We start from the raw sequence: 218,781 nt of genomic DNA, 5'->3' as shown, positions 1-218,781 counted from the left end.
GGAACGCATGCGCGAAACCGTCTCGCGCTCGGCGCGTTTGGAGCGCAGCGGCGGCAGGTCGCGGTCGATCAGGTCCATGTCCTCCAGCACCATATCGCCCATGCGCTTGAAGGCGATGTCGAGCGCGCCGGCGCGGTGAGCCGAGCGCAGGAAGCCGGGCAGGGCGCGCACCGGATGGTCCCGCGCCAGCGGTTCTTCGGGGAAAACGTCGCTGGCGGCGACGATGTGGCCGCTCTTCACCGCCGCCATCAGCGCCGGGAAGTCCACCACGCCGGCGCGGCTGAGCAGGATGAAGGCAGCGCCCTTGCGCATGCCGGCAAAGGCGTCGGCACCGAGAAAACCCTGGTTCTCGCTGGTCACCGAGGCAACGACGAAGATGAAGTCGCTGGTCGACAGCACCTCGTCGAGGGAGGCCGGCTCGACGCCATTGTCGATGAGGATCGATGGCGGCAGCCACGGATCGAAGACTTTGGTGCGGGTGCGGAAACCCGACAGCAGCCGGTTGAGCGCCCGGCCGAGATCGCCGAAACCGATGATGCCGACATCGGCGCCAGACAAGAGCCGCGCCGTCTGGTTGCCGTCGCCGCCCCACAGTTCCTGTCCCTGGCGGAAGGCGAGGTCGGCATCGACGATGCCGCGGGCGAGATTGAGTGCCATCGCAAGGCCAAGCTCCGCGACCGGCTCGGCGAACACCAGGCCGGTGGTGACGACATGGATGCCGCGCGCGAACAACGTCTCGTAGGGCATGTTGTTGATGAGGTTGGTCTCGACATTGAAGACGCAGCGCAGCGCCTTCATCCGGTCGAGCGTTTCGGGCGATATGGGCGGCTGGCCGATGATATAGCGCACCTCGGCCAGCACGTCGGCCGGCAGTTTCGCGACGCCGTCAGCGGTCGTCTCGACGATGCGATAGTGCGCCTTGAGCCGCGCCAGCTGCCGGGCTGTGAAGATCAGGTCGAGCGTGCGTGGTTCAGGCGCACTGATGACCAGCGGCAAGGCGCTGTTGGACATGACTATTCCCTCTGTTCCCCAATGGCCAAAATACCTTGGATGAAACGATTTACAACATCGCGCGGCCGAGGAGCGCGCGATTGGCGCTGGGATGAGGTGCCCTGTCGGAGCCGATATGTGCCGGCAATGCAACAGTGAAGAATCGTTTGACCGCGATGGCGTGGATACGACGTAAGAACCAGTAATGGCACAATTGACACGGGGCTGGGAATTGGTTCTGCTGGCGCCGTATCAATTCGGAGGGCACTTTACAGTGAAGAAATACGAGAAACCAACCTTGCAGAAGCGCGACAGGCTTTCGGGTGTCACGGCCCAGACTGCCCCATCGACACCTCCGCCGGCCGTCAGTGATTGATTGGCGCCTGACGCATTCGCCTGACAAGGGCAATCAATAGCGGCAATCGATAGGGCGCGACTGGTCGCGCCCTATCGCATGTTGGCCATGGGCGCCTGCTTCTGTCCCAGATGCCGGACCTTACGGCCGATGATCATCAGCTGGCGCGCGGTGTTGTTGCGCAGGCGCCGCACGCGCCATTCCAGCCCGGTGTCGGCGGTAATCGACTTGGCATAGTAACTGACCCGCATGCCATCCTCATCGGCAGCCACCTTGACCGGGTCGTCATAGAAGGCGTTGATCTTGTCAGCCGCCATGCCTGGAGTTTCGAGCCAGCGTGGAATGTGAACCGAATGGAGCTGATCGACATCGGTCATCACGCGGCCGATGCCGACGCCCGGCGTCGGACACGTGGTACAGAAAGCATCGCCGATGAAGATGACCCCGTCGCGGCGATGGCCTTGCGTCGTGCTCAGACTGATCTGCCTGACCTCGACAGGACTCGCGACTTCGAAGTTGCCGCATCGCACGGCTATTTCGGGCATCAATTCGCAGAGCATCTTTTGCGGCTCCTGGCGGAACGCCCGCGTCCACGGCTCGGCCACATTGCGATAGAGGAACATGTTCGCCCGCATCTTGTCGCCGAGGGGAAAGATGCTGATGTAGGCGATACGGTCGGCGGCCCGCCTGCTGTAGCAGGTGACGGACTGATGACCGAAATCGCTGGGCGAGATGGCGAGGTCGAATCCCATCGACAGTGAATGCGCCTTCGATTGCTCGATACGCTCGACGCCGACGGCGCGCCGCACCGCCTCGCCGTGACCGGTTGCCACCACCAGCAGGCGGGCATCGATGACGGTGCCGTCGGCCAGCACAAGCCGCTGCCGGTCCGGTCCAGTCGAGACTTCGGTTACCTTGCCGACCGTCAGCGGCACTTGCGCAGGCAAGGTGTCGCGCAGGCCATTGATCAGCGCGCCATAGGAGAATGTGAATTCAGCCTTCTTCTCATGCGCGAAGAACTGGCCGAGGCGAAACACATGCGTGTCGGTCGTGGAGGTGACGAGACGCTTGAGTGTCGCATCGAGGCCGAGCTTTTCGAACAGCAGCATCTGGTCCATGCCGATCTTCTCGGCCCGGAATTCCTCGTGGTGGACGCGGTGCGGATCGATCAGCGCCACCTTGCGGCCGGCTCGTCCCAACAGAATTGCCAAGGTCGTGCCGGCCATTCCGGCACCGACGATCGCCACATCGACTTGGGCCGGGCCAGCCTCTGACATACTCATTTTGCTGCTCTTTCTGATGGCAACGGCGCGTTTCACAATCTCCGGTAGAAAATATCTTCCGGACCTAAATCAACCGCAAGCAACCGGCGCGCGTGCTTGGTAGTAACCAATGTTTAGGTTAATCGCGGGCCCGCTGCTTCCAGCGCGGTGCGATCGCCGAGCCATCGATGAACTCAAAGCCGCCAGCCTCGTTGAGCGTGTGAAGTTTACGCCCACTCCATAGCGCACCTGGATTTAAGATGGTTTCAACGACCTGCTCCATGCCGATCAAATCAAGGTGAGAAATGCGTGCGATGCCAAGCGCCGCGCCATAGCTCCTGCGGCAGTCCTGGACCGGGCGCAGCAGGTCATTGCCGCGCCTGACCATGCGGCCGGCCGGCCGCGCCGAGGCGATATCGATCAGCACGGGATTTTTGGGGTGCGGCGTCCAGGGGCCGCGAAAATCCGGCGCCGACCACAGATGCAGCGCGTCGGAGAAGGCGCCGCCGCCGTCGCGGACGGTGGCGAACAGCCACCAGGCGCCGCCATGCTCGACAAGCGTGGCGTCGCTGGCGACGACACCGGACAGAAGCGTCGCCTCCTTGACCCATCCGCCGGGAAAAGCTGTGGCCCGGTAGAGATCGACCGTGCCGTTGGCGCAGCTTTCCGGCACCATCCAGACCTCGCCGTCGCGCTCGAAGACGAAGGGGTAGGAGAGATGGTAGGGCAGCTCCAACACCGGTTCAGGCCTTCCGAGCGGGCCTGCCGGGCCGAAGGGAACGGCGGAGATGATGGCTTTGCCGAGCCGATGGATATAGTCCTCGACGAAGAGGGTCAGCTGGCCTTGGTAGAGGATGGGGAACGGATCGGCGTAGAAGCGGCTGCCGTCGTCCGGCAACTCTTGCCAACCCGACGCCGGATGCTCGCGCAGCTCGAACAGATCGCGGCTCCCGGTTTGCCGCCAGCCGACCTTCCAGTGCGGCGCGTTGTAGCAAAGGTGATAGATCTTCTGGATGATCCGCCGCGCCAGCGCCTTGCCGGCCCTGACCCCAAGCTTGCCCGCCGAGGGCATTGGCGGCGGGCCACCCACCTGCGCCGGTTCGGGCAGATCAGGCACGGACTTTGCCGCGCCTGACATGGCAGCTATGATCAGGCTTGCTGTGCGCGCCAGCATATCCTGGAAGGACGCCAGCGCGATGCCGCCATATTCGGTGCCCAGACGCCCGGCGGCGATCGCAACGCCGTTCTCCTCGATGCGGGCAAGCGGCGTGCGACCTGCGAGGATCAGGGCCAGCAAGGCCGCTTCGCCGCTGGCGCCGTCATAGGTGACGCGCCAGATCCGTGTGTTTTCCAGCCTGACATCGCCGCAGAGGTCGATGACCAGGTCAGGCGAAGCGGGGGACTGCCGGTAGGGCGCGAGCGCCGAAAGCGGCACACGCTTGGCCAGTCCATCGTGGGACAGTCCGTGGATCGCCGTTTCGAGTTGAAACAGGGCCGCGGCGCTGCGCGGAATGCCGCCGCCCGCCGGCCTGACATCGACGGACAGTTCGACGTCTTCGAGCGCGGCGAGGCGCTCCAGCAGCGTGACGTGAAAGGCGCGGACGCAGTCGCCGTCCAGGCGGAGGCTTATCTGCATGTTGGAGGTCCGAAAAGGCGGTGCCCGGCCTTGCCGGCCAGGCCGGTCCGGTCAAATTGTAACCCCATCTGCATTCGTCTCCGCTCGCTGCGTAGCCAACACCTCGATATGTATATTTTTAAGCAAACCGCGTGCCAAAATTCACGTCACCTCTCAACATAATTAACAATGTTTTAACAGTTGGAGGAATAGCTAGGTTAGCGCCGCAAACTGATCTTGCCGGCATATGGAGTATTGTCGGAGGCAGCCATGCAATCATCCCTGCCCATGGTTCCTCAGCAACACTCCCCGGATCCGGCACGCGCGGGATCATATGCAGCCTCCACTGTCGAACTGGGCGATCTGAAGCGCATCCTGGTGCGCCGCCGGTTCTGGATCTTCGGCACCGTCGCACTGCTGACGCTGGTCGCCCTGCTCTACGGCCTTTTCACACCGGCGCTCTACAGCTCGGCGGCGGAAATCCTGATCGATCCGCAGGACCTGCAGGTGGTCACCAACGACGTCAATCCCAGCCGTATCTCACCCGATGGCGGCATCACGCAGGTCGAGAGCCAGGTCAGCGTGGTCCAGTCGACAGGCGTGCTGATGCGGGCGATCGCGGCGACAAACCTGACGCAGGATCCGGAATTCAATGGGCAGGGCTTGCTGTCGCGCCTGCTCGGTTCGGCATCAGCCGAAGGCGACAGGTCGGTGCAGACACTCGACGCGCTGCGCCGGCGCCTGGCGGTGAAGCGGGCCGACAAGGTCCTGGTCCTCGACGTCATCGTCACCGCCAAGAGCGCCGACAAAGCCGCCCTCCTGGCCAACGCCATCGCGCAGGCCTACCTGGTCGACCAGGCGAGCGCGCGCGCGAAAATGGCCAAGGACGCTTCCGAGTCGATCACCGCGCGGCTGGACGAGCAGCGCAAGCGCGTCCAGCAAGCCGAAAACGCCGTCGAAGCCTACAAGTCCGCCAACAACATGGTGATGGCGGCAGGCAATCTGGTCAGCGACCAGGAACTGACCGAGATCAACACGCAGCTTGCGACGGCGCAGAGCCGCACCGCGGCGCTGAAGGCGCAGGTCGACCAGATGCGCCGGCAGAGCGGCACGCCGGACGCAACTTCGGAAGCAATGCGCTCGGCGGTGATCTCGAGCCTGCGGGCGCAAGAGGCGACGTTGGTCGACCAGGTCTCGCAGCTCGGCACGGAGTTGGGGCCGCGTCATCCCTCGCTGATCGCAGCCCAGCAGCAACTGCGCGACACGCGCCAGCTGATCGCGCGCGAACTTGGCCGCATCGCCACCGCCACCGAGACCGACTACGAACGGGCGCTGGCCAACCAGCAGGCGCTGGAAGCCAAGGTCGCCGGCATGAAGAGCAAGTCGCTCGACACCGATCAGGCCTCGGTGCGGCTGCGCGAATTGCAGCGCGACCTCGAGGCGCTGCGTTCCGTCTACTCGAACTATCTCCAGCGCGCCCAGGAGACGCGCGAGCAGATCAATGTCGACAGCACCAATGCGCGCATCATCTCCAACGCCATGCCCGCCTTGAAGAAGAGCTGGCCGCCTCTGCCGCTGCTGTTGCTGGGCGCGATATTCGGCGGCCTTGGGCTCGGCACCGGTCTGGCGCTGATCGCCGAATATTCCTCGCCGACGGTGCTTTCCAGCGCCCAGATGCAGTCGGCCATCGACGCGCCGGTGCTGGGCGTGGTGCCGGCAAAGTCAGACACAGGCCGGCGCTGGTGGCCTTTCGGCGGGGCGCGCGCCGCCGCCTCCAGCCAGAAGACCGATGCCGTCGTCGGCCTTGCGCTGAGGCGCATGTTCAGTTCGGGCCAGCGTCCGGCGGACTGGCCGCTGGTGCCTTCCATCTTGGTGACATCGTCGCCGGGCGAGGGCGCGCAGCGTAGCCGGGTGGCGCGGCTGCTGGCCAATGCCGCGGCATCCAGGGGCAGCCGTGTGCTGTTCATCGATGCCAATGCTGGCGGCGGCGGCCAGAAGGATCCGCAGCCGGGGATCCTCGATGTTCTGCGCGGCGAGTACGCGTTCGAGGCCGTTAGCCATTACGCCGCCGGCAGCAACGTTGCCGTGCTGGGCAGGGGCCGCTCAAAGGCGGTCTTCCAGGAAGCGCATGGCATCTATTTTGCGCAGCAGATGCTGGCGCGGGCCAGCCGGAGCTTCGAGCTCGTCGTCATCGACGGTGGCGCGCTGGCCGACAATCTCAATGCCTCGCCGCTGGTCGCCATGGCCGACGAGATCGTGCTCGTCGCCACGCTGAACGCCACCCCGATGCGCGACGTCACGACGACTTCGCAGGCGGTCTCCGTGATGGGGCGCCTGCCGACAGCCGCCTTGCTGGTCGACGAGGCCGCCTGATATGGCGGCCAGTTGGAGCGCAAGCGCTTCGAACCATGGTGCTGCCGCACCCCGCGCAGGCACGCCCATCTCCGGCACCTCGGTCGATGCGCTGACGCGCTTCGGATTGATCGCGGCGGTAGCGGTGCTGTTCAGCATCTCGGGGGGCATGCTGTGGCTGGTCGGCTACAATTATGATGGCCTGTTCGGCAACCCGGCGACCAAGATCCACCCGTCCACCTATCTCATCGTCCTGCTGCTTGCCTGGCGCTCCTGTGCATCAGGCAATCCGGTCGGCCATATCGTCCATCTCGCCGACAGGCGACCGGCCAGCGCGCTGATGGCCGCCATATCGATCGTGCTTCTGGTCGTCGTCATCGCCAGGCAGCGGCCCGGTATGGCCGGCATGATCGATACGTTCGTGGCTGCGGCACTTCTCGTGCTGATGCTCAGCGAGGACGACGAACGGACCTTCGCCGGGCTGCAGACCGTCGTCCACGTGGTCATGACAGCGAATGCCTTGCTTGCCCTTTTCGAGTTCGCCACCAAGACGCTTCTCTTCCCCTATCGCCTCGACGGCGTGGCGTTTACCACCGATCTGCGCTCGAGCGCGCTGCAGGGGCATCCGCTTGCCAATGCCATGGTGACGTCGATCTATGTGCTTGCGCTGCTCTCCGGTGCCAGATCCCTGTCGATGCCTGTGCGGATAGGGTTGATCGGCTTGCAATGCGCGGCACTCGTCGCCTTCGGCGGCCGCACGGCGATGGTGACGACGGTGGTGCTCGGCGGCTGCTACCTGCTTTTTCAGGGCATCACCAAATTGCGCCAGGGCCGCGTCAATCTCCTGGGTGCGGCACTCGGCTTCATGCTCGCCGCCCTGCTGCCGGTCGTCATCATCGTGGCGGCATATCTGGGCTTTTTCGACGCGCTGCTGGAGCGCTTCGTGTCGGACAGCGGCAGCGCCAATGCCCGCGTCGAGATGTTCGAGCTCTTCAAGCACCTGGAATTGCGCGATCTGATCGTGGGGCCGGATGTCGACCTGATCGACAGCCTGCGCCGCATCAACGGTCTCGAACAGGGCATCGAGAACCCGATCATCCGCACGGTCCTTTATCAGGGCGCCTTCTTCACGCTTTTGCTGACGTTCGGCTTCGTGCTGTTCCTGTTCGAGGTGGCGCGCCGCTGCCATCCCGGCATCTGGCTGCCGATGCTGGGCTGGGTCATCCTGATCAACACTTCGGAAAGCGTCGCGTCGAAGACGACGCTGCTGACCAAGTTCGTGGTGCTGGCATTGGTGCTCTATCGGCCGGCGCGGGCAGCGTTCAGGCCGGTCAGTCCGCCGGCATGGTCAGGCCAAGCGCCGCGATGATATCGGGGTCCAGCGCCCGGGTGGTGTCGTCCATCATGCCCATGCCATCGAAGAGATCCCAAAGTGCCCAGGCGAAGCCGAGTTCCTCGGCGCTCCGCCTCACATCGGCGATGTAGCGCCCGCGATCCGGATTGGGCGCGGCGACATAGCGGGCGTCGGTGCGCAGCGCGCCGAACTCGCCCATGATGATGCGTTCCGGCGCAAGGCTATGGCCATCGGCCCAATCGCGGACCTGGCGAAGATATTTGTCGACAAACCAGCGGTCGGGCTGGGCGTCGAAATAGACTTTCAGCACACGCTCGGTCTCGGCATAGGCTGCTTGCTTGGCGTCTTCAGGGGTTTCGGTGTCCTGCGCCATGCGCGCCCTGACCGATGCCAGCGTCTGTTGCAGCGAGCCGGCGGATGCCGGCCACGGCACATTGTTGAGCGACCGATAGACCGGCTCGCGCATCCAGGGCGCGCCCTGATGGCTGAACAGATAGGGCTCATAGAAGTGGAAGGTGAACAGGATCGGCTCGAAGGGCGACAGCGGGCCCGGATCGAGCGCGGTCAGTCCGCTCACCATCGAGCCGCAGCCTCCGGTGACGACCAACGGCAGGGTCGCTGCCGATGCCCTTGCCGCGGTCAGAAGCGCGAGCTGGATTTGCAACCAGACGTTCGACGCGCAGGCCTGCGCCGGTTCGTTGACCGGCTCGAGCGCCACCCTGCCGGGCTGGAACCGCGCCAGCCTGCCGGCAAGCTCGCCGACCAGCCCGCGATAGAGATCGAAAGCGGGTGCGGCGGTGCTGGAGACCATGCGGTCGGGGTTCCAGTAATGGGTGGCAGCGTTGGCCTGGATGTTGACGATGATGCCAAGATCGGCGTCGAGGGTGGCGGTGACGGCGGCGTCCAGCATGTCCAGCAACTGACTGCGCGTCTTGGCGTCGGCGGCTAGGAAAGGGCCGGGATCGATGGGCAAGCGGATGAAATCGAGCCCGGTCTCGCGCAACCGACGCAGGTCGTCTGGGGTCGGCACCGGCCGTTGCGACTGGAAGGGCGGCCAGCCGTAATCGGTGCGGGGTGCGGGAAATTCACGCGTCAGCGAGAACCAGGGCCAGGCGTTGACGCCGCGCCGAAACCGCGTCCCGGCGGCGGCGCGAGCGATTGGTGCGACCGGGAGCGAGCCGAGAGCCGCTGCAGTGGACAGCGCGGTCCGCAACACCCGCCGGCGCGACCAGCCTATCATACGGTTCCTGGCGATGCGTGATCCATCGCAGTGGTCTTGGCGGCGGTCATGCCGAGCAGATGATAGGCCTCGTTTTCATAGGCGAGCAGGACATCGTCCCAGCGAAAGGCTTCGCGGGCCCGCGCCCTCGCGGCAACGCCGCAGGCCTTGACCAGGGCATCATCGTCCAGCGCCTGCTGCATCCGCTCGGCGCAACTGTTCTTGTCGGTGAAGTAGATCGCCGCAGCCCCTGCGGTCCACCTGTTGTAGGGATTGTCATGCGCGATCACCATGTTGCCGGCCGCCAGCGCCTCGACCAGCGACGGGTTGGTGCCGCCCACCGTGTGGCCGTGCAGATAGGCGCGGGCGTGGAAGCGCAGGGCCTTCACCGTTGCCTGGTCGTAAATGGCGCCCGGCAGCACCACCGAACCGTTCGCCGCCTTGCGGATGGCGGCATGGTAGGGGATGTCGTCGGACAGCGTTCCCAGCACCACCAGCTTCATGTCGCGCTTGGTGGAGCAAAAGGATTCGACAATTGGCAGGATGTTGTTGTCGGGTTCGATGCGCGCGATCGAGATGAGATAACGCCCGGGCTCGAGGCCGAGCGCCCGGACCGGCGCCTCGGGCGCTGATGCCACCGGATCGGCGCCATAGGCGATGGTGGCGATGGCGCTGCGCGGCCGGCGCGTCGCCAGGTGATCGGCGATGGCGGGATGATCGGCGACCAGCCGATGCGAGGCCCAAGCGCCGATCCATTCGTTGAGCCAGAACCAGGTTCGCGCCGCCATCCCCCATTTGGGGCGACGCCACTCGATGCCGTCCATGTTGGTGAAGATCTTGCGCCGCTTCAGCCTGAGCCAGGTCAGGAAGACCGCGCCATTGTAGCCGAGCACCAGGCAAACGCCCTGTCGCCTGGCAGCATCGCGGGCGCATTGCCAGTCGAATTCCAGGGTCGCGCGCGGTCCCTTGGAGGCGACCTGGATGTGAATGAGCTCGATGCCGCGCCAGGTTTCGCTGCGCACCCGCTGGTCGATCCGCTCGACCTCATCCTGGCAATAGACGCCGACCTTCCAGCCGCGCCCGACAAGAAACAGCGCCAGTTTTTCGGCAAAGGTTTCAAAGCCGCCATGGGCCGCGGGTATGCCGCGGGTCCCCAGGATTAGAATGGCGGGCTTTTCTGGTTTCATGGCCGGCGGCACTTTCACACATCTCATATATTAGATACTGCTTAATTTATAATGAGCAGACCGCAACTTTCGTGCCATCTTCCGATTTCGGTATCCTGGGAGGGGATCATGGCGCGGGGTTGTAAAAAAACGGTGTTGAACCCGGTGGTTGTTTCATTCTCGGTCAACCCTTCTGTGCGTAGCTGTATCGAAACGAAGCAATGCCAGGGGCGTACGGCCGGCAGTCGGACATATCGAACCAGGCATGATTCTTGCGGACGGGGTTCTGCCACAATCGCCCAGCGCGATGGTTGTAGCACCCGGCGGGAAACAAAGATGCGGATTGCCTGCGTTCATCAGGGTTATGAACTCTATGGTTCTGACCGCAGCTTCGCGGAGAGCGTGGCTGCGCTGCGCGCCGCGTTTCCGTCGGCCGACATCGAGGTGGTCTTGCCGCGCAGCGGGCCGATCGTCCAGATCCTGGAAGCGCATGCCAGCCGGATCGTCTTCGAACCGCTCTGGGTGCTGAGGCGTCAGGCCATTGCGCGCCTTGCGACAGTCGAGATGGCGCGATTGCCGGTTGCCGTGTTCAGGGCGTGGCGGCGCCTCAAGGCCTGCGACCTCGTCTATGTCAACACCTCGATCGTTGCCGACTATGCGCTGGCCGCGCGCTTGCTGCCTTACAAGGCCGTCCTGCACATCCACGAAATCCCCGAAGGCGCCATGCGCAGGGTACTTGTCGGCCTGATGCGCTGGAGCCATGCGGATCTGATCTTCAATTCGCGCGCGACACGCGCCGCGTTTGGCGATCCCAAGGCGGCGCGCGCATATGTCGTCTACAACGGCGTTGCCGGGCCGGCGGCGGTCGAACCAATGACGTATGACGGCAAGCGCCCATTGCGGGTGCTGCTGCTCGGCCGCATCAACCGGATCAAGGGGCAGGAGGTCCTGCTGGAGGCGATCGCCTCGATGCCGGCAGAACTCCAGGCGAGGGTCGAGGTCAGGCTGGTCGGCGGCGCCTTCGAGAGCACCGAGCGCGAGCGTGCGCTTGCCGAACTGGTCGAAACCATGGGGCTTGCCGGGCGCGTCGGAGTCCTGCCTTTCATTCCCGATCCCTCGGAGCATTATCGCTGGGCCGACATCGTCACCGTGCCGTCGCGGCGTCCGGAATCGCTGGGCCGCGTCGCCATCGAGGCGATGGCTTATGGCCGGCCGCCGCTTGTGTCGGCGATCGGCGGGCTGGTGGAAGTGGTCAGCGACGGGCAGACCGGCTGGCATGTTCCGCCCGGCGACGCAGTAGCTCTTGGCGCGAAATTGCAGGAGATCATCCTCGCCCCTGAGGCCTGGCGCGGGTTTGTCGCTGCCGGGCGCGCGCGCTATGAGGCGATCTTCAGCGAGCCGGTCGCGGCCGCGGCGATCACCGCGATCGCCGCCGAAAAGCTGAAGACGACCATCGCGCGGCCGGGCAGGGCGCCCGCTGCCCGCGCAGCGGAGACACGGCCGTGAAGTTAGCGTTTCCGAGCCATCTGGTTCGACGCCTCGTGCTGATGATCGGCGGCGAGGCGATGCAGAGCGGCTTTCATTTCGCCCTCAACATCATGCTGTTGCACATGCTGTCGGCGCAGGGCTACGGCCTCTTCGCCATCGGCATGGTGATGGGCGGGGTCGGCCTGTCCTATATCAGGTCGCTCACCGCTGTTCCCGCCAGCATCTGGATGAGCAAGAGCACCAACAGCGCCGGCGTCGATACCTATGACGTGGCGTTCGGAACGGCGGCGCTGATCGTGGCGTTGCTGATGGCCGTCGGCACGGCTGTTCTGATGCATGTCCTTGGAGATCCAAGCGGAATTGCCGCCGGCTGCTTCGTCGGTGCCTGGTCGTTGCGCAGCCATATGCGCACGGCTTTCTTCGCACGGCGCCAGCAGGTTGTCGTCTCCATCAGCGATGGCGCTTTTACAGTCGCCGGCTGTGTCCTGACCGGGCTGTCGATCTGGTTGGTCCAAGACCCGCTGCAGACCGTATTCTATGCACTTGCAGCCGCAAATGTCTTCGGCATTTTCGTTCTGGTCCGCCTGGCTCGGCGCTCGCTTCGCATCAGCTTCCGCATGCCGACGCGCCGACGCTATGTCAGGCTCTGGCCCCAACTGCGCTGGTCGGCATTCAGCGCGACCACCACCAACATCCAGGGTCAATGTCTGGCGCTGCTGGTCGCCGGCATTGCCGGGCCAGCCGCCTACGCACCGCTGGCGGCGGTTCTGGTGCTGTTTGCTCCGCTGCGCATCATCAGCCTTGCGTTCGTCAACATGACGCAGCCGGATCTCGCCAGGCTGATGCGGAACAATGAAACAGGCCGTGTCTGGACGCAGGCCAAGATCTGGGCGCTCGTCATGGGGCTCGGCGGCCTTGCTTATGGATGTGCGATCATGTTCGTCCTGCCGATGATAAAATCCCAGGCTCTCCAGGACGCTTCGACCTGGTTCATCGGGCTTTTCGTGATCGCGAATTTTGTCCCGATCATGCTCTATATCATGCCCCGCATCGTGCTTGAGATACTCGGCGATTTTCGGATCGTCGCGTTCATCACCACGGGCGGCGCGGTCGTCGGGCTGGCGCTGATCGCGGCCCTGCTGGCAATCGCGTCTCCGCCGTGGGCGTTGTTGGGTTCCGCCGTCTCGGAGATGTTCGTACTCGTGGCATCGTGGTATTTCGCGCATCACCGCATGTGGAATATCGAGCATCCCGATGAGGCGCGTGACAGCCGGTTGGGCTTGTGGCGGCGGACCTTGCCGTTCGCTACGGCAAAGCGATAGGAAAAAACATGGCAGTCCAGGCGGTGCAAATTGCTGCGGTGACCGGCTCGCCCGATGGCCAGTCCTCCCATCCGGCCACCGTCGTCGCCATCGATGCCTACACGGCGCGGCTCCACACCAGCTTGCACGCGGTGAGGCCGCTCTGGCTGCGCCTCCAGGCGGACGGTGTGTGCACCGCCCACCAAAATTATGCCTGGGCCGAGGGGATCGTCGCGCGGCTAATGCCGGAAGGTGCGGAACTGCTCATCGTGGAGGTAAACGATGCCGTGACGGGCGCGCCGCGAATGCTGGTGCCGCTGATACGGCGGCCGGCCTTCCGCCATCGGGTGATCGAATGGCTGAGCTGTGGCGTTTGCGACTATTCGGCACCGCTGCTGGCCGATGCCAGCCCGTGGACGATGCAATCGGCGCAGGCCGCGTGGGCTGCGGTGCGTTCCGTGCTGCCGCCGGCGGACCGCATCCAGATCACGGGAATTCCGCAATCGATCAGCGGCGTCGCCAACCCTCTGGCCTTGCTCGCAGCCACGCGCGATTCCCTGCATACCAGCTTCGGCCTCGCCATCGACGGCGACCCGGAAACCGTGCTCAAGCGCCTATGCCGGCCATCCTTCGTCAAGGCCTTCAACAAGGACTGGCGCCGCCTCGAACGGCTTGGCGACGTGGAACTGGTCGAAGCCAACACGCCGGCCCTGGTGGAGGTCATCTTCGGCGGCCTGGTCCGGATGCGGCTCAGCCGCTTTCGCGAACTGGGCCGCTTCGACCTGCTGACGCAGGCGACGGCTGTCGACTTCTATCGAAACGCCGCTCTCGAGGGCCTGTCGGATGGATCGGTGCGGCTCTTCGGGTTGCGTGTTGGTGAAGCTCTGATCGCGGTACAATACCTGCTGATCCATCAAGTCACCGTTCATGCTCTGCTGATCTCAATCGATCAGGGCGCGGTGCCCAATGTCTCGCCGGGACTTCTGATCATGGGCAAGTTGATGAGCTGGGCGCGCGGCCGCGGTTTCGATTATTTCGACCTGTCGGTCGGCAACCAGAGTTATAAGGAACATATGGGTGCCGTGGGTTCGGGCCTGCGCGAGCTTTGCCACGGGATTACGGTGCGAGGCAGCGCCGTGAGCGCAGCCATCGAGGTCCGCAACCGGGCCGAGGTGTTCGTGCGCTCCAAACCTCGGCTGCTGAAGAGGCTCCAGGGACTGATGCGGGACTTGCGGCGCCTGCGTGGGGGCTCGGAATGACGGGAGAAGCATGTGGCAAGCTACGCGGCGCGAACGACTCCGATAAGGGATTTGCCCGGTGGGCGGTTTTCCCCGACTGTCGCCAACGCTGATGCAACCGCGCACTTCACGGCTCGGCTGCACACCAGTTTTGATACCGTAAGGCTGCTATGGCTGCTGCTTGAGGCGCACGGCGTCTGCACTGCCCATCAGCACTATGCCTGGGTCGAAGGAATCGCCGCACGGCTGATGCCCAAGGACGCGGACCTGGTCGTCATCGAGGTGAGTGACGCCGTGACCGGCGCGCCGGCCATGCTGCTGCCGCTGATGCGGCGCCGGGCCCTCGGCCACCACGTCATCGAATGGCTGAGCTGCCGCGTGTGCGACTACTCGGTGCCGCTGCTGGCGGATGGGAGAGCGTGGACCAGGCAGAGTGCCGACGCCATGTGGGCGGCGGTCCGTGCCGTTCTGCCACCGGCGGATCGCATCCATATCGCCGGGATCCCGCAGCAGATCCACGGCCTGGTCAATCCGCTGGCACTGCTTTCGGTGGCGCGCGACTCCATCCAGGTCACCTCCGGCCTCGTCCTGCATGGCGACCCGGAGACGCTCATCAAGCGGATCTGCAAGCCGTCCTTTGCCAAGGCCTTCCGCAAGCATTGCCGCGGCTTCGAACAGCTTGGTGGCCTCGCTCTGGTCGAGGCCGACACGCCGGATCTGACCGAGGAGCTCCTGGATGTGCTGCTGGAACTGCGGCTGAAGCGTTTTCGTGAGCTTGGGCGTTTCGATCTCCTGACGCAGGTCCCGGTCGTCGATTTCTACCGCGCCGCGGCGCTGCAAGGTCTGTCCAATGGATCGGTGCGGCTCTTCGGTCTACGCGTCGGTGAAGCCTGGCTCGCCTCCATCTATGTGCTGGTCAGAAAAGGCACACTTCACGCCCTCCTGCTGGGCATCGACCAGAACGCGGTCGCCAATGTCTCACCCGGCCTGACGACGATGGGCAAGCTGATGATGTGGGGATGCGAGCGGGGCTTCGACTATTTCGACCTGTCGGTCGGCGGCCAGGGCTACAAGCAACATATTGGTGCCTCGAGTTCGGTTTTGGCCGAGATCTGCGAACCGGTGACGGTGCGGGGCAGGGCTGCGAACGCAGCCATTCTGTTGCGCAGCCGGGTCGAAGGCATGACGCGGTCGCGCCCCCGGCTGCTCAAAGCCGTTCAGGGCCTGACGCGCCGCTTGCGGCGACTGAAGGACTGAGGACGAGCGTTTGCCGGTCCTGCCGACGACCGATGCAAAGAGGCACCAAGGCCGGCAAGGTTGTTGACAGGGTTGGTTGGCTCTATATTTGAAAGCGCGCTTGACGTTCAGAAATGAGTGTCGTCGGCAGATTTTCTCAAATTGGCGTTTTCGGCAGATCACCTCGATGAATGCAAGTTTAGGAGATGGGATTCGTTCCATCCTCATTATTCAAACGAAGTACATTGGAGATGTCGTTCTGACATCTGCTTTGGTTCGCAATCTGCGTCTTTCTTATCCACAAGCATCGGTAACCATGCTTTGTGCGCCGGGACTCAAGCAGTTCATCGTCGCGCAAGGGATCGCCGATGTTGCCGTTGGCTTTGAATCCCGCGGCAGAGGAAGGACTCTGCTCAAGCGTTTGAGCGACTATCGTGGCGTCATCTCTGATCTGCGGCGTCGAAAATTCGATCTTAGCATCGACCTTACCGATTCAAAAACCTCGCGGATAATGCATCGTTTGATCGGCGCTCCACTTCGCGTCGGCTTCGATCCTTCCGAGCATCCGATGAAGTTCTGGGAAATCCAGCTTGCAAACGTTCTCGCCGCGACTTTCGGACAGGGCGGCCCCCATTATCTCTACAGGAACCTGTCTCCACTCCACGCGCTTGGGTTGGATTGTCAGGACCCAACGCCTCGGCTGCAGCCGAACGGGACCGCCCAGGAAGAGTGTGCCAGGATTCTTGCGGAAAACGCTTTGGCAAAGAAGTCATATGTGGCCGTGCATGCCGGCGCTAGGTTCGAAGGACGTTGTTGGCCGCCGCAACATTTTGCTGCGGTCATCGACGAGGTATACGCCAAAACCGGGTTGCGATCTCTGCTCGTTGGTGGGCCGGATGAGGGGCTTGCCGCGCAAAGGATCCTTGAAGTGGCAGCGTCGCCGGTCGCCAGTGTCGTCGGAAAGGCCTCGCTTGAAGTCCTGACGGCATTGTTGGCCGAAGCATCAATCTTTCTAGGCAATGAGAGCGGCCCGATGCACATCGCGGCATCTGTCGGAACTCCAGCGGTGGGGTTGTACGGCCTGACGTCGCCCGAGCAATGGGGCCCGTTCGGTGTCCCGAACCGGACGCTCCAGCCGGTCATGCCCTGTCCATGCATCGCTCCAGGTGTTTGTAAAGAAAACAACCCCGGTGGGGTCTATTGTGTGCAGCGGCTTCAGGTTGCCGAGGTCGCGGCAGCGACACTCGATCTCATCGGGGCAGTCCGAAAATCCACTCATTCGGGTATGCCGGCCGCTTCGTAGGCTGGCGGCAATAGGCACGATCACGCGCGGCTTCGTCTTCGCGCGCTTCACATCGTGATTCAGGCCGAGACCCGAGCATCTTCAAAAGACTGCAAAATTTAACCGGACTGCAATCTGCACTGCCACGAAATTGACAGGACACCTCGTCTCCGGCATCCTTGGAGCCAGTCGCAAGGCCGCCGACAGCGGCCGTGTTGCGTGTCAGGGCGACCGAGGGCAGTGTCATGTTCAGTCCCGTCACAGGTCAGAATTCCAAACGCGCCGCGGTGCGCAAAGCGCTCGATCGTCACAAGGTCTACATCACCGAGCAGCGTTTTTCGGAGGGCACCTACCAAGCCCGGGTTCTGGTCGATGGCGAGGCCTATTGGGTCGACGAATTCCGGCTGAGCCAGTTGCAGCAAGGGCTGTCGCCGGCGGAGCTCGAGTTGACGCCGGCCGCTGACGATTGAGAGCGTGACTGGCTTGTTCCTGGCCGCCGTGCTTCGATCTTTGCGATGACAACTCCACCAAAGCTCAAAGCCTATCGCGCCAAACGCGAATTCGCCAAGACGCCGGAACCGGTTGGCGGGCTCGTCAGCAGCGACGGTAACCGCTTCGTCGTGCACAAGCACCACGCCACCGCAGACCATTATGATCTGCGACTGCAGGTCGGCGATGTCTTGAAGAGCTGGGCGGTGCCGCGCGGGCCTTCGCTCAATCCGGCCGACAAAAGGCTGGCGGTCGAGACCGAGGATCATCCGCTCGAATATATCGACTTCGAGGGTGTCATTCCCGAAGGCGAGTATGGCGGCGGGCCGATGATCGTCTGGGACACCGGCAGCTGGGCGCCGATGGACGATGTCGAAAAGAGCTTGCGCACCGGCGCCTTCAAGTTCCGGCTGGCCGGCGACAAGCTCAATGGCGGCTGGATGCTGACACGGCTGAAACCGAAACCCGGCGAGGACGAAAACAAGAAGAACTGGCTGCTGTTCAAGGAGCGCGACCTCGCCGCCGACACCGCGCTTGACATCCTCACGGCCCGGCCGGAGAGCGTCAAATCCGGATTGCGCATCGAGGAGCTGGCGGCGCCGGCAAAGCCCGCCGCCAAACCCGCGCCCAGACAGGGATCGCTGACGCCCGGCACGCTGCCGGGCGCCTTCAAGGCCCCCATGCTTGCCCGTATCGAGCCGCAGCTGGCGACGCAGGTGCCAAAACCGCCCGATGGCGAAGACACCAAACAAGTCTGGCTGCACGAGATCAAATTCGACGGCTACCGCACCATGGCGCATCTCACTGACGGCGTGGTCAAGCTGATCACCCGTGGCGGCATCGACTGGACGAAGCGTTATGGCGACCTGCCGCATGCGTTCGCCAAACTGCCGTGCCGCGACGCCATCATCGATGGCGAGATCGTGGTGCTCGACGCCCGGGGCATCAGCCGTTTCGCGCTGCTGCAGGATGCGCTGGCGGAGGGCGCCGGCAGCAAGCTCCATTTCTACGCCTTCGATCTTCTCCATCTCGACGGCTGGGACCTGACCAAGGCGCCGCTGGTCCGGCGCAAGGCGCTGCTCGCGCAGATGCTGTCGAGCCTCGGCGCCAATTCCGCCATCCAGTTCTCCGACCATGTCGAGGGCTCGGGGCAGGGGCTCTACGGCCAGGCGTCGGAACTGGGGCTGGAGGGTGTCGTCTCCAAGCGCGCCACGGCCATCTATCAGAGCGGCCGAAGCAAAAGCTGGACCAAGACCAAGGCGCTGCAGTCGGGCGACTTCGTCATCGCCGGCTTCACCATCTCCGATGCGGCCGAAGGGCTGGCGGCGCTCGGCATGGCAGAGTTCGAGGATGGTGAATTGCATTATCGCGGCAAGGTCGGCACCGGTTTCGATGCCGCCACCGCCGGTGAGTTGCTCGCCAGGCTGGAGCCGCTGCGGGAAGGCGCCACCGCGCCCGAGGGCGTCCCGCGCGAAATCATGCGCGAGATGAACTGGGTGCGGCCGCTGCTGTCGGCGCGCATCCACTACGCCAACCGCACATCGGACAACGCACTGCGCCACGGCGTCTTCCGCGGTTTGAGGGATGTCGGCCTGTCGACGCCGGTATCCTCGACACGCAAGCGGCTGATCGCCGAGGCTGACCTTGCCACCATCTGGGTGACCAACCCGACGCGCCGGCTGTTCGGCAAGACCGGCCCGACCAAGCTCGACATCGCCGTCTATTATGCGCTGGTCGGCGATTTCATGCTGCCGCACATTCTCGGCCGGCCGGTGTCGCTGGTGCGCTGCCCGACCGGCCTGCCGAAGGATTGCTTCTTCCAGCGCCACGCCTTCACCGGCATGCCGCCCTCGGTGGTGACATTCGAGGCGACAAATTCCGAGGGCGAAACCAAATCCTATCTCTCGGTCGAAGGCGCGAAAGGGTATCTGGCGCTGGCGCAGTTCGGCGTCGTCGAGTTCCACACCTGGGGCACCCACCGCGCCAGCCTCGACAGACCCGACCAGATCGTCCTCGACCTCGATCCGGGCGAGGGGATCACCTGGCGCGAGGTGGTCGAGGCCGCCGTGCACATCAAGGACGAATTGGAGCGCCTGGGGCTGGTGCCGTTCGCCAAGACCTCCGGCGGCAGCGGCATCCACATCACGGTGCCTGTGACAGGCAAGCAGAACTGGAAGAAACTGCACCAGGCAACCAGCGCGATCGCCACGCATCTGGCGACGACGGCGCCTGATACTTTCACCACCACCATGGGCAAGGACAACCGCAAGAAGCGCATCTTCATCGACTACCACCGCAATGCGCGCGGCCACACCTCCGCAGCACCTTACTCCTTGCGCGCCCGCACCAATCTGCCGGCCTCGACGCCGGTCAGCTGGAGCGACCTCGAATCCATCGATGCGCCGCAGGATCTGAATTATTCGTCGCTGCCAGGGCTGTTGGCGACGTCGGGCGATCCGTGGGCGGAGATTGATAAGTTTGCGCGGGATCTGCCGGTGGTCTCGGGGGCGACGAAGTAGTTGCAGAAGACGAAGTAAGTAGTTGCAGAACAAGGACCGCCGCGATCCGTGGCGCCCCCCTCTGTCCTGCCGGACATCTCCCCCTCAAGGGGGGAGATTGGCCACTACCCGGGCTTCCGCTAATCTGCAACGCTGCTGAAGTGGGCGAGACGCCGAAGCTGTTGATCTCCCCCCTTGAGGGGGAGATGTCCGGCAGGACAGAGGGGGGCGCTGTCCCGCCAGCGTTTCAAATTCCAGTCCATCGACGCTTCCAACAATTTGAATTATTCTCTGTCCACGACCTCAAATGCATGGCGGAAGATTTCGTCAGGGATTTGCCGGTATTGTGTGCGGTCGGTGTAGGATTTGCTCAGCCTCAATCGTCCTCGGACGAAAGCGCTGCAGGTCTTTGTCAGTGCATGACCGCGTAGGAGTGTTTCATGGCGCCCAGGGCAAGTTGGAAAGGTTACCTCAAACTCAGCCTCGTGAGCTGTCCGGTGCGGTTGTATCCCGCCACCAGCGCCAGCGAGCGCATCTCGTTCAACCAGTTGCACAAGAAGACCCATAACCGCATCAACATGAAGCCGGTCGACCCCGAACTAGGGCTCGTCGAGCGTGCTGATCTGGTCAAGGGTTACGAATACGAGGACAAGCAGTACATCATCATCGATGATGCAGACCTCGACGCGGTGCGCATCGAATCCAATCACACGATGAACATCGAGGCCTTCGTCGACGAGGACGAGGTCGACGTCATCTACCAGGACGCGCCCTACTACATGGCGCCCGACGGCGCGATGGCGGAGGAAACCTTCGCCGTGCTGCGCGAAGCGATGCGCAAATCCGGCAAGCTCGCCATCGCCCGCCTTGTGCTGTCGAGCCGCGAGCGCGTGGTGACGATCGGCGCGCGCGAGAACGGCATGTTCGTGTGCACCTTGAGGAACCCGAACGAAGTGCGCGGAACGGCTGAATATTTTGGCAATATTCCAGCTGGCAAGCCCGACCCCGAAATGCTGCAGCTCGCCGAAGCGCTGATCAAGCAGAAGGAAACCACCTTCGATCCGAAGAATTATGAGGACCGCTACGAGGCGGCGCTCATGACGATGATCCGCGAGAAGCTGAAAGGCCACAAGCCGATCATTGCGGCGGCACCGGAGCGCGGCAATGTCATCAACCTGATGGATGCGCTGAAGGCGAGCCTGTCGCAATCGAAGCCGCCGGCCAAGTCGAAGAGCAAGGCCGACGAGGTTGCCAAGCCAGCCGCAAAGAAAGCGGCAGCGGGTGGTGCTGCTGAAAATCCGCTGAAGGCCAATCTGCTGAAGGCGGTCGGCAAGAGCAAGAAATGACGGCACCGGCCGGCGCTGTTTTCGGCACCATCGGCGCGCTGGCGGCGTTTCCGCTCAGACTGGCCGCGCGTGAAGTCGAACGCCAGCACGGCCAGCTGCGGCGCGGCGTCACCAGGCGCACCACGCATGTCGTGTGCGGCCGCACGCTGCTCGCTAAAGCCGGGCTTTCCAGGAACGGCGATGCCGAGATCGAGCGCCGTGTCGCCGCCGAGCGCGCGGCCGGGCACAAGCTCCTCAGCGAGAACGGGTTCCTGCGCCTTCTCGGACTGATGAAGACACCGGAAGCGTCTTCGCTGTCGCGGCAATCGCTGATCGATCAGTCGCGGCTATCCGGCGTCGAGCTCGATTTGTTGTCACTGTTCGATGCGTTCGAGCATGACGCAGAACCCTATTCCTTCCGCGACCTGATCCTGGCGCGCAAATATGCCGGGCTCGTCGCCGGCGGCGCGACATGGGGGGCGATCGCGCGCTCCGTCCACCGCTCCGGCCCGGTGGCGTCGCTGACCGCCAAGTCGCTCAATGTCGGCTCGCAGCATGGGCGCGCCGATGCGATCTATCTCGAAGGCGGCCAGAGCGAACTCGACGGACAGCTTCTGTTCGATTTGGGCAGCGCCGGTTCAGCAGGCGACGACACACTGGAAGAGTTGTTTGCCGAGGCCGAAGCGGCGGAGGAGGGTGGCGACCATGATGGGGCAGCCGCACTCTACCAGCGCTGTCTCGCCATCGATCCGAGCGATGCGATTGCCGCCTTCAACCGCGCCAACTGCCTGCGCGCCGGCGGCCACGCGGCGGACGCCGCGCACGATTATATCAATGCGATAAAACTCGATCCGGCCTTCGTCGAGGCCTGGTTCAACCTCGCTGGGCTGATGAGCGAGCAGGGCCGCGAGGCCTCGGCGCGAAGGCACCTGCAGAAAGCGATCGCGCTCGACAAAAACTATGCCGATCCGGTGTTCAACCTCGCCCGGCTCGAATTCGACGCCGGCGATCTGCCGGAGGCGCGGCGGCTGTGGGTGCGCTATCTCGAACTCGATGCGGAGTCCGAGTGGTCGCGGGTGGCGGCCAAGGGCGTGCAGTTCGTGGATCTGCAGTTGGCGCGTACGGCGGGGTGAGGGATGCTGGCGCTTGANCACCCCCCTCTGGCCTGCCGGCCATCTCCCCCGCAAGGGGGGAGATCGGCAGCTTGGGCGTCCCGTTCCTGCTTGCAAAGTGGGAGATTGGCGAAAGCGGTTGAGCGCGCAATCTCCCCGCTTGCGGGGGAGATGTCCGGCAGGACAGAGGGGGGTGTGACGGAACTCGACCTCTCCAGCAAGGCCGCCCCATGACCACATTCCTCTTCGATGGCCACGATGCCGCCCCCGTCACCATCCTGCTCGCTCACGGCGCCGGAGCGTCGATGGATTCCCCCTCGATGACCGCCACCGCCAAGGCGCTGGCCGAAGCCGGCTTCCAGGTCGCGCGCTTCGAGTTCCACTATATGGCTGCCCGCCGCTATGGCCACCGCAAGCCGCCGCCGCGGGCCGAGACGGTCAACCCGGAATATATCAAGGCGATAGCCGACCTCAGGGCGAAGGGCGTGACCGGCCCGCTCGTCATCGGCGGCAAGTCGATGGGCGGGCGCGTCGCCTCGATGGTTGCCGACGAGATGTTTGCCAAGGGCGAGATTTCAGGCCTGCTGTGCCTCGGCTATCCCTTCCATCCGCCGGCCAAGCCCGATCAATTGCGGACCAAACACCTTGCCGATCTAAAGACGCCGACGCTGATCTTCCAGGGCACCCGCGACGAGTTCGGCACCAGGGACGAGGTTGCGACTTACGACCTTTCCGATCGCATCGAGGTGATCTGGCTGGAGGACGGCGACCACGATCTCAAGCCTCGCAAGAGTGTTTCGGGGTTTTCGACCGCCGATCATCTGAAGACGCTGGCCGGGACGGTCAAGGCGTGGTCGGGTCGGATCGCTTCCTGAAGCGATGAAGATCGCCTCCTTCAACATCAACAACATCAACAGCCGGCTTGAAAACCTGCTGACATGGCTGGCTGTGGCAAAGCCCGATGTCGTGTGCCTGCAAGAGTTGAAGGCACGCGACATGCAGTTTCCGCGCTCGGCATTGGCGGCGGCCGGCTATGGCGCGGTGTGGAAGGGCGAGCCGACGTGGAACGGCGTCGCCATCCTGGCGCGGGGCCCCGAACCGGTGCTGACCTGCGATGCCTTGCCCGGCGACGAAGCCGACAGGCAGAGCCGCTACATCGAGGCGGCGGTGAATGGCATTGTCGTCGCTTGCCTCTATGCGCCGAACGGCAATCCCCAGCCCGGCCCGAAATTCGCCTACAAGCTCGCCTGGCACGCGCGGCTGGAGGTGCATGCCGAACAGTTGCTCGACACCGGCCTGCCGGTGGTGCTGGCCGGCGACTACAACATCGTGCCCGAGCCGCGCGATATCTACGCCACCCGCTCCTATGACGACAACGCGCTGGTGCAGCCGGAAAGCCGGGCGTCGTTCCGGCGCCTGCTCGACCAGGGTTGGCTTGATGCCCTGCGCAAGAAGCATCCGAAGGAAACGCTTTACACATTCTGGGATTATCGCCGCAACCGCTGGCGGCGCGATGCAGGCCTCCGGCTCGATCACATCCTGCTGTCGAAGAAACTGGCACGCCGCCTGACCGCCGCCGGCATCGACCGCGACGTGCGCGGCGAGGACGGTGCCAGCGACCATGCGCCGGTGTGGGTGGAATTGAAGTAAGGCGACTGCTTTCATGCGTCGCGCTTGAACGGATCCATGCAACGCGCTTTAAGTCTTTTGTCTTGATGCATGTCGCTGTCCCAAACCCGGGTTCGCTTTTGGCCGACATGCAATAACCTGTCGGCAAAGTATTCCGACGCAGCCGGATCGCCCATGAACGCAATCCTCCACGAGATCTGTGAAACGAGGCTCCATGCCTGACTTGGGCGCTGTCGAGATACTGTTCGCCGCCCTTGTGGTGCTTGCGGCAGCTGTCGTGTCCTGGCGGCTGTGGCGGAAGCGCAGCCGCCGCAAGGGACGGCGGCAGACCAATCCGGCTGCCGACTATGCCGTCCGCACCGACTGGAGCGGCCGCGGAGGCATGCTCAATTACTCGTCCTTCGTCTATTTCGATGTCGATCGCGACGGCAAATACGGCGCCGGAGACCGGCCGATGGCCGGGATCATGGTGCGGCTGTATGACGAAGCCGGCAAGCTCGCCGCGTCCGCGCGCACCAACAATGCCGGCTTTGCCAATTTCCCCATGTCGGTGAAAAGCAGAAAGGCCGTGATCCGCAAGCCGGGCAACTGGCGCTTTGTGGTTTCGGTGCCGCCCGGCTGGCAGGCGAAAAGCGAAAACGACATTCAGTCCCGACACTTCCTGCCGCTGCCGGGTTCGCCGGCCGGGATGGTATCACAGGAGATGCTGCTGCCGGTCGGTCTGGCGCCGCCGCGCCGCGTCAGCGGGCGCGTTGCCGGCGATGGACCCGCGACCCTCTCCGTGTCGGGGGACGGGCACGTCCTGGAGACGCGGACACTGGCGCCGGGTGCCGTCTTCAGCTTCGACCTGGCTGAAGAAGCCGACACGGTCAGCATCAGTGGCGAAGGCTTGGAGCGGCGGCTGACGCTGTCGCCCTACTCGGCGGATCTCGGCCTGCTGTCCGCGCAACGCGCCGGCATTGCCACTGATGCCGCTCTCGAAACGATCGGTTTCGACGATGTGACGTCGCGCACCTTCAGGAAAATTCCGGCCGGTCATGCCGGATTGGCGTGGCGCAACCTGAATGCGATGGCGCGCGACTACACCAAGGACAGCCAGGGCTATGTCAATGGCAACGTCTCCGGTGACCATGTGCTCTACACCAGCAGCGGGCTGCCTGCCGAATTCAGCTGCGAACGGCCGTTCGGCTTTCACTCGGTCATGCTGAGCGCCGCCTGGCTGGCGTCGGAAGGGGAGGTAGCGCTGATCGAAAGCTGGCTTGGCGAGCAGCTGATTGCAAGCGATCAGATCACGCTGTCGGCGCTGACGCCGTTGCACTACGCTCCAATGCTCAAAGCTGTAACGCGTGTTCGCCTGTCGACGAAGCACTATTGGCAAATGGTCGTGGACGATTTGGTCCTGACGCGCTGAGATTTGGGCATGCCAAAGCGGAGCGAATTTCGCCCCGCTTCAATCAGGGTGCGTTTACGGTCAGAGCGGCGCGGCGCCGTTTGAAATAATAATAGAGGCGCCGTTTAACGCTGTGATCGCCGACAGACGGTCCTTTTTCAAGAACGACGGCTTCACATAAATCTTTTTCATATCAGAATCTCCTAAAATTCCAGTCTGATGATGCCATACTGCGGCCATCTGTCAACCATGCGAGCTGAAAGCAACAAACAATAAACCCAACAATGCGCGACAAGGGGCCAGGGTCCCTATTCTTTGTTTCGGGCCATCCCAAAACCAATTGCACCTGGAGTTTGCTCTCCAGCGCCGGCGCGATCCGCCAGAGATGCGCCGGATTAAAGCGTGACGCTGCTCGGGGCGTTTGCCGTGACAGCGGAAAGCTTGCCCTTCTTGACGAAAGTCGGCTTCGCGTAAGTCTTCTTCATCGTGATCTCTCCAGAATCCTCGGCGAGCATGGCAGATGCGCGACATGTGTCAACCAAGCCGGGCGCCGACGGCGGCCCTCCTGGCGCTATCGGCTGGCGGCCAGCGGCTGGCCTCCGGCTCGCTCGACGGCACGGCCCGGCTATGGGGCATGGACACTGGCCACCAGATCGCGCTGTTCGACAGCAAGACCGGTCCCATCTATGCGGGCGTCCGCCGCGGTGCTGACTGGCGGCAATGATCGCACCACCCGCGACTGGCCGCCCAACGGCGGTGACGGCGTCGTGCTGTTTGCCGGCGCGTCGGAATGAGCAAATCTTGATCACCTTGTCCGCCGTGCTATGTAAAGCCCATGCCAGCATCCAGCCTCCCAGACAACGCGCCGCTCATCGTCATCGATCTCCAGACCGGTATGTTCGACGGCGTGCACGAACCGCCGATCTATGATGCGCCAGGCATAGTCGAGCGCACCAAAGCGGTGATCGACTGGGCGCGGCGCAGCGGGCGCAAGGTCGCATTTGTCAGGCATGATGGACCCGAAGGCGATCCGTTGGCACCGGATCAGCCGGGCTGGCCGGTTTGGCCCGCATTTGGCCAAGCTGCGGACGAGCCGACCTTTGCCAAATCCGTGCGCGATGCTTTCAGCAATCCCGCTTTCGGCGACTGGGTTGCCGGGCAGGGTGCGGGTGCTGTCGTGCTCCTGGGCGCGCAGACCGATTTTTGCGTGGCCGCGACGGTCAAGGGCGCGATCGCCAGAGGGCTCGGCGTGACCGTGGTGTCCGATGCGCACAGCACGCTGGACAATGCCAGCGAGAGTGCCGAGCAGGTCATCATCAGGCACAATGGCGAATTCGCCGAGGCCGGCGTCAATCTGGTGACCACAAAGGCGCTTGTCGGCGGCTGAAGCCCGAACGTCGCCGCAGGCCGCATTATCAGGCAGGCCGGCTTGAGGACTTCGCGAGGGAAGACAGCGCCGGGCGCCTGCCGTGGTCGACGCGGACGGGGGGGCGCATTGTTGGGATGGCTCGGGCGCCCGCGTCAACCAGGTCGGCTCGTACCGCCGCATTAGCAACATTGCACATTGCGTGCCGCTCGAAACTTCCGCGAAAGCGGAATAGGCCGGAGCAAAAGGGCGGATTCGGCTGAGACTTTCGGCGCGCTTTCCCGGTCCGGGAGTCAAAAAGTCTGCTGGTTATTGGGAATGTCGTTTAAGGCGTTTGCCGGTGCTGCACCGGATCGGCGAGGAACGACACCGCAATCAGGTCGTCGCCATCGATCCGGCCGTGACGATCTTCCATGATGGCCGCGACCTTTTGAAAGGTTTTCATTTCGGCATCCGTCACCCGCGCATCGCGCATCCGGGCTTGGAGATCGGCCAGGCGAACGCCCAAAGCAGGGGATGTCACAGCTTTGCTTATCATCTTCACTCGTCCTGATTGGAAACTGACATGGGCAACCCGCCGCCATGGCTGGCGGCGGGTTTGGGACAATTCCAAGTTCAGTCGTAGACCTTGACGATCTTGCGGGTGCCCGGATCCACCAGGACGGTGCGGTTGTCGACCACCACGTAGCGGTATTTGACGTCGGGGATCTCATGAAGCTCGACCGTGTCCGGCAACGCGCTACCAACATTCAGTTCCACGCCGGGAATCTTGACCGAAGCGAGGGGCTGCTTCTTCACATACTCGCGGATGACCGTGTCCTGTTCAGGCTGGATGACAACGTCCTGAGCGGCAACGGCGCCCACTCCGGCCAACAGCAACAGCGCCGCTGCGGCGCCCGTTAGGTGCATTTTCATACTGTTTCTCCTTGCGAGTCAGCATGACAAGATCGTCCAACGCTGACGGCAACTGAACTTGAGCCAACTGAAAATGTTCCTCAGATTGGGCTTCGGTCGGATGCTGTCTGCGACTTAAGTCTGGCCCGAGAGCGCATTGGTCTTACCGACGGGAACGGCTCTCTGTTCACGGCTGTTTGTCTCCCGGAATTCGGAGAAACAGATGGACAAAAGTGTTGGCCAAGCGCGCTGGTTGCTCGCACCGATTTTCGCGACAGCCGTTACCTTTCTGGTGATGGGAATAGTCCTTGGCTGACATGTCGTCGAACGGCGCAGCAACGTCCCTTCCTGCGCTGAGAGGGTTCGCAAGCCGCTTCGGCGCCTGGCGAACCCTCTATCTTTACCATACGCCGGCCTGCTCGTCGCTATCGTCCAGCAGTTGCTCGTCCAGTTTGCCGCTCGGTTATCGGGCCGTGTGTATCGATCGAGCCGGCGGCGAAGACAAGACACGTTGATCCGTAGGCTGCTCGCTGAAGTAAAGCGAACTGCCGAGAATGAGGAACACGATGCCCACCGCCGTCAATCCAACCATGAGCACGGCAATCGCCGTTCCTGGGCCATAGCCTGTCTTGATGATGGTGGATCGGTGGACCATCGCGGCGTTCTCCAGACACCCGGCGGTGCCGAGTTCTGCGACAAACGACAAGCGAGGCCCGATGTTCCCTCATTGGAAGCCTCAATCGGTCACTTTGGGCTTTTGCTTTTTCCTGTAGGACCAAGGTCTTATCTGCCGAGCGCAAAGGTCCAAGGGGCCTTGTTCAGTTCCGATAATGTCCCTTGGATGTTCCGTCACTTTAGGTAAACCTGATATATTGCCTGGGCGGAAAACTTAGCTGGCCAAGCAAAATCGCCCGCGAACCGGGCATGGAAAATGTGGCTTTGGCAAGTTCAACAACAGGCAGTCATGTCTCGGGCGACGAATAGCTCACGTCTCGTCGAATCCGTCCTCTCGGGTCTGATCGTGCGTGATTGCGGCTTCTTCCTCATCATCGGGGAGGGCGTCGTCGCTGTCCTGGTACGCGTTATCGTCGTCCTCGTCCGGCAGATCGCCGTCTTTTTCGACGCCATAACGCATGTCGCCGTTTTCCGGCGCGGACTCTGGCAGGATCTCGCCGCCCTTGATTGCATCCCAATCCTGCTGCTCGATGGTCGGCCCATCCGCCCGCGGTGCGTCATCTTCGATGTCGGCGCCTGGTTTGTTGCGAGGTGCCATGCTGGCCTCCAATCGTTGAAGAACTGGAGGCGAAACTCGGCGTGCCGGCGTTTGTTCCGGACCCGAAGTGCAAAGACCGGGCGTGCTCCTGGATTGTCGACGGCTGGCGTGTCAGCCCAGCCCCGCCAGCACCGCGGCCGCGGCCCGCACGGTTGCCAAGTTGCCGCGCAAATGGAGAACGCATTGCGGCGACCCCTTACTTGCGAAGTTGCTAAAATAATGAAATGTTGTCCGCGGGAAATGAAATGAGGCAGGGACTGGTTGGAACCGGCGCGGTTTCGACGGTTTTGGAAACCATGTATTTTGGACAGTTTCTCGTAGGAATGTCAGCCACGGCCGTCATCGTCGCGGTCTGGACCTATATGACCACCGGCTCCTTCTGGGAGGCATTTGCCTGGACGATAGCGACGCTGCTTGTCCTGCAGGTCGGCTACTTCGTGCTCGTCGTGAGGCTGATCTTCAGGCGCGCACATGACATCGTGCCGAGCCAGGATCCGGTAGACGCCTTTCCGCCATTGCATCGCGACGGTGTCCAGCTTTGAGACCGGGTGACCGGGACCGATCAGGAATGGCGTTTCCATACCAGGCCGTCCACTCGAGCGCGTGCGCCCGGGCAAACTCGGGGAACGTCGCCACCAGCGCGATCACGACCGACGGCAAGGTGTTTGGTCGCTGAGACGGCGCCTTCTGAGCATATCCCTGCTGGAGATTTCGGCCCAGCGTTATCATGGGAGGATGCATGCGCGACCGCTCCGCATTGTGCTCAGGCCGACAGGTTGGGAACAAGTGCTGATGCTTCGCGTTCTCTGGCAGTGTCGATGAGGTTGCCGCCTCCATCGGTACTGTTATGGCTCGCTCTGCTCCCGGCGGGGCGAGCCCTTTTCGTGCCGGAGCCTTTCAAATCATCCAGATGAAGAGGCGGATGCGCGGCCGATTTGGCGCACTGGTGCTCAGATTGAATTTTTTCCCTCTAAATATCCGTACATATCTGTGCAAGTTTTCAAACTCTTGAACGCTGTCTGCCGAACGTTTGATCAGCAACCAATCAATATCCAGTCTGCAATCGTAATATCTCCAATTCTGAAGTTACGATGGAACCGCATGGCAGCGGTGGAGTTTTTATGGAGGGCGGAATTCAGTTATCACTAGGAGATGGCCATGAGACTTTATCTTACGAGCGCGGCGACCGCCGTCGTCCTGATGGGCGGGATTGGTGCGGCGCTGGCGGAAAACGTCGTCGTCGTCCAGCCGGAGCAGGAGACAGTCGTTCGCGAATACATCAAGAGAGAACCGCTTGCCTCGGTGAACCTTCTGGGCGTCGAGCTCAAGCTCGGCTCGTCGGTGCCGGATACGGTCGAACTGCGTGAGGTGCCCGACGTCAAATACCGCGTCGCGGTGATCAACGACCAGACGGTCCTCGTCGATCCGGAGACCCGCCAGATTGTTGAAGTGCTGCACTAGGGATCCCGCAGTACTGGACCTTGGGAAAAACCCGCCCCGAACGTCGCGTCGGGGCGGGTTTCCTTTGCCGCGACCCGCGATGGCCTATTCGGCGGCCAGTCTATCCTGCGTCTTGGTCTCGAAATCGCTGGCGTCGTGGCGTTCATGCAGTTGCATGGCAGGCTCACCGAAGGCGCGGTTGACCATGCGGCCGCGCTTGACCGCCGGGCGGGCGTCGATGGCCTTCGCCCAACGCTGCACATGCTTGTACTCGTGCACCGACAGGAACTCGCCGGAATCATTGTACATGCGGCCGAGTGCCAGCCCGCCATACCAGGGCCACACCGCCATGTCGGCGATGGAATAGTCCTTGCCGCCGAGATATTCAGTCTCGGCCAACCGGCGGTCGAGCACGTCCATCTGACGCTTCACCTCCATCGAGAAGCGATCGATGGCATATTCGAACTTTTCCGGCGCATATGCATAAAAGTGGCCGAAGCCGCCGCCCAGATACGGCGCCGAGCCCATCTGCCAGAACAGCCAGGACAGCACCTCGGCGCGGGCCGGCTGTTCGGTCGGAAGGAATTCGCCGAACTTTTCGGCGAGATAGACCAGGATCGAGCCGGATTCGAAGATGCGCACCGGTGTGGTGCCACTGTGGTCCATCAGGGCCGGAATCTTGGAGTTTGGATTGACCTCGACGAAGCCGCTGCCGAACTGGTCGCCATCGTTGATCCGGATCAGCCAGGCATCGTATTCGGCACCCTTGTGGCCGCGCGCCAGAAGCTCTTCCAGCATGACGGTGACCTTGACGCCGTTCGGCGTCGCCAGCGAATAGAGCTGCAACGGATGCTTGCCGACAGGCAGTTCCTTGTCATGCGTCGGCCCGGCGATCGGCCGGTTGATGCTGGCAAAGGCTCCGCCGCTCGGCTTGTTCCAGGTCCATACTTTCGGCGGTGTGTAGTCGGTCATTTCGTGGCCTCGTGTCGGGGAAGGATGGCAGGTCGCCATAAACTAGGGCTGCGGATGTGTAAGTTCAACTTGCGTTGAACTATTATCGATGCCCGCAGTGCCAACATCGGCAATTGGGCTCTTCTCTTACCCTTGCGCCTTCTCCTGCGTGGCATACCTATAGAAGATGTCGCCAAAGCCCACCCAGGACAAAAGCATGACCATCAATCCTAATCCGCGCTCGGTCGTTGCCGTGCGGGCCACTGTTCCCGAAGATGCCTTTACGGCCGGGGCGCTCGGCACGCTCAGGGAAGGCAGCGGCGTCGTCATTCGCAATGACGGGCTGGTGCTGACCATCGGCTATCTCATCACCGAAGCGGAAGAGGTCTGGCTGACCAGCCATGACGGCCGCGTCATCCCCGCGCACGCGCTGGCCTACGACCAGGAATCCGGCTTCGGCCTGGTGCAGGCGCTGGCGCCGCTCGGCCTGCCGGCGGTGGCGCTGGGCGATGCCGGCAAGGCCAGGATCGGCGACGCCGTGGTGCTGGCCGACGGCATCGGCCAGTCGGTGCAGGCCAGGATCGTCACCAAGCAGGAATTCGCCGGCTATTGGGAGTATCTGCTCGACGAGGCGATCTTCATTGCGCCGGCGCACCCGTCCTGGGGCGGTGCCGGGCTGTTCGGCGCCGATGGCTCGCTGCTCGGCATCGGTTCGCTGCGCCTGCAGATGAGCCGCAATGGCGAGGTCGCCGACATCAACATGGTGGTGCCGATCGATCTGTTGCCGCCCATACTCGACGATCTCCTGACGCGCGGCCAGGTGGCCAAGCCGCCGCGGCCATGGCTCGGCGCCCTGTCGGCCGAAAGCGATGGCAGAGTGGTGGTGATGAGCGTGACCGAAGGCGGTCCGGCGGCCAAGGCTGGCCTGCGCCAGGGCGACATCATCTCGGACATCCGCGACGGCGCGGTCGATGGACTCGCCGATTTCTATCGCAAGCTGTGGGAGAGCGGCTCGGCCGGTGCCGAGATTCCGATGCGGGTGCTGCGCGACGGCCGCGAAACCTGGCTGCGCGTCAAGTCCGCCGACCGCGGCAGTTTTCTGAAGAAGCCGCAGCTGCAATAGCGCGTCAGCCACGCGATGCATCCAAGACTGCTCAAAACCTTCCTTGCGGTGGCGCGGAGCCGCAACATCACGCGGGCCGCAGAAGTGGTCCACCTCGCGCAATCGAGCGTCAGCGACCAGATCCTGGCGCTCGAGGCCGAGCTTGGCGCTGCCCTGTTCACGCGCGCGAAGTCCGGTCTCGAGCTGACGCCGGCAGGCCTAGCGCTGAAGCCGATCGCCGAGGATTTGTTGCGGCTCGACGGCGAGGCGCGCGCGGCCGTGCAGCCAGCGGCAGGACAGACAAGCGGGCACCTGACCATCGGCGCGCTGGAGACGATCGCGTCGGCCAGGCTGGCGCCTTGGCTGCCCGGGTTCCAGGCCGGCCATCCCGACATCACCGTGCGGATGAAGGTGGCGGGCAGCGGCGCGCTGCTGCGCCAATTGGAGGATGGCGACATCGATGTCGCGTTCTGCTTCGACCGCCGTGATTTCGCGAAGGGCGCGTCGGATAAACACTTCGCCAGGCGCACGATAGCAGCCGAACCGCTGGTGCTGGTCGCGGCTCCGGGGCAGGGCAGCGTGCCAGGCGACCTTGCCGCGCTTGGCGAACTGCAGTTCGTGGCAACGGAGCCCGGATGTATCTACCGACACATGTTCGACACGGCCTTTGCCGAGGCGGGCGCTGCCGCACCCAGACTTGCCAACGAGGTCGGCAGCATCGGCGCCATTGCGCGGCTGGTGGCGGCCGGCGCGGGGCTCGCCCTCGTTCCACGCCTGGCCGTCACGGATGCGCTGGCACGCGGCGACATTGTCGAAATGCGATGGCCCGGCCAGATGCGGACAGCGCCGCTGGTGATGATCTGGCGCCGCCGGCGCGTCCAGCTGCCGGCGCTTAAGCAATTGCTCACTGCCGCGCGCGACACGCTGGTGCCGGCCCTGCAGCCCGCCAAGGCTGGTTCAGGACTTGAATCGTCGAACCGCTCCAAGGCCTTGTTTGCAAACAACTCCTGACGGAAGCAGCGGCGGTTCAGATCAGGCGGTGGCCGCCCTCGACATGCAGCGTCGTTCCCGTGGTAAAGCCATTGCCGATCAGGAAGGCAATGGCGTCGGCGATATCATCGGGTTGGCCAATCCGCCCGGCCGGCAGCCGCTTGGCCATCGCGGCTAACGTCTCGTCCTTCCTGTCGCCGGCCACTTGCGCCCAGATCGTGGTGTCGACCCAGCCGGGTGACACGGCATTGACGCGGATCGGCGCCAACTCGACCGCCAGCGCCCGCACGAGGCCTTCGAGCGCTGCGTTGACAGCAGCAACGACGGAGCCGCGTGCGGCTGGGCGATAGGCGGCGATACCGGAGACGAAGGTCATGGAGCCGGATGCTGCCAGCCGCGGCGCACCGTGCTTGGCGAGCAGCAGCGGGCCATACAGCTTGCTCTCCGCCACCCTTTGCGCCGCCTTCAGGTCAAGCTCCGGCAGCAGCCGGTAGGCGCCTTCGATGTCGGCTGCGGTGCAGACGATGTGGTCGAGTCCGCCAATCGCTGCGAACAGCGCCGAGACCTGGTCTTCGCGCGCGATGTCGACGACGGCCGTCTCCAGCCCGGCGGGATTGCCGAGCGCCTCGCGCGCCTGCCGCAGCCGGTCTTGGCCGCGCCCGGCGATGACAACCGCCGCACCGGCCTCCACGCAGTGCCGGGCCAGCGCCAGACCCATGCCGGAGCCGCCGCCGACGATCAGGATTTTCTGTTTCGAAATGCTCATTTCGCTCTGCCTTTGCTTGGATGGACAAGGGCAGGAATTGGCAGTTCGGCGCGACAGAAGGAAACGGAAGAAACCGATAGTGCCATCGGAAAGGCCGATGGAGCAGGGCGGACGAGCGCCGTCTCTGGCTCAGCGCACCAGCGGACTTTCCCAGACGACAAACAGCAGAGCTTTCAGCTGGGCAAAGCGCTCCGGCCCAAGTTCGGTGCGCCATTCCTCCTCGATGTCGCGCAGGATATCGACCATTTTCCAGAACGCGGCATGACCGCGTTCCGTGGATCGCACCACGCGCGCACCGCCATCGCCGGGAATGTCGGAGCGGACGAGGTAGCCGTACCCTTCGAGACTGCTGAGCAGCTGGTTGATGGCCTGTTTGCTCATGCCGGCACGCTCGGCGATGGTGCCGGGCCGCGCGCCGTCCGGTCCGGGAAACTGCAACACCGCCATATGCGGCAGGCGCAATTCGTCGAAACCGGCGGCGTTGAGCTCCTTGATCAGCCGCCGCTGGATCGCTTGTGCCGGCACGCGCAGCAGGGCGCCGATCAGCAGGTTCTCGGTCTTGGTCTGTAGAACTTCCGTTGAGGTGGGCATTGACGATCCGGTAAATTGAGTTTACTGATAGCGAGTAAATGTAATTTACCGGAGGGGTTTGCGCAATGTCGGTCATGAATCTTCAGGTCAATCCAGCCAATGAGACCATCGGCGACAAGGGGCTGTCGATTCGCTTCCTGGTGACGGGCGACAGTTCGAACGGCAGCATCGCCGCCTTTGAGTTGAGGGTTGCCAGCGGACTGCGCCTGCTGGCGCCGGCGCACAGCCATGATCACTACGAAGAGACGATCTACGGCATTGAAGGGGTGCTGACCTGGACCGTCGACGGCAAGCCGATCGAGGTCGGACCGGGAGAAGCGCTGTGCATCCCGCGTGGCGCAGTCCATCGCTTCGACAACAATGGCAGCGCGGATGCGAAAGCGCTGTGCGTCGTCACACCAGCGGCGATCGGTCCGGACTATTTCCGCGAGATATTCGCCATGTTCCACGCCGCCGCCGGCGGTCCGCCGGACAAGGCTGGGATGATGGACATCATGCGCCGCCACGGGCTGACGCCGGCAGCGCCGCCGCCAAGCTGAAGTCGGTCGAAGAGGCGTCGATCACGCGCCGCAAGCGCTGAAGGTGGTGCCGGGGTTCCAGTCCTTGAAGGCGATGGTCTGGCCTTCGACCGAGACGTTCCTGTGCTTGGTGCTGCCGTCCGGCTGCTTTTCGCTGCTGGTGCCTTTGCCGGTCAGCACATTGTACGCGCAGGCGCTTTCGGCATTCTCCTTCAAATAGTCATAGTGGTCATAGGCGAAGCCGGCGACGATGAAGGCATCATTGCGCCAGGCGATGGTCAGCGTCATGTCGGTCCGTTCGCTGCCGATCTCCATCGCTGGCAGGTAGAATTTGATCGAGCCGTTGGGCAGCATCGTCAGTTCCGGCTCGGTGTCGGAGTTCTCGTAGCCCGCCCGCTCGTAGCCGTTCCATTCCCCTTGGATCTGCTCGTGCACGATCTCGACGGGTTTGAGGTAATTGTGCTCCTTGTCCCTGAGGAAGAAGTGGACGTCCATCGGATGGCCGGGTTCGGTCTCCACCACCATGGCAAGATCGACGGCGCCGTCGCCATTGAAATCGCCAGTCACAGCCGTGATGATCTTCCGGGTTTCGATCGGCTCGGCGAGGGTGGCCGTGGGGAGAAACAACATAAAGGCGAGCAACAGAGATTTCATGGCGTATTCCCCCGGGAGCGAGACGGCGTGCCCGAGCACGAGCATGGCAGGTATTCCGGGACTTTCTACAGTGGGGCGGGAAGAAAAATGTTCGGGCCGACGGGCGCGAAGGAACGCCGTCCGCGCCTGCCAAGTTTGCTGCCGGAAACTGATGCAATTCATGCCACGATGCTGGCCAATGACGATGGGCATGATGCCGGAGGCAGGACGACAGTGAGAGCGATGACGCGAGCGGCAACAGCATCGAACGGACAGGCCGACTGATGGCGCCGATCAAGGTCGATCCCGCCAAGGTTCATGAATTTGCGGATCCTGCCGGCTTCTACGCCTGGCTGAGCAAGCACCACGCCACGGAAACCGAAGTCTGGATCAAGGTGCACAAGGTGGGGTCGGGATTGAAATCGATCACCCCCAAGCAAGCCATCGACGTGGTGCTGTGCTTCGGCTGGATCGATGCGGTGCGCAAAGGGTTGGACGACAAGAGCTTCCTGCAGCGCTACACGCCGCGCGGCAGGAAGAGCATCTGGAGCCTGATCAACATCGACAATGTGGCGCGGCTGGTCGAGGAGGGCCGCATGACCGAGCATGGGCTCAAACAGGTCGAAGCGGCGAAGGCGGACGGGCGCTGGGCGCGCGCCTATGGCAGCGGCAAGGAGATGAAAATTCCCGATGATTTGCAAGCGGCCATAGACGCCGAACCCGCTGCGAAGGCGATGTTGGCAAAGCTCAGCGCGCAAAACCGCTTCGCGCTCGCCTTCCGCATTCACAACATGAAGACGGAGGCCGGGCGCAAGAGGAAGATCGAAGCGTTTGTGGCAATGCTGAAGCGCGGTGAGACGATCCATCCGCAAGGCAGGAAGTGAGGTTTGGCGCGAGTTCGTCTTCGGCGCCGCAAGCCTGTCCTCAAGGGATCCCTCGTTGCGCGAAGCGCTTCAGGATTTGAATCGCGAAATTGTTCCAACTGCTTGTTTTCGCGCAATTGGGGGTCGGCGTGGCGCGGCCGCTTCAGCAACGACATCGCTGGTGGACGGAGGAGGGCACGGCGGCTACCCTTCGAAAGCCGCGACGATCGAGCGGCGGACCGGTCGCTGGGAGTCGTTGCCGTTGAGAAGAGTTGCTTCGTGGACGATGGCGCTGGGTCTCATTGTCATCGTCGCGTGTGTGGGAGCCGGGGTCACGCTTGCCCAGACTTCGCCCGATCAGACTTCTCCCGACTTGGCTTCCCCCTCGGCCTCGCCGGCAAAAGAGATCTCGGTCGGGATAAAACAGGCGCCGCCTTTTGCGTTCAAGCTGCAGGACGGCAGCTGGTCGGGATTGAGCATCGACCTCTGGCAGAAAATGGCCGGGCGGCTCAACCTGCGCTTCCACTATGTCGAAGTGCCTGCCGTGCAGGACCAGATCGATGGTGTCGTCAGCGGCAGGTTCGATGCGGCGATGGCCGCGATCACGGTCACGGCGGACCGCGAAAAGGCCGTCGACTTCACGCAGCCCTTCTTTACGACCGGGCTCGGCATCGCGACGCCGCTCAACAACCAGCCGTCATGGCGGCCGGTGCTGCATGCCCTGACGTCGTTCGGCTTCCTGCAGGCGGTTCTGGCGCTGGTCATCATATCGGTGGTGGTCGGCGTCCTCATCTGGATGTTCGAACGCCGGCACAATGACGATTTCGGCGGCGGCGTCGCCAAGGGACTGTTTTCCAGCATGTGGTGGTCGACCATCGCCGCGACGCAGGCCAGCACCGGTGATTTCGGCCCGCGAACCGTGCCGGGGCGCGTGCTGGCCGCGCTCTGGATGATGGGATCGATCATCGCGATCGCGGTGTTCACCGCGGGTGTCACATCGGTGCTGACGGTGACGCAGATGGAAGGCATGGTGCAGGGCGAAAGCGATCTCGCCGCGGTCAGGGTCGGCGCGGTGCAGAGCTCGTCGACGGCGTCCTATCTGGATTCGACCCAGATCCGTCATCAGGACTTTGCCTCGATCCAGCAAGGCCTCAACGCGCTTCGCGCCGGCAAGATCGACGCGCTGGTGCACGACAAGCCGCTGCTTGGCTGGCTGGTCGGGCAGAATTACGCGACAAGCCTGCAGGTTCTCGATGCGACGTTCGACCAGCAGCAATATGCCATTGCGCTGCCGCTCGGCAGCCCGTTGCGCAAGTCTCTCGATGTCGCCCTCCTGCAGACCATCGAAAGCGATTGGTGGAAGCAGGCCGTCTTCCAGTATCTGGGCGAGAAGTAGCCGGCAGCAATTTCAGCGGTGCTATGCGCTGGAAGAACCGCCGTCGCTATCCGAGAGTGGCGGCCTGTCTTTCAGGATTGATGGTTGGTGTCACTGGTCCAGGTCGACCGGTGTCACGCCAAGAAGTTTCAGGGCATTGGCATAGGTCCGGATGCCTTGCGCCTGCTTGCGCTCGGCACAGAACCGGTTCGCCTTGTCCTGGAGTGCCGTTGCCTCGGCGATCTGGCTCGCACTGGCACCGGGTTTGGCTTTGGTCTGGATGGCTCCGTCGAGTTGAAGACCGAGCCGGCTGCAATATTCGCTCCGGGTGACCGCCGCATCCGACTGTGCGACCGCAAGCACGGCGAGCGAAATGCCTGTCAGGGCACCCTTCCATCCGGTCGAACGTCGTTGCATGTTTCGGGACCATTTCTTCGCGTTGTGCCGCAGGCCGCGTGACCGCCGCGAGGGTGGTTATGACAGGCGATGTTTTCGCGAGTTTTTCCCGGATGTTGAATCTTGTTTCTGGAGTGTGTCTGGCGGTGAAGCTGCCAATCTCCCCCACGAGGGGGAGATCGGCGGTGTGCGGCGCTTGCGCCTCTTCCTTTGCGGCTATCCTTCGCGTAAGGCGCCGGGCAAATCGTTTCACGCAAGCAAAATTCCCCGGACACCGCATGATCAGACTTGAAAGCATCAGCAAGCAGAACGGCCGTCAGCTTGTCTTCATCGAAGCGTCGGCGTCCCTGCAGAAGGGCGAGAAGGTCGGCCTCGTCGGGCCGAACGGCGCCGGCAAGACGACGCTGTTTCGCATGATCACCGGCCAGGAGCAGCCAGACGAAGGCCAGGTGCAGGTCGATCGCGGCGTCACCATCGGCTATTTCAGCCAGGATGTCGGCGACATGGAAGGCCACAGCGCTGTCGCCGAAGTGATGAACGGCGCCGGGCCGGTCAGCGAAGTCGCGGCCGAGATGGCAGCGCTCGAGGCGGCCATGGCCGATCCCGAGCAGGCCGACCAGATGGACGAGATCATCGAAAAATACGGCGAGGCGCAGCACCGCTTCGAGGAACTCGACGGTTATGCGCTGGATGGCCGCGCCCGCGAAGTGCTGGACGGTCTCGGCTTTTCGCAGGAGATGATGGACGGCGATGTCGGAAAGCTGTCCGGCGGCTGGAAGATGCGCGTGGCGCTGGCCCGCATCCTGTTGATGCGGCCCGACGCCATGCTGCTCGACGAGCCGTCGAACCATCTCGACCTGGAGAGCCTGATCTGGCTGGAATCTTTCCTGAAGAACTATGATGGCGCGCTGTTGATGACCTCGCACGACCGCGAGTTCATGAACCGCATCGTCAACAAGGTGGTCGAGATCGACGCCGGTTCGCTGACCGCCTATTCCGGAAACTACGAATTCTACCAGCAGCAGCGGGCGATCGCCGACAGGCAGCAGCAGGCTCAGTTCGAGCGCCAGCAGGCGATGCTGGCCAAGGAGATCGCCTTCATCGAGCGCTTCAAGGCGCGCGCCTCGCATGCCGCGCAGGTGCAGAGCCGGGTGAAGAAGCTGGACAAGATCGACCGCGTCGAGCCGCCGAAGCGCCGCCAGACCGTGTCCTTCGATTTCCTGCCGGCGCCGCGCTGCGGTGAGGATGTCGTCACGCTGAAGAACGTCCACAAGGGCTATGGCAGCCGCAGCATCTATGAGGGGCTCGATTTCCAGGTCCGCCGCCGCGAGCGCTGGTGCATCATGGGCGTCAACGGCGCCGGCAAATCGACGCTTCTGAAGCTGGTCGCCGGCGCTTCCGAGCCCGATACCGGCACGGTCGCGCGGGGCCCAAGTGTCAAGATGGGCTATTTCGCCCAGCACGCCATGGAGGTGCTGGAAGGCGAGCGCACCGTGTTTCAGACACTGGAGGACGCGTTTCCCCAGGCCGGCCAGGCGCCGCTCAGGGCACTTGCCGGCTGCTTCGGTTTTTCCGGCGACGAGATCGAGAAGAAGTGCCGCGTGCTGTCAGGCGGCGAGAAGGCGCGGCTGGTGATGGCGCTGATGCTGTTCGACCCGCCCAACCTTCTGGTGCTGGACGAGCCGACCAACCATCTCGACATCGCCACCAAGGAGATGCTGATCACGGCACTTTCGCAGTATGAGGGCACCATGCTGTTCGTCTCGCACGACCGGCATTTTCTGGCGGCGCTCTCCAACCGCGTGCTGGAGCTGACGCCCGAAGGCATCCACACCTATGGCGGCGGCTATACGGAATATGTCGAGCGGACGGGGCAGGAAGCGCCGGGCCTGAGGAGCTAGCTCTTACCGCAGCGAGATGCTCATGCCACTGAGGTCGGCGTTGACCTGCAGGCCGACCTGCCTGCCCGTCAATTCGAGCTGGGCGCCCTTGTCATTGGTCATGACGATCACCTGAGCCCCTTTGCCAAGCGCGCCGCCACCGCCCGCCGCACCGTAGACCCCGGTCACATCCCGCGCACGTTTGATGTGGCGCACGGTACCTCGGAAATAGGTCTTGGAGACGCCGAAGGCGAGACCGCCCGAGACGCCGCCGACCGAGATGGGATAGCGGCGGCCATGGAAGGTCAGCGTTCCTTCGCCTCCGGAGCCACCGACGAAGAAGGCCGCCTTGTAGACGGCGAAGCGGATCGTGCCGCTGTCGGCATGCGCGGCGCTGGCAAAGCCGATGCTTGCGGTGGCGATGGCGGCAACCGCGATGGAACGAAATCCGGATGAAATCTTCATGGTGAGAACTCCTCAATGTCGCCGCTTTGCCGGCCGGGATGTCAGCGTGGGATCAAAGCTACAACTGAACAGTCTCGCCCGTGGTTTGGTTCCAGGCCCCGTGATTTGGTTCCAGGCATCGTTCGAATCCGGCTGCGGGAAGGCCGGGGAGAGGGCGGCGGGTTGCGGAGGGTGGGGAGGGCACCTGACCGCAGCTATCGCCTTGTGGGATGAACAGGTCTATGCAGGCCCTTCACAAGGCTTAGGAGAGGCTTCGGATGAGAAACGCAATCTGCCTCGCATTGACTGCGGCAGTGGCTGGGTGCGCGACCTCCCCGGTCGACTATGAGGCGTCGCTTTCGCAGCAGGACCAGAAATGGGCCTCCCCGGCATGCCAGCAGGCCCGCAGGGCGGCTTCGGATTACGAGGCTCGCGAGAAAGAGCATCCGGGATGGGGTTTCGGCGTCCTGCTTGGTCCATACTCGATGGGGCTCGTCGCAGCCATCAAGGAGCATGAGCAGAAGCAACGAAAGCTGTTCGCCCGCGAAGTGCACCTGCAATGCTCAAGCCTGCCGCTGCCGAAGGAACTGCAGGGCGATTTGAACCCTGCCGTACCGCTGACCAAGTATCCATAGCCTGCCGCGCCTTCCGGCAGAAGGCGCCGGGGTGGCCGCCGTCATTGGCGGCACCTCGATCTTCGGCGGCCGCGGTGTCTACACCGGCACCATCCTCGGCGCCCTGATTCTGGCCGTGCTGACGACGCTGCTGACGATCCTGCAGATGCCGGAAGGGGCAAGGCGGATCTTGTCGGGCTGATCGTGCTGTTCGTGACGGCGGTTTATTTGAGGATTGTGGAGGAGAGATAGGGGCGGGTTGAGGTGAATGGCTGCTTTGGGCCGAATTCAGACAGGCAGCTTTTGGCGCAAGGATGCGAACTACTGCCGTTCAACCAATGATAAAGGCTCAGATCGAATTTTGGTGCTTCTTCAAAATTTGCACCTATTGAGGATGCGCCACGGCCAGCCCGCGAGGACCGATCCGCTCTCAAAAAGCGTGTACAGGTTGACAACACCTTGGCCGCTGCAACATCCTGCCGGTTTTTAGACTGGGAGGTAGCATGACTATTTCGATCAACCGCCGCACCTTTTCCATAGGCGCGGGCGCTCTGGCTTTGGCTGCGGCCGGATTTTCGCCGGCACGCGCGCGGCAGGCGTTTTTCCGCATCGGCACGGGCGGAACGTCCGGCACCTACTATCCGGTGGGCGGCCTGATCGCCAACGCCATCTCGGCAACCGGGGCGGCCGGCGTCGAAGGCTTGGTCGCCACCGCCACGTCCTCCAACGGTTCGGTGGCCAACATCAGCGCCATCCAGTCGGGCGCGTCCGAATCGGGCTTCACGCAATCCGACGTCGCCTACTGGGCGCATTCGGGCACCGGCCTCTATGAGGGCAAGCCCAAGGTTGACGACCTGCGCCTCATCGCGACGCTTTATCCCGAGACGATCCATTTGGTCGCGCGTGCCGACGCCGGCATTAAGTCGGTGGCGGATCTCAAGGGCAAACGCGTCTCTCTTGACGAGCCGGGCTCCGGCACCATCGTCGATGCGCGACTTGTGCTTGGCGCTTACGGTCTGGCTGAAAAGGACGTGCAGCCCGAATATCTCAAGCCTGGCCCGGCCGGAGAGCGGCTGCAGGATGGCGCCATGGACGCTTATTTCTTCGTCGGTGGTTATCCGACGGGCGCAATCGTTGAGCTTGCCACCACCAACAACATCACGCTGGTGCCGATCACCGGCCCGGAGGCCGACAAGCTGCTGTCCGAGCAGAAGTTCTTCTCCACCGATACCGTGCCGGAAGGCACCTACAAAAATGTCGGCGAAACCAAGACCATTTCCGTCGCCGCTCAATGGGTGACCAGCGCCAAGCAGACCGACGACCTCGTCTACAAGATCGTCAAGTCGCTTTACAGCGACGAAACCCAAAAGGCCCTGCAGGCAGGCCACGCCAAGGGCAAGCTGATCACGCTCCAGAACGCGGTTACCAGCGCTGGCATTCCGTTTCATCCCGGCGCAGAGAAATTCTACAAGGAAGTCGGCACCCTGAAATAAGAGCCATTTGGACCGGCTGACAACAACGAGGCGGAAGGGATGCTTTCCGCCTCTTTTGTCTGGAAATTCAGGACACGGAACCGGCCATGAGCGATGACGACAAGATCAAGCTTTCCGCAATGGAGTTCGATGAGGAGAACGCTCGCGAACTGGAGGAGAAATTCGACTCCGAAATCCGCTTCCGGCCACTGACCCGTGTCGCGGGCTGGCTGGTCGGCTTCCTCCTGGTGGCGCTGTCACTGTTTCACTACTACACCGCCGGTTTCGGCCTGCTGCAAGAAATGCTGCACCGGGGCATCCACCTGTCGATGGTGCTGGCGCTGATCTTCCTCGTCTTCCCGCTGGTGAAGAAAAGCTACGACCAGCCCGCGCGGTCCAGCCTCCTGCGGCCGCTCGGCATACCCCTTTTCGACTGGCTGCTGGCGATCGCTGCGGTCGTCGTCGTCATGCACGTGCCTATGATCCCGCTCGACGACCTTGCCTTCCGCGTCGGCAATCCCACGGCGCTCGACGTGGTGTTCGGCCTTATCCTCATCCTGCTTCTGCTGGAGGCGACGCGCCGCTCCGTCGGCATCCCGCTGCCCATCATCGCCGTCGTCTTCATGGCCTACGCGCTGTTGGGGCGGTACATGCCGAGCATTCTGGTGCACCCCGGCGCGTCCGTCTCCCAGCTTGTCGATCACCTTTATTTGACGACGCAGGGCATCTACGGCATCGCGCTCGGCGTCGTCGCCACCTACGTCTTCCACTTCGTGCTGTTCGGCGTCTTCGCCACCCGCATTGGCCTCGGCCAGCTCTTCCTCGACTGCGCGGCGTGGGTCGCCGGCCGCTACGCCGGCGGTCCCGCCAAGGTGTCGATCTTCGGCTCGGCGCTGTTCGGCATGATTTCCGGCTCGTCGGTCGCCAACACCGTTACCGTCGGCTCGCTGACCATCCCGGCGATGATCAAGCTCGGCTACAAGAAACATTTCGCCGCAGCGGTGGAAGCGGCGTCCTCGACCGGCGGTCAGGTGACGCCGCCGATCATGGGCGCAGCGGCCTTCCTGATGATCGAATTTCTCGAACTGCCCTACACGACCATCATCCTTGCCGCCATCGTGCCCGCCTTCATGCACTTCTTTGGCGTGTTCATGCAGGTGCATTTCGAGGCCAAGCGAACCGGCCTCAGGGGGCTCAGGCCGGACGAGATGCCCGATGTCGTCGAGGCGCTGAAGCGGGACTGGCCGACGATCATCCCGCTCGTCGTTCTCATCGGCGTTCTGCTCTCGGGCTACACGCCCTACATGGCCGCCTTCTGGGGCATCACCTTGTGTATTCTCGTCGGCTTGCTCAATCCGCGCCGGCGCATGTCGGTCGCCGACATCGTGACGTGCCTGCGCGACGGCGCCAAATATGCGCTCGCAGTCGGAGCCGCTGCCGCAACCGTCGGCATCGTCGTGGGCGTCGTCACCCTGACCGGAGTGGGCTTCAAGCTGTCCTACATCGTCACATCGACGGCCGGACACCTTTCCCTTCTCTTCGGCACCTTCATCCCCGAGGCGATCTTCTCGGCCCAGGGCCTGACCCTATTGTTCACCTTGATCATGACTGGCGTCGTCTGCATCCTGATGGGCTGCGGCATCCCGACGACCGCGAACTACATCATTATGGTGACGATCGCGGCGCCGGCGCTTGTCATGCTCGGCACCGAGCCGATCGTCGCTCACTTCTTCGTGTTCTATTACGGACTGCTGGCGGACATCACGCCACCGGTGGCGCTGGCGGCGTACGCCGCCGCTGGCATGGCGGGGGCGGACCCGTTCAAGACCGGCAACACCGCCTTCCGGCTGGGGATGGGTAAGGCACTGGTTCCTTTCGTGTTCGTCTTCTCACCGTCCCTGCTGCTGGTGACGAAGGATTTCACCTGGCCGAACTTCTTCCTCGCCTTTTTCGGCTGCGTGCTGGGCATCACCTGCCTGGGCGCCGCGCTATCGCGCTATCTTCTGGTGCGCACACGCCCATGGGAAAACGTGCTGCTCGTGTTCGCCGCCCTGCTTCTGGTGGCACCCGAACTCTATTCCTCGCTACTCGGCGTGGCGCTTTTGGTCCCGGTCCTGCTGCGCCAATGGAACGCACGCCACACTGAAGAGGCGCAACCAGTCTGATCAGCGCCGCTCCAACGCAATCCTTCCCGGAGTTTCGACGTCGCGCATATGCGGTGGGCGGACGGAAAGATGAGAGGGCGGACCATCGACATTCCGCTGCGGGTTCTCGGCGCCGAGCGAGCTTCAGCCTAGTCGCGAAGATGTCCGCTCGTGAGAAGAGGCGATGAGCCGTGGCGATGACCGGCATGGGGCGCAAATCAGACCCTCCTCCCGGTCGAATCCAACAGCGGTTTTTGGCCTTCTTAGAATTACGAGAATTACGGGAATTACGGTGACAGTGCACCTTTTACCCTGCCATGTGTCCGCCTATCCCCCCGCCAATCGCGGCAGCAGAAAAATCTCCGCCCCCTCCGGCAGCTTCTTCGACCACGTATCGCGATAGATCGTCCCGTCGATCGCAACGGCGATGCCCTTGTCGATCAAGGGCTCGAGGCCGGGATACTGTTCAGCCAGCTTCCTGAACAGCTCCCTTATGTCCTTGGCCTCGATCTCGACCTTGCTGTTGCCTCCGGCGGTCGCGGCGAGCGAGCCCCAGAGCGTTACTTCGACCATTCCCGTTCCGCCTCGATCGCGGCAAGGATGCGCGGCGGCGACATCGGGATGTGCGTCATGCGCACGCCCGCGGCGTTCGACACCGCATTGGCGATCGCCGCCAGCGGCGGCACGATCGACGTCTCGCCGACGCCGCGCACCCCGTAAGGGTGGTTGGGGTTAGGGATTTCGAGGATCTGGGTGTCGATCATCGGCAGGTCCGAGCAGACCGGGATGCGGTAGTCGAGGAAGCCGGCGTTCTGCAGCCGCCCGTCCTTGCCGTAGATATACTCCTCGTTGAGCGCCCAGCCGATGCCTTGCGCGGCACCGCCCTGGTACTGTCCCTCGACATAGGTCGGGTGCACCGCCTTGCCGGCATCCTGCACGACCGTGTAGCGGACGACCCTGGCGGCGCCGGTATCGGGATCGACCTCGATATCGCAGATATGGGTGGCGAAGGAGACGCCGGCGCCATCGGCGACGAGCTCGCTGTGGCCGGCGATCGGTCCGCCGGTCTTGCCCGACTCGACCGCGATCTCCTTCAGCGACAGCTTGCCGAGATTGCCGTGCTTCTCGCCCTTGGCGATCGCGTGGCCCTTTTCCCAGACCACGTCGTCGACGGCAATGTCCCACATCTGCGCGGCGCGCTCGCGCAGGATCTTGATCGCGTTGCGAGCGGCCGAGATCGTTGCCATGGAAGAGGAGAAGGTGCCGCGGCTGCCGTCCGTCATGTCGTTGTAGCCGAGGCTGGACGTGTCGGCGACGATCGCCTTGACCTGGGAATAGTCGATGCCGAGTTCCTCCGCCGCCACCAGGGACAGCGACGCGCGCGAGCCACCGACGTCCACCGTGCCGACGGCAAGCGAGACCGAGCCGTCCATGCCGATGTTGAGGTCGGTGCAGGTCTGGCCGCCGAAGTTGAACCAGAAGCCGCAAGCCATGCCGCGGCCCTGGTTCTTGCCCAGCGGCGCCTTCATGTGCGGATGGCTCTTCACCGCCTCAAGCGTCGGGCCGATGCCGATCGGTCCGTAGACCGGACCGTAGGAGGACCGTGTGCCTTCCTGCGCGGCGTTTTTGATCCGGAAGTCGACCGGGTCCATGCCGATCTTCTTGGCCAGTTCGTCGACCGCGCTTTCCACCGCGAAGGCTGCCATGGGTGCGGAAGGCGCGCGATAGGCCGCGGTCTTCGGCCGGTTGACCAGCACTTCGTAGCCGACCGTCTTGACGTTATCGAGCTTGTAGCAGGCGAACGCGGTCATGGCGCCGATCTCGGCCCAGGAGCCGGCATACGGGCCGCAGCTGTAGCGCAGCGTCGCTTCGGCGGCGGTGATCGTGCCGTCCTTGCGGGCGCCGATCTTGACGTCGATCGAGGTGGCGCTGGTCGGGCCCGAGGCGCGGAACACCTCGTCGCGGGTCATCACCAGCTTCACCGGCCGTCCTGCCTTGCGCGACAGCGCCAGCGCCACCGGCTCGGCCCAGACATGGGTCTTGCCGCCAAAACCGCCGCCGATCTCCGAGGAGGTGACGCGCAGTTTCGAGGCTTCCATGCCAAGCAACTGGGCGCAGTGCTGGCGGTAGACGAAATGGCCCTGCGTGCACACCCAGAGGTCGGCGGTGCCGTCGGAGCTGAAATTCGCCACGCAGGCATGCGGCTCGATATAGCCCTGGTGCGTCTGCTCGGTCTTGAAGGAGCGCTCGACGATGAAGTCGGCGTGCCCGAAACCCTGATGGACATCGCCATGGCCAAACTGGCTGCGCTTGGTGACGTTGGAGGGTTTTACCGGCTTTTCCTCAAGGCCCTCGGTGAAGATGGCATCATTGATCAAGGGCGCCGTGTGCTTCGCCGCCTCGTCGACATCGGTGACGTGCGGCAAAAGCTCGTACTCGATCTCGATGAGCTTCAGCGCCTGCCTGGCGGTGCGGGCATCGATCGCGGCGACCGCGGCCACTGCGTGGCCGTCATAGAGCGCCTTCGTGCGCGCCATGCAATTGTCGAGGACGTCGTACATGGCGGCATCGCCATCGGTGAGGTCGGGCAGGTCGGCCGCGGTGATCACCGCCTTGACGCCGGCGAGCTTTTCCGCCTTCGAAATGTCGATCTTGACGATCCTGGCGTGGGCGTGCGGGCTTCTCAGAACACGCCCGACCAGCTGGCCGGCCATGTTGAAGTCGGCGCCGTAGCGCGCGCGGCCCGTCACCTTGTCGATGCCGTCGGGACGGATCGGACGCGTGCCGACGGAGGCGAATTTACGTCCGGAAAAACGTGGATCGAAATTCATCTCAGGCTCCCTTCATCACGATGGCCGCATCCTGGACGGCGCGCACGATCTTGTCGTAACCGGTGCAGCGGCAGAGATTCCCGGCAAGGCCGAAGCGGATTTCCTCCTCGGTCGGGTCGGGGTTCTTGGCCAGGAGGTCCTTGGCCGCGATCAGGAAGCCCGGCGTGCAGATGCCGCATTGCAATGCGGCGTGCTCGAGGAATTTCTGCTGCAGCGGGTGCAGCGTATCGCCATGCGCCATGCCCTCGATGGTCTCGACGCGACGGCCTTCAGCCTCGGCGCCGAGCACCAGGCATGAGCACACCAACCGGTCATCGAGGATGATCGAGCAGGCGCCGCAGTCGCCGGTGCCGCAGCCTTCCTTGGCGCCCGTCAGCCCCAGCCGATCGCGCAGGACGTCGAGCAGCGTCTCGTCGGGCTGGCACAGATACTCGACAGCATCGCCGTTGATTGTCGTTGAAACTGCAATTCCAGCCATCATTTGCCTCCTGCACGTGCATAGGCTGATGTGGCGGCCCGCTGGGCCAGCACACCCGCAACTTTTCGTCTGAATTCGATAGTGCCGCGCTTGTCGTCGATGGGACGGCAGGCGCCCGCACAGACCTTGGCGAGCCGCTCCAGCGTCGCCTCGTCCAGCCTGGAGCCGACGAGCACCTCCGCGGCCTCTTCAACCAGAAGCACCGTCGCCGCCACGGCGCCCAGCGCCACGCGGGCCGATTTGACGACACCGTGCTCGTCGAGCGTCAGGTTCACCCCGGCGCTGACCACCGCGATGTCCATCTCGGTGCGTGGAATGAAACGCAGATAGGCATCGCCAGACCGCGGCTCGCGCTTGTCGAGCAGGATCGCCTCGATGATCTCGCCTTTGGCCAGCGACGTCTTGCCCGGCGCGGTCGGCACGCTCTGTACGGGGATCGTGCGCCTGCCCGCCGGCCCGACGACCACTGCCTTGGCGCCGGCGGCAACCAGCGCCGGCACGCTGTCGGCAGCCGGCGAGGCGTTGCAGAGATTGCCCACGATGGTGCAGCGGCCCTGCACCTGCTTGGAGCCGATCAGCTTGGCCGCCTCGACGACACCAGGCCATGCCTTCTTGAGGGCGGTGTTCTCTCCCAGGACGGCGCAAGGGACCGCGGCGCCGATGCTGAAGCCTTCAGCCGTCTCCCGGATCTCGCTCAAGCCATCGATCGCCTTGATGTCGACGATCAACTCTGGTTCGGCAAAGCCGCCCTTCATCCTGACCAGGAGGTCGCTGCCTCCCGCGAGGATGGCGGCCGTACCAGCCGACCCGGCCAACTGGCCAACGGCATCTTCTATTGAAAGCGGACGTATGTAGCGCATCGTCTCCCCTTGGTCATCGCGATTTCAGCGACCGTTATAAACAGTCTCCTCATAATGGCTATCCGGTTCGTCATCTGCGGCGATTAGGCCAGGCGCCGCAATATCCAGTCCAACAGGCCGAAAGTGGCGCACTGAATGGCAGCAACCGGCTTTGGGTCGATTTTCGTGAAACTTCGGTCTGGATCAAGTGCGCTCATTCGCTTTTGTCCGCTTTTGGACCGGAACGGCCCTTAAGCCGGCAGAGCCGCTGCTTGGCCGCCCCGGCTGAAGCTCCCTGTGTTCGGCGGCCGCCCGAAACGCCTGCGGCGGCTGGCCAAGGGTACGCAGGAAGGCGCGCCGCATGCGTCCGGGATCGCCAAAACCGGCGGCTTCGGCGATGCGCTCAAGCGGGAGATGGCTGGTCTCGATCGCCGTGCGGGCCGTCTCGAGGCGCATGCGCTCTACCGCCTTTGCCGGCGTGAAGCCGGTCTCGGACGTGAAGGCGCGGGCGAAGTTGCGGGGACTCATGGCCGCGTGATCGGCCAGGCATTCGACGGTCAGCGGTTCGGCCAGGTTTGCCCGCACCCACTCGATCAGCGCGGCGAAGCGGCCGGTTCGCCCGCCCAGCTCGACGAAGGCCGAGAATTGCGACTGGCCGCCCGGCCGGCGCTGGTGCATGACGATCTGCTGTGCGGTGCGGCGCGCCACTTCAGCGCCAAGGTCATCTTCGACGAGGGCAAGCGCCAGGTCTATTCCGGCCGAGATGCCGGCCGACGTCCAGATGTCGCCATCCCTGATGAAAATACGCTCGGCATCCAGCCTGACCTTCGGGTAGCGGCGGTGGAAGTCGTGACTGCTGGCCCAGTGCGTGGTGGCGCGGCGGCCGTCGAGCAATCCCGCCCGTGCCAGCAGGTACGCGCCGGTGCAGACGCTGGTGGTGCGCCGCGCCGGCACCCGCCTCAACCAGGCGACGATCTCTTCCATCGCCTCGATGGAACGGATGATTTCGCCGCCCGATACGATGACGGTGTCGAAAGGGCCGTCGCGCAGAGGTCTGGTGAGAAGCTTCAGGCCAGAGGAGCTTTCAACGTCGCCGCCGCCGGGCGACAGCAAAACCAACTCATAGCTGTCCGGGCGGCAGCGCTCCGCAATCTCGAAGACGGTTGTCGGCCCGGCCGCATCCAGAAGCTGGAAACCGGGGTGAACGACGACGGCAACGTGCCTGCGCATGGCAGTATTCGCCCGATTTATGTCATTTCGGACGAAACCTAACGCCGGTAGCCTCGTCGTCAAGCCATCTGGAGACCGGCAAAAGTCCTGGACGAAACGCTGCGTGCCATCGCTGCCCGCCATGGTGCCCGCACGGCAGACTTCGTCGCCATGCAACTCGAATATCCCCGGCCACGCGCATCGCCGTGACGTCGCGAAGTCGACGGGCATCTGACCGGCTCGGGGGGACTTTTCACGGCAAGGGAGTGACTGATGAAAGCATTGATCGCCGGGGCCGGTATCGGCGGCCTCACCACTGCTCTGTTCCTGCATGAGACAGGCATCGAGGTCGAACTTTTCGAGCGGGCCGACGACATCCGCGAACTTGGCGTCGGCATCAACATGCTGCCTCACGCTGTCAAGGCGCTGGCCGGGCTTGGGCTGATGCCGGCGCTCGACGCGGAGGGCGTGAGGACACGCGAGCTTGTCTACACCAACCGCTTCGGCCAGATCGTATGGCAGGAATTGCGGGGCATCGATGCCGGCTATGAGGTTCCGCAAATCAGCATTCATCGCGGCAGGCTGCTGGGGCTGATTCACCGGGCCGTGGTGAACAGGCTTGGCGGCGACGTCATCAGCACGGCAAGCCGTGTCGATGCTTTCGAGCAGAACGAGGGCGAGGTCGTGGCGCATTTCCGCCGGCATGACGGCTCGCGTGGCGAGGCCCATGGCGACCTGCTCATAGGCGCCGACGGGATCCATTCCGCCGTCAGGGCCGTGCTCTATCCCGAAGAAGGGCCGCCGATCTGGAACGGCACGATGCTGTGGCGCGGCGCCACGCCGTGGCCGGTCTGGAGCGACGGGCGCACCATGGCGGTTGCCGGCGGCAATTTCGCCAAGTTCGTCTATTATCCGATCGAGCCGGATCGCGAAGAGACCAGGCTGACGAACTGGGCGGTGATGGCCAATACCGGTGATAGCGGCACATCACCGCTGCGTCCCGGCGACTGGAGCCGCCCGGGCGTGATCGACGATGTGCTGCCCTTCGTGCGTGACCGGTTTCAGCTTGATTTTGTCGATCCTGCCTCGATCATCCAGGCAACGGATGGCTTCTACGAATATCCGAACTGCGACCGCGACCCGCTGCCACGATGGTCGTTCGGGCGGGTGACGCTGCTCGGCGATGCGGCGCATCCCATGTACCCGGTGGGGTCGAACGGAGCCAGCCAGGCAATACTCGACGCTGGTTGCCTTGCGATGCATCTGGCCGCAGGACCGACCGTCGAAGCCGCGCTAACACGGTATGACGGGGAGCGGCGGCCGGCCACATCGGCCATCGTGCTCGCCAATCGGCAAGGCGGACCGGAAGCGGTCATAGACATGGTCGAGGCCCGGGCGCCGCATGGGTTTGATGACATCGACGCCGTCGCTTCGCGCGAAGAACGCAAAAGCGTGGTACGCGGCTATGCGTCCCTGGCCGGGTTTGCAAAGCCGAATTGATCGCGAGTGGCGCGTTTTTGCAGGCTACAGGTTTGCCTCGGCGAAGATGCGCGAGGCCCAGTCGAGGAAGACGCGAAGGCGCGGCGAGAGCTGACGGTTCTGCGGGTAGAGCGCCGACAGCGGCGTCGGCGATGGCGGGTAGTCGGCCAGCACCTCGACCAGCGTCCCATCGGCAAGATCCTTCTCGAAGCGATAGCGCGGCGCCTGGATGAGGCCGAGGCCAAGCCGCGCCAGGTCGGCGGCGGTATCGGAATTGTTGGCGGTGACGCGGCCGGGCAGCCGCACCTCACGGATATTGCCGGCGACAGTGAATTCGAACGGAAGGGTCTCTCCGGTGCGCGACGAGACAAAGCCCACCGCCTGGTGACCGTCGAGCGCATCGGGGGAGGCGGGCGTGCCGTGGCGCTCGAGATAGGCGGGGCTGGCGCAGGTGATCTCGCGGATCATCGCGAGCCGCCGCATGATCATGCCGCTGTCGGGCGGCTCGCCGACGCGGATCACGCAGTCCACGCCTTCACGCACGAGATCGACCAGCCGGTCGCTCTGGCCGATCTGCAGGTCGATGCGGGGATAGCGGTCGAGAAACTCCGGCAGGCGCGGCAACAGGAATGTGCGGGTGAGCAGCGTGCTGGCGTCGATGCGCAGCAGGCCGAAAGGCTCGGCGTTGCGGAAGGCGGCCTCGGCATCCTCGATCTCGGCCAGGATCGACAGGCAGCGCCGATAGTAGGCTTCACCATTCTGGGTGGCGTTCACCTGCCGCGTCGTTCGTTCCAGCAGCCGTGCGCCGAGATGCTCCTCCAGCCGCCGGATGGCTTCCGTCGCGGTTGAGCGCGGCAGGCCGAGATCGGCCGCGGCAGCGGTGAAGCTGCGCCGCTCCAGAACGCGAACAAAGAGCCGCATCGTGTCCAGCCGATCCATGCTCTTTGTTCGCAGTTTCCGAATAGTGATGTCAATGGGTGGATGATTATCCGGAATTCGGCTTGGCCTATATCCGTGTCACCAACACGGAGAGACTTCGATGACAAATCAAACCAGAACCGCCATCGTGACCGGCGCCTCCAAAGGCATCGGCGCCGCCATCGCACAGCGGCTCGCCCGTGACGGCGTCGCCGTTGTCGTCAACTACGCACGGGGCCGCGCGGAGGCCGAAGAACTGGTCCGCGCGATCGAGACCGGCGGCGGCAGGGCGATCGCCGTGCAGGCCGATATCGCCAATCCGAACGGCATCGCAGTGCTGTTCGACGCCGGCGAGAAGGCGTTCGGCGGCATCGACATCCTCGTCAACAATGCCGGCATCATGAAGATTTCGCCGATCGCGCAGACCGACGATGCTTCCTTCGACACCCAGATCGCGATCAATCTCGGCGGCGTGTTTCGCGGCATGCGGGAAGGTGCGCGCCGGCTTCGCGACGGCGGCCGCATGGTCAATTTTTCCAGCAGCGTCGTCGGTCTCTACCAGTCGGGCTACGGCGTTTACGCCGCCACAAAGGCGGGTGTCGAGGCGATGACCCACATCCTGGCCAAGGAGCTTGGCGCGCGCCGTGTCACCGTCAACGCGGTGGCGCCCGGACCGATCGAGACCGCGCTGTTCACGGACGGCAAGAGCGAGGCGCAGATCGAGGCCATCGGCAAGATGATCCCGCTCGGCCGGCTCGGCCAGCCCGACGACATTGCCGGGCTGGTCTCGTTCCTGGCCGGTCCGGACAGCTTCTGGGTCAACGGGCAAATCATCCGCGCCAATGGCGGCGTGGTCTAAGGCGGCAACCAGGCCGGCTTGGCTCTCCTGACTGCCTGACTTCCACACTCGAAAAGCTAAGGAAACATCATGCCATTCGCCAACATCAAGCTACCGCAAGCGGCCCTCTCTAAAGCGCAGAAGGAAGACCTCATCCATCGAACGACCGCGATGTTCGTGGACTTTTTCGGTGAGGGCGTGCGCCCCTACACGATGGTGCTGGTCGAGGAGGTCGCCGACGGAGGCTATGGCCGGGCCGACGAAGTGTTCGTCGTGCCGGAAGTTTTTCGCGCGAAGGAGTAGTGCAGGGCTAGACCTCGAAGAGGTGCCTTTCACAAATTGAACCCTTGCCGCATCAGCCATCCTTCGTCGCACCGACCCAGTCGGCGGCCACTTCGGCAAACAGCCAGTCGCGGAACGCCTTGATCTTTTTCTGGCGCAGCGCGCCGTCACGGTAGACGACGTAGTAGCGCGAGGCGGATTTCAGCGCGAGATCGAAGGGACGAACCAGCCGCCCCGCAGCGAGGTCGGCCGAGACCAGCGCGCTTCGGCCGAGCAACACGCCTTCGCCATGCACCGCGGCTTCGACGGCGAAGGTGGCGGAATCGAAGCGCACGCCGCGCTTGGGATCGATGCCGTCCACGCCGGCCTGTTGCAGCCATGTTGCCCAGTCGATGCGAAAGGCGTCGTGGATCAGCTTGTGATGCCGGAGATCCCCGGGCTGGCGCAGCGGATGTTCGCCTTGCAGCAGTTCCGGGCTGCAGACCGGGAAGACCTCTTCATCAGCGAGAAACTCCGCCGTCACCCCGGTATAGCCGCCCTTGCCGTAGCGGATGGCGATGTCGATGCCGTCGCTGACGAAATCGGAAAGCACGCCCGAGGTCGACAGCCGCACGTCGATGTCGGCGTTTGCGCGGTGGAAGCGATGCAGCCTCGGCACCAGCCAGCGGCCGGCAAAACCGTCCGATGTGCTGACATTCAGGATGCCTGCCGTGCGGTCGGGCGTGGCGGCGATGGTGGCGGCGGCGATCTGGTCCAGCGCCGTCCTGACTTCCGATGCGTAGGCCGCGCCGACCGACGTCAGGCGCACGGACCTCGTTCCCCGATCGAAAAGTTGGATGCCCAGTCTGTCCTCGATGTTGCGGATGGCGCGGCTGACCGCGCCATGGGTGACGTTGAGCTCACCCGCCGCCTTGGAAAAACTCAGATGCCTGGCGGCGGCCTCGAAGGCGGGCAAGGCAGTGAGGGGCGGCAGTCTGCGCGGCATGGTCCACCTGTGAGTGTTGCTCACAAATCCTGCACAAAGAGTCGTTTGTCGTCCAGCCCGGAAATGTCCAATCTATAGGGGTAGCAGCGGATATTGATCGGCTTTCCCATCTCGCCGCTGCGCTGAACGACCAGAAACAGTGTGAGCAATCGTCATGCTTGTCCCCTTGCGGACGGCGTCGGCACGCTTGCGCCTACTGAACCACAGGAGACGAACCATGAAACCGATTCTCGAATCCATCAGCGCCGCGACGAGCGGTCTTGCACTCAGAGCCTCTGCAGTCGTCGAGCGCCGCCGCATGCTGCGCCAAGTTTCACGCTTCTCGAACCATCGCTTGCACGACATCGGATTCGAGCGCGACTGGGACGGCTCCATCCTGCGCAATGGGAGGTCGATATGACCAGCACCCTGATCATCGGCGCGACGGGGCTGCTGGGCAGCGAGATGGCGAAGGCCAGCGCCCGCAATGGCGATCGCCTGCACGTTCTGGTTCGTCCGGCAACAGCCGGCGATGAAGAGCGGCTGCATTCGCTGAAGGAGCTCGGCGCCAAAATCCACGTCGGCGATCTCGACGACTATGACAGCCTTGTCCGCGCCGCCAGTGCGGTGGACCGCGTCATCAGCTCGGTGCATGTGCATTCGGCCAGCGAGATGACGCTGGTGCGGGCGCTGAGGGATGCCGGCGTTTCCCGCTATGTGCCTTCCGCCGGCTTCGGCCTCGACTTCGCCGCCGCCGCCCCGGGCTCGATCCCGCCGCTCGATCTCAAGCGAGGCGTGTTCGACGCGATCAGGCAAGCCGATCTGCCCTACACGGTGATCTACACCAACGGCTTCTTTTCGACCTGGGTGGCGACGCTGGGCGATCTGATGCGCTTTGGCTCGTCGCCCTTGCCGCCCGATGAGGTGACACTTTATGGCGACGGCAATGTGCCGGCGACGTTTGTCAGCGAGAAGGACATCGCCGCCGTCACCTTGCGCGCGCTGAACGATCCCAAGGCCAACCGCAGCGAGATCCGCATCGCCCGAAACAAGATCACCCAGAACGAAATGATCGATCTGTGGCGCCGGGTGAGCGGCCGCTCGCCGCGCATCGTGCCTCAGAGTGCGGCGGAGCTTGAGGCGATGATCGCGTCAGCCCCCTGGCTTGGACTGCTGCGGGCATTCTGGATACGCGGCGAGACCGCGCTCGAGACGGCCACGCCGGAAGCCGGGGTGCTGTATCCGGAGCTGGCTTTCGAGACCATCGAGAGCGCCTTTGTTGCGATGGCGGACGCCGCTGGGCGGTAGGAACAGGAGCGCGGCGCTGAAGCTGACGTCGTCGGCGCGGCCGATGAATCCGGCTCGCGGCGTGAGCCGCCCGAGAAGGGCTGGCCTCACCCGTGCGGGCCTGTATCATGGTCATGTGAATTCCTAGGAGGAGGCTTGTGCATGCGGCTGAATCGGAATCTCTGTCAGTGGAGGGTTTGGGTCTTCATCGCCGCAATGGCGCTTTGGCCGCACGCGGCGCCGGCCGATAGCCTCACGCCCGAGCGCATCACTGCTGCCCTGTCGAAGCTCGAAGCGCTTGCCGAAGCCGCCGTCGCGGACGGTGCCGTACCCGGGCTCGCCATCGGCGTCGTGCGCGATGACGAGGTGATCTTCCTCAAGGGTTTTGGGCATCGCGAGGCCGGCAAGCCTGAGACCGTCGACGCCGACACGGTGTTCCAGATCGCCTCCCTTTCCAAGCCGGTTTCCGCCACCGTCGTAGCGGCGTTGGTTAGCGACAGGATCGTGTCCTGGGATTCGAAGATCGCCGATCTCGATCCGGCCTTCAGGTTGGCCGATCCTTATCCGGCAAGCCAGCTCACCGTCCGTGACCTGTTTTCGCATCGCAGCGGGCTTCCAGGCACCGCCGGAGACGACCTCGAGGACATTGGCTACGACCGCGTCGAGATCCTGCATCGCCTGCGGTTCGTGCCGCCATCGTCGAGCTTTCGGGCCGGGTATTCTTACAGCAATTTCGGATTGACAGAGGGTGCCGTGGCAGCCGCGACACCGACGGGAAAGCCCTGGGAGCAGGTCGCCGAGGAGAAGCTCTACCGTCCGCTGGGCATGGCCTCCACGAGTTCCCGCCATTCGGACTTCGTCAAGCGAACCAACCGCGCCGCGCTTCACGTCAAGGTCGATGGCGCCTGGGCAGCGAGGATAGAGCGCGATCCGGATGCGCAGGCGCCCGCCGGCGGCGTCAGCTCTACGGCACGTGATCTCTCGCAATGGGTGCGCCTCATCCTCCACAACGGCGTTTATGCCGGCAAGACACTGATTGCCGCCGATGCGCTAAGCCAGACGCATGTTCCGCTGATAGCGCGCGGCAACAACCCCGTCTCCGGCGGCGCATCGTTCTACGGCCTCGGCTGGAATGTCGAATTCGGCCGACACGGCCTGAGCTGGGGCCACGCCGGCGCTTTCAGCGTCGGCGCGCGTACCCTGGTGACAGTCTTCCCAAAGGAAAAGCTGGGCATAGTCATCGTCGCCAACGCCTTTCCGACTGGCCTGCCGGAGGGATTGTCCGACAGCTTCGCCGATCTCGTCTTCGACGGTAAGGTCGAGAAGGACTGGGTCAAGGCGTGGAATGATATCTATGCGGGCCTGTTCGGTCCGGCGGTCGCGGCTGCCAAGGCCGCCTATGCCGCGCCGCCGTCTCCGTCACGGCGAGCCGGGCCGGGCAGTGTCTATGCTGGCCGGTACGCCAACGACTTCATCGGCGACGCGATTGTGTCGAAAGCGGGAGACGACCTTGTACTCAAGGTAGGCCCGGCCGCCGGCCGGTCCTATTCATTGAGGCATTTCGACGGTGATCTTTTCCTGACCTTCCCCGACGCGGAGACGCCGGACAGCCCCTCGGGTGTAAGTTTCGTGGTCGGCGCTGACGGCAAGGCGTCGGCCATGACTGTAGGTTTTCTCGACGACAATCATCTCGGCACGCTGCAACGTGTGGGGGACTGACTTCCAAATCGACCGGTCCCGCCGGGAGTCAGGATGCCGGGCCGTATCGGAGCAGTTTGAAGCAATCGCCGTTGCCCGATTTCGTCTGTGCCAGCGAGGGCTTCGATCTGTCGATCCATTCCTGATGTGACCTCGCGTCGGCTTCGATCGCCTCGACCGGTGCAAGACTGACAAAGCTGCGTCCGTGGCTGAGAAGCCAGCACGCACGGCCGAGAAATCGCCTGCTGCGCTGGCGCAAGAGGTCGGCATCGTAGAAGATGTCGAGCACCTCGTGCTTGATCTTGCGCTCGGTTTCAGGATTGGCGATCGCAACCTCGATCGGCTCGCCGCCGATCGCATCCTGCAGGTCCTTGTAGTCGAGGGTGAGTTGGGTGATGGCATATTTGATCTCGCTCTCGTCGCGCACGATGTCGAACCATAGCGTCGGATCGAGCTCGTTGACGACGAACGACGACTCGAAATCGCGCGACAGGTTGAGGATGTCGAAGTCCCGGATGTCGACGTCGCGCTCAACCAGCAGGATTTCGCGGATCTGCTTGCCAAGCTCCGCTCCCTGCGCGCCGATGGCGGCGTTGGTTCCACCAAGTTCGGGACTAACGTAGGCCCCGCCGTCATCCAGCAGCGCGTCGAATTCGCCAAGTGACTCGACGAGGGGAGCGCCGCGAGCGATGCGCGCCGCCAGCTTGGCCAGAACCTGCTGGAGATCCGTTTCGCGTCTGCGCTGGTCCTGGTAATTCTGCTGGAAAAAGAAGATGAACAGCGACACGCCGATGCCGATCAGGATCACGCCCAACTGCGAGAAGATGTTACGGTAGTATTCCAGCAGCTTTTCGCGATGACGCACGTCGTCGCGCACACTGTGGGCGACGCGCAGATTGACGATCAGCGACAGGATGAGCAGCCCAGTACCGACGAGGATGAGGCCGCCGATGAGCAGGTAACCATGGCCTGTGCTGAAGTCCATTCGTTTTCCCTGAAGCCCAGACTGCGCAGAATAGTGCCATTTTGGCTAAATACCTACGGATTTGCAGGCGGTGGATTTGATGGCGGCGACCACCCCAGAAGGTTGACCCGCCTGGCCATCCGGCCGATAGCTCCGCCAGAAACTGCCCCGAGAACCCTGATGACTTCAGACACGAACCTCCACGATGCACGCTCCGCCGATCCTGACACCGCCTGGCAGGCGGACGTCCGCGCCGGGGTGCGCCACGTCCGCGACCTTGACCGCCTCCCGCTGTCGTCAGCCGAGCGCGCAGCCGCCCAGGCCGCGGCGGCGAACCACAAGGTGCGCGCGCCCAAAGCCTATCTCGACCTGATCGACTGGAACGACCCGGCTGATCCGATCCGGGCGCAGGTCATCCCGTCTCCGCAAGAACTTGAGGAAGCGGAAGGCGAACTCGACGATCCGATCGCCGACCATGACTTCAGCCCGGTGCCGCGCTTGACGCATCGCCATGCCGACCGGGTGCTGTTGTTCCCGACCTACCAATGCGCGGTCTATTGCCGGTTCTGCTTCCGCAAGGAATCGCTGACCTCGATCGGCAGGGGTTATACGCGCGAGGCGCTGGAGCCGGCGCTGGCCTATATCGCGGATCACCCCGAAATCCGCGAGGTGATCCTGACCGGCGGCGATCCGCTGTCGCTGCCCGACAAGGCGCTGGCCGAAATCCGCGCGCGCATCGAAGCGATCGCGCATGTGCGGCTGCTGCGCATCCACACGCGCGTTCCGGTGGCGCTGCCGTCGCGCATCACGCCGGGGCTGGTTGCGGCCCTGCAGGGCCGGCTGATGGTCACCATCGTCACCCATTTCAACCACGCGCGGGAAATCACTCAGGCCACGGAAACCGCCTGCCGCACGCTGCGGCAAGCCGGCTTCGTGCTGCTCAACCAGAGCGTTCTGCTCAAAGGCGTCAACGACAGCGTCGAGGCGCTGGAGGAGCTCTGCCGCGAGCTGATGTATCGCCTCGGCGTCAAACCCTATTACCTGCACCATGGCGACCTCGCGCGCGGCATGGCGCACCGGCGCACGACGATTGCGCAGGGGCAGGCGCTGGCTGAAGCGCTGCGCGCGCGGCTGTCGGGCATCTGCAACCCCGTCTATGTGCTCGACCTGCCGGAAGGCGGCGGCAAGGTGCCGATCGGGCCTTGCCATGTCGAGGGACGGGACGGCGAGAACTGGCGGCTGCGCGGGCTGGATGGCGAGGTGAGGGCGTATACGGAGATCGTTGGCGAATAGGACTGCGCGCTAACCCCTGTCTTTCTCGACAAACGCCAGCACCACCACGCGCGGGGCAACGCAGTAGGCGAGCCTGGCCTTGCGGCCTGTCTTCGTCGTCGCGTGGCCTGCGTTCAGGTCGACGGTGATGTCCTCATAGCCCAGCACCTCGCGATCGAGCGGATAGACGGCCTTGTAGACGGCTTCCTTGGCGGCAAAGAGGATGCGGCCGGCAAGATGCCGGTCGGCTGCGTCCGTCCGGTCCGCAAATGTTGTCACGAGTGCCAAAATGTCGTCCGGGAGAGGCTGCGCGGGCTCGACGTCGATGCCGAGCGAGGCAATATCGCCAATCGGTGCAACCGCCGCTACCGCCATGTCGTCGTCGTGCGCGAGCGAACCCATTATTCCCTCGGGCCAGACAGGCGCGCCGGACGGCGTGCGCAGGATGGCGGCGTCGCCGACGCCAAGCTCCGCCAGCAGTCCGTGCGCGATCCACCGGGCCGCGCCGCTGGCGCGCCGCATGCCAGGCTGGCGCGCGGGGATGGAATGCGCTTCCCCAGGCAGCAGATGGGCTTCATCGCCTTCGCGGATCCGGCGGCATCCGATCCGGACACCGCTCGGCGCGATCGCGGCCATAGCCTCCAGCAGGGTCGTTTCCTCCGATGAATTCGCAGCGGGCGGCGTCAACGATCGACCATCGGCAGGACGGCGATCATTTCTCCGTCCTCGTCGATGCCTTGTTCCACGAAGCCGGCGCCGCGATAGAGGTGGCGCGCGGCCTCGTTCTCGGGCTCGTAGCAGATCGAAACCTCCCTGATATGGTCGAGATTACCGATCTCGTCGAGCAAGGCGCGCAATGCGGCCTTGCCATAGCCTTTGCCCTGGTGGGCGCGGTCGATCATGAAGCGGTAGACCAGCGCCTCGTTGTCCGACGCATCGTACATCAGGAAACCGACGACACGGGTCCCGGCCATGATGGCGCGCGGCCGCGCGTCTTCGTCGGTTTCGGCTTCTTCGAGGGACTCCGAATTGCTGGCGACGAAATCCCTCTGCTCCGGAGCCAGTTCCAGGGCCGCGACCAGGGCGCGGTTGGCCCTGGTCACGGCAACGAGACGGATGTCCTCGGTGTTCAAGCCGATGCCTTGGCCGAGGACTCGGTGATCGGCTCGACGAAGCGATGCAGCTTGGCCGGGTTGCCGCGCCAGATCGAGTTGGGCTCCAGCTCTTCGCCCTTCATGACGAAGGAGTCGACATCGACCACCGAGCCTTCGCCCATGACGACGCCGTAGTGGACAAAGGCGGAGGGTCCGAGCGTGCAGCCCTTGCCGATGCGGATGAAGTCGGACTTGAAGGCGCCTTCCTCCAGCGAATGGGCCTGGATGACGCAGCCCTCGTTGAGGGTGGCGTCGTCGCCGATCTCCACCAGCGAGCGTTCGGTCAGATTGCTGCCGCCGTCATAGACACGGCTGCCGATCCTGACGCCCAGCATGCGCAGGATCATCGGCCGGAACGGCGTGCCGGCGAACAGCCGCACGATCGGCGAGTCCGCCAGCTTCCAGTGGCGTTCATGGCGCCAGAACGCCACGTCATAGATCGTCGTCATCTGCGGCTTCAGCCTGCCGAAACCGAGGCTTGCCCGTTCCACGAAGATGTAGAAGGGAATGGTGATCGCCGAGGTCAGCAGCACGGCGACGAACAGTGCGACTTCAGCCCATTCGGTATAGTAGTTCAGCGCCCGGTCCCAGATCGCCAGCGTGGCGAACAGCATGACCCATTGCGTTGCCACGAACAGCAGGATCGTCACCAGGTTGTGGCGGTTCTTCAACGGGATGCGCCGGCGCCGGTCGTCCTCGTCGATGCCGGCGATGAGTTCCTTGTCGCGGTTCACCATGCGCGGGATTTCAAAGGCAGGCGAACCCAGAAGCCCGACATTCTCGCGCAGCGGCCCGTCGATGGGGATCATCACCTTGGTGCCGAGCAGGACGTTGTCGCCGGTGCGGCCGTCCGGCGGATAGTAGATGTTGTTGCCGAGATAATTGCGCTCGCCGATTCTCGTCGGCTCGAGCCTGAAGGCGGCGGCGGATTTGTGCATGTTGATCATGAACAGCCCGTCCGACACCATGGTCTCGGTGCCGATCTCGCACAGAAGCGGGTTTTCGTGCTGCTGGTTGGAGCCGAAATTGGAGCCGGTCTGCACCACCTTGTTGAGGTTCCAGCCGATCGCTCGCATGTAGTGCACGATGGCCGAGCTGTCGCCGGCCAGCAGGCCGAGCACGCGGGAATTGCTGGAGAATTCAGCGACGGTCTGCAGCCAGTAGCGGAAGCCGTACAGTGTGTAGGTGCGGCCTGGTTTCAACAGCAGGCTGACCAGGCGCGGCACCAGCGTCGCCGCCAGGAAGGATGCGGCCATGTAGCCGAACAGCGTCACCGTGGTGCCGATCGCGACGACGCCGATGGTTTCCTGGTAGTCGTCGCCGACATTTTCCCAATAGCTGTGGAACAGGAGCGGCAAGGGGGTGACGATGGCAAACAGGCCGATCAGCTGAACCGCTTCGAACAGGAAGCGCCGGATGTTGGACGGATCGACATTGCGCACCTTGCAATAGTCGGCCGTGGTCGGCACGGCCGGCGACCCATGCCAGCGTTCGCCGTCGGGGATGCTTTGGCCGCGGTGCAGCGAGGACGAATGGCCGAGCTGGGCGCCGTCGCCGATCCTGGTGTCGATGTCGAGCGTCGAGCCGACGCCGACAAAGGCATCGCGGCCAATGGTCAGCGGCCCGGTGTGGATATAGCCGGACTGGGCCCGGAAACCGAGGATCATCGATTCCTTGCGCAGGATGGTGTTGGCGCCGATCGAGATGAGATCGGTGCAGACGGGCACGGATTTCGATTCGATGACGGCGTTCTTGCCGAGCCTGGTGCCGAGAAGCTGCAGGTAGATGCTGTAGAGCGGGCTGCCGCGGAACAGCACGACGGGCGCGGTGCGGATCAACGTCTTGACCACCCAGAAGCGGAAGTAACGCACGCCCCAGATGGGAAACGCCTCCGCCTTCCAGCGGCCGACGAGCACCCATTTGGCGAGGACGGCAAAGCCCGACATGCCGAAGAACACGGCGGCCGAAAGCGCCACGCACCTGATGTACAGCTGCAGCGGATCGTCGAGCGCGTCATACATCCAGTTGAGGCCGCCGTTGATCGCCCACAGGGCGCCATAACTGTAGAGCCCGTAGAACATCAGCTGTGCGGCGCCGCAGGTCCAATAGGCAAGATTCGAAGCCCGCCGCGTGAGGACGGGCTCGTTGGTGGCCGTCGTCATCTCGTCCGCTACGCCCAGATGCAGCGCCAGCCGCGCCACGGTCGGGTGGAGGTAGATGTCGCGCATCGACGCCGTCGCCCATTCCTTCCTGGTGCGCACACGGGCGCAGAAATGCGCCATCAGCAGCGAGTTGGCGCCGAGATCGTCGAAGAAATTGTCCTCGACGGACACTTCGTCGAATTTCAGCACCGCGGCCAGCGCGTCGGCCAGGAAACGCTCGTCGTCATTGGCGGGCGCGACCATGGCGCGATCGCCCGAAAGCCGTACGCTTGTCGGCTTCGGCAGCTGGCGCAAATCCACCTTGTTGGAAACGGTCATCGGGATCGCCGGCAGCTCCTCGAGATAGGAGGGCACCATGTAGTCCGGCAGCCGCCGCTTCATCGTCCTGGCGAGGTCCGCGCGCGAGATCGCCGTCTGGCCGGCCTTCGCTGCGAAATAGGCGACGAGTTCGACGCGGCCGGGCTCGATCTCCCAGGTGGTGACGGCGGCTTGAGCGATCTCGGGCTGGTCGAGCAGCACCGCCTCGATCTCGCCGAGCTCGATGCGGTAGCCGCGGATCTTCACCTGGGTGTCGATGCGGCCGTTATACTCGATCTCGCTTTGGTCGTTGATGCGGCCAAGGTCGCCGGTGCGGTAGATGCGCTTGGACGGGTTGTTCGGCAGGCCGACGAAATCGGCGATGAATTTCTGTTCGGTCAGGTCGGGCCTGTTGAGATAGCCGACCGCGAGCCCGATGCCGGCAATGCCGATCTCGCCCAGTTCGCCCGGCTCGGCAAGCTGCGGCAGCGAAGCGTCGAGGATGACGATCGAGTAGGTCGGCAGCGGCGCGCCGATGGTGACGGGACTGTCCGGCGTCAGCGCGCCCATGGTGGCGGTGACGGTCGCCTCGGTCGGGCCATAGGTGTTCAGGATCTGCCGCCCCGGCTTCGACCAGCGCACCACCAGATTGTGCGGACAGGCCTCGCCGCCGACCAGCAGCGTGCGCAGGCTGGGCACATCCGATGTCATCGACGACAGCAGCGTCGGGCTGCAGGCGATGCAGGTGATGTCATGGAGCCGCAGGAAATCGGCGAGTTCCTCGCCCACCAGCGGCATCTGGCCAGGAGCGGGCACCACGGTCGCGCCGGCGACGAACGGCACCCAGATCTCTTCGGAGGAAAAGTCGAAGGCGATCGTCATGCCCTGGTAGACGCGGTCGCCCGGCCGGTAGCCGTAGGAGGCGGCGGCGACGCGGATGAAATTGACGAAACTCTGGTGCTTGATGACGACGCCCTTGGGCTTGCCGGTGGTGCCCGACGTGTAGAGGATGTAGCAGGTGTCGTCCGCTGAAGCGGCCTTCGCATGCGGCTGCAGCGGCGCGTCGGGCTGTTTGGTGATTTCGGCAGCAGTGCTGTCGATCAGCAGATGCGGGACCGGCAGTTGACCGGCCCGCGACGCATAGGCGGCGATGGTGACGATCAGGCTGACGCCGGCGTCTTCGATGATGAGCGCCATCCGCTCCTCGGGAAAGGCGGTCGCCAGCGGCACGAAGGCAGCGCCCGCCTTCATCACGGCGAGCAGCGCGACATAGGTCTCCGCCGAGCGGTCGAGGATGAGCCCGATGCGGTCGCCCGGCTTCACGCCGCGCTTGACCAGCAGGCGGGCGAACTGGTTGGCCCGGCTGTCCAGTTCACGATAGGTCCAGACACGCCCATCGGAGATCACCGCCGGCAGCGCTGCGAACGTTTCGGCGAGCTGTTCGAAGACGGTGTCGAGCCGCTCGCCGGGCAAGCCTTGGCGGGCAAAGTCGGCGCCCGTCAGGATTTGCCCGCGCCTGGCTGTCGCGGGAGCCGTTCTTACCAGCGCAGCGACACCTGCCGGGCCGCTTTCCAGCCCCGATCGTTCCGCGTCCAGTTCGGCGATATCGACACCGTGATCCATTTCCATACTTTCCCGTCCAGGCCGGGCATTGCCCGGCACGGCCATTTTTCCAGTTGTTGTGGGATGCTTATGCCATCCGATCTTTTCGGCAGTTTTTCCGAACTGTTGAATATTGTTTCTGAACTGTGTCTGGGCGGGGTTTTGAGCCTCCCTTGGCGGCTGCGCCCGGCGGCAACGCCGGCGCGCGCGCCGGCGTTTTTCTGGAACCAGCCTTGAGGCCCCGCATTCTATGAGCAGGGACTGAAGGAGCGTGTCGTGAAAGCGGTTTTGGGACTGGTCTGCGGCTTCGTGCTGACCCTTGCGGTCTTCGGCAGCGGACTGGGCTTCGCCGCCTGGCTGCTTGCCGCAAAGCCGCCACGCCAGGCAACGGCCACCGTCAGCGTGGCGGAGCTGTGGACCAAGAAGGCGCGGCCGGTGAACAAAGCCGGGCAGGGCCTCGAACGCCTGCCGGCCGCCCAGCCGGCGCCGCCCGACATCCCCGCCAAACCGCAGGAAACACCCCCCGACCCGACGGTCACCGGCGCCATCGCGCCCAAGGCGGCGGAATTGCCGTCTCCGCATCTCGCCTGGTGCGCCAGCCGCTATCGCTCCTACCATCCGGACGACAACAGCTATCTTTCCTACAGCGGGCAGCTGCGCCCCTGCATCTCGCCCTATCTCGAAGCCGCCGGTCAGGCCGGCCAGCCGGCTGCCGGCGACGGCGGGGAAAACGGCGCTGGCCTTGGCGTCTACCTTGCCGACGATGACGGCGAAGCGCTTTCGGCCGACCATGTCGATTCCTGCTTCAGCCGTTACCGCTCCTACCGCCCGGAAGAGAACTCCTACCAGCCCTATTCCGGCGGCCCGAGACGGCAATGCCAGTAGAGCCCGCGCGCCGCCGGCATGGCGATCCGATCGCGCGGATTTTCCGGAGCGTCCGCATTGGCGCGACGTTCAACCCTGACCCGAAGGAGGACTGACCATGAGCGACGACCGGGACGACAGAATTCGTGAGCGCGCCTACCAGATCTGGGAACGGGAAGGCCGCATGCAGGGCGACCCCGAGCGGCACTGGCACCAGGCCGAGGCCGAGATCGACCGCGAGGGAGCCCTGCCGCTGACGGCGGGCGACGCGCTGCCTGAAACCGGCGAGATCGCCAGCTCCGACGTGCTGGAGGTCGAGGCGCTGGCGGTGCGCACCGGCATCTCCGGCGACGAGGCACAGGAACTGCTCGACCGCTTGGGCAACGACCGCGCCGCGGTCGAGCAAGCCGCGCGCAGCCTCAAGGCCAAAGGGCGGCGAAACCCCGATGAGGGACTGGCGAAATAGTCGCAGGACGAAAAATGCCGGCTAGGCTGCGACGGCTGATCGGCACGAAAAGCCCGCGCCTCTGGCGGAGGACGCGGGCCGATCGGAGGGCCGATCTTCGGCCGGCGATGGAGGGCACCACCTGCCGCATCCACTAACAATTAGCTTTGGCTAATGTTCCGTCAAGTTGGATCTGAATTTACTGCGTTGGAATGTCCCCTCCGCCGCAATTGCGCCGCTGGCCTTGGTGGCCGCCGGCAGGCAGCTTGCGTCGATGGATAGGAATTTTTTCTTGACGGGGTGAGGGCAGCTATGCTACATTTGTGCCTATGGTGCTGATTTGCGCCAGCGACCCGCCGCCCAGGCGGGTTTTTGCGTTTTGGCCGGCGCTCGCCGAATTTCGACGTTGCCAGAAAGCGCCGACGCCAAAGCTGCCAATCTCCCCACTTGTGGGGGAGATGGCCGGCAGACCAGAGGGGGGCGCCGTAGAGTGCCGCCTTCGAACGGGTGGATCATTTGGATCGGAACGGCGTTGAGCCCTGACACAACCGGGGAATGAGCATGGCGACAAGGCGCAGGCGCTGGTCGGCAGGCCGGGCCGCCCGGCAAGCGGAAACCTTGATCAGGGCCAATCCTAGCCAGGGAGAGCGAGATGATCCGAAAACTCAAGGACGGCAAATACCGGCTGTATTCGCGCAAGAAGGACGACAAGACCGGCAAGCGGCGCAACCTCGGAACGTTCGACACGCGCGAGGCGGCGGAGAAGCACGAGAAGGAGGTGCAGTATTTCAAGCGGCATTGAGAGGGGGCCTCTGGCTGTCGCGATGGTGACCCGCCAAACGCCAATGCGGCCGGCGCTGAATACAGCCGTCACCCGCAAGATGTCTACGCCACGCGTGGTTGAGCTGGCCTGACCACGGTGGCAAGGACGATGCCGGCGACGATGAAGGCCGCGCCGACCAGGTCGTAATCGTGCAAGCCTTCGCCGAGCAGCAGATAGGCGAGCACGGCCACGAACACCGTCTGCAGGTAGAGCAGCATGCTTGCCCGGCTAGCACCCAGCGTTTGCACGCTTTTGTTGTAGAGGTAGTACATCAGGGCGCCGCCGGGACCTGCCAGATAGGCGAGCGCGAGAAGGCTGTGGACGTTCATGGCGGAGCGTTCGTCGTTGAACAATTCCCACAAATGGAAAGGCAAGGCGACCAGCGCACCGGCGCCGAGCAGCAGCACGACCATCGGCAGGAGCTCGATGCCGAATTTGGCACGGCGCAAAAGCACGGTGTAGAGGCCCCAGCAGAACGCGCTGCCGACGATCCACAGCTCGCCGGCGTTGAGCTTGAGCTGCAGCAGCGCCGTCAAATTGCCGTGGGCAACGATGAAAATCATCCCGGCAAGCGCAACCAGCGCGCCAAGCGACTTCCACAGCCCGAGCGGCTCGCCAAGCACGAAACGGGCGAGCACCATCGTCATGACAGGCGACAGCGCCATGATGATGCCGGCCGTGGTGGCGTCGGTGTGGTTGAGGCCATGGTAGATCATGCCCTGGCACAGCGTGAGGCCGATCGCCCCCACGGCGACGACCTCCACGGCGCGCGTTCGCAACAGCCCGATCATCGCCTCGTGATGACGGTGCACGATCGGCAGCAGGATGGCGCAGGCAAGCGTCAGCCGCCAGAAGCAGAGCCCCCAGGGCGGCATTTCAGGCGCCACCCATTTGGCCGCGATGTAGACACCGGCCGAAAGCAGCCAGCACAGGACGGCGGCCGGATAGCCGGCCAGGGAGGATATGGGGCGCACGGGTTGCGCGGCTTGATGCGCTATCGGCATTGCCTGCATGCCATGTCCCCTTCGATGATTTCGGCCAGACGGGGGAATATAGCCTGTGTCGTTGGGGCGTGCATGCGTTTTGAAGGGGTGGGGAATCCGAGCTCGGCGGCCTATGTCCTCGATGGAGTAACGATGTCAGTCCGCCTTGTCGCCGGAAGGCATTGCGGAAACGTCCATCCACATCGCGCCCACGGCATGGCCATCGGGATCAGCGAGGTCGCGGGTATACATGAACCCATGATCTTCGATTGGATTGATGTCGGCGGTGCCACCGTTCGCGGCGGCAGCCGTGGCCATCGCATCGACCGCCTCGCGGCTGTCGAGCGACAGCGCCAGCATGACCTCGCTGGACGTTGATGGCGGGATGGGGCGCGTGGTCATTGTCCGCCATTTTTCACGGCTGAGCAGCATGAAATTGATGTTTTCGCTCCACACCATCCCCGCGGCCGCCTCGCTGGTAAAGCTAGGATTGTTCTTGAACCCGAGCGATTCATAGAACGCCTTGGATGCCTTCACGTCGGTCACCGGCAGGCTCACGAAAATCTTCTTGCTCATCGATTGTTCCTTTGGTTGTCGAGGTGCCAGCGAGTGGCGCCTGCTTTAAGACGGTTGACTGCGCGTAGATCCGACACCGCATCTCAAGTTTTTTTTATCACCGGCGCAGTGGCGCCGAGGCACGCGTTTGCGTTGGTATCGGGTGTCCGCTTTTCGCGAGTGCCACTGGGCCGCGGTGGAGATCGAGAGGGAAGCCACACTGACGGCTGATGACGCACTGCCGGAAACCAGCGAGATCGCCAGTTCCGACATTCTGGAGGTCGAAGCGCTGGCGGCCGGCCTATCGGGCGACGAGGCGCAGGCGCTGGTCGACGGCCGGGCGGTTACCGAGTGGGCGATGGAGCAGGCAGCGCGGGACCTCAAGGCCAGGCGAACCAGGGAGAGCGAGGTGATCCGGAAACCGAGAGGCGGAAAAAGCAGCGGAATTTGGGGGACGTTCGCTATCCGCGAGAAGAAGCATAGTGCGAGGTGCAGTCGACCGCGCCCTATGGGTTAAGCTGCATAAGGCAGGGGTTAGCTTTCAGCAGTCGCGTTGCAGTTCGCGGTCAATAACGGCCAAGGTCTCCCGGACGCAAGATCAGGGTGGCGCGGCTCGGCTTCCGGCAGTCCGTATTCATCTCTGACCATGTCGATCTGACGCAACAGCTGTGCAGCCACGTCCGAAGTGCCGCCATCGGTGGTCATCGAGAGCAAGCTGCGGCGCAATTCGACTGCAGGGATCGGCACCACGCTGTAAGCACCCTCCCATGACTCCGAAGGCACATGCTCGGTGATGGCCTTCTCAATTGTTCGCCGACCGAGAAAAGACCGCTTGTGGTCAATTTCGAGCCTAGCTAGCAACAACAGTCCTCCTTCACCAGGGTTCTCGGCAACTACACTAGCGAGCAATGCGGAGCCACGAGACGTTGGGCTACCCGTCAGCAAGTTGTATGTATGGTCCCTTAGCTCAGGGTGCACGACAATCAGGTTGGCTAGTTCTCTCGCTAGAGACCAACCGCCCTCACCGTTGAAAACGCCATTACCGGCTAAGTCAATAAGACGATGTGCAGATGACAGAGAACCGAGTCGCGTGGCGGTCGTCAGCCAGTGACGGTCCTTATAGAAATCCGGATCATCTTCTGCGAGTTTGAATAACAACTCTTCGCTTTCGTGCGACGGAGCAGAAACAATAGCTTCAACCATTTCCGACAAGAAGTGTGGCCCACGTTGGGCGGGATGCATGCCGCGCAAAATGGCGATCGCTTCTGCGGGTCGGTCCACGAAGGGCAACAAGCGCAACCATGCTTTTAGTTCGTAGCCCCCACCCTCTGTGAGTATCCACGCTTCTGCCTTCGCCGCGTCCAAGGTCTCAGCAATTCCATTGGCCACCACTCTAATGTCGATTTCTTTGCCGGAAAGGACAAGGCCAAGGAGCAAGTCGGCACGTACTCGCCTCGGCGCGAGCGCGATGAGTTTCTGGATGATACCATCGCGCCGTCCGTGCGGCAGCGGTGAGGCGACTATACCAAGTTCGACGGCGAGCATTTTCTGCTGGCGCGTGGCGTCTTCCGCAATCAGCGGTTCGATTGCAGCGAATATAGCTTCTGCTTCCACCGAAGTCTCATCAGGGTCGATGGTACGGCCCGCTCGTCTCTCCTTTACACGCGAGAAGTCGACACCACCAAGAAAGCGCTTTTCTTTCGGTGGTTCATTCCCAGTTCTCCATTGAACGGCAAGCACCTGTGCGGCAAGCGCGCCGAAATGCTCGTCCGCGAGATACCCATGCATCATGGCGGCTGTCTCTGGCGTTTTGATTGCCAGGAAAGCGCGCTGATATTCATGTGTCATTGGCCAGCGGGCTTCGTCCACCGCTTCGCTCCGCCGCCATCTAACGGCCTCCGCTTCCTTCCGGAATGCTCTGTAGCGCTCGATATTGTCGTCAAGCAACCGCTTCAGAAGGGGCAGCAGACTGACCGACGGCACATGGCCCGCAAGTGTCGCGATGCTGCGCTTTTGTCTGCGTTTGGCGTTGTCGGAAGCAAGCAGTCGGTTGCCCCAGTCTTCGACCAAGCCTTGTATGATTAGAATGGATTCTGCGTGGAATGGTCTCCCGCGGTCGGATTCACCGCTTGGATGGCGGGAGAGGAGGTTGGCAAACAGTTCTATTCGTTCGTTGTCTGCCTGCGACGCACGCGTCAGGATGGCGGCAACTAGGCTTGAGCCCGGCATATGCGCGATCCGGGTTTCGAGTCCTCGGTAGAGCTCGCCCGCTGCATTGTCGTATCTGCCATCTGCGCGTAGGAGAGATTCCACGTCGAGTAGGGCGTCAACCAGGTAACCGGCGCCCGCCGGCCCAAGTACCGACGCCGCTGCTTCCGCGCGATCGTCGTGGCGGACTGGATTGGCGAGCGCCAATTGAGCAAGAGTATTGTCCTCCAGAACGAGTCCGGCTGATGCCAGAATATCGTCCGCGCCGTAGAACAATGTGCGGCCCGCCCACACACGAGCAAGAAGACCGTCAGCAACCGCTCGCGGATAGCGATTGCGTACCTCATAGATAAGTTGCTCTTTGGCATCTCGCCGTTGCTCGATTTTCATCGTGCTGATGATATGGGTCAACTCAGCGCTGTGGTCCTCAGTGCCTCGCGCGTACACAATCGCACGCAACCGATCTGCGTCCGACACTTCTTCCGTCTTCTGCCGCTCTTCTGCCGCCGCAAGTCGCTTCCCAACCTCTTCGTCTCTAACCTCATCGATAAGGCCTTTGCTCACGATCAGGTCGAAAGTCTCGTCACCCGCTTCTCGCAATACTTCGACTACATGGCGGTCCGCGCGCCGAAATGACATCGCATTGATGACTGAGGCTTGCACCTCAGGATCAGAGTCATTCTTAGCAATCGTGGCTGCAAGATCGAGGCCATCTAAGCCGCTGTGCGACGCTATTTCATGCAGCAGCACCGATCGCACCTTCGGGGACAACGCCCGAATCTTCTTCTCGGCGTCATTTCCAAGGACTGACGGTCTGAATCGTCTGCAATTGCGTAGAGCCTGGAGACTGATTTGCTCGTCTTCGTCGGTAATAACTGGCCAGATCGCATTGAGGAATTCTGGGCGGCCCGATGTGAGCATAAAGCGAAAGGCGCGATCAACTTTGCCGGGCGCATGCCAGCGCTCCACCAGTGTTTCAATGGTTGCCGCGATCTGCGCCCATACTTCTTCTGTGGAACGGAAAATCATCTCCGCGGCGAGGAGAGGATCGACCTCATATGCTGCAATAATCGCCTTGCCACATGCAGCCCGCTGACACATGCCGCCGCGCGCCAAGCGCTCGACTGCGAAAAGAATGGCCTCCTCCCACATGGGCAGATTGAAAACTTCCGCCTTCAGCACCTGGCATGCTTCGACCTCGGCGATTATCCGACGCTCGACCGAATGAGAGGCGTACCACTCCTGAAACTGCTGGTGCTGGAACGAATAGCCGGGCATATCGCCCGCGCGCATTAATACGTGACTACTGACGAGCACATTGAGCACGGCTTCCGGCTGCGGCTTGATAGTGATCTGTCCGTTGTCAGCGAGTAGCGTTTCTGTCTCGAAGATCGATCGCCGCGCGTTAGTTTCGGTGATGGACGTATTCCCCGTGCGCGTGGCCAAGACGGCGAGACCGTCGAGATAGTCGTGCTGGAACCCATGCACCGCAGCGTGCAGCGCTTCCGCTCGGCTGACTTCCTTTTCATGCGCCAACACAAAGTGCCGTAGAACTTCTTCCTTGGTCGTCGGGAACGGTCCGCCTTCAGGGAGCGATAACAGCGCCGCCAGGTAGAGGGGCACTGTCACAAGCTCGCGCAGGCCCGTCGTGCGCCACGCCTGATCCACCATCTTCACGCCTGCGTCGCCGCGTATTATGGCCGCGATCTGAATCTGCTGGCCTTCGTTGAGCGGTAGGAGATCGACACGTGCTCCTTCGAAAGGAATGTCCAGTGCTTGCCTGCGTGTAGATACCACTAGGCCGAGCTCGGGTAATTCTGCCTTCAGCCTAGCGACCTGGACGCGTGTGCGGGTTCGCGCTTGTGCGTCCAGCTCATTCCAGCCGTCGAGCAGCAGAATGACGCCGGGCTGGCCAGCGGCCTTGCGGAAATCATTCTCCGAGATTCCATAGAACGCTGGGCGTTTCAGAATCGAATCCAGAAGGGTCGCGCCCTCCGTCGCCCAATCGGCTAGTGGCAGGACTATGGGTGTGCCGTTGCCGCTAGCCAGCACGCCTTCGGCAATCTGGAAGAGCGTTGTAGTCTTGCCCATACCTGGGCCTGCGACGAGGATCAAATCATCCAGAGATACTACCGCCCCGGCAAGCGCACTGGTGGTCACTGGCTCTTCAAATCCGTCTACCTTCAACATGAGAGCAACGGCGGTGGGCGGCCACTTTACAGTTCGCCTGAAGACCTCCAGATCGCCTTCTGCAGCGGCTCGAACACGCTGCGCCAACTGCACGTCTTCCGCGATTGTTGGCCCACGATGCACATCATTGCGCAGCACGCGTCGCCACGATTCGATTTCCGCCTGCCTCTTCCATTCGCGCAGCCGCTCGACCGTGAATTCCGGGTCGGTCGAGTCGATAGCCTTGCCGTGATCACGGCACATCCAGATGCCGTTCTTCGCGGAGGAGCGCTCCTCCGGCAACATCTTCTCGTTATAGCGAGGACCACCAGGGGCGGCCGCGCAAATGTGTGCCGCCGTTCCGATGTTAATTTCACCTTCACCATCAGATGTTGCGCCGACCGTCGGTGCACGGCACGTCGGAAACGAGCACTGCCAGCCCGCGCGCTTTGCGATCTGAAGCTTTGTCTTTTCGCTGAAGTCGTCTCTATTCTTGCTGGCCATCGAGCGACAGTACTTTGATAAGCGCCCCGAATCAGAGCGGCAATGTCTACTGTACATTTTTATCTCCCTCCAACGGGCAGCTGGCAGCTAAGTCTGCAACGCGAACAGCCCTCAGGCATCGCTTTCGGTTGCACTCGTCCTCCTGGCATTAGCTGCTACCGCAGAGGTGAACTCCGAAGTGCATGTCAGGAGCCGCCCACCCCTCCCATTAACCATTCGTTAACCATTCCCTCGCTAGCGTTTACCTCTCAGTAAGGATTCGCCAGCCGTGACCTTTGCCGCCCCCCTCGAGGCCAAATCCATTCGTTTTCGTGCCCGCTCTTTCGTCGCTTTCACATTGACTCCAGAGGCGCCTTTGGATGTGTGGCTTGAGGGGCTAGACCACTGGATCGGCAACTCGCCCGGTTATTTTGCCGGCCGCCCGGTGGTGCTTGATCTCAACACCTTGAAGCCCGATGTCGCCGCGATCGAATCGCTGGTCGGCGTGCTTGGCCATCGCGGCATCCGCATCTATGCCATCGAGCTCGAAGGGGCTTTGCTCGGCGCCGAACTGCCGCCGGTGCTGGTCGGCGCCAAGGAGGCGACGACGGATGGCCTGCTGCCCCGCAAGGCGAGGGCGGAGGTTTCGGACAAAGCCGACGGCAAGGCGGTTGAAGGCCGCGCGGGTCGCGAAGATCAAGGCAAGGCGGGCGAGGCCGGCGAGGGCAAGGCTGGCGCAAGCAAGATCGGCGAAAGCGAGCCGCAGGCGGAAGCTTCGGGCACGCTGATGATCAAGGCGCCGATCCGCTCGGGCCAGGCGATCGTGCATCCGCATGGCGATGTCATCGTGCTCGGCTCGGTCGCGTCCGGGTCGGAGATCATCGCGGCGGGCTCGATCCATGTCTACGGCACGCTGCGCGGGCGCGCTTCGGCGGGTGCGCTGGGCAACAGAGGCGCGCGCATCTTCTGCCGCAAGAACGAGGCGGAGCTTTTGGCCGTCGACGGCTGGTACGTCACCGCCGAGGAGATGGAAGGCGTTTCGCGCGGCAAGCCGGTGCAGGCGTTTCTCGACGGCGACGCTTTGCGGGTTTCGACGCTGAGCTGACATTCGATTTGATATTGGGGCGGCCGAGAGCCGCCCGGCCAAGAACAACAAATGAACAACAACGGAGGCTTTTCAATGGGCAAGGTAGTGGTGGTCACCTCGGGCAAGGGGGGCGTCGGCAAGACGACCTCGACGGCGGCCCTTGGTGCGGCCGTGGCCAAGACCGGCAAGAAGGTGGCGCTTGTCGATTTCGACGTCGGCCTGCGCAACCTCGACCTGATCATGGGTGCCGAGCGCCGCGTGGTGTTCGACCTCGTCAACGTCATCCAGGGCCAGGCCAAGCTGTCGCAGGCGCTGATCCGAGACAAGCGGGTCGAGACGTTGTTCCTGCTGCCGGCCTCGCAGACGCGCGACAAGGATGCGTTGACCGAGGAGGGCGTCGGCGAAGTCATCGACAAGCTGCGCTCGGTGTTCGACTACGTGTTCTGCGACAGCCCGGCCGGCATCGAGCGCGGCGCGCAACTCGCCATGCGCTTTGCCGACGAGGCGGTCATCGTCACCAATCCGGAAGTGTCGTCGGTGCGCGATTCCGATCGCATCATCGGCCTGCTCGACGCCCGTACTATGAAGGCCGAGCAGGGCGAGCAGATCGCCAAGCATGTGCTTGTGACGCGCTACGATGCCGCCCGCGCCTCGCGCGGCGAGATGCTGTCGATCGACGACGTGCTGGAAATCCTGTCGGTGCCGCTGCTCGGCATCATTCCGGAAAGCCAGGATGTGCTGCGCGCCTCCAACCTCGGTTCGCCGGTGACGCTGTCGGAGCCGCTCAATTCCGCTGCCAAGGCCTATATCGACGCTGCCAGGCGGCTGGAGGGCGAGGAATTGCCCGTCATCGTGCCCTTCGAGCGCAAGGGCTTCCTCGATCGTCTTTTGGGAAGGAGGGCGGCATGAACCTGCTCGACATCTTCAAGCGGCGCTCCAGCGCCCCGGTGGCGCGCGAGCGGCTGCAAGTGCTGCTCGCCTATGAGCGCCGCAACCGCAGCCAGCCCGACCTCGTCTCCATCCTGCGCGAGGAGATCATGGCCGTCATCGCCAAGCATGTGCAGATCGACCAGGACTATCTGCAGGTCTCGATGGACCGCGGCGAGACCATGTCGACGCTGGAAATCGACATCCAGATCCCCAACAAGAGCGCCGTGCCGCTGGCCATGGCGGGGTGAGGGCAAGTTAGGGGGAGCCGCGATCCTTCGCGCCCCCCTCTGTCCTGCCGGACATCTCCCCCACAAGTGGGGAGATTGGCAATTTCTGCGCTTCAGTTCTTCTTGCAACGTTGGCGATTGGCGAAAGCCCGCATGACGTCCAATCTCCCCCCATGTGGGGGGAGATGTCCGGCAGGACAGAGGGGGGCGCTGTCCCGCCGGCAGAACCGGCATCGCACCCTCGCACCGCATCGCTCGCGCCGTCCAAACCCCTAAAATGTCCCAAATTTACCTTTGTGCCGACGGGGCTTCCCCTGCGCAAGCAGCGGATGTAAGGATATATTAGCAATTTGTTAAGTTCTAAGCGAGGTATGCGTAAGGGGAGTTTGGTGATGAACTTCAGAGGCCTGATCAAGCGTGCTGAAGACGTGGATAAAGCAATCCAGGACCTGCAGATCGATTTGGCGGACGCGCTGGATGCAAGTCTCGACGCCGACGACCTGGCGCCGCCAGAGAGCGACGATGTGCCGGATGCCCGGGCGGCACCCGATGACGGGCCACCCCAGGCCGATGCGGCAAATGACGACAATGCCGGGAATGCCGAGAATGCGGGCGCTGCCGACAGTTCCGAAACCGCGCCAAGACTGACCGCCCATACACAGACCCGGCTGGCTGCATTGAGCGCCTTCGAGGGGCTCTTCCACGACGCCAGGGACTATCTGGAGGAGATCAACGACAAGCTGTCGGAGATCGGTACCTCACACCATCTGACGCGCGAATTCCTCAACATCCTGCACAGCGACATCCTGCGCGCCAACGAGCTGGAGGTCGCCAATGCCTCCCTGGCCGCCGAACAGAGGGCTCTGTCGGAGAAGCTGCACGACGCGACGCGAAAGCTGCGCGAGCGTGACGGCGCTTTCGAAGCGCTGCAGCAGCGCGAGACAAGCCTGGTCCAGGACCGGGAGACGCTTCGTGCGGCACTTGCCGCGGTCAGGCTGGAACTCGTCGAGACAGCCAATGCGAGCGCAAAACGCGAGGCGGAGTTCGGCGACATCGCCAAGCGGCTGACCGCCAGGACGGTCGAGGCCAACAGGCGCTTGCGCGAAAGCAAGATGCTGCGCGAAAAGCACGTCAACCTGTCGATCGAACTCGACAAGGCGCTGAAGCGGGAATCGCAGGCGCGCCACAGGCTCGACGAGCTGTCGGCGGTCCATGCCACCGAAGCAGCGCGGCTGGCGGAGCTGCTGGCGGCGCTCGGCAAGAGCGAGAAAGAGGAGATGCGGCTGCAGAAGTCGCTCGAGGCGGCACAGGCGAAACTGTCGGAAACGACCGAAGCGGCCCACATGATGGAAGGCGACAAGGAAGCCGAGCTGGCTCGCAGCCAGGCGGAAATGCGCGGGTTGAGCTCGGAGATCCAGAACCTGCAATCGCGGCTTGAGCAAGTGTCGAGCGAAAACGGCGAAGCCGCGGGCGAGATCGCCAGGCTCAAGAGCGAACTGAACGATGCCCTGGCCGAAAAGAAGATCGCCGATGAAAGATTATCCGCGCTGAGCCAGGAGAGCGAAAGCGACAAGATGAGTCTTTCCAAGGTGAACGCCAACCTTTCTCAGCTGACGCTGCAACAAGCGTCCGAACAGATACAGTTCGACGTGCAGAGGCAGGAGTGCGAGGATCTCAAGGCCGAAATCGCCTCGCTCAATGCCCGGATCAAGGAACTGCTGCCCTATGAGCGGCTCCACAAGGCCACCAATGGCAGGCCGCGCGAGGACGGCGTGGTCGAGATGGCCGGGGCGATGGCGAAGAAAGCACGGACGACGGGCAGACGGCGCATGCGCAGGAATGTCGGCGCCGTCACCTGAAGCGTGTCGCGCCTGAAGGGGTTCAGGCTACCAGGTCTTTGTTTGTGCATGGGAGGCCGGCACCTCACCCGGAGAGTAAGCCCAATGGGGCACCGGCCAGGCGGATCGACAGGTCCGCCGCACAGACAAGGTAGCGCGCCTCGGTCCCGCACGGCATTGGTGCGATCACGGAAGGTGCCAGCGGCAATTCCCCTGGCTTCTGATTCGAACCCTTGCGACGACCCGCCGGCCGGAGGCTGCAAACACACCCGGAAACGATCGCGGGCCGGCCCGGCGCCTTCTCAGTCGAGCGGTTCGTGCTGGTAAAGCTCGTCCATGCTGAGCGAGGCCAGGGCGCCGAAAGGGGCCTGTTTTTTCACGCGGCCGCCGCTCAGGATGACCACGTCGTCGCAGAACGAGATGGTGCTGTGGTGATGGCTGATGACGATGGTCGTGCGGCGGCCGGCTCTCGACTTCAGGGTCTCGACGATGGCCGCTTCCGACAGCCCGTCCACGGCATTGGTGGCCTCGTCCAGGATGAGGAGATCGGGATCGCGCACCAGGGCTCTCGCCAAGGCGATGCGCTGCCTCTGTCCCGCCGACAGATTGACGCCCCTGTAGCCAACCAGGGTGTCGTAGCCCTGAGGCAGCCTTTCGATGAATTCATGCGCTTCGGCCAGTCTTGCGGCGGCCTCGGCATCGCTGGCTGTCGCGGCATCCTGGCCGTAGGTTATGTTTTCAAAAATGCTGCCGTCGACCAGTTCCAGTTCCTGGCTGGCCAGGGCGATGTGCCGGCGCCACTGGCTGGCGTCGATCCGGTCGAGCGGCGATCCATCGACGAGGATGCTGCCGGTGTCCGGTTCGACGAAGCGGCACAGGAGATTGACGATCGTCGTCTTGCCGGCGCCCGAGCGGCCGATCAGCGCCGTCGAGCGGCCACCGCGGATCTCGAATGCCGCCGCATGCAGCACCACCTCGCGCCGGTCCGTGCCGGAGTAGGTGAATGTCACATCGTCGAACTTGATGCCCTGGCCCAGGCCGTGGAATGGCCCGTCGCCTTGCGGCGGTTGCGGCTTGCCGGCGGGATCCAGCAGCCAAGTCACCTCCTCAAGCGATCCGCTCAGGCCTTGCAGCTGGCTCCACGATCCCTGCAGGGCCCGCATATGCGGCTGCAGCCTGTAGAGCAGGATGACGAAGGCGATGATCAGCGGGAAACTCACCTGCGCCAGCCAAGCGCCGATCACCACCGCCAGGAACAGCATGGCGTGGAGAACCTCCGTCAGCGGCGGCAGCGCTCCCTGGCGCACCAGCAGCGCGAAGGAGGCGCGGCGAACCGCATCCGACGCCGTGTCGAATATCGCTTTTTCCCGGTTCTCCTGTCCGAAGATGCGGATCAGCCGTCCGGCATGCACAAGGTGAAGCATCTGCGAGGCGAGGTGGCCGTTGCGCGAGGCGACGCTGCGGCTTGGCTCCTTCAGATTGGCTGAGAGGATGGCGTGCGCGATCTGGACGAGCGCCAGTCCGAGCGTGACCAAAAGCGTCATGCGCCACGAAAGCAGCAGCAGGAAAGCCAGGAGGATGATGGCGGCCGATGCGCTGACGATGGCCGACAGCATGATCTGGATCGCATCGGAAGCCCGCCAGGATTCGTTGGAGATGATGTTGAGCAGGCGTCCGGGATTCTGCCGCAGGAAGAAGGGGTAGCCGACCCGCAACAGCTGCTCCGACAGGGCGCTGCGGATGGAATGGCTTGCCTTGCCGGAGATGAAGGTCGTCAGCAGCGTGTTGGCGAAGGCGAAGACGTTCTTCAGGATGATCGAGCCGAGGATGGCGGCCGAAATGACGATCAGCCGGTCGCGCTCGCTCAAGCCCGATCCGACGTGCTGGAGGACGGCGGAGAAGCCTGCCATTCCGGCGGCATCCCCGTGTCCCATGATGATGCCCAGCAACGGGATGATCAGGCCGATGCCGAACCCTTCGAGGACGGCGCTGACCAGGCCGAGAACCACTACCGCCGGAAGCAGGCGCAGTTGCCGCTTTCCGAACGCCCGGAACAGCATCGGCAGGTTTGGCGGCAGCATTGGCATTACAGCGTTTCACCTCGTCTGGGCATTGGCTTGTTGATCTTGCCGCACCGGTTCGGCCCGCGGCCGTCTGACCAGCAGGAGAACCGCGAACCTGGCCGCGCCGAGCAAATTCATGGCGACGATCGGCCAGTGCGGCAGGTTGAGTTCACGATCGAAGGCGGGTCCTCCCGCCAGTTCCCGGAAAGCCCCTCTTGCGGCCCAGTAGAAATGGCGAAGCAGCCAGGGCGCGTGGCGAACATGCTTCAGGCAGAGCCCGCCATTGCCCAGGCTGTAGTCGCGATGCAGCTTTTCGATGGCTTTGCGATCCCGCCGGCCGTGATGGTGGAAAATCGTCATGTCAGGCACATACTCGACCGCGATCCCGAGCAGCATCGCGCGCACGAGGTAATCGGTATCCTCGGCCGACCGCAATGGTCCGCCGGCGCCGAAGCGTTCGTCGAAATAGCCGATGCGGGCCGCTACATCGCGGTGCATCGTCATGTTGCAGCCCAGCACGAAACCGCCGGGATGAACATCTGGCGTCAGGCGCTCGCGCGCCCACGACCGCTTGATGGTGAACGGCAAATCCCTGGCATCGCCAAGCTCGACACGGCCGCCCCGGATGAGCCATTGTTCCCCGGACGCATAGTGTCGCTCCAGATCGCGCAGATAGTCGCGATGGAGCGCGCAGTCGTCGTCGACGAAGACCAGCACACGGCCGCGCGCGCGCCTCAGCCCGGCGTTGCGCGCAGCCGCCAATCCGGGGCGCGGCTCGCAAACGGGCGTGAACGGAATGTCCGACGCAGCCGCGATGCTGGCCAGGCGTTCGGCCGTGCGGTCGCTCGAACCGTTGTCGACGACCACGAGTTCGGCGGCGAAGCCGGCATGTGCGCGGCATGCGGCTTGCACCGACTTGATGCAGGCATCGAGCACGGCGACCCGGTTGCGCGTGCAGATGATGAAGCTGACTTCCGGCGCCGCTCGTTCCGGGCGGGGACCGGCCGGGGCGGGGCCAAGCGCCGTCGAACGATCGCGCTGCAGGGGTTGGTTGGCTTTGACGATCATGCCTCAGCCCGCCTGATAAGGTGCCAGAACCGCCGCGGCGGGCGCGGATTTGAAGAAGTATGCCATGGCATCGGCTTGCCTGGCGGCCGACAGCGAGGCGCGGCTGAGCCAGGGCGCCCAGGCGCCGGGCCGCAGGGCATATTGTTCGCGGCGCCGGATGACGTTCCATTTCGCGGTCCGCGTCAGCAATTCATGCGTCAGCGCGGGCTGCTTTTCGTCGGCGACGAGCTGGTAGAGGAAATAGAACAGGTTCAGCGCGCCGGCCTCGAAGCTCGGCCGCGTCGCCGCCGACAGCGAGCGGATCTCCTCCTCCAGCGCGACGATGAAGTCGGCCGCACGGGCGACGGTGCCGTGGCTGACCGCATCGCCAATGTCGCGCAGGTCCCGCGTGGCCTGCGCCAGGCCCTCGCGCTCGAGGTTCTCAGCCACGATCTGCAAATGCGTCCTGCGCATCTCCTTGACGTGCCGGCTGGTCACGCTTGCCTCATGGACGCGGTAGACGACCAGGTTTTCAGGCATCATGGCTGCCGGGTAACGGCCGGCCAGCCGCCTGAAAAGATCGAAATCCTCGGCATGCCGGTAGGCCTGGTCATAGTGCAGGACGCTGTCGTCGATGACCTTCCTGTTGTAGACGACCGTCGGGTGCATGAAGATCGTGAAGAACATCGCCAATACGGGGATGCGGCCGAACTGGAAGACCGGATCGGGCCTGCCCCTGGCGATGCGGCCGCGGATCAACATGTCGACGCCGGCGCCGCAGAAGCCCAGTTCGGGCCGCCGCTCGAACAGCGCCACCTGGCGCGACAAACGCCAGGGATAGGCGACGTCATCGGCGTCCATCCGCGCGACCAGTTCGCCCCGGGCGATCGCCAGCCCTTCGTTGAGCGTCGCGACAAGGCCGCGGTTTTCGCGCGAGATGATCGAAATGCGGCTGTCGGCCTTTTGGCATCGCTCGAGTATCTCGAGCGAATTGTCGGTCGAACCGTCATCGATCGCGATGATCTCCAGGCGACTGTGATCCTGCCGCAGGATGCTTCCCAGCGCGGTGGCGAGATAGGGACCGGCATTGTAGACCGGCAACAGGACGGAGACGAGCGGTGCGGCAGTCATCGTCTTGCATCCGTGCGCTGGAGTTCGAGCGCCGGTGTGCGGCCATCGGGCGATCCGCCAGCCGCCGTCGCGAGCCAGCCGCCATGGCTGCCCTGTGCGGAGCGGGTGCGCGCGACATAGGGGAAGTGGCGCTTCAGGCTGTTGAGCGGCCTCTCGAAAACCACCCAGGAAATCGAGGCCGCGACAATCGTGGCGGCGCTCGCAACCAGGAAACGCCCTGGCCCTTGCTCCGAGACGTTGAGCGGAATCCAGGGTTGCGCCTTGACGGCGAGCGACAGCAATATCGGATGATAGAGATAGACGCCGTAGCTGATGCGGCCGAGGCCAAGCAGCGGCGGCAGTTCGGCAAGCTTTCCCAAAGTGCCGCCAAGGCCGCGCGAACAGGCTGCGACGATGACCATCAGCGGCACCAGCGGCAGGACTTGCCGCACCAGCCAATGGGTCCATTCGAGCATCGGATCGGCGGGCGCAGGCACAAACCACTCGATGACAAGGAATGCGGCCGCGAAGGCAGGCCAGCTGAGCCGCATCCAGTGCGGCAGGGCCGCGCCCCTGGATCGCCAGCAGGCAAGCAGCGCGCCCGTCGCCAGCGCATCCATGGATGCCGGCGGCAGCAGGTCGCGCGCCAGCGTCGTGTTGGCGGTGAGCGGCCAGTAAAAGCGATAGGCCAGCGACAGTGCGATGACGCCGATGCAGATCTGTTCGAAGCGGCGGCGCGGGGCCAGCAGGACGACCAGCGGCCAGGCAAGATAGAACTGCTCCTCGATGCTCAGGCTCCAGAAATGGCACAGCACCCAAGGGTTCCAGTCATTGCGCAGCGCATACCAGAAATTCGACAGGTAAAGCGCATGCCAAACCAGCGATCCCCTGGATTGGTCCAGGTCGACCAGCCAGACGAAACCCAGCACGGCGAAATAGGGCGGAAATATCCGCAAGCCCCGCCTGATATAGAAGGATCGCAGCGCGGGGCCGGTCTCGAATTCGGCGGCCGAACGCGCTTCCAGGAGCAGGCGCGTGATCAGGAAGCCGCTCAGCACGAAGAACAGCCGCACGCCGATATGGCCCCAGAATGAAGATCCTCCAGCGGCGAAGAAATGGGAATACAACACCATCGTCACGGCGATGGCTCTCAACGCATCCAGTTGGATGTCGCGTGCGCTTCCCATCAGCGGCATCCGCCAGCGTGATGGTCGCGACCAAGCCGCCAGCCGGCCGTTTCGAGCGGCAGGCCAAGGCGGACGAGACCCGCCAGAGCGCAGGCATCGTCGAACCTACGCTCGAAATCGACGGACGGGTGGCTCAAGCTGGTCAACCTGGCGGGATCCTCCACGGCGCATATCCAGTCGCAAACGAGTCCCCCAGGAGATCGTTCGGCTACGGCATTGTGCGGCGCAACACAAAAAATCTACCCAGCTGAAATACTTATGTGAGCAAGCGCTAAAAAATTGAGAAAACCGAGCGTTTCTCGTCAATTCTGGCGATTTTTCTCAGAACTTAAACGCTGTGGTTTAAATTTTGCCGATGTTCCCGCCTCGGTTGATTTGCGAGCTCGTGGCTTGAGAGCCTAGTTCTTTGTTAGATCACAGGAAATTCCGTAATCTATATTTTATCTATATGGATCCGGCCCTGGCTCCGTGAAGAAATGATTTGGAACCATTAGCTTTGCGCGGTGCAGCATCGTCTCTGTTTTTCGTCGTTGCCACGCGCAACGCCCATTACTCGGCTGACCGCCAACCCTCACACCGCGTCGAACACCACCGTCTGCTCCAGCCCGCCGCCCCGGCGGTTTTCCAGTGTTACCGTGCCTCCGTAGCGCTCGATGATTTCCTTGGCGATGGCGAGGCCAAGACCAGCTCCGGGGATCGATTGCAGGCGGCCGGGGTCGACGCGGAAAAAGGGCTCGAACGCCTTGTTCAGGAGTTCCGGGGGGATGCCCGGCCCATGGTCCGATATGGTCAGCACGGCGCGATTGTCGACCGCGGCCAGGTCGATGCGGCACGCCTTGCCATGGGTGGCGGCGTTGACGATCAGGTTGCGCAAGGCGCGGCGCAGGCCGAGCGCGCCGGCGCGCACGCAAACCTTTTCCAGGTGCCCGATCGAGACGGCATGGCCGAGCGACACCATCTCGGCTTCGATATCGCGCACCGTCTTTGCCAGGTCCACCGCTTCGACGGCGTCCTGGTTGGCCTCTTCGCGCACCAGGCGGATGGCGCTGTCGGCGATGCGATCGAGTTCGTCGAGGTCGTGAAGCCATTTGTCGCGTTCGTCGTCCAGGAATTCGGCGCGCAGCCGCATGCGCGTCATCGGCGTGCGCAGATCATGGCCGGCAGCCGCGACCAGCCGCATGCGGCTTTCCATGGCGGTCCGCAGCCGCGACGAGAGCTGGTTCAGCGCATGCGCGGTGGCCTTGACCTCGGCCGAACCCACTTCCGGCACCGTCGCCAGCACGCCGTCCGATCCGATCTTGGAGACGGCGGCCTCCAGCATTTCGAGCGGTCGGATCAGCACCGAGGTGAAATAGACCGATACCGCCGTGGCGCCGGCGACGATCAGCGAGATCCAGCCGGCCAGAACCAGCCATTCTCGCCGCGGCGGCTTGAGGTGCGGCACTTCAATGATCGCCCATCGGCTGTCGGGCAGGTGCATCGATGCGATCTGGCCGGGTTCGTCCGTCTTCTCGTTGACGACCGCGGGAAAGTCGAGGCCACGGCGGTGCAGGATGTCATTGAGCATCGCCGTTTCCGCACGAGCCACCTTGCCGCCCGCCGGATGATCGGCGAATTGAACCCGCAGGACGCCGGGGATCGGCCCCGGCAAGAGCCGCACCACCATTTCCATCTGTTGGGCAATCCAGGGCACGGTCAGTTCCGGCGGCGGTCCGCCGCCGCGCACGCTGATGACGGCGGCCGTCGCCAAGCCGACGACGCCGACGATCGAGGCGACCAACAGCAGGATGAGACGGCGGCGCAGCGAATTCACGCGTGGCTCTCCACGGTCTCGACACGCGCCGTGAGCTGGTAGCCGCCATTGCGCACGGTCTTGAACAGCGGCCCGTCGCCGGTGTCGGAAAATTTGCGGCGCAGCCGGCTCACCAGCACATCGACCGAGCGTTCCAGCGGATCGCGTTCGCGGCCCTGCGTCAGGTCGAGAAGCTGGTCGCGCGACAAAAGCCGGCCGGGACGGTCGAGAAACACCTGCAAAAGATCGAACTCGGCGCCGGTGAGGTCGACGGCCACGCCTCGCGCATCCGTCACCTTGCGGGTCTCCGGTTCCAGCCTGTAACTGGCAAAGCGGTAGATGCGCGCGCGCGGCGGCGCGGGCGCCTCCTCGGGCGTCGAGCGCCTGAGCACGGCGCGGATGCGGGCAATGAGCTCACGCGGGTTGAACGGCTTGCCGAGATAGTCGTCGGCGCCGAGTTCCAGGCCGATGATGCGGTCGACATCTTCCTTCAGCGCGGTCAGCAGGATGATCGGGGTGTGCGGCTTGCGGTCGCGCAAACCGCGGCAGACATCGAGCCCCGAGCCGTCCGGCAGCATCACGTCGAGCACAATCAGGTCGAATTGGCCGGAGCCAAGCCGTTGCTCGCATTCGCGCCGGTCCGCCGCCGCCGTGACGCGAAAGCCCTGGCTGTCGAGGTAACGCTGGAGAAGCGTCCTGATCTCGCGGTCGTCGTCGACGACGAGGATATGGGGTTGTGACTGCATGACCGTGCCGTTGCCGATGAATATTGGGACCCGTGATTGCAGGGGCTTGCCGCGATTATAGGAGAGCCGCGCCCGAGCGGCATGGAAAATTGCAACCGAACGTTTCCGGCGGGCCATGGGAAACATTCGGAAACAAATTGCCCTTTTGCGGAAACCTTCGGCAACACGCCGACGCGAAGCGGACAAAGACGCTTCCTATCCTCTGAACCGTCCGAAGCATGAGAGAAAGGAACATCTTTATGCCAAGCAGACTTCTTGCGCTCGGCCTGTTTTCCGTCGCCGCAATTCACCCCGCGCTGGCGGCGCAGCCCGACCCCGGCGCCGGACCCGGTGAGCCGCCCCCTGTCATGGCCATGCAGGATGGGGCAGGCCACGGCCGGAATGGACCCGGCCCGCATGGACCGATGCGACCTGGTTCGCAGGGTTTCGGCCCGCAAGGCTTTGGCCCCCGCCGCATGGGTCCGCCGCCGGAATTCATGCTGGCCGCCCGGCTCGCCGCGCTGGAGACCCGCGTCGGCATCCGCACCGAACAACTCGACGCCTGGCGCGACTACACCAGCGCGCTGCAGGCGGTGCTTTCGCAGCCTCGGCCTGACCGCGGGCGGCCCGTTGGTGCTGAAGCGAAGGACCCCGACGCAGCAGGCCCGGGCGGCAAGCCCGATCCCTTCGCATTCCAGGAAAAGCTGGCCGACGACGTTACCGCCCGCGCGGTTTCGGCCGGCAGACTGAAGGAGGCGATCGCTGAACTGCGCGCCAAGCTGACGCCCGAACAACTCGAACTCCTCGCTTCGGCGGAACGTGCCCATGGATCACCCCCCGGTCCCTGGGGCGGTCCGCCGAACGATGCAGCCGGCCCCAGAGGCCTGCCCAACGATGGCAGGCAGCTCCCGCCCCAGCCCGGGAACGACGAGCAACTCTGACCGACTGCACCGGCCGGCCCGGTACCCAACCCGTTCTCGGGTCGGCCGGTTCTCCGGGGATGGCGGGCGTATCTCCGCCATCCTCGTTTCGATCACGCCCAGTTCGAATCGCGCCAATTCGGAACCATGCCCAATTCGAACCCTGCAATGGAAGCACGACAATGTGGGAAGCCATGATCATGCTGCGGCTGCTCGCGTCCGCCAGCCCGAGGCTCTCGTTCGGTCCTGTCGGGCGAGGCATGCCGCTGGCCCCGCCGGTCGACACGCTGAAGGGCGCGATCCGCCTGAGTTTCGCCGCCTGGCGGTTGTCGCTCCCGCTGTCGCAGCCGCTCGACAACCATGGGCATCATGACCGCAAGATCGCGTGAATTCCGGCAAGGCGCTTGGCATGTCCTCGCTGATCGGCATAATGATGTTGGTGGGCATCGCGGCCGGCTACTCGACCTTCGAGCAGCTCTGGCCGCCGAGAAGGAGCGCGACATGAGCCGCTTCGAAGCATTGCTCGTCGCCGCCCGCAGACCGGCGCGGCCCACCATCAAGATATCGGCCGGCATGCCTCGACCAAGCGGTCGATTGCCCGCGCCCGCAACTCCAGCGAAAGATCATTCAGTCCATGTCTATCCAGCCTAGCCCGTCTTTGCAGCCGGCACGCCGTCTGGCGCCCTGGGCCGCGATGTTCGCATCCGCCTTTCTGCTGGCGGCCTGCTCGCAGGAGAGCAGCGCCCCCGCAGGCATGGGCGCGCCCGGCAAACCGGAAGTCGGCGTCGTCACCCTGCATCCGCAATCGGTGGCGATCACCGCCGAACTGTCGGGACGCACGGCGGCCTCGCTGGTTGCCGAAGTGCGCCCGCAGGTGAACGGCATCATCCAGCAGCGCCTGTTCAAGGAGGGCAGCGAGGTGGCGGCTGGACAGCCGCTCTACCTCATCGATCCGGCGAGCTACAAGGCGTCCTACGACAGCGCGGTCGCCGCACAGCAGAAGGCGGAAGCGGCGGTGCCTACGGCGCAGGCCAAGTTCGACCGTTATGCCGGCCTGTTGAAGCAGAACGTTGTTTCCAAACAGGATTATGACGATGCCGCCGCCACGCTGGCGCAGGCGCAAGCCGATGTCGCCTCGGCCAAGGCCAGTGCCGAGACGGCGCGCATCAGCCTCGACCGGACCTCCATCACGGCACCGATCGCCGGGCGCATCGACAAGTCCACGCTGACGCCGGGCGCGCTGGTGACCGCGAACCAGGACACGGTGCTGACCACCATCCGTGCCCTCGATCCGATCAATGTCGACGTCACGCAGTCGAGCACCAACCTGCTCAATCTGCGGCAGGCGATCTCGGAAGGGCGGCTGAAGTTCAGCGGGCCCAATGTCAGCGTGAAGCTGAAGCTCGAGAACGGCACCATCTACACGCAGACCGGCAAGCTGGAATTCGCCGGCGCCAATGTCGACCAGACCACCGGCACCTTTGCGCTCAGGGCCGAGTTCCCCAATCCCGACCGCCTGCTTCTGCCCGGCATGTATGTGCGGGCACTGGTCGAGGAGGGCGTTGCCCAGAACAGTTTCCTGGTGCCGCAGCGTGCCGTCAGCCGCAACACCAAGGGCGAGGCCACGGCGATGGTCATCAACGCGCAGGGCAAGGTCGAGACGCGCGTGCTCGCCGTGCGCAACAGCGTCGGCAACAACTGGCTGGTGGATTCGGGTGTCGGCGACGGCGACCGCGTCATCGTCGAGGGCATGCAACTGGTGCGCCCCGGCGGCGATGCGACGGGTGTCGAAGTGACGATCGACGAGACGACCGGCGAGGTCAAGGACCGCGGGCAGAGCACTTCCGCCGCACCGGCCGCGTCCAATGCGGCGAAACCGGCGCCTGCCGCCGCGACCGGGAACTGAGCGATGTCACTATTCTTCATCAACCGGCCGATCTTCGCCTGGGTGATCGCCATCGTGATCATGCTGGGCGGCCTTCTGGCACTCACCACGCTGCCGATCTCGCAATATCCGCAGATTGCGCCGACGACAGTCAACATCAGCGCCACCTATCCGGGCGCCGACGCGCAGACGGTCGAGAACTCGGTGACCAAGGTCATCGAGCAAGGCATGACCGGTATCGACAATCTCGACTACATGACGGCGACGTCGACCTCGACCGGTTCGGCCTCGATCACGCTGACCTTCACCACAGCGGCCGATCCCGATACCGCCCAGGTGCAGACGCAAAACAAGCTGCAGCTGGTGCAGTCGCAGCTGCCGCAGGTGGTGCAGAGCAACGGCATCACCGTCTCCAAATCCTCGACCGGCTTCCTGATGGTCATCGGCTTCGTCTCGACCGACGGCAAGATGAACTCGACCGATCTCGCCGACTATGTCGACGCCACCGTCAACGACACGCTGAAGCGCGTCGAGGGTGTCGGCTCGACGCAGCTGTTCGGCTCCGGCTATGCCATGCGCATCTGGCTCGATCCGGACCAGCTCGCCAAATATGCCCTGATGCCGAGCGATGTGGCGACCGCCATCGAGGCGCAGAACACGCAGGTTTCGGCCGGCCAGCTTGGCGGCCTGCCGGCGCGCAAGGGCCAGCAGCTCAATGCCACGGTGACGGCCAAGAGCCGGCTGCAGACCGCCGAACAGTTCCGCAACATCATCCTGAAGAGCCAGACCGATGGCTCTCTGGTCCGCCTCAACGATGTCGCCACCGTCGAGCTCGGCGCCGAAAGCTATACGACGCAGGCCAATTACAATGGCAAGCCGGCGGCCGGCGTCGCCGTCAATTTGGCGACCGGCGCCAACGCCATCAACACCGCCGAAGCGGTGCGTTCGACGATCGCCCGGCTGAGCTCGACCTTCCCGCAAGGGGTCGAGGTCGTCTATCCCTACGACACCTCGCCTTTCGTGCGGCTGTCGATCGAGGAGGTGGTCAAGACGCTGGCCGAAGCGATCGTGCTGGTGTTCCTGGTGATGTTCATCTTCCTGCAGAATTTGCGCGCCACCATCATCCCGACGATCGCCGTGCCGGTGGTGCTGCTCGGCACGTTCGGCGTGCTGTCGCTGTTCGGCTATTCCGTCAACACACTGACCATGTTCGCCATGGTGCTGGCCATCGGCCTCTTGGTCGACGACGCCATCGTCGTCGTCGAGAATGTCGAACGCGTGATGCAGGAGGAAGGCCTGTCGCCGAAGGAGGCGACGCGCAAGTCGATGCACGAAATCACCGGCGCGCTGATCGGCATCGCCACGGTGCTTTCGGCCGTGTTCGTGCCGATGGCTTTCTTCGGCGGCTCGACCGGCATCATCTACCGGCAATTCTCGGTGACCATCGTCTCGGCGATGGTGCTGTCCGTGCTGGTCGCCCTTGTGCTGACGCCCGCACTTTGCGCCACCATCCTGCGGCCGCCCAAGGACCATGCGACGCAGACCGGCCCGTTCGGCTGGTTCAACCGTGTCTTCGACCGCGGCACGCTTGCCTACCGCGACGGCTCGCACGGCATCATCAACCGATCCTGGCGCTTCCTCGTCGTGTTCCTGGCCATCGTCGTTGCCGTGGGCTGGATGTTTGCCCGGCTGCCGAGCTCGTTCCTGCCGGAAGAGGACCAGGGCATCCTGATCACCAGCGTGCAGCTGCCGGTCGGCGCGACGCAGGATCGCACGGAGCGCGTGCTGGCAGAAGTGACCGACCATTATCTCAACCAGGAGAAGGACGTCGTCGACGGGGTGTTCACCGCCTCCGGCTTCGGCTTCGGCGGCGCAGGGCAGAATGTCGGCATCGCTTTCGTGCGGCTGAAGGATTTCGACCTGCGCAAATCGCCGGCTTCCGCCGCGCAGGCCATCGCCGGCCGGGCGATGGGCGCGTTTTCGAAGATCAGGGACGCGCAGGTCTTCGCGCTCGCGCCTCCCGCCATCCAGGGCTTCGGCAACACCAACGGCTTCGACTTCTACCTGCAGGACGTCAACGGCGCCGGCCATGACGCGCTGATCCAGACGCGCAACCAGCTTCTGGCCCTGGCCGGGCAGAGCAAGGTGCTCGCCAACACAAGGCCCAACGGCCAGGAAGACCAGCCGCAATTCTCGGTCGACATCGACCAGGAGAAGGCCAGCGCGCTGGGCGTCAGCCTGGCCGACATCAACAACACGCTTTCGACCGCCTGGGGCAGCGATTACGTCAACGACTTCATCGATCGCGGGCGGGTGAAACCGGTCTATCTGCAGTCGGACCCGAACTTCCGCATGCAGCCGGAAGATTTGGACAAATGGCAGGTCCGCAACGCCAGCGGCGCCATGGTGCCGTTCTCTGCCTTTGCCTCCAGCCACTGGACATTCGGCTCGCCCAGGCTGGAGCGCTACAATGGGTCGGCGGCGGTCGAGATCCAGGGCGCGGCGGCCACGGGCGTCAGCTCGGGTGCCGCCATGGACGAGATCGACAAGCTCGTCGCGCAACTGCCCGCCGGCTATTCGCACGAGTGGACCGGGCTGTCGCACCAGGAGAAGCTTTCCGGCAACCAGGCGCTGTCGCTGTATGCGATTTCGGCACTTGTGGTGTTCCTGTGCCTGGCCGCACTTTATGAGAGCTGGTCGATCCCGTTCGCGGTCATGCTGTCGGTGCCGATCGGCATCTTCGGCGCGCTGCTGGCGGCCAGCCTGTTCGGCCAGTCCAACGACGTTTATTTCAAGGTCGGCCTTTTGACCACGATCGGTCTCGCCGCCAAGAACGCCATCCTCATCGTCGAGTTCGCCATCGAGCGGCAAGCCGCCGGGATGGGGCTGGTCGAGGCGACGCTGGAGGCGGCGCGACAACGGCTGCGGCCGATCCTGATGACGTCGCTGGCCTTCATCCTCGGTGTGCTGCCGCTGGCGATCGCCAGCGGTGCGGGCTCGGGCGCGCAGAACTCGGTCGGCATCGGCGTGATGGGCGGCATGATCGCGGCGACGGTGATCGGCGTCTTCCTGGTGCCGCTATTGTTCGTCACGGTGCGGCGCATCTTCAAGGGCAGGGCGGCCAAACCAGATACGGGCGAGACGCCGGTGACGGCCACCCAGCAATAAGGAAACTTCACATGACAGGTTTGGAACGTGGCTCGGTGGCCGCGAGGCGGCTTCTTGCGCCTATGCTCACCGCTGTCCTGCTCGCGGGATGCGTCGTCGGTCCGGATTATCAGACACCGATAATGGCAATGCCGGCGAATTGGAGCGGCCAGAAGCCGACAAAGCCTGCCCAGCCGGCACGACTGTCAAAATGGTGGCAGCGGCTACGCGATCCCGAGCTGAACACGCTTGTCGAGGAAGCGGTTGCCGGCAATCTCGATGTCGCCACCGCCAAGGCAAAAATCCGCGAGGCGCGCGCCAGCTATCGCCAGAGTGCCGGCACATTGCTGCCTTCGGCCGACGGCTCCGGCTCGGCCTCCCGCAACAAGTCGGCCGAGACCACATCAGGCTCTGACGCCACCTACAGCGAGTACCAGGCCGGCTTCGATGCAAGCTGGGAGCTCGACCTGTTCGGCGCCAACCGGAGGGGCGTAGAGGCCGCGCGCTACGGGCTGAACGCCTCGCAGGAGGAACTGCGCTCGACGCTTCTCACCCTGGTCGGCGATGTCGCTTCCTATTATACCCAGGCGCGCGGCTACCAGGCCCGCATCGCGCTCGCCCGTCGTTCGGCCGCGTCGCAAAGACAGACCGCCGAACTTACCCGCACCATGGCGCAGGCGGGCACGGCGACCGCCGCCGATGTCGCCAAGGCAATGGGTCAGGCAGCGAGCACCGAAGCCGCCGTTCCGACGCTGGAGGCAAGTTATGCGCAGGCCGTGCATCGTCTCGCGGTGTTGGCCGGCCGGCCGCCTGCCTCGCTCAACGAGCGGCTGAAGCGGGTCGCGCCCATTCCTGCACCGCGCCTGCCGATGCCCACCGGAATTCCCGCCGACCTCCTGCTATCGCGGCCCGATTTGCGCATGGCGGAGCGCCAATATGCGCAATATACCGCCAAGATCGGCCAGGCCGAAGCCGCCCGCTATCCCTCGGTCAGCCTGACGGGAGACATCAGCACGGCGGCGCTGAAGCTTGGCGATCTCGGCAAGAATTCGTCGATCGGCTGGTCGTTCGGGCCGACGCTCAGTGTGCCGCTGTTCAATGCCGGCCAATTGCAGGCGGCCGTCGAGGTCGCCAAGGCGCAACGCGATCAGTATTTCATCGCTTACCGGTCTTCGGTGCTGACGGCGCTCGAGGATGTCGAGAACGCGCTGGTGCTGTTGTCGCAGGAGCGCATCCGGATCGGCAAGCTCGCCTCGTCCGCGAAGTCCTATGGCGAGGCGGCAAGTCTCGAAGGCACGCTCTACAAGGCCGGCGAGACAAGCCTCCTCGACGTGCTCGACGCCCAGCGCTCGCTCTATTCGGCCGAGGACTCGCTGCTGCAAAGCCGCGTCCTGCTGGCGACCAACTACATCGCCCTCAACAAGGCGCTCGGCGGCGGCTGGGATGGCGCGGTCGACAGCGCCAAGCCGGAGATCGTCGACGTCAAGACCGGTTCACGGCTGGCGTCGAAGCCGGCCTCCTGAGGCACTCTCAGGCAGCGGCGTCAATTCGGCAGACACGCCGCCATCGCCGATGCGGGGCGTGAAAATGCGGACTCCATGTTTGGCGATGGCGGGGTGATCGCATCGCTGTTATTGATGGTGCCACACAGCACAGGCGCCGCAGATGACATCCGATACACAGAAGGCCGAAGCGGTCGGGCAGCTGCTCGAAACGCCGGACCTTGCCAGCGCGCTCGAAAGCGAACAGTTCAAGAAGTTCCTCGACCAGGTGCCGATCGCCATTGCCGTCTCGGACCTGGGTTCGAAGGAGCGTGTCGTCTATGCCAATCCGGAATTCGAGAAACTGTCCGGCCTCAAGGCGGCGACGCTCGCCCGGCAACACTGGGCGGCGCTTTCCGGCACCGGCCTGCACAAGCAGAAGGACCGGCCGCTGTTCGAGGCCGTGGTCGAGGACACCGATTTCATCGGCACGTTCCGGCTGGAGCGGAAGGAAGGCCAACCGACTATCGTCGACGTCTATTCCAACGTCATCGAGGACGACAATGGCAAGGCCTGCTTCCGGCTGGTGGCGCTGGTCGACGTTTCGGCCCATGGCGAAACCGAAGATGCGCGATCGATCGACGAGCGCATCCGCGAGAAGGACACGCTGCTGCGCGAACTCCAGCACCGGGTGAAGAACAATCTGCAGATGATCACCGCGCTGATCCGGATGGAGACGCGCAACGCGGCCGAACCGGACCAGAAGCGTTTCGAGAGGCTGGCGGGGCGCGTCGATGCGCTGGCGATCCTCTACCAGACGCTGTCGGGGGACGATGGCAAGGATGAGGTCGATCTTGGCGTCTATCTCAGCCAGATCGCGTCGGCGGTCATGAACTCGCATGCGGTCGAGGGCATCCGCCTCGACATGAAGGTCGACACCTATCCGGTGTCGATCAATGTCGCCATGCCGACCGGGCTGGTGGTGAACGAACTTTTGACCAATGCGCTCAAGCATGCCTTCCAGGGGCGCGACGGCGGTACGATCACGCTGCACAGCATCGTTGACGGCGATGGCTGCCGCATCGTGGTCGCCGATGACGGCATTGGCCTGCCGGACGGCGAGAGCTGGCCCAAGCGCGGCAAACTCGGCGCGCTGATCGCCCGCTCGCTGACCGAGAATGCCAAGGCGGAGTTCGACGTGACGTCGAGCGCCGGCGAGGGCACGCGGGTGACCATCCTGTTCAAGCGCTCGGCTGCCACCGCCGCTTAGCGCGCGCGGGAGCCAAACGGCATAGGTTCTCCGCTTGGCTGATCTTCGACCTACTCATGCCGGCCTTGCCTTCCCCGCTATCTCCCTTCGCGTCAATGCCCCTACTCCAGCGGCAGGGGAGGGTGAAACCCAGGTGCATCGACGCCAGTCGCAAGCCGCGCTTTGCCGTGCTTGACAGGCTTAATTAATTTATTAACATTAGAAAATAATAGGGAGGAAGAATGGGCGCGCACCACGGAGCGATCCTGCGAATCCTGCGCGACGACGGTCCGCAGTCGCGCGCCGAACTGGCGCGGCGCACCTCGCTGTCACCCACCGCCCTGACCCATCTGACGGCCCATCTCCTGCGGGAAGGCACCGTGGTCGAGCTCAACCAGGCCACTGCCGGCGATGCACCCGTCGGCCGGCCGGCGATCGGCGTCGCGCTGGTGCCCGACGCCCTGTCCGTGGTTGGCGTGCACATTGGCGCGGGAACGATCGACGCGACCATCACCGACCTCAGGGCCGCCTCGAAAGCCATGGCCTCGCAGCATTTCGACACCGCCACCAGCGAACCCGCCGCGGTGATCGGCATGGTGGTGCGGATCGTCGAGCAATTGATCAAGAAGACCGGAGTCGACCGTTCGCGCCTGATCGGCCTGGGGCTCGGCGTGCCGGGACCGGTGGACACCAAGCGCCGCCGCAACCTGCAGTCGGTCAATTACGACTGGAAGGATGTGCCGTTCGCCGACGAACTCGAAACGGCGCTGCGCATGCCGGTGGTGGTCGAGCACAATGTCAGCGCGATGGCGCTGGCGGAATCGCGCTACGGCATCGGGCGCGACACGACCGCGCTGCTCTACATCTATCTGCGCACCGGCCTCGGCGCCGGCCTGGTGATCAACGGCATGCCGTTCCGTCCCGGCGGCTACGGGGCCGTCGAGCTCGGTCATGTCCAGGTGGTCGAGGATGGCGAGCGTTGCGCCTGCGGCAATGTGGGCTGCCTGGAGACATTCCTGTCCGAACGCGCGCTGGCCCGCGCCGCCCATATCGACACGCCTCATCCTAGGCGCCTGCTGGCCGCGGTGGAGAAATATCCCGACGTCTGGAACGCGGCGCTCCGGCATCTGACGACGGCCATAGCGACGGCGACCAATTTGCTCAATCCCGATCTGATCGTCTTTGGCGGTCACCTGGCCGAAGCCCCGGAAAGCTTCATCGATCATATAAGGCGGGGCGTTCCGCCACGCGTCCTGCCGCCGATGCGCGACGTGCTGCGGGTCGAGCGGTCGAGCCTTGGCCCAGGTGCCGGCGCCATCGGTGCTGCTGCGGCGGCGCTCGACCATTTTTTCTATTCGGGGGTGTCGCGATGAGCGAAGCGTCGAAGACGACACGCTCCGGCGGCGGCTCGAACGAGGATCGGGGTATCGACTATCGCGGTCTCGCGCTCAATCTCTGCGGTCTCGTCGCCGGCATCGCCATCTGGTGGGTGTTGACGGCGGGCGGCGCGGTGGGCCTGCCGCCACCGCCACAGGTTGCGTCCAGGTTTATCGATCTGATCGCAAACGGGCAGCTCGCCACCGACATCATGTCGAGCCTTGCTCGGGTGATGACCGGCTTTCTCCTCGGCGTCATCCTGGCGATCCCGGTCGGCTTCGTCATGGGCTGGTACAAGGTCGCGCGCTCGCTTATCGAGCCGTATCTGCAGTTCTTCCGCATGATCCCGCCGCTGGCCATCATTCCGCTGGCGATCGTGACGATGGGCATCGACGAGACGCCGAAGGTCTTCGTCATCTTCCTGGCGTCCTTCCTGGCCAGCGTCGTCGCCACCTATCAGGGCGTCATCAGCGTCGACAAGACGATGATCAACGCCGCGCGCGTGCTCGGCGCCAAGGACATGACCATCTTCCTGCGCGTCATCATTCCCGCATCGACGCCGTTCATCCTGGTCGGCGTGCGCATCGGCCTCGGCTCGGCCTGGGCGACGCTGGTGGCCGCCGAACTGATCGCCGCGCAGACCGGCCTCGGTTTCCGCATGCAGCAGGCGCAACTCTACTACGACCTGCCGACCATCTTCGTCAGCCTGATCACCATCGGCCTTCTCGGCCTTGCCATGGATCGCATCCTTTTGGTGATCGAGCGCCGGCTGACCGTCTGGCAGGAGCGCGTGTGATGCCGCCCAAGATCGTCTTCGACAACGTCACGCGCCGGTTCGACCTCAAGGACAATGCCTTCGTCGCGCTTGACCGGCTGTCGCTCGACATCGCCGACGGCGAATTCGTCACCGTCGTGGGTCCGTCCGGCTGCGGTAAGTCGACCGCGCTCAACATCGCGGCCGGCCTGCTGAAGCCGAGCGAGGGCACCGTGCTGGTCGATGGCAAGGCGGTCGAAGGGCCGGGTCCGGAGCGCGGCATGATCTTCCAGCAATACGCGCTGTTTCCCTGGCTCACCGTGCGCCAGAACGTCGAGTTCGGGCTGCGCATCAAGGGCGAGGGAGCTTCGCGCCGCCGGCAGATCGCCGAGCGTTTCATCGATCTCGTCGGCCTTGGCGACTTCGCCGACGCGCTGCCGAAGACGCTTTCGGGCGGCATGAAGCAGCGTTGCGCGATCGCCCGGGCCTATGCGGTCGATCCCTCGATCCTTTTGATGGACGAGCCCTTCGGGGCGCTCGACGCACTGACCCGCGTGCAGCTCCAGGACCAGTTGCTCGACACCTGGAGCCGGGAGCGGCGCACCGTGATGTTCATCACCCACGATGTCGACGAGGCGGTCTACCTCGCCAACCGCGTCATCGTCATGGCGGCGCGGCCCGGCAGGCTGAAGGAGATCATCGAAGTCGGCCTGCCTTACCCAAGAACCGAGGAAATCCGGCTTTCGGCGGAGTTCATGAGCATCCGCAACCGCGTCTGGCAAGCCGTTTACCACCAGTAACAGTGACAGGAGGAGAGTATGGTGACACTGACAAGACGTAACCTCATCGCATCATCGGCGGCACTTGCCGCGTTCGCTGCCTCTGGCATCCGTGCCGGAGCGGCGGGAACGGCGGCACGCATCGGCTACAACGGCGACTTCTGGGGCGCCAGCGTGGCCGGCGTCGCGGCCGACCAGGGCTTCTATGCCAAGCACGGCGTCGATGCCGATATCAAGGTCTTCACCAACGGCCCCATCCAGGTCCAGGCGCTTGGCGCCAACAGCCTGGAATTCGGCTATCTCGGACCGGGCGCGCTGTGGCTGCCGGCGAGCGGCAAGGCCAAGATCATCGCCGTCAACGATGTCGGCTTCTCGGACCGGGTGATCGCCCAAGCCGGCATCACGTCCATCGCCGGCCTCAAGGGCAAGAAGGTCGCGATCGCGGCCGGCACCTCGGGCGACATGCTGTTGCGGCTGGCGCTGCGCAAGGCCGGTATGGCGATGACCGACCTCGACATCGTGCAGATGGACCCGAGCACCATCGTGGCGGCCTTCGCCTCCAAGCAGGTCGACGCGGCCGGCATCTGGTATCCGTTCGTCGGCATCATCCAGAAGAGCGTTCCCGATCTGGTGGAGCTGGCCAAGAACGACGACTTCTATCCGCAGACCACATTTCCGAGCGTCTTCATTGCCCGCAACGATTTGGTCGAGGGCAATCCCGATCTCGTCCGCAACGTGGTGCGCGCCATCAAGGACGCGCAGGATTTTCGCGCCGCCAACCAGGACAAGGCGATCGAGATCACCTCCAAGCTGCTCGGCATTCCTGCCGACCAGCTGAAGACGGAAGCCGGTTATGGCCGTTTCATGACCTCGGCCGAACTGATCAAGCTAACCAAGGACGGCACCGTGAACGGCTGGTTCTCGACGATGAACGACCTGTTCAAGACCTTTGGCAAGCTCGAGACCTCGCTCGATCCCAAGGACTATTATCTGGGCGATCAATACATTTCGGCCTGACGGCCTTCTTGAAATCGCCCCTTGCAAATCGCAAGCCCCGGCAGCGAACCGGGGCCTGTTTCCTGACAATCACAGCAGCGACGAGCCATCCATGAACGTTCTCTACATCGACATCGACAGCCTCAGACGCGACCACCTCGGCTGCTACGGCTATCATCGCAACACCTCTCCCGTCATCGACAGCCTTGCCGGCGAGGGCATCCGCTTCGAGAACATCTATGTGTCCGATGTGCCTTGCCATCCGTCGCGCACGGCGCTGTGGAGCGGCCGCCACGGAATGCGGACCGGCGTGGTCGGCCATGGCGGCACCGCCTGCGAGCCGTTCCGCGAAGGCGCCGAGCGAGCCTGGGCCGGCACCTTCTACGAGGAAGGCTGGATGCGGGCGCTGCGCGATCTCGGCTACCACACCACGACCATCAGCAGTTTTGGCGAACGGCATGGCTGCTGGCATTGGTATGCCGGCTTCAACGAGATCATCAATCCGGGCAAGGCCGGCATGGAGAACGCCGACGAGGTTTCGGGCCTGGCGATCGACTGGCTGAAGCGCAATGGCTCGGCAAAAAAATGGTTCCTGCACGTCAATGTCTGGGACCCACACACGCCCTATCGCGCGCCGGACGCTTTCGGCGACCCCTTCGCCGACCAGCCGCCTCCCGACTGGATGACCAGGGCGGTGTTCGAGAAGAGCCATGCCGGCTACGGCCCGCACAGCCCGCAGGAACCCTCGGGCTTCGACGTCGAGCCGGGGGGATCGAAATACCGGCGCATGCCGTCGCCGATCAGCGACATGGACACCGTCAAGGCCTGGTTCGACGGCTACGACACCGGCGTGCTCTATGCCGATCATCATGTCGGTCTCATCGTCGAGGAGTTGAAGCGGCAAGGCCTGTTCGACGACACGATCATCGTCATCGGCGCCGATCATGGCGAAAACCTCGGCGAGCTCAACGTCTGGGGCGACCATCAGACGGCTGACGAGTTCACCTGCAACGTGCCGCTGGTCATCCGCTGGCCCGGCGCCGAAGACATGCGCGGCGTCAATGGCGGCCTTCATTATCATTTCGACTGGGCCGCCACGCTGATCGACCGGCTCGGCGGCAACGTTCCGGCGCTTTGGGACGGGCGCTCCTTTGCACCGGCGCTCGCCGCGAAGGAGGAAGGTGGCCGCGATTTCCTGGTGCTGAGCCAGGGTGCGTGGGCGGTACAGCGCGGCGTGCGGTTCCGGCTCGGCGGGGCGGACTGGCTGATGCTGCGCACCTACCATGACGGCTACAAGAATTTCGGCCCGGTCAGCCTGTTCAATCTGAGCGAGGATCCACATGAGCAGCACGATCTCTCAGGCTCCCGAAGCGACGTCGTCGATCATGCCAGCCGGCTGCTCGAGGACTGGCGCAGCGCCATGGCCGTGCGCAGCGACAGCGATGTCGACCCGCTGGTGACCGTGATGCGGGAAGGCGGGCCGTTCCATTGCCTTGGCGAGTTGCCGGCCTATCTCGAAAGACTGCGCCGTACCGGCCGCACCGATGCGGCAGCGGCCCTCGAGCAGCGCCACCCGGCACCGCCGCCACGGCGCAAATCCCTGAACTGACCGGCCAGCGGCACCTGGCCGTGCCCCAGCAGCCAGTTGCCGCTGCCTCACGACAGGCCGGCCGGTTCACCCTATCTCCATGCCGCCGGTCGGGTTTGGACCCGGCGATATGGAGGATGGGATCACGTGACATCGATGCCGATTGCCCGTCGCGAAGCGGCGCCCTTGCCGGTCGCAGCACTGATGGGCGCCATGGTGTCGATCCAGATCGGCGCCACCTTTGCCAAGGGCCTGTTCCCGCAGATCGGCGCGCAAGGCACGACGACGCTCAGGCTGGTCATCGGTGCGCTGATGCTGATCGCGGTGCTGCGGCCCTGGCAGATGCGGCCCTCGCGTGCCACCATGCCGTGGCTGGTCGCCTATGGGGTGACGCTCGCCGCGCTCAACCTCCTGTTCTACGCAGCGCTGGTCAGGATTCCGCTCGGCATCGCGGTGGCGCTGGAGTTTACCGGCCCGCTTCTGGTGGCGACCTTGAGCTCGCGGCGCGCCAGCGACTTTGCCTGGATCGCGCTGGCGGTGGCCGGCATCCTGCTGCTGTCGCCCTTCGTTCATTCCCTAGCGCCGCTCGATCCGATCGGGGTGATGCTGGCGCTGGCGGCCGGCGGCTTCTGGGCGCTCTACATCGTGCTCGCCCAGAAGGCCGGCGCGGAGCTTGGTACCCGCACCACTGCCTACGGCATGGCCATCGCCGCCGTGCTGGTGCTGCCCTTCGGTGTCGCCCAGGCGGGAACCGCGCTGCTGGTGCCGTCGATCCTGGTCAGCGCGCTGCTGGTCGGCCTGTTTTCCAGCGCGTTGCCGTTCTTCCTGGAGATGGTGGCGTTGACCCGCATGCCGGCGCGCATCTACGGCACGCTGACCTGCCTGGAGCCGGGGCTGGGTGCACTGGCCGGCTTCCTGTTCCTGCATGAAAGCCTGACCGCAACGCAACTGGCCGGGATCGCAGCCGTTGTTGTCGCCGCCTTCGGCACGGCGCTGACATCACGGCCGCCAGTACCATCGCCGGAGTAGTGGAACGATTCGTCGGCACTGGGTATTTTTCGAGTAATCCCAAATTCAACCGCCAAATCCACGAAATTAAGCCAATCCTTGTCCAGGACGGCACTGAAATTGTCGCCTGGCGCACAAGTATTTCCGGCTCTGGACAGACCGTGATCTGGTCCCATACGGTGCGTGTCGAAATGAAGACGCGATTGTAGAAAAAGGCCGGTCGTCCCTTGCAAAAGAACGTCTTCTCGTCGGCGGATTTGCCGCCGCATCTGGATCATCGTGCGCGGTTCGCGCTCTGGCAGGACATCCACGTCGCCGAGATATGGTCGGTCGAATACACGATTTCGGAGAGACTGTCGTTCGAAGCCGCGATCGAAGCGACGGCTGTCGGGTCGCTGGTGCTTGGGCAGATGGCCGGGACGATACGTCATGCCAGCCGCAAGGCGGGCAACATCGCCGCCGACGGTCGCGACGGCTATCTGCTACTGGTCAACAATGGCGATACGGTGCTCAGCGGTACGCAGATTGGCCGCGATTATCACGTCGGCAAAGGCGAGGCCGCACTGGTCTCGGCTTCGGAAGCGTTGCAGATGACCGGCGGCGACAGCAATGTCTGGGCCAATGTGGTGCTCCCCCGTGCCGTGCTGGAAAATGCCTTTGCTCATATCGAGGATCGGCTGGCGTTGACCGTCGGAGCCGACAATGAGGCGCTCGGCATGCTCAAGCGCTATTGCAGCTTCCTGGAAGCAGGCCCGGCCCTGGTCTCGCCCGACCTCATCGGCCACGCCACCGAAACGATCGTCGACCTGATCGGCCTGGCGACCGGCGCCAAGGGCGAAGCGGCCGAGCTGGCGGGCCTGCGCGGCCTGCGCGCGGCAAGGCTGCAGGCCATACTGCAGAAGATGCGGGACAATTTCGCCGACCCCGCCATTTCGGCGCAGAGCGTTGCCGGGCAGTTGCGGCTCTCCGTTCGCTATGTCCATGACCTGTTGCAGGAAACCGGGGTGAGCTTTGCCGAGCGCATTCTCGAACTGCGTTTGCAGAGAGCCCATCGGATGCTGTCCGACAGGCGCAACGACCGCATGCGGATCAGCGAGATCGCGCTGCTCAGCGGCTTCTCCGACGTGTCCTATTTCAACCGCTGCTTCCGCCGCCGTTTCGGCTCGACACCGGGCAGTGCCAGGTAGTTTCGCCGACCGCCAACCCGCCGGATACACGACATGCCAATCGACTGAGGCCGAATGGCCACACCAGCCGGGAAAGCGCTGCGATGCTTTCCCCGACAATTCGGGTGCGGCCCAGCCCAAGACGCAGCCGGCGGACAATGCAACACCGGATTTCTCGACAACAGCTGGATCTCCGTAGGTCATTTGTGCGGCGGGGAAGCAACATGGGGCGGCAGACAACAATGAAAATTCTTCTTCTCGCAACGGCCATCATTCTCGCGCCGGCCGGCATGGCATGCGCGGCCGACATCAATGAGGCTTCGCCTGTCGCCTCCACCTATGACTGGTCCGGACTCTATGCCGGCGTCGACATCGGTTACGCGGCCGGAAATTCCAATCTGTTCATCGCCGGCGGCGGACTGGGCGGGACCACCGATCTCAATGTCTCCACCGATCCGAACGGGTTTATCGGCGGCGTCCATATCGGCGCCAATTACCAGATGGAGAACAGCTTCGTGATCGGCGCCGAGGCCGACATTGCGTATGGCAACATAGATGGGCTGACGGCCCTCGACGCCGGCGGCGGCGGTGTCACCACGCTGCTCAAGAGCGAACTCAAATGGCAGGGGTCGGCACGGCTGCGGGCCGGCTATGCTTTCGATCGGACCTTGCCCTACATCACTGCCGGCGTCGCCGCGGCCAAGTATGAGCTTATTGCGGTCAGCGCCGGCGGTCCGGCCGCCGAAGTAACGCTCCACAGCGACAGCCATGTCGGCTGGACCGTTGGCGCCGGCATCGAGCACGCCTTCACCGACAGGTGGATCGCTCGAGCTGAATATCGCTACTCGGATTTCGGCAGCCAGGACCTCTCGGTGGCCGCCGGTCTGCCTACCGAAACGCATGTCGATCTGCAGACGCAGGATATCCGGGTCGGGCTCAGCTACAAATTCTGACCTGTCGTCTCTGAACAAACCCCCGCGCTTTTTTCGCGCGGGGCGAGGCAATAGTTTCGGGATAGCAAACGATGAAAACCATCCTTCTCGCCACGGCCTTCATCCTCACGCCTGTCGGTATGGCGTCCGCAGCGGACACCAGTGAAGTCTTGCCTGTCGCGGCCACCTACGACTGGTCCAGCGGCTATATTGGCGCGCATGCCGGATATGCCTGGGGGAACGCAAGGGCAGGGCAAGTCTTTGCCCCGGACAGCTTCGACAATTACGGCTGGGGCTACAGTCCGTCCGGTGGTTTCGGCGGTCTTTATGCCGGCTACAACAAGCAGTTCGACGGTGGGCTGGTTCTCGGCATCGAGGGCGACTACAGCTTCGCAAGCGTGAAGGACACGACGCTCTATCGGGCGCTCGGCATCGATGACCCGGCCTTTGGCGGCGAGCTCAAGATGGAGTCAGTTGGCTCCGTGCGCCTGCGGGCCGGCTATGCGATGGACCGCTGGCTTCCCTTTGTCACCGGCGGCCTGGCTGTGGCAAGCTACAAGCACACCACCACCGACATTCCGGGCGGTCCCTATGCCGACGTGAAGGATACCGTAACGGGCTATACGCTGGGCGCCGGCGCCGAATACGCCGTCACCGACAATTGGGTGGTTCGCGGCGAGTACCGGTTCGCCGATTTCGGCCGCCACGACTCCCTGCGTCACGCGTTCGTCAACGGCGCTCCCCTCAATCCCGACGAGATCGAACTGACGACGCATGATGTCCGGATCGGCGTCGCCTATAAGTTCTGATCGTTGGAACTGCCGAGCTCCCCAAGCGGGCTCCGCGGGGGAGGTCGGCAGCTTCGGTGTCGCTCTCTAGATCAGCTTCTCCAGTGTGATCGGCAGATCCCTGATCCTCTTTCCAGTCGCATGGAACACCGCGTTGGCAATCGCCGGCGCCACGCCGACAATGGCCAGTTCGCCGACGCCCTTGCCGCCGAGCGGCGAGGAATGCAGGTCGGGGATGCCGACCGAGATCACTTCGATGTCGGGGATGTCGGCGTTGGTCGGCACGAGGTAATCGGCGAGGTTGTTGTTGACGATGCGGCCGTGGCGGCGGTCGACGATGCCTTCTTCGAGCAGCGCTTGGCCGATGCCCATGATGATGCCGCCCTTCCACTGGCTTTCGGCAAGCTTCGGATTGTAGAGCCGGCCCGAATCCAGCGCCGACACCACGCGCGATACACGCACCGTGCCGAAATCCTCGTCGACGCGCACCTCGATGAAATGCGCGCACCACGAGTGGCGGGAATAGTCGCCCTCGGTGTGCGGCAGCGCCATGGCGATGGTGGTGTAGTTCTTGTAGCGATCCTCTGGCGTCGAATTGGCCGGCATGGTGTCGCCGGTCGCTTCGATGTGGTCGCGGCCGACGCTTTTGAGCAGGTCGGCGATCGAGACATCGGGACCGTCGCCGCGCGGCGAGGCTATGCGGCCATTGGCGACGACCAGCGTGTTGGCCTGCAGCGTGTGGAAAGGCGAGCGCGGATCGCTGATGGCGAGACCCACCAACTGGTCGAGCGCCGATGTCGCCGCCTTGTAGACGGCGCCGGTCATGACGCCGGCCAGCCGCGAGCCGCCAGTGACGCCGGCGCGGGGAAAGCGGGAGTCGCCGAGTTTCACCACCACGTCGTCGGCTCGCACGCCGAGCGTTTCGGCGGCGGTCTGCGCCAGGATGGTGTAGGTGCCCTGGCCCATGTCGATCGAGGAGCTCTCGACCTCGACCGAGCCGTCCGCCAGGATGCGCACGATCGCTTCGCCATAGGCGCGCCGCACCGGATAGGTGCCGGCGGCGACGCCCCAGCCGATCAGCTGGTTGCCTTCGCGCATCGAGCGCGGTTCGGGCGAGCGCCTGGACCAGCCAAAGCGCTCCGCGCCCGCGGCAAAAGCCTCGCGCAACTGTCTGGTCGACCAGGCTTTCTTGGCATGCGGGTCCTGTTCGGCATAATTTCTCAGCCGGATCTCCAGGGGGTCGATGCCGATCTCGTAGGCGAGTTCGTCGATGGCGCTCTCGATGCCGAAGGCCGAAGGGTTTTCGCCCGGCGCGCGCATGGCGCCCGGCACCACCGAATTGACCCGCACGACATTCTGCCTGGAGGAGAAATTCGGCGTCGCATACATGATCGAGGTGACCGATCCCAGCGGCTCGACCCACATGCCGTCGATGGATGTCTCATTGACGCCGCGATGCACGATCGACTGGATTTTCCCCTGCGCGTCGGCGCCGATCGTCACCGTCTGGCGCGTCGCGGCGCGGCCGCCATAGCCGGTAAAGGTCTGCGGCCGCGTCATCACCAGGCGCACCGGCCGGCCGAGCATTTTGGCGGCACATGCGGCCACCGCGCCATGGCTCAGCGCCAGCGCCTTGGAGCCGAAGCCGCCGCCAATATAGGGCGAGACCAGCCGCACATTCTCGAACGGCACGTCGAACCATTCGGCATAGGTGCGGGCCATCCCGTCCAGCCACTGGCTCGGCTCCCACACGGTGAGATGATCGCCTTCCCAATGCGCGATCAGACCATGCGGCTCCATCGGCGCCTGGTACTCGCGCGGCGTGTTGTAGGCGGCACAGATGCGGACCGGTGCCGACGCGAAGGCACCTTGCGCATCGCCCCATTCCTTGGTCATGGCGTCGATCGGGATGCCGTCGCCGGCCTTGCCGTCGCTGAGGTCGACGATGGCAGACGTCTCGTCATAGCTGACCTTGACCAGTGCTGCTGCCGCGACTGCCTGTTCGAAGGTCTCGGCGACCACGGCGGCGACATGCTGACCCGAAAAGGTGATGTCGCGCGCGAGCGGGCAATAGGGTTTGTCGGGCGGCGGCGTGCCGAACCAGTCCGCCGCGGTTTTCAGGCTGATGATGGTGTCCGGCGTCAGCACCTGCAGCACGCCGGGCGCCGCCTCGGCGGCAGTGGTGTCGATCGCGCGCACCTTGCCGGATGCAATCGTGCTCTCGACCAGCACGGCGTAGGCGAGGTCTTCGAGCTGCTGCTCGACGGCGTATTTCGCCGCACCACTGATCTTGGCCGGGCCGTCGACGCGCGACAGCCGGCCGCCGACGGCTTCGGCAAAAGCGCCGTCGGACGCATCCCCATGCCTGATGTTGTGAACGGTCATGCCGTCTCTCCCAATCTGAGGATGGCGCGAGCGACGACGCGCGGCGCCAGGTCGATCTTGTAGTGGTTGGCGCCATGGTCGACGGCGGCTTCGACGGCGAGCAGGCTCGCAGCCCGCACAGCGTCCGCCTCCAGCACCTTGCCCTTCAGCGCGTCCTCCACGGCTCGCGCCCGCCATGGCTTCGGCGCGACGCCGCCAAGCGCCACGCGCAAATCGCGGATCGTTCGGCCGTCGGCTTCGAACTCGATGCCGACAGCAGCACTTGCCGCGGCGAACTCATAGGACTGCCGATCGCGGATCTTGAGATAGGTCGAACGCCCGGCAGCGGCCGAGCCGGGGATTTCGATCGCGGTGATCATCTCGCCCGGTTCGATCGCATGTTCCCTATCCGGCGTGGTGCCGGGCAGCAGGAAAAAATCGTCGACCGGGATCTGGCGCTCGCCCAGATGCACGATTGCGTCGAAGGCGACCAGCGCCACGGCGAGGTCGCCCGGATACATGGCGATGCAGGCCTCGCTGATGCCAAGCACCGCATGGCCACGGGTAACGCCGCCGATCGCCGAACAGCCAGAGCCGGGCTCGCGCTTATTGCAGGCAGGGAAATTCGCGGGATCGCGGAAATAGGGGCAGCGCGTGCGCTGCATCAGATTGCCGCCGATGGTCGCCATGTTGCGGATCTGCGCGGAAGCCGCCTGCCACAGGGCTTCGGAGACGGCGGGGAAGCGGCTCTTGATGTCGGCATGGTCAGCGACATGGCTCATCCTGGCCAGCGCGCCGATGGTGGCGCCGCGTTCGTTCACCTCGATGCTGTTCAGTCCGTTAAGATGGGTGATGTCGACCAGCGTCTCGGGCTCGGCGATGCCGCATTTGGCGAGGTCGATCAGCGTGGTGCCGCCGGCGAGCAGCATGGCGCCGGGCAGGGCAGCCGCCTGGCGCGCGGCATCAAGCGAATTGGCGCGCACATACGAAAAGTCCCTCATGACTGGACCTCCAATGCTGCCTGGCGAATGGCGGCGACGATGTGCGGATAGGCGCCGCAGCGGCAGAGATTGCCGGCCATGTATTCGCGGATCTCGTCGTCGGAGCCGGTATGGCCCTCACGGATGCAGGCGACCGCCGACATGATCTGGCCCGGCGTGCAATAGCCGCACTGGAAGGCGTCCTGTTCGAGGAAGGCAGCCTGCACGGGATGCATTTCGCCCTCCCGTGCAAGCCCCTCTATGGTGGTGACGGTGCGGCCCTCGACTTGTGCGGCCAGCGTCAGGCAGGCCAGCACGCGTTCGCCGTCGACATGCACGGTGCAGGCGCCGCACTGGCCGTGGTCGCAGCCCTTCTTGGTTCCGGTCAGGCCGAGGCGGTCGCGCAAGGCATCGAGCAGCGTGACGCGCGGCTCGAGTTGCAGATCGTGATGACGGCCGTTGATATCGAGATGAACTGGGATCGTTGTTTTTGTCATGGGCGCCTGGCTCCAGTTGCTTGACGCGAAGTCGTTGATTTCATCTTTGGCAGCCGGCGGAGACTTGGCGCCGGCTGTGCGGCCCTTCGCTGGCGCTCCCTGCCATTCGGGCGTTCAGCCCCTTAAAAAGGTCCACTGGACCTTTTGATCCGCCTGTAGGCGGACCGGGCCTTCACCGTTCGTCGGACGGGAGCCAAGCAATTGGCTTCCCGTCCGCTAGGTGGACCACTCCTCACCCCAGCAGATCCTCGATGCGGATCGGAAAGCGCCGGGGCCGCACCCCGGTCGCATGCCAGACCGCATTGGCGATGGCGCCGGCCGTGCCGGTGATGCCGATTTCGCCGACGCCCTTGATGCCGAGTGCGTTGACGTGAGGGTCGTCTTCGTGGACCAGCAGCGCCTCGACCGACGGCACGTCGGCATTCACCGGGACATGATATTCGGCGAGGTTGGCATTCTGGATCCGGCCAGAGCGCCGGTCGGTGATGGCTTCCTCATGCAGCGCGAACGAGACGCCCCAGATCATGCCGCCATAATACTGGCTGCGCACCAGCCTGGGATTGATGACCCGTCCGGCGGCGAACGCGCCGACCAGCCTTGTGACACGGATCTGGCCAAAATCCGGATCGACCTTCACCTCGGCAAACACGGCGCCATGCGCGTGCTTGGCATAGGCCTCCTGAGACGCCGGGTCGGGAGCGCCCTTGCCGTGGCCCTCGATCTCGGTGAGGCCCGCGCGCGTGAGGATTTCGGCGTAGCTTTCACCGCGGCTTTCATCGTCGCGCCGATAGAGGCGGCCGCCGCGCGCCAGCACGCCTTCATTGCCGGCGCCGTAGAGCGGCGAGCCCTCGTCGCCGGTGGCGAGATCGGCGAGCCTGGCGATGACGGCGGCGCCCGCATTGTGGATCGCCATGCCGGCCGTCGCCGTGTGGCCGGAGCCGCCGGCAATGCCTGCATTGGGCAGATCGGAGCTGCCGGCCCTGAAATCGACCTGGTCGATATCCAGTCCCAGTCCGTCGGCGGCGATCTGGGCGAAGGCGGTCCAGGCGCCTTGCCCCATGTCCTGAGCGCCGGTCTCCATCACGCCGCTGCCATCGGCTCTCAGCACCGCCCGCGCTTCGGCCTGGAACATGATCGCCGGGAAGGTCGCCGTGCCCATGCCCCAGCCGGTCAGGAAACCGTCGGCGTCGCGCATCAGCCGAGGCTGAATGGGGCGGCTCGCCCAGTCGAACGTCTCGGCCGCTTGCCTGTAGCATTCGCGCAGCGCCTTGGAGGAAAACGGCTTGCCGGTCATCGGCTCGACCTCGGCATAGTTCCGCAGCCGGAATTCCAGCGGGTCCATGCCGCAGGCGTAGGCTGCCTCATCGATAGCGCTCTCCAGCGCGATCGAGCCGGTGGCTTCGCCGGGCGCCCGCATGAACAGCGGCGTACCGGTATCGAGCCGCACCGCATCGTGCGAGGTGGCGATGGCCGGGCTGGCATAGAGTGTGTGCGAGGCATCCGCCGCCGGTTCGAAGAAATCGTCGAACGTGCTCGACGCGGTCTTGGCGTGATGGTCGAGTGCCGTCAGCCGCCCTTCGCCATCCATGCCCATGCGCAGCGTCTGGCGCGTCGGCGCACGGTGGCCGACCGGCCCGTACATCTGCTCACGCCGCAGCACCAGCTTGACCGGACGGCCGACAAGACGCGCCGCCAGGATGCCGAGCACCTGCGGCCCGGAGATCATGCCTTTCGAACCGAAGCCGCCACCCAGGAACGGGCTGCGGATGTGGACGTTTTCCGGCGCGATGCCGAACAGGCCGGCGATGCGGCCCTGCGCCATGGCAAGGCCCTGGCTCGGTGTGTCGATCGACAGTGTGTCGCCTTCCCAGGCGACGACGATCGCATGCGGCTCCATGGCGTTGTGGTACTGGGCCGGCGTCTCGTAGGTGGCTTCGATCCGCGTCTTTGCGGATTTAAGGCCGACCTCGACATCGCCCTTGTGCTCCACGGCCGGACCGCCGACGCCGACAGCACGCGGCACGAAACTTTCGGCGCCGTCGAGGCCAACGCGCGCCGGCATCACTTCATAGCGCGGCGACAGCAGCGCCGCCCCCTCGGTCGCCGCCTCCAGCGTCTCGGCGATCACCACGGCGATGCTCTGATTGGGGTAGCGGACCTGGTCGTTCTGCAAGAGGTCGAGCCGGAACATGAAGGGATGGTCCTTGGCGTCCGGATCGGCGGCGAGCGCTGGCCGGTTCTTGGGCGTCATCACCTCGACCACGCCCTTGTGTGCCTTGGCCGCCTCGACATCCAGCGCGGCGACGCGGCCGCGTGCGATGCTGCTGACCGCCAGCACGGCGTAGAGCATGCCGGGCGGATGGTTGTCGGCGGCATAGCGCGCGGCTCCGGTGACTTTCAGAAAGCCGTCGCGGCGGGTCAGCGGCTGGCCGATGCTGGAGCCTTGCCGGGCATGGGCGGGTTGCTGGTTGAGGCTGAGTTCAAGCGTCATGGCGCGCTCCAGGAATGTTCGAGAACGGGGAGGCAGGAAGGGCCGGCAGACGCTCGGGCGTTCCCGAAAGCGCAGACATCAGCGCCCTGACCACGATGCGGCGGGCAAGCTCGATCTTGAAGGCATTGTCGCCGGAGGGGCTGGCATCGGCCAAGGCGGCGTCCGCGGCGCCGGCGAAGGTCGCCTCGCTGGCGTCCGCGCCGAGCAGGACGGCTTCCGCCGAGCGTGCCCGCCACGGCTTAGCCGCGACGCCGCCCAGCGCCAGCCTTGCGGCGCGGATCTTGCCGCCGTCGACGACAAGCGCTGCTGCGGCCGATACGACGGCAAAGGCATAGGAGGTGCGCTCGCGGACTTTGAGGTAACGGGCATTGGCGGAGAAGGAGGCAGCCTCCGCCGGAAGGCGCACCGCCACGACCAGGTCGCCGGGCTCCAGCGCATTCTCCCGCTGCGGCGTTTCGCCGGGAAGCCGGTGAAATTCCTCCAGCGAAACATGGCGCCGGCCCTTCTTGCCTTCGATCTCGACCACGGCGTCGAGCGCCACCAGCGGCACGCAGAAATCCGACGGGTGGGTGGCGATGCAGGCGTCGCTCCAGCCGAGCACTGCGTGCAGGCGGTTTTCGCCGCCCAGCGCATCGCAGCCGGCGCCTGGCTCGCGCCTGTTGCAGGCGCTGGCTGTGTCGTAGAAATAGCTGCAGCGCGTGCGCTGCAACAGATTGCCGCCGACGGTGGCGGCGTTGCGAAGCTGCGCCGAAGCACCCGACAGCAGCGCCTCGGCCACCGCCGGATAGGATTTGGCGAACGCCGGATCGTAAGCAAGCTCGGCATTACGGACCAGCGCGCCGATGCGCAGGCCACCATCGTCCAGCCGTTCGATGCGGTTGAGCTCCGGCAGCCGGGAGATGTCGACGATGCGCTCGGGACTGGTGATGCCGCCTTTCATCAGGTCGAGCAGATTGGTGCCGCCGGCGAGATAGGCCGAGCCCGGCTCGGCTGCCGCGGCGATGGCGTCGGGAATGGTGGCGGGCCTGATGTAATCGAAGTCTCTCATGCCGCGGTCCTCCGGTCGGCTTTGACAAGCTGTTGCTGGGCTTCCAGAACGGCCTCGACGATGCCGCCATAGGCCGCGCAGCGGCATATGTTGCCGCTCAGCCCCTCGCGGATGCGTTCGGGATCGTCGCCGGCCTGTCCCTCGGCGATCAGGCCGAGCGTGCTCATGATCTGGCCGGGTGTGCAGAACCCGCACTGGAAGCCGTCATGGGCGATGAAGGCGGCCTGCACCGGATGCAGTTCCTCGCCGTTGGCGACGCCTTCGATGGTCAAGACCTGGGCGCCGTCATGGCTGACCGCCAGCGCCAGGCATGAGTTGATGCGCTTGCCGTCGACCAGCACCGTGCAGGCGCCGCATTGGCCGCGGTCGCAGCCCTTCTTGGTGCCGGTGAGATCGAGCCGCTCGCGCAGCAGGTCGAGCAGGGTTACGCGTGGATCGACCTCCAGTTGGTGTCGGTGGCCATTGATGGTGAGGGTAATGGGAAGGCTGGTCATGGGCGTCTGGCTCCAGTTGCTTGACGCGGATGGGATTGAACTGGTGCCTTGCCGCAGAAGGGCAAGGTAACCGTTGGGTCAGGTCTTGACGGCGAAAGCGGAGATGGCGGATCTCCCGCGAGGCAGGCGGGCAGGGGAGATGTCGGCTTGCGTGTTCGAAAGACGTGACATACCGGTTCCCCTGATTATATGATAAAGGTGCTCCACTAAAACGGAGGCGCCTCCGTTTATTACGTGGTGGCTGACCTTGCCGGGTTCAAGCCCCCTGACACGACGTGGAGAAAAAAATTGGCCAACGAGCCGTCCGCCATTGCTGAAAAGGCCGAGGCCGTAGACGCAAGGCCGCTGCGTGCCGATGCGCGGCGCAACCGCGACCGGCTGGTCGAGGTGGCGGCGTCAGTCTTTGCTGAGCGCGGCATCGATGGCTCGCTGGAGGAGATCGCGCGCCGCGCCGGCGTTGGCATCGGCACGCTCTACCGGCATTTCCCGACGCGCGAGCATCTGGTCGAGGTGGTCTATCACCGCGAGGTGGAGGGGCTGTGCGCGGCCGCCGGCGAGCTTGCCCAAAAACATCCGTCCGATGTCGCGCTGGAACAGTGGATGCAGCGCTTCGTCGACTACATCGCCACCAAGCGCGGCCTGGCAAGCAGCCTGCGCATTGTGCTCACCACCAATTCGACGCTGTTTTCCGACACGTTCGGCCGGGTGTCGCAAGCCTTGCGACAACTGGTCGAGGCGGCGGTGGCCGACGGCACTATCCGCGGCGACGTCGACGCTTCCGACGTGCTGCACGCGCTGGGCGGCATCTATTCAGCGCCCGACACCCCCGAATGGCGCGACCGCTCGCGCCGGCTGGTCAAGCTGTTGATGGACGGGTTGCGGTTCGGGGCTGCAAAGGCACAATGAGGCGACCAGATTCCGGCCGTGCAAAACCAGACCTATCGATGAGTTGAGGGGATACGATGTATGTAGGCCGTTCCTACAAACTGATCGATTTCGCGCTGTGGTCGCGGCGCAGCGTCATCTACATGGTGGTGGTGAGCGGTCTGGCCGTGGCGGCCTACCGTCTTCCAGGCATCGCCGGGTTTTCGGTGCCATGGTCGGTGGTGCTGGTGCTTGGCACCACCGTGTCACTCGTCGCCGGGTTCAAGAATTCGCAGGTGTTCACCCGCAGCAGCGACGCGCTGCAGGCTTTTACGCAAATTACGGCCAGCAGCCGTTTGTGGTCCAATTTCTGCAGGGATTTCCTCGACGCGCCGACGGCCAGACAGCTCATCTATCGCCACATCGCCTGGATGACGGCATTGCGCTTTTCCCTGCGCCGGCCGATGCCATGGGAGTCCATGGCGCGGGCCGCCAATATCGAATACCGGCGGCGCTACCGTATCCATGAGGATGCGAGCTCGGTCGGCGACGAATTGCGTCCGCTGCTCGCCGAACAGGCCGAGGACGTCCTGAAATCGCCCCAGCCGGCGATAGCCCTGCTCGAACTGCAATCTGTCCAGGTCAATGCGCTGTTCAAGGACACAAAGCTCCCTCCTCAGATCTATGGCGAACTGACCAAGCTGATCCGCGACTTCCATGACCAGCAGGCGCGCTGCGATCGCATCAAGAACAATCCCTATCCCCGGCAATACGCCATCGTCAGTTCGATGTTCGTGATGATCTTCTGCACACTGTTGCCGTTCGGGGTCGTTCCCGTCTTTGCCGATATGGGCAAACTGGGTGGCGCGCTCGGGTCGATAGCGATCTGGCTGACGATCCCGTTCAGCACGCTGCTCGGCTGGGCCTACATGTCTCTCGACCAGGTCGGCGAAAGCAGCGCCAACCCGTTCGAGGGCAACGCCAACGACGTTCCGATCTCGCAGATCTGCCGCGACATCGAGATCGAGTTGCGTAGCGGGCTCGGCGAGACCGACCTTCCCAAGCCCCTGCTGCCGGTCAACGACATCGCGACCTAGGCAGGATCACGACGAAGGCGCGGTCCCCGGCGGTCCCCTTCATCGTGCTGCTGGCGGAGGACGCTCAAACGTCAAGGCAGACCTTGCCGAAATGCTTTCGGGATTCGTAATGCGCGAAGGCGGTGGCGATGTCCTGCAGCGGAAAGTGGCGGTCTATGACGGGCTTCAGCCTGTTGGACTCTATCGCGCGGATCATATCCTCCTGGTCGGCCCGGCTGCCGATGGAAATGCCGCTGATGCGGATCTGGTTGGAAAACAGGGCTGGGATAGACACTTCCGCCGCAAAGCCGGTCAGGACGCCGACCAGCGCGATGTGACCGCCCGTGCGGCAGGCGACAATCGACTGCGCCAGCGTGGCGGGTCCGCCGACCTCGATCACGTGATCGACGCCGCGCCCGCCCGTCAGATCCTTGGCCTTGCGGCCCCAGTCCGGGACGGACTTGTAGTTGATGACGGCGTCGGCTCCGAGGCGCTTGAGCCTTTCCAGCTTCTGCTCGTCGGATGAGGTGGCGATGACCCGGGCGCCGGCGGCCTTGGCGAATTGCAGCGCGAACAACGATACACTGCCCGAGCCGAGGACCAGCACTGCGTCGCCCGGCTTCACCTTGCCGCACACAATCAGGCCGCGCCAGGCAGTAACGCCCGTGCAGGTGAGCGACGCCGCCTCGACATGCGTATAGCCTGCCGGTGCCCTGGTGAAAGCATGCGCCGGCATGCAGACATACTCGCTGGCGAAGCCGTCGAAACTTTCTCCCGGAATGTCGCGCCGGGTCGAGGGCGTCATGTCACCGCCCAGCCACCAAGGATAGAAGACGCTGACGACGCTGTCTCCGGGCCTGAGTGCATCGACACCGTCGCCGAGGGCAATTACTTCGCCGGCGCCGTCGGAGAGCGGAACGCGGCCGTCGGCGAGAGGCATCTTGCCTTGCACGGCAAAGTCGTCGCGCATGTTCAACGCGCAGGCCCGGATCCTGACCAGCACCTCGCCCGGCCCTGGCTGGGGCGGATCTTCCTCGACCAGGTCGAGATTGCCCAAGCCGCCCGGCGCTCTCAGCCTGACCAGTCTCATTGTCTTCTCCGATGTGTGGGGTGTCTAGAATTGGAAGGGCCTAGCGGGCCTGCCGGCCGGAGATCACCCGCAGCCAGGGCGCCAGATGAAAGGCGCTCATCAGCAGATACATCGCAGCCATGCCCGTGAGGGGCGAGGCGTCGGTGCCCATGCACTGCATGGCCGCATCGCCGCTGAAGATGCAGGTGAGCAGCGCCATCACGGCGAAGGTCGGTGCCGCGGCAAGGCAAAGCCAGTCGGCCAGCCCGAGGGTGGCGGCTTCTGGGATCGTGCTGCCGGCACCTGTGTGGATATCGCTCATCGCCTTGATCCTTGATGATCATGCCAGTCACGACAGGTTCCTCTCTCCAGGGAGTGGGGAGAGGAACCCAGACTGGACAACCGTTACTGCTCGCCCTTGTCCCTGAACGCGGCCTCGCCGGCAGCAGACACTTCTTCCCATTTCTTGTCGGCCCCGGCGTCGTAATTGTCGTGCCAGTTCCACCAGGAGTAGAGTGGAGTCTGCGGATAGCCTTCGGGCGAATCCTCCCAGATTTCCTGGCGGCCGAGCGGCGTCGCGTCGAGATAGCTCCAGACGGTGCCCATCGCTTCGTCGCCGCGGCTGTTAATCAAGTAGGTGCGGAAGATGCGATCGCCGTCACGGATGAAGACGTTGTGGCCGTGCCATTCGTCGACACCGAAGTCCTTGTCGAAACTGTCAGTGATTGTGTACCAGGGCATCTGCCAGCCCATCCGCTGCTTCAGCCGCGCAATGTCGGCCTGCGGGGCACGCGAAGCGTAGGCAAGCGTGGTGTTGCGGGCGTTGAGATGGGCGAGGTGGCCGACCTGGTCGGCGCCCAGCGAACAGCCGCGGCAGGCGTGATCGGGCCAGCCATGCACGCCGGGCTCGAAGAAGGCGCGATAGACGATCAGCTGGCGGCGGCCTTCGAACAGATCGAGCAGGCTCGCTCTGCCGTTCGGTCCCTCGAACACATAGGCCTTGTCGACTTCCATCCACGGCATGCGCCGGCGCTCGGCGGCCAATGCGTCCTTGGCGCGCAGTGTTGCCTTTTCCTTCACCAGCATCTGTTCGCGGGCGGCTTCCCAGTCCTGCCTCGAAACGATGGGCGGGGTCTTCATTGCGATGTGCTTGGTCATTGGTCGTCTCCTTTGCCAGTCTGTTGTCGCTTGCTGTCAGCCAGAATAGGGCGGTGAAGCGGGAGGGTGGGAGTTACAAGTGTGACGGGATTTGCAGGAGCCGGCCCGTCGCAGCAGGGGTGGCGCATCCTCACGGTGCCTTCGGCCGGGTGGAGAGGAGTGTCGGTTGGCATTGTCGGTTCTCCCTTGGCGTGCCGCGCGTTGCCGATAGTTGCCGATGCGGCTTGCCGGTTGACGGTACGGATTTAAGTTAGGGCGGCGACGCACAAGGGTGGGAGTTACAAGTGTGACGGGATTTGAATGGATTCGCTGATCACCGCGGCTGCGCTGGCACTGGCCGGAGGCGACCCGCTCGGCGCGCTGGATCGCGTCGCCTTGCGCGAAGACCCGCCGGCGCTGGCGCTGCGCGGCATTGCCATGGCGCAGCTCGGCGATCTCGATCGCGCCAAGGCGCTGCTGCGGCGTGCCGCGCGCGGCTTCGGCCCGAAAGAGGCGGTAGCGCGTGCCAGATGCGTCGTTGCCGAGGCCGAGATCGCGCTGGTCTCGCGGGATCTCGGCTGGCCGGCCAAGGCTTTGGATGCGGCGCGGGCGACGCTGGAAAAGCACGGCGACCGGCTGAACGCAGCGCATGCCGGCCACCTCAAGGTGCGGCGCCTGCTATTGATCGGCCGTCTCGACGAGGCCGAAGACGTGCTGGCGGGGCTCGACCCGGCACCGCTTCCGCCGGCCTCGCGCGCCGCCCACGAACTGGCCGTCGCCGGCATCGCGATGCGGCGCCTCAAGACGAAGCCGGCGCGCAGGGCGTTGGAGTGGGCACGCCACGCCGCCCGCCAGGCCGGCATTGCGGGGCTCATCGCTGAAGTCGACCGCGCATTCCTGGCGCTGGACACGCCGGCGGCGCGGCTGATCGCGGCTGGCGAGCAGCGCCCGTTGCTGCTTGAGGACGTCGAGGCGTTGCAGGCGTCGCCGGCGCTGCTGGTCGATAATTTCCGATATGTCGTGCGCCAACAGGAGAAAACGGTCTCGCTGGCCACGCGCCCGGTTCTGTTCGCGCTGGCCCGTACGCTCGCCGAAGCGTGGCCAGGCGATGTGTCCAGGGCGACGCTGATCGCGCAAGCCTTCGGCGGCAGGCACGCCGATGAATCGCATCGGGCGCGGCTGCGGGTCGAGATCGGCCGGCTGCGCACCGAATTGCGGGGCTTGGCCGACATCGGCGCCACCAGCCAGGGCTTTGCGCTGGCGCCGCGCCACGCACGCGAGGTGCTGGTGCTGGCGCGGCCGATCGAGGAGCGGCACGCGGCGGTGCTGGCTTTCCTTGCCGACGGTGAATCCTGGGCGAGTTCGGCGTTGGCGCTGGCGCTTGGCACCGGCCAACGCAGCGTGCAGCGGGCGTTGGAGCAGCTTGGCGAGGCCGGCAAGGTGCAGTTTTTCGGTCACGGCCGGGCGCGCCGCTGGATGACGCCTCCACTGGTGGGATTCACGACCACCTTGTTACTCCCGGCCCCGCTGCCGAACGGTTAGGAAGTGACATCGGATCTCAGTGAGGACAAGGACATGAAACAGTCAACGGCCGAAATCCTGCGCGAATACGGGCCCTTTGCCGACGTGGAGAGGGTGCATGGGGTGAGCTTTGACGGCAACAATGTCTGGTTTGCCTCGGGCGAGAAGCTGAACGCCTTTGATCCGGAGAGTGGGCAGAACCTGCGCTCGATCGATGTCGCGGCGCATGCCGGCACCGCCTGGGACGGCCAGCATTTCTTCCAGCTTGCCAACGACCTGATACAGAAGATCGACCCTGATACCGGCCAGGTGCTGGCGACCATTCCGGCGCCCGGTGGTGGCGGCGATTCCGGGCTGACCTGGGCCGAAGGAACGCTCTGGGTGGGACAATACCGCGAACGCAAGATCCACCAGGTCGACCCGGAAACCGGTGCGATCCTGCGCACCATCGAATCCAACCGCTTCGTCACGGGGGTGACATGGGTCGAGGGCGAGCTGTGGCACGCCACCTGGGAAGGCGACCAGAGCGACCTGCGCCGCGTCGACCCGAAATCAGGCAAGGTTCTGGAGAAGCTCGACATGCCGGCCGGGATGGGTGTGTCGGGGCTGGAATCCGATGGCGGCGACCGCCTTTATTGCGGCAGCACATCCGCCGGGGTGGTGCGGGCGGTGCGCCGGCCGCGGTGAGGATGCGGCCGACGCCGAAGTCACACTTGCAGGCGCACTTCACACGGCAATTTGTCCGCTGTCGGCTGGCCGTTGCCCCTTGTCGGACCTAGATAGGCTGTGCGCCGGGCGGACGCCCGGCCCAGCTTTGCAAAGGATCCCTCATGCCTGAACAGCCCACCATGCCCGAACAGATTGCATTGAACGACGGCTCCGCCATTCCCCAACTCGGCCTCGGTGTGTGGCAGGTCGACCAGGACATCACCGCCGACGTGGTGGGTTGGGGCATCGAGGCCGGCTATCGCCTGATCGACACCGCCGAAGGCTATCAGAACGAGGAAGGGGTCGGAGAGGCGATCCGCAGTGCCGGCGTGCCGCGGGCTGAGCTGTTCATCACCTCGAAACTGCGCAACGGCGCGCACCAGCGCGATGCGGCCTTGCGCGCCTTCGACGAGACGATGGAGAAGCTCGGCGTCGAACAGATCGACCTGTTCCTGATCCACTGGCCTGTGCCCAGCCAGGACAAATATGTCGAGGCCTGGAAGACGCTGGTCGAACTCAGGCAGGCCGGCCGCATCAAATCGATCGGCGTTTCGAACTTCAACCAGGACCATCTGGAGCGGATCATCGGCGAGACCGGCGTGACGCCCGTCGTCAACCAGATCGAGCTGCATCCCCAGTTCCAGCAGCGCGGTGTCAGGGACTTTCATGCCAAGCACGACATCCGTATCGAAAGCTGGAGCCCTCTGGGCAGCGGCCGGCTGCTCGGCGATCCGACCATTGCAGGCATCGCCAAAAAACATGGCAAGTCCGTCGCACAGGCGATCATCCGCTGGCATCTCCAGGAGGGGCTGATCGTCATTCCAAAGTCGATCCGCAGGGATCGCATCGCCGCCAATTTCGATGTCTTCGATTTCGAACTGGATGCGCAGGACCTGCAGACGATCCGCGGCATGGATTCGCCCGAGGGCCGCAACGGACCCAACCCCGCCACAGCCGCGTTCCTGTTCTGAGAGGCAAGTTTTAACGAGCTGGCAACGAAACTGCTAATCTCCCCCACGAGGGGGGAGATTGGCAGCTTTGCGGCTTTCGCCAATTTCTTGCGCCCCTCAAATCCCGGACCCATCCAACTGCTGGGCGTCTTCGCCTTCCCAGGGCGCCGGCATCGACGCGCGGCTGAGGTTGGCGGTGGGCAGCGGCATCCAGCATTTCAGTTCCGGGTCGGCGTATTCGATGACGCGCCCGGGCGAAGAGTCCGACGCGCGCCAGCCTTCCGAGGCGAACTGGTCGGCACGCGACCAATAGGCAAGGTCGACTTCCGCCGGTCCCTGCTCGGACGGACGCACAGTGACCAGGATGCGGCTGCCGTCCTTCGGCGCCGTCGACATGTGGCGCCACCGTTCGGGCTCGTCCATCGCATTCCTCCTCGCACTCGTAGCGTTGGGAGGAGTGTCGCCTCGTGGTCCGAAGGGGTCAACCCAAAGTTTGCGCCAGGCATCGGCTGATGACCCCTCCAGACGGTGCCTGCACAGTTGTGCGCAACACGCCGCGGGCGGTCATGCACGCTCGACGGGCCGTGACCCAGTTGATAAGCCCGTCTGCGAAAGGAGCGCCTGAGTCGAGATGACCGTTGCGATCGAGATGGGACAGACGACCGCAGGCGCCCCGGCGAAGCTGGATCTCGAGGAACTGCTCGCGACGCGCCTTTTGGTGCAGGGCAATTCGGGCTCCGGCAAGTCGCATCTGCTGCGGCGCCTGCTGGAGCAGAGCGCGCCCTGGGTGCAGCAGACCATCATCGATCCCGAGGGCGACTTCGTTTCGCTGGGCGACCGTTACGGCCATCTGGTGATCGATGCCGAGCAGCATACCGAGCGCGGCCTGCAGGCGGCAGGCGAGCGGGCGCGCATGCATCGCGTCTCCACCGTGCTCAATCTCGAAGGGCTCGACGCCGAGAACCAGATGCGGCGTGCCGCCGCCTTCCTCGGCGGGCTGTTCGAGGTCGCCCGTGACCACTGGTACCCGATGCTGGTGGTGGTGGACGAGGCGCAGCTGTTCGCGCCGGCGGTGGCCGGCGAGGTTTCCGACGAGGCGCGAAAGCTCTCGCTCGGCGCGATGACCAATTTGATGTGCCGTGGCCGAAAGCGCGGGCTGGCCGGCATCATCGCCACCCAGCGGCTGGCAAAGCTCGCCAAGAACGTCGCCGCCGAGGCGTCCAACTTCCTCATGGGCCGCACCTTCCTCGATATCGACATGGCGCGTGCCGCCGACCTTCTGGGCATGGAGCGGCGCCAGGCGGAGGCGTTTCGCGATCTGGAACGCGGGCAGTTCATGGCGCTCGGCCCGGCGCTGTCGCGCCGTCCGCTGGGCCTGCGCATCGGCCCGACGGATACGAGCCCGCGCAACGGAACGCCGCGGCTGATGGCGATGCCGGAAGCAGCACTCGAGGATGCACGCGCGATCATCCTGGCGGCGCCGCCGCCCGAAACGGTGCGCACGCCGCGTCGCCCGGCGTCGCCGGACCTGCTCGACCAGTTGATGGCGGCGAAGTCGGCGGCCTTGGAAATCCGCCCCGAACCGGCGGAGCCGCAAGTCAGCGCCGAGGATCTGGCCGAGCGCCGCGAGCGCGTGGACCGTGTGCTGCGCGCCATCCTGGCGCAGCCCGACGCGGGTTTTCGCGTGATCGGCGTGCTCTATCAGGAGTTCGTGGTCCGCTGCCGCATCGAAGGCCTGGCCTCGGTCGTGCCCGACCTGCCGGAGTTCCGCCGCATGCTGACGCGCGCCCGGGCCGGCCTTGGGTCAGAGACGACACAGGACGACGCATGGCGGGACGTTTCCGTCCGCGCGTCGCTGCTGCCCGACGACATGCAGGGCGTGTTCATGATGATTGCCCGCGCGGCGAAGGAGGGCTGGCCTTGTCCGAGCGACGCCGCGATCGCCCGCGCCTACGGCTCGCACTCGCTGCGCCGCGCCCGGCGCCTGTTGACCTATATCGAGGAGCAGGGCCTCATCGTCTGCCAGCTCGACGGGACAGGCCGGCGCACCGTGACACTGGTCGAATTGGCCTGGGCCACCGCACCGGGAGATCCGAATGCCGAGGAAGTGGAGCAGGGAAGCCTGGCGCTGTGAGGCGGCGCGGGTGCTTTGAGCGAATGATGCGATAGGCTTTTCAGTCACCGTCATCGCGACAAATTTCTGATGGCAACCGTGAAATCGCCGACGATGCGTCATGCAGGCGCTTGCGTTTCGATGGCGCTCACCGGTTCGCCCCAATCACCCACTGTTCCTGATCGACGAGCGTGCCGGTCATCGGCCCGGCAGCATCCGAAAGCAGGAAGACGGCGAGGTTGGCGATATCGCTGGTCGAGAACAGGCGGCCGAAGGGTTGCGAGGCGTTGGCGGCATCGAGCCAGCCCGGCCCGTTGCCCAGCGTGTCGGCTTGCATGACGCGTTCGGCCGGCGTGTCGGTCCAGCCGACATTGATGCCGTTGACGCGGATGCGATCGAAGCGATGGGCGTTGGCGGCGTTTTTGGTCAGCGTGGCCAGCGCGCCCTTGCTGGCGGAATAGACGGCGAGCTCCGGCGAGCCGCAATGGTCGTTGATCGACAGGATGTTGACGATGGCGCCGCGCTCTCCGCGCTTCTTCATGTCGGCGATGGCCGCCTGCATGAGGAAGAACGGCGCCCGCGCGTTGACCGCGAACAGCGAGGCCCAGCCGTCGAGATCGGCATCGAGGAACGAGGCCCGGTCGGTCAGCCCTGCGGCGTTGACCAGCGCATCGATGCGGCCGAAGCGCTCGATGCAGGCTTGCGCCAAAAGGGCAGGGGCTGCCGGGTCGGCGAGGTCGGCGGCGACGAAAACCGTCGGCGTGCCGAGCCGCGAAAGCTCTTCCGCAACGGCATCGCCGCGCGTCTTCTCGCGCCCGGTGACGAGCAGGCCGCCCGCGCCGCAGCGCGCCAGCGTCTCGGCGATGGCGCGGCCAATGCCTTGCGTCGAGCCGGTGACCAGCGCCACCTTGCCGTTGAGTTGGAGCTCCATTCCTCTTCCCCGCCTCGCATCTGATTTCAGGCTAGCGCGGCGCGATCGTTTTACAATACGGAAATTGGAAATCTTGGAGTGGAGGTTGTTGGCTGTCGCGCTGCGTGGGGCCGGCGAGAGCCTGCCCCAATGTCGTGATTCCCTACGTAGCGGAGGCCGTCGCAAAGACCCTAGTGGACCGTGATTATGCCCTCGACGGCCCGCCATTCCGAAGGCTGGATGAGCTGGTGATGAGCAACGCGAACCGAGTGGAGCGGACCATCGAGTTCGCGCTCCCAATATTGGAGAAAACCCTTGAGTTCGGGAAAGGCTGGAGCGAGATCATAGTCCTGCCAGACATAGAGCTGAAGCAGGCTTGGATGATCGGGCAGGTAATAGTGGATTTCGGCCGTCGTCAGGCCATAACCTTCCATTTGCAGGCGGAATTCGTTGCTGACCGTATCGGCCATGTCTTTCTCCTTCTCCGCTGAGGCATCGAGCCGGCGGCATTTGTGTCGAACCCGCCCAATGCCGGGCCGGGGCGATTGGTTCTGTCCCTCTTTAAACAACGCCGCGAGAAGCTCGCGGGTTCCGAAAATAGCCACGCCATAACAGTGTCTTGGCGCTCTTTCTTGTCGAATATAAAAATTTTTGCGCTGGTCTCTTGAAACCGAAAAAGGGCAAAACTAGCTCGATATGCGCCGCGATGCCTGACGAAGGGTCGCGGCGTTCCGCACCGGTCCGATATTGCCGGTTCGGTGCGGAGGAACCTCAAAACCTGTTTGTCCACGAGGAGAACGACATGGCGTTCCGTCCATTGCATGACCGTATTCTGGTCCGCCGCCTTGAAGCCGAGGAGAAGACCTCCGGCGGCATCATCATCCCCGATACCGCAAAGGAAAAACCGCAGGAAGGCGAAGTGCTCGCCGTCGGTCCCGGCGCGCGCGACGACAGCGGCAAGCTTGTCGAACTCGATGTCAAGGTCGGCGACCGCATCCTGTTCGGCAAATGGTCCGGCACCGAGATCAAACTCGACGGCGAGGACCTGCTCATCATGAAGGAAAGCGACGTGATGGGTATCATCGATGAGATCGCCGAAGTGAAGAAGGCCGCCTGACGGCTTCTTGTATCCAACCAGTCAACGAATGCTGCCTAGATAAAGGAGTGATCCAATGGCTGCCAAAGAAGTGAAATTCCATACCGAAGCGCGCGAGAAGATGCTGCGCGGCGTCGACATCCTTGCCAATGCGGTGAAGGTGACGCTCGGTCCCAAGGGGCGCAATGTGGTCATCGACAAGTCGTTCGGCGCGCCGCGCATCACCAAGGACGGCGTCACCGTCGCCAAGGAGATCGAACTGGAGGACAAGTTCGAGAACATGGGCGCCCAGATGGTGCGTGAGGTAGCCTCCAAGACCAACGACCTTGCCGGCGATGGCACGACGACCGCAACGGTGCTTGCACAGGCGATCGTCAGGGAAGGGGCCAAGGCGGTTGCCTCGGGTATGAACCCGATGGATCTGAAGCGCGGCATCGACAAGGCGGTCGATGCGGTGGTCGCCGAACTGAAGACCAATGCCCGCAAGGTCACTCGAAACGACGAGATCGCGCAGGTCGGCACCATCTCCGCCAATGGCGATGCCGAAATCGGCCGCTTCCTCGCTGAGGCGATGGAGAAGGTCGGCAATGAAGGCGTCATCACGGTGGAGGAGGCCAAGACCGCCGAGACCGAACTCGAAGTCGTGGAAGGCATGCAGTTCGATCGCGGCTACCTCTCGCCCTATTTCATCACCAACCAGGACAAGATGCGCGTGGAGCTCGACGAGCCCTATGTGCTGATCCACGAGAAGAAACTCTCCAATCTGCAAGCGATGCTGCCCGTGCTCGAAGCCGTGGTGCAGTCTGGCAAGCCGCTCCTGATCATCGCCGAGGATGTGGAGGGCGAGGCGCTTGCCACGCTGGTCGTCAACAAGCTGCGCGGCGGCCTCAAGGTCGCGGCCGTCAAGGCGCCGGGCTTCGGCGACCGCCGCAAGGCCATGCTGGAGGACATCGCCATTCTCACCGGCGGCACCGCGATCTCGGATGATCTCGGCATCAAACTGGAAAATGTAACGCTGCAGATGCTGGGCCGCGCCAAGAAGGTGGTGATCGAGAAGGAAAACACCACCATCGTCGATGGTGTCGGCCGCAAGGAAGAGATCCAGGGCCGTGTCGCACAGATCAAGGCGCAGATCGAGGAGACCACCTCCGACTATGACCGCGAGAAGCTGCAGGAGCGGCTGGCCAAGCTCGCAGGCGGCGTTGCGGTGATCCGGGTCGGCGGCTCGACCGAGGTCGAGGTCAAGGAGCGCAAGGACCGTGTCGACGACGCACTGCATGCAACCCGCGCGGCCGTCGAGGAGGGCGTGCTGCCCGGCGGCGGCGTCGCCTTGCTGCGGGCGGCCAAGGCGCTCGATACCGTGCAGACCGACAATTCGGACCAGAGGACAGGTGTCGACATCGTGCGCCGTGCCATCGAAACGCCGGTCCGGCAGATCGCCGAGAATGCCGGCGCCGAAGGCTCGATCATTGTCGGCAAGCTGCGCGAGAAAAGCGAATTCGGCTGGGGCTGGAACGCCCAGACCAATGAATTCGGCGATCTCTTCGGCCAGGGCGTTATCGACCCGGCCAAGGTGGTGCGCACCGCCCTCCAGGACGCGGCATCGGTCGCCGGCCTGCTGGTGACCACGGAGGCGATGGTGGCCGAGAAGCCGAAGAAGGAAGCCGCCGCCCCGGCAATGCCCGCCGGCGCCGGCATGGACTTCTGAAGTCGCGGCCCAATCCGCCCGCTCCCCTGGCGGGGAGCGGGCGTCAGTCGAAGAGAGAGTGGAGGTAAAGATGGATGCAATGGCTGGCCTCGGATCCGTACCGGCTCCTACGCATCAAGCGAAGGAATTCCTGGCCTATGAAACAGAATGCAGGAACGTGCTGAAGCCGCTGCTGGCAGGGCTGCTCGACATGGCTGAAGCCGCCGGCTGGAACCGGCGAACCGCGGCGTCGGCACTGATGTTCCTCGCAGCGCAGCAAGTGTCGGCAACATCCGAGGTATCCGCCGGCAGCGGCTGAACGGAAATCGGCCAGTCCCTTCACCTATCCGCGGCGGGCCGTGCTTCCCGGTGTTCGGCCCGCTGCAGGCCCTGAACAATCGAGAGGAGGTACAAGCCATGAATCGCGGGCAATTCGAAGAACCGGTCACACTTCTGGTCGGAATGGGCTTTCCGAGGATGATCGACAGCGTGATGGAAGCCTATGCACTGCTGCAGGACTGGCCGAGCGCCGGCCGCAACGGCGCCCATGCCATCGCACTCAACGCTTGCAAGGCGGGCATCGTCGGCGAAATCGATCCGGAGACGGTGCGGGCCACGCTGGTCAGCTTCGCGCGCCGCCACGACATACTGGTGCCTGACATGGTTACGCCGCTCGCGACGGTGGCGGGTGGTGCGCTGCGCACCAGCTGAACTACGATGACGGCGCTGCAACAGCGCCTGAACACGCTGTTCTTGCGATAGGCCAGGCGCCCACCGGACACGTTGGAATTCCGTTTCGGGCGGTAGTGTTCTCGTTGGTCAGTCGAGCGAACGCGTCAGCAAGACTGACCTGTTCTGCCCGAATAGCGCCTCTGAGCGCGCCCTTCCGGTTAAAAAAGTATCATCCATTGTCTTGAATCGTGGTGGCGCCTGTTGTCATGAGCCGGTACCGTGGCTCTTGAAATGCAGAGCCGAAACCAATTCGGCCGGTTTAGGGAATTGGGCCGAACGCGGCAAATATCCGTGCCGGCCGGGAGGAAACGGACATGGAACCGGACCTGGAAGTTGTCCAGATACGACGCGGGGAGTCCTTCAAGGCGTGGTCGCATGGCTACCCCTTCCATACGGTGCGCTGGCACTTCCATCCAGAATATGAACTGCATCAGGTAATCTTCACCAACGGCCGCTATTTCGTCGGCGACTTCATCGGCGAGTTCGAGCCGGGCAATCTGGTGCTGACGGGGCCGAACCTGCCGCACAATTGGGTCAGCGACATCCCCAAGGACAGCTCGATCCCGCTGCGCGGCCGCATCATTCAGTTTTCCGAAAGTTTCATCGGCGATGCCATGCATGTGCTGCCGGAGCTGGCGGGGCTTGCGGCTCTGCTCGAGGCGTCGCGGCGCGGCGTGCTGTTTTCCAACCGCACCAGCAAGGCGCTGGCGCCATTGATGGAAGAGATGATGCAGGCGCAGGGCGTGCGCCGCATCGAGCTGTTCATGATGATCGCCGGCCTGCTAAGCCGCGCCCAGGAATTCCAGCTGCTGGCCAGCGCCAGCTATCGGCCCGATCCGTCGGGCTACATGACCGCCGGCATGAACAAGGCGCTCGCCTATATCAGGGAGAACCTGACGCAGCTGTTCGACGAGGCGGATCTCGCCGCCATCGCCGGCCAGTCGACCGGGGCCTTCTCGCGCTCGTTTCGCCGCCACACCGGCATGTCGCTGGTGCAGTATGTCAAGCGGCTGCGCATCAATCTCGCCTGCCAGATCCTGATGAGCGACGAGCAGGCCTCGATCACCGACATCTGCTACGAGGTCGGCTTCAACAACCTGTCCAATTTCAACCGGCAGTTCCTGGCGGAGAAGGGCATGCCGCCCTCGCGCTTCAGGCGCCTGCTGGCCGACAACATCAACGCGGGAAAAGCCGCTTAACGGAGGAGCCAGGGAGGAACCAAGGGAGGATTTTTCTTTTGCATGACGGACGTGAGCCGCGTTGAGCGGTTCGTGATGGAGAACGCTTGTCTCGAATTCCTCCGTCGGCGGAGGACGTCGGCGCGGCTCGAAAGTCCAGCGCCGGACCCTGGTACCCCTTCAATTGGGGCGAGGGTGGATGGGTGTCTTCAGACCACCAAAGCAGTCACGACCTTCTTACAACATATCCAGAAACGGAGAAGACCGAATGACCAAACTTTCAATTTCATTGAAGTCCACTGGCAAGTCCGCCGGCATGGCAGCGCTTGCGCTGTCGCTGCTGGCAGGCACCGCCGCTATCGCCAAGGCAGCCGAAGTCACCGACGCCACCGTCGCCTTCCTGATGCCTGACCAGGCCTCGACCCGTTACGAACAGCATGATTATCCCGGCTTCGCCGCCGAGATGAAGAAGCTGTGCCCGGGCTGCAAGGTGCTCTACCAGAACGCCGATGCCGACGCCTCGCGCCAGCAGCAGCAGTTCAACTCGGTGATCTCGCAGGGCGCCAAGGCGATTGTGCTCGACCCCGTCGACTCGACCGCCGCCGCCTCGCTGGTCAAGCTGGCGCAGAGCCAGGGCATCAAGGTCATAGCCTATGACCGGCCAATCCCGACAGCGCCGGCCGACTTCTATGTCTCGTTCAACAATGAAGGCATCGGCAAGGCCATCGCCGATTCGCTGGTCGAGCACCTGAAGGCGCTGAAGGTCGATCCGGCCACCGGCGGCGTTTTACAGATCAACGGTTCGCCGACCGACGCGGCGGCCGGCCTGATCAAGAAGGGCATCCATGCCGGCCTCGACAACAGCGGCTACAAGATCCTGGCCGAATACGACACGCCGGAATGGGCGCCGCCGAAGGCGCAGCAATGGGCCGGCGGCCAGATCACCCGCTTCGGCCCGAAAATCCTCGGCGTGGTTGCCGCCAATGACGGCACCGGTGGCGGCGCCATCGCGGCCTTCAAGGCGGCCGGCGTCGATCCGGTGCCGCCGGTGACCGGCAATGACGCGACGATCGCGGCACTGCAACTGATCATCGCCGGCGACCAGTACAACACCATCTCTAAGCCGAGCGAGATCGTGGCGGCGGCCGCCGCCAACATCGCCATCAAGCTACTTTCTGGCGAGACGCCTAAGGCCGAGATGACGCTGTACGATACGCCCTCGCAGCTGTTCACGCCGGCTGTTGTGACGCAGGAAAACCTGAAGGCCGAGATCATCGACAAGAAGATCAACACCGCGGCCGAGCTCTGCGTCGATCGTTACGCGGAAGGCTGCAAGAAGCTGGGCATCGGGAACTGACCGCGACCCTTGCCCGCTCCGCTGCCTGGCCACCCGCGTGGTGGCCAGGCAGCGCTCATGCGAAATTTTTGAACCGGTTTTGAAAGGCTTCCTGGCATGACCGATACCTCGGACGAACCGGTTCCGGCAGGCGAGCTGGTGCTCAGCCTGCGCGGCGTTTCGAAGAATTTCGGCGCCGTTTCGGCGCTCACCGACATCGATCTCGATGTCCATGCAGGCGAAGTGGTGGCGCTGGTCGGCGACAATGGCGCCGGCAAGTCGACCCTGGTCAAGATCCTGGCCGGCGTGCATCAGCCGAGCTCAGGCACGATCAGTTTTCGCGGCAAGCAGGTGACACTTGCCGATCCGAGTGCCGCGCTGACGCTCGGCATCGCCACCGTGTTCCAGGACCTGGCGCTGTGCGAGAACCTCGACATCGTCGCCAACATCTTCCTTGGCCGCGAACTCAGCCCGCTGCGGCTGGACGAGGTGGCGATGGAAGTGCGCGCCTGGACGCTGCTCAACGAGCTTTCGGCGCGCATCCCGAGTGTCCGCGAAGTGGTCGCTTCACTGTCGGGCGGCCAGCGCCAGACGGTGGCGATCGCGCGCTCGCTGCTGCTCGAACCCAAGCTCATCCTGCTCGACGAGCCGACGGCAGCGCTTGGCGTGGCGCAGACGGCGGAAGTGCTCAATTTGATCGAGCGGGTGCGCGACCGCGGCCTCGGCGTCGTCATCATCAGCCACAACATGGAAGACGTGCGCGCCGTCGCCGACCGCATCGTCGTGCTGCGGCTTGGCCGCAACAACGGCATCTTCTCGCCCGATGCCTCGAACCAGGAACTGGTCAGCGCCATCACCGGCGCCTCGAACAATTCGGTGTCGCGGCGCGCCGAGCGCAGGCAGGCCAGGCAAGACCAGACCCAGGAGCCACGCCCATGAGCCGCGAAGCCGAACAGGCCGCCCCCGTGCCGCCGCAGCTCGACCGCGCCGATGTGCGCGTCAAGCACGAGGCGGGGATCGGCGGCGCCATCCGCCGGTTCTTCGACCGGGTCCGCTCGGGCGATCTCGGCTCGCTGCCAGTGATTGTCGGGCTGGTCATCATCTGGACGGTGTTCGCCAGCATCAACCCGATCTTCCTGTCGAGCAGCAATCTGGTCAATCTGCTGTTCGATTGCTCAACCGTCGGCGTCATCGCGCTCGGCATCGTCTGCGTTCTGATGGTCGGCGAGATCGACCTGTCGGTCGGTTCGATCAGCGGCTTTGCCTCGGCCATGGTCGGCACGCTGTGGGTCAACCAGGGCTGGCCGGTGGCGCTCGCGATTCTGGCCGCTGTTGCCGTCGGCGGCTTCATCGGCGCCCTTTATGCGCTGCTGTTCAACCGGCTCGGCATGCCGAGCTTCGTCTCGACGCTGGCCGGCTTGCTGGCGGTGCTTGGCCTGCAGCTCTACATCCTCGGCTCGACCGGCTCGATCAACCTGCCCTACGGCTCGAACCTGGTGAATTTCGGCCAGTTGCTGATGATGCCCAAACTCGTCTCGTTCGCTCTGGCGGCCGTGCCGGGCATCGTCATGCTGATCACCGGCCTGCGCACCGTCGCGCGCCGCCGCGCCGCGAACCTGTCGGCGCCGTCGACCGGCGGGCTCGTCACGCGCGCGGTGGTGATTACGGTCATTCTCGAGCTCATCGTCTTCTATCTCAATCAGGCGCGCGGCATTCCGTGGATGTTCGGCCTGTTCGTCGGCCTGGTCATATCGATGCACTACGCGCTGACGCGGACCAAATGGGGCCGCTCTATGTCGGCGGTCGGCGGCAACCGCGAGGCGGCGCGGCGCGCCGGCATCAACGTGCGGCTGATCTATTCCAGCGCCTTCGTGCTGTGCTCGATGCTGGCGGCTTTCGGCGGCGTGCTGTCGGCGGCCCGCCTGGCCTCGGCCAGCCAGCAGGCCGGCACGGGCGACGTCAACCTCAACGCCATCGCAGCGGCCGTCATAGGCGGCACCAGCCTGTTCGGCGGCCGCGGCAGCGCCTATTCGGCACTGCTCGGCATCATCGTCATCCAGTCGATCGCCAGCGGCCTGACGCTGCTCGATCTGTCCTCGTCGCTTCGGTACATGATCACCGGCGCCGTGCTTGCCATCGCGGTCATCGTCGACTCGCTGGCACGCCGCTCGCGTGTCTCGCATGGCCGGGCCTGAACCCATCAACAGGAAGCAAGACATGAGCCAAGAACTGTCCGGAAAAGTTGCCGCCGTCACCGGTGCCGCGTCAGGCATCGGCCTCGAATGCGCCAGGCATATGCTGGCGGCCGGCGCCACCGTGGTGCTGGTCGACCGCGCCGAGGCGACGCTGAACAAACTGTGCGCCGAACTCGGCCCCAAAGCGATCCCGCTGGTGATCGACCTGATGCAGCCGGCAAGCGTCGCCACCATGATGCCGCAAATCCTGGAGAAGGCCGGCCAACTCGACATCTTCCATGCCAATGCCGGCGCCTATGTCGGCGGCGAGGTGGCGACCGGCGATCCCGACGTCTGGGACCGTATGCTCAACCTCAACATCAATGCCTGCTTCCGCTCGATCCAGGCAGTGCTGCCGCACATGATCGAACGCAAGACCGGCGACATCATCGTCACCAGTTCGATCGCCGGTCTGGTTCCGGTGGTATGGGAACCGATCTACACGGCCTCCAAGCACGCCGTGCAGGCCTTCGTCCACACGGTGCGCCGGCAGGTCGCCAAGCACGGCCTGCGCGTCGGCGCCGTGGCGCCCGGCCCGGTGGTGACGGCACTGGTCGACGACTGGCCAAAGGCTAAGCTCGAAGAGGAACTCGCCGCCGGCGGCCTGATGCAGCCACGCGAGGTGGCCGAAGCCGTGATGTTCATGCTGACCCGGCCGCGCAATGTGACGATAAGGGATTTGGTGATTTTGCCGCAGAGCAATGATCTCTAGGGGGAGTAGGGGAGTAGGGGAGTAGGGCAGTAGGGCAGTAGGGCAGTAGGATTGCTCTGCCGTTCAATGCCCGGGCCCGAGCCAAGCCACCATCCCCTATTCCCGTACTGCCTTACTGCCCTACTCCCCTACTCCCCTACTGCCCTAAACCGAAGGTTTCCCCCAATGTCCCACTTCCTCGGCATCGACGTCGGCACCGGCAGCGCGCGGGCCGGGGTGTTCGACCACACGGGAACCCTGCTTGCCTCGGCCAAACGGGACATCGAGGTCTGGCGCGAGGCCGGCGACATGGTCGAGCAGTCGAGCAACGACATCTGGCGGGCGGTTTGCGCGGCCACGCGTGAAGCGGTCGCGCAATCGGGCGTGGCGCCCGAGGCGATCGCCGGCATCGGCTTTGACGCCACCTGTTCGCTGGTGGTGCTGGGCGAGGGCGGCGTACCGTTGGCTGTTGGCCCGTCGAGAAATCCCGAACGCAACATCATCGTCTGGATGGATCATCGCGCGGTCGAGCAGACGCGCCGCATCAATCGCAGTGGCGAGGCGGTGCTGAACTACGTCGGCGGCATCATCTCGCCGGAGATGGAAACGCCGAAACTCCTGTGGCTGGCCGAAAACCTGCCCGCCACTTTCGACGCCGCCTGGCAGTTCATGGACCTCGCCGATTTCCTCACCTGGCGGGCGACCGGCAGCCTTGCCCGTTCGGTCTGCACGGTGACCTGCAAATGGACCTATCTGGCGCATGAGAGCCGCTGGGACGAGACGTATTTCCGCAAGATCGGCCTCGGCGCTCTGGCCGACGAAGCATTCACGCGCATCGGCACCGAGATCGTGCCGGCCGGTGCCGCACTCGGCGGCGGATTGACCGCGCAGGCAGCAGCAGACCTTGGTCTCAACCCCGGCACCGCGGTGGCGGCCGGACTGATCGACGCGCATGCCGGCGGCGTCGGCACGGTCGGCGCGCGCGGCGATTTCGGCAGCGTGCTGTCGCGCATGGCCTATGTCTTCGGCACCTCGGCCTGCACAATGTCGTCGACCGCCGAGCCGGCCTTCGTCGACGGTGTCTGGGGTCCGTATTTCTCGGCCATGGTGCCGGGCCTGTGGCTGAACGAGGGCGGCCAGTCGGCAGCTGGTGCTGCGATTGATCATCTGGTGCGCATGCACCCTGCAGCCGGCGAAGCGACCGCCAAAGCGCAAGCCGAGGGGCTCAGCCTCAGCGCCTGGCTGTCGCTGCAGGCGCAAAGCCGCAATGGAGCCGCAGCAACGCCGGCCCTGGTCGGCGGCATCCATGTCGTGCCGGAGTTCCTCGGCAACCGCGCGCCTTTCGCCGACCCGGACGCGCGCGCGCTGATTGCCGGGCTCGATCTCGACACCAGCCTCGACAGCCTGGTCGGGCTCTATGTCGCCGGGGTCTGCGGGCTGGGCTACGGCGCGCGCCAGATCGTGCGGGCCGAGCATGACAAGGGCATTCCCGTCGACACCATCGTGGTCAGTGGCGGCGCCGGCCAAAGCCCGCTGGTGCGCCAACTGCTGGCGGACACCACAGGCATGGTGGTGGTGGCCTCGACCTCGCCGGAACCGGTGCTGCTCGGCTCGGCGATGCTGGGCGCGGTCGCCGCCGGTGCCTACAAGGATGTGGCGGCGGCGATGGCCGGCATGTCGGAACTCGGCGAGGTCTATCATCCCGACGCTACGCTGGCCGGCTGGCATGCCAAACGCTTCGCGGCGTTCGAATTGCTGCAGCAGGCGGGCAAGGCCATCCGAGGCTGAAGCGCGCGGCTTCTGTCCGGCTTTGTCAGGAGCGTAGCGAACACCGCTTGGCGGTTTAGCCGGAAGCTGGCAGCTTTGTTCTGTCGTGGACCCTCCAGCAGCACGCGACGAGGGCAGGGCGACAGGACCAGGAGGCCCTAATGGTGGACGAAGCTAAACCGCCGCTACCATTCGCATCGGATGAGGTGCCGTGGACGGAATGGTCCGACGTGCCACGCTTCGGCCTGCGCTACCGGCATTTGTCGCTGGCCGCCCTTGGCGAAAAACACCGTGTCGGCGTGGCAATCGAGGAGCTTCCGGCTGGCAAGCAGTCCTCGCCGGCGCATTACCATATTTTCGAGGAAGAGCATGTCTTCATCCTCGAAGGGGCGCTTACCGCGTATGTCGGCGACGCGGCCTATGCCATGAAGGCCGGCGACTACATCTGCTTTCCCGCCGGTGCCGCGGCGGGGCATTGCCTCATCAATACCAGCGACGCACTTTGCCGCTATGTCATCGTCGGCGAGCGCAACCCGAATGAAGTGGTCGTCTACACCGCCTCCAACAAGGTGCTGGTACGCGCCCTGGGCCGCCGCGCGATCTTCGATCTCGCTGCAAACCGAAGCTACTGGGACGGCGAGAACACCGGCCTTACCGCCGGCGATCCGCTGCCGTCGGATGTGACGGCCGGTGTCACCAAACCCCCAGCCGCGCCGATCCCGCCGATCGCCAGCGATGCTGTCGAATGGAAGGTCGAGGGCGAAGGTCTGCGGTTCGGCGGCCGGTCCAGGCACCTGACTTATGCCGCGCTGGGACGCTCCGACTATCATGTCGGCATGCTGATCGAAGCGCCGGCGCCCGGCATGCGCCTGGCGCCCCGGCACTATCACATGCTGGAAGAGGAGCATGCGCTGATCCTGGAAGGGGAGGTGACGCTGCTGCTTGGCGAGGAGCGCCACGAAATGAAAGCCGGCGACTATGTCTGCTTTCCGGCCGGCCTGGCGGTCGGGCATTCCTTCCTCAACAGCGGCACGGGGCCGTGCCGTTACCTGATGATCGGCGAGAAAAATCCCAACGAGGTCTGCGTCTATCCAGATTCCAACAAGATGGCGGTCGACGCCTTGCGCCGGCGCGACGGCATTTTCGACATGGGAGCGGTGAGGCGGTACTGGGACGGCGAAGAGATGGAGTAGCCCCCGGCTTCACAGCTCCTTCTCCGCCAACTCCCTGAATTCGTCGGGAACCGAGCGCGCCGCCTCCAGTGCCACGGTGCCGTAGCCGACCGCCTGTTTGCCGAAGCGCTCGCGGATCTTGTCGATGGCGCGGTCGGCGTCGAAGCGTGCTAGGCCCTTCTTCGTGCCGGGCCGGCGCCTCTCGTCGGCGAGGCCAAGCGGCAGGTGGAGCTGCAACTCGAAGCTTTCCTCAAGATGCGAGACCGAGATCGCCAGCAGCGAGATCGTTTTCTCCTGTGGATTGTCGGCAAGCACGCCGCGCACCAGATCGCCGGCGATCTCGGCCAGCATCGCGGTTGCCGAGATCGGCTGGTCAAGCGTGATCGAGCGGGTGACGGCTCTGAGATCGGCAAAGCGCACGCGTACCGTCACCGTGCGGCCGGGCCTTGCCTTGGCGCGCAGCCGACTGGCGACGCGGTCGGCCAGATGCAGCAGTGTCGGCACGATGACCCGTGCCACAGCCGGCTTCTGGCCAAGCGCCGATTGGGCGCCGGCCGAATGCGCGCGGCGCTTCGTCTCCAGCTTTCGCGGGTCGCGGTTCCAGGACAGGGCGGCGAGCTTTTCGCCGGCGGCGGGACCGAGCAGGCGCGTCAGCGCGCCGCGATGCGTCCTGGCCAGTTGACCGATGGTCTCGACGCCGATCTCGGCCAGCCGCGCCCTGGTCGCCGGGCCGACGCCCCACATCAGTCCGACCGGCAGATCATGCAGGAAGGCGAGTTCCGTGCCGGGTTCGACGACCACCAGCCCGTCGGGTTTGGCGACCTGCGAGGCGATCTTGGCCAGATGCTTGGTGCGCGCCACGCCGATCGAGATCGGCAGGCCGAGTTCGGCCCGCACGCGGCGGCGGATGGTTGTCGCGATCTCCTGCGGCGAGCCGAACAGATGCGTGCAGCCGGCGACGTCGGCAAACGCCTCGTCGATGGAAATGCGCTCGACTACAGGCGTAAAATCGTCGAGCACCTTGATCGCCGCATCGCCCAGCCGCTGGTAATGGCTGAAATTGCCGCCGACGAAGATCAAATGCGGGCAGAGTTCGCGCGCCCTGCGCCCCGGCATGCCGCCACGCACGCCGAAGGCGCGCGCCTCATAGGAAGCGGCGAGCACGACGCCGCCGCCCACCGCGATCGGCTTGCCGCGCAGCGACGGATCGAGCAACTGCTCGACAGAGGCGTAGAAAGCGTCGAGATCGGCATGCAGGATGGTGGCTGTCGTTTCCATCGACCGCACATCCGCAGTTGCTGATAGAATAGAACAAATAAAGAACAAAGATGGATGGTTGTCAAGCGAAGAGCGATTGGGTGCGGCAACAGCCATGCCGGTTCGGCTTGAACGCAACCGCCTAGACACTATGCTCCGTTCGCAGCGCCGCTTTCATCTTTTCCAGCGCTGCTTCGCCGCCTGCCGCCAACTGGTTGGCAATCCTGGCCAATCTCTCGTCGGCCTTGCGGTGCCTGCTGCCCCAGGCGCCGAGCGTCGCCAGCACCGGCAATAGGTCGATGCCAGCTTCGGTCAGCCGGTAGACTGTTCTCAAGCCATGCGTCGGGTCGTCGCTTCTGGTGAGGATGCCTTCGTCCTGAAGCGTTTGCAGTCGCTCGGCCAGCGTGCGCGAGGAGATGCCTTCGTCGGATTGCAGGAATTCGCGAAAGTGCTTTTTCCCGGCGAAGACCATGTCGCGGATGATGAGCAGCGTCCAGCGGTCGCCGATGAGTTCGAGCGACAGGTTGATCGGGCAGTCGGATTTTTCGCGCGTCGCCATCTATGGTTCCATTTCTAAATCACTTTACTATTGACATCGTTTTGGCCTTGCGTCAACAGTTCCAAATGTAAACTGTTTTGCGATAGCCGTGAGGAGAATGACGGTGAAAAAGCTGGTCCTGCAGATGCAGATGTCGGTCGACGGCTTTGTCGGCGCCACCGAGGATCATTCCTGGCAGCTCTGGGAGTGGGGTGACGAGAGCGCCTGGGACGATGAGCTGAAGCAGGACTTCAACGCTGTCTTCACAGGCGTCGATACCATCCTGCTCAGCCGCAAGATGGCGCAGGAGGGCTATCTCACCCATTGGGGCAATGCCGCCAAGAAGTTTCCGCACGATCCGTTCTACGCCTTTGCGCAACGCATCGTCGACGCCCGCAAGGTGGTGCTCAGTGATAAGTTCAAGCAATCGGCCGGGGAGCCGGTCTGGGAGCGCACGAGCGTGGCCAGCGGCGACCTGCCGCGCGAAGTCAATGCGCTGAAAGCGGGCGAGGGCGGCGACATGGCCGTGTTCGGCGGCGCCGGTTTCGCCTCGGCGCTGATCGCGGCCGGGCTGGTCGACGAGTTTCAGCTTTTCATCAACCCGGCGGTGCTGGGTGCGGGCCGCCGGATTTTTGATCAGGGCGGTTTTAGAAACCTGCGGCTGCTCGGCTCGAAGGCCTATGACTGTGGCATGGTGGTCAGTCGCTATGCACCGGCGGGGTGAGGGGGACCTCCATCTTCTCCCTGCTCACTTCGCATCGTGAAAAATAATCCCGACCGTATGCCGCATGCCTGAGCGGAGCCGGCTGACGCCGTGGCGCAAATTGACGCGGTAGTTGCCCTTGGTTCCCTGTACCGGCCGGTTGTGGACGGCGAAGACAACGGCATCGCCCTGGCGCAGCGGCACCACTTCGACGCGGCTCTGCATGCGCGGCCGCTGCTCGGTCAGCGCGAACTCACCGCCGGTGAAATCCTGGCCCGGCTCGGAGAGCAGGATCGCCACCTGCAGCGGAAAGGCGAGGTCGCCATAGAGATCCTGATGCAGGCAGTTGAAGTCGCCAGGCACATATTGCAGCAGCAGCGGCGTCGGCCGCGTCTGGCCGGCGGCATGACACTGATCGAGAAACGCGGCATGCGTCGCGGGATAACGCATGGCCTGCCCCATCCGCTCGCTCCACCGGTTGGCGACCTCGGCCAGCCTGGGATAGAGCGCGCTGCGCAGGCCACCCAGCAGGTCGGGCAAGGGATAGCGGAAGTAGCGGTACTCGCCCTTGCCGAAGCCATGCCTGGCCATATGGATGTGGCTGCGGAAATGCTTCTCCTCGGGATAGAGGCCCGCGATCTGCCGGCACTCTTCGGGCGACAGCAGCTTTTCAATCACCGCGCAGCCGAAGCCGTCGAGTTCGGCGGCAAGGGCGGGCCAGTCGTAACCCGCGACACGCGTCCGAGCAGCTTCAACCGCCGATGCGGCAACCCTGGCATGGGCATTCATATCGTAGCCTCCTTGTCGATCAGAGCGCGCTTGCGCTCGACGCCCCAGCGGTAGCCCGACAGCGTGCCGTCGGCGCGGACAACACGGTGGCAGGGAATGCCCAGCGCAATCGCGTTGGCCGCACAGGCCGTCGCCACGGCACGGGCGCCGTCCGGCTGGCCGAGGCGCTGGGCCAGCGCGGCGTAGGTGATGGTGGCGCCGCACGGGATGCCTCGGAGCGCCTCCCACACGCGCTGCTGGAATGGCGTGCCGCGGCGCAGGTCGAGCGGCAGGTCGAGGCCGACGCCAGGTATTTCGACGAAGCGCGCGATTGCCGCGAGATCGTCGCGCAAGGTGGCCCCGTCTTCGACCAGTAGCTTGCCCGGGAAGCGATGGCCAAGATCCCGCTCCAGTGTGTCGGCGTCCGAGCCGATCAGGATGGCGCAGACGCCGATAGCGCTGCGTGCCGCCAGGATTTTACCGATCGGGGATTCGCCGATGGCGTAGGTTATGATATCGAGGGCGGCGAGCTTGGTGACTGTCGCCGGAATATTGGTTTGTACGAGGTTCATTGCCTTCAATCCTTTTGTCTGTGCCTGAACCCTAGCCACCTACCAGCCGTGTCTCACTCCGGTGCTTGCTTTCAAATTCGAATCCCCAAGGCAGGTGCTCTACGGCGCCGTAGAGCGCTGATTTGGATCATTGGCACTTGGCCTGAGGATGTCATGCGACACGGGTGACGGAAATTTCGCCCAGCATGAACACTTCGCCTGATGACAGGCGCAACTCAACCTCGCCGGTTGCGGTGCGGCTCCATTCGGCTTTGCCATCATCGACCATCTGGCCGATGGCGGTCATCACCCGTGATTTCGCGTCAGGGGCGCGGCGGCTGCCGGCAGCTTGGGTCTGGATGTTCGCATCGGTGGTGGGAGACCTTGCCATCGCGCGCATTGCCGGTCCTCGTCAGGCCCGCACCGACCGGTTGGCATTGTCGGACGCTGCCTCGCGGTCGAGCAGTGCGCGCTTGCGCTCCGCGCCCCAGGCGTAGCCGGAAAGTGCGCCGTCCTTGCGGATGACGCGGTGGCAGGGAATGGCGACGGCAAGATTGTTGGCGGCGCAGGCGGCGGCGATGGCGCGGGTCGCCTTAGGTGCGCCTATGCGATGCGCGATCTCGGCATAGGAAACCGTTTGGCCGGCGGGGATGGCGCGCAAGGCCTGCCAGACGCGCTGCTGGAACGCCGTGCCGCGGACGTCGAGCGGCAGGTCGAGGCCGAGCGCCGGAGCCTCGACGAAACCGACGACGCGGGCGACCAGCGCCTCGTAGTCGCGGTCGCCACCGATCAGCCGTGCCCTGGGGAAACGATCCTGCAGGTCGCGCACCAGCGCGTCGGGATCGTCTCCGAGCAGGATCGAGGCGACGCCCTTCTGGCTGGACGCGACCAGGATGGTGCCGAGCGAGGTCTCGCCAACGGCGAAGCGGATCTCTTCGTCGGCGCCACCGGCGCGATAGCGCGTCGGCGTCATGCCGAGCATGCCAGTGGATTTCTCGTAAAAACGCCCGCTCGAATTGAAACCGGCATCGTAGATCGCAGCCGTCACGCTGGTGCCGTCTTCCAGGCCCTGGCGGACCCTGGCGGCACGGTGCGCGGCGGCAAAATCCTTCGGCGTCAGCCCGGTGACGGCCTTGAAGATGCGGTGGAAATAACCGGCGCTGCGGCCGGCGGCATCCGCCAATTCAGCCAGCGAGGGTTCTTCCTCGCTCTGCTCGATCCTGCGGCAGGCAGCGGCGACCATCGCCGCGTTGCCGGCCTCGAGCGACGGGCCATGTGGATCGCAGCGCCGGCACGGGCGAAAACCGGTCGCCCTGGCCTGGTCCAGCGTGTCGTGCAACTGCACATTTTTCGGATTGGCGCGCCGAGACGGACAGGAAGGCCGGCAATAGACGCCCGTCGTCGCCACCGAATACCAGAATGCGCCGTCAGCGGATTTGTCGCGCGCGACGATGCGCGCCCAGCGCGGATCGTCGGTGATTTGCAGCGGCGCGGACTTCAGATTCTTGGCCAGGGTGATGAACATGACCGCATTGAAGCCACCACAAGCCGGCCCCGCCACCCGTTTCCTGACAAGTGCCTGGAGAACCTCACTTGCCTTTCCCAATTTGGGAAAATCCTCTTGTTCCCAATTTGGGAATTTGCTATATCAGGTCATGCAGATAATTGCCAAGAAGGCGCTGAAGGATTTTTGGGCAAAACACAATCAGGCCGAAGCTCCTTTGACGGCTTGGTATGTGGCTGTCGGGAATGCTGATTGGAAGACCCCGGCTGACGTCAAGGATGCGTTTGGAGCGACAGTTGATTTCGTCGGTGACAATCGCATCATTTTCGACATTAGCGGCAACAAGTATCGTTTGATTGTCCACGTCGCCTACAAGTTTCACCGCGTTCTGATCAAATTCGTCGGCACGCACAAAGAGTATGACAAGATTGATCCGGAGAAGGTGTGATGGAAAACATTCGACCCATTAAGACCGAAGCCGATTACGATTGGGCGATCGCCGAAATCACTAAATATTTCGAAAATGAGCCGGAGGTCGGCTCTCTCGATGGTGACCGGTTCGACGTTCTCGCAACCCTGATCGAGGCTTATGAGGATAAGCACTACCCGATTGAAGCACCGGATCCCGTTGAAGCCATTCATTCGCACATGGAACTGTTCAACCTGTCGCGGAAGGCGCTGGCCGAGGTGATCGGATCATCACCCCGGGCGACCGAGGTGTTGAACAAAAAGCGCGCACTCACCCTGGATATGGTCTTCAAACTGAACAAGGAATGGAAAATTCCCGCCGAAGTCCTCGTGCAACCCTATCACCTTGCAAATGACAGGGGCCGCAGGCGCGCCTAACATGCACCGATTCTCCTAAGCCGCGCGTTTGGGCTCCACCGCGAACGGGCTGAGGCCGAGCCAGGTCCGCATCTTCCTGCCGATGGCCTGGTCGCCGGTCAGGGCAACCCTGGCGCCGGCCTTCTCGACGGTCAGCACTCCCATCCAGATCGCCGTCATCGTGTGCAGGTCGGTCGAGACGTAGAGATCGACATCGAAGCCCGGATCGTACCAGCACAGATCGACCTCGCCGTGCTTCTCGACGATCAGCCACCACGAGCGTTTGGATGACGGCAGGTCCCGATACAGGAATTGTATCACCGTGCGCCCTTCAGGCAGCGGCGAGGGGTTTAGATTGCGCCGCATGTCCCACATCAGCAGCGACGGATCGAGGTTCTTCAGCGACAGCCGGGACTCGACCCATTTCTGCCCCCAGAAGCCCATCGCCTCGACGACAGGACGCAAATCCCGGCCGGCTTCCGTCAGCCGATATTCGAAGATGCCTTTTTCGCCCGGCACTTCCTTGCGCTCGACGATCCCGGCGATCTCAAGTTCCTTCAGCCGTTGCGACAGAAGGGTCGGCGACATTTTGGGGACGCCGCGGCGAAGATCGTTGAAGCGGGTCGAGCCGGCCACCAGTTCACGCATCAGCACCATGGTCCAGCGGGTGCACAGCACCTCAGCGGCCATCGATAGCGGGCAGAATTGTTTGTATCCGTGCTGGCTCATGATTGGTGCCTCTCCCTCAAACCTGACCGAATATTAGGCCTTCATGAATGAAGCGGCCAGTACGGAAACTGTACTGCCCCGGTACAGATCGCGGACTGGTTGGCGAGGGTCCTGCCATGCGAGCCTTTTGGCCGGTTGCACGGGATACGCCTGTGCACCGCAACCAGGAGACCACCATGACCGCCTACGTTATCGCAGACATCAAGATAAACGACCCGCAGTGGGTGCCGGCTTACGCCGCCTCGGTGCACGATCTCGTCCACAAGCATGGCGGCAGATATCTGTCGCGCAGCGGCAATGTGAAAACGCTTGAAGGCAAGCCGCTCGATACCACGCTGATCGCGCTGATGGCGTTCCCGTCGGAAGCGGCGGCGCGCGCCTTCACCACCGATCCTGCCTACGCGCCCTTCGTCTCGGCCCGTCAGGACGGCAGCGACAGCCGTTTCCAGATGATCGACAACACCGATCTGGCCGGAACGATCCCGTATCTGCCGAAGGGATGATCCTTTTCGGTAGCCGTTACATCAATTTCGGGATCTCCAAGCAACAACAGCCACAGCGCTTGCCTGCCGGGCCTCCGTATTTTCGGCGGCCGGCCAGCTGTGCTTTTTCAAGAAGAATGGAATGAAGATGATATCAAACTTTCGCAGCGGACTTCTTATGGCGGGGACCATGCTGGCAATCTGCACCACCCTCGCGCAGGCGCATCAGGAGCCGGCTGAAGCTGCCTCCGGCCCCAACCCGCTGGCCGACAAGGTGCGGGCTGTCAACAGCCGGTTTGTCGACGTCAAGGCAGCGGTATCAGAGGGCTATGCGCCTATTCCTTGTGCCAGCGGCATCACCGGCGGCGCCATGGGCATCCACTATGTCAACGGCCAGTATCTGAAGGACGACAAGATCGACATCGCCCGTCCCGAAGCTGTGATGTACGAGCCGATGGCCGATGGCACGCTGAAGCTGGTGGCGGTCGAGTACATCACTTCGAAAGGACCGGCATCGTTGGACGGCCAGCTGTTCAACTTCAACAGCGCCCCCAACCGTTATGGCCTGGGTGAATTCTACGAGCTGCATGTCTGGGCCTGGAAAGGGAACCCGACAGGCACGTTCGCCGACATGAATCCGAAAGTGTCATGCGAGCACGCAATGGCGCTGAGCCAATAAGCAATGAGGCCAGGCGGCATTGACGCCGCCTGGCCCGAATGATCGTTTTGCCTGATCGCCTCAGGCGGTCTTGATCAGACCGAGCTGGGTGAGGGCGGCGACGCCGTCATCGAGGCCGATTTCCTCGACGATCCTGCCATCAACCACCTTCAGCACCGTGGTGCCGGTGAAGCGCATGGTGCGGCCGGTGGCGGCCGGCAGCGAACCGACGAGGAGGTCGCCGAAGGCTGGGCCGGTATGCGTGCCGCCGCCCTCCCACTGGCCGACGACATAGTCGCCCTCGGCAATCAGGTCGGCGGTGGCCCAGAAGTTGAGGTCCGGGAAGGCGGCGCGGAAGTCGGTCATGAAGGCCTTGATGTCGTCGCGGCCGCGGCGCGGCTCGTGCAGCGAATATTTCAGCAGCATGTCGGGTGCCGCGATCTCGTCGACGACGGACAGATCGCAACGTTCACCCCAGAAGTGGGTGAACCATCTGACGACGACGGCCTTGTTGTCTTCTTGCTTGGTCATGGGGAGGTCCTTGTTGTTGTCGTGCATGGGATCATCGGCGCCGCCGATGATCCAGGGGTCACCGGCTTGCGCCGCTGACCTGGGCAGCAGTAGGACGATCCGCCAGACACAAAACTCCGGTTCCTGCCGGCCAATCGAAAAGGCGGGTTCGGCGCCGGGCAGGGCCGCCTGGGCCGGAACCCGTTCCGCTGAGCCCAAGCATGGCTGCCCCGCCTCAGCTAGACCCTGGAAATCGGATGGCCACGGGAGAAGGCGATGGCAATGAAGAAGACCTATGAAAAGCCGAGGCTCGAGAAGCGCGAAAGACTGTCCGGCGTGACGGCGGGCAATGTCGTGTCGTCGACCTGGGGAAATTGACGGCTGCCTGGAGTAGTTCGGTACGGCCTTGATGAACAGGGGCTCCCAATCAGACGTCGACACTCCGCCCGCGCGGTAACTGTTTCTTCTCTGGTTTTGCCGCAGATTGCGCCGCGGTGGAGCAGGCGAAGCAGACGATGGCGCGTCAGGGTAAGAAAAGTCGCAATGGAACGTTCTGGGCAAAAGCCCTGGAGCGCGCGCATCTTGGCGTCTGGGACTGGGATCTTGTGACCGGCGACTGCTTTTATTCCGCGACCTGGGCGCGGATGCTAGGCTACGATGAGAGCGAACTGGCCAACACCAGCGACCTTTGGCTGCAACTGACCCATCCCGACGACCGCGAGCGGGCGCTGGCCAGCGGCGACCGCCACATTGCCGGCCTGACCGACGCCATCGAGACCGAATTGCGGCTGAAGCACAAGCAGGGACATTGGGTATGGGTGCTCGATCGCGGCGGCGTCGTCGAGCGCGACGCGATGGGAAAGCCGCTCAGGCTGATGGGTGTGCAGACCGACATCTCCAAGCAGAAGGCCGCCGAGGCCGAACTCGAGCAGGTCAATGTGCGGTTTCGCCTGGCGCTCGCCGCCAGCGGCACCGGCATCTGGCACCACGACCTCGCGGGCGGCAAAAGTTATTGGGACGAACGCACCAGGGAGATTTTCGGGCTCGTCTCCGACACCGCCGAAGTCGAGCGCGACCACTGGTTCGGCTATCTGCATCCGGACGACAAGGAGGCCGCGTCGCGCGCGCATCTGGTGCCGCTCGAAACGGACAAGGTCACCGCCGTGCAATACCGCATCGTGCGGCGCGACGGAGAGGTCCGGCACATAGAATCCCTGCTGCGTTTCATCGCCGACCCGCAAATCCGGGACCGCCGGCTGGCGGGGCAGATCCTGGGCACGGTGCGCGATATCACCGAAGACAAGCAGCGCGAGCAGGAGCTTGCCTATGCGGCCCGCCATGACGCGCTCACCGGTCTCTTGAACCGCGCCGCGTTCGACCGGCTGCTGGCCGATCATATCGCGGCCGCGCAGTTGCTGCCGCTTTCCGTGTTCTATGTCGATCTCGACTACTTCAAGGCGCTCAACGATTTTGCCGGCCACGCGGCCGGCGACCTGGCACTGAAAAGCGTTGCGCAAGGCATTCTGGGCTGCCTTCCCGCGACGGCGCATGCCGCGCGCCTGGGCGGTGACGAGTTCGCGCTGCTGATGCCCAATTGCGATGCGGCGCAGGCCGGGCGGCTGGCCGACGCGGTACTTGCCGCGGTTCGCGATGCCGAACTTGGATCGACGGCCACGTCGCGCAAGCTGGCGGCCTCGATCGGTATCGCTTTCGTCGATGACGCCGACACGACGGTGGCCGACGCGCTGGCCTGTGCCGACGACGCCTGCTACGCGGCCAAGGCCGCCGGGCGAAACCGATTTGCCGTCTTCTCCACCGATACGGCATCGGGTTCGGGTGGCCTCAACGCGGCGCGCATCGTCGCCGATACGGTCGATGCCATGGATGACGGCAGGCTGAAGCTGTTTGGCCAGGAAATCCATCTTCTGGGCCGCCCCTGGCAGGAAAGCCGCCATGTCGAAGTCTTGGCCAGGCTCGCCGCACGCAACGGCCGGCTGGTGCCACCCGGCGAGTTCATTCCGGTGGCCGAGCGGTTCGGCATCGCGTCGCGGCTCGACCGCTGGATCATCCGCACCGCGCTGTCGCGGCATGGTGCCGCCTTGCGTTCGGGGGCGCTGACGCTTGGCTTCAATCTGTCGGCGCAGACGCTGAGCGATCCGCAGCTTTGGGACTTCGTCGACAGCGTCATAGAAGAAACCGGGGCGCCGCATTCGGGCATCGGCTTCGAGATCACCGAAACCGCCGCCGTCACCAATTTCGATGCCGCCGAACAGTTCGTGCGCAAGGCGCGCGAGCGGCGTTGCCGGGTCGGCCTCGATGATTTCGGAGCCGGCATGAGCTCGTTCGAATATCTCCGGCGGTTCCCCGTCGACACGATCAAGATCGACGGTTCCTTCATCGAGCACATCACGCAAAGCCGCTTCGACCGCGAGATCGTGCTGGCCATCACCAGCATTGCCCGTAGCCTCGGCTGCGACGTGGTCGGTGAGAAGATCGAACGGCAGGACACGCTGGCCATGTTGAGCGACATGGGGGTCGCCTTCGGCCAGGGATTTTTGCTGCACCGGCCGGAGCCGCTCGAGCGAATTGTCGCGCGCGCAACCAAGGGAGCGACGGCCCGCAAGGCATCGTGATCCGGGTGCGGCGAGTTTCAGGCCAGGCCGGACTGGCCTGAAACTCGACACTTTCTATCCGGTTCGCCGCGCCGTCGATTGCGGGAACTCCAGCACTCCAGCCTCGGGTCGCCTGTGCTGCGCCTCCGTCACCGCTTCGATCAACAGATCGAGCGCGTCACAGGCGGCACGGCTCGTCTCGTCATTGCCCTGCAGATAATGATAGGCGCGTTCGAGGTGGATGCGGGCGGCTGAAAAATCGCTGGTCAATGGTCCCTCCATGATCCCGCCCTGAAAAGAGCTTGCCGGAGACGAGGGAACGCCGGGTAAATATCCACAAGCGGCTTTTATTCAAATGCCGCCGAATGTTGTGAGCAGGCGCGCGGCGTTGAAGCTGCCGATCTCCCCTACGAGGGGGGAGATTGGCAGTTTCAACGCCGCATAGCTACACTGCGGCCCCTTGCGCAAGGTGACATCGATGATCGTCCAGGCCTGCATCAACGGCGCGCGTCCGCGCGATTTCCACCCGAAGCTGCTGCTGACTGCCGAGGCAATGGCCAGCGATGCGGCAGCCTGCGTCGCCGCTGGAGTGGCCGAACTGCATATCCATCCGCGCGGCACCGACGGACGCGAAAGCCTGGCAGCCGTCGACGCCACGGTGCTGGCGGTGCGCCGGACCTGCCCGGGAACACTGGTTGGCGTGTCGACCGGCGCCTGGATCGAGAACGACGTCGAGCGGACCCGCGCGGCGATCGCCGGCTGGCGAGACCTGCCTGACTATGCTTCGGTCAACTTGTCCGAACCGGATGCGCCCGCCGTGATGGAGTTGCTGCGCCAGCGTGGTGTAGGCATCGAGGCGGGGCTTGCCGTCGTCGCCGATGCCGAGCGCTTCGTAGCGCTTCCCGGCCGCGACCAGGTGCTGCGCATTCTGATCGAGATCGACATCCCGGACCTGTCCGCTGCACTCGACGAAGCGCATGGCATCGCCGCCGTGCTCGAGCGCGCCGGGGTACGGCGGCCGATCCTGCTGCATGGCGTAGATGCAACTGTCTGGCCCTTCGTCAAGCTTGCGCATCGCCAGCGCTGGTCGACACGGGTCGGTCTGGAAGACGGCAAGACGCTCGCCGACGGAACTGTGGCGAAGGACAACGCGGCGATCGTCGCTGCCGCCGTGGCGATCTTTCGCGGCTAGTTTTCCAGAATGATCTGGATCGCCTCATCGACCACCGGATGCAGACCGCTGGCCTGGAAGGACAGTCGGTTACCGGAACCGACATTGCTGGTCATGGCGATGGTCAGTTCTGAGATCGGGTCATGCAACATGACGGCGACGTAGCCGGGGATGCTGCCCTGGTGGCCGTAAAAGGCGCGGTTGGCGTAGGTGCTCTGGAACATGCCGGCGCCGGTTTCGCGCATGCGGGTGCCCGGAAAACTCGCTGGCACGCGGTGTTCGAACATCTCGGCGAACAACGGCGGCGACAGCAGCTTTCCGGAAAAGAGGCCGCGCATGAAGGCCACCATATCCGACGGCGTCGACACCATGTCGCCGCAGCCATAAGCGGCGCTGAACGGGAAGGAATCGGAAGAATCCTGCAATTCGTCGGAGTAGGGGAGCACGCCGTCCATGCGCCACATCTCGCCGCCCGAAGCGATGTCGGCGGGCGCATTCGCCGCCGGCGGCGGCCGGTGGTAATAGCCGCGCACCATCGACTTTTCCGGAAAGGCTTCGGTGGCCGGCGACCAGGTATTCTTGAGGCCGAGCGGCTGCAGCACCGCGCTTCTGACGTAACCGCCGAGCGACTGGCCTGAGACCGCCTCGATCACCATGCCGGCCAGCACATAGCCGGTGTTGTTGTAGACGGCGGCTCCGCCCGGCGCCTTCTGCTTGTCGGAGGCGAAGGCGATGTCGACCAGCTGCTGCGGCGTCCATTGCCGGCTCGGATCCATCGGAATGTAATATTCGAACTCCGGCAGGCCGCTGCGGTGGTTGATCAGCTGGCGCACTGAAATGTCCTTGGCGCCCGGCAGGTCGGGAAACCAGCCGACGATCGGCGCGCCGAGGTCGAGCCTGCCCTCCTGGGCGAGCTTGACCAGCGCCGCGGCAACGAAGGTCTTGGTGCAGCTGCCGATCTTGAACAGGCGGTCGAGCGAGACGGCAACGCCATGTTCCCGGTCGGCGAGGCCGGCGGTGAGGGCAGCTGGTGCGGCGCCTGTGGAGTAGGCGAGCGAGGCGCCCACCGCGCCATCGGTGAGATAGGTCTTGAGGAGGGCGTTCAGGTCTTCACGCATGGATTCTGCTTTCGCCGCTAAATTGCTGGTTTCATAGATGTCGGTGCGCCCTCGGGTCGAGCCCGAGGGCAGGGTCGCCAAGCTTCACTCCGCCATATCGACAGCGGCAAAGTTCTGCCGGCCGAAGGGGTCGAGCACGTAGTTGAGCACGCTCTTGCGGATCGGGATCGCCACCACCGAATGGGCGATCGGCGCCACCGGCACCTCGACCTTCAGGATCGCCTGCGCCCTGGCGTAGATGTCGGCGCGCTGTTTCGGATCGGCGGCGACGCGGCCGTCCTGCAGCAGCTTCTCGAAGGCTGGATCGCACCAGCGCGAGCGGTTGGAGCCGCCCTTCACGCCGTCGCAGGAGAGCAGATAGCTCAGCATGTTGTCGGGGTCGCCATTGTCGCTGCTGCCGCCGAGCAGGTAGGCGTCCTGTTCGCCGCCGGCAGTGCGCTTGAGATATTCGCCCCACTCGAAGCTGACGATCTCGGCCTTGACGCCGACCTTCGCCCAGTCGGCCTGGATCATCTCGGCCATGCGCTTGGCGTTGGGATTGTAGGGCCGCGACACCGGCATCGCCCACAGGCTGATTTTCAAGTCGCTTTCGTGGCCGGCTTCCTTCAGCAGTGTCTTCGCGCCATCCGGATCATAGTCGATGCCGGCGTCGGTGACGGCGCCTATCTGCGCCGGCGGCACGACGCTGCCGGCGACCGCGCCGGCGCCGGCATAGACGGCGTCGACGATCGCCTTGCGGTCGACGGCCTTGGCCAGTGCCATGCGCACGCGCACATCGCCGAGCGGCTGGTGTTCGACATTGAAGCCGAGAATGCCGATGTTCTGGCCCTTGAGGTCGAGCACGGTGATGTCGGGATCGGTGCGCAAATCGGCGACGGCGCTTGGCGGGGGCGGGGCGGCGACCTGGCACTCATTGGCCTTGAGGCGCTCGACGCGCGTGGTCGGCTCGGGCGTGACGGCGAAGACCAGAGTGTCGATCTTCGGCGGGCCGCGCCAATAATCCTTGTTGGCGGCGTAGCGGATCTGGCTGTCGGGGACATAGGCCTGCAGCACGAACGGGCCGGTGCCGACGGGTTCGCTATCGATCAGTTCCGGCGTGCCGGCGGCGACCATCTTTTCGGTCTGCTCCAGGGACAGGATGGAGAGATAGTCGAGCGCGATGCCGGGCAGGAAGGTGACGTTGGCAGCCGTCAGCGTGAAGCGCACGGTGTAATCGTCGACCTTGTCTATCTTGTCGATCAGTGTGCCCATGCCCAGCGCATTGAAGTACTCGTAAGCGCCGCCGCCGAGCTTGTGGTAGGGATTGCTGGCGTCGCGCTGGCGGTTGAAGGTGTACAGCACGTCGTCGGCATTGAACTCGCGCGACGGTGTAAAGTGGTCGTTCGACTGGAATTTCACGCCGTGCCTGAGACGGAAGGTGTAGATCTTGCCGTCGGCTGAGACCTCCCAGCTTTCGGCCAGCGCCGGCCCGACCTCGGTCGTGCCAGGCTTGAACTCGACCAGCCGGTTGAAGATCGTCTTGGCGGCGGCATCCATGGTGGAGTCCGCCGTGCCGATCGCCGGGTTGAAGGTCTCGGGATTGGCTTCCGAGCAATAGACCAGGGTTTTGGCATAGGCCTGCCCGCCGAGAAGGACGGATGAGGCCAGCAGCGACGAGGTAAGCACTGCGCGCAGAACGGTGGATTTCATCGCAAACGCTCCTGATGACACTTTACGGGTTGAGGGAAGGACAGGCCGGTGAAGTTCATGGCGTTGCCGCCGGGGTGATGAAACGGTCGGGCGCCAGCGCGGCTGTGGTGACACCGCGAGCCGCGAGATCGTCCGGCAATGACTGGCCGCGAAGCAGTGCCGAGCCCAGCCGCGCTAGCGTCAGCGACACCTGGAAGCCGTAGCCGCCCTGGCCGCCGAGCCAGAAGAAGCCGGGCAGGCGCGGGTCGAAACCGACGACCGGCGTGCGGTCGGGCGAAAAGGTGCGCAGGCCCGCCCACGGTGTCGACGGACGGCCGATGCGCAGCGATGTCGCCTGTTCGATGCGGTCGACGGCGATGGCGACGTCGATGTCTTCGGGATACGCGTCGCAAGGCGCGGAATCGGTTTCGTCGGCGAGCGAGCCGATCAGCCTGCCGGCATCGGGCTTGAAGTAGAATTGTTCGTGCAGATCGACCACCAGCGGCCAGGCGCTGATGTTCGTGCCGGCGGGCGGATCGAACAGGAAGGCGGTGCGGCGCTTGGGCCGGAAGCCAAGGCCGGAGAGACCGGCCAGCCCGGCGACGACATCGACCCAGGCGCCGGTGGCGTTGACGACGATATCGGCCTGGTAGGCGCCGGCATTGGTCGCGACGCTGAAGCCGTTTGGGACGCGGGAAATCTCCAGCACTTCCTCGCCGGTGCGGATGACGCCGCCGCCCGCCTTGAGCGCCGAGGCTGAAGCGGCAAGCATCTTTCCCGTGTCGACATCGAGCGCGCCGGGTTCATGGACGCCGCCGCAAGTGGTTGCCGTGGCGATGACCGGCACCAGCGCGGTGACTTCGGCAGCCGACAGGCGCCGTACGCTCGGCACGAGCGCCTGCATCTCGGCCGCCATGCGGTCGACGGCTGCACTGTCCTCGACGCCGCCGACATGCAGCGCGCCGCGTCGGTGGGCGGCGAATCCGCCATCTATGATCGCCTGCCGGCTGGCCAGCGACAGCGCCCGCACCAGCGCATTGCCGTAGGTTTCTGAAAACAGCGCCGCCGAGCGGCCGCTGGCGTGGTAGCCGAGATGCGGCTCGCGCTCGAGCACGGTGACCTCAGCCCAGGATTGCACGGCCGCCGCCAGCGAAAGGCCGGCAATGCCGCCGCCGATGACGACGATTTTCTGGAGGGACTTGGACTGCATCTCCTAGGGGTAGAAATAATTTCTTATCCAGTCAATATTTAGCGTATAAGAAAATTGTTAGCGTTGTTGATAGCAGCAGAGAGTTGGACTACCTAGGGTAGACTGGCGGCTCGATGGGCCGCGCAACGGAGCTGACGATGTCGGAGCAACCGAACCTCGGTGATTGTCTGCGCGGCTTGAGGAAGACGCATGGCTGGACCTTGCAGGAGGTCAGCACGCTGACCGGCGTCGCAGTGTCGACGCTGTCCAAGGTCGAGAACGACCAGATGTCGTTGAGTTACGACAAGCTGCTGCAGATCTGCGAGGGGCTGGGCATCCATGTCACCGAACTGCTCAGCGGCGACCGCAAGCAGCCGTCCGCGCGCACCCGTCGTTCGGTGACCTCGCCGTCCAACACGCTGCGCCAGCTGACCCGCAACTACGACTACCGCTATTTGGCCACAGACCTGGTGCGCAAGCGCATGGTACCGATCCACGCCTATGCACGCGCCCGCACGCCGCAGGAATTCGGTCCGCTGACCAGGCATGCCGGCGAGGAGTTTTTGATCGTGCTCAAGGGCGAGATCGAACTGCACACCGACCAGTACGCGCCGGTGCGGCTGAAACAGGGCGAAAGCGTCTACATCGATTCCACCATGGGCCACGCCTATCTCTCGGTGGGCGAGGGCGACGCCGAGATGCTGTGCGTCTGCTCCGGCGACGAGCCTGACATGGAAGGCACGCTGCTGAGTGTGCTGGAGACGGTGGAGGGGTAGGGGCGGGCCCTAATTTCCCGACATTACGCCGCCCCCTCATCTGGCGCCGCCATCTTCTCCCCCGTGAACGGCAGGGCCATCGCATAAGGATTCTTGCGAAGATGGACCCCCACCCTAACCCTCCCCACAAGGGGGAGGGAACGCTGCCGCGTGCCTCTAATTCTTCTTTGGCGCCGAAAAGACAGGGGATTTGCGCAGGTCGGCGCCAACGGAAGTCTCCCTCCCCCTTGCGGGGAGGGGTTAGGGGTGGGGGTGCGTGCCGGGCAGACATCTCAGGAATTCCATATGCGATAGCTCTGCCGTGAACGGGGAGAAGGACGATCCTATCGACGGGCGGCGCTGGCTTCAACAATCGAGGGGCTCCGCTACAGCGCAACCACACGCCCCATTCCCCGCCGAACCGCCTCGCGGTAGGCAAGGTCCGCGGCCACCATGTCTTCCATGGCGACGCCCATGGCCTTGTAGACGGTGACCTGATCGGCGCTGACCCGTCCCGGCCGCAGTCCGAGCAGCATTTCGCCAAGCTCGGTTCCGGTTTGCGGATCAATGCCCGCCAGTTCGCAGGAACCGACCGGCGTCGGGGCAAAGGCATCCCTGGTCTCGACGAACAGGCTGGCCCGCCCGACAAGCTCGACCGGCAACTCGCCGCCCGGCGGGGCGACGCCTACCGACGAGACGTGGCTGCCGGACCGCACCCAGTCGGCCGAGATCACCGGCGCATAGGAATGCGTTGCCAGGCAGACGACGTCGGACGAGCGCACCGCGGCCTCTATATCGGCGACGGCAACGACGCCGGGATATTGCGCGGCGAGCGCCTGCGCATCGGCGAATTCCTTCGAGACGACGCGGATTTCGGCGAAGTCGCGCACCAGCGGCAAAAGATGCAGATGCTGGCCGGCCTGCACGCCGGCGCCGATCACCGTCGCGACCTTGGCGTCGCGGCGGGCGAGTTCACGCACCGAGAGCACGGCCGAGCCGGAGGTGCGCACTGCGGTGATATAGGTGCCGTCCATGACGCAGACCGGCATGCCCGTCTCAGGGTCGAACAGATGGATGGTGGCGAGGTGGCTGGGGATGCCTTTGGCGACGTTGCCCTCGAAGACGTTGACGATCTTCACCGTCAGATGCATGCCTGCCATCCATGCCGACATCGCCAGCGAATAGCCGACCTGCGGAATATCGAGCTGCGGCCGTCCCGGATTGACCACCTTGCCGCCGGACAGCGCCTTGAAGCCGCCGGCGAGCACGTCGAGAAGCTCGTGCAGGTCGATGCAGGTTTTCACCTCGGCCTCGCTCAGGATGAGTACGGGCGTGTCACCCTTGGCCTGGGCGCTGCGGGAGGTGGATATCGCTGATGTCATGGAATCCGCTTTCGTTGTCGGTTGCACGACAACGGTATTGCGATCTATCGGCGTGATGAAATATGCTGTTTTTGTTATTTTGGCGTGATTATCACGCGTGTTCGGCTCAGAAAGCGTGAATCCTGAAATGGACGATCTCGACCGTATCGACCGCTCGCTGCTGCGTTTGTTGCAGGAGGACGGCCGCCGCACGACGCTCGATCTGGCCCGGCGGGTCGGCCTGTCGCCGACCGGGGCGGCGCAGCGCGTCAAGCGGCTGTTCGCCGACGGGTTTATCCGCGCGGTGCGCGCCGTGCTCGATCCGGCCAAAATCGGACAGGCGCAGCTCGTCTTCATCGAAGTGCGGCTCGACCACACGGCGCCGCATGTCTTCGACCGCTTCGCCGAGGCCGTATTGCGGGCGCCCGAGATCATCGAGTGCCACATGGTGGTCGGCGGCTTCGACTATCTGGTCAAGGCGCGCATCGCCGACATGGCGATGTTCCAGGATTTCCTGCAGCGGGTCATCCTGCCGCTGCCCGGGGTTCGGGAAACGCACACCTACGCCTCGATTGCCAATGTGAAACCCGACGCCTTGCTGCCGATCTAGGCCGATCTAGATTGGCCTTTCTCCTGCATCGAGCAGCCATTGCCGCACGGCCTGCGTCGGCTCGGGGTGGCGCTGTTTTCTCGGCATCACGACATAAAAATCCTGCGTGCCGCGCATTTCGCCGCTGACGGGCTGAACCAGACGGCCGGCGGCGAGTTCGGCGGCGACGAGAAAGCGGCTGGCCAGCGCAATGCCCTGGCCGGCGACGGCCGCGTCGATGGCGAGGCCGGTCTGGTTGAAGCGCATGCGTTTGAGTTCGGTCGTCATCTTCAGGCCGATCGCCTTTTCCATGAATTCCGGCCACAGATTGTGGGCATCGTGCAGCAGCACGTGGTGCTGGATTTCGGAGGCCGCGATCTCGATCGCGCCGGCCGGCAGCAGGGCCGGGCTGCACACGGCGACGATCTGCTGGGGAAACAACAGGTCGACGACCAGCCCGGCGCCGAAGGGTGGGCGGCCCTGCCTGACCGCGATGTCGACGCCGTCGGCCTGGAAGCTCGACAGGCTTTCGCTGGCCAGCACGCGCAGGTCGACCAGCGGGTTGTGCGCGACGAAGTCGTGCAGCCTCGGGATAAGCCATTTGGTGGCGAAGCTCGGCGTCACGCTGATCGTCAGCCGCGCCGGCTCGGGACGAAGCAGCAGCGTCGCCTCCGAGATCAGGTCGAAGGCGCGGCGGATGTTGGGGACATAGGCGCGGCCCTCATCGGTCAGCGCCAGGCCGCGCGGCAGCCGCTCGAACAGCTTCGTGCCGAGATCGGCCTCCAGCCCGCGAATGTGCTGGGCGACCGCCCCTTGCGTGACGTTGAGCTCTTCGGCCGCGATGCGGAAGTTGAGATGACGCGCCGAGGCTTCGAAGGCGCGCAGCGCATTCAACGGCGGCAAGCTGAGGAAGGTTTCGGGCATGCAGTAGTTTTTCTACAGGTTGATTTCAGGCATTCTGGTTCGAACCGACGGGGAAAACCAGCTATATCGACGCTCAACTCCCGAAAACACCGCTTGCGGTGCCCGCAAACCCTGAGAGGGAAATCCGATGAGTGTAGAAAAAGTAGCTGTGGTGGTGGCCGGCGGCAGCGGCATGGGGGCGGCGGCGGCCAAGCGGCTGGCGGCGGACGGCTTCAAGATTGCCATTCTTTCCTCTTCGGGCAAGGGCGAGGCGCTGGCCAAGGAGCTTGGCGGGCTCGGCGTCACCGGCTCCAACCAGTCGAACGACGATCTGCACCGCCTCGTCGACCTGACGCTGGAGCGCTATGGCCGCATCGACGTGCTGGTCAACAGCGGCGGCCACGGGCCGCGCGCGCCGATCCTCGAGATCACCGACGAGCAATGGCACACCGGCATGGACGTCTACCTCCTCAACGTCATCCGGCCGGTGCGCATCGTGGCACCCCAGATGGTCAAGCAGAAGGGTGGGGCCATCATCAACATCTCGACGGCCTGGGTGGTCGAGCCGAGCCCGATGTTCCCGACGTCCGCCGTGTTCCGCGCCGGCGTTGCCGCCTACACCAAGATCTTCGCCAACACCTATGCCGCCGACAATGTGCGCATGAACAATGTGCTGCCCGGCTGGATCGACAGCCTGCCGGCCACCGAAGAACGCCGCGACTCGGTGCCGATGCAGCGCTACGGCACTTCGGAAGAGGTCGCCGCGACCATCGCCTTCCTGGCGTCGGAGGGCGCCGGCTACATCACCGGCCAGAACATCCGGGTCGACGGCGGCATTATACGCGCTATTTGAGGGCGTCGGCCGGGAGGGGATTCCGGCATCTCACCCCAAGGAGCAAATAATGCGGCTTTTGATACTCGGCACCGGCTGGATGGCGCAGGAACATGCCCGGCGCTTCAGCGCCATCGAGGGCATCGACATTGTCGGCGCGGTCGATGTCGATCCGGCGCGGGTCGGCGAGTTCGCCGACAGCTTTGACATTCCCAACCGCTTTACCGCACTGGAGGAGGCGCTGGCATGGGGCGAGTTCGACGCGGTGGCCAATGTCACGCCCGACCGCATCCACCACCCGACCACCATGGCGCTGATCGCCGCCGGCAAGCCGGTGCTGTGCGAAAAGCCGCTGGCCGAAAACTTCGGCAAGGCGACCGAGATGGCCGATGCCGCCGAGGCTGCCGGCATCGTCAACATGGTGAACCTCACCTATCGCAATGTGGCCGCGCTGCAGAAAGCGCGCCAGATGGTGCAAGCGGGCGAGATCGGCACCGTCAGGCATGTCGAGGCGTCCTATCTGCAGAGCTGGCTGGTGTCGAAATTCTGGGGCGACTGGCGCACCGATCCGAAATGGCTGTGGCGGCTGTCGCGCGGCCACGGTTCCAATGGCGTGCTCGGCGATGTCGGCATCCACATCCTCGATTTCGCCAGCTATGGCGCAGCCGTCGACATCGACCATGTATTCTGCCGGCTGCGCGCCTTCGACAAGGCGCCCGGCAACCGCATCGGCGACTACGGACTCGACGCCAATGACAGCTTCGCCATGACGCTGGATTTTTCCAACGGCGCCTTCGGCGTGGTGCATGCCAGCCGCTGGGCAACAGGCCATCTCAACGAACTGCGTCTGCGCATCTATGGCGAGAAGGGCGGCATCGAAGTGGTGCACAATCTCGACGGTTCGACGCTCAAGGCATGCGTGGGGGAGAATGTCGAGAACGCCATATGGGAAGAGCGCGACCCCGGCACGGTGGAGACCAACTACCAGCGTTTCACTGACGCGGTGCGCACGGGCGTGCAGGCCGAACCGTCCTTCCGCCATGCGGCCGAATTGCAGAAGGTGCTGGATCTGGCCGTGGTGTCGGACGAGAAGCGGGCGGAGCTGAGAGCGAACGCGGAAACGCGGTGAGGGCTCGCACCTCGCGCCCATACCGCAGTAGCTGGAAGGGGCCGAGTTCTGTCAGACTCCCCTCTGCCCTGCCGGCCATCTCCCTCGCAAGGGGGGAGATCGGCAGCTTCAATTGCTGCGCCTGGTAAGTCATCAGTGCCCGCCTCCTGATCCGTGTCAGGTGGCTTCAGGGGCCGGTCACGAGCGAAAAAACCAGTTTCTGCAAATTCCCGCCATTGCCGAATTCGATACGGTCGAAGTCGCGGCTTGCCTGCACCCGCGCCTTCGAGATCGCGTCGAGCCGCTTGACCACCTCGGCCCTGGTCTTGCTGCATTCGGGATCGTCGGCGACGGTCAGGCCGTCCGTCGCGGCTTGGATGTCGTGGACCATCTGGACCATGCTGGCGCCATGCACCTTCTCATGGGCGGCGACGCCGGCGATGAAGGTGTCCCAGTTCTTCTGGACGGCCGGCGGCAGGGAGCGGGAGGGTTTCGGCAAAGTGTAGGTGACGATCAGCTTCGGCCGCCCGGCCGTCAGCACGCAGTCCTTGCCGCTGGGCTTGTAATCCCTTAGCCCCCAGGTCAGCTTGAAATTGGTGTAGGCGATGGCGCGGGCAATGCCGAGCTTTGGCCCTTTCTCGCCGATCGAGCGGTAGAGTTCGGCGCCGGACTGGCCCGAGATCGCGTAGGGCTCGATCTTCTCGACCGGCTTCCACTCGGCATGAGCGGTGAGCGGCAAGGCCAGCAGGGCGGCAAAGGACAGACACAGGCGAATGCAGGCTCTCAATCCAACTCTCCGCGAAACAGGACCGGCTGCCGCAAGGGGCAATGCCATCGGATCGCTTTTTCCTATATGCTGGCGACGGGCGCTGCAAATGCCCTGAAGGCAGTCAATTGGGGGAGCCATGAGAGTTGCACATCTCGTCGTCGCCGGTGCGGTAGCGGTCCTGCAGGCCGCGCAACCGGCGTTTGCCGCGTCGTGCGGCGGCTGGAGCGCCAGGATGGAGGAAGACGAGGGCGGCAGCGTGCTGACGGCCTCGGTCTGCGGCGGGCCGAAAGGCGATGCGTATCTGATGCTGACCTGTTTCGACACGCCGGTGCTGAGCTACGATCTCGGCGCCAACGGCCAGCAATTGGAGCCTGGCATCAGCGGTTCGTTCGCGTTCAAGGCCGACGGCAAGACGGTAACTAAGGCGCTGCAGCTGGAGGCCATGTACAACTACTTCGTGGTCAACCTGGCGAAAGCCGATCCGCTGCTCGACCTGTTGCGCGGCAAGGGCGATGTGTCGGTCAGTTCAGCCAAATATGGCGAGATCAGCTTTCCGCTGAAGGGTTCAAGCGCGGCCATCGGCAAGGTGCTGGCGCAGTGCGGCTGAGGACTTCGTCATCCGAGGGCCTCCGAGACGGAGCTGCGCTCCTGCTTCGCCCTAGGATTGTTTGAGCAGGATCAGGTAGTTTGGCGGCCGGGACTGCGGCCCATCACCCCACCCAGTCGTACCGTCGCGGCCATCAGTTCCTCGTCCGAAAACCCGGAAAAACCCAGCACCAGGCCTTGCCGGGACGCCCCGCCGATGAACATCGAGGACAAGGCCCTGGCGCCGACACCTGCCGCCTTCGCCGCCTCGACGATCGCCGTGTCCGGCCCGGCGTGCTTCAGCGTCGCCATCAAGTGCAGCCCCTGTTCGGGCACGATTACTTCGAGGGCATCGCCGCAATGCGTCTCGAGGCCGGCGACCAGCACGTCGCGCGCGGCTTGCACCCGGCGGCGCACGCGCCTGAGATGCGCGGCGAAATGGCCCTCGTTCAACAGGTCGGTCAGCGCGCCTTCGGCCAGCGTCGAGGGGAAGCGGTCGGAGCGCGCCCTGACCGCCATCACGGCATCGAGCAGCGCTTCGGGCACCACGACATAGCCGATGCGCAGGCCGGGGAAGAGGATTTTCGAGAAGGTGCCGAGATAGGCGACACGGCCCGAGCCGTCCATGCCCTGCAGCGAAGTCAGCGGCGGGCCGGCATAGCGGAACTCGCTGTCGTAGTCGTCCTCGATGATCCAGGCATCGTTGCGCCGCGCCCAGTCGAGCAAAGCGAGACGGCGGCGCATCGTCATCGTCACGCCGAGCGGATATTGATGCGAGGGCGTGACATAGGCCGCGCGCGCCTTGGAGCACAGGCTTTCGCCGATCTCGGGATCGAGCCCTTCCGCGTCGACGGGTACGCCAAAAACCGTGGCCCCGCTGCCGGCCAGCACGGCGTGCGCCATGGGATAGCAGGGGTTTTCGATCCAGACGGCATCGCCGGGACGAAGTGCTGCACGCACCAGGAGATCGAGCCCCTGCTGCGTGCCCGACGTCAGCACGATCTGGCCGGCGTCGCAGCGCACGCCGCGTGCGGTCCTGAGATAGGTGGCAATTGCCGTGCGCAGCGGCAGGCCGCCGCGCGGATCGCCATAGCGGAAATGCTCCGGTCCGGGGCGGGTGAGGTGGCGCGACAGAAGGATGCGAAACATATCAAGCGTGCGCGGATCGGAGACCGCAACGCCAAGGCCGCAAGGTAGCGACGCCGCGACCTCGATCTCCGCTGGACGCGGCTTGATCAGCGTCAGCGGCAGATGCGGCACATCAGGCGCGACGAAGGTGCCGGCGCCGACCTTGGCGACCGCAAACCCCTCCGAGATCAGCATTTCGAAACAGGCAACCGCCGCCGAACGCGACAGACCGAAGCGCTGTGCGAGATCCCGGGTGGTCGGGAGTTTCGCCCCGGTGGCCAGCGCGCCGGTCTCGATCAGCCGCCTGAGCGCCGCATAGAGCTCGCGGCTGCGCGGGCCGTCGCCCGGCAGGACCGGGATCAGCGCCGACCAATCCGGAAAATTGGTCCGGTTTTTCTTCATAGGATTGGTTCTTTTATCGACCAATGTCATGGCGCATGCTTGGCAGACGACAACCAAGGATGCAAGCCGTGAACGACACGCCAGCCAGTTTTCCGACCACCAGCCGCAACCGCGTCAAGCGCCTGCACGAGCGCGGCAGCTATGACCATGCGGCAGTCTTCGCGGTGCTGGATGCCGGGCTGCTGTGCCATGTCGCCTATACGTTCGACGGCCAGCCCTATTGCACGCCGACCATCCACTGGCGCGAGGACGACATGCTGTACTGGCACGGCTCGTCGGCCAGCCGCATGCTGCGCAATCTGCGCGGCGGCACGCCGGCCTGTCTCACGGTGTCGCATCTCGACGGGCTGGTGCTGGCGCGCTCGGGCTTCAACCATTCGGCCAACTACCGCTCGGCGATGTGTTTCGGCACGGCGCGAATCGTCGACGAGCCGCAGGAGAAACTGAAGGCGCTGGCCGGCGTCGTCGACCGTTTCTATCCCGGCCGGAGCGAGACCCTGCGGCCGATCTCGGCGCAGGAGGCCAAGGCGACGACGGTGATCGGCATGCGTATTGAAGAGGCATCGGCGAAGGTGCGCGCCAAAGGCGTCGGCGACGACGAGGAGGATTACGGGCATCCGGTTTGGGCCGGCGTCATCCCGGTGCGGATGGTGGTCGGCGCCGCCGAGCCGTGTCCGAGGCTGATGCCTGACATGGAGCGGCCGCGGAACCTGGCTGGATATGCCGAGGGCGCGCGGCTCGATGAGGCGCTGACGCAGGCGCAGCGGGTTTATGAGGGCGAAGTTTAGCCCGCGCCTAGTGGGAACGTATTCAAATCTTGCCGCTGCCGCCGCCTCGCGATATCTCGACACCATGATCACCTTCCGCCGTGCGCAAGCCTCCGACCTGCCTGACATCGTGGCCATGCTGGCCGACGACCCGCTTGGCGCCGGCCGCGAGGACGCTTCCTTGCCGCTGGCGCAAGGTTATGTCGACGCTTTCAACGCCATCGACGCCGATCCCAATCAGCTGCTGGCGGTGGCCGTGGATGGCGGCGAGGTGGTCGGCACCTTGCAGATATCTTTCCTTACCGGGCTCTCGCGCAAGGGCGCGTGGCGCGGCCAGATCGAGGCGGTTCGGGTCGCCGGCCACAGGCGCTCGGACGGCATCGGCAGGCAGATGATCGAATGGGCGATCGACGCGTGCCGGGCGCGCGGCTGCAGCCTCGTCCAACTGACCACCGACAAGGGGCGGGCGGACGCGCATCGTTTTTACGAAAGCCTCGGCTTCACCGGCAGCCATCTCGGCTACAAGAAGAGCCTTTAGGCGGTCGGAAAACGCTGCAACACTTTTGTGGAACTGCTCGCGGCGTTCGAGCAGTGCGCCAGCGCTGGCGCATTCGGGAAACCGTTCAGGCACACTTCAATTCGCGGCCAAGAGGGGATATAGGTCAGTCAAGTTGACCTATGCAGCGTCCGGGGAGGCGTGCCGTGACCCTTATGAACCTGTTGGCTTCGCGCTCGTCGCGCATGAAAGCGTCCGAAATCCGCGAGCTGCTGAAGCTGCTCGACCAGCCGGACATCATCTCGTTTGCCGGCGGTATTCCCGATCCGGCGCTGTTCCCAGCCGAGGCGATCCGCGACGCCTATGCCGATGTGCTGGGTGGCGCCGAGGCGGGCGCTGCGCTGCAGTACCAGGTCTCGGAAGGCTATCTGCCGTTGCGGCGCTGGCTCGCCGGGCAGATGGGCAAGCTCGGCGTCGCCTGCGACGAGGCCAACATCTTCATCACCTCCGGCTCGCAGCAGGCGCTGGATTATCTCGGCAAGCTGTTCCTGTCGCCGGGCGACACCGCGCTGGTGACGTGGCCGACCTATCTCGGCGCGCTGCAGGCTTTCAATGCCTATGAGCCGCGCTACGACCGGCTGACCCCGGCCGGCGGCAACATGACGCCCGATGCCTATCGCGCGGCGGCGGCCGCCAATGGCGGCAAGGCCAAATTCGCCTATCTGGTGCCGGATTTCGCCAACCCGACCGGCAACACGCTGAACCGTGAGCAGCGCGAGGCGGTGCTCGACCTTGCCGGCGAACTCGACATCGCCGTCATCGAGGATGCCGCTTACCGCGCGCTGCGCTATGACGGCGAGGGCGAGCCGCCGATCCTGGCGCTCGATTGTGCCCGGTCCGGCGGCATCGACAAGGCGCGCACGCTCTATTGCGGCTCGTTCTCGAAGATCCTGTCGCCGGGCATGCGGGTCGGCTGGGTGTGCGCGCCGCGCCACATTGTCGAGAAGCTGGTGCTGATGAAGCAGGCCTCGGACCTGCACAGCCCGTCGATCAACCAGGTGGTGATGCATCGCGTCGCCGAAGCCGTGTTCGAAGGCCAGGTGGAAAAACTCATCGACGCCTATCGCGAGCGCCGCGACGGGCTGCTCTCGGCACTGGAAGCCCACATGCCCGAAGGCGTGACCTGGAGCCGCCCGGAAGGCGGCATGTTCGTCTGGGTGACACTGCCGGAAGGGGCCGACGCCACCGAGCTTCTGGCTCGGTCGGTGAAGGAAGCGCGGGTCGCCTTCGTGCCGGGCAACGCCTTTTATGCCGATGGCACCGGGCGCAACACGCTGCGGCTGTCCTTCACGCTCGCCGACCGGCGCGCGGTGAGCGAAGGCATTCCAAGGCTAGCCGCCATCCTGAAGGGATAGGCCGGCGCTGGAAGCCGGCTTTTCCTCCGCCGTTACAGTCACCAGCCGCTCAAGCTTTGAAAGCCTGGTGCGAGCGAGCTTGCGGACCGGCCTTTCGAAACCTTCTTCGCCGTTTTCGACGACGAAGACCAAGGTCATGAAATCGAGCATGAATTCGTCGATGGCTGCCGCGACCTGGCGCGACCTGCCCTTGAACCGGCGCAGCAGAGCGGTTGCTTCCTCGATATCGTCGACACCGGCGCTGTCGACCAGCGCTTCGAGCCTCTGAAAACAATCCAATCGCAATTCCTCCCACCGCGCCACCAAACCCGGTTGCGAGCGGAAAGTTCCAAACTGTGAGTGGTCTCGCGAAGAAATCGCCTCCACTGCTTGAATTCCGCGGACGGGCCATCGGCAATTTTTTTGTTCGGGTGGAACCTCCGCGGCCAACAAAGGTTCTTACCAGGTCTGATCCCCCCTCAGACCCCTGAAGGCTAGACATGCTTTCCAAAGGCCCGCCGGATCCCCTCCCGGCGGGCCCTTTGTTTGCTGGGAAGTATCCGCATTGACGACGCCCTATCCCAACCTAAATTCGAACCCACACGAGGAGGCGTTTTCATGGAAACCCAGGAATTGCATCGCGGCCGGCTCATCGACCACATCCAACTGGTGGTCAGAAACCTCGCGGCCAGCCGGCGTTTCTACGAGGCGGTCCTGCAGGCGCTCGATGTCCCGATCGGAGGTAGCGGCGCCGACTTTTTCTGGGCCGACGAACTGTTTGTCTCCACTGCCGACAGCCGGGCCGCACAGGGAAAACTCACCGGCCGCCATCACCTGGCTTTCCAGGCAAGGGACCACGCCATGGTCGACGGCTTCTACAAGGCCGGGCTGGCGGCCGGCGGCACGGACAATGGCGCGCCGGGCGAACGGCCCTATCACCCCGGCTATTACGCCGCCTTCCTGCTCGATCCGGACGGCAACAACATCGAGGCCGTCCATCACGGCCCGCATCGTCGCAGCGCCGCTTCGGTGAAGATCACCTTCTAAGCTGCCGATATTCAGCCGGCCGGGATCGCGGGTGCATGGGCGATGCCGGAGAGAAGTTGCTTGCGTTGCCAGATCGGTGGCCCCGATGCTAACCGTGCAAATGGCGGGTGGGAATCGGTCCCGAAGCAACGTCCGCCACAAATTTTCAATAAAACTCCCCTTACCCCCCGTGGAGATATTTTTTTATGCAAAACCCAGCAAGGGCGATCTGTGCCGCCATGCTTCTATTTGCGATCGGGGCCGTTGGCCTCACAAGTATATCATCCTTTGCTTATATTTCATCGGCGCAGGCCCAGGAGGAATATCTTCCGACCGAGAAGGATTTTGTCGGCAAATGGAAACTCAACGGCGGAGCCATCCGGCCGCCGCGCGATATGAAGGATGCGCCGACACCGGAACAGGAAGCGGCCGCCAGTGAGTTCCAGCAGACGGTGACCGCGTTTTACGGGGCGTTCGATTATCTGGAGATCACGGCGGACGGCCGCTACAATTTTCACCAGCCCGGGGATCCGACGTCGGGGCCTTGCGTCTGGTGCGGAACCTGGTCGTTCAGCAAGAGTTCGGCGTGGCTCGAGCTGGATACGGCGCCCCGGCTGGATATCTACGCCAAGGACGGCGACATGCAGATGACCTACACTGTCGAACCCTACGAAAAATCGAAATATGCGTGGCTGGTTTTCGGCTGGGCGAAGGCCGAGTAGGCGGCGCGCAGCATTCACCACGTTCGTCATCCTCGGGTCTCCGCGACGGAGCTTCGCTCCTGCTCCGCCTGTGGATGACGAAGGCGGGAGAGGCTTCCGCTAACCCCGGATGTCAGCGATGGTTGACCGAAACGGAAGATGACATCTTCTGGGTCGCGCCACTGAATGTCACGGCTTTTCATCCATCTCGTATCCTCGTATACGAGATGGAACCAGCCGACCGAGGAGACCGCATGAGCCCGCCGCCTGAAACCGTGCCGTTTTTCAGCCAGTGGGAAACGCCTGACATGACGCTGGACGTGCTCGCCGACGGCGCGGATGTTGCGCTCAGGCGCGATCCGCTGTGGAGGCGATCCGGGGCGGAGACCCTCGATGAATACGCAATCTGGGCCGCCAACATCTGCGGCATGGCCTGCCTTAAAATGATCCTGGCCAGCCGCGGCGAGATCGTGCCGACGATCGAGCTTGCCAGGCGCTGCACCTTATATGGCGGCTATGTCGTCAATGAGGGATCGATCAAGGGGCTGATCTACGCGCCCTTCGTCAGCTTCGTGAAGGAAGCTTTCGGCCTGCGCGCCGAGGTGATGACCAATGTCGCCACATCAGACATTCCGGCGATCATGCAGCGGACGCGCTTCTTCATCGCGTCGGTCAGCAGCTCGATCCGCTGGCCCGAGCGCGAGCCGCCCTCGAAGGGCGGCCATCTGGTGCTGATCACCGCGGCATCCGACGAAGGTTTCCGCTTTCACAACCCGTCCGGCCATGAGCCCGCCACACAGGCAGACGCAGTGTTGTCACCGGCCGATTTCGACCGCTTCTTTGCCAATCGCGGCATTGCCGTCGCCATTTGATTTTTTGACAGTCGAGGGATTTTGATGACCGACAAGACAAGAGTGGCCATCCTCTATGGCGGGCGTTCGGCCGAGCACGACGTGTCGCGCCTTTCGGCCGCCAATGTGCTGAAGGCGATCGACCGCATGCGCTACGATATCGTGCCGATCGCCATTTCGCGAGGCGGCAGGTGGCTGCTGCAACAACTCGATCGCGCCGCGGCGATCGGCGATGAGGCGGCAGGGGCGCCGGCCTCCGAAGACGGCCCGGAGGTTGCTTTGTTGCCCGGCGGCAAGGGCCGGCTGGTTGCGGTGTCGCGGGATGGTACGCAGCCTGAGCTGCCCCCCATCGACGTCGTGTTCCCGGTGCTGCACGGGCCGTTCGGCGAGGACGGCTCGGTGCAGGGCTATGCCGAGGTCGCCGATGTCGCCTATGTCGGCTGCGGCATTCTCGCCTCGGCCGCCGCCATGGACAAGGACGTCGCCAAGCGGCTGATGCGCGAGGCGGGACTGGCGGTTGCCCGCTCCGTCACCGTGCATCGAAACGGCAAGCATTCCTTCCAGGAGATTGCCGGGACGCTCGGCCTGCCTTTCTTCGCCAAGCCGGCGCGCCAGGGCTCGTCCTTCGGGGTCAGCAAGGTGAATGACAGGGACGGCTTCGAGCAGGCCATCGACACGGCTTTCCGCTACGACGGCAAAGTGTTGATCGAGGAATTCGTCGAGGGCCGCGAGATCGAGTTCTCGGTGCTGGAGCGCGCCGACGGGTCGCTGACGGTGTCGCTGCCCGGCGAGATCATTCCGGCCGGCAAGCACGGCTTCTACACCTATGAGGCCAAATATCTCGATGCCGACGGCGCGCTGGTCAAGGTGCCCGCCGATGTCCCGGCCGATGTGGCCGAAAAGGCCAGGGATATGGCGCGGCAGGCGTTCCAGGCGCTTGGCTGCGAAGCCATGGCGCGCGTCGATTTTTTCCTGCGCGCCGACGGCAGCCTGCTTGTCAACGAGGTCAACACCATTCCCGGCTTCACCGACATCTCGATGTATGCCAAGGCGCTTGCCGCCTCAGGCATCGGCTACAGCCAGACCATCGACGTGCTGATCGAGCACGCGCTGGCCAGGCATGCGGCGCGCTGATCCGATCGGGCGAGCCTGACTTCCATTTAGCCCTTCGGGAGCGGCCGGTGCGGGCCGGATCATTGCCTGTGAGCGAGGCGTATTTCATCGTTGGCTAAAGTTGCACGTCCGCTCTATATGCCCGATCATGGCATTTGGCAGGGAGGCATCACGTGGCCAATCGTCGAAACGGCACGGCGTCTCCGGCTGATGGGCTGGGGGACGCCCTTTCAGCGGCCGCGCCCCATCCGCGAACCTCTTTGCCCAATGTGGCGGCCATCGTCACGACAGTGGCGGCACTGTATTTCGGGCGCGAAGTTTTCCTGCCGATCGCCATCGCGCTGCTGCTGACCTTCGCACTGGCGCCGCTTGTCGCAGCGCTAAAAAAGCTCGGCATTCCCCGGATTGCCGCCGTCATCGCCAGCGTGCTCGGCGCCTTCGCGGCGCTTGGCCTGTTCTCCTTCATCGTCGCCACGCAGGTCAGCGAACTGGCGCAGAACATCCCGGTCTACCAGACCAACATCCTGACCAAGATCCGCTCGCTCAAGGAAACCGGGGTCGGCGGCGGGATTCTTGCCAGACTGAGCAAGGTGGTCGAGCGGGTCGGCCAGGAGATCGACAGGCAAGACCCCTCGCTGCCGGCCGCCACCCCGGAAAAGCCGCCGCGCGAGCCGGTGCCCGTCGAGATCGTCGCGCACGAAAGGCCGCTTCAGGTCCTGCAGAATGTCGTCGGGCCGCTGATCAGCCCGCTTGGGTCGGCCGGGCTGATCATCGTCGTCGTCATCTTCATGCTGCTCGAGCGGGAGGATCTGCGCGACCGCTTCATCCGGCTTGTCGGCTACGGCGACCTCCACCGCACCACCGAGGCGCTTCAGGATGCCGCCAAGCGGGTGGGCCGCTATCTCTTGATGCAATTGGTCGTCAACATCGTCTACGCCATACCGATCGCGATCGGGCTCTGGGCCCTCGGTATTCCCAATGCGCTGCTGTGGGGGCTGCTGGCCCTGGCGCTGCGTTTCGTTCCCTATATCGGCCCGATCATAGGCATGCTTTTGCCGCTGTTCCTGGCGCTGGCCGTGGCACCGGGCTGGTCGCTCGTGCTGTGGACAGCCGCCCTGTTCGTGGTGATGGAACTGATCACCGGCAATGTCATCGAACCCTGGCTCTACGGTTCGCGAACGGGACTGTCGCCGCTGGCGATCATCGTCGCGGCGATTTTCTGGACGTGGCTCTGGGGGCCGCTCGGGCTGATCCTGTCGACGCCGCTCACTGTCTGCCTGGTGGTGCTGGGCAGGCACGTGCCGCAGTTTGAATTCCTGGACGTGCTGTTCGGCAACGAGCCCGTGCTCGAACCCCATGCGCGCCTGTACCAGCGGCTGCTGGCCGGCGATCCGGAAGAAGCCACCGATCATGCCGAGGAGATGCTGGAGGAGAAATATCTGGTCGAATTCTATGACAAGGTTGCCATTCCGGCGCTTCTGCTGGGCGAACAGGACCGTGTGCGCGGCGTCATGGGCGATTTGCAAAGGCGGCAGGTGGCGGCCAGTGCCCTGATGCTGGTCGCCAATCTCGACGACAGCGCGCAGGAGGAGGCAGGCGAGGAGGAGGGGCCGCCCGTGGCCGCAGAGGCGAGCGACGATGACGATCCCGGCGGGGAGGACGAGACCGAACTGCCCGATGGCACGGATATGTCCGTGCTTTGCGCCGGGGGGCGTGGCGAGCTCGACGACGCCGCTGCCGCGATGCTGGCGCAGGTGCTGGAGGTCCAGGGCGCGACGGTGTCGAAAGCCAGCTTTGCCGATATGGAATCCGCCGGCATTCGCCGCCTTGAGCTCGAAACCGTCGACACCGTCGTGGTCGGATTCCTGAACCGGGATTCCATCAAGCACGCCCGCTTTCTGGTCCGCCGGCTGAAGCGTGCGAAGGCCGCACTTCGGGTGGGAATCGTGTTCTGGTCGGAGGCCGACAGCGAGGACAAGGAGACGGCGGGCAAACTGGCGCGTGACATGAACGCGGATTTCGTGGCGCATGGCATGGTCGACGCCGTGCTGGGCGCGCTGTCAAACGAGCCGCCGGTCGCGCTCAAGCTTGTCGCCAAACGGCGCATGCGGCGACAGCGGGCCGCGTCCAAGAAGGTTACCGCGGCAGCGGCGGGTTGACCGAAATCGGCGGAAGGCCCATGGAACCAGGCGGCCCTCCGCGCGGCCTTACGGATTAGCTACCCGTCGGCGGTGAGAAATGCTCGAAATTCGCCCCGCCCAGGAAGCCGACCGGTCGGCGATCGTGCAACTGTGGCATCAGGGCTGGCATGATGCCCATGCGCATCTGGTTCCAGCCGAAATCCTGGCGTACCGAACGCCGGCGCATTTTGCGCTGTGGCTGGAGCAATCCACCGATGCCTTCCATGTGGCGGCTGCCGATGGATTGCTTGGCTTCGTCTCGATAAACGGGGCGGAGCTGGTCAAACTCTATGTAAGCCCGCAGGCACGGGGAAGCGGAACCGCCCGCGATCTGCTGTCTTATGCCGAGCATCTCTTGTGCGAACAGGGCGTGGCGGAGGCCGAGCTTTTCTGCACGGCGGGAAATGTCCGCGCGCAGAGATTTTATGCCCGCGAAGGATGGCGCTTGAACCGCAGCTTCGAAGACGCACTTTGGCTGCCGGATGATGTCGCCGGCAGGTTCACCGTGGAAACCCACTGCTATCGGAAGCATCTGGGCTTTCGTTAGCGTCACTATTCGGAACGAGCTTGGCGAGATTGTCGCGGACGCTGGAGCAGGCGCCCCCTACCGGTCGACCATCGCCATGCCCCGCTCGGTGTAGCGCGGGCCGGAGATTTTTCCCGGCGCGAGCGCTTCGTCGAGCGCGGCCATCTCGGCGGCATCGAGTTTGATCGCGGCGCCGGCGACGTTCTCTTCCAGGTATTTTCTGCGCTTGGTGCCGGGGATCGGCACGATGTCGATGCCAAAGCCGTCGCCCTTCGCCAGCAGCCAGGCCAGCGCGACCTGGCCGGGCTTGACGCCGCGGGCAGCGGCGATGTCGCTCACCTTGGCGGCCGCCTCGACATTGGCGTCGTAGTTTTCGCCCTGGTAGCGCGGGTCGTTGCGGCGGTAATCGCCGTCGGGATAGTCTTCCGCACGCTTGACCTGGCCGGTGAGAAACCCTCGGCCGAGCGGCGAGAACGGCACCAGGCCGATGCCGAGTTCGCCAAGCAGCGGGATGATCTCCGGCTCCAGATTGCGCTCCCACAGCGAATACTCGCTCTGCAACGCCGACACCGGATGCACGGCATGCGCCCGGCGGATGTTGGCTGCACCCGCTTCCGACAGGCCGAAGAAGCGCACCTTGCCTTGCGCGACGAGTTCGCCGACGGCGCCCGCGACATCCTCCATCGGCACCGCCGGGTCGACGCGGTGCTGGTAGAGCAGGTCGATACGGTCGGTTCCGAGGCGGCCGAGCGAGGCTTCCACCGCCTCTCGAATGTGCTCGGGCCGGCTGTCGGTTCCGGTCTGCTTGCCGTTTTCGATGCGGAAGCCAAATTTCGTGGCGATCGTCACCTGGTCGCGCTTGCCCTTCAATGCCCGGCCGAGCAGGGCTTCGTTGTCGTAAGGGCCATAGACTTCGGCGGTGTCGAGGAAGGTGCAGCCGAGGTCGATGGCACGGTGCAGCGTGGCGATGGATTCGGCCTCGTCGGCCGGGCCATAGGACTGGCTCATGCCCATGCAGCCGAGGCCGATGGCCGAGACCTGCAGCCCCTGGCTGCCGAGCTTGCGTGTTTTCAGGGTCATGGCAGGCGTTCTCCGGAGGGGGCGCAGCGATTATAGCGTCAGCAGGTTCAATCGATACGCCTATTCGATCACGATGTGGCTATTCGATAAGGATGTGGCTATTCGATCAGGATGTGGGCTTCGCGCGCTGCTTCGACGAGCGCCGCCCTGGCGACGTCGGGGGCAACATCGCCGCTCGTCGCCCGCTGGCAGGCGCGCAGTGCGGACCGATGCTTCGGGCTGCCTGCGTCACGCCAATGTGTGGTGAGCAAATCAATGGCCTGCTGTGTGTTGGACAGATGATGGATGGAACCGGTGACGCCGACCGAAACCGCCACAGGTTTGGAGAACCATGCCGTTTGCATTGGAACCACCTCAATTGGGCTGAAGCAATAAACGCTTACGTCCGCTCAAGGTTTCGTCGCTACCAATCAATCTGGCGTGATAGCTTGCCGATACCCCCAGCGGCATTGGGCCCCACATTGTCCGCGGGGCTCACATGTTCGAGGCGACGTCGCGGGTGGGCGGTGTTTTGGGTTTGTGGGCGGCGCGTTGCCGCGTCGCCTGGTGGGCAGGGCGGGGTTTGACCGTGTTCACGGTCGTGGGCGCCTGCGCCTTGCGGCGCTTGAGCCAGTTGGCTGACAGTTCGGCAAGGAGACTGCGCAAGTCTTTCACGACGTCCTCCTCTTGTAGGGCGACAAGGTAATTGCCGTCGCCCCAACTTGTTCCACCGCAAACTCCTTCCGCCAAAAATAAAAGTTCTTGCCGGCGAAAGCAGCCGGGCATCACCTGCCGATATAGGCGGCCAGTTCGTCCGGCGTCCCGTTCGGGAAGGCCTGTTTCAGAAAATCCAGGAACGCCGACACGCGCGGGCTGAGCAGCCGCCGGGAGGGGTAGAGCGTCCAAAGAGCGATCTCAGGGGCGTCGATGTCCCCCCAATTCACCAACGTGCCGTCAGCCAAATCGTGGGCCACCAACGAAATGGGAAGACGTGCCGCACCGACCCCCGCTCGCACCGCATCGCGCACCATAATGAGCGTTCCCAAAGCGAGGACCGGCTCGATTTTGATCGTCGACCGGCCACCCTCGGTCTTCACGTGCCATGTTTGCCGTTCGCCTTTCCCGCGCGCAACGGCAGGGGCCGGTCCACCGGTGCGAGGAAGGTGAGGGCTCGCCACGACGACCAGCCGGTCGCGGAGAAACGCCCGTCCGACCAAGCTTTCGTCGGGATCCGGGTTGACCCGGATTACCAGGTCGTAGCCTTCCTCGATCATGTCCACAGCCCGGTCCTCCGTCGTGACCTCCAGCCTCACCTCCGGAAATTTGAGGGCAAATCCCGCGGCGATCCTCCCCATCGCGGTCTGAGAAAAAAGCAGGGGCGCGCTGATCCGCAGTCTTCCCTTGGGTCTTTGACCGCCCGAGGCGATCGCCGCGGCCGTCTCGTCCAGTTCGGCAAGCAACGCCCCCGTCCGCTCGAAAAGCGCCCGTCCTTCCTCGGTCAGCTTCAGGTTACGCGCACCCCGTTCAAACAGGCGCAGGTCAAGGCTGCTTTCCAAGTCTCCAACGCGCCGCGACAGGGTTGCCTTGGGCCGGCCGGTGGCCCGTGCCGCCTTGCCGAAACCGCCATGGCGGGCAACGAGGTTGAAATCGGTGAGGGCCAGAATATCCATAGGTGTTCCACCAGTGAGACGGTGCGTCTAAAATTTCGGTCTGTTTGAGTGTTTGTGAGCCACACATATTGGGCCTGTCAAGCAACCCAACAGGAGAAATTCCATGACCATCCTCGTTACCGGCGCCACAGGCAATGTTGGCCGCCAAGTCGTCGAGCACCTCGTCAAGCGCGGCGCCGACGTCCGTGCTCTCGTCCGCGATCCGTCGAAAGCCAGCTTCCCGGCGGGCGTATCGGTCGCGCAAGGCGACTTTCTCGATGTCGATTCACTGCGCAAAGCCATGTCCGGCGTTTCCACCCTGTTCCTCTTGAACGCCGTGGTGCCGGACGAATTCACCCAGGCTTTGGTCGCGCTGAACGTCGCCCGATCGGCGGGCATCGAGCGGATCGTCTATCTCTCGGTGATCCATGCCGACGTGTATGTGAACGTGCCGCATTTCGCCGGCAAGTTCGGCGTCGAGCGAATGATCGAGCAGATGGGCTTCCAGGCTACGATCCTGCGCCCGGCCTATTTCATCCAGAACGACCTGATGATCGAAGACGTCATCACCGGCTATGGCACCTACACAATGCCGATCGGCGCCAAAGGTCTCGCCATGGTCGACGTGCGTGATATCGCCGAGATCGCCGCTCTCGAGCTGCTGCGCCGCGAACGGTCCGCGGAGCCGCTTGCGCTCGAGCGGATCAACCTCGTCGGTCCGCAGACACTGACCGGGACGGATATCGCGGCCATCTGGTCCGACGTGCTCGCCCGGCCGATCAGCTACGGCGGCGACAACACCGAAGGTTTCGAGCAGAATCTCAAGCAGTTCCTGCCTGCCTGGATGGCGTACGACATGCGCTTGATGGGCGAACGGTTCCTGACCGACGGCATGCTGCCCGACGCCGGCGACGTGGAGCGCCTGACCGCGCTTCTGGGCCGCCCTCTGCGTCCCTATCGCGACTTCGCCTCACAAATCGCCGGCTCTGCCTGACGGAACGGCTCCGGTCATCACCCGGTTCAGAAACAGCAGGGCGGCCTTTTGAGGAGGGCGCCTAGCTGTGGCGAGGTCCGCCATCGCTTCATCAAAGAGCACAATCAGGAACCGCGACTCTTCGTCTGGCGGGCCCGATCCAGACTAAATCTTCGCCGCCGTCAGGCGCAGCCACCAAACGTTGGAATCAATCCGCTAGGTTGGGGCACCCCAATTGTCCGCAGCACCAGTCAATCGCAGGAATTTTGAAGTGGAGCCGTTGACATGCACGCTTTCATGATTCTGAATGTTTACTGACTTGGGGGATAAAAATGAAGAGATTTTGGGCTGCTGCGGCCGTTCTATTGTCGTTGCCATGTCTATCGATTGCCCAAACCAACGCGACCGAAAATGCCAGCTTTCCGCAATCCTCCTGCGTATCTAAGGCATCCGGCTTCAAAAACAGCCTGCAAGCCAGAGTTTACCCAAGGATCGACGGTACAGACACGCTAGTTCTGTTCGACCCGAAGGGCGGCTTTGAGAGGTCATTCCAGAATATGGAAAGGTACCGTCTGTTGGCCGCCAAAGCGATGGCGGTGGCGGATGGTTGGGCTGTCTTTGGTGTGACGGAGAAAGGCGGGAAACCCATAGGCTTTGTGGTTCAATATATGCTTGGCGATCCGGATACGAAGACCTGTGAGGTGTTGCCGTCCTCCCCCGAGATTGCCTTGGTGAACGACATGCCTCCCACGATCCTCAAGCAATACGCGGAAATGCTGGCGAACGATGATAGCGGAAACGAATTTGCGATCCGCTCTCGTCTGGCGCAGATGTTTACGAAGAACAAGGAAGATGAGAACGCACCAAAGATTATCACTGATGACGCCCCTTTAACGGTCGAACCCAATTTTGATTTCGAAAAATCCACATGCAAAGCACCGGCGCCCGAATTTCCTAGGGCGATTGCAGTGCGTGTTTTCCCGTCGCTCAGCAATTTAACTCAGCTGACCTTGCGAGATGGCATGACAGAGTGGAAGCCTGATCTTTCCGGCGTCCACTCCAACACGTCTGCGAGCTTCTTGCTCTACGGTGCCCGGGACGCGTGGGCTGTTTATGCCATGACACCCGATAATCAGTTCCGGGTCCAATACATGGCCGGTGATGCATCCGGCAAATCGGCGAACTGTATCAAAGTGCCGGATAAGCCCGTTGACGTATCCATCGAAGGAATGGCCCTCACGGCGGTGAGCATGTACCTCCAGAGGTTGACCGGCGACAATTCCGGGACGGGAGATGAACTGCGCGCAAAGCTCAAGAAGTTTGTGGCGGGTGCTGCCGCACCGGCCGATTCGCTTGGACCGTCTCCGTTGATGCACCTACCCCAGCCCGTATATCCCTTTCTCGCAGCAATGCAGCTATGCGACACCAACGAGGACGTGTCTTTCCAGGATAATTTTCTCACGATCGAGGACATCGACGGAGATGGCGACGACGACTACCTATTCGACATGAAGGGTGTTCGGTGTGTCGGCAAAGATGGCAGGGATCACGGGATTACCGGCAATCACGCAGCAGGCCTGACAATTCTGACTACCACGAAAAATGGCATCGTAAAGGTTTTTGACGAGCCCGTCTTCAGTGCCGAGATCAGGAGATTCAAAGGATATGCTACTGCGATGATATCCTACGAGTTTTCGATGAACGATCATCCGAGAAAATATCTGATCTTCAAGGATGGCAAGGTTACAAAAGCCAAAAAACCGCAAAACGGCGGCAAGGTAGTTTATCGATTTGGAATTGAGTAGCGCTCTAAGTGCACCTCAAAATCAGCCCGCATGTTATGTATGGATTCTAGCGATCAACAGCCCTTACATTTTCCGTATGCAAGAAATTCTTGGCAAATCGAATCGGCCCTATGATGGGCTAAGTAGAAAATGGGAGACCGTCCATGCGCATCCCGCCATTGTCCTAGTCGCTCTGTTGCCGGTGACCGCGGACGCGGCACCAGGCTCTGTGACACGACCGGCTCTGGGTGAATGCACTAGCTGACCGGTACGGGACAAATGCGCGTTCGGCCGGAACAGCCCTACTGCAGGGTGGCCGGACCAGGCCTGTCGCGTTGGGCGATCACGTGCTCGCCCTCGTCACCGCCGAGGCCATCCACGAACAGACCAGCCACGCCGTCGAAATTGGTGAGCCCGTCGAATTCAATTGCGGCGCCAATCAGCTGGGCTGCCTGGAAGACAAGGTGTTCGACGTCCTCGAGGGCGACGTTTTCGGCCAAATTCCTGACCCTTACATGCTCCGCCACTGCCGTGATGCTGACGATGCCGGTCTTCCTGAAGGCGATCTGGACCGCTGAACGGACGTCATCGCGCAGTCGCGCCGAGTAATCATACCGCATCGAAACCTCCCAAAGGGAACGGTTTTCTGTTCACATTGCACAATGCGGCAGGGGGATCGCCCTGGCAAGTCACTAATTAAATAATATCCAAACAAATCAAATAGTTATCATAGTTATGCAAGTGTGTTCCTTACGCCGAATACGCATGAGGCCCATCCTGAGCATAAGAAGCAGTTCACCCATCCCGAGGTCTTGACGTGCTAGGAGCGGCTTCCTAATTATGAGGTAAGTGAGTTGAATACTCATTCGATGTATTCGTGGTCCTGAGCGAGGGAAGCGCGATGACTGAACTGGAACGCCCGGAACGGTTGCAGATCATGCTGACGTCAGACGAACTGGCGGCACTGGAAAACTGGCGCTTCGACAAGCGCATGCCGAGCCGTTCGGCCGCCGTGAGGGAATTGTTGCGGCGCGGTCTCGCCGCGGATGGCTTCCTGACGGCGGAGCAAGGGACGAAGTCGCAAGACTTCGGCATCCTGCCAACCGCCGGCGGCAACGGCATTTCCGAAAGCGGCAAGGAGTAGCGGGTCACCGCGCGTGAGCCGCTCGAGTCCTTTCAGGCTGCCGGTCGCCGCAACGCGGTGCCGGCCGGCCCAGCGGACCATAACTCTCGATTCAGAGGATGTTGGTCGTCACTTCGACGACGATCGCGGCACCTTCCAGGCTGCCATTGGTGACGTGCACGACACGCGATACCCGCAGATCCTGCGTGGTTCCATCGATCGACAGCGCAACGCTTTCGCCGATCCGCGGAACCGCCTGAAAAACCGCGTCCGTGGCCTCCGGCCGGTTGTCGATCGATATGCGGCAGTTGACGGTCATGAGATGTCTCCTGTGTCGGCCCGGTGGTCAACGCGGTGTCCGCGAAATGGTTTCAGGAGCCGGATGCAACTTGATGGCGCCCGGATCCGTAAAGCAGTATTGCTCCATTGTTCATCGTAACGGAGCAACAGGGCTCGCCGGGGAGGGCGTTGGGGCTGCCCCGGCGAGCTTGATCCGCCTTACCAGGGGCGTGGCATCACCGGGGTATGGAGACGAGTTTCGGCGCTCGCAATTCCCCGGCCATCCTTGCCGCCTGGAAAATTGTCATCAAAACCAGGATGGGCTCACCCTCGGTCGGGTTGATGGTCAGCACGACGCGGCCAAGCTCGTCGCTCATGCCGCAAGACCAGTCCTTGACGGCTATCACCTTTCTCGCGGCCATATGCCGTTCTCCTGCACGGGAGGTTCTCTGCCGGCTACGCCGTCTGGAGTTGGTCGACAGAACCTTCGCCTGACATTGCAACCAGCCGAAATGCGGCAAATGCGGCCACTATCATGAAAACCGCCGTGACGTTCAGGGACATCGTCGACGCAAGGACGCCCCCGTCAAAGCAACTCAGTTCCATGCGCTGTACCCCTTCAAGCCACTGACGGCCTGGATGATGATCCTGCTTCGAGTGAAATACAAGCGCGCGCTAATGTGCTGAAGCCGGCTGGCCAGTCTGCGCGCGGCTCCGAACCAGCCAAGCGCTTGGTTGCTGGTTCCCGCTCAAGGGCTCGAACCTCGATTCACGCCTTCAAAGGGCGCTGTCCTACCATTAGACGAAGCGGGAAAATGCACGTTGCGCCCCACCCCTAGCCGGTTCGCGCGCCGGGATCAACGCACTGCGGCGGCAAAGCCGATTGGAAGCGCGGTGTCAGTCCGGAAAGTTGGTGACAGGTTCCTCGCAGCGGTAGACCGGGCAGCTGCCGTCACGGGTCGGGACATAGGCCGACATCGGCACCTCCGGCCAGTCGCATTCGTTGCCGAACTGCCTGACATAGCGGTCATAGGTGTTGGGGCCTGTGGTCAGCACCACGGCATGGCGGCTTTGGAGCAGTTGCCGGAGCTGGTCGCAACTCATCGTGCGGGTGTCGGGCCTGGCTTCGGCGAGGCCGGTCGCGGCCAGCAGGATCGCTGCCGTCAAGGCAATTCGGCGCATTGGCATGGCTGTTCCTCGAATGGACATATCGGCCGAAACTCGCATCCCGCCGGGTGGTTCCGCAACCGCCGGCTCGCCGTCTGTGGCAGCGCAACCAAATGGTCCGTCGTGCATTGCTGGGGATGGATGGCAGGAAGCCCTACAAAACTCCGCAATGGCGGCCCGGAAGCGGGGATCGCGAGGCCATGTGCTGTTCCTTCTGCGGCGGGCGCGACCACAGCTACGAGGACTGTCCACAAAGGAATCCCGACGCCGATGCAGTGCCCGTTGCGCCGCCCAACGACGCTGGCTCCGAAAAAGCAGGCCGATAAGACGGACAGGGCGAAGCGGTCACCGGGCTTACAGCAGCTCGACTGGATCGGCATTTACGGCCGCAGAGGCATTGCCGAGATGGAGGGCCGGGCATTATCGTGACATGCGTGTCCGCGACCGCAAATGCGGAATGTTGCGCACCGACTGCAACCAAAATGCCCGGTCAGGCATTTCTGGCAGGAGGGGAATCCTCACGCAGACGCTGGCGGGAGGCGGCAAGGTGGGGCCACGACGGGGCAATGACAGAATTGGCAAGCGTCGATAGCCTGCTCGAAATCACTGCCCACGCTCGGCTGGCGGCGATTGTCGATTCGTCCTTCGACGCCATCGTCAGCAAGGACCTGAACAGCATCATCACCAGTTGGAACGCGGCGGCGCAACGCATGTTCGGCTACACCGCCGAAGAGGCCGTCGGCCGCTCCGTGCTCATGCTCATCCCCGATCATCTCAAGGATGAAGAGACCGACATCATCAGCCGGGTTCGCAAGGGCGAACTCCTGGCCAGCTATGAGACGATCCGCCGGCGCAAGGATGGCGGCCTCATCGCCGTGTCGCTGACCATTTCGCCGATCAGGAACGCGTCCGGCGAGATCATCGGCGCATCGAAGATCGCCCGCGACATCACCGCCAGCAAGGAGAGCGAGCGCCGGATCAGGCTTTTGCTCCGCGAGGTGAACCATCGCGTCAAGAACCAGTTCGCGGTGATCCTCTCGATGATCCGGGAGACCAGCAAACGCTCGACCGATCCGCGCGAGTTCGAGGAGATGATCCGTTCCCGCATCATGGCGCTGTCGCGGTCGCACGATCTGCTGGTGAACTCGGAATGGGCCGGCGCCAGCCTCTTCGACCTTGCCCAGGAGCAGCTCAAGCCGTTCGGTCACGAGGCGCGGGTATCGCTTTCCGGACCGCTTTTGACCCTGCAGCCGAATGCCGTGCAAAATCTCGGCATGGCGTTTCATGAACTCGGCACCAACTCTTCCAAATATGGCGCGCTGGCGAGCGAGGCCGGGCGGCTGGAGATCACCTGGCGGATCGTCGAAGGCGCTTCGGACAAGCTGGAAATCCATCTGCTCTGGGACGAGACGATGCCGGTGCGTGAGGGAGAGCGGCCCGGGGGGCGGCAAGACGAAAGCACGCGCAAGGGTTTCGGCACCGTCGTCCTGCAACGGGTCGCGCCGCAATCGCTGAACGGCTTGGCGGTGCTGGATCGCAGCCCGGGCCATCTCAGCTGGTCGCTGACGGCGCCGCTGGATTCGATCATCGTTCCGCAGTTGGGCGCCGACCTGCCTGAAACCGAAACGTCCTGAGCCCATCAAGGGGAGGGCGAAGGTGACTCCGATCGCACGGAGATGCCGTGACTGGTTTCGCCGAAGAAGCCGGCCAGCAGATCGGCCGTCCGCGCCGGGTCCTCCTCGGGGAAGAAGTGTCCACCCGGCATCGCCTGGCCGCGCACATCCTCAGCCCAGCCGCGCCACAGCGCCAGTGGTCCGCCTTCGCCGGCATACCAATCCGCCAACGCGCCCTGACCGCTCCATAGCGCCAGCAGCGGGCAGCGGATGCGCCGGCCGGCTGCCTTGTCGGCATGGTCATGCTCGCGGTCGAGCGTGGCTGCCGCCCGATATTCCTCGCAGATGGCATGGGCGTGGGCAGGCGCACGCAGGGCCTCGACATAGGCCTGACGCACTTCGGCTGGAAACGCCGATGGCTGTGAGCCCCAGCCGTTGAGCGCATTGTCGACGATCGCCTCGGCGGCGCCGGACAGGATCTTTTCGGGCAATGGCTCGGGCTGCGCCAGCAGCGACCATGGCCAATAGCCCAGCGCCAGCCTGGCGTCGGCGCGGTCCCAGGCATCGGCGGTCGGCACGATGTCGAGAACGGCGAGCCTGTCGATGCTGCCCGGATGGTCGAGCGCCATGCGGTAGGCGACACGCCCGCCGCGATCATGGCCGGCGACCATCAAGCTGCTGAAACCCAGCTTCTCCATCAGCCTCACCAAATCGTCCGCCATGGCGCGCTTGGCATAGGGTGCGTGGTCCGGAGTGGACGCCGGACAGGAGCTGCCGCCATAGCCGCGCAAATCGGCGCAGACGACGCTGAACCGGCTGGCCAGAGCCGGCGCGATGTCGCGCCACATCAGATGCGTCTGCGGAAAGCCGTGCAGCAACAGCAATGGCGGCCCGGTCCCGGCACGCAGGCAGAATATGCCGGCATCGCCGGTGTCGATTTCCGCGCCTTGAAAACCTTCGAACATGACCGCCTCCGGCACGCGCAACGGCCGGCGAACGGGTTTGGTTGCAATGCCGCCCGGCGACGCGGCCAACCTTTTTCGTCGACAGGCGTTGTCCCTGTGAAGGGAAGGCCGCCGCAGGCGACCGTGAAAGAAAGAAGGAGGCAGTGATGAGAACTCTCGCCATCATGCCATTCGGCCTTATGCTGGCGCTGGCAGTGCCGGCCGCAGCCCAGCAGCAGAACGACAGCCAGGCGCCGCAGGCCGACAAATGCAGGGCTCAGACCGGGCAAGAGGCAAAACAGCAGCCTGAAAAGCAAGCCGATGACGGCAATTTGACCGCGAAGCTCAACGACTGCGGCGGCGTGCTGAAACCGCCCCCGACGGGAGACCAGGGCATGGCGGCGCCGGCCCCCGACGAAGGCAAGACGCCGGTGATCAAGCCGGGTGAAGTTCCACCCCAGCCGCCGAAGCAATAAACGCCGGCTCACTGGTATTATCGCACAAGCTAATGGAACCTCGTTTTCTCGGGAGCGTTTTTCTCACGACTTGGAACTTGGAGAGATTATCGTGAGAGATATTGCAGCCACAGCCACGTTGCTTGCATCGATCGCCATCGTGATTGCATTGATTCTTCTGGTGCCGAAGAGCTTTGGATTCGAAACCTCTCAGCCGATTGTCCAGGGCGAGCTTCCAACGAAATGACAAAGCAGGCGAGGCACGACGTCTGCTTCCTTTGACACCTACCGCACCAAGACGCCGGCGTGGCTGCAGAGCGCTGCGAACGCTTCCTGCGCCTCGGCGGCGCCTGTCTGGGTTTCCAATGCGGCTTCGACCTTCTCGCGCGCCGCCTGGTAGAACGGGCCGCGCTTGGCCTGCGGCCAATCGATCAGGATTTCGCTGGCATCCCTGAGCGTGGCGACGTCGCGGATCGTGTCCGAGCCATGCGGCTTGATCCGCATTGGTGTGGGCAAAATGAGCTCGGACATGTCCTGTTTTCCAACTACTGCAGGAGTTTTGCTTCGCGCGCGGCGTCGATCACCGCCCGCATCGCTTTTTCCGGCGGCGTCCAGCCATCCAGCGCATCGCGGCAGCTGCGCAACGCCGCCCGGTAGCGCCGTCCCTGGCCAGCCGGCCAGTCGCCGAGGCATTCCAGGCCTTCCCAGGCGCTGCGGACGATGCGCTCGCGCTCAGGCGCGAATTTCAGCCTGATGGGGCGGGGAAACATCTTGTCGTTCAACGGTCGTCTCCATGATTGCCGCAAGTCGCCGGGCGACATGCGTGAGAGGCGTCCGGTAACGTCGGCGGCAGGGCAGGGTTCCCTTGCCCGGAGATCAAATCTCTGCGTCGATGTCCGACAGCGATCTCGGCGTCGGCGCTTCGGCGTTGTACGCCGCTGGGCGGTCATGCTCGAACTGTTCGGCGCCGGGCAAAGCGTGCAGCCAGGTCTCGCGCCTGGAGGTCCACAATTCATATTCGGGCACGAGATCGGTCGGCGCGATGTCGAGGCTGCCGATTGCCACCTCGGCCTCGTTGTCGTCGACCCAGGCGACGCGGCCGCCGCATGTCGGGCAAAAGCTGCGCGTGCCATAGGAGCTGACGAGGCCGGTGGTCTCGAAGGCCTCGCGCGGCCAGATGGCAAAGGCCGAATAGACCGAACCGCCGGCCTTGCGGCAATCCTTGCAATGGCACAGGCCGACGCGCAGCGGCGCGCCGTGAACCTCGAACTGCACGCCACCGCACAGGCAGCTGCCGGTCCTGCGTATGGTGTCGGACATGACAACCTCCCTCAATGCGTGGCGCTGCGGGCCGGGTGGGACAGATGCTCGTCTGCCGTTTCGTTGGCCAGGATGAGAAACCGGGAAAAAGACATCCTGTTCACCGTACCACCAGGCCCGGTTGACACGGCCCGCAGCGTCTTCAACGCAGCCCAGGCGAAATGGTTTCGGCTAGCCGCGGGCCGCCATATGGGCGTCGAGCTTCTTGCGCGAGGGTCCGTAGCGCTTGATGATGGTCTGTGCCTCGCTTGGCGGAATGCCGTATTTGCGGGCAAAGGCGGCAACCTCGTAGGGCTCTTCGCCCGAGACCTGCTTGCGGTCCTGTTTCGTCTTCGACTTGTCGTCAGCCATCTCAGGCCTCGCTTTCTGTTGTCGGGGAAACGCGCAACCTTCGGCGCCCGCGATCAACACGACATAACACAGATCGGCGCCGCCGGTTCCACCAGGCGACACGGCTAGGCTGCAACCGGCCTGTATCAGGCCGATGGCCGCATCGGGTCGGCGTCGGCAGCGTGGTCGCCGTCACATTCGGAGCATGCCGCGCTGAGGCCGGGGCAGCCGCGCCGGTGGGTGCCGGCAGGGCAACAATGGCCGTTGGAACTCGTCCAGCGCGGACATTGGAAGACCTGGCCAGCGCCGCCGCAGCCGCTGCATTCCAGCGTCGCCGACCCCACGCCACGAGGTATCGCCCCAAACCTGACGCTTGTTCGCAAATTTCAGCCCACCCAAAATTGCTGCACCGGCAGACCGCTGCATTAGCCCCGGCTAACAATATCACATTCGTGATTACCAACAAGTTTCAATCGCGCGATGCGCCGGAAAGCTGTTCGGGCCGGCGTGTCGTCAGGCCGGCTTCAGCCGCATCGCGGCGAGATACATGAGCGCCGAGGCGGCCTGCCCGCGGTCTCAGCCGGCAGCCTCGACCTTGTGGAGCAGGGCATCGAGATGCGGAGCCAGCATATCCCTGCATTCCTGTTCGTAGGCGGTGCTCATCGCCGGATGCCGCGGTGCGCCGATGGTCAATGCCTTGGCCATGTCCGTTCCCCCTTTGAGGGAGCAACACTATACCGTCGGCCGGCAAACCAAAAATCGCTCCTTGCCGTCGGTGTGAGGCTTCGAAGCCTGCTTCGACCCGCGGCAAGCGCCCTGTCGAGAAAAATTGGCCTGGTGTGTCGGATCTGGCGTCCGTCGCGCGTCCTAGGAGCGAGCAACCTGCAAAGCTGGAGAACGAGCATGTCGTCGCAAATCACTCAATCGCCGTGGCAGACCGCGGCCCTTCTCATCGCCCGGCTGATTTTCGCCGGCGTCTTCCTGATGGCGGTGACGTTCAAATTCATGGGCATGGCGGCCACCGCCGGCTATATCGCCGCCGCCGGCTTTCCGTTTCCGCTGTTTCTGGCCTGGTGCGCGGCGATCCTGGAAGTCGCGCTGGTGCTCTGCTTCCTGACCGGCGCCTTCTTCACGCAGGCGGCCCTGGTGGCCGCCGCCTATGTGCTGTTCCTGGCCCTTGCCTTCCACGGACCCAGCCACTGGGCCGGCAACCAGGCCGAGTTCGGCTTCTTCATCGACCATTTTTCGTTCTTGGCCGGACTGCTGTTTGCGGCGGTGCATGGAGCGGGCAAGGTGCTTTCGCTCAGTTTGGGATGGCCGGGCAGGGCTTGAGGCGAGGCCGGTCGGCCACCGCGCGAAGGACGCGCGCCGGGCCCGGCACCGCTCACAGCTGGTCGTTGTAGGGTTCCTTAATCTTGCCGACCATGCGGGCCAGCTTGGAGAAGGACGGCAGCTCCGCCTCCGGCTGGCACTGGTTGGCGAGTTCCAGCAGCCGGATCGGAAAGTTGACGGCGTCGCGGCTGGATGCGGACATACCTTCGGATCGTTCCTCGTTGGTTTCGCCGGCCTCGGTCTTGCGCAGGGCCAGGTCGATTTCCTCCGCCGTCAGCACCCCCTTTTGAACCAGGAGACGATTGATCGAGGCGACGGCCATCAACAGGCCTTCGAGTTGCAGGTTGGCGACATTCATGGCGATTGCTCCCGTGGCTGGGGTTGAAACGCACGAGCGGCATTTCCGCTCCAGAAAGGCTGCGGGCGAACGCCTATTCCTGCGTCAGCCGTTCGCCATATTCGCGCCACAGCGCCTTGACCTCCAGGTTGCCGAGGCTGCCGATCGAAACATCCCCACAGCTGATGGCGACGGCGCCGACGTCGTATTGGGGGTAGGCGTTGGCGACGAAACGGATGGCTTCGCCCAGCGAACGCACGCGGATGACTGGATCGGCCTGACCCTGGCCGGTGCTGCGCACCCCGGAAACCGTGGCTGGTGCATGCCGCATCCTGAACACGGATGCCATGGCTGGTCTGTCCATCGTCCTCTCCACAAGGCCGTGCGACGGGAATCATTCCATGAGCTTCGACGAATGATTTCACACCTGCCGGCTTATGACCAGCCGCCGGCAAAAGCAGGGTTTTACGCGCTTTGCCAGCGTCGCTCAGCGCGGGAGTTTCGACCAGATTAGGAATTTTTTCTCAGAAAGTGGTTGACGGGGTGAGTGCAGCTATGCTACATTTTTGCCCATGGTGCTGAGTTGCGCCAACGACCCGCCGCCGAGGCGGGTTTTTTGTTTCTGGACCGGTTTCATTTGCGCCACATGGAAACGTCGGCGGGACAGCGGGGGCGCCAACGAATGCCATCCTTCGCCCGATGACTCATTTCGCGATCCGAGAGACACCCATGACCCGCTACGCCACGATCACCGATGCTGACGGCCAGGAAATCGTCAGCGCCATCGGCGAATTCGAAGGCACTGCGCCGCAGCCGTGCCTGGGACGTGTCGAGCAGGTCGCACCCGGCGTAAAGATCGGCGTGGTGCGGGATGCGGCCGGGTTCGACCGAATTAGGAATTTTTTCTCAGAAAACGGTTGACGGGGTGAGTGCAGCTATGCTACATTTTTGCCCATGGTGCTGAGTTGCGCCAACGACCCGCCGCCGAGGCGGGTTTTTTGTTTCTGGGCTAGACATGTCGGCGGGACAGAGGGGGGCGCCAAGGAATGCCATCCTTCGCCCGATGACTCATTTCGCAATCCGAGAGACGACCCATGACCCGCTACGCCACCATCATCACCGATGCTGACGGCCAGGAAATCGTCAGCGCCATCGGCGAATTCGAAGGCGCCGCACCGCAGCCACGCCTGGGGCGTGTCGAGCAGGTCGCACCCGGCATAAAGATCGGCATGGTGCGGGATGCGGCCGGCGGCTTTTGTTTTTCGCAGGCCGGCATTGCCGGACCCCTTGTCGGTCTCGTCATGGCGCGGCTCAAGGCGCGGGCCGGTGTGGCAAAGCCTGTCGGTGGGGCGAATCCCGCCCAGGCGACAGGGCCGAAGCGCGCCAAGAAGGCAAAGAGGAAAACGGTTCGCTCGAAGAAGCGAGCCAGCCGGCCCGGACCGGCGGCGCCCAAGGCCGAAATGGTTTCCGCTGCCGGTGCCAGCGCCATGGACCAGGTCCATGACTGATAAAACCGCAACCGGGCCGACGCGCCGCAAGCCGGCGAGACGCAGGCCCGCCGCCAAACCGGCCACGACACAGAAGCCGCCCCGCAAGCGCGCCAAGAAAACACTGGGCGACGATTTCCTGGCCGCCGTGCGCGCCGATTTCCGTACACATGGCGCCGGCGTCATCGCCGAAGTGCGGGCCGACAAGCCGGACCAGTATCTGAAGATCGTGCTGTCGGTGCTGCCCAAGGATTTCGATGCCAAGATCAACCAAATGGACGGCCTGAGCGATGACGAAATCCGCAGCCGCATCCGCGCCCTCGAGGCCGTCGTCAAGCCGTTCCTCGAAGAGCCCGGCGATGTCCGTGAAGACGGAATATCTGGCGCTGATGGCCGAACTGGACAGACGGCGCCGGACCAATCAACTGGCGGCCTATAGACCGTATCTGACGCTGCCGGCGGTTTCCTACGCCAGGATCGCCGGCCTGCCGATGCCCGATCCCGCCGACGACACCACCACGCTGGCGGCCGCCTTCCTGATCGGCGTCTGTGCGATGTGGATTTCGGACGTGCTGTTCGAGTTTGTGGTGCGGAGATTCAAACCGGGGGTGGAGGAGTAGCTGTTGGCACCGCGTCGTCTGTTGGCTGCTGCCTGACGGAATTACCGAGACAGGTGGACCTGGCGCGGCGTGGCTCTCATTTCCAGGACCGACCGCTGCCCGCTTCGGCTCACGCCGGGGCGGGCTTTTTTGCATTTCCGATCGGCCATTGCTGAGCGGCATTCGAGTTGACCGGTCTCGTCGTCGTCCGTTGTGATAAGCAAGTTAATCATGTCGGTTATGCATAATGATTATTGTTAATTTTTGATTGAAGCACCGAAACTAGATAAAGACTTGAGCGGATGAAGTGTTCATATATTGTTAAGCAAGAGGTAGACCACAGAAGACGGAAGCCATCTCCATCATCAAACGGGAGTAGCTTTCATGAACAAGTTCACTGTTATTTTCGCCGCTGTTGCAGTTGCATCGTCCGTTGGAGCCGCCGAGGCAGGTTGTGGGTGCGGAGGTTCGGGCGGCTGGGGAGGCAATTCGAGCAGCCTGATCAATGTTTCGCCGTCCATCGACCTTGGCAAGATCACCGCGCTGAACGACGTGCTCAGCGGCAACAAACATCCTGAGCGGCAATGTCGTCTCAGGCATTCTAAACGGCAACAAGACCGGCATCGTCGGTGGCGTTCTGAGCGGGCTCGGCGTGAACCTGCTGGGCGGCAACAGCTACAGGCTGGGCAAGCGCCACTAGTCCGGCGCTGCATTTCAACTGTCGAAGGCAACCCAAAATAGCCCGTTCCGGTGCGCCGGGCGGGCTATTTCGCGTGTCGGGCCGATCAAGCGAGAATGTTGACCGCGCGTGCCGCGACCAGCGCGATGGTCAGCAGCGAGATCATGGCCTCGGCCATCATCAGCAGCTTGGCGCGCTGGGAAAGGGGCAAGGTATCGGTGGGTGAAAACGCTGTCGCATTGGTGAAGGCGAGGAAGAAATAATCGACGAAACCGGGCAGCCAATCTCGGAGGTCACGGTCGTTCAACGTCATCTGCGCGAACAGGAAATCGGCCTGCGCAAGCTTGACGAGGCCGCAGGTCGGCGGGCCGCCGCGGTCGGTGCTCCAGAACCACAAGGCAAAGACGATGACGTTGGTGACCCAGATGTTGAGTGCGTCGATCAGCAGCGTCGTGCCGCTGTTGCCGGCATGGCCCTCCAGCAAGGCACGCACCAGCAGGACCAGCGAACCGCAGTTCATGATGCTGATGATGGCGGTCATGGTCAGGGCTGTTCTGCGGATCATGACCCGAAATTGGCCGATCGCATGCCACTCGTGGTCCTCGACCGCCTTGCGGGTGGCGGCCTGTGTCCAGGCGGTGGCCACCGACAAGGGCAGCAGCAGAGCGGCCTCCAGCGCGGGCGCTAGCCAGCGCGGCCCGAATGAGAGATTGTTGATGACCAGAAGCTGCAGGCAGATGATGACGAGAACGGCCGCACGGGCCATCCAGAAATCGAGCGCACGGTAGTGGATGATGGCATGGTGGTGGCGCATTTATCAAATCCTGGATGCTTTTTTGGGGACGGGAACCGGTCAGGCGTAGGCGACGCCTGCCGCGATCACGCCCGATGCGCCGTGCCCGGCATGTTCAGGGCGCTCCGGGACGGCGTGTTCCATTGTTGTCCTGCTGGCATGTGATGATGAGAGAGGCGGCATGGTGGCGCGAAACTCTGCCTCAATCTTGGTTTTGCCATGGTCACCCAAGTATACATTTTCGTAAGCTTCGAGTTCTGGGCTGTTCCAAAAACCGTCCGGTGTGATTTATCCACCGTATGACGCGAATCGACGAACCCATGAACGGTTGGCTGCCGGTCGGCAGTTCTGTTCCAGGCGACTGGCGGCAGTCGTCGATCTGGCAGGGGCTGACGCGCTATCCAGAAGCCGGCCTAGCGCTTTTATGCCTGACACAGATCCTGTGCTGGACCGTGGCGCCCGCGCTTGTCGACGTGTCACCGCCCAACGATGTCGTCGAAGGCTTCATGTGGGGCCGCGAATGGGTGCTGTTGACCTACAAGCATCCACAGCTTCCCGGCTGGCTGCTCGAGATCAGCCATCTTCTGACCGGATCGTTCCGCTGGCCGCAATATCTCGTGGCTCAGCTAACGATCTCGGCCACTTTCGTGCTAGTCTATCTGCTGGCCCGCGACATGCTCGGGCGAACCCGCGCGCTGGCCGCCGTGCTTCTGATGCCGTCGCTCTATTTCTTCGGCTGGCCGACCCCACAGTTCAATCATGACTACGCGCAGATGCCCTTCTGGGCCGCTATCTGCTGGCTGTTGTGGCGTGCGGGCCGTGGTGGTGGGCCGGGCTGGTGGCTGGCGCTCGGGCTGGTGTCGGGCGTCGGGCTCTATGCCAAGCTTTCCACCGGCTTATTATTGCTTTTCGGGGCGATCTGGCTGCTGTCGGACACACGCGCACGCAGTCGGCTCGCCACGCCCTGGCCATGGCTTGGGCTCGCGGTTTTCGGCGCTGTCGCCGCTCCACTGGCCGCCGAACTCTGCCGCGTCGATTTCCTGCCGCTGACCTATGCCGCCTGGCGCGATCAGTGGGTGGTGGCCCATCGCTCCCGCTTTTATTATATCGGCGTCCAGATGGCCGGGCTCTGCGGCTTTCTTCTGGTGCTGGCGATATCAGGGCTGCTGCGGCGCTCGCCCGCGCCGCAAAAGCCCGTCGGGCGCGGCACGCTGGTCTATCTCTTGTGGATGGGGGTTGGCCCGGCGATCCTCGTCATGGTGGCGTCCCTGTTCACCGGCGCCGGCGAGGCCTGGGGCGCGCCGATGTACAATCTTGCTGGCGTTGTGGCGCTCGCCTTGCTGGGCCATCGCCTCGGCGCCATCGAGATGCGAAAGCTGGCGATCTGCGCGCTCATCTCCATTGTCGGCATATCCGGTGCCTATGCGGGCATCCGCTGGACGAAATGCAATCTGCGTGGGCGCATGGACGCCGTCTGCTGGCCGGCGCAAAAGATCTCGGATGAGGCAGAGGCTGTCTGGCACGCTGCGACGCCCGATCGGCTCGACATCGTCGGCGGCCATGCCCTTATTGCGCCGCTGGCGGGCCTCAATGCCTATGACAAGCCGTCGATCTTCACCGAACTGAACATGCAGTACGCCCCCTGGATCACCAAGGAGCGGCTGCGCGAGCATGGCATATTGCTGGTCTGGCCCGGGCGCGATGTGCCATCTTATCTGCAGGCGTGGGTGGGCGACATCCCGGTCAAAATCGTTCTTTTCGACTGGTCGCTCAAGGCACCGCCGGTGGCGATCAGCTTCGCCGCCATTCCGCCTGGCGCGCGGCAGTTGCCGGGTGCTATCGACGGCCTCGCCCGACCGAGCAACTGAAGCAGATCCGCCGGTCCGCTGGACGAAGCAGGTGACAATGCCCATCTATGTCCAGACAAACTTGCCTTTGAGGAGACGTGATATGGCGACTTCGACCGAACGCGCAGTCCTTGCCGGTGGCTGCTTCTGGGGTATGCAGGATTTGATACGGCGCTATCCCGGCGTCATCTCCACCCGTGTCGGCTACAGCGGCGGCGACGTGCCCAACGCCACCTACCGCAACCACGGCACCCATGCCGAAGCCATCGAGATCAATTTCGATCCGGCCATCATAAGCTATCGCACGCTGCTGGAACGCTTTTTCCAGATCCACGATCCGACGACCCGCAACCGCCAGGGCAACGATGTCGGGACGAGTTATCGCTCGGCGATCTATTACACCAGCGACGAACAGAAGCGCATCGCCGAGGACACGATCGCCGATGTCGATGCCTCGGGCCTGTGGCCGGGCAAGGTCGTCACCGAAGTCGCACCCGTTGGCCCCTTCTGGGAAGCCGAGCCCGAGCATCAGGACTATCTGGAGAAATATCCCAACGGATACACCTGCCACTTCGTCAGGCCAGGCTGGAAGCTGCCGGTTCGTGAGAAGGCTGTTTCGTAGGGCTCACAGCTTCCGGTCCTGCCATGCATTGCCGCTCGATGGAGTCGTCGAGCGGCATCATCGCATCCCAAACACCTTCAGTCAGCGCGCCTTGTCGCGTCGGTGAAGCCATCGAGCTCTTCACCAATATCCGAAAGTGCCCTTCGAACGATTGTCTCGACCGTGTCTTGCCGATCGGGATCGAGTAAACGAAGACCTCGTTGGATTGCATCGCGCCAGCTGGCACCGCGATTCCAAGCTTCGGAGAACACCACGGCGAGATCATCTTGCCGGCGGGCAGTTGCCATCGCCTCGACCAGCAAGCTTGCCTGAAGAACATCTTTTTCCCGTTTTGCCGCGCCGTTTGCATTCGCTTGGCGAAGAGAGGCGACAATCAGTTTGTGGACGGCATATCGCTCGGGTGAGGGGACCAGTACCGGGACTCCGGATCGATGCAACAAGACGGTTCTTACGGGTTCGCGGATCAGAAAATCCAGGAACCGCAAGGGTTGTGCCGATGCGCCGCCCAGCGACGGCATCGCGCTCGCGTGGTCGGCGTAGTCGTCGCTACCCCGATTTGGGGTCAGGAATTCGACCTTGTAGCGGGAAGCGTTTTCGAACTGGGTCGTGCGATTGGCATCCGTTCGGTGCGGAATTTCGCGAAACGACGGATCGATATCGCGCAGCACATTCATGATCGGTGGCAGACTGTCGCCCACTTCGACGGAGACCGAGTGAAATTGGGCAAAGTCGGCATCGCCTGTCTGTAGCGCTACCCCCGGCAGCCTTACGCCCAGATATCCGGCGTAGGTCTGGAATGCGACCGTGCCGACAAGTACGCCCCGCAAGCGGAAAAACCCGGCCTTGCCAAGAGCTTCGACGATATCGCCGGTAAATTTTTCCGGCTCCATCAACCCGGCCTCGCGAACAAGCGTCGATACGAGCTTACGACGGCTTTTCAGATCGCTCTTGATTTCCCTGAAGGCGGCGACGCGTTTTGCGATCTCGGGATCGTCGGCCGGACCGACATATCGTCTTGTCGTCTTCGGTCTGGTCTCCTCGAAATACCAGTAGTCGCGGCCTTTTACCGGAACCCGTACGAAATTGCCTGCCGTCGAGAAGTCAGTTTGGAACGAGGCATCCAGGCTTCGTTGCACGAGTTCAGCGAACAGAGTGCGATAAGCAATATCGATCGATTTCATGGCGGCGTCCGACCAGGGTCTTTGCGTTATAAGAAATTTGCAGTTCTCTTATAACTGCGCGCTTCTGCTCCTGGTTTCAAGTGGTTATAAGAAAATTGCGAAAACCTTATAATCGCCCGACCTGTTATCAGAAGCAGCGCCATACACCGCCAGCGGTGCGCGCCTGCGTCGATTTCCTGCGGCATGCGCATACCGGCCGTCAGACGCTGTCCGGCGATTAACGATGCGCCGAAAACCCGCGGAGCATTCGCTCCGCGGGTTTTCGCTCCAATTGGCGACAACTTACTTGCCGCAATGGTTGTCGTTGACTGTCGGCGAAGCCGTGCCCGGCGAGGTGCCGTTGGCATCTGGCTGTGCGCCCTGCGGACCGGCCGGGCAGTTTTCATCCGCGTTGGAATTCATGCCATCGGGCATGCCGGTCGTGCTGTTGGTTATGCCCGGGTCCACAGTGTCCGGCTCGACCGTATTGGGTGAAGCCGGCGTGTTCGGCTCAACCGTCACCGATTTGCCGCTGCCGCCTCCGTTTGCACCGTTATCGTCAGCACTTTGCGCCATGGCTGATGTCGCCAGGCCAATGGTGAGAGCCGAAGCTGCGAGGATTTTCATGTCTCCATTTCTGTGAACTCGTCGCTCATTCTTACGAAGGTGATCGCATCGCGACTATGGGGACAACCGGTCGCGGCAGTGAAGGTTCCCGACAAAATTCCGCTCAGGCGCACCACGACTGGCGCAATCCTTTTGGCGCAGTGTGCTGAAAAACGGCTTTCCCTTCAACCCGAATGATGCTTTAAGGCGCACATCCACAGGGGTGCTCCGTACGGTCGGGGCTGAGACGGGGGCGGCAAGCCCACAGACCCTAGAAGCTGATCTGGGTAATACCAGCGGAGCGAGGCGGGCGGTGTTTTCAGGCGCACAGATTTCCCTATATCCCATGACCGACGATTTCGTCGGTGTCATCCTTGGCGGGCTTGGCGCGCTCGATCCCTGGCGCGACAAGCTCAGGATCGAGACCGACGACATCTCGACCTTGCTGGTCGGGCCGCCCGAAGTGCTGTTTCCTGCCATGCGCGACCTCTTCGTGGCGGCGGCACGCAGCGGCAAACATTGCGTGTTGTCCGCCACCATCTCGCGCGGCTGCCCTGGCGAGCCGGACGATCCGATCTGCCGCTCCGATGCACTTGGTGGGCCGGTCGGGCCACTCGGCCCGCGCAGGGATGCGGCCATCGCGGCGGTGCGCAATGCTGCTGTCACCGGCCAGCCGGCGGCCGCGCAGTTCTCGCTCTATGTGATGGGCACCGACGACCACATGGACGAGATTTACGGCTGCATCGACTTTCTCAAGCAGTCCGGCGTCTATGAGCGTTCCAAGCATTTCTGCACGAAATTGCGCGGTGATGCCGGTGCGATCTTTTCGGCGCTGGACGAGGCCTTCTGTCGCTTCGGACCAGGCGCCGGCCACGTAACTCTCGACGTCACGGTCTCGGCCAACAGCCCGTCGGCTGTCTGAAGCTGCCGCCGCTTCCGCGCGGCCGTCAAAGGTTATCTCCCGTGGTCTCATCGTCAGTCGCTTCGCGCCGGATCGCGAGCCTTCTTGCCAAGGCAGTGCCGGCCATGGTCTCGGTCGGGTTGCTCCTGCTGGCGTGGGAGCTTTATGCCACCTATTCCGGCATCAAGCCGACGATATTGCCGGCGCCGTCGCGCGTCCTCGAGCAAGCGATGCTCAATCGCGAGGCGTTGGCCAACAACGCCGTTCCGACCATCCGCGCCACGCTACTCGGCTTTGCCTGTTCGCTCAGCGCCGCTTTTGCGCTGTCGATGCTGGTCGACTTCTTCCAGCCGCTGCGCCGCGCGTTGGTTCCCGTCTTCATCGTCAGCCAGACCTTGCCGCTGGTGGCGATCGCGCCGCTGGTGGTGCTGTGGTTCGGCTTCGGACTGGCGCCCAAGATCATGCTGGTGGCGCTGGTCACCTTCTTTCCGATGCTGGTCGCACTGGTCGAGGGCTATGAGTCGACCGAGGCCGAGATCGGCCAAATGCTGCGCGCCATGGGAGCAGGGCGCCGGCGCATCTTCGTGCTGGCGCGGCTGCCTTCAGCACTGCCTTACTTCTTTGCTGGCCTCAGGATCTCCATCACTTATGCCGTGGTCGGCGCCATCTTCGCCGAATATGCCGGTGCCGCGAAGGGGCTGGGCATATACATGCTCAACGCCAAGAACAATTTCCGCCCCGATTTGGTGCTGGCCGCCGTCGGTGTCAGCGCCGCGCTGACACTTGTCCTGTTCGGGTTGACTGTGCTGCTGCAGCGCCTGGCCATGCCCTGGGAGCGAGCCGACAAGGCAATCGCAGGGAAGGGGCCGCGGCGATGAACCGGCTCGAGCTGCGGCATGTGCGCAAGGCGTTCGGCGGGCTCGACGTGCTGGCCGATATTTCGCTCAGCGTCGGCGCCGGTGAATTCGTCTCGATCCTTGGACCTTCGGGCGCCGGAAAATCGACGCTGTTCCAGCTTCTGACCGGCGCCGAGCATGGCGAGGGCGAGATGTTCTTCGACGGCGAGCCGCTCGATGACCACGGCAAGCGCTTTGCCTTCATGCCGCAGCGTGATGCGCTGATGCCTTGGCGGCGCATCCTCGACAACGCGACGCTTGGACTCGAAGTGCAAGGCATCAGGCGCAAGGCGGCGCGGGCGCGCGTCGCGCCGCTGTTTGCCGAGTTCGGGCTTGCCGGCTTCGAGCGACATTTCCCCGGGCAGCTCTCGGGCGGCATGCGCCAGCGCGCGGCCCTGCTGCGCACCGTGGTGCAGCAGCGCGACATGCTGCTGCTCGACGAGCCGTTCGGCGCGCTCGATGCACTGACCCGCACCGCCATGCAGCGCTGGCTCGAACAGATGTGGCGGCATCACCGCTGGACGGCGCTGCTGATCACCCATGACGTGCGCGAAGCCGTGTTCCTGTCCGACCGCGTCTATGTGCTGTCGGCGCGCCCGGCCCGCATCGTGCGTGAAATCAAGGTGCCGCTCCCGCGCCCGCGCAGCCTTGGCGGCCAAGCCGCACGGCAGGCAAGCGCGCTCGAGGCCGAAATCCTCGACATCATCCTCAACCCCAACCCATCCAAAAGGACACGACCATGACTGACTTGACGCGCCGGCAGGCCTTGCTGCTCACGCTTGCCACAGGCCTTCCGCTCGTTGCCGGATCGGGGCGAGCCCAAGCACAATCGGCACAAAAGGTCACCGTTGCCCTCGACTGGACGGTCAACACCAACCACATCGGACTGTTCGTCGCCCGCGACAAGGGCTTCTATCGCGAGGCCGGGCTCGAGGTCGACATCCTGCCTTACAGCGATACCGGTGCGGGCACGCTGGTTGCAAATCGCGTCGCCGATTTCGGCATCAACGGCACCATCAGCCTGTTCACCCAGAGAACCGCCGGAGCGGACCTGAAGGGCGTCTATGCGGTGGTGCAGTCCGAAACCGGCCGCGTGGTCTTCAATGCGGCACGCAACGAGATCGTAAGCCCGAGAAGCCTCGACGGCTTGATCTATGGCGGCTTCGGCAGTGCCTGGGAAAACGCGCTGATATCGACCATCATCCGCCACGACGGCGGCAAGGGCAATTTCGAGACGGTGACGCTCGGCACCTCAGCCTATGAGGCGCTGGCCAATGGGTCGGTCGATTTCACGCTTGAAGTCTCGACGTGGGAGGGTGTCGAAGCCGAGCTCAAGGGCGTCAAGCAGCGCAGCTTCGTCTATGCCGATTATGGCGTGCCTGACGAGCACACGACACTGATCTCTTCGAGCGAAGCCTATCTCCAGGCCAATCCCAAGCCTGCGGCCGACTTCGTTCAGGCGACGCGGCGCGGCTACCAGTTCGCTGTCGACCACCCCGACGATGCGGCAACCCTGCTGATCGCTGCAAACAAGGATGCGTTGACCAATCCGGCGCTGATCCACGCCTCGCTGAAGGCATTGGCCGACGACCATTATCTACGCAGCCAAAGCGGCGCCATCGGGACGATGGATCCGGCTAAGATGGAAGCGATCGGCGACTATCTTTTCGCCTCCGGCATCTTGCGCGATCCCGACGGCAAAATTCTGGCGCAACGCCCTGATTTCGCGAGTTATTTCAACAACGAATTTCTAGCCTAGGCGTCCTCGGTGTGGACCGTGGCCGGCTCCGCAAGGAAGTAGGCGTCGCCACCAATTGTGACGCAATTTTTTTGCAAAGTAGTCGGCCCGGCGGTCAATAGACCGCGCCCTCATTTCGCACCGAGCCTGCGCGCTTTCTTGCGGTCGGCCGCGGCCCGTTTGTGGTTGCCCTTGGCGTCCCAGGCCCGACTCCGTGCCTCGTAGAGACCGACAAAATTGGGATCGAGCTTGATCGCCTTGCTGAGGTCGGCAATGGCCCCGTCATAGTCTGACCTGGTTGTCCGGATCACCCCTCTGCCGTAGTAACCATAAACGTTGTTGCGATCGAGGCTGAGCGCCTTTTCGAAATCGCTATAGGCGTCGGCGTCATCATGATTCCCCATCCGAACGAGACCGCGATCGGCATAGACCTTGGCTTCGGCGGGGGCGAGGTCGATGGCCCTGTCGTAGTCGGCAAGTGCCCGCTCGTAGTCTTCTTTCAAGGTATAATTCTGAGCGCGTCCGTAATAGGTCGGGGCAAAATTCGGATCGAGCGCGATCGCCCTGCTGTAATCGGCGATGGAGCGATCGTAGTCCTGTCTGGCATTCCAGGCCAAGGCGCGGGCGAAATAGGCGTCATGGAACGCGGGATCGAGTGCAACCGCTTTGTCGAACTGTACAATGGCGCCGTCATAGTCGCGCTTATCATGCAACGCTCGACCCTTGTTGAAAAACGCCTGGGCGGCTCCCGGAGCAGCGTTGCTCGATGCGGCCGGACCGGAAGTTGAACTGGCTGCTGCCGCAGCATCGCGCTCCTCGCGGGCATTGGTAAAGTTCGGATCGAGGCGCAGGACCTCATCGAGATCGGCGATGGCGCGGTCGTATTTCCCCTTCTTATTCCAGCAGAAACCACGATTGTACCAAGCTTCCGCGTCGGTCGGCCGAAGGCCGATTGCCTTTGTGGAATCGGCAATGATGCGATCGCAATCATGTTTGGCGGCCCAGCCGCGGCTGCGCAGTAGATAGGCGTCCGCATTGTTCGGTTGTAGCGAAATGATCGTGCTCAGATCCGCGATGGCGCGGTCGATGTCGCCTTTCTGCTGCCAAAGCAAGGCACGGTAGAAATAGCTGTCGATCAAATTGGGGTCGAGTTCCAGTGCCTTGTCGTGATCCGCCATTGCCCGGTCGGGATCGCCCTTCAGCGAGAAGGTGAAGCCGCGTAAACTGTAGGCGCGGGCATTGGATGGGTCGGCGGCAACCGCGATGTTGTATTGTTCGATGGCACGGTCGAACTGATTTTGAGAGCGCCAGATCGCACCCGCCCCGATGGCCTCTTCAGCAACCTTGTTTCGAAGCTGACCGGCGGGTGCGGGCGCGGGAGTGTTCGCCTTCGCCGCTACCGCCGCTTTGCGGCCTTTGCGTGCGGCGCCCAGCTTTGGATCGAGCTTGAGCGCCTGGTCGAAGTCGGCGATGGCTCGATCGTAGTCGCCTTTGGCGAACCAAGTGCTGCCACGCCCGTAATAAACGGGCGCATAGCTGCTATCAAGTTCGATCGCACGATTGTAATCGGCGAGGGCGGGATCGAATCGATCCTTCTTGCCCCAGGCAACGGCGCGGCCGAAATAGGCGTCGAAATAGGTCGGATAGAGCTCGATCACCTTGCCGTAGTCGTCGATGGCGCCATCATAGTCACCCTTTTCGACGCGCGACAGTCCTCGCCCGACATAGGCGGCAGCCTTCCTTGGATCGAGCGCGATCGCGCGGCTATATTCGGCAATGGCGAGATCGTATTTCCGCTTGCTGTAGAGTGCGTCGCCACGATCCATGAAAGCCTTGAGGGCCATGGGATCCGAGCCGACGGCATCTGGCGCGGTGCCGCCCTTCTTCAGGGCGGCCGCGGCCGCCATGCGGGCGACCGCGTAGTCCGGATTGCCCGGATAGAGCCTTATCGCCTGGTCGAAGTCGGCAATGGCGCCGCTATAATCCTTGCCGTCGGCCCGTTCTATGCCGCGTGCGTAATAGCTGGGGGCATCCTTCGCATCGATCCCGATCGCCGCCGAATAGGCTGCAATCGCTCGCTCGCTATCGCCTTTGACGTGCCAGGCCATGCCCATACAGAAATATGCATCCACCACTTTCGGATCGAGCGCAGCGGCTCGGCCGCAGTCGGCAAGAGCACCTTCGGCGTCCTCGGAGGTGGCCTTGGCCATACCCCGGCGAACATAGGCGGAGACCATATTCGGGAGGAGCTTGATCACCCGGTCATGGTCGGTGGTCGCCCGATCATAGACGCGCTTGGCGTCCCAGGCTTTGCCGCGGCCGAAGTAGGCGAGGGGGCTGTCCGGGTCGAGCGCGATCGCCTTGCCATACGCGCCGATTGCCTGGTCATACTTGCCGGCATCCAGCAGGCTGTCGCCGTGTCGCACCGCGGCCAGAATGCGCGGGTCGGTCGCCTGAATGAGTTCCGCCATATCGGCGACCGAGAGCTTGGCATCGGGCTGAGTATCATTGTCGGCCTGCGGGACCGCAGATTCGGCGCCGAGTTGCAGTTCGGCTCTTGCCGCCACCGCCGCCTTGCGGCTGACGAGATAATCCGCATTGCCCGGATCGAGCTTGATCGCCTCGTCGAAATCGGCAATGGCGCCGTCATAGTCTCTGCTGCCGGCCCGCGCCATGCCGCGCCCGTAATAGCTGGCATCGTCCTTCGGATCGATCTTGATCGCCATGGAATAAGCGGCGAGCGCGCGGCCAGGGTCGCCCTTCGCTTGCCACACAATGCCCTTGCAGAAGTGTGCGTCGCGGGCCTTCGGAGCGAGCGTGGCTGCTCGGTCGCAATCGGCGAGAGCACCATCGATATCGTCAAGTGTGATCTTGGCGAGGCCCCGGCGAAAATAGGCCGCAGCGAAATTGGGGGCTAGTTCGATGACCTTGTCGTAGTCGTCGATCGCCTGCTCGTAAGCCCGTTTGGCAGCCCAGGCCTTTCCTCGGCCGAAATAGGCAAACCGGTTGTTCGGATCAAGCGCGATCGCCTGGGCATAGGCGCCGATCGCCTGGTCGTATTTGCCCATATCCAGGAAGGCGTCACCGCCCAGGATCGCTTCCAGGGCGCTAGGGTCAGTAGACTCCAAGGCCTTTGCTGCCAGCGTGTCTTCAGTGGCCGCCCTATTCGAAACGGCAGTCTGGGGCTTTGTCGTATCCGCAAACGCTGCGGTGTTCAGGGCGAGAATGCCAGCAAGCCCAGCCAGCCGGACCGAGAGCAAAACCCTCATCAGCAAGCACGACCCAACCGCAGCGGCAACCCGCCGCGCACCTTTGCTCGTCATCTCGCTGGTCCTCCCCCGAAAACCTTGATCCGCTCAGCGGGTAATCACCTATTGTTCCTTATTTGTTCTAACAATGCAAGCATAAATTGCAATCGACGAACCGATGTGCATCCCAGTGGCCAAGGCTCTCACACGTTTCGTACGTTTAATGCCGACCTGATCTTGTCGATTAACTGCCCGGCAATGGTTGCGTGCAAAGGTCGCCCTGAGGGATCATTGGGGTGTCTGCATTGCTCATATCAAAAAGCGAGGCGCTTTCGCACGTCAGTGACGGCAGGATCCTGTCCGCAGCCCGAAAGCGCGAGATCCTGGTGGACTTGCGGGAAGGTTTCTTTCGGATATGCGCGCTGGCCTTCGCGGGCATGTTCGTCTACCGCGGCGTGTATCACCTGATGCTCGACCCGACGCGCATCAATGTGGCGCTGGTGGCGATTTCCGAGATCCTGACCTTTACCTGGCTGCTTCTGTCGCGTCGGCCGAAGGTTCGCGACTGGAACCCGCTCACGGTGGTTGTCTCCGTGATCGCCAGCTTCGGTGTCGGTTTCATCGACCTGGAGCCGGGCGTGGCGATCATCCCGGTCCATGTTGCGGCGCCGCTGCAGGCCCTGGCGTTGGGATTCGTGATCTGGGGAAAGATATCGCTGGGGCGTTCTTTCGCCATTCTGCCGGGCAATCGCGGCGTGATGACAGGCGGTGCCTACCGTCTGGTGCGGCATCCGATCTATGCCGGCTATCTTGCCGGCCATCTCCTGTTCCTGCTATCGGCCTTTTCCTTCTACAATCTAGCCGTCTACGCGGTGATCACCTTCTTCCAGGTGCACCGCATCCTGCGTGAAGAGGCGCTGCTGGCCGCCACGCCGGAGTACCGGGACTATATGAAGCGCGTCCGCTACAGGCTGTTCTACGGCGTCGTCTGACAAGCGGGCCGGTGCGCAGAATCGTTCGTCTGCAATCACGCTGGCGCCTTTTCGCGTGATCTGCGCGCTTCCTCCCCCATGTAGATCGACATTCGCCGGTCAAACCAAAGACGAAATGCCTTGCGTTCTCGAGAAGCGATGGAGATCGCCTGGGTCGCACCGCTAGACATTGGCGGCTATCACGGGTTCTCCCAGGCAGGTCATTGCCTTGATGCCGCAGCCTTGCTGCCCGCATCCGTCCGTTGACAGGCTCTGGTCGCCTCGTGGCGGCCTTGTTGTCCCTTGCCAGGGGCTCATGCGGTATCTGGCGCTGTCCGAGGCGTCGCTGCAAGACGATCAGGGCAGAACGTCCGGCCGTCAGGCAAATGATGGGACTCGTTTTCAGAATCGATTTTTTATTACAGCGTCGAATTATATCGATGATGGCAACTTTGTGTTTTTGAATATGAATAAATTTTTATTATTGTTATAATTTTGGAGTTTTTTAAATAGATACCAATATTTATGTTCAGAAATCGCATTATGAAACTGAAACTCACTGCCTCGCGTAGTTGATACTGCAATCGGCCTTTTGCCGGCTGTCTTAGCGCAACGACAACAGGAGAGTGTTATGACTTTTACTATCAAAACAGTCACCAGTGTGTTAGCGGGTAGTGCAGTAATCTTAGCCCTTTCCCTGCCGGCGGGTGCCGCAGGAATCGGCGTTGGTGTTGGTGCCTCGGTGGGTGGTAGCGGCGGCGTCAATGCGGGTGTCGGGGCTTCCGTAGGCGGCAGTGGCGGCATCGGCGCCGGAGTGGGCGCTTCCGTCGGCGGTAGCGGCGGCGTCAAGGCCGGTGCCGGTGTCAACGTCGGCGGCTCGAGCGGCGTCAGTGCTGGTCTCGGCGCTTCGGTCGGCGGCAGCAACGGCATCAATGCCGGCGCGCGCGCCAACGTCGGAGGGTCTGGCGGCATTACGGCCGGCCTTGGCGCCAATGTCGGCGGGACGAGCGGCATCGGCGTTGGCGTCGGTGTCGGCATAGGAACCAATTCAGGCAATCCCGGTACACCGGGCAACCCGGGTACTCCCGGAACACCGGGCACACCGGGACATCCGAGCCTGCCCGGTGTCGTCGCCGACATGTCGGACGGCCAGGTGGCGCGGATGAAGAAGCGCTGCGTCGATGTTCTTGGCAGTTCCGGAGTCTATGACCGCGACCTGCGTCAGCTTTGCCTGCTTATCGCACGTCGCTGACACCAGGAGTGCCGGGATCGGAAGTGCCGAACCAGCCGCGAGGCTTGACCGCACTCTCCTGGCCTCCGGCCGGTCGGAAAGCCCGCGATGGCCTGGCGGGCTTTCTGCGGCGTTGAGCTCTCAGGTTCCAAGTTCTGTGGTTTCGTCACCATCTGGCAGGCCGTTACTGTTGCCGGCGAGGCTTCTTCCGCGCGATGCCCGCCACAATCGCGCGGAACGGTGGGGCCTTTGGAACGCTCGTCTTTGAATATCGCATGCTGCGATGTTCAACCCGATGCCTCAGCGCTTATGGGAGTTGGAAGCCATGAGCCCTGGAACCATACTGATCATCATTCTTATCATTGCGCTGCTTGGCGGCCTCAGCGGGCACCGGCTCCTATGGTGGCGGCCCTGGGCTCTTGCTGCTCATCTCGTGCCACGGGTGCATCTAGCCGGGTTATCGCCAACTGATCGCAATCTCGTGAGCGCCCCAATGTCGGCGTGCACCGGATTGTGATGCAGGCAAGCCGGCTTGTGATCCTGCACTCTGCAAAACTTTCGTATGGTCATTGCGGTCCACACCCCCCCCGTGGAAACAAGAGGAGAGGGTCCCACCCCTTGTCCTCCTCCAAGGCCCGCTCCGGTTCACCGTAGCGGGCTTTTGCTTGCTGGCGAGGGAAAACCGGCTCGCATCAAACCCTATGGGCGAGGCGTTCAGATGCTGGCGCCAGTCGACTACTCCATGTCAGGCACGTCACCGCTGACGAAGAGCGTGTTCGGCGGACCATATTCGCCCAGCGTCGGATCGGCCTCACGGCTCCAGGCGATGACGCCGGAATGCTTTGCCGTCAGAGCCCTGGCGGTGCGTATGGCGCGATCCTCGCTCTGCTGGTCGGCGGGTCCAAAGGCTGGGAACAACTCGCCATCCTCACCGCGATCGAACGCGACCACGACGATCAGCCTGGGATTTTTCTGGCCACTGGAATCGGACATCTTGCACCTTTGGCGCAGAACCTATCACATTGCTCGGGGTTGAAGGCCGCGAATCGATGAATGCCGACTTTGGGGAGTGGCATCGTGCAAGATCAGCGTTTCGATGAGCCGGTCAGGATTGCGCTCGGCCGATCGCGAAACTCGATCTTCAACGTGGAGCGGGTCGCTCAGGCTGCCGACATCCTGCTGAACCGCTGGCCGGTTGCGACCGGGCAAAAGCATATGGTTGCCCGCAAGGCCTGTCTGGCCGTGCTCGAGGGAAAGAAAGAAGTCTCGGCGGCAAGAGCGGCGTTCATCAACGCCGCTATCGAGGCGGACATCCTCGTCGAACCGCGTGAGGTGTCGATCCCGTAGCCTGCCCCTGGTGAAATTGAATCAGGATCTGGCTCCATCCCCTTGATGTAACCTCTTTTTGGGCGATCGCCGACCGGCTTTTCAGGGCTATTGACCTGCCTCTCGGCACGCCCTGCACGGTTATCCCGCACATTTCGCTGCCTGTTGGTCAGTCAGTCTTCGGCATCTGTTGACATAGCATCCGGGCCTCGGTATTGAACAGGATTATACAGGTTCATTGAACAGGTACCCTTATGAAGCGGCGCGCGGTTCAACTGTCTCCCGGCACGGGCAAGCCCGAGCAGATCGCCACCGTCCTCGAACATGAGATCCGTTCCGGCGTCCTCGGTTTCGGCGACCGCCTGCAAAGCGAGAAGGAACTCGTCCAGCGCTTCTCCGTGAGCCGCAATACGGTCCGCAAAGGCCTCGAGGAACTGTCCAGCCGCGGGCTGATCACGACCAAGGTTGGTATCGGCTCGTTCGTCACCTTCGACGGCAAGCCGGTCGACGACTCGATCGGCTGGTCGCGCGCGCTGGCCGATGCCGGCGCCAATGCCGAGACGCGGACGCTGCGGCTGGAGGTCATCGAAGACCCCGATCTGGCTGCGCTGCTTGGCATCGAAAGCCCGTTCTTCATCGCCGTCGACCGGGTGCGCACCAACGCCAGCGACGGCCATGCGATCTCCATCGAGCGCAGCCGGTTGCCATTGTCCTCCGAGCTCGAGGACGTACCGTTGCGCGGATTGCGCGAGGGCTCGCTGCACCAGACGCTGCGCGTCGCCGGCCTCATTCCCGACCATGGCGAGGAATGGGTCGAGATCGAGATGCTCAATGCCGAGGATGCGGCCATCCTCGGCTGCCCGCAAGGCACGCCTTTCCTGCGTGGCCGCCGGCTGACGCGCGCCGCCGACGACCGGCCGATCGAGTACGTCACCAGCCTGCTCAATCCGGCGCATTTTGCGCTGCATATGAGGTTCTGAGCGATGTCGGATGCAACCAGCAAGGCTATTGATCGCGCCATGGGGGCGCTTGTCGGCGGGGCGCTGGGCGATGCGCTCGGCATGCCGACGCAGCTTTTGTCGCCGGTTCGCATTGCCGAACTTTACGGCCATGTCGAGAATTTCATCGAGCCTTTCCCGGATCATCCGGTATCGAAGGGACTGGCCGCCGGCACCATCACCGACGATACCGAGCAGGCGTTGCTGCTCGGCCGCATCCTGGTCGAATCCGGCGACCGTTTCGACCACGCGCGCTGGGTCAATGCGCTGCTCGACTGGGAGCGCGAGGTTAAGGCGCGTGGCAGCTATGACCTTTTGGGGCCATCGACCAAACGCGCCATCGACGCCATCAACAATGGTGTGCCGGCTGAGGAAGCGGGACGCAGCGGCGACACCAATGGTGCGGCGATGCGTATTGCGCCGGTCGGCATCATGATGCCGCTCGAACCGTTGGAAGCGTTCGTCGGCAAGGTGGCTGAGACCTGCCGGGCCACGCACAACACCTCGATTGCCATCGCCTCCGCCGCTGCCGTTGCGGCAGCCGTCAGCCGCGGCGTCGCCGGCGGTGGCTGGCGCGACGCTTCCGCCAGCGCGGTCGCGGCGGCGAGGCGAGGGGCGACACTCGGACATTGGGTGACCGGCGGCGACATCGCCGCGCGCATCGTCTGGGCGCAAGACATCGTGCGCGGCAAGGCGATCAGGGATGCGATCCGGCTGATCACCGATCTGGTTGGCACCGGCGTCGCCAGCCAGGAATCCGTTCCGGCGGCCTTCGCCGTGCTGGAAGTCGCGCGTGGCGACCCATGGCAAGCAGCCGTCATCAGCGCCAATCTCGGCGGCGACACCGATACGATCGGCGCCATCGCCGCCGGCATGGCCGGCGCCTGCAGCGGTTTTTCCCGATTGCCGCAACAGCATATCGCCCGGCTTGTCGGCCTCGACATGTCGGAGGTTCGCGCGCTCGCCGCCGATCTCGTGGCAGCAAGGATGGCGAAAATCGGTTCCGGCAAGGACGCGGCGGAATGAGCGGCCGTCTCGTCCATGTCGGCAGTGCCGTGGTCGACTATGTCTACCGCATCGACGCCCTGCCGGCGCCCGGCATGGAAAAGACGGCATCGAGCTTTGCCCAGGTCGCCGGCGGCGGCTTCAACATGATGGTCGCGGCCAGCCGCACCGGCATGCAGGTGGTGTTCGGCGGCCAACTCGGCAGCGGGCCCAATGGCGATTTCCTGCGCGCTGCTTTCATAGCCGAGGGTATCGAGACACTGACGCCGCCATCGCCCGTGATGGACAGCGGCAACTGCGTCGCCATGATCTCGAGCGACGCCGAACGCACCTTCGTGTCGTGGCCTGGTGCGGAGAGCGTTCTCAGCCTCGACATGATGGCGCCGGTCGCGGTGGCACCGGGTGACTGGGTGTTCACCTCCGGCTACACGCTGAGCTACCCCAAGAGTCGCGATGCGCTCACTGATTGGATCGAGGCGCTGCCGACAGGTATTCCCTTCGTCTTCGACCCGACGCCGGTCATCACGGACATTCCGCGTCCCATCCTGTCGCGGGTGCTTGCCCGCACCACATGGCTGAGCTGCAACACGACGGAAGCCGCCGAGATTGCCGGCCCAGGCGATGTCGAGGGCCTCGCGGTACGGCTGCTGGGCGACCACTGCCCGAAAGCAGCGGGCGTGGTCATCCGCTCCGGGGCAAAGGGTTGCCATATCAGGTTGGCCGACGGCACGGCGCAGACCGTTGCCGGCTTCAAGGTCACCGCCATCGACACCAATGGCGCTGGCGACACCCATATCGGTGCTTTCGTCAGCGCGCTGGCGCGCGGCATCCCGCCCTTCGAGGCAGCGCGCTATGCCAATGCGGCAGCGGCCATATCGGTCACCCGCCATGGCGGCTCGTCGGCGCCGACCGACCACCAAATCCAGACATTCCTGAGCCATGCCGCCGACCCGTCGGGAGCAGGCCGGACACAGAAGGCCAATGCATAACAGCTGGAAAGCCTGACAAGCCCGGGAACCGGGCAAACCCACAGAGAGGAACCAACCATGCGCATGCCCGACTTGACTGCTCTGCTGACGGCGACTGCCGTCTTTACCTCCGCACTCGCGTTCGCCGCCAAGGCTGACGAAGTGCATGTGCTCAACTGGAAGGGATACGGCGCCGACGAACCATGGGCGGTGGAGGCTTTCGAAAAAGCGACCGGCAACAAGGTCGTCAACGACTTCTTCAATTCCGAACAGGAAATGCTGACCAAGATCCGGACCAATCCCGGTCTCTACGACGTGGTCATGATCAATGCCGCCTTCAACGACCAGGCGATGGACGGCAAACTGATCCAGCCGATCGACGTCTCCAAATTGCCGAACTACGCCGACATCAGCAAGGACAAGGCGGGATCGCCGATGCTCGTCCATGACGGCAAGGTCTATGGCGTGCCGTGGGTGTGGGGCCTCACCGCGCTCGCGATCAACGACAAATCCTTCGACAAGCCGCCGACGAGTATCGCCGAGATGTGGGATGCCGCCCATAAGGGCCGCGTCGTCATTCGCGACGATGCCGTCGAAGCGGTGCAGTTTGGCGCCATCGCAACGGGCCAGAACATCAACGACATCAAGGATATGGATGCGGTCAAGGCGAAGCTCACCTCGCTGATGCCGCAGATCAAGACCTTCTGGAGTTCGGAGAACGACTGGAACCAGATGGTCGCCTCCAACCAGATCGATATCGGCACCTACTGGAGCGGCTCGGCCGATCGCGCCAAGACGCATTTCAAATTGCCGGTCTCTCTGGTCGTGCCGCAGGAGGGTGCCGTCGCCTGGCTCGACGCGTTTTCCATTCCGGTCGGCGCCAAGAACGTCGCCGGCGCCGAGGCTTTCGTCAACTACATGATCGACCCGAAATTCTACGTCGAATGGGTCACCAAGGTCGGTGCTCCTGTCTCCGCCAACACCAAGGCGGTGGAAGCGCTGCCCGAGGATGCCTTCAACCGCAAGGTCATGGGCGACCCCGAGGTGGCCAAACGCATCCAGTTCCAGGCGCCGATCACCGATGCCCAGCGCGAAGCCTATCTGGCGCTGTGGCAGCAGTTGAAGGTCGACGTGAAATAGAGCCGACATCCCGGCCAGCCGGCGGTTCGCGCCGGCTGGCGTTTCAATCCTGGGGGAGGGTATCATGGCAGCTGCGACAGCGTCGCGAAGCGGGCTGAGATCGGCATTGCCGCTGCTGGCGCCAGCCTATCTCTGGCTGACGGTGGCGATCTTCCTGCCGCTCTCGGCCATGGTCTTTTTCTCGTTCATGACCGAGCTGCCGCTGTCGGGAAAGCCGTGGACATTCACCCTTGGCAACTATGCCACCTTCTTCTCGCAAAGCCTCTATCTGACACTGCTGCTGGCCTCGCTGCGGCTTGGCCTCGAAGTGACGCTGTGGTGCGTCGTCATCGGCTATCCCGCCGCTTACGTGCTCGCCAAAGTGCTGAAGGGGCGCAGCCGCGAGGCGATCTTCCTGCTCGTCATCTTGCCGTTCTGGTCGAACGGGCTGGTGCGCATCTTTTCCTGGGCGATGGTTTTGCGCGAGGGCGGCATTCTCGACACTGCGCTCAACGCCGTGCTGCCGTTCAAGATCAACATCGACCTGATGTATTCCTATCCAGCCGTCATCATCGGGCTGGTGCATTCCTACGTGCCTTACATGGTACTGACCTGCTATCTCACGCTGCAGGCGATCGATGACTCCCTGATTGAGGCCGGGCGTTCGCTTGGCGCTTCGCGGCTACAGGTGCTGAAGCGGGTGATCATCCCGCTGTCGATGCCCGGATTGGTCGCGGGTGCGGCCCTGATCTTCGTCCCCGTCGTCGGCTCGTTCATGGAGCCGCGCATCCTCGGCGGTCGCACCGGCACCCTCTACGGCACGGTCATCGAGGACCAGTTCGTCGCCGTGTTCAACTGGCCGCTCGGTGCCGCGCTTTCCTTCATCCTGCTGGCCGTGGTGCTGGTCATCCTGGCGGTGGCGTCGCCGGTGCTGCGGAGGGCCGCGTGATGGCGACGACCCGCGTCCTCGAATGGCTTGGCCGCTTCTACATCGGTCTGCTGCTCGCCTTCCTCTATCTGCCGATCATCATCATGGCGCTGATGTCGTTCAACGTCTCGCCCTTCTACCAATTGCCGTTCGAATGGACGACCGAATGGTACGCTTCGCTGTGGCAGAACGACCAGCTGATCGCCGCCACCTGGAACAGCGTCGAGATCGCCGTCATCACCACCGTCATCTGTGTCGTGCTCGGCTCGGCGGCATCGCTGGCGCTCTATCGCTATGAGTTTCGCGGCAAGAAATTCCTGCAGGCGCTGTTGTTTCCGCCGATCGCCATTCCGTGGCTGATCACCGGCACGGCGATGCTGATCTTCTTTTTCGGCGTCGGCATCGGTCGCGGGCTGCATGCGATCCTGCTTGGCCATGTCGCACTGGCGCTGCCCTATGTCATCGTCGTCGTCTCGGCCCGGCTGCAGACCTTCGCGCCGGAGCTGGAAGAGGCGGCACGCTCGCTCGGCGCCAACCAGTGGCAGGTAACGAGGCGCGTCACGCTGCCTTGGATCATGCCAGGCGTCATTGCCGGAGGGCTGTTTGCGTTTGCAGTGTCGTTCGACCAGTTCGTGGTGTCCTATTTCCTGGCGACGCCTGGGCAGACGACGCTGCCGGTGGAAATCTACGCCGCGATCCGCAAAGGATTCACGCCCGAGATCAATGCGGTCTCGACGATCATCATTGTCGTGTCGATGGCGCTGATGCTGCTCACGGCGCGGTTCTTCAAATTCGGCGGAGAGAAATAATGGCCGGCGTGCAGGTATCTGATGTCTCGCGCAGTTTCGGCGCACACAAGGCGCTGGACAATGTCTCCATCGATTTCGCCGATGGCGGATTCTATGCGCTGCTGGGGCCGTCGGGCAGCGGCAAGACCACGCTGCTGCGCCAGATTGCCGGTTTCGATTTTCCCGATTCGGGCCGCATCACCATCGGCGGCGAGAGCGTCGAGCGGGTGCCGGTCGAAAAGCGGCGCATCGGCATGGTGTTCCAGAACTATGCGCTGTTTCCCAATATGAGCGTCGCCGACAATGTCGCCTTCGGCCTGTCGGTGCGCGGCGAGGCCAAGGCGGTGATTGCAACGGAGGTGCAGCGCGCGCTCGATCTGGTGCAGCTCGGCAAGCTTGGTGGCCGCCGGCCGCACCAACTCTCCGGCGGGCAGCGGCAGCGTGTGGCTCTCGCCCGCGCTATCGTCACCAAGCCGCGCGTGCTTTTGCTCGACGAGCCGCTCGGCGCGCTCGACAAGGCGCTGCGCGTCGATATGCAGATCGAGCTCAAGCGCATCCAGCGCGAGATCGGCATCACCACCATCTTCGTCACGCACGACCAGGAAGAAGCGCTGACGATGAGCGACCGCATCGGCATATTGCGCGACGGCAGGCTGGTGCAGGAGGGGCCGCCGGAGGAGATCTATAACAGGCCGAAGAGCGAATTCGCCGCCACCTTCCTCGGCGACGCCAACATTTTTCGCGGCGACAGCACGGGCGATGGCATCAGGCTTGCGGACGGAACGGCGATTGCCGCTGGTGTGGGTGCCAAGCTTGCCGCCGGCGCCAAGGCGAGCTGTGCCGTGCGGCCCGAACGCATCCGCATCGCCAGGGATGCCGGAACACCGGATGGCAACGCCAACATGCTCAAGGGACAGGTTTCCAAGCGCATCTTCGCCGGCAGCAACAGCACCTATTTCGTCGAGCGTGCTGGTCAGACGTTGAAAGTGATTGTGCAGAATACCGGCATGGAACGGCTGGCAGAAGGTCAGGATGTCGTGCTGCGCTGGTCGCCTGAAAGCACGGTGTTGATCGCGGCGAACTGATCCTCACCGGGTCTTGCCAGACCGTCCGCAATCAGGGACAGCATAGACGGGCACGACCCGGAGCATACCGATGACCCTGGAACTGACTGCACGCGACCGATCCATGCTCGACGGCGAGCATGGCCTGTCAGCGGCTGCTGCCATGAAAATCCTGGTCGCCTTTTCCAACGCGATCGGGGCGGGCAGCCTGCTCGACATTGCCGGCGCCCATATCGATGGCTGTCTCTACCACGGCAAGGCCGGTCTCGACTTCGTCGAGCGGCTGGTCGAAGGCGGTGGCCGCGTGCAGGTGCCGACGACGCTCAATGTCGGTTCGTTCGATCTCATCCATCCCGGCATGGTGAAAATGCCAGCGGCGGAAGAGGTGCCGGCGCGGCGGTTGATGAAAGCGCATCTGGAGCTCGGCTGCCAGGCGACTTTCACTTGCGCGCCTTACCAGACGCGGTTCCGGCCAAGCTTTGGCCAACAGATCGCCTGGGGGGAATCCAACGCCATCGTCTTTGCCAATTCGGTGATCGGCGCGCGGACCAACCGCTATGGCGATTTCATCGATCTGTGCTGCGCCATGACCGGACGCGCGCCGGCCTGGGGGCTGCATCTGAGCGAGAACCGGCGTGGTCGGATCCTGTTCGAGCTGGATGTTCCGGACAGCGAGCCGAGCGACAGCCTTTTCGTCGGCGTCGGGCTATTGATTGGGCAAGCGAGCGGCGACCGCGTTTCGGTGATTGCCGGCCTGCCGCGGCCGCGCGACGAGGACCAGCTGAAGGCGCTGGGGGCGGCGGCGGCAACGACCGGTGCTGTGGCGCTGTTCCATGCGGTCGGCATCACGCCGGAAGCGATGACGCTTGATGAGGCGTTCCAGGGTCATGCGCCTGACGAGACGATCCGCATTACCCGCGCCGATATCGACCATGCGCTGGCCAGGCTGTCGACCGTGCCCGACGGTGCGCCGCTGGCGGCCGTGTCGCTCGGCACGCCGCATTTTTCGCATGAGGAATGGATGCGACTGTTGCCGTTGCTGCGCGAGGCAGCACCGGGTAGGCGCATTCCGATCTATGTCAACACCGGCCGCGCGACGCTGACGCGATTGCAGGAGGAGGGCGCGCTGGCCGGTATGGAGGCGTTCGGCCTGATCCCGGTCGCCGATACCTGCACCTATGTCACATCGATCCTGGAACGCCTCGATGGCGTGGTGATGACCAATTCCGGCAAATGGGCGCACTACGCACCCGGCAATATCGGTGTGTCCGTCGCCTTTGCCGAGATGCGGGATTGCATCCGCTCTGCTGCGGCCGGGCATGTTGTGCGGAGCGCGTCATGACGCGACCGGTGGAACGAACCGGCACTTTCCAGCTGGCCGGTGACGCTGAGGGTCAGGCGCTGGTGTTTTCGCAACCGCTCAGCTTCTGGGGCGGTATCGATGCCGAGACCGGCGAGATAACAGACCATTCGCACCCCGGCCTCGGCCGAAATGTCGCTGGCAGGATTTTGGTCATGCCGAGCGGGCGCGGCTCGTCGTCTTCATCCTCGGTCCTGGCCGAGGCGATCCGCAGGGGCACGGCGCCGGCCGGTATTCTTCTGGAGCGGCCGGACCCGATCCTGGCGGTCGGTGCCATCGTTGCCGAATTTCTTTATGACATCCGCATGCCGCTGGTGGTGTGCGATATTTCGAACCTTGTCTCCGGTGATCAGATTGATATCGGCATCGGCAAAGACCGCGGGCCGATCATCAGAGTTCACCCCGCCATCAATCCGGCAGAGCCACGCCGCCAATAGGCCGCCGCCAGCGTTTGATCGCGACCAAGCCCCAGCGTGTCGCGCCAACATTCGCGCACGATCTTGGCGGCAGCGGCTTCCGCCGCGAACCAGCCGAAGGCCGAACCGTCCTGCGGCCACGCCACCGAGCGGACAGCCTCGGCCAGCAGTCTGTCCTCGCCCGCCGCCACGCCATCCCGTGTCAGCCAATGAACCTCGATGCCCGTGCCATTGTTGATCGCTTGTCTTTCACCATCATTGGCGATCTCGACGAAGGCGACGCCTTTTGTCCCGGCCGGTAGCGTCTCCAGCAGCCGAGCCAGCGCCGGCAAGCCGGTTTCGTCGGCGCCCATGACGTACCATTCTGCCTGCCGCACCGGACGGCCGACCGGGCCCATGATGCCAACCTTCATGCTGGGCGCGGCCTGCATGGCCCAGGCGGAGCCGACGCTCTCGCCGGGATGGATCAGGAAGTCGACATCGATGATGCCCTTTTCCACGTCAAGCGCGCGGATGGTGTAGACGCGCGCCACCGGGCGCCGGTCGTCGGTGGGCCAGACCGGTAAGCCATTGCCGCCCAGCACCGGCCACAGCGGATCGGGGACGTCCCTGGTCGGAAATAGCATGCGGATATGCATGCCGCCGAACTTGGCGAAGCGCGAGAGATTCTCGCCGGCCAGACGAATGCGGCGCATATTCGGAGTGAGGTCGCGAACATCGGTCACCACCATCTCGCGGAACTGGGCGAGGCTGGTTTCGCCTGAGAGATCGCCGGTCCAGACGATCTCGGGGTTTTCCTCCTTGGCGTAGACCTGTACGGCTGTGGCGAGCAGGTCCTTGATACGGGCGAGCCCGTCGCGGTCGGCAGCATTGGCCCGCATCACCAGCCGCTCCATGTCGAACGAGGCGCCGCCGAAGGCAAAGCGGAAATCGATGCGCTGTCCCTGATGCGAAGCATCGGCCTCGAAGCTCCGCAGCCTGTCGGAGATGCTGTCCATGTAGTCCGGCAGACGCCGCAGGTTGAGCCGTGCCTCGCAGGCCAGTTCACGCACCGATGCTTCGTTCATTGTCAGCCTCCCATCCTGCCGGTGAGGGCCACCTTGAAGGTGCGGCCCTTGCCCTGTTCTGTTGCCGCCGAGGTCGACCATGCGCTTTGCGGATCGGTGTAGGCGGTGTTGAATATGTTATCGACGCCGAAATCGAGCTTGAGGTTGTCGTTGACGCGCCAGTTGGCGAAGACATTGACCAGATCGAAACCGTCATCGACGACCGGCACGGCGTTGGGATTGGTGCGGCTGGTGCGGGTGATCTTGCCGACGCTGAGATATTGCGCGCCGACGGTGAGCTGGTCCTCCAGCATGCGGAAGCCGATCGTGGCCGAGAAGCGGTCGAGCGGCGTGTTGTTCAACGCCTGGCCGGAATAGACGCCGCTGACGACCTTGGCATCGATCAGCGCGCCGGAGAAGTTCACGAAACCCCAGCCATAATCATAAACCATCTCGGCCTCTACGCCCTTCAGGCGTGCGTCGCCGATGTTGATTGCCGTGCGCGGCAGCACGGTGAGGTCGACGTCGATGTAGTCCTCGACGTCAGTGTGGAAAACGTTGACCTTGGCGCGCAGCCGATCACCCGCCGTCAGCACATCGTCATATTTCACGTTGACGCCGGCCTCCCAGTTCTTCGCCGTCTCGGGCTGCAGCAGAAGATTGGGCCGATATGTATCACCGCCGCCATGCGCGCCGCCGCCACGGAAGACATCCTGCAGACCCGGCGCCCGGTAGCCTTCGGAATAGGTGCCATAGAGCTGGAAGCCATCGAATGGCGTGACGCCGACGGTGAGGCGCGGCGACCAACGATCGCCGGAGATCGAGGCTTCCTGCGGTGACGGGATGCGCGTCTCGCCATCGAGCTGGTAGCCGTCATAGCGCATCGCCGCGATGACCTGCAGCCAGTCCCCGTAATCGCCCTGCCACTGCAGGAAGCCGCCATAGCCCTGCTGTTGGCCAGCGCCGAAATGCGCCGCTTCCGAGGAGGCCTCGAGATAGTAGTAGTCGAGTCCGTAGGTCAGCGTATGTGCTAGTCCCCAGACGTCGAAACGCGAGGAGTTCTTCACATTGAAACCTGTCGTGGCCACGTCGTAGAAGCGGAAATTGCCGATCGCCGAGGTCGGCCAGACCTGCGTCTGCTCGGCGCGGGTGCGGTTGTGATAGGCATTGGCGCTGAAGTCGATCAGCGCGTTGTCGTCGGGCTTCCAGGTGTAAGCGGCGGTGTAGGTCTGGTTGGTGGTGTCGGTGTCATAGCGGCTCAGGGTCGGCGAGGCCGAGCCGCTCGATCCGGTGATCTGGTCGTTGTAGCGCTGCAGGATGGCGCCGAGCTTCAGCTCATGGCCATCGGCCGGCCGCAACGTCGCCTTCACATAGCCGCTGGTCACCCGCTCGCCGGTCCATGGCACGGTGTCGCCATTGCCATCGGTGTAGCTGTCGCGGTCGCGGTAGATGAGGTTGCCGATGATATCGGCATCGTCGCTGAAGCGGTAGGCACCGGTGGTGCTGGTGGTGAAGCCGTCGCCATTGTCCTCGTAGCCGAGCTTCTCGCTCAGCGCCCAGCGCTCATCCTTCTTGAGGAAATCGCCGGCATCCTTGGTCTCGAAGGAGACGACGCCGCCGATGCCGCCGGAACCATAGGCATTCGAGACCGGACCGCGAATGACGGTGGCTTCCTTGATCAGGTCGGGTTCGACATAGAACGAGCCAGAGCCATGACCGACGCGCCAGTAGTCCTGGCGGGCGCCGTCGAGGGTGACGACGACGCGGCCATATTGCTCCAGGCCGCGGATGTTGATGGCGGTTGCGGGATCGTCGCCATTCATCGAGGCAGCGACGCCCGGTGTGGTGCGGAAGATGTCGGCGGCTGTGTCGGGCTGGATGCGGTCGAGTTCGTCCTGATCGACGGCGCTGATGGCGGCCATCGATTCGATCACCGCCGTTTTGATCATCGTTGCCGAGATGGTGATCACGTCGAGCATCGTCGCCGGCTGGTTCTGCGCGACACTGGCCGGCGCCAGGCGGCCGGTCTTGGCGGCGGCCTTTTTCTCCCGGTCCTGTTCCTGCGCGCTGGCAAGAGGCACGGCGCAGAGGCCGAGCACGAAGGCGAGCGCCGTGCTCGCCATCAATGTCGTGTTTGTTGTCGTTGTCATGCAGCCCCCAAGCAAAAGCAAAACTGCTGGCGGTGGCTGAGCGGCCTTGGCTGGCATTATTGAAAATCCCTCGACCAGGCAGGTCAGGGCACGGGTCACATATTAAAACATGATGACATAAGTCAACTTTAAATTTATAGCCGACCATCCTCGAGAAGCATCTGGCACGGGAACAGCGGCATGGTCGGCAGTTTAGGCGAAGGCAAGACGATCCACTGGTCGCAACCGGGCAGGATCGCGGCGGTGCTGCTTCTGGCACTGTCGGTGCTGGTGCCTTCCTGCGGCTTCAAGGCGCTGGCCGCCGAGACCGTTGTCGATGCGCTGGGGCGAACCGTCGTGCCGGGCGCGGCGACCCGGATCGTGACGCTCGGTTCCGACGTCACCGAGATCGTCCACGCGCTGGGCGCCGGCGGGCGAATCGTCGCTATCGATCGCGGCAGCAAATATCCGCCTGAAGTCGCGCAAAAACCCAATGTCGGCTACCGCCGCCAGCTTTCGGTCGAGGGGCTGGCCAGCCTGCGTCCCGACCTGATCCTGGCCGCAGAAGACAGCGGGCCTCCTGAAGCGGTCGAGGTGCTGAAGTCGCTGGCAATCCCGATCGTCTTGGTCCCGCAGGACAATAGCCCGCAAGGCATCGAGCACAAGATCACGTTGATCGCCGCCAGCCTTGGGCTCGAGGACAAGGGCAAGGCGGTTTCCGCCGAGGTGCTCACCGCCTTTCAGGCTGCCGCGGATCTGGCGTCGCAAATTCCGCCGGAGCGGCGCAAGAAGGTGGTGTTCTTCCATGGCCTGGTACGTCTGAGCGCTGCCGGCGCGGGTACTTCTGCCGACGCCATCATCCGCTATGCCGGCGGCCTCAACCCTATGGACATCGTACAGGGCTACAAGGCGGCGTCGGAGGAAAAACTGATCGAGATGGCGCCTGACGTCATCCTGATGATGGGCGACGGCAAGGGCGGGCCGTCGGCCGAGCTGGTGTTCGGCAACCGCGCGCTGGCGGCAACGCCGGCGGCAGCCAACAAGGCGCTGGTCGTGCTCGACGGCGCCTACATGATCGGCTTCGGCCCGCGCACATCGGATGCGATCCGCGACCTGGCGAAAGCGCTCTATCCGGAAGGGGAATGACGTCGCGAAAATCGCAAGACGGTTCGGCTGGGCAGTACAATTTCGTCGCCGAACCCCGTTGCGCTTCATAAATGCTGTCCGTCCGGATTTCTCCGGATCGGCTTCCGCCCGAACAAACTTGGCGGCTCGGCCTGAAACATTGGCACGATATTCTAAGCCGCGCGGTTGACCGTGAATGCGCTCTCCAGCCTATAATTATACTAAATTCATAGACTAACTGCAAACGCTCGGAGCGCTCGCATCTTGGCCTGTGAAAATGGTTGAACAAGGGAGCGCATCGATGCCGAAAACAGAGTCCAATCCGGTCGACCTCGGCACCAGGGCCGCCGACTTCCTGCTGCCCGACGCGCAAGGTGTGCTGCACCGCCTTGCCGATTTCGACGCCAAGCCGGCCTTGCTCGTCGCTTTCATCTCCAACCGCTGCCCGTTCGTCGTGCTGATCCGCGAGCAGCTTGCCGCTTTCGCCAGGGATTACGCCGGCAAGGGGCTGCAGGTGGTGGCGATCAACGCCAACGACCACGAGGCGCATCCGGAGGAGACGCTCGCCCGCATCGGCGAGGAAGCCGAAAAATTCGGCTATTCCTTCCCCTATCTCAAGGATGCGTCGCAGCAGACGGCGAAAGCCTATGGCGCGGCTTGCACGCCCGACTTCTTCCTGTTCGGCACTGACCGGCGGCTCGCCTATCACGGCCAGTTCGACGATGCGCGGCCGGGCAACGGCAAGCCGGTGACGGGTGCCGATCTGCGCGCGGCGGTCGATACGGTGCTGGAGGGCGGCAGGCCCACTGCCAGCCAGGCGCCGTCGATCGGCTGCAACATCAAGTGGAGCGCGGGCAACGAGCCGGTGTGGTCTTCCAGCGCGGCCCGCGCGGCCTAGCGCCTGCTTCGACTTTATTCGCCAGGTCTCCATGCCCAAGCCGCAAAAATCCGCTTCCGACAGCTTGCTGCTCCAGGCCGACGTGCTGGTGCTGGGCGGCGGTCCGTCGGCAGCTTGGGCAGCAGTCGCCGCGGCCGAGGCCGGCGCCAAGGTGGTGCTGGCCGACAAGGGCTATCTCGGCACCAGCGGCGCCACCGCGCCGTCCAACACCGGCACCTGGTGCGTGCCGCCGGGCGACAACAGGCATGCCGTGGTCGAGCGACGCTGGCAGCGCACCGGCGAACTCGCCGACCCGCGCTGGATGCTGCGCTGCGTTGACACCGCCTACCGCAACCTGCTCAGGCTCTCCGAATGGGGCTATCCCTTCCCGAGCGAGGATGACGGCCGGCTCTACATCGCCAATCTGCGCGGCCCGGACTACATGCGCTTCATGCGCCGCCGCGTGCTTTTGGCCGGCGTCACCGTCCTCGACCATCATCCCGCGCTCGAACTTTTGTCGGACGGCGATGCCATCGTCGGCGCCGCCGGTGTCGCCAGGCAGATCGGCCAGGATTGGCGCGTCGACGCCAACGCGGTGGTGCTGGCGACCGGTGGCTGCGCTTTCCGCGAGCGCATCCTCGGCGCGACCGGGCTGACCGGCGACGGCTATCTGATGGCGGCGGAGGCCGGCGCCAGCCTGTCGGGCATGGAGTTCACCGGCAAATACACGCTGGCGCCCTACGGCTCCTCGTTGAACAAGGGGCTGCCGTTCCGCTGGGCGTCGTTCCATCGCGAAGATGGCTCACCGATCGTCGGGCCGACCGGCGAGCCGTTGCGCAACGGCATCGGCGACCGCGAGGAGGAAGTGGCGCGCGCGCTGATCGACGGCCCGGTCTACGCGCGGCTCGATCAGGCCGAACCAGCGCTGCAGGGCTGGCTGCGCCAGGGCCAGCCGAATTGCTTCGTGCCCTATGACCGCGCCGGCATCGACCCTTTCAGCGAGCTGTTCCGCATCACCCTGCGCGCCGAAGGCACGGTGCGCGGCACGGGCGGCATAGACATCGTCTCCGACGATTGCGCCACCGGCGTACCCGGCCTCTATGTCGCCGGCGACGCGGCCAGCCGCGAGATCATGACCGGTGCGGTGTCGGGCGGCGGCGCCGTCAATTCGTCCTGGGCGCTGGCCAGCGGCTGGTGGGCGGGCAAGGGCGCTTCGACCCATGCCAAGCGCCGGACCGGCAAGGCATTCCGCACTGAGGTGCAGTCGCTTGGCCAGGCTGGATTACGTCCTGCATCATCGCCGCGCGTCGACATCTCGGCAGGCGAAGTCATCGAGGCGGTGCGCAGTGAGGTGACGCCGCTCGACAAGAATTTCTTCCGCACCGGCGAAGGCCTGGAGAAAAGCGGCGAGCGGTTGGAGAGTGTCTGGCGCGACGTGCGCGACCATCTGCAAGGCGACGGGCTGGATAGGGTCCGTACCCGAGAGGCAGCTTCGATCGCCGCCGCCGGGCGCTGGTCCGTGGCCGCAGCGCTGCACCGCACCGAGAGCCGCGGTATGCATCGCCGCACCGATTTGCCGGGCAAGAGCCCGGCCTTCGCGCACCGGCTGGTCATCACCGGTGTGGATGCGTTCCGCATCGCAGGCGCGCCTGAGCGGCTGGCGGAGCTGGCGTCATGATCGAGATCGTCTCGGCCACGCGCTGTGTCGAATGCGACATCTGCGTCAAGGTGTGCCCGGCCAACGTCTTCGACGCGACCGAGAGCGGCGTGCCAGTGATCGCCCGCCAGGAGGACTGCCAGACCTGCTTCCTGTGCGAAATCTACTGCCCGACCGACGCGCTCTATGTGGCCGAGTTCGCCGAAGGGCCGACCGGCATCACGGAAGCTCAGGCCGACGCCCGACAGCTGTTTGGCTCCTATGCCCGCGCGCTCGGCTGGAAGCGCGGCAAGGCCGGCGGCTCGGAATTCGACCCGACGCACCGCATCCGCGTGGCGCAGTGAACCGATCGGAGACAGATATGGACCGTATCGTCGTCAGCGACATCAGCAAGACCTTCCAGCTCAAGCCGGGGCAGTTCGTCACCGTCGATGGCGAGGCGACCGACCGCGTCATCGTGCTCGATGGCGTTGACCTCTCGATCCGCAAGGGCGAGTTCATCACGCTGGTCGGCCCCAGCGGCTCGGGCAAGTCGGTGCTGCTCGACATCATTGGCGGGCTGACGCAGGCGACCGGCGGCGACGTCAAGCTCGATGGCCGGCGCATCACCAGGCCCGACCCGAAGACCGGCTATGTCTTCCAGCAATATGCGCTGTTTCCCTGGCGCACGGCGCTCGCCAACATCGAATATGCGCTGGAAGTGCGCGGCGTGGCCAAGGCTGAGCGCACGGCGACGGCCCGCCATCTGTTGTCGCTGTTCGGCCTTGCCGGCTTCGAGGACCGTTTTCCCAACCAGCTGTCCGGCGGCATGCAGCAGCGTGTGGCGATCGCGCGTGCGCTGGCCAGCAACCCGGAAGTGTTGCTGATGGATGAGCCGTTCGCGGCGCTCGACCAGCAGACGCGCGAGCTTCTGCAAGGCGAGCTGCTGCGGATCTGGGGCAAGATCAACACGACTGTCATTTTCGTCACCCACTCGATCGACGAGGCGATCTTCCTCGCCGACCGGGTGGTGGTGATGACGGCGCGGCCGGGCGCGGTGAAGGAGATCATCGATATCGACCTGCCACGGCCGCGCGACGGCGACATCCGCGCCAGCGCCGAATTCAATCTATATCGCGCTCGCGTCTGGGACGTGCTGCGCGACGAGGTCAACAAGGCGCAGAAGGACTGGACTCTGTCGCCAGCCTTCAGTCACTGAGGAACTGGACCCATGGCCTATCTGACCGAGAAGTTTGGCTCCGCTGGAGCGCTCCACCTGTTTGCCGGCGCTGGCGAAACGGTCGCCGCCGCCAGGGTCCCCGCCATCAAGGCCAACGCCAAGATCCGGAGCAAGAAAGCGAGCCGCGGCACATTCCTCTATGGCTTGCCGCTGCTCGGCCTGTTCTTCCTGCTGTGGGAGATCGCGCCCCGGCTCGGCTGGCTGAACCGGATCTTCTTTCCGCCGCTGAGCGAGGTGCTGGTCGCCTGGTGGGCGCTGCTCGCCTCGGGCGTGCTGATCGAGCATATCGGCATAAGCCTGCAGCGCGCTGCGATCGGCTTCGCACTCGGCGTGGTGGTGGCCATCCCGCTCGGTCTGTTGATGGGGCGCTATTCGCTGTTCGAGAAGGTTTCCGACCTTTTGGTGCAGACGCTGCGCAACACCTCGCAATTCGCACTGCTGCCGGTGTTCATCCTGCTGCTCGGCATCGGCGAGGAATCGAAGGTGGCGATCACCTTCTACTCCTCGGTTTTCTTTCTCCTCGTCAACACGATCAGCGGCGTCAAGTCGGTCGATCCGCTGCTCATCAAGGCGGCGCGCTCGATGGGCACGTCCGACTTCGACCTGTTCCGGAAAGTCATCCTGCCGGCCAGCATTCCCTCGATCGTCGCCGGCGCTCGGCTGGCGGTGAAATCCTCGCTGTTCGCGGTCATCGGCGCCGAGATGCTGGCGGCCAAATCCGGCCTCGGTTTCCTCATCCAGAATTCGCAGCTGATGATGGAAACGGCCGACATGTATGCCGGCATCCTGACGCTGACCGTCATCGGCCTGACCGTCAATTACCTGCTCGTCTGGTTCGAGCGCTGGGCAACAGCCTGGAAGGGCCAGTCCGAGACCTCGCTCATTTAAGCGGCCCCATTCATTCCAAACAGGAAGGATTTTCCCATGCCCAACATTCCATTCGACGCAATTCGCCGGCTGCTGCTGAAGGGCGCCATTGCCGTCGTCATCGGCCTTGGCGGCATGCCTGCCTTCGCACAGGACAAGCCTGACATCATCCGCATCGGCAGCACGGCGCCGGGGCACCTCAAATTCATCCTCGCCCAGAAGGACGGCTGGTGGGACAAGGAATTCGCCAAGGACGGCATCAAGGTCGAACTGGTGACCTTCAACGGCGGCTCGGAAGCCACGACGGCATTGGCGACCGGCGCCATCGAGTTCACCTATACCGGCAACAATCCGGCGCTGCGCGTTGCTGCGTCCGGCGCCGACGTCAAGCTGATCGGCCTGTCGAGCTATGTGAAGGCCGGCGGTTCCTACATCGTCGTCAAAACCGACTCGCCGTTGAAGACGCTGCAGGATCTCAGGGGCAAGAAGGTCGCCTATCTCACCGGAACGGTGCGGCATTCGAACTTCAGCAAGGCACTGAACAGCGTCGGCCTGACCACCAATGACGTCGAAGGTCTGAACCTGCCTTTCGAGGCATCCGGCCCGGCGCTGCTGCGCGGCGATATCGACGCCATTGTCGAGACGGATTCGACGGCGGCCAAGCTGGTCGACACCGGCGAGGCGCGGGTGCTGTTCGACACCAGCACCCATCCGGAATGGAACGTGCCGAACGTCATCTCGGTCAACGGCGCCTTCGCGGCGAAATATCCCGATCTGGTCAAGCGGCTGCTGAAGGTCGACATCGAGATTTCGCGTTGGGCCGACGCTCATCCGGACGAGACGATCAAGACGTTTGTGGAGGCGACCAAGTCGTCGGAGAAATCCGTCCGCAAGACCTATGCCGACGGGGTGTTCCACCAGGATCCGAAACTCACCGACGACGCGATCGCCGCCTTGCAGGGCGAGGAG

The 218,781-nt window shown here is 63.9% G+C and carries 222 protein-coding genes, 1 tRNA gene, 2 pseudogenes and 1 riboswitch (2 of these 226 cut by a window edge); of the genes and pseudogenes, 136 read left to right on the top strand and 89 right to left on the bottom strand.

Features of this window, described 5'->3' with window-relative positions; translation table 11 throughout:
• The 3 genes from M729_RS0104175 to M729_RS0104165 form a co-directional block, all read right to left on the bottom strand.
• A protein-coding gene (locus tag M729_RS0104175; protein WP_024501745.1) for a hydroxyacid dehydrogenase crosses the window boundary here: on the bottom strand, positions 1-1,011 show its 5' portion. 21 nt of this gene lie to the left of the window's left edge; the window shows 1,011 of its 1,032 coding nt (coding positions 1-1,011); the start codon lies at positions 1,009-1,011; its stop codon lies off the left edge, out of view.
• A 426-nt stretch (positions 1,012-1,437) separates the two neighbouring features.
• Complete coding sequence (locus M729_RS0104170; protein ID WP_027160838.1) at positions 1,438-2,628, bottom strand: NAD(P)/FAD-dependent oxidoreductase; 1,191 nt, start codon at positions 2,626-2,628, stop codon at positions 1,438-1,440.
• Between the two features lie 118 nt (positions 2,629-2,746).
• Positions 2,747-4,243: a hypothetical protein gene (locus M729_RS0104165; protein WP_027160837.1), complete on the bottom strand. Its 1,497-nt coding sequence runs from the start codon at positions 4,241-4,243 to the stop codon at positions 2,747-2,749.
• Positions 4,244-4,492: 249 nt separating this feature from the next.
• Between M729_RS0104165 and M729_RS0104160 the strand changes: the two genes are divergently transcribed.
• Together M729_RS0104160 and M729_RS0104155 are read left to right on the top strand one after the other, a co-directional pair.
• A complete protein-coding gene (locus tag M729_RS0104160) occupies positions 4,493-6,595 on the top strand; it encodes an exopolysaccharide transport family protein (RefSeq protein ID WP_024501742.1) in 2,103 nt (700 codons plus the stop codon).
• Position 6,596: 1 nt separating this feature from the next.
• Entirely contained in the window at positions 6,597-7,943 is a 1,347-nt protein-coding gene (locus tag M729_RS0104155) for a VpsF family polysaccharide biosynthesis protein (RefSeq protein WP_027160836.1), read from the top strand.
• Here M729_RS0104155 and M729_RS0104150 read toward each other — a convergent pair.
• Together M729_RS0104150 and M729_RS0104145 are read right to left on the bottom strand one after the other, a co-directional pair.
• A complete protein-coding gene (locus M729_RS0104150) occupies positions 7,906-9,168 on the bottom strand; it encodes a cellulase family glycosylhydrolase (RefSeq protein WP_027160835.1) in 1,263 nt (420 codons plus the stop codon). The genes M729_RS0104155 and M729_RS0104150 overlap by 38 nt on opposite strands.
• Complete coding sequence (locus M729_RS0104145; RefSeq protein WP_027160834.1) at positions 9,165-10,334, bottom strand: DUF1972 domain-containing protein; 1,170 nt, start codon at positions 10,332-10,334, stop codon at positions 9,165-9,167. Before M729_RS0104145 ends, M729_RS0104150 begins: the two co-directional genes overlap by 4 nt.
• Before the next feature lie 315 nt (positions 10,335-10,649).
• On the opposite strand from M729_RS0104145, the gene M729_RS0104140 reads away from it, so the two are divergent.
• The 12 genes from M729_RS0104140 (at position 10,650) to M729_RS0104085 (ending at position 25,322) form a co-directional block, all read left to right on the top strand.
• Complete coding sequence (locus M729_RS0104140; RefSeq protein ID WP_013530608.1) at positions 10,650-11,819, top strand: glycosyltransferase; 1,170 nt, start codon at positions 10,650-10,652, stop codon at positions 11,817-11,819.
• Complete coding sequence (locus M729_RS0104135; protein ID WP_027160833.1) at positions 11,816-13,123, top strand: hypothetical protein; 1,308 nt, start codon at positions 11,816-11,818, stop codon at positions 13,121-13,123. The genes M729_RS0104140 and M729_RS0104135 overlap by 4 nt, the downstream gene beginning before the upstream one ends.
• Positions 13,124-13,131: 8 nt before the next feature.
• On the top strand, positions 13,132-14,361 hold the full coding sequence (locus M729_RS0104130; RefSeq protein WP_027160832.1) for a GNAT family N-acetyltransferase: 1,230 nt from the start codon (positions 13,132-13,134) through the stop codon (positions 14,359-14,361).
• Positions 14,362-14,373: 12 nt separating this feature from the next.
• The gene (locus tag M729_RS0104125; protein WP_027160831.1) at positions 14,374-15,597 is read left to right on the top strand and encodes a GNAT family N-acetyltransferase; all 1,224 of its coding nucleotides are present in this window, start codon (positions 14,374-14,376) and stop codon (positions 15,595-15,597) included.
• A gap of 100 nt (positions 15,598-15,697) precedes the next feature.
• Positions 15,698-16,879, top strand: coding sequence for a glycosyltransferase family 9 protein (locus M729_RS01000000134630; RefSeq protein WP_338039707.1), 1,182 nt, complete (start codon positions 15,698-15,700; stop codon positions 16,877-16,879).
• Positions 16,880-17,103: 224 nt separating this feature from the next.
• Entirely contained in the window at positions 17,104-17,328 is a 225-nt protein-coding gene (locus tag M729_RS0104115) for a hypothetical protein (protein WP_027160830.1), read from the top strand.
• 45 nt (positions 17,329-17,373) lie between these two features.
• Positions 17,374-19,866 (top strand): DNA ligase D, encoded by a 2,493-nt coding sequence (gene ligD / locus M729_RS0104110; protein WP_027160829.1) that lies wholly within the window; start codon positions 17,374-17,376, stop codon positions 19,864-19,866.
• 419 nt (positions 19,867-20,285) lie between these two features.
• The gene (locus M729_RS0104105) at positions 20,286-21,191 is read left to right on the top strand and encodes a Ku protein (RefSeq protein ID WP_024501732.1); all 906 of its coding nucleotides are present in this window, start codon (positions 20,286-20,288) and stop codon (positions 21,189-21,191) included.
• Positions 21,188-22,303: a tetratricopeptide repeat protein gene (locus tag M729_RS0104100; RefSeq protein ID WP_024501731.1), complete on the top strand. Its 1,116-nt coding sequence runs from the start codon at positions 21,188-21,190 to the stop codon at positions 22,301-22,303. Before M729_RS0104105 ends, M729_RS0104100 begins: the two co-directional genes overlap by 4 nt.
• A gap of 209 nt (positions 22,304-22,512) precedes the next feature.
• Positions 22,513-23,157 carry an alpha/beta fold hydrolase gene (locus tag M729_RS0104095; RefSeq protein WP_027160828.1) on the top strand — a complete coding sequence of 215 codons (645 nt, stop codon included), beginning with the start codon at positions 22,513-22,515 and terminating at the stop codon, positions 23,155-23,157.
• Positions 23,158-23,161: 4 nt separating this feature from the next.
• Complete coding sequence (locus M729_RS0104090; RefSeq protein ID WP_027160827.1) at positions 23,162-23,932, top strand: exodeoxyribonuclease III; 771 nt, start codon at positions 23,162-23,164, stop codon at positions 23,930-23,932.
• A gap of 193 nt (positions 23,933-24,125) precedes the next feature.
• Entirely contained in the window at positions 24,126-25,322 is a 1,197-nt protein-coding gene (locus tag M729_RS0104085) for a hypothetical protein (RefSeq protein WP_027160826.1), read from the top strand.
• A gap of 60 nt (positions 25,323-25,382) precedes the next feature.
• Here M729_RS0104085 and M729_RS1000000136860 read toward each other — a convergent pair whose 3' ends face one another.
• Together M729_RS1000000136860 and M729_RS1000000136855 are read right to left on the bottom strand one after the other, a co-directional pair.
• On the bottom strand, positions 25,383-25,493 hold the full coding sequence (locus M729_RS1000000136860) for a hypothetical protein (RefSeq protein ID WP_084652553.1): 111 nt from the start codon (positions 25,491-25,493) through the stop codon (positions 25,383-25,385).
• 203 nt (positions 25,494-25,696) lie between these two features.
• On the bottom strand, positions 25,697-25,786 hold the full coding sequence (locus M729_RS1000000136855) for a hypothetical protein (protein WP_081714185.1): 90 nt from the start codon (positions 25,784-25,786) through the stop codon (positions 25,697-25,699).
• Positions 25,787-25,821: 35 nt separating this feature from the next.
• Between M729_RS1000000136855 and M729_RS0104070 the strand changes: the two genes are divergently transcribed.
• Positions 25,822-26,025: a hypothetical protein gene (locus tag M729_RS0104070; RefSeq protein ID WP_024501727.1), complete on the top strand. Its 204-nt coding sequence runs from the start codon at positions 25,822-25,824 to the stop codon at positions 26,023-26,025.
• Positions 26,026-26,136: 111 nt separating this feature from the next.
• Positions 26,137-26,688, top strand: a complete 552-nt coding sequence (locus M729_RS0104065; RefSeq protein ID WP_027160825.1) for an isochorismatase family protein — start codon at positions 26,137-26,139, stop codon at positions 26,686-26,688.
• A gap of 304 nt (positions 26,689-26,992) precedes the next feature.
• Here M729_RS0104065 and M729_RS0104060 read toward each other — a convergent pair whose 3' ends face one another.
• The 3 genes from M729_RS0104060 to M729_RS0104040 all read right to left on the bottom strand — a co-directional run bounded on the left by M729_RS0104060 (position 26,993) and on the right by M729_RS0104040 (position 28,834).
• Positions 26,993-27,205 (bottom strand): hypothetical protein, encoded by a 213-nt coding sequence (locus M729_RS0104060; protein ID WP_013530624.1) that lies wholly within the window; start codon positions 27,203-27,205, stop codon positions 26,993-26,995.
• 77 nt (positions 27,206-27,282) lie between these two features.
• Positions 27,283-27,582 carry a DUF1236 domain-containing protein gene (locus M729_RS0104055; protein ID WP_013530625.1) on the bottom strand — a complete coding sequence of 100 codons (300 nt, stop codon included), beginning with the start codon at positions 27,580-27,582 and terminating at the stop codon, positions 27,283-27,285.
• 964 nt (positions 27,583-28,546) lie between these two features.
• The gene (locus M729_RS0104040) at positions 28,547-28,834 is read right to left on the bottom strand and encodes a hypothetical protein (protein WP_027160823.1); all 288 of its coding nucleotides are present in this window, start codon (positions 28,832-28,834) and stop codon (positions 28,547-28,549) included.
• Positions 28,835-29,157: 323 nt separating this feature from the next.
• Here M729_RS0104040 and M729_RS0104035 point away from each other — a divergent pair, with 323 nt between their 5' ends.
• Positions 29,158-29,376 carry an exopolysaccharide production repressor protein gene (locus M729_RS0104035; RefSeq protein WP_224674556.1) on the top strand — a complete coding sequence of 73 codons (219 nt, stop codon included), beginning with the start codon at positions 29,158-29,160 and terminating at the stop codon, positions 29,374-29,376.
• 616 nt (positions 29,377-29,992) lie between these two features.
• Positions 29,993-30,295 (top strand): DUF1236 domain-containing protein, encoded by a 303-nt coding sequence (locus M729_RS0104030; RefSeq protein ID WP_013530629.1) that lies wholly within the window; start codon positions 29,993-29,995, stop codon positions 30,293-30,295.
• Between the two features lie 84 nt (positions 30,296-30,379).
• Here M729_RS0104030 and yghU read toward each other — a convergent pair whose 3' ends face one another.
• Positions 30,380-31,246 (bottom strand): glutathione-dependent disulfide-bond oxidoreductase, encoded by an 867-nt coding sequence (gene yghU / locus M729_RS0104025; RefSeq protein ID WP_013530630.1) that lies wholly within the window; start codon positions 31,244-31,246, stop codon positions 30,380-30,382.
• 196 nt (positions 31,247-31,442) lie between these two features.
• On the opposite strand from yghU, the gene M729_RS0104020 reads away from it, so the two are divergent.
• Positions 31,443-32,348 carry a S1C family serine protease gene (locus M729_RS0104020; protein WP_013530631.1) on the top strand — a complete coding sequence of 302 codons (906 nt, stop codon included), beginning with the start codon at positions 31,443-31,445 and terminating at the stop codon, positions 32,346-32,348.
• 15 nt (positions 32,349-32,363) lie between these two features.
• Entirely contained in the window at positions 32,364-33,338 is a 975-nt protein-coding gene (locus M729_RS0104015) for a LysR family transcriptional regulator (protein ID WP_027160822.1), read from the top strand.
• A gap of 16 nt (positions 33,339-33,354) precedes the next feature.
• Here M729_RS0104015 and M729_RS0104010 read toward each other — a convergent pair whose 3' ends face one another.
• Positions 33,355-34,083 (bottom strand): SDR family oxidoreductase, encoded by a 729-nt coding sequence (locus M729_RS0104010; protein WP_027160821.1) that lies wholly within the window; start codon positions 34,081-34,083, stop codon positions 33,355-33,357.
• Between the two features lie 129 nt (positions 34,084-34,212).
• On the bottom strand, positions 34,213-34,674 hold the full coding sequence (locus M729_RS0104005) for a MarR family winged helix-turn-helix transcriptional regulator (RefSeq protein WP_024501721.1): 462 nt from the start codon (positions 34,672-34,674) through the stop codon (positions 34,213-34,215).
• A 65-nt stretch (positions 34,675-34,739) separates the two neighbouring features.
• Between M729_RS0104005 and M729_RS0104000 the strand changes: the two genes are divergently transcribed.
• Positions 34,740-35,213, top strand: a complete 474-nt coding sequence (locus M729_RS0104000) for a cupin domain-containing protein (protein WP_027160820.1) — start codon at positions 34,740-34,742, stop codon at positions 35,211-35,213.
• Positions 35,214-35,234: 21 nt separating this feature from the next.
• Here the strand turns inward: M729_RS0104000 and M729_RS0103995 are convergent, their stop codons facing one another.
• Positions 35,235-35,846, bottom strand: coding sequence for a hypothetical protein (locus tag M729_RS0103995; protein ID WP_027160819.1), 612 nt, complete (start codon positions 35,844-35,846; stop codon positions 35,235-35,237).
• A 263-nt stretch (positions 35,847-36,109) separates the two neighbouring features.
• Between M729_RS0103995 and M729_RS0103985 the strand changes: the two genes are divergently transcribed.
• Both M729_RS0103985 and M729_RS0103980 read left to right on the top strand, forming a co-directional pair.
• On the top strand, positions 36,110-36,709 hold the full coding sequence (locus M729_RS0103985) for a YdeI/OmpD-associated family protein (RefSeq protein ID WP_027160818.1): 600 nt from the start codon (positions 36,110-36,112) through the stop codon (positions 36,707-36,709).
• Positions 36,710-36,950: 241 nt separating this feature from the next.
• On the top strand, positions 36,951-38,084 hold the full coding sequence (locus M729_RS0103980) for a transporter substrate-binding domain-containing protein (RefSeq protein WP_224621835.1): 1,134 nt from the start codon (positions 36,951-36,953) through the stop codon (positions 38,082-38,084).
• Positions 38,085-38,174: 90 nt separating this feature from the next.
• Here the strand turns inward: M729_RS0103980 and M729_RS0103975 are convergent, their stop codons facing one another.
• Positions 38,175-38,480: a hypothetical protein gene (locus M729_RS0103975; protein WP_027160817.1), complete on the bottom strand. Its 306-nt coding sequence runs from the start codon at positions 38,478-38,480 to the stop codon at positions 38,175-38,177.
• 257 nt (positions 38,481-38,737) lie between these two features.
• Between M729_RS0103975 and M729_RS0103970 the strand changes: the two genes are divergently transcribed.
• Positions 38,738-40,360 carry an ABC-F family ATP-binding cassette domain-containing protein gene (locus M729_RS0103970; protein ID WP_027160816.1) on the top strand — a complete coding sequence of 541 codons (1,623 nt, stop codon included), beginning with the start codon at positions 38,738-38,740 and terminating at the stop codon, positions 40,358-40,360.
• Between the two features lie 3 nt (positions 40,361-40,363).
• On the opposite strand, the gene M729_RS0103965 is transcribed toward M729_RS0103970, so the two are convergent.
• A complete protein-coding gene (locus M729_RS0103965; RefSeq protein ID WP_024501715.1) occupies positions 40,364-40,804 on the bottom strand; it encodes a hypothetical protein in 441 nt (146 codons plus the stop codon).
• A gap of 257 nt (positions 40,805-41,061) precedes the next feature.
• Between M729_RS0103965 and M729_RS0103960 the strand changes: the two genes are divergently transcribed.
• The 4 genes and pseudogenes from M729_RS0103960 to M729_RS0103945 all read left to right on the top strand — a co-directional run bounded on the left by M729_RS0103960 (position 41,062) and on the right by M729_RS0103945 (position 45,034).
• Positions 41,062-41,418: a hypothetical protein gene (locus tag M729_RS0103960; protein WP_027160815.1), complete on the top strand. Its 357-nt coding sequence runs from the start codon at positions 41,062-41,064 to the stop codon at positions 41,416-41,418.
• Between the two features lie 34 nt (positions 41,419-41,452).
• Positions 41,453-41,649 (top strand): annotated as a pseudogene (locus tag M729_RS1000000136850) (ABC transporter permease); the annotation flags it as partial.
• A gap of 251 nt (positions 41,650-41,900) precedes the next feature.
• Positions 41,901-42,890: a TAXI family TRAP transporter solute-binding subunit gene (locus M729_RS0103950; protein ID WP_050596173.1), complete on the top strand. Its 990-nt coding sequence runs from the start codon at positions 41,901-41,903 to the stop codon at positions 42,888-42,890.
• A gap of 86 nt (positions 42,891-42,976) precedes the next feature.
• Positions 42,977-45,034 (top strand): TRAP transporter permease, encoded by a 2,058-nt coding sequence (locus tag M729_RS0103945; protein WP_013530644.1) that lies wholly within the window; start codon positions 42,977-42,979, stop codon positions 45,032-45,034.
• Positions 45,035-45,340: 306 nt separating this feature from the next.
• Here the strand turns inward: M729_RS0103945 and M729_RS0103940 are convergent, their stop codons facing one another.
• The 5 genes from M729_RS0103940 to M729_RS0103920 form a co-directional block, all read right to left on the bottom strand.
• Positions 45,341-45,586 (bottom strand): MoaD/ThiS family protein, encoded by a 246-nt coding sequence (locus M729_RS0103940; protein WP_024501711.1) that lies wholly within the window; start codon positions 45,584-45,586, stop codon positions 45,341-45,343.
• The gene (locus M729_RS0103935) at positions 45,574-47,844 is read right to left on the bottom strand and encodes a xanthine dehydrogenase family protein molybdopterin-binding subunit (protein ID WP_027160813.1); all 2,271 of its coding nucleotides are present in this window, start codon (positions 47,842-47,844) and stop codon (positions 45,574-45,576) included. Before M729_RS0103935 ends, M729_RS0103940 begins: the two co-directional genes overlap by 13 nt.
• Before the next feature lies 1 nt (position 47,845).
• Positions 47,846-48,322 carry a (2Fe-2S)-binding protein gene (locus tag M729_RS0103930; protein WP_013530647.1) on the bottom strand — a complete coding sequence of 159 codons (477 nt, stop codon included), beginning with the start codon at positions 48,320-48,322 and terminating at the stop codon, positions 47,846-47,848.
• Complete coding sequence (locus M729_RS0103925; RefSeq protein WP_027160812.1) at positions 48,322-49,182, bottom strand: xanthine dehydrogenase family protein subunit M; 861 nt, start codon at positions 49,180-49,182, stop codon at positions 48,322-48,324. The genes M729_RS0103930 and M729_RS0103925 overlap by 1 nt, the downstream gene beginning before the upstream one ends.
• Positions 49,183-49,365: 183 nt before the next feature.
• Positions 49,366-50,391, bottom strand: a complete 1,026-nt coding sequence (locus M729_RS0103920; protein WP_027160811.1) for a GlxA family transcriptional regulator — start codon at positions 50,389-50,391, stop codon at positions 49,366-49,368.
• 72 nt (positions 50,392-50,463) lie between these two features.
• Here M729_RS0103920 and M729_RS1000000139135 point away from each other — a divergent pair.
• A pseudogene (locus M729_RS1000000139135) lies at positions 50,464-50,580 on the top strand (transcriptional regulator); the annotation flags it as partial.
• A gap of 63 nt (positions 50,581-50,643) precedes the next feature.
• Positions 50,644-51,870, top strand: a complete 1,227-nt coding sequence (locus M729_RS0103915; protein ID WP_027160810.1) for a flavin-dependent oxidoreductase — start codon at positions 50,644-50,646, stop codon at positions 51,868-51,870.
• A gap of 24 nt (positions 51,871-51,894) precedes the next feature.
• Here the strand turns inward: M729_RS0103915 and M729_RS0103910 are convergent, their stop codons facing one another.
• Complete coding sequence (locus M729_RS0103910) at positions 51,895-52,788, bottom strand: LysR family transcriptional regulator (RefSeq protein ID WP_027160809.1); 894 nt, start codon at positions 52,786-52,788, stop codon at positions 51,895-51,897.
• Positions 52,789-52,888: 100 nt separating this feature from the next.
• On the opposite strand from M729_RS0103910, the gene M729_RS0103905 reads away from it, so the two are divergent.
• Both M729_RS0103905 and M729_RS0103900 read left to right on the top strand, forming a co-directional pair.
• Positions 52,889-53,626: an SDR family oxidoreductase gene (locus tag M729_RS0103905; RefSeq protein ID WP_013530652.1), complete on the top strand. Its 738-nt coding sequence runs from the start codon at positions 52,889-52,891 to the stop codon at positions 53,624-53,626.
• Between the two features lie 69 nt (positions 53,627-53,695).
• A complete protein-coding gene (locus M729_RS0103900) occupies positions 53,696-53,908 on the top strand; it encodes a 4-oxalocrotonate tautomerase family protein (RefSeq protein ID WP_013530653.1) in 213 nt (70 codons plus the stop codon).
• A 52-nt stretch (positions 53,909-53,960) separates the two neighbouring features.
• On the opposite strand, the gene M729_RS0103895 is transcribed toward M729_RS0103900, so the two are convergent.
• Positions 53,961-54,872 (bottom strand): transcriptional regulator GcvA, encoded by a 912-nt coding sequence (locus tag M729_RS0103895; RefSeq protein WP_013530654.1) that lies wholly within the window; start codon positions 54,870-54,872, stop codon positions 53,961-53,963.
• A 217-nt stretch (positions 54,873-55,089) separates the two neighbouring features.
• Here M729_RS0103895 and M729_RS0103885 point away from each other — a divergent pair, with 217 nt between their 5' ends.
• The 3 genes from M729_RS0103885 (at position 55,090) to M729_RS0103875 (ending at position 57,857) form a co-directional block, all read left to right on the top strand.
• A complete protein-coding gene (locus tag M729_RS0103885) occupies positions 55,090-55,272 on the top strand; it encodes a DUF1127 domain-containing protein (RefSeq protein WP_013530655.1) in 183 nt (60 codons plus the stop codon).
• Positions 55,269-56,159: an NmrA family NAD(P)-binding protein gene (locus M729_RS0103880; RefSeq protein WP_027160808.1), complete on the top strand. Its 891-nt coding sequence runs from the start codon at positions 55,269-55,271 to the stop codon at positions 56,157-56,159. Before M729_RS0103885 ends, M729_RS0103880 begins: the two co-directional genes overlap by 4 nt.
• A 141-nt stretch (positions 56,160-56,300) precedes the next feature.
• Positions 56,301-57,857, top strand: a complete 1,557-nt coding sequence (locus M729_RS0103875; protein WP_027160807.1) for a serine hydrolase — start codon at positions 56,301-56,303, stop codon at positions 57,855-57,857.
• A 28-nt stretch (positions 57,858-57,885) separates the two neighbouring features.
• Here the strand turns inward: M729_RS0103875 and M729_RS0103870 are convergent, their stop codons facing one another.
• Positions 57,886-58,821, bottom strand: coding sequence for a hypothetical protein (locus tag M729_RS0103870; protein ID WP_027160806.1), 936 nt, complete (start codon positions 58,819-58,821; stop codon positions 57,886-57,888).
• Between the two features lie 159 nt (positions 58,822-58,980).
• Between M729_RS0103870 and M729_RS0103865 the strand changes: the two genes are divergently transcribed.
• Entirely contained in the window at positions 58,981-60,093 is a 1,113-nt protein-coding gene (locus M729_RS0103865; protein ID WP_027160805.1) for a KamA family radical SAM protein, read from the top strand.
• Between the two features lie 9 nt (positions 60,094-60,102).
• Here the strand turns inward: M729_RS0103865 and M729_RS0103860 are convergent, their stop codons facing one another.
• From M729_RS0103860 to M729_RS0103850, 3 genes are read right to left on the bottom strand one after another with little or no spacing between them, the layout of a single operon-like run.
• Positions 60,103-60,708, bottom strand: coding sequence for a 4'-phosphopantetheinyl transferase superfamily protein (locus tag M729_RS0103860; protein ID WP_050596193.1), 606 nt, complete (start codon positions 60,706-60,708; stop codon positions 60,103-60,105).
• 47 nt (positions 60,709-60,755) lie between these two features.
• Positions 60,756-61,205 carry a GNAT family N-acetyltransferase gene (locus M729_RS0103855; protein ID WP_198032076.1) on the bottom strand — a complete coding sequence of 150 codons (450 nt, stop codon included), beginning with the start codon at positions 61,203-61,205 and terminating at the stop codon, positions 60,756-60,758.
• A complete protein-coding gene (locus M729_RS0103850) occupies positions 61,202-65,314 on the bottom strand; it encodes a Pls/PosA family non-ribosomal peptide synthetase (RefSeq protein WP_027160802.1) in 4,113 nt (1,370 codons plus the stop codon). Before M729_RS0103850 ends, M729_RS0103855 begins: the two co-directional genes overlap by 4 nt.
• A 63-nt stretch (positions 65,315-65,377) precedes the next feature.
• Between M729_RS0103850 and M729_RS1000000138265 the strand changes: the two genes are divergently transcribed.
• The 4 genes from M729_RS1000000138265 to M729_RS1000000138260 all read left to right on the top strand — a co-directional run bounded on the left by M729_RS1000000138265 (position 65,378) and on the right by M729_RS1000000138260 (position 67,398).
• Positions 65,378-65,524: a hypothetical protein gene (locus M729_RS1000000138265; RefSeq protein WP_156949267.1), complete on the top strand. Its 147-nt coding sequence runs from the start codon at positions 65,378-65,380 to the stop codon at positions 65,522-65,524.
• 39 nt (positions 65,525-65,563) lie between these two features.
• Positions 65,564-66,172 carry a BA14K family protein gene (locus M729_RS0103845; RefSeq protein WP_027160801.1) on the top strand — a complete coding sequence of 203 codons (609 nt, stop codon included), beginning with the start codon at positions 65,564-65,566 and terminating at the stop codon, positions 66,170-66,172.
• A gap of 97 nt (positions 66,173-66,269) precedes the next feature.
• Positions 66,270-66,617, top strand: a complete 348-nt coding sequence (locus M729_RS0103840) for a DUF2934 domain-containing protein (protein ID WP_027160800.1) — start codon at positions 66,270-66,272, stop codon at positions 66,615-66,617.
• 631 nt (positions 66,618-67,248) lie between these two features.
• The gene (locus M729_RS1000000138260) at positions 67,249-67,398 is read left to right on the top strand and encodes a hypothetical protein (protein WP_086081318.1); all 150 of its coding nucleotides are present in this window, start codon (positions 67,249-67,251) and stop codon (positions 67,396-67,398) included.
• Between the two features lie 83 nt (positions 67,399-67,481).
• On the opposite strand, the gene M729_RS0103830 is transcribed toward M729_RS1000000138260, so the two are convergent.
• Together M729_RS0103830 and M729_RS0103825 are read right to left on the bottom strand one after the other, a co-directional pair.
• On the bottom strand, positions 67,482-68,432 hold the full coding sequence (locus M729_RS0103830) for an EamA family transporter (protein WP_027160799.1): 951 nt from the start codon (positions 68,430-68,432) through the stop codon (positions 67,482-67,484).
• 126 nt (positions 68,433-68,558) lie between these two features.
• Positions 68,559-68,978: a VOC family protein gene (locus M729_RS0103825; protein ID WP_027160798.1), complete on the bottom strand. Its 420-nt coding sequence runs from the start codon at positions 68,976-68,978 to the stop codon at positions 68,559-68,561.
• A gap of 142 nt (positions 68,979-69,120) precedes the next feature.
• On the opposite strand from M729_RS0103825, the gene M729_RS1000000139830 reads away from it, so the two are divergent.
• Positions 69,121-69,474 (top strand): hypothetical protein, encoded by a 354-nt coding sequence (locus M729_RS1000000139830; RefSeq protein ID WP_050596171.1) that lies wholly within the window; start codon positions 69,121-69,123, stop codon positions 69,472-69,474.
• A gap of 17 nt (positions 69,475-69,491) precedes the next feature.
• Here M729_RS1000000139830 and M729_RS0103815 read toward each other — a convergent pair whose 3' ends face one another.
• A complete protein-coding gene (locus M729_RS0103815; protein ID WP_027160797.1) occupies positions 69,492-73,838 on the bottom strand; it encodes a hypothetical protein in 4,347 nt (1,448 codons plus the stop codon).
• 268 nt (positions 73,839-74,106) lie between these two features.
• On the opposite strand from M729_RS0103815, the gene minC reads away from it, so the two are divergent.
• The 4 genes from minC to M729_RS0103795 all read left to right on the top strand — a co-directional run bounded on the left by minC (position 74,107) and on the right by M729_RS0103795 (position 77,920).
• Positions 74,107-74,922: a septum site-determining protein MinC gene (minC, locus tag M729_RS0103810; RefSeq protein WP_027160796.1), complete on the top strand. Its 816-nt coding sequence runs from the start codon at positions 74,107-74,109 to the stop codon at positions 74,920-74,922.
• A 75-nt stretch (positions 74,923-74,997) separates the two neighbouring features.
• Complete coding sequence (minD, locus tag M729_RS0103805; protein ID WP_027160795.1) at positions 74,998-75,813, top strand: septum site-determining protein MinD; 816 nt, start codon at positions 74,998-75,000, stop codon at positions 75,811-75,813.
• Positions 75,810-76,082 (top strand): cell division topological specificity factor MinE, encoded by a 273-nt coding sequence (gene minE / locus M729_RS0103800; protein WP_024501686.1) that lies wholly within the window; start codon positions 75,810-75,812, stop codon positions 76,080-76,082. Before minD ends, minE begins: the two co-directional genes overlap by 4 nt.
• Before the next feature lie 371 nt (positions 76,083-76,453).
• Positions 76,454-77,920, top strand: coding sequence for a hypothetical protein (locus M729_RS0103795; RefSeq protein WP_027160794.1), 1,467 nt, complete (start codon positions 76,454-76,456; stop codon positions 77,918-77,920).
• Between the two features lie 281 nt (positions 77,921-78,201).
• Here the strand turns inward: M729_RS0103795 and M729_RS0103790 are convergent, their stop codons facing one another.
• The 6 genes from M729_RS0103790 to M729_RS0103760 all read right to left on the bottom strand — a co-directional run bounded on the left by M729_RS0103790 (position 78,202) and on the right by M729_RS0103760 (position 85,844).
• The gene (locus M729_RS0103790; RefSeq protein WP_027160793.1) at positions 78,202-79,986 is read right to left on the bottom strand and encodes an ABC transporter ATP-binding protein; all 1,785 of its coding nucleotides are present in this window, start codon (positions 79,984-79,986) and stop codon (positions 78,202-78,204) included.
• A 9-nt stretch (positions 79,987-79,995) separates the two neighbouring features.
• Positions 79,996-81,030 (bottom strand): glycosyltransferase, encoded by a 1,035-nt coding sequence (locus M729_RS0103785; protein WP_027160792.1) that lies wholly within the window; start codon positions 81,028-81,030, stop codon positions 79,996-79,998.
• A 3-nt stretch (positions 81,031-81,033) separates the two neighbouring features.
• Entirely contained in the window at positions 81,034-82,140 is a 1,107-nt protein-coding gene (locus M729_RS0103780; protein ID WP_027160791.1) for a glycosyltransferase family A protein, read from the bottom strand.
• Entirely contained in the window at positions 82,137-83,306 is a 1,170-nt protein-coding gene (locus M729_RS0103775) for an acyltransferase (protein ID WP_024501681.1), read from the bottom strand. Before M729_RS0103775 ends, M729_RS0103780 begins: the two co-directional genes overlap by 4 nt.
• A gap of 571 nt (positions 83,307-83,877) precedes the next feature.
• Positions 83,878-85,119, bottom strand: coding sequence for an ATP-binding protein (locus tag M729_RS0103765; RefSeq protein WP_027160789.1), 1,242 nt, complete (start codon positions 85,117-85,119; stop codon positions 83,878-83,880).
• Positions 85,116-85,844 carry a response regulator gene (locus M729_RS0103760; protein ID WP_024501679.1) on the bottom strand — a complete coding sequence of 243 codons (729 nt, stop codon included), beginning with the start codon at positions 85,842-85,844 and terminating at the stop codon, positions 85,116-85,118. The genes M729_RS0103765 and M729_RS0103760 overlap by 4 nt, the downstream gene beginning before the upstream one ends.
• Before the next feature lie 239 nt (positions 85,845-86,083).
• Here M729_RS0103760 and M729_RS0103755 point away from each other — a divergent pair, with 239 nt between their 5' ends.
• From M729_RS0103755 to M729_RS0103680, 15 genes are all read left to right on the top strand, one after another.
• Complete coding sequence (locus M729_RS0103755) at positions 86,084-86,764, top strand: hypothetical protein (protein ID WP_013530680.1); 681 nt, start codon at positions 86,084-86,086, stop codon at positions 86,762-86,764.
• A gap of 161 nt (positions 86,765-86,925) precedes the next feature.
• Positions 86,926-87,132 (top strand): hypothetical protein, encoded by a 207-nt coding sequence (locus tag M729_RS0103750; protein ID WP_024501678.1) that lies wholly within the window; start codon positions 86,926-86,928, stop codon positions 87,130-87,132.
• 245 nt (positions 87,133-87,377) lie between these two features.
• Positions 87,378-88,649: an efflux RND transporter periplasmic adaptor subunit gene (locus M729_RS0103740; RefSeq protein ID WP_013530682.1), complete on the top strand. Its 1,272-nt coding sequence runs from the start codon at positions 87,378-87,380 to the stop codon at positions 88,647-88,649.
• Between the two features lie 3 nt (positions 88,650-88,652).
• Positions 88,653-91,796 (top strand): efflux RND transporter permease subunit, encoded by a 3,144-nt coding sequence (locus M729_RS0103735; protein WP_027160788.1) that lies wholly within the window; start codon positions 88,653-88,655, stop codon positions 91,794-91,796.
• A gap of 11 nt (positions 91,797-91,807) precedes the next feature.
• Entirely contained in the window at positions 91,808-93,298 is a 1,491-nt protein-coding gene (locus M729_RS0103730) for an efflux transporter outer membrane subunit (protein WP_027160787.1), read from the top strand.
• A gap of 142 nt (positions 93,299-93,440) precedes the next feature.
• Entirely contained in the window at positions 93,441-94,526 is a 1,086-nt protein-coding gene (locus M729_RS0103725; protein WP_027160786.1) for a histidine kinase dimerization/phosphoacceptor domain -containing protein, read from the top strand.
• A gap of 221 nt (positions 94,527-94,747) precedes the next feature.
• Positions 94,748-95,878 (top strand): ROK family transcriptional regulator, encoded by a 1,131-nt coding sequence (locus M729_RS0103720; protein ID WP_027160785.1) that lies wholly within the window; start codon positions 94,748-94,750, stop codon positions 95,876-95,878.
• Positions 95,875-96,678 (top strand): ABC transporter permease, encoded by an 804-nt coding sequence (locus tag M729_RS0103715; protein ID WP_082827448.1) that lies wholly within the window; start codon positions 95,875-95,877, stop codon positions 96,676-96,678. The genes M729_RS0103720 and M729_RS0103715 overlap by 4 nt, the downstream gene beginning before the upstream one ends.
• Positions 96,678-97,436 (top strand): ABC transporter ATP-binding protein, encoded by a 759-nt coding sequence (locus tag M729_RS0103710; protein ID WP_027160783.1) that lies wholly within the window; start codon positions 96,678-96,680, stop codon positions 97,434-97,436. Before M729_RS0103715 ends, M729_RS0103710 begins: the two co-directional genes overlap by 1 nt.
• A gap of 18 nt (positions 97,437-97,454) precedes the next feature.
• On the top strand, positions 97,455-98,432 hold the full coding sequence (locus tag M729_RS0103705) for an aliphatic sulfonate ABC transporter substrate-binding protein (protein ID WP_024501794.1): 978 nt from the start codon (positions 97,455-97,457) through the stop codon (positions 98,430-98,432).
• A 91-nt stretch (positions 98,433-98,523) separates the two neighbouring features.
• Entirely contained in the window at positions 98,524-100,020 is a 1,497-nt protein-coding gene (locus M729_RS0103700) for a sulfatase-like hydrolase/transferase (protein WP_027160782.1), read from the top strand.
• 126 nt (positions 100,021-100,146) lie between these two features.
• On the top strand, positions 100,147-101,028 hold the full coding sequence (locus M729_RS0103695; protein ID WP_032807978.1) for a DMT family transporter: 882 nt from the start codon (positions 100,147-100,149) through the stop codon (positions 101,026-101,028).
• A gap of 206 nt (positions 101,029-101,234) precedes the next feature.
• Positions 101,235-102,194 (top strand): AraC family transcriptional regulator, encoded by a 960-nt coding sequence (locus tag M729_RS0103690; RefSeq protein ID WP_027160780.1) that lies wholly within the window; start codon positions 101,235-101,237, stop codon positions 102,192-102,194.
• 221 nt (positions 102,195-102,415) lie between these two features.
• The gene (locus M729_RS0103685; RefSeq protein WP_027160779.1) at positions 102,416-103,126 is read left to right on the top strand and encodes an outer membrane protein; all 711 of its coding nucleotides are present in this window, start codon (positions 102,416-102,418) and stop codon (positions 103,124-103,126) included.
• Positions 103,127-103,197: 71 nt separating this feature from the next.
• Positions 103,198-103,914, top strand: coding sequence for an outer membrane protein (locus M729_RS0103680; protein ID WP_027160778.1), 717 nt, complete (start codon positions 103,198-103,200; stop codon positions 103,912-103,914).
• Positions 103,915-103,980: 66 nt separating this feature from the next.
• Here M729_RS0103680 and M729_RS0103675 read toward each other — a convergent pair whose 3' ends face one another.
• The 6 genes from M729_RS0103675 to M729_RS0103650 all read right to left on the bottom strand — a co-directional run bounded on the left by M729_RS0103675 (position 103,981) and on the right by M729_RS0103650 (position 111,767).
• Positions 103,981-106,278 carry a xanthine dehydrogenase family protein molybdopterin-binding subunit gene (locus M729_RS0103675; protein WP_027160777.1) on the bottom strand — a complete coding sequence of 766 codons (2,298 nt, stop codon included), beginning with the start codon at positions 106,276-106,278 and terminating at the stop codon, positions 103,981-103,983.
• Positions 106,275-107,258: a xanthine dehydrogenase family protein subunit M gene (locus tag M729_RS0103670; RefSeq protein WP_027160776.1), complete on the bottom strand. Its 984-nt coding sequence runs from the start codon at positions 107,256-107,258 to the stop codon at positions 106,275-106,277. The genes M729_RS0103675 and M729_RS0103670 overlap by 4 nt, the downstream gene beginning before the upstream one ends.
• On the bottom strand, positions 107,255-107,734 hold the full coding sequence (locus tag M729_RS0103665; protein ID WP_027160775.1) for a (2Fe-2S)-binding protein: 480 nt from the start codon (positions 107,732-107,734) through the stop codon (positions 107,255-107,257). Before M729_RS0103665 ends, M729_RS0103670 begins: the two co-directional genes overlap by 4 nt.
• Positions 107,735-107,966: 232 nt before the next feature.
• Positions 107,967-110,225 (bottom strand): xanthine dehydrogenase family protein molybdopterin-binding subunit, encoded by a 2,259-nt coding sequence (locus M729_RS0103660; RefSeq protein WP_027160774.1) that lies wholly within the window; start codon positions 110,223-110,225, stop codon positions 107,967-107,969.
• Positions 110,215-111,273, bottom strand: a complete 1,059-nt coding sequence (locus tag M729_RS0103655) for a xanthine dehydrogenase family protein subunit M (protein WP_027160773.1) — start codon at positions 111,271-111,273, stop codon at positions 110,215-110,217. The genes M729_RS0103660 and M729_RS0103655 overlap by 11 nt, the downstream gene beginning before the upstream one ends.
• Complete coding sequence (locus M729_RS0103650; RefSeq protein ID WP_013530705.1) at positions 111,270-111,767, bottom strand: (2Fe-2S)-binding protein; 498 nt, start codon at positions 111,765-111,767, stop codon at positions 111,270-111,272. Before M729_RS0103650 ends, M729_RS0103655 begins: the two co-directional genes overlap by 4 nt.
• Positions 111,768-112,055: 288 nt before the next feature.
• Here M729_RS0103650 and M729_RS0103645 point away from each other — a divergent pair, with 288 nt between their 5' ends.
• Positions 112,056-112,673 carry a TetR/AcrR family transcriptional regulator gene (locus M729_RS0103645; protein ID WP_027160772.1) on the top strand — a complete coding sequence of 206 codons (618 nt, stop codon included), beginning with the start codon at positions 112,056-112,058 and terminating at the stop codon, positions 112,671-112,673.
• Between the two features lie 56 nt (positions 112,674-112,729).
• A complete protein-coding gene (locus M729_RS0103640) occupies positions 112,730-113,728 on the top strand; it encodes a bestrophin family ion channel (RefSeq protein ID WP_024501663.1) in 999 nt (332 codons plus the stop codon).
• Positions 113,729-113,792: 64 nt separating this feature from the next.
• On the opposite strand, the gene M729_RS0103635 is transcribed toward M729_RS0103640, so the two are convergent.
• From M729_RS0103635 to M729_RS0103625, 3 genes are all read right to left on the bottom strand, one after another.
• Entirely contained in the window at positions 113,793-114,797 is a 1,005-nt protein-coding gene (locus tag M729_RS0103635) for an NAD(P)-dependent alcohol dehydrogenase (protein WP_024501662.1), read from the bottom strand.
• Positions 114,798-114,837: 40 nt separating this feature from the next.
• Complete coding sequence (locus tag M729_RS0103630) at positions 114,838-115,098, bottom strand: hypothetical protein (RefSeq protein WP_024501661.1); 261 nt, start codon at positions 115,096-115,098, stop codon at positions 114,838-114,840.
• Between the two features lie 83 nt (positions 115,099-115,181).
• On the bottom strand, positions 115,182-115,934 hold the full coding sequence (locus M729_RS0103625) for a thioredoxin family protein (protein WP_013530710.1): 753 nt from the start codon (positions 115,932-115,934) through the stop codon (positions 115,182-115,184).
• 300 nt (positions 115,935-116,234) lie between these two features.
• Here M729_RS0103625 and M729_RS0103620 point away from each other — a divergent pair, with 300 nt between their 5' ends.
• From M729_RS0103620 to M729_RS0103610, 3 genes are all read left to right on the top strand, one after another.
• Positions 116,235-117,455, top strand: coding sequence for a hypothetical protein (locus M729_RS0103620; RefSeq protein ID WP_027160771.1), 1,221 nt, complete (start codon positions 116,235-116,237; stop codon positions 117,453-117,455).
• Positions 117,456-117,488: 33 nt separating this feature from the next.
• Positions 117,489-118,121, top strand: coding sequence for a PQQ-binding-like beta-propeller repeat protein (locus M729_RS0103615; protein ID WP_024501659.1), 633 nt, complete (start codon positions 117,489-117,491; stop codon positions 118,119-118,121).
• Positions 118,122-118,282: 161 nt separating this feature from the next.
• Entirely contained in the window at positions 118,283-119,113 is an 831-nt protein-coding gene (locus M729_RS0103610) for an aldo/keto reductase (protein WP_174299083.1), read from the top strand.
• A gap of 96 nt (positions 119,114-119,209) precedes the next feature.
• Here the strand turns inward: M729_RS0103610 and M729_RS0103605 are convergent, their stop codons facing one another.
• The gene (locus M729_RS0103605) at positions 119,210-119,515 is read right to left on the bottom strand and encodes a hypothetical protein (protein ID WP_013530714.1); all 306 of its coding nucleotides are present in this window, start codon (positions 119,513-119,515) and stop codon (positions 119,210-119,212) included.
• A gap of 208 nt (positions 119,516-119,723) precedes the next feature.
• Here M729_RS0103605 and M729_RS0103600 point away from each other — a divergent pair, with 208 nt between their 5' ends.
• Positions 119,724-121,226 carry an ATP-binding protein gene (locus M729_RS0103600; RefSeq protein ID WP_013530715.1) on the top strand — a complete coding sequence of 501 codons (1,503 nt, stop codon included), beginning with the start codon at positions 119,724-119,726 and terminating at the stop codon, positions 121,224-121,226.
• A 127-nt stretch (positions 121,227-121,353) separates the two neighbouring features.
• Here M729_RS0103600 and M729_RS0103595 read toward each other — a convergent pair whose 3' ends face one another.
• Together M729_RS0103595 and M729_RS0103590 are read right to left on the bottom strand one after the other, a co-directional pair.
• Positions 121,354-122,136 (bottom strand): SDR family oxidoreductase, encoded by a 783-nt coding sequence (locus tag M729_RS0103595; protein WP_024501658.1) that lies wholly within the window; start codon positions 122,134-122,136, stop codon positions 121,354-121,356.
• Between the two features lie 170 nt (positions 122,137-122,306).
• Positions 122,307-122,585 carry an usg protein gene (locus tag M729_RS0103590; RefSeq protein ID WP_024501657.1) on the bottom strand — a complete coding sequence of 93 codons (279 nt, stop codon included), beginning with the start codon at positions 122,583-122,585 and terminating at the stop codon, positions 122,307-122,309.
• 332 nt (positions 122,586-122,917) lie between these two features.
• Between M729_RS0103590 and groES the strand changes: the two genes are divergently transcribed.
• The 11 genes from groES to M729_RS1000000136425 all read left to right on the top strand — a co-directional run bounded on the left by groES (position 122,918) and on the right by M729_RS1000000136425 (position 134,029).
• Positions 122,918-123,232 carry a co-chaperone GroES gene (groES, locus tag M729_RS0103585; RefSeq protein WP_013530718.1) on the top strand — a complete coding sequence of 105 codons (315 nt, stop codon included), beginning with the start codon at positions 122,918-122,920 and terminating at the stop codon, positions 123,230-123,232.
• Positions 123,233-123,287: 55 nt separating this feature from the next.
• Positions 123,288-124,919, top strand: coding sequence for a chaperonin GroEL (gene groL / locus M729_RS0103580; RefSeq protein ID WP_027160770.1), 1,632 nt, complete (start codon positions 123,288-123,290; stop codon positions 124,917-124,919).
• A 70-nt stretch (positions 124,920-124,989) separates the two neighbouring features.
• The gene (locus M729_RS0103575) at positions 124,990-125,217 is read left to right on the top strand and encodes a hypothetical protein (RefSeq protein WP_013530720.1); all 228 of its coding nucleotides are present in this window, start codon (positions 124,990-124,992) and stop codon (positions 125,215-125,217) included.
• A gap of 98 nt (positions 125,218-125,315) precedes the next feature.
• Entirely contained in the window at positions 125,316-125,609 is a 294-nt protein-coding gene (locus M729_RS0103570) for a DUF982 domain-containing protein (protein ID WP_027160769.1), read from the top strand.
• 335 nt (positions 125,610-125,944) lie between these two features.
• On the top strand, positions 125,945-126,829 hold the full coding sequence (locus M729_RS0103565) for an AraC family transcriptional regulator (RefSeq protein ID WP_013530722.1): 885 nt from the start codon (positions 125,945-125,947) through the stop codon (positions 126,827-126,829).
• 247 nt (positions 126,830-127,076) lie between these two features.
• A complete protein-coding gene (locus M729_RS0103560; RefSeq protein ID WP_013530723.1) occupies positions 127,077-128,165 on the top strand; it encodes a sugar ABC transporter substrate-binding protein in 1,089 nt (362 codons plus the stop codon).
• A 96-nt stretch (positions 128,166-128,261) separates the two neighbouring features.
• A complete protein-coding gene (locus M729_RS0103555) occupies positions 128,262-129,083 on the top strand; it encodes an ATP-binding cassette domain-containing protein (protein ID WP_024501653.1) in 822 nt (273 codons plus the stop codon).
• Complete coding sequence (locus M729_RS0103550; protein WP_024501652.1) at positions 129,080-130,339, top strand: ABC transporter permease; 1,260 nt, start codon at positions 129,080-129,082, stop codon at positions 130,337-130,339. Before M729_RS0103555 ends, M729_RS0103550 begins: the two co-directional genes overlap by 4 nt.
• A gap of 22 nt (positions 130,340-130,361) precedes the next feature.
• Positions 130,362-131,090, top strand: a complete 729-nt coding sequence (locus M729_RS0103545) for an SDR family oxidoreductase (RefSeq protein ID WP_024501651.1) — start codon at positions 130,362-130,364, stop codon at positions 131,088-131,090.
• 165 nt (positions 131,091-131,255) lie between these two features.
• Positions 131,256-132,857: an FGGY-family carbohydrate kinase gene (locus M729_RS0103540; RefSeq protein ID WP_027160768.1), complete on the top strand. Its 1,602-nt coding sequence runs from the start codon at positions 131,256-131,258 to the stop codon at positions 132,855-132,857.
• 140 nt (positions 132,858-132,997) lie between these two features.
• The gene (locus tag M729_RS1000000136425; RefSeq protein ID WP_050580404.1) at positions 132,998-134,029 is read left to right on the top strand and encodes a cupin domain-containing protein; all 1,032 of its coding nucleotides are present in this window, start codon (positions 132,998-133,000) and stop codon (positions 134,027-134,029) included.
• A 9-nt stretch (positions 134,030-134,038) separates the two neighbouring features.
• Here the strand turns inward: M729_RS1000000136425 and dinB are convergent, their stop codons facing one another.
• A complete protein-coding gene (dinB, locus tag M729_RS0103525) occupies positions 134,039-135,286 on the bottom strand; it encodes a DNA polymerase IV (protein WP_024501649.1) in 1,248 nt (415 codons plus the stop codon).
• A gap of 121 nt (positions 135,287-135,407) precedes the next feature.
• Positions 135,408-135,824 (bottom strand): helix-turn-helix domain-containing protein, encoded by a 417-nt coding sequence (locus tag M729_RS0103520; protein WP_024501648.1) that lies wholly within the window; start codon positions 135,822-135,824, stop codon positions 135,408-135,410.
• A 103-nt stretch (positions 135,825-135,927) separates the two neighbouring features.
• Between M729_RS0103520 and M729_RS0103515 the strand changes: the two genes are divergently transcribed.
• Positions 135,928-136,527, top strand: coding sequence for a dihydrofolate reductase family protein (locus M729_RS0103515; RefSeq protein ID WP_027160767.1), 600 nt, complete (start codon positions 135,928-135,930; stop codon positions 136,525-136,527).
• A gap of 24 nt (positions 136,528-136,551) precedes the next feature.
• Here the strand turns inward: M729_RS0103515 and M729_RS0103510 are convergent, their stop codons facing one another.
• The 4 genes from M729_RS0103510 to ada all read right to left on the bottom strand — a co-directional run bounded on the left by M729_RS0103510 (position 136,552) and on the right by ada (position 139,350).
• Positions 136,552-137,295 (bottom strand): 2OG-Fe(II) oxygenase, encoded by a 744-nt coding sequence (locus M729_RS0103510; RefSeq protein WP_027160766.1) that lies wholly within the window; start codon positions 137,293-137,295, stop codon positions 136,552-136,554.
• Complete coding sequence (locus tag M729_RS0103505; RefSeq protein ID WP_027160765.1) at positions 137,292-137,846, bottom strand: methylated-DNA--[protein]-cysteine S-methyltransferase; 555 nt, start codon at positions 137,844-137,846, stop codon at positions 137,292-137,294. Before M729_RS0103505 ends, M729_RS0103510 begins: the two co-directional genes overlap by 4 nt.
• A gap of 151 nt (positions 137,847-137,997) precedes the next feature.
• The gene (locus M729_RS0103500) at positions 137,998-138,225 is read right to left on the bottom strand and encodes a hypothetical protein (protein ID WP_024501644.1); all 228 of its coding nucleotides are present in this window, start codon (positions 138,223-138,225) and stop codon (positions 137,998-138,000) included.
• A gap of 12 nt (positions 138,226-138,237) precedes the next feature.
• Positions 138,238-139,350, bottom strand: coding sequence for a bifunctional DNA-binding transcriptional regulator/O6-methylguanine-DNA methyltransferase Ada (gene ada / locus M729_RS0103495; RefSeq protein WP_032808043.1), 1,113 nt, complete (start codon positions 139,348-139,350; stop codon positions 138,238-138,240).
• Between the two features lie 130 nt (positions 139,351-139,480).
• On the opposite strand from ada, the gene M729_RS0103490 reads away from it, so the two are divergent.
• Positions 139,481-139,777 carry a type II toxin-antitoxin system HigB family toxin gene (locus tag M729_RS0103490; RefSeq protein ID WP_013530736.1) on the top strand — a complete coding sequence of 99 codons (297 nt, stop codon included), beginning with the start codon at positions 139,481-139,483 and terminating at the stop codon, positions 139,775-139,777.
• Positions 139,777-140,175, top strand: a complete 399-nt coding sequence (locus M729_RS0103485) for a type II toxin-antitoxin system HigA family antitoxin (protein WP_024501642.1) — start codon at positions 139,777-139,779, stop codon at positions 140,173-140,175. Before M729_RS0103490 ends, M729_RS0103485 begins: the two co-directional genes overlap by 1 nt.
• A 15-nt stretch (positions 140,176-140,190) precedes the next feature.
• Here the strand turns inward: M729_RS0103485 and M729_RS0103480 are convergent, their stop codons facing one another.
• Positions 140,191-140,883 (bottom strand): helix-turn-helix domain-containing protein, encoded by a 693-nt coding sequence (locus M729_RS0103480; protein WP_027160763.1) that lies wholly within the window; start codon positions 140,881-140,883, stop codon positions 140,191-140,193.
• Between the two features lie 176 nt (positions 140,884-141,059).
• Here M729_RS0103480 and M729_RS0103475 point away from each other — a divergent pair, with 176 nt between their 5' ends.
• Positions 141,060-141,386, top strand: a complete 327-nt coding sequence (locus tag M729_RS0103475) for a DUF1330 domain-containing protein (RefSeq protein ID WP_013530739.1) — start codon at positions 141,060-141,062, stop codon at positions 141,384-141,386.
• Positions 141,387-141,507: 121 nt separating this feature from the next.
• Entirely contained in the window at positions 141,508-142,044 is a 537-nt protein-coding gene (locus tag M729_RS0103470) for a hypothetical protein (RefSeq protein WP_198032075.1), read from the top strand.
• A 60-nt stretch (positions 142,045-142,104) separates the two neighbouring features.
• On the opposite strand, the gene M729_RS0103465 is transcribed toward M729_RS0103470, so the two are convergent.
• A complete protein-coding gene (locus M729_RS0103465) occupies positions 142,105-142,554 on the bottom strand; it encodes an ester cyclase (protein ID WP_027160761.1) in 450 nt (149 codons plus the stop codon).
• Between the two features lie 255 nt (positions 142,555-142,809).
• Here M729_RS0103465 and M729_RS1000000136845 point away from each other — a divergent pair, with 255 nt between their 5' ends.
• Positions 142,810-142,911, top strand: a complete 102-nt coding sequence (locus M729_RS1000000136845) for a hypothetical protein (protein ID WP_013530742.1) — start codon at positions 142,810-142,812, stop codon at positions 142,909-142,911.
• A gap of 137 nt (positions 142,912-143,048) precedes the next feature.
• Positions 143,049-145,166 carry an EAL domain-containing protein gene (locus tag M729_RS0103455; RefSeq protein ID WP_027160760.1) on the top strand — a complete coding sequence of 706 codons (2,118 nt, stop codon included), beginning with the start codon at positions 143,049-143,051 and terminating at the stop codon, positions 145,164-145,166.
• 54 nt (positions 145,167-145,220) lie between these two features.
• Here the strand turns inward: M729_RS0103455 and M729_RS0103450 are convergent, their stop codons facing one another.
• Positions 145,221-145,415, bottom strand: a complete 195-nt coding sequence (locus M729_RS0103450; protein WP_024501638.1) for a hypothetical protein — start codon at positions 145,413-145,415, stop codon at positions 145,221-145,223.
• 208 nt (positions 145,416-145,623) lie between these two features.
• Between M729_RS0103450 and M729_RS0103445 the strand changes: the two genes are divergently transcribed.
• Positions 145,624-146,337, top strand: a complete 714-nt coding sequence (locus M729_RS0103445) for a 3-keto-5-aminohexanoate cleavage protein (protein ID WP_027160759.1) — start codon at positions 145,624-145,626, stop codon at positions 146,335-146,337.
• On the opposite strand, the gene M729_RS0103440 is transcribed toward M729_RS0103445, so the two are convergent.
• The 3 genes from M729_RS0103440 to M729_RS0103430 form a co-directional block, all read right to left on the bottom strand.
• Positions 146,334-147,434 carry a serine hydrolase domain-containing protein gene (locus M729_RS0103440; protein ID WP_027160758.1) on the bottom strand — a complete coding sequence of 367 codons (1,101 nt, stop codon included), beginning with the start codon at positions 147,432-147,434 and terminating at the stop codon, positions 146,334-146,336. The genes M729_RS0103445 and M729_RS0103440 overlap by 4 nt on opposite strands.
• 84 nt (positions 147,435-147,518) lie before the next feature.
• Positions 147,519-149,123: an ABC transporter substrate-binding protein gene (locus M729_RS0103435; protein ID WP_027160757.1), complete on the bottom strand. Its 1,605-nt coding sequence runs from the start codon at positions 149,121-149,123 to the stop codon at positions 147,519-147,521.
• A 55-nt stretch (positions 149,124-149,178) separates the two neighbouring features.
• Positions 149,179-150,312 (bottom strand): FAD-binding oxidoreductase, encoded by a 1,134-nt coding sequence (locus tag M729_RS0103430; protein ID WP_027160756.1) that lies wholly within the window; start codon positions 150,310-150,312, stop codon positions 149,179-149,181.
• Positions 150,313-150,449: 137 nt separating this feature from the next.
• On the opposite strand from M729_RS0103430, the gene M729_RS0103425 reads away from it, so the two are divergent.
• Entirely contained in the window at positions 150,450-151,067 is a 618-nt protein-coding gene (locus M729_RS0103425; RefSeq protein WP_024501633.1) for an XRE family transcriptional regulator, read from the top strand.
• 365 nt (positions 151,068-151,432) lie between these two features.
• On the opposite strand, the gene M729_RS0103420 is transcribed toward M729_RS0103425, so the two are convergent.
• Positions 151,433-152,428 (bottom strand): ornithine cyclodeaminase family protein, encoded by a 996-nt coding sequence (locus M729_RS0103420; RefSeq protein ID WP_050596169.1) that lies wholly within the window; start codon positions 152,426-152,428, stop codon positions 151,433-151,435.
• 127 nt (positions 152,429-152,555) lie between these two features.
• Between M729_RS0103420 and M729_RS0103415 the strand changes: the two genes are divergently transcribed.
• Positions 152,556-153,017: an Lrp/AsnC ligand binding domain-containing protein gene (locus M729_RS0103415; protein WP_024501631.1), complete on the top strand. Its 462-nt coding sequence runs from the start codon at positions 152,556-152,558 to the stop codon at positions 153,015-153,017.
• Between the two features lie 6 nt (positions 153,018-153,023).
• On the opposite strand, the gene gcvA is transcribed toward M729_RS0103415, so the two are convergent.
• Positions 153,024-153,920: a transcriptional regulator GcvA gene (gene gcvA, locus M729_RS0103410; protein WP_024501630.1), complete on the bottom strand. Its 897-nt coding sequence runs from the start codon at positions 153,918-153,920 to the stop codon at positions 153,024-153,026.
• 127 nt (positions 153,921-154,047) lie between these two features.
• On the opposite strand from gcvA, the gene M729_RS0103405 reads away from it, so the two are divergent.
• Together M729_RS0103405 and M729_RS0103400 are read left to right on the top strand one after the other, a co-directional pair.
• Entirely contained in the window at positions 154,048-154,752 is a 705-nt protein-coding gene (locus tag M729_RS0103405) for an SDR family oxidoreductase (protein ID WP_013530747.1), read from the top strand.
• 49 nt (positions 154,753-154,801) lie between these two features.
• Entirely contained in the window at positions 154,802-155,860 is a 1,059-nt protein-coding gene (locus tag M729_RS0103400; RefSeq protein WP_027160754.1) for a Gfo/Idh/MocA family oxidoreductase, read from the top strand.
• Between the two features lie 166 nt (positions 155,861-156,026).
• Here the strand turns inward: M729_RS0103400 and M729_RS0103395 are convergent, their stop codons facing one another.
• Positions 156,027-156,626 (bottom strand): DUF922 domain-containing protein, encoded by a 600-nt coding sequence (locus tag M729_RS0103395; RefSeq protein WP_027160753.1) that lies wholly within the window; start codon positions 156,624-156,626, stop codon positions 156,027-156,029.
• A 118-nt stretch (positions 156,627-156,744) separates the two neighbouring features.
• On the opposite strand from M729_RS0103395, the gene M729_RS0103390 reads away from it, so the two are divergent.
• A complete protein-coding gene (locus tag M729_RS0103390) occupies positions 156,745-157,215 on the top strand; it encodes a hypothetical protein (RefSeq protein WP_245267534.1) in 471 nt (156 codons plus the stop codon).
• Between the two features lie 71 nt (positions 157,216-157,286).
• Here the strand turns inward: M729_RS0103390 and M729_RS0103385 are convergent, their stop codons facing one another.
• Positions 157,287-158,723, bottom strand: a complete 1,437-nt coding sequence (locus tag M729_RS0103385; RefSeq protein ID WP_084652564.1) for a PLP-dependent aminotransferase family protein — start codon at positions 158,721-158,723, stop codon at positions 157,287-157,289.
• Positions 158,724-158,758: 35 nt separating this feature from the next.
• Here M729_RS0103385 and M729_RS0103380 point away from each other — a divergent pair, with 35 nt between their 5' ends.
• The 3 genes from M729_RS0103380 to M729_RS0103370 all read left to right on the top strand — a co-directional run bounded on the left by M729_RS0103380 (position 158,759) and on the right by M729_RS0103370 (position 161,401).
• On the top strand, positions 158,759-159,511 hold the full coding sequence (locus tag M729_RS0103380; protein WP_027160750.1) for a pyridoxamine 5'-phosphate oxidase family protein: 753 nt from the start codon (positions 158,759-158,761) through the stop codon (positions 159,509-159,511).
• A gap of 64 nt (positions 159,512-159,575) precedes the next feature.
• On the top strand, positions 159,576-160,028 hold the full coding sequence (locus M729_RS0103375; RefSeq protein ID WP_027160749.1) for a GNAT family N-acetyltransferase: 453 nt from the start codon (positions 159,576-159,578) through the stop codon (positions 160,026-160,028).
• Positions 160,029-160,201: 173 nt separating this feature from the next.
• A complete protein-coding gene (locus M729_RS0103370; RefSeq protein WP_032807972.1) occupies positions 160,202-161,401 on the top strand; it encodes a PLP-dependent aminotransferase family protein in 1,200 nt (399 codons plus the stop codon).
• Here the strand turns inward: M729_RS0103370 and M729_RS01000000134620 are convergent.
• Positions 161,378-161,680 carry a hypothetical protein gene (locus tag M729_RS01000000134620; protein ID WP_245267533.1) on the bottom strand — a complete coding sequence of 101 codons (303 nt, stop codon included), beginning with the start codon at positions 161,678-161,680 and terminating at the stop codon, positions 161,378-161,380. The two genes, M729_RS0103370 and M729_RS01000000134620, sit on opposite strands and share 24 nt — an antisense overlap.
• A 318-nt stretch (positions 161,681-161,998) precedes the next feature.
• Here M729_RS01000000134620 and M729_RS0103360 point away from each other — a divergent pair, with 318 nt between their 5' ends.
• From M729_RS0103360 to M729_RS0103335, 6 genes are all read left to right on the top strand, one after another.
• Complete coding sequence (locus tag M729_RS0103360) at positions 161,999-162,427, top strand: VOC family protein (RefSeq protein ID WP_013530756.1); 429 nt, start codon at positions 161,999-162,001, stop codon at positions 162,425-162,427.
• Positions 162,428-162,612: 185 nt separating this feature from the next.
• Positions 162,613-163,128: a hypothetical protein gene (locus M729_RS0103355; RefSeq protein ID WP_027160747.1), complete on the top strand. Its 516-nt coding sequence runs from the start codon at positions 162,613-162,615 to the stop codon at positions 163,126-163,128.
• Positions 163,129-163,361: 233 nt separating this feature from the next.
• Positions 163,362-163,979 carry a C39 family peptidase gene (locus M729_RS0103350; RefSeq protein WP_024501618.1) on the top strand — a complete coding sequence of 206 codons (618 nt, stop codon included), beginning with the start codon at positions 163,362-163,364 and terminating at the stop codon, positions 163,977-163,979.
• 24 nt (positions 163,980-164,003) lie between these two features.
• Entirely contained in the window at positions 164,004-165,092 is a 1,089-nt protein-coding gene (locus tag M729_RS0103345; RefSeq protein WP_027160746.1) for a D-alanine--D-alanine ligase family protein, read from the top strand.
• 152 nt (positions 165,093-165,244) lie between these two features.
• The gene (locus M729_RS0103340; protein ID WP_027160745.1) at positions 165,245-167,230 is read left to right on the top strand and encodes an AI-2E family transporter; all 1,986 of its coding nucleotides are present in this window, start codon (positions 165,245-165,247) and stop codon (positions 167,228-167,230) included.
• 79 nt (positions 167,231-167,309) lie between these two features.
• Positions 167,310-167,798: a GNAT family N-acetyltransferase gene (locus tag M729_RS0103335; RefSeq protein WP_027160744.1), complete on the top strand. Its 489-nt coding sequence runs from the start codon at positions 167,310-167,312 to the stop codon at positions 167,796-167,798.
• Positions 167,799-167,855: 57 nt separating this feature from the next.
• Here M729_RS0103335 and M729_RS0103330 read toward each other — a convergent pair whose 3' ends face one another.
• The 4 genes from M729_RS0103330 to M729_RS0103315 form a co-directional block, all read right to left on the bottom strand.
• The gene (locus M729_RS0103330) at positions 167,856-168,857 is read right to left on the bottom strand and encodes an aldo/keto reductase (RefSeq protein WP_027160743.1); all 1,002 of its coding nucleotides are present in this window, start codon (positions 168,855-168,857) and stop codon (positions 167,856-167,858) included.
• Between the two features lie 98 nt (positions 168,858-168,955).
• On the bottom strand, positions 168,956-169,201 hold the full coding sequence (locus M729_RS0103325) for a DUF982 domain-containing protein (protein ID WP_013530762.1): 246 nt from the start codon (positions 169,199-169,201) through the stop codon (positions 168,956-168,958).
• A gap of 130 nt (positions 169,202-169,331) precedes the next feature.
• Positions 169,332-169,511, bottom strand: coding sequence for a hypothetical protein (locus M729_RS1000000138735; RefSeq protein WP_024501614.1), 180 nt, complete (start codon positions 169,509-169,511; stop codon positions 169,332-169,334).
• A 110-nt stretch (positions 169,512-169,621) separates the two neighbouring features.
• Positions 169,622-170,506: a LysR family transcriptional regulator gene (locus tag M729_RS0103315; RefSeq protein ID WP_013530764.1), complete on the bottom strand. Its 885-nt coding sequence runs from the start codon at positions 170,504-170,506 to the stop codon at positions 169,622-169,624.
• A 103-nt stretch (positions 170,507-170,609) separates the two neighbouring features.
• Between M729_RS0103315 and M729_RS0103310 the strand changes: the two genes are divergently transcribed.
• Both M729_RS0103310 and M729_RS0103305 read left to right on the top strand, forming a co-directional pair.
• Positions 170,610-171,479: an NmrA/HSCARG family protein gene (locus M729_RS0103310; protein WP_027160742.1), complete on the top strand. Its 870-nt coding sequence runs from the start codon at positions 170,610-170,612 to the stop codon at positions 171,477-171,479.
• A 311-nt stretch (positions 171,480-171,790) separates the two neighbouring features.
• Positions 171,791-173,263, top strand: coding sequence for a hypothetical protein (locus tag M729_RS0103305; RefSeq protein ID WP_027160741.1), 1,473 nt, complete (start codon positions 171,791-171,793; stop codon positions 173,261-173,263).
• A gap of 281 nt (positions 173,264-173,544) precedes the next feature.
• Here M729_RS0103305 and M729_RS0103300 read toward each other — a convergent pair whose 3' ends face one another.
• A complete protein-coding gene (locus M729_RS0103300) occupies positions 173,545-173,862 on the bottom strand; it encodes a hypothetical protein (RefSeq protein ID WP_027160740.1) in 318 nt (105 codons plus the stop codon).
• A 281-nt stretch (positions 173,863-174,143) separates the two neighbouring features.
• Here M729_RS0103300 and M729_RS0103290 point away from each other — a divergent pair, with 281 nt between their 5' ends.
• Positions 174,144-174,386, top strand: a complete 243-nt coding sequence (locus M729_RS0103290; protein WP_027160739.1) for a hypothetical protein — start codon at positions 174,144-174,146, stop codon at positions 174,384-174,386.
• A gap of 91 nt (positions 174,387-174,477) precedes the next feature.
• Here the strand turns inward: M729_RS0103290 and M729_RS0103285 are convergent, their stop codons facing one another.
• From M729_RS0103285 to M729_RS0103265, 4 genes are all read right to left on the bottom strand, one after another.
• On the bottom strand, positions 174,478-174,684 hold the full coding sequence (locus M729_RS0103285; RefSeq protein WP_013530768.1) for a hypothetical protein: 207 nt from the start codon (positions 174,682-174,684) through the stop codon (positions 174,478-174,480).
• Between the two features lie 196 nt (positions 174,685-174,880).
• Positions 174,881-175,066 (bottom strand): hypothetical protein, encoded by a 186-nt coding sequence (locus tag M729_RS0103280; protein ID WP_013530769.1) that lies wholly within the window; start codon positions 175,064-175,066, stop codon positions 174,881-174,883.
• 317 nt (positions 175,067-175,383) lie between these two features.
• Positions 175,384-175,457 (bottom strand) — tRNA-Gln (locus M729_RS0103270).
• A gap of 84 nt (positions 175,458-175,541) precedes the next feature.
• Complete coding sequence (locus M729_RS0103265) at positions 175,542-175,832, bottom strand: hypothetical protein (protein WP_013530770.1); 291 nt, start codon at positions 175,830-175,832, stop codon at positions 175,542-175,544.
• 545 nt (positions 175,833-176,377) lie between these two features.
• On the opposite strand from M729_RS0103265, the gene M729_RS0103255 reads away from it, so the two are divergent.
• Positions 176,378-177,445, top strand: a complete 1,068-nt coding sequence (locus M729_RS0103255) for a PAS domain S-box protein (RefSeq protein WP_013530772.1) — start codon at positions 176,378-176,380, stop codon at positions 177,443-177,445.
• Between the two features lie 5 nt (positions 177,446-177,450).
• On the opposite strand, the gene M729_RS01000000134615 is transcribed toward M729_RS0103255, so the two are convergent.
• Positions 177,451-178,389, bottom strand: coding sequence for an alpha/beta hydrolase (locus M729_RS01000000134615; RefSeq protein WP_050596189.1), 939 nt, complete (start codon positions 178,387-178,389; stop codon positions 177,451-177,453).
• A gap of 146 nt (positions 178,390-178,535) precedes the next feature.
• On the opposite strand from M729_RS01000000134615, the gene M729_RS0103245 reads away from it, so the two are divergent.
• Both M729_RS0103245 and M729_RS1000000139655 read left to right on the top strand, forming a co-directional pair.
• Entirely contained in the window at positions 178,536-178,844 is a 309-nt protein-coding gene (locus M729_RS0103245; RefSeq protein ID WP_013530773.1) for a hypothetical protein, read from the top strand.
• A 91-nt stretch (positions 178,845-178,935) separates the two neighbouring features.
• The gene (locus tag M729_RS1000000139655; protein WP_263484935.1) at positions 178,936-179,070 is read left to right on the top strand and encodes a hypothetical protein; all 135 of its coding nucleotides are present in this window, start codon (positions 178,936-178,938) and stop codon (positions 179,068-179,070) included.
• Positions 179,071-179,108: 38 nt separating this feature from the next.
• Here the strand turns inward: M729_RS1000000139655 and M729_RS0103235 are convergent, their stop codons facing one another.
• From M729_RS0103235 to M729_RS1000000139650, 5 genes are all read right to left on the bottom strand, one after another.
• Complete coding sequence (locus tag M729_RS0103235) at positions 179,109-179,354, bottom strand: DUF982 domain-containing protein (protein WP_027160738.1); 246 nt, start codon at positions 179,352-179,354, stop codon at positions 179,109-179,111.
• 14 nt (positions 179,355-179,368) lie between these two features.
• The gene (locus tag M729_RS0103230; protein ID WP_013530775.1) at positions 179,369-179,605 is read right to left on the bottom strand and encodes a DUF982 domain-containing protein; all 237 of its coding nucleotides are present in this window, start codon (positions 179,603-179,605) and stop codon (positions 179,369-179,371) included.
• 94 nt (positions 179,606-179,699) lie between these two features.
• Positions 179,700-180,143: a GFA family protein gene (locus M729_RS0103225; protein ID WP_013530776.1), complete on the bottom strand. Its 444-nt coding sequence runs from the start codon at positions 180,141-180,143 to the stop codon at positions 179,700-179,702.
• Between the two features lie 171 nt (positions 180,144-180,314).
• The gene (locus tag M729_RS0103220; protein ID WP_013530777.1) at positions 180,315-180,494 is read right to left on the bottom strand and encodes a DUF3606 domain-containing protein; all 180 of its coding nucleotides are present in this window, start codon (positions 180,492-180,494) and stop codon (positions 180,315-180,317) included.
• A 555-nt stretch (positions 180,495-181,049) separates the two neighbouring features.
• Positions 181,050-181,178 carry a hypothetical protein gene (locus M729_RS1000000139650; RefSeq protein WP_280940151.1) on the bottom strand — a complete coding sequence of 43 codons (129 nt, stop codon included), beginning with the start codon at positions 181,176-181,178 and terminating at the stop codon, positions 181,050-181,052.
• 198 nt (positions 181,179-181,376) lie between these two features.
• Here M729_RS1000000139650 and M729_RS0103210 point away from each other — a divergent pair, with 198 nt between their 5' ends.
• On the top strand, positions 181,377-181,805 hold the full coding sequence (locus M729_RS0103210) for a DoxX family protein (RefSeq protein ID WP_027160737.1): 429 nt from the start codon (positions 181,377-181,379) through the stop codon (positions 181,803-181,805).
• A 52-nt stretch (positions 181,806-181,857) separates the two neighbouring features.
• Here the strand turns inward: M729_RS0103210 and M729_RS0103205 are convergent, their stop codons facing one another.
• Together M729_RS0103205 and M729_RS0103200 are read right to left on the bottom strand one after the other, a co-directional pair.
• Positions 181,858-182,163: a hypothetical protein gene (locus tag M729_RS0103205; protein ID WP_013530780.1), complete on the bottom strand. Its 306-nt coding sequence runs from the start codon at positions 182,161-182,163 to the stop codon at positions 181,858-181,860.
• 73 nt (positions 182,164-182,236) lie between these two features.
• Positions 182,237-182,506, bottom strand: a complete 270-nt coding sequence (locus M729_RS0103200; protein WP_027160736.1) for a hypothetical protein — start codon at positions 182,504-182,506, stop codon at positions 182,237-182,239.
• A 365-nt stretch (positions 182,507-182,871) separates the two neighbouring features.
• Here M729_RS0103200 and M729_RS0103195 point away from each other — a divergent pair, with 365 nt between their 5' ends.
• From M729_RS0103195 to M729_RS1000000136830, 5 genes are all read left to right on the top strand, one after another.
• Positions 182,872-183,063, top strand: coding sequence for a hypothetical protein (locus M729_RS0103195; RefSeq protein ID WP_027160735.1), 192 nt, complete (start codon positions 182,872-182,874; stop codon positions 183,061-183,063).
• A 173-nt stretch (positions 183,064-183,236) separates the two neighbouring features.
• On the top strand, positions 183,237-183,650 hold the full coding sequence (locus M729_RS0103190) for a hypothetical protein (RefSeq protein WP_027160734.1): 414 nt from the start codon (positions 183,237-183,239) through the stop codon (positions 183,648-183,650).
• Positions 183,643-184,068: a hypothetical protein gene (locus M729_RS01000000134610; protein ID WP_050596168.1), complete on the top strand. Its 426-nt coding sequence runs from the start codon at positions 183,643-183,645 to the stop codon at positions 184,066-184,068. The genes M729_RS0103190 and M729_RS01000000134610 overlap by 8 nt, the downstream gene beginning before the upstream one ends.
• Positions 184,019-184,249 (top strand): hypothetical protein, encoded by a 231-nt coding sequence (locus M729_RS1000000139125; protein ID WP_032807971.1) that lies wholly within the window; start codon positions 184,019-184,021, stop codon positions 184,247-184,249. The genes M729_RS01000000134610 and M729_RS1000000139125 overlap by 50 nt, the downstream gene beginning before the upstream one ends.
• Before the next feature lie 363 nt (positions 184,250-184,612).
• A complete protein-coding gene (locus M729_RS1000000136830) occupies positions 184,613-184,969 on the top strand; it encodes a hypothetical protein (protein WP_245267532.1) in 357 nt (118 codons plus the stop codon).
• Positions 184,970-185,013: 44 nt separating this feature from the next.
• On the opposite strand, the gene M729_RS0103175 is transcribed toward M729_RS1000000136830, so the two are convergent.
• The gene (locus tag M729_RS0103175) at positions 185,014-185,721 is read right to left on the bottom strand and encodes a hypothetical protein (protein ID WP_013530791.1); all 708 of its coding nucleotides are present in this window, start codon (positions 185,719-185,721) and stop codon (positions 185,014-185,016) included.
• A 299-nt stretch (positions 185,722-186,020) separates the two neighbouring features.
• On the opposite strand from M729_RS0103175, the gene M729_RS0103170 reads away from it, so the two are divergent.
• Complete coding sequence (locus tag M729_RS0103170; RefSeq protein WP_050596188.1) at positions 186,021-187,568, top strand: glycosyltransferase family 39 protein; 1,548 nt, start codon at positions 186,021-186,023, stop codon at positions 187,566-187,568.
• 82 nt (positions 187,569-187,650) lie between these two features.
• Positions 187,651-188,169: a peptide-methionine (S)-S-oxide reductase MsrA gene (gene msrA, locus M729_RS0103165; RefSeq protein WP_024501587.1), complete on the top strand. Its 519-nt coding sequence runs from the start codon at positions 187,651-187,653 to the stop codon at positions 188,167-188,169.
• A 77-nt stretch (positions 188,170-188,246) separates the two neighbouring features.
• Here msrA and M729_RS0103160 read toward each other — a convergent pair whose 3' ends face one another.
• Positions 188,247-189,350, bottom strand: coding sequence for a GSU2403 family nucleotidyltransferase fold protein (locus M729_RS0103160; RefSeq protein ID WP_024501586.1), 1,104 nt, complete (start codon positions 189,348-189,350; stop codon positions 188,247-188,249).
• 282 nt (positions 189,351-189,632) lie between these two features.
• Positions 189,633-189,956 (bottom strand): hypothetical protein, encoded by a 324-nt coding sequence (locus M729_RS0103155; protein WP_027160732.1) that lies wholly within the window; start codon positions 189,954-189,956, stop codon positions 189,633-189,635.
• 188 nt (positions 189,957-190,144) lie between these two features.
• Positions 190,145-190,258: riboswitch (TPP riboswitch) on the top strand.
• On the opposite strand from M729_RS0103155, the gene M729_RS0103150 reads away from it, so the two are divergent.
• From M729_RS0103150 to M729_RS0103135, 4 genes are all read left to right on the top strand, one after another.
• Complete coding sequence (locus M729_RS0103150; RefSeq protein ID WP_024501584.1) at positions 190,249-190,857, top strand: YkoF family thiamine/hydroxymethylpyrimidine-binding protein; 609 nt, start codon at positions 190,249-190,251, stop codon at positions 190,855-190,857. It overlaps the preceding riboswitch by 10 nt.
• A gap of 104 nt (positions 190,858-190,961) precedes the next feature.
• Positions 190,962-191,714, top strand: a complete 753-nt coding sequence (locus M729_RS0103145) for an ABC transporter permease (RefSeq protein ID WP_081714197.1) — start codon at positions 190,962-190,964, stop codon at positions 191,712-191,714.
• On the top strand, positions 191,711-192,475 hold the full coding sequence (locus M729_RS0103140; protein WP_024501582.1) for an ABC transporter ATP-binding protein: 765 nt from the start codon (positions 191,711-191,713) through the stop codon (positions 192,473-192,475). Before M729_RS0103145 ends, M729_RS0103140 begins: the two co-directional genes overlap by 4 nt.
• A complete protein-coding gene (locus tag M729_RS0103135; RefSeq protein WP_027160731.1) occupies positions 192,472-193,491 on the top strand; it encodes an ABC transporter substrate-binding protein in 1,020 nt (339 codons plus the stop codon). The genes M729_RS0103140 and M729_RS0103135 overlap by 4 nt, the downstream gene beginning before the upstream one ends.
• A gap of 110 nt (positions 193,492-193,601) precedes the next feature.
• Here the strand turns inward: M729_RS0103135 and M729_RS01000000134600 are convergent, their stop codons facing one another.
• Positions 193,602-196,598: a tetratricopeptide repeat protein gene (locus M729_RS01000000134600; protein WP_245267531.1), complete on the bottom strand. Its 2,997-nt coding sequence runs from the start codon at positions 196,596-196,598 to the stop codon at positions 193,602-193,604.
• Positions 196,599-197,014: 416 nt separating this feature from the next.
• Between M729_RS01000000134600 and M729_RS0103125 the strand changes: the two genes are divergently transcribed.
• Both M729_RS0103125 and M729_RS0103120 read left to right on the top strand, forming a co-directional pair.
• Positions 197,015-197,710, top strand: a complete 696-nt coding sequence (locus M729_RS0103125; RefSeq protein WP_027160730.1) for an isoprenylcysteine carboxylmethyltransferase family protein — start codon at positions 197,015-197,017, stop codon at positions 197,708-197,710.
• 610 nt (positions 197,711-198,320) lie between these two features.
• Positions 198,321-198,941: a hypothetical protein gene (locus M729_RS0103120; protein ID WP_027160729.1), complete on the top strand. Its 621-nt coding sequence runs from the start codon at positions 198,321-198,323 to the stop codon at positions 198,939-198,941.
• A 714-nt stretch (positions 198,942-199,655) separates the two neighbouring features.
• On the opposite strand, the gene M729_RS0103115 is transcribed toward M729_RS0103120, so the two are convergent.
• Complete coding sequence (locus M729_RS0103115; protein ID WP_013530800.1) at positions 199,656-199,913, bottom strand: hypothetical protein; 258 nt, start codon at positions 199,911-199,913, stop codon at positions 199,656-199,658.
• A gap of 84 nt (positions 199,914-199,997) precedes the next feature.
• Here M729_RS0103115 and M729_RS0103110 point away from each other — a divergent pair, with 84 nt between their 5' ends.
• The 10 genes from M729_RS0103110 (at position 199,998) to M729_RS0103065 (ending at position 208,913) form a co-directional block, all read left to right on the top strand.
• Positions 199,998-200,267, top strand: a complete 270-nt coding sequence (locus tag M729_RS0103110; RefSeq protein WP_013530801.1) for a DUF982 domain-containing protein — start codon at positions 199,998-200,000, stop codon at positions 200,265-200,267.
• Positions 200,268-200,500: 233 nt separating this feature from the next.
• Positions 200,501-201,226: a GntR family transcriptional regulator gene (locus tag M729_RS0103105; RefSeq protein ID WP_027160728.1), complete on the top strand. Its 726-nt coding sequence runs from the start codon at positions 200,501-200,503 to the stop codon at positions 201,224-201,226.
• 3 nt (positions 201,227-201,229) lie between these two features.
• Positions 201,230-202,270, top strand: a complete 1,041-nt coding sequence (locus M729_RS0103100; protein ID WP_027160727.1) for an ADP-ribosylglycohydrolase family protein — start codon at positions 201,230-201,232, stop codon at positions 202,268-202,270.
• Positions 202,267-203,238, top strand: a complete 972-nt coding sequence (locus M729_RS0103095; RefSeq protein WP_013530804.1) for a PfkB family carbohydrate kinase — start codon at positions 202,267-202,269, stop codon at positions 203,236-203,238. Before M729_RS0103100 ends, M729_RS0103095 begins: the two co-directional genes overlap by 4 nt.
• A 57-nt stretch (positions 203,239-203,295) precedes the next feature.
• Positions 203,296-204,357 (top strand): ABC transporter substrate-binding protein, encoded by a 1,062-nt coding sequence (locus tag M729_RS0103090; protein WP_027160726.1) that lies wholly within the window; start codon positions 203,296-203,298, stop codon positions 204,355-204,357.
• Positions 204,358-204,421: 64 nt separating this feature from the next.
• On the top strand, positions 204,422-205,285 hold the full coding sequence (locus M729_RS0103085; RefSeq protein WP_027160725.1) for an ABC transporter permease: 864 nt from the start codon (positions 204,422-204,424) through the stop codon (positions 205,283-205,285).
• Entirely contained in the window at positions 205,285-206,073 is a 789-nt protein-coding gene (locus M729_RS0103080; RefSeq protein ID WP_013530807.1) for an ABC transporter permease, read from the top strand. The genes M729_RS0103085 and M729_RS0103080 overlap by 1 nt, the downstream gene beginning before the upstream one ends.
• Positions 206,073-207,137 carry an ABC transporter ATP-binding protein gene (locus M729_RS0103075; RefSeq protein ID WP_027160724.1) on the top strand — a complete coding sequence of 355 codons (1,065 nt, stop codon included), beginning with the start codon at positions 206,073-206,075 and terminating at the stop codon, positions 207,135-207,137. The genes M729_RS0103080 and M729_RS0103075 overlap by 1 nt, the downstream gene beginning before the upstream one ends.
• Before the next feature lie 70 nt (positions 207,138-207,207).
• Complete coding sequence (locus M729_RS0103070; protein WP_013530809.1) at positions 207,208-208,458, top strand: aconitase X; 1,251 nt, start codon at positions 207,208-207,210, stop codon at positions 208,456-208,458.
• Entirely contained in the window at positions 208,455-208,913 is a 459-nt protein-coding gene (locus tag M729_RS0103065) for a DUF126 domain-containing protein (protein WP_013530810.1), read from the top strand. Before M729_RS0103070 ends, M729_RS0103065 begins: the two co-directional genes overlap by 4 nt.
• Here M729_RS0103065 and M729_RS0103060 read toward each other — a convergent pair.
• Together M729_RS0103060 and M729_RS0103055 are read right to left on the bottom strand one after the other, a co-directional pair.
• The gene (locus M729_RS0103060; RefSeq protein ID WP_032807968.1) at positions 208,874-209,959 is read right to left on the bottom strand and encodes a siderophore-interacting protein; all 1,086 of its coding nucleotides are present in this window, start codon (positions 209,957-209,959) and stop codon (positions 208,874-208,876) included. The two genes, M729_RS0103065 and M729_RS0103060, sit on opposite strands and share 40 nt — an antisense overlap.
• A 2-nt stretch (positions 209,960-209,961) precedes the next feature.
• A complete protein-coding gene (locus tag M729_RS0103055) occupies positions 209,962-212,088 on the bottom strand; it encodes a TonB-dependent hemoglobin/transferrin/lactoferrin family receptor (RefSeq protein WP_027160722.1) in 2,127 nt (708 codons plus the stop codon).
• A 180-nt stretch (positions 212,089-212,268) separates the two neighbouring features.
• Between M729_RS0103055 and M729_RS0103050 the strand changes: the two genes are divergently transcribed.
• From M729_RS0103050 to M729_RS0103020, 7 genes are all read left to right on the top strand, one after another.
• Positions 212,269-213,213, top strand: coding sequence for an ABC transporter substrate-binding protein (locus M729_RS0103050; protein WP_024501573.1), 945 nt, complete (start codon positions 212,269-212,271; stop codon positions 213,211-213,213).
• 280 nt (positions 213,214-213,493) lie between these two features.
• A complete protein-coding gene (locus tag M729_RS0103045; protein WP_013530814.1) occupies positions 213,494-214,090 on the top strand; it encodes a thioredoxin family protein in 597 nt (198 codons plus the stop codon).
• Positions 214,091-214,121: 31 nt separating this feature from the next.
• Positions 214,122-215,747: an FAD-binding protein gene (locus M729_RS0103040; RefSeq protein ID WP_024501571.1), complete on the top strand. Its 1,626-nt coding sequence runs from the start codon at positions 214,122-214,124 to the stop codon at positions 215,745-215,747.
• Positions 215,744-216,070 carry a ferredoxin family protein gene (locus M729_RS0103035; RefSeq protein ID WP_013530816.1) on the top strand — a complete coding sequence of 109 codons (327 nt, stop codon included), beginning with the start codon at positions 215,744-215,746 and terminating at the stop codon, positions 216,068-216,070. Before M729_RS0103040 ends, M729_RS0103035 begins: the two co-directional genes overlap by 4 nt.
• Before the next feature lie 17 nt (positions 216,071-216,087).
• Complete coding sequence (locus tag M729_RS0103030; protein ID WP_024501570.1) at positions 216,088-216,924, top strand: ABC transporter ATP-binding protein; 837 nt, start codon at positions 216,088-216,090, stop codon at positions 216,922-216,924.
• A gap of 12 nt (positions 216,925-216,936) precedes the next feature.
• On the top strand, positions 216,937-217,833 hold the full coding sequence (locus M729_RS0103025) for an ABC transporter permease (protein WP_024501569.1): 897 nt from the start codon (positions 216,937-216,939) through the stop codon (positions 217,831-217,833).
• Between the two features lie 36 nt (positions 217,834-217,869).
• Positions 217,870-218,781 carry the 5' portion of an aliphatic sulfonate ABC transporter substrate-binding protein gene (locus M729_RS0103020; protein ID WP_024501568.1) on the top strand. Its footprint extends 108 nt past the window's final position, so only the first 912 of its 1,020 coding nucleotides appear in the window; it begins with the start codon at positions 217,870-217,872; its stop codon lies off the right edge, out of view.

It is taken from the genome of Mesorhizobium sp. WSM1293 (assembly GCF_000513875.1).
Classification (GTDB): Bacteria; Pseudomonadota; Alphaproteobacteria; order Rhizobiales; family Rhizobiaceae; genus Mesorhizobium; species Mesorhizobium ciceri.
This window is presented reverse-complemented; position numbering and strand designations above follow the sequence as displayed.

What these genes read in the sequence shown, in the direction of transcription:
- M729_RS0104170 (WP_027160838.1), bottom strand. Translation starts at nt 2,628, where the DNA reads ATGAGTATGTCAGAGGCTGGCCCGGCCCAAGTCGATGTGGCGATCGTC.
- M729_RS0104165 (WP_027160837.1), bottom strand. Translation starts at nt 4,243, where the DNA reads ATGCAGATAAGCCTCCGCCTGGACGGCGACTGCGTCCGCGCCTTTCAC.
- M729_RS0104160 (WP_024501742.1), top strand. Translation starts at nt 4,493, where the DNA reads ATGCAATCATCCCTGCCCATGGTTCCTCAGCAACACTCCCCGGATCCG.
- M729_RS0104155 (WP_027160836.1), top strand. Translation starts at nt 6,597, where the DNA reads ATGGCGGCCAGTTGGAGCGCAAGCGCTTCGAACCATGGTGCTGCCGCA.
- M729_RS0104150 (WP_027160835.1), bottom strand. Translation starts at nt 9,168, where the DNA reads ATGATAGGCTGGTCGCGCCGGCGGGTGTTGCGGACCGCGCTGTCCACT.
- M729_RS0104145 (WP_027160834.1), bottom strand. Translation starts at nt 10,334, where the DNA reads ATGAAACCAGAAAAGCCCGCCATTCTAATCCTGGGGACCCGCGGCATA.
- M729_RS0104140 (WP_013530608.1), top strand. Translation starts at nt 10,650, where the DNA reads ATGCGGATTGCCTGCGTTCATCAGGGTTATGAACTCTATGGTTCTGAC.
- M729_RS0104130 (WP_027160832.1), top strand. Translation starts at nt 13,132, where the DNA reads ATGGCAGTCCAGGCGGTGCAAATTGCTGCGGTGACCGGCTCGCCCGAT.
- M729_RS0104115 (WP_027160830.1), top strand. Translation starts at nt 17,104, where the DNA reads ATGTTCAGTCCCGTCACAGGTCAGAATTCCAAACGCGCCGCGGTGCGC.
- ligD (WP_027160829.1), top strand. Translation starts at nt 17,374, where the DNA reads ATGACAACTCCACCAAAGCTCAAAGCCTATCGCGCCAAACGCGAATTC.
- M729_RS0104105 (WP_024501732.1), top strand. Translation starts at nt 20,286, where the DNA reads ATGGCGCCCAGGGCAAGTTGGAAAGGTTACCTCAAACTCAGCCTCGTG.
- M729_RS0104100 (WP_024501731.1), top strand. Translation starts at nt 21,188, where the DNA reads ATGACGGCACCGGCCGGCGCTGTTTTCGGCACCATCGGCGCGCTGGCG.
- M729_RS0104095 (WP_027160828.1), top strand. Translation starts at nt 22,513, where the DNA reads ATGACCACATTCCTCTTCGATGGCCACGATGCCGCCCCCGTCACCATC.
- M729_RS0104090 (WP_027160827.1), top strand. Translation starts at nt 23,162, where the DNA reads ATGAAGATCGCCTCCTTCAACATCAACAACATCAACAGCCGGCTTGAA.
- M729_RS0104085 (WP_027160826.1), top strand. Translation starts at nt 24,126, where the DNA reads ATGCCTGACTTGGGCGCTGTCGAGATACTGTTCGCCGCCCTTGTGGTG.
- M729_RS1000000136860 (WP_084652553.1), bottom strand. Translation starts at nt 25,493, where the DNA reads ATGAAAAAGATTTATGTGAAGCCGTCGTTCTTGAAAAAGGACCGTCTG.
- M729_RS1000000136855 (WP_081714185.1), bottom strand. Translation starts at nt 25,786, where the DNA reads ATGAAGAAGACTTACGCGAAGCCGACTTTCGTCAAGAAGGGCAAGCTT.
- M729_RS0104070 (WP_024501727.1), top strand. Translation starts at nt 25,822, where the DNA reads ATGCGCGACATGTGTCAACCAAGCCGGGCGCCGACGGCGGCCCTCCTG.
- M729_RS0104065 (WP_027160825.1), top strand. Translation starts at nt 26,137, where the DNA reads ATGCCAGCATCCAGCCTCCCAGACAACGCGCCGCTCATCGTCATCGAT.
- M729_RS0104060 (WP_013530624.1), bottom strand. Translation starts at nt 27,205, where the DNA reads ATGATAAGCAAAGCTGTGACATCCCCTGCTTTGGGCGTTCGCCTGGCC.
- M729_RS0104055 (WP_013530625.1), bottom strand. Translation starts at nt 27,582, where the DNA reads ATGAAAATGCACCTAACGGGCGCCGCAGCGGCGCTGTTGCTGTTGGCC.
- M729_RS0104040 (WP_027160823.1), bottom strand. Translation starts at nt 28,834, where the DNA reads ATGGCACCTCGCAACAAACCAGGCGCCGACATCGAAGATGACGCACCG.
- M729_RS0104035 (WP_224674556.1), top strand. Translation starts at nt 29,158, where the DNA reads ATGTCAGCCACGGCCGTCATCGTCGCGGTCTGGACCTATATGACCACC.
- M729_RS0104030 (WP_013530629.1), top strand. Translation starts at nt 29,993, where the DNA reads ATGAGACTTTATCTTACGAGCGCGGCGACCGCCGTCGTCCTGATGGGC.
- yghU (WP_013530630.1), bottom strand. Translation starts at nt 31,246, where the DNA reads ATGACCGACTACACACCGCCGAAAGTATGGACCTGGAACAAGCCGAGC.
- M729_RS0104020 (WP_013530631.1), top strand. Translation starts at nt 31,443, where the DNA reads ATGACCATCAATCCTAATCCGCGCTCGGTCGTTGCCGTGCGGGCCACT.
- M729_RS0104015 (WP_027160822.1), top strand. Translation starts at nt 32,364, where the DNA reads ATGCATCCAAGACTGCTCAAAACCTTCCTTGCGGTGGCGCGGAGCCGC.
- M729_RS0104010 (WP_027160821.1), bottom strand. Translation starts at nt 34,083, where the DNA reads ATGAGCATTTCGAAACAGAAAATCCTGATCGTCGGCGGCGGCTCCGGC.
- M729_RS0104005 (WP_024501721.1), bottom strand. Translation starts at nt 34,674, where the DNA reads ATGCCCACCTCAACGGAAGTTCTACAGACCAAGACCGAGAACCTGCTG.
- M729_RS0104000 (WP_027160820.1), top strand. Translation starts at nt 34,740, where the DNA reads ATGTCGGTCATGAATCTTCAGGTCAATCCAGCCAATGAGACCATCGGC.
- M729_RS0103995 (WP_027160819.1), bottom strand. Translation starts at nt 35,846, where the DNA reads ATGAAATCTCTGTTGCTCGCCTTTATGTTGTTTCTCCCCACGGCCACC.
- M729_RS0103985 (WP_027160818.1), top strand. Translation starts at nt 36,110, where the DNA reads ATGGCGCCGATCAAGGTCGATCCCGCCAAGGTTCATGAATTTGCGGAT.
- M729_RS0103975 (WP_027160817.1), bottom strand. Translation starts at nt 38,480, where the DNA reads ATGCAACGACGTTCGACCGGATGGAAGGGTGCCCTGACAGGCATTTCG.
- M729_RS0103970 (WP_027160816.1), top strand. Translation starts at nt 38,738, where the DNA reads ATGATCAGACTTGAAAGCATCAGCAAGCAGAACGGCCGTCAGCTTGTC.
- M729_RS0103965 (WP_024501715.1), bottom strand. Translation starts at nt 40,804, where the DNA reads ATGAAGATTTCATCCGGATTTCGTTCCATCGCGGTTGCCGCCATCGCC.
- M729_RS0103960 (WP_027160815.1), top strand. Translation starts at nt 41,062, where the DNA reads ATGAGAAACGCAATCTGCCTCGCATTGACTGCGGCAGTGGCTGGGTGC.
- M729_RS0103950 (WP_050596173.1), top strand. Translation starts at nt 41,901, where the DNA reads ATGACTATTTCGATCAACCGCCGCACCTTTTCCATAGGCGCGGGCGCT.
- M729_RS0103945 (WP_013530644.1), top strand. Translation starts at nt 42,977, where the DNA reads ATGAGCGATGACGACAAGATCAAGCTTTCCGCAATGGAGTTCGATGAG.
- M729_RS0103940 (WP_024501711.1), bottom strand. Translation starts at nt 45,586, where the DNA reads ATGGTCGAAGTAACGCTCTGGGGCTCGCTCGCCGCGACCGCCGGAGGC.
- M729_RS0103935 (WP_027160813.1), bottom strand. Translation starts at nt 47,844, where the DNA reads ATGAATTTCGATCCACGTTTTTCCGGACGTAAATTCGCCTCCGTCGGC.
- M729_RS0103930 (WP_013530647.1), bottom strand. Translation starts at nt 48,322, where the DNA reads ATGGCTGGAATTGCAGTTTCAACGACAATCAACGGCGATGCTGTCGAG.
- M729_RS0103925 (WP_027160812.1), bottom strand. Translation starts at nt 49,182, where the DNA reads ATGCGCTACATACGTCCGCTTTCAATAGAAGATGCCGTTGGCCAGTTG.
- M729_RS0103920 (WP_027160811.1), bottom strand. Translation starts at nt 50,391, where the DNA reads ATGCGCAGGCACGTTGCCGTCGTCGTTCACCCCGGTTTCCAGCTTCTG.
- M729_RS0103915 (WP_027160810.1), top strand. Translation starts at nt 50,644, where the DNA reads ATGAAAGCATTGATCGCCGGGGCCGGTATCGGCGGCCTCACCACTGCT.
- M729_RS0103910 (WP_027160809.1), bottom strand. Translation starts at nt 52,788, where the DNA reads ATGGATCGGCTGGACACGATGCGGCTCTTTGTTCGCGTTCTGGAGCGG.
- M729_RS0103905 (WP_013530652.1), top strand. Translation starts at nt 52,889, where the DNA reads ATGACAAATCAAACCAGAACCGCCATCGTGACCGGCGCCTCCAAAGGC.
- M729_RS0103900 (WP_013530653.1), top strand. Translation starts at nt 53,696, where the DNA reads ATGCCATTCGCCAACATCAAGCTACCGCAAGCGGCCCTCTCTAAAGCG.
- M729_RS0103895 (WP_013530654.1), bottom strand. Translation starts at nt 54,872, where the DNA reads ATGCCGCGCAGACTGCCGCCCCTCACTGCCTTGCCCGCCTTCGAGGCC.
- M729_RS0103885 (WP_013530655.1), top strand. Translation starts at nt 55,090, where the DNA reads ATGAAACCGATTCTCGAATCCATCAGCGCCGCGACGAGCGGTCTTGCA.
- M729_RS0103880 (WP_027160808.1), top strand. Translation starts at nt 55,269, where the DNA reads ATGACCAGCACCCTGATCATCGGCGCGACGGGGCTGCTGGGCAGCGAG.
- M729_RS0103875 (WP_027160807.1), top strand. Translation starts at nt 56,301, where the DNA reads ATGCGGCTGAATCGGAATCTCTGTCAGTGGAGGGTTTGGGTCTTCATC.
- M729_RS0103870 (WP_027160806.1), bottom strand. Translation starts at nt 58,821, where the DNA reads ATGGACTTCAGCACAGGCCATGGTTACCTGCTCATCGGCGGCCTCATC.
- M729_RS0103865 (WP_027160805.1), top strand. Translation starts at nt 58,981, where the DNA reads ATGACTTCAGACACGAACCTCCACGATGCACGCTCCGCCGATCCTGAC.
- M729_RS0103860 (WP_050596193.1), bottom strand. Translation starts at nt 60,708, where the DNA reads ATGGCCGCGATCGCGCCGAGCGGTGTCCGGATCGGATGCCGCCGGATC.
- M729_RS0103850 (WP_027160802.1), bottom strand. Translation starts at nt 65,314, where the DNA reads ATGGAAATGGATCACGGTGTCGATATCGCCGAACTGGACGCGGAACGA.
- M729_RS1000000138265 (WP_156949267.1), top strand. Translation starts at nt 65,378, where the DNA reads ATGCCATCCGATCTTTTCGGCAGTTTTTCCGAACTGTTGAATATTGTT.
- M729_RS0103840 (WP_027160800.1), top strand. Translation starts at nt 66,270, where the DNA reads ATGAGCGACGACCGGGACGACAGAATTCGTGAGCGCGCCTACCAGATC.
- M729_RS1000000138260 (WP_086081318.1), top strand. Translation starts at nt 67,249, where the DNA reads ATGATCCGAAAACTCAAGGACGGCAAATACCGGCTGTATTCGCGCAAG.
- M729_RS0103830 (WP_027160799.1), bottom strand. Translation starts at nt 68,432, where the DNA reads ATGCAGGCAATGCCGATAGCGCATCAAGCCGCGCAACCCGTGCGCCCC.
- M729_RS0103825 (WP_027160798.1), bottom strand. Translation starts at nt 68,978, where the DNA reads ATGAGCAAGAAGATTTTCGTGAGCCTGCCGGTGACCGACGTGAAGGCA.
- M729_RS0103815 (WP_027160797.1), bottom strand. Translation starts at nt 73,838, where the DNA reads ATGGCCAGCAAGAATAGAGACGACTTCAGCGAAAAGACAAAGCTTCAG.
- minD (WP_027160795.1), top strand. Translation starts at nt 74,998, where the DNA reads ATGGGCAAGGTAGTGGTGGTCACCTCGGGCAAGGGGGGCGTCGGCAAG.
- minE (WP_024501686.1), top strand. Translation starts at nt 75,810, where the DNA reads ATGAACCTGCTCGACATCTTCAAGCGGCGCTCCAGCGCCCCGGTGGCG.
- M729_RS0103795 (WP_027160794.1), top strand. Translation starts at nt 76,454, where the DNA reads ATGAACTTCAGAGGCCTGATCAAGCGTGCTGAAGACGTGGATAAAGCA.
- M729_RS0103790 (WP_027160793.1), bottom strand. Translation starts at nt 79,986, where the DNA reads ATGCCAATGCTGCCGCCAAACCTGCCGATGCTGTTCCGGGCGTTCGGA.
- M729_RS0103785 (WP_027160792.1), bottom strand. Translation starts at nt 81,030, where the DNA reads ATGATCGTCAAAGCCAACCAACCCCTGCAGCGCGATCGTTCGACGGCG.
- M729_RS0103780 (WP_027160791.1), bottom strand. Translation starts at nt 82,140, where the DNA reads ATGACTGCCGCACCGCTCGTCTCCGTCCTGTTGCCGGTCTACAATGCC.
- M729_RS0103775 (WP_024501681.1), bottom strand. Translation starts at nt 83,306, where the DNA reads ATGGGAAGCGCACGCGACATCCAACTGGATGCGTTGAGAGCCATCGCC.
- M729_RS0103760 (WP_024501679.1), bottom strand. Translation starts at nt 85,844, where the DNA reads ATGCAGTCACAACCCCATATCCTCGTCGTCGACGACGACCGCGAGATC.
- M729_RS0103755 (WP_013530680.1), top strand. Translation starts at nt 86,084, where the DNA reads ATGCCAAGCAGACTTCTTGCGCTCGGCCTGTTTTCCGTCGCCGCAATT.
- M729_RS0103750 (WP_024501678.1), top strand. Translation starts at nt 86,926, where the DNA reads ATGTGGGAAGCCATGATCATGCTGCGGCTGCTCGCGTCCGCCAGCCCG.
- M729_RS0103740 (WP_013530682.1), top strand. Translation starts at nt 87,378, where the DNA reads ATGTCTATCCAGCCTAGCCCGTCTTTGCAGCCGGCACGCCGTCTGGCG.
- M729_RS0103735 (WP_027160788.1), top strand. Translation starts at nt 88,653, where the DNA reads ATGTCACTATTCTTCATCAACCGGCCGATCTTCGCCTGGGTGATCGCC.
- M729_RS0103730 (WP_027160787.1), top strand. Translation starts at nt 91,808, where the DNA reads ATGACAGGTTTGGAACGTGGCTCGGTGGCCGCGAGGCGGCTTCTTGCG.
- M729_RS0103725 (WP_027160786.1), top strand. Translation starts at nt 93,441, where the DNA reads ATGACATCCGATACACAGAAGGCCGAAGCGGTCGGGCAGCTGCTCGAA.
- M729_RS0103720 (WP_027160785.1), top strand. Translation starts at nt 94,748, where the DNA reads ATGGGCGCGCACCACGGAGCGATCCTGCGAATCCTGCGCGACGACGGT.
- M729_RS0103715 (WP_082827448.1), top strand. Translation starts at nt 95,875, where the DNA reads ATGAGCGAAGCGTCGAAGACGACACGCTCCGGCGGCGGCTCGAACGAG.
- M729_RS0103710 (WP_027160783.1), top strand. Translation starts at nt 96,678, where the DNA reads ATGCCGCCCAAGATCGTCTTCGACAACGTCACGCGCCGGTTCGACCTC.
- M729_RS0103705 (WP_024501794.1), top strand. Translation starts at nt 97,455, where the DNA reads ATGGTGACACTGACAAGACGTAACCTCATCGCATCATCGGCGGCACTT.
- M729_RS0103700 (WP_027160782.1), top strand. Translation starts at nt 98,524, where the DNA reads ATGAACGTTCTCTACATCGACATCGACAGCCTCAGACGCGACCACCTC.
- M729_RS0103685 (WP_027160779.1), top strand. Translation starts at nt 102,416, where the DNA reads ATGAAAATTCTTCTTCTCGCAACGGCCATCATTCTCGCGCCGGCCGGC.
- M729_RS0103680 (WP_027160778.1), top strand. Translation starts at nt 103,198, where the DNA reads ATGAAAACCATCCTTCTCGCCACGGCCTTCATCCTCACGCCTGTCGGT.
- M729_RS0103675 (WP_027160777.1), bottom strand. Translation starts at nt 106,278, where the DNA reads ATGACCGTTCACAACATCAGGCATGGGGATGCGTCCGACGGCGCTTTT.
- M729_RS0103670 (WP_027160776.1), bottom strand. Translation starts at nt 107,258, where the DNA reads ATGAGGGACTTTTCGTATGTGCGCGCCAATTCGCTTGATGCCGCGCGC.
- M729_RS0103665 (WP_027160775.1), bottom strand. Translation starts at nt 107,734, where the DNA reads ATGACAAAAACAACGATCCCAGTTCATCTCGATATCAACGGCCGTCAT.
- M729_RS0103660 (WP_027160774.1), bottom strand. Translation starts at nt 110,225, where the DNA reads ATGACGCTTGAACTCAGCCTCAACCAGCAACCCGCCCATGCCCGGCAA.
- M729_RS0103655 (WP_027160773.1), bottom strand. Translation starts at nt 111,273, where the DNA reads ATGAGAGACTTCGATTACATCAGGCCCGCCACCATTCCCGACGCCATC.
- M729_RS0103650 (WP_013530705.1), bottom strand. Translation starts at nt 111,767, where the DNA reads ATGACCAGCCTTCCCATTACCCTCACCATCAATGGCCACCGACACCAA.
- M729_RS0103640 (WP_024501663.1), top strand. Translation starts at nt 112,730, where the DNA reads ATGTATGTAGGCCGTTCCTACAAACTGATCGATTTCGCGCTGTGGTCG.
- M729_RS0103635 (WP_024501662.1), bottom strand. Translation starts at nt 114,797, where the DNA reads ATGAGACTGGTCAGGCTGAGAGCGCCGGGCGGCTTGGGCAATCTCGAC.
- M729_RS0103630 (WP_024501661.1), bottom strand. Translation starts at nt 115,098, where the DNA reads ATGAGCGATATCCACACAGGTGCCGGCAGCACGATCCCAGAAGCCGCC.
- M729_RS0103625 (WP_013530710.1), bottom strand. Translation starts at nt 115,934, where the DNA reads ATGACCAAGCACATCGCAATGAAGACCCCGCCCATCGTTTCGAGGCAG.
- M729_RS0103620 (WP_027160771.1), top strand. Translation starts at nt 116,235, where the DNA reads ATGGATTCGCTGATCACCGCGGCTGCGCTGGCACTGGCCGGAGGCGAC.
- M729_RS0103615 (WP_024501659.1), top strand. Translation starts at nt 117,489, where the DNA reads ATGAAACAGTCAACGGCCGAAATCCTGCGCGAATACGGGCCCTTTGCC.
- M729_RS0103610 (WP_174299083.1), top strand. Translation starts at nt 118,283, where the DNA reads ATGCCCGAACAGATTGCATTGAACGACGGCTCCGCCATTCCCCAACTC.
- M729_RS0103605 (WP_013530714.1), bottom strand. Translation starts at nt 119,515, where the DNA reads ATGGACGAGCCCGAACGGTGGCGCCACATGTCGACGGCGCCGAAGGAC.
- M729_RS0103600 (WP_013530715.1), top strand. Translation starts at nt 119,724, where the DNA reads ATGACCGTTGCGATCGAGATGGGACAGACGACCGCAGGCGCCCCGGCG.
- M729_RS0103595 (WP_024501658.1), bottom strand. Translation starts at nt 122,136, where the DNA reads ATGGAGCTCCAACTCAACGGCAAGGTGGCGCTGGTCACCGGCTCGACG.
- M729_RS0103590 (WP_024501657.1), bottom strand. Translation starts at nt 122,585, where the DNA reads ATGGCCGATACGGTCAGCAACGAATTCCGCCTGCAAATGGAAGGTTAT.
- groES (WP_013530718.1), top strand. Translation starts at nt 122,918, where the DNA reads ATGGCGTTCCGTCCATTGCATGACCGTATTCTGGTCCGCCGCCTTGAA.
- groL (WP_027160770.1), top strand. Translation starts at nt 123,288, where the DNA reads ATGGCTGCCAAAGAAGTGAAATTCCATACCGAAGCGCGCGAGAAGATG.
- M729_RS0103575 (WP_013530720.1), top strand. Translation starts at nt 124,990, where the DNA reads ATGGATGCAATGGCTGGCCTCGGATCCGTACCGGCTCCTACGCATCAA.
- M729_RS0103570 (WP_027160769.1), top strand. Translation starts at nt 125,316, where the DNA reads ATGAATCGCGGGCAATTCGAAGAACCGGTCACACTTCTGGTCGGAATG.
- M729_RS0103565 (WP_013530722.1), top strand. Translation starts at nt 125,945, where the DNA reads ATGGAACCGGACCTGGAAGTTGTCCAGATACGACGCGGGGAGTCCTTC.
- M729_RS0103560 (WP_013530723.1), top strand. Translation starts at nt 127,077, where the DNA reads ATGACCAAACTTTCAATTTCATTGAAGTCCACTGGCAAGTCCGCCGGC.
- M729_RS0103555 (WP_024501653.1), top strand. Translation starts at nt 128,262, where the DNA reads ATGACCGATACCTCGGACGAACCGGTTCCGGCAGGCGAGCTGGTGCTC.
- M729_RS0103550 (WP_024501652.1), top strand. Translation starts at nt 129,080, where the DNA reads ATGAGCCGCGAAGCCGAACAGGCCGCCCCCGTGCCGCCGCAGCTCGAC.
- M729_RS0103545 (WP_024501651.1), top strand. Translation starts at nt 130,362, where the DNA reads ATGAGCCAAGAACTGTCCGGAAAAGTTGCCGCCGTCACCGGTGCCGCG.
- M729_RS0103540 (WP_027160768.1), top strand. Translation starts at nt 131,256, where the DNA reads ATGTCCCACTTCCTCGGCATCGACGTCGGCACCGGCAGCGCGCGGGCC.
- M729_RS1000000136425 (WP_050580404.1), top strand. Translation starts at nt 132,998, where the DNA reads ATGGTGGACGAAGCTAAACCGCCGCTACCATTCGCATCGGATGAGGTG.
- dinB (WP_024501649.1), bottom strand. Translation starts at nt 135,286, where the DNA reads ATGGAAACGACAGCCACCATCCTGCATGCCGATCTCGACGCTTTCTAC.
- M729_RS0103520 (WP_024501648.1), bottom strand. Translation starts at nt 135,824, where the DNA reads ATGGCGACGCGCGAAAAATCCGACTGCCCGATCAACCTGTCGCTCGAA.
- M729_RS0103510 (WP_027160766.1), bottom strand. Translation starts at nt 137,295, where the DNA reads ATGAATGCCCATGCCAGGGTTGCCGCATCGGCGGTTGAAGCTGCTCGG.
- M729_RS0103505 (WP_027160765.1), bottom strand. Translation starts at nt 137,846, where the DNA reads ATGAACCTCGTACAAACCAATATTCCGGCGACAGTCACCAAGCTCGCC.
- M729_RS0103500 (WP_024501644.1), bottom strand. Translation starts at nt 138,225, where the DNA reads ATGCGCGCGATGGCAAGGTCTCCCACCACCGATGCGAACATCCAGACC.
- ada (WP_032808043.1), bottom strand. Translation starts at nt 139,350, where the DNA reads ATGTTCATCACCCTGGCCAAGAATCTGAAGTCCGCGCCGCTGCAAATC.
- M729_RS0103490 (WP_013530736.1), top strand. Translation starts at nt 139,481, where the DNA reads ATGCAGATAATTGCCAAGAAGGCGCTGAAGGATTTTTGGGCAAAACAC.
- M729_RS0103485 (WP_024501642.1), top strand. Translation starts at nt 139,777, where the DNA reads ATGGAAAACATTCGACCCATTAAGACCGAAGCCGATTACGATTGGGCG.
- M729_RS0103480 (WP_027160763.1), bottom strand. Translation starts at nt 140,883, where the DNA reads ATGAGCCAGCACGGATACAAACAATTCTGCCCGCTATCGATGGCCGCT.
- M729_RS0103475 (WP_013530739.1), top strand. Translation starts at nt 141,060, where the DNA reads ATGACCGCCTACGTTATCGCAGACATCAAGATAAACGACCCGCAGTGG.
- M729_RS0103470 (WP_198032075.1), top strand. Translation starts at nt 141,508, where the DNA reads ATGAAGATGATATCAAACTTTCGCAGCGGACTTCTTATGGCGGGGACC.
- M729_RS0103465 (WP_027160761.1), bottom strand. Translation starts at nt 142,554, where the DNA reads ATGACCAAGCAAGAAGACAACAAGGCCGTCGTCGTCAGATGGTTCACC.
- M729_RS1000000136845 (WP_013530742.1), top strand. Translation starts at nt 142,810, where the DNA reads ATGGCAATGAAGAAGACCTATGAAAAGCCGAGGCTCGAGAAGCGCGAA.
- M729_RS0103455 (WP_027160760.1), top strand. Translation starts at nt 143,049, where the DNA reads ATGGCGCGTCAGGGTAAGAAAAGTCGCAATGGAACGTTCTGGGCAAAA.
- M729_RS0103445 (WP_027160759.1), top strand. Translation starts at nt 145,624, where the DNA reads ATGATCGTCCAGGCCTGCATCAACGGCGCGCGTCCGCGCGATTTCCAC.
- M729_RS0103440 (WP_027160758.1), bottom strand. Translation starts at nt 147,434, where the DNA reads ATGCGTGAAGACCTGAACGCCCTCCTCAAGACCTATCTCACCGATGGC.
- M729_RS0103435 (WP_027160757.1), bottom strand. Translation starts at nt 149,123, where the DNA reads ATGAAATCCACCGTTCTGCGCGCAGTGCTTACCTCGTCGCTGCTGGCC.
- M729_RS0103430 (WP_027160756.1), bottom strand. Translation starts at nt 150,312, where the DNA reads ATGCAGTCCAAGTCCCTCCAGAAAATCGTCGTCATCGGCGGCGGCATT.
- M729_RS0103425 (WP_024501633.1), top strand. Translation starts at nt 150,450, where the DNA reads ATGTCGGAGCAACCGAACCTCGGTGATTGTCTGCGCGGCTTGAGGAAG.
- M729_RS0103420 (WP_050596169.1), bottom strand. Translation starts at nt 152,428, where the DNA reads ATGACATCAGCGATATCCACCTCCCGCAGCGCCCAGGCCAAGGGTGAC.
- M729_RS0103415 (WP_024501631.1), top strand. Translation starts at nt 152,556, where the DNA reads ATGGACGATCTCGACCGTATCGACCGCTCGCTGCTGCGTTTGTTGCAG.
- gcvA (WP_024501630.1), bottom strand. Translation starts at nt 153,920, where the DNA reads ATGCCCGAAACCTTCCTCAGCTTGCCGCCGTTGAATGCGCTGCGCGCC.
- M729_RS0103405 (WP_013530747.1), top strand. Translation starts at nt 154,048, where the DNA reads ATGAGTGTAGAAAAAGTAGCTGTGGTGGTGGCCGGCGGCAGCGGCATG.
- M729_RS0103400 (WP_027160754.1), top strand. Translation starts at nt 154,802, where the DNA reads ATGCGGCTTTTGATACTCGGCACCGGCTGGATGGCGCAGGAACATGCC.
- M729_RS0103390 (WP_245267534.1), top strand. Translation starts at nt 156,745, where the DNA reads ATGAGAGTTGCACATCTCGTCGTCGCCGGTGCGGTAGCGGTCCTGCAG.
- M729_RS0103385 (WP_084652564.1), bottom strand. Translation starts at nt 158,723, where the DNA reads ATGAAGAAAAACCGGACCAATTTTCCGGATTGGTCGGCGCTGATCCCG.
- M729_RS0103380 (WP_027160750.1), top strand. Translation starts at nt 158,759, where the DNA reads ATGCTTGGCAGACGACAACCAAGGATGCAAGCCGTGAACGACACGCCA.
- M729_RS0103375 (WP_027160749.1), top strand. Translation starts at nt 159,576, where the DNA reads ATGATCACCTTCCGCCGTGCGCAAGCCTCCGACCTGCCTGACATCGTG.
- M729_RS0103370 (WP_032807972.1), top strand. Translation starts at nt 160,202, where the DNA reads ATGAACCTGTTGGCTTCGCGCTCGTCGCGCATGAAAGCGTCCGAAATC.
- M729_RS0103360 (WP_013530756.1), top strand. Translation starts at nt 161,999, where the DNA reads ATGGAAACCCAGGAATTGCATCGCGGCCGGCTCATCGACCACATCCAA.
- M729_RS0103355 (WP_027160747.1), top strand. Translation starts at nt 162,613, where the DNA reads ATGCAAAACCCAGCAAGGGCGATCTGTGCCGCCATGCTTCTATTTGCG.
- M729_RS0103350 (WP_024501618.1), top strand. Translation starts at nt 163,362, where the DNA reads ATGAGCCCGCCGCCTGAAACCGTGCCGTTTTTCAGCCAGTGGGAAACG.
- M729_RS0103345 (WP_027160746.1), top strand. Translation starts at nt 164,004, where the DNA reads ATGACCGACAAGACAAGAGTGGCCATCCTCTATGGCGGGCGTTCGGCC.
- M729_RS0103335 (WP_027160744.1), top strand. Translation starts at nt 167,310, where the DNA reads ATGCTCGAAATTCGCCCCGCCCAGGAAGCCGACCGGTCGGCGATCGTG.
- M729_RS0103330 (WP_027160743.1), bottom strand. Translation starts at nt 168,857, where the DNA reads ATGACCCTGAAAACACGCAAGCTCGGCAGCCAGGGGCTGCAGGTCTCG.
- M729_RS0103325 (WP_013530762.1), bottom strand. Translation starts at nt 169,201, where the DNA reads ATGCAAACGGCATGGTTCTCCAAACCTGTGGCGGTTTCGGTCGGCGTC.
- M729_RS0103315 (WP_013530764.1), bottom strand. Translation starts at nt 170,506, where the DNA reads ATGGATATTCTGGCCCTCACCGATTTCAACCTCGTTGCCCGCCATGGC.
- M729_RS0103310 (WP_027160742.1), top strand. Translation starts at nt 170,610, where the DNA reads ATGACCATCCTCGTTACCGGCGCCACAGGCAATGTTGGCCGCCAAGTC.
- M729_RS0103305 (WP_027160741.1), top strand. Translation starts at nt 171,791, where the DNA reads ATGAAGAGATTTTGGGCTGCTGCGGCCGTTCTATTGTCGTTGCCATGT.
- M729_RS0103300 (WP_027160740.1), bottom strand. Translation starts at nt 173,862, where the DNA reads ATGCGGTATGATTACTCGGCGCGACTGCGCGATGACGTCCGTTCAGCG.
- M729_RS0103290 (WP_027160739.1), top strand. Translation starts at nt 174,144, where the DNA reads ATGACTGAACTGGAACGCCCGGAACGGTTGCAGATCATGCTGACGTCA.
- M729_RS0103285 (WP_013530768.1), bottom strand. Translation starts at nt 174,684, where the DNA reads ATGACCGTCAACTGCCGCATATCGATCGACAACCGGCCGGAGGCCACG.
- M729_RS0103280 (WP_013530769.1), bottom strand. Translation starts at nt 175,066, where the DNA reads ATGGCCGCGAGAAAGGTGATAGCCGTCAAGGACTGGTCTTGCGGCATG.
- M729_RS0103265 (WP_013530770.1), bottom strand. Translation starts at nt 175,832, where the DNA reads ATGCCAATGCGCCGAATTGCCTTGACGGCAGCGATCCTGCTGGCCGCG.
- M729_RS0103255 (WP_013530772.1), top strand. Translation starts at nt 176,378, where the DNA reads ATGACAGAATTGGCAAGCGTCGATAGCCTGCTCGAAATCACTGCCCAC.
- M729_RS01000000134615 (WP_050596189.1), bottom strand. Translation starts at nt 178,389, where the DNA reads ATGTTCGAAGGTTTTCAAGGCGCGGAAATCGACACCGGCGATGCCGGC.
- M729_RS0103245 (WP_013530773.1), top strand. Translation starts at nt 178,536, where the DNA reads ATGAGAACTCTCGCCATCATGCCATTCGGCCTTATGCTGGCGCTGGCA.
- M729_RS0103235 (WP_027160738.1), bottom strand. Translation starts at nt 179,354, where the DNA reads ATGTCCGAGCTCATTTTGCCCACACCAATGCGGATCAAGCCGCATGGC.
- M729_RS0103225 (WP_013530776.1), bottom strand. Translation starts at nt 180,143, where the DNA reads ATGTCCGACACCATACGCAGGACCGGCAGCTGCCTGTGCGGTGGCGTG.
- M729_RS0103220 (WP_013530777.1), bottom strand. Translation starts at nt 180,494, where the DNA reads ATGGCTGACGACAAGTCGAAGACGAAACAGGACCGCAAGCAGGTCTCG.
- M729_RS1000000139650 (WP_280940151.1), bottom strand. Translation starts at nt 181,178, where the DNA reads ATGGCCAAGGCATTGACCATCGGCGCACCGCGGCATCCGGCGATGAGC.
- M729_RS0103210 (WP_027160737.1), top strand. Translation starts at nt 181,377, where the DNA reads ATGTCGTCGCAAATCACTCAATCGCCGTGGCAGACCGCGGCCCTTCTC.
- M729_RS0103205 (WP_013530780.1), bottom strand. Translation starts at nt 182,163, where the DNA reads ATGAATGTCGCCAACCTGCAACTCGAAGGCCTGTTGATGGCCGTCGCC.
- M729_RS0103200 (WP_027160736.1), bottom strand. Translation starts at nt 182,506, where the DNA reads ATGGACAGACCAGCCATGGCATCCGTGTTCAGGATGCGGCATGCACCA.
- M729_RS0103195 (WP_027160735.1), top strand. Translation starts at nt 182,872, where the DNA reads ATGACCCGCTACGCCACGATCACCGATGCTGACGGCCAGGAAATCGTC.
- M729_RS0103190 (WP_027160734.1), top strand. Translation starts at nt 183,237, where the DNA reads ATGACCCGCTACGCCACCATCATCACCGATGCTGACGGCCAGGAAATC.
- M729_RS01000000134610 (WP_050596168.1), top strand. Translation starts at nt 183,643, where the DNA reads ATGACTGATAAAACCGCAACCGGGCCGACGCGCCGCAAGCCGGCGAGA.
- M729_RS1000000139125 (WP_032807971.1), top strand. Translation starts at nt 184,019, where the DNA reads ATGGCCGAACTGGACAGACGGCGCCGGACCAATCAACTGGCGGCCTAT.
- M729_RS1000000136830 (WP_245267532.1), top strand. Translation starts at nt 184,613, where the DNA reads ATGAACAAGTTCACTGTTATTTTCGCCGCTGTTGCAGTTGCATCGTCC.
- M729_RS0103175 (WP_013530791.1), bottom strand. Translation starts at nt 185,721, where the DNA reads ATGCGCCACCACCATGCCATCATCCACTACCGTGCGCTCGATTTCTGG.
- M729_RS0103170 (WP_050596188.1), top strand. Translation starts at nt 186,021, where the DNA reads ATGAACGGTTGGCTGCCGGTCGGCAGTTCTGTTCCAGGCGACTGGCGG.
- msrA (WP_024501587.1), top strand. Translation starts at nt 187,651, where the DNA reads ATGGCGACTTCGACCGAACGCGCAGTCCTTGCCGGTGGCTGCTTCTGG.
- M729_RS0103160 (WP_024501586.1), bottom strand. Translation starts at nt 189,350, where the DNA reads ATGAAATCGATCGATATTGCTTATCGCACTCTGTTCGCTGAACTCGTG.
- M729_RS0103155 (WP_027160732.1), bottom strand. Translation starts at nt 189,956, where the DNA reads ATGAAAATCCTCGCAGCTTCGGCTCTCACCATTGGCCTGGCGACATCA.
- M729_RS0103145 (WP_081714197.1), top strand. Translation starts at nt 190,962, where the DNA reads ATGGTCTCGGTCGGGTTGCTCCTGCTGGCGTGGGAGCTTTATGCCACC.
- M729_RS0103140 (WP_024501582.1), top strand. Translation starts at nt 191,711, where the DNA reads ATGAACCGGCTCGAGCTGCGGCATGTGCGCAAGGCGTTCGGCGGGCTC.
- M729_RS0103135 (WP_027160731.1), top strand. Translation starts at nt 192,472, where the DNA reads ATGACTGACTTGACGCGCCGGCAGGCCTTGCTGCTCACGCTTGCCACA.
- M729_RS0103120 (WP_027160729.1), top strand. Translation starts at nt 198,321, where the DNA reads ATGACTTTTACTATCAAAACAGTCACCAGTGTGTTAGCGGGTAGTGCA.
- M729_RS0103115 (WP_013530800.1), bottom strand. Translation starts at nt 199,913, where the DNA reads ATGTCCGATTCCAGTGGCCAGAAAAATCCCAGGCTGATCGTCGTGGTC.
- M729_RS0103105 (WP_027160728.1), top strand. Translation starts at nt 200,501, where the DNA reads ATGAAGCGGCGCGCGGTTCAACTGTCTCCCGGCACGGGCAAGCCCGAG.
- M729_RS0103100 (WP_027160727.1), top strand. Translation starts at nt 201,230, where the DNA reads ATGTCGGATGCAACCAGCAAGGCTATTGATCGCGCCATGGGGGCGCTT.
- M729_RS0103095 (WP_013530804.1), top strand. Translation starts at nt 202,267, where the DNA reads ATGAGCGGCCGTCTCGTCCATGTCGGCAGTGCCGTGGTCGACTATGTC.
- M729_RS0103090 (WP_027160726.1), top strand. Translation starts at nt 203,296, where the DNA reads ATGCGCATGCCCGACTTGACTGCTCTGCTGACGGCGACTGCCGTCTTT.
- M729_RS0103085 (WP_027160725.1), top strand. Translation starts at nt 204,422, where the DNA reads ATGGCAGCTGCGACAGCGTCGCGAAGCGGGCTGAGATCGGCATTGCCG.
- M729_RS0103080 (WP_013530807.1), top strand. Translation starts at nt 205,285, where the DNA reads ATGGCGACGACCCGCGTCCTCGAATGGCTTGGCCGCTTCTACATCGGT.
- M729_RS0103075 (WP_027160724.1), top strand. Translation starts at nt 206,073, where the DNA reads ATGGCCGGCGTGCAGGTATCTGATGTCTCGCGCAGTTTCGGCGCACAC.
- M729_RS0103070 (WP_013530809.1), top strand. Translation starts at nt 207,208, where the DNA reads ATGACCCTGGAACTGACTGCACGCGACCGATCCATGCTCGACGGCGAG.
- M729_RS0103065 (WP_013530810.1), top strand. Translation starts at nt 208,455, where the DNA reads ATGACGCGACCGGTGGAACGAACCGGCACTTTCCAGCTGGCCGGTGAC.
- M729_RS0103060 (WP_032807968.1), bottom strand. Translation starts at nt 209,959, where the DNA reads ATGAACGAAGCATCGGTGCGTGAACTGGCCTGCGAGGCACGGCTCAAC.
- M729_RS0103055 (WP_027160722.1), bottom strand. Translation starts at nt 212,088, where the DNA reads ATGACAACGACAACAAACACGACATTGATGGCGAGCACGGCGCTCGCC.
- M729_RS0103050 (WP_024501573.1), top strand. Translation starts at nt 212,269, where the DNA reads ATGGTCGGCAGTTTAGGCGAAGGCAAGACGATCCACTGGTCGCAACCG.
- M729_RS0103045 (WP_013530814.1), top strand. Translation starts at nt 213,494, where the DNA reads ATGCCGAAAACAGAGTCCAATCCGGTCGACCTCGGCACCAGGGCCGCC.
- M729_RS0103040 (WP_024501571.1), top strand. Translation starts at nt 214,122, where the DNA reads ATGCCCAAGCCGCAAAAATCCGCTTCCGACAGCTTGCTGCTCCAGGCC.
- M729_RS0103035 (WP_013530816.1), top strand. Translation starts at nt 215,744, where the DNA reads ATGATCGAGATCGTCTCGGCCACGCGCTGTGTCGAATGCGACATCTGC.
- M729_RS0103030 (WP_024501570.1), top strand. Translation starts at nt 216,088, where the DNA reads ATGGACCGTATCGTCGTCAGCGACATCAGCAAGACCTTCCAGCTCAAG.
- M729_RS0103025 (WP_024501569.1), top strand. Translation starts at nt 216,937, where the DNA reads ATGGCCTATCTGACCGAGAAGTTTGGCTCCGCTGGAGCGCTCCACCTG.